Consider the following 224,702-nt stretch of genomic DNA (forward strand, 5'->3'; position numbering starts at 1 on the left):
AGGGGCCGCATGATCGGCATCGTCGTCGTTAGCCACGGCAAGCTCTCGAAGGAACTGGTCTCCGCGACGGAACACGTCGTCGGGGAACAGGCACGATTCAAGTCGATTTCCATCGAGGCCGAAGACGATATCGAAGCCCGGCGCGAACAGATCCGCGACACAGCCAAGGCCTGCGATGTCGGCCTTGGCGTCATCATCCTGACAGACATGTTTGGCGGCACACCGTCGAACCTCGCCATGTCGATCATGAATTCGGGGAATATCGAGGTAATCTCTGGCGTGAACCTGCCCATGCTGATCAAGCTGGCCGAAGTCCGCGACGAACTCCCGCTCGGCGAAGCTGCCCGCACCGCTGCAGAGGCAGGGCGGCGTTACATCAACATCGCCTCCGAACTCCTCGCAAAATCCAACTGATCCAGAGTGCCTGTGCAGAACGCCGTGACCGAAGCCCGCCAAAGCGTAACCATCGTGAACCGCAAGGGCCTGCACGCGCGCGCTTCGGCAAAGCTGTCGAAACTGGCCAGCGAATACCAGTCGACCGTAGTGGTCAGCCATGAAGGCCAGGAAGCCGATGCTCGGTCGATCATGGACCTTCTGATGCTGGTCGCCGCACAGGGCTGCGAAGTCGAACTCGCCGCCAATGGCCCGGACGCGGCTGAGGCCGTCACCGCCATCGCCAGCCTCATCGCAGACGGCTTTGGCGAACGCGGCGAAAGCGACGTGCTGTATTAGAATGCCTAGTTTGATCTGCCTGTAGCGCAATCGACCTATTCGCCATCGGCCTGCGACCTGACCGAGGCGCTTGCATCCGCCGTCTGAGCGGGGTCGCTCTCGGCTTCCCGTACCGGAATGACATCGAGAAATTCGTCGATGAAGCCGCCGATCAGCATGGCCTGGCTGGTCACGCCAGCCTTGACGTAGATTCTGCTGAGTTGCGCGCGCACGGTCCCCATGGCGGATTCGCGCAAACGCGCGATTTCTGCCACGCCGTAACCTTTGACGGCGAAGAGCGCCACCTCACTCTCTGCTTCAGTCAGCCCCCACTCGGCAAAGCGCTGCTCGACGATTTCGGCCATGGCGCCGCGGGCCAGGGCGACAGTCCGGTCCCTCTGCTTTGCCTCGGTGATAAGGCGCCGCAAGACCAGCACTCCCATCACCACGCCCGCACTCAGTGCGATCGCCACCAGCAACTCAAATCCGTGGTAGAAGGCGCCCGTCACCTGAACGCCAAGCGCGATGTCCAACACTGCATCGCCAAGGAAGAATGCTGTCGCAGCCGCCTGAACGACGACGATCGAGGCTATCACGGCCAGCAGGTGTGTGCCGGAGCGGGAATCTCCCCTTCTTCGCCTCGACATGGTCCTCGCCTTCCTCGCGTCCATCACAGTCCCCCGCAAGACAAGCGCCCCCCCTTGCGCCGCATTTGGCAGGTCCGGGTCATGAGGCTTTCGGTGTTGACCATCCGCGCAGACAAAACATGGGCCTAAGTCATTACGCGTATGAGCCACCGTCTGAAGGCTTATATCATGCGGTATTTCACGCCGTAAGCACCTGCTTATAACATGCTCGTTGGGGCCATAGCACCTAAGGTGTAGCATTTCCGGCAATGCGGCACGGAGTCTGGACCATGGCTAACCTCAACACGAAGAACCTTTTGCGCGCGGTTTCTCTATCCGCCATGATGGCGGTTGTGGCGTGCTCGCCAGATGGCAAGACCGCAAGCCCGGATGGCGGCGCGCGCCCAAGCGAGGAAGCGCAGACACAGGCACCGACGCCAACAATGGCCGAAACCAGCGACGAGCTGATACTTCAGGCGCGGGATTTCATGGAGCCCATCCCGATGGACGCTCCGGCAATCGAAGGCGTCACATCGACCCCCGAACTGGTCGAGCTGGGGCAAATGCTGTTCTTCGATCCGAGGCTCTCCGCGACCCATTCAATCAGCTGCGCGTCGTGTCATTATCCGGGTCTCGGCGGTGCGGACAACTCGCCGTTCTCCGCCGGTTTCCATGGCGAACGTGGCGGCCGGAATGCCCCGACCGTTTACAATGCCGTTTTCAACTTCGTGCAGTTCTGGGACGGTCGGGCAAAGGATCTGGTCGAGCAGGCTGGCGGCCCTCTGGTCAATCCCGTGGAGATGGCATCGCCCCAGGCGCACGTGACAGAGCAGATTCTCGCCTTGCCGGGATATTCCCCAATGTTCGCAAAGGCATTTCCCGGGGAGAAGGATCCCGTCAGTCTCGAAAATGCGCAAAAGGCCATCGCCGGCTTTGAAGCGACCCTGATCACGCCGAACGCACCGTTCGACCAGTTCCTGCGCGGCGATACCAACGCCCTGACAGCGGACCAGAAGGCAGGCCTCACCCTATTCATCGATACAGGCTGCCTTACCTGTCACTCCGGCGTGAATCTGGGGGGAACAATGTATCAGAAGTTCGGAGTCTTTTCTGATCCGGGCCCTGTCTATCTCCCGCCAGAGGACAAGGGACGCGGCGGGGTGACCGGGAACGCGGCGGAAGATTATTTCTTCAAGGTGCCGACCCTGCGCAACATCGTCGAGACAGCGCCCTATTTTCACTCCGGATCCGAGCCCGACCTGAAACGCGCCGTCGCGGTGATGGCCGAAGTCCAGCTGGGTCAGACATTGACGCCGGAAGAAGTGGACCAGATCACGGCCTTCCTCGGCTCGCTGACCGGCGACCAGCCGGAACTGGTTATCCCTCAGCTGCCAATCAGCGACGCCAAATCGCCGCCACCGGAAAAATAGAAACTGTCCAGCCGGTTTCGGTGGACGACGAGGAAGCTGACCGCCAGGACTGTCTCATCCGCATCTGGAGCGATCACGCGCACTTCAGACAATGATGGGAGCTGCACTCGGGAAAACCGCCTGCACGCCCTTCCACAGGGTTTGCCGGTGGTTAATGTCCACCACGGCCATTGCCCCTTTCATCGCCCGGCCCCTGCCCCTATATTGGAGGTGTCTTCGGACTATGGCGATAAACGCGCGTGTAATAAGCGGCTCGGACCCGGGGGCGGTACCCGGCGGCTCCACCAAAAGCAGGTTCTGATGGGCCTGCTCCTGACGGGGCCGAAATAGGATCGACGGACGTGTAAAGACGAGGCCTTCGCCGGATTGGGCCCCCTCAGAAGCCCAAATCAACATAGTTGCAAACGACAACTTTGCTGAAGGTGAACTGATGGCTGCGTAAGCAGTCGGATGATTACCGAACTTAACTCCTAGGGTTTCAGACCCCTAGGCGGGGCCCGGAGGCGCCTGGCAACAGAAGCCTCCACTTTCCCCTTCCTTGCGGTGATGCGGCCTTGCCAGCAGCGCAGGCGAGCTGACTAGTTGTCCAGCTTGTCCAGCTCCTCGCCGAGGGTATCCATCAGCTCCGGATGTTCGGACTGGATGCGAACAATGGACGTTGCCACGCGCCCCTGCACCTCGGCCAGTTCGGCAAAGCGGTTGCCGAAGATCTGCATGCCCTTGATGCCGGAGACTTCGCCGTCCAGCTCCTCCTGCATCTTGTTCAGGCCCTCGATTGCAACGCTCAACTTCTTCGCAGCGGCCTTGGCGCTCGCCTCGTCATTGACGGTCTCGAGCGCGTCGGCAATGCGCGTCATCTCGTTGATATAGGCTTCACCGATGTCATTGGCCGAGGATTTGGCCGTGATGTCCGCGCCGGTCTTGCCTTCGATGCCGTCCTTGTTTCCGCAGCCTGCCAGCATCAGCGTTGCGGCGAGGCCCGCGGCGGTCATGAGTCCCAGTTTCATTCTTGTCCCCTTTTTCAAGATTCCGGAGCGGAGCATAAGCCGCCGATCACGACAAGAATGTGGCGCGCGGAAAGCTGTCCGGACACTCAGTCGAAGTCCAGTTCGGCCGTCACGTTCAGATGGTCGGAACAGATTTCCTCGCCCGGCAAATACTGGTTGAGCGCCAGCCCACGCCCGGCAAGGATATGGTCATAGGCTTTCTGCGGGCGCCAGGAAGGATAGGTCGGCGGGGCCTGATGGCCGAACTCCGCCCGCATGTGCTGAAGGAAATCCTCCACGGCACTGGCATGCAGGCCGCAATTGAAATCGCCCATCACCACCCAGCGCCCATGATGTGGCAGGTGGCTTGCCAGGAAGTCCAGCTGCAGCGCCTGATCCCGCCTGCCCAGGCTGAGATGGACACAGGCCACATCGAAGCGCGTCTCCGCCTCTACCGTGGCAATGAGGCAGCCGCGCCCCGGCACCCTGCCCGGCAGTTTCAGGTCGCGGACATTCGACAACGGATACCGGCTGAGGATCGCATTGCCATGGCGTGAGATACCCCGGATCACCCGGTTCTCCTGGATAACCAGATGCGCATGGCCGGACTGTTCGGCAATCGCATTTGCCTGACAGCGGAACCCCGCCCGGCGCCCGCCCAGGTCCACTTCCTGCAGGCAGACCAGATCAGCCGGACGGATCGTCTCGGCAATGGTTTCCAGCGTGCTGGTCTTTGCGGCGGTATGCAGAACCTGCCGGTGTACCCGCATCACATAGTCAGTGTAGCGGGCCGTTCCGATGGCAGCCTGTATGTTCCAGGTCAGCAGTTTGAGAGGCACGGGCTTCCTTTGGTGGTTCAGGCAGGTCAGGGTAAGGGCAAGACGTCACGACTTGTCAGGCTGGGCACATGATTCCTCTTCTCAGTTCCATCCCCTTTATCGTGCACTTCTCCCTCTCGGTCCTGGCAGCAGTCCGCCTGCTTTACCGCAAACTGGAGGTGAACACGACCCTGGCCTGGCTGTTCCTGTTGTTCGGCCTGCCTGTTGTGGGTGTTGTGCTCTATGTCCTGTTCGGCGATCACCGGCTTGGCCAGCGGCGCATGAAGATGGGCGAACGGCTGCGCAGCTTCTTCATGCAGGTCTTCAATGTCCAGGAAGCCAGCCTGCCGCCGAATGTGGCGGGCACGCCCCGGTATGAGGCCCTGTCCCGGTCGATCCTGGCGGATAGCGGCTTTCCCGTGCTGGCAGGCCTGTCCCCGCAATTCTTCACCGATGCAGGCGAGCTGTATGCCGTGATGCAGGCCGACATCGACGCCGCACAGGAAAGCATCTGCCTCGAATTCTACATTCTAGATCCCGCAGGACAGGTCGCCAACGTGCTGGCCGCCGTGGAGCGCGCAGCACAGCGCGGGGTGGACTGCAAAATCCTGGCGGATGATTTCGGCTCGAAACCCTTCTTCCGGTCGCACTGGCCAAAGCGGCTGAGGAAGGCTGGCGTCCAGATCGTCCGTTCCCTGCGGGTGAACCTGTTCTCCTCCTTCTTCCGCCGGTCTGACCTGCGCAATCACCGGAAGCTTCTCGTGTGCGACCAGCGCGTCGGCTATGTCGGCAGCTACAATCTGGCGGACCCGAAACTGTTCAAGGCCAATCGCGGCGTCGGCCAGTGGGTCGACATGATGATGCGCGTGGAAGGCCCTGTCGTGGACGCCCTCACCTCGGTCTGCCTGTCGGACTATTTGCTGGACAATGTCGGCTACCAGATCAGCCGGGCGGACCTTAATGCCCTGCCGATCGCACGATGTGCCGAAGCGGGTGAAGGCATACCGGTCAGCATGCAGGTGCTGCCCTCCGGCCCGGAAATGCGCAATTCCACGATCTATGAAGTGCTCGTCTCGGCGATCTTCAGCGCCCAGAAACGCCTGCGCATCGTCTCGCCCTATTTCATTCCGGACCCCGCCGTGCAGCTCGCGCTCGTCTCGGCGGCCAAGCGCGGGGTGGAGGTCGAGATTATCGTGCCGGAACGGCTGGATTCGCGGCTTGCCCAGTTTGCCAGCCAGTCCTCCTACAGGGAGTTGCTGCGCGCCGGTGTGCGCCTGATCCGTTATCGCGGCGGCCTGCTGCACACCAAGCTCGTCCTGGTCGACGATGAGGTCTCCCTCTTCGGAACGGTGAACATCGACATGCGCAGCTTCTTCCTGAACCTCGAACTGACCATGGTGATCTATGATGCGGCCACCAGCGCCGCGCTCTGGGAGCATTCGGGCAGTTACCTGCCGGACAGTGTTCCGCTGGATCCGGAGAGCTGGGCGAAGCGCCCCGAATGGCACCAGTTCCTGGAGAACATCCTGCGCCTCGCCAGCCCGATCCTGTAATAGCGATCAGCTGTAGCGTGCTTCCACCTTCGGGCCATCCTGGCCACTGGTCACCGCCTTCAGGCTGGCTTCCAGGTCGGCGAGATAGGCATCGGCCACGTCGGCATGCTTCGGGCTCAGCATCAGGTGCAGGCTGGGCGGCTCTTTCGTCACGGAAGTGAACCAGCCGCGCCGGTAGATCTCGCCATAAACCGCGAAGGCATGGGCTTGCGGATGGTAAAAGGCGACGAGGCCCAGCATCGGCTTGCCGACAATCCCGAAGCCGAGACGCTTAACGCCCTCCTCGATCTTCTCGCGCGTCGCGCACACCTGCCCCTGCAGGCGCTTGTAACCTTCGACGCCCAGCGTGTTCATCACGCCCCAGGCCGCAGAGATCGCGCCGCCCGGCCGCGTGCCGGCCAGCGTCGGCGTCTTCATCGGCGCGCCGCTCCACCCCGCCAGATCGAACGGCATGAAAGAATAGAGTTCTTCAGAGCGGAACAGCACAGTCGAGGCGCCCTTGGCGCAATAGCCATACTTGTGCAGGTCCGCACTCATCGAATGGACGGCCGGCACTTCGAAATCGAAGGCCGGCACCGGCACGCCGTTCATCCGCGCGAACGGCGCAAAGTATCCGCCGACGCAGGCATCGACATGCAACCAGACGCCCTTCTTCGCAGCGACCTCGCCCAGCTCTGCAATCGGGTCGATGATGCCATGCGGGAAGTTCGGCGCCGAGCCGACCATCATCACGGTCGCCTCATCCACTGCCTCGCCCATCGCGGCGGGGTCGGCTTGATAGCTGCCGTCTGTCTTCAGCGGCACGCGGCGGACTTCGATGTCCATCAGGTGGGCCGCCTTGTCGAAGGCCAGGTGCGCTGATTGCGGCAGCACGACATTCTGCCCCTCGCGCGGCTTGCCCTGCGCACGGGCATAATCCCGCGCGGTCTTCATCGCCATGGTGATCGAATCGGTGCCGCCGGAGGTCATCGCACCGGTTGACCCTTCCGGCCCGTGCAGCAGGCCGAGGCCCATGCCGATCACTTCCTTCTCCATCTGCGCAAGGCTGGGAAAGGCGAGCGGGCCGAGACCGTTTTCGGCCATGTACAGGGTGTAGGCTTCCTGCTGGACCTGTTCCACATCATGGCCCGCATTGAAGACGTAGACTGCCGTGCGCCCGTCACGCCATTGGGCATCTCCGCCGCCGCGGCTGATCATTTCCTGGCGCACATCGGCCCAGTCACGGCCCTTTTCCGGCATCTGCATGGCTTATCCTCCCTCGTCCCTTGCTTATATTGGTCTTCTCACAAGGCGCATGGGTATCGCCCATATGGAAGCTTAGCCAGAGAGGACACATCATGTCGAACAGCGCTGACGAAGGCAAAAAAGGCGAGGACAACGGCCAGCCCCCTCCTGCAACCGGCAACATTCGCCCGGCAGGCCCTGAAAACATGGAACATCCACCGGAAGACTGGGACGAGGTTGACGAAGAAGGCGACGAATCGTTTCCGGCCAGCGACCCGCCTGCCAATTACGACAAGCCCCACAACTAGGCCGCAAGGCTGCTGTCAGGGCTGCACATAAGGCCATTGCGCCGCACCACACGCACCCCTGCGCGAAGTGCAGCTTTTTGCTCGCGCATTGTGCGAAGGCCGTTGCCGGGGGGCGGGCATGGGAATATTGTGACGCCTACAACAAGCAAGAAATTTGATGGGGATCAGCACCGGGCCATGACGGATTATATCGGTTACGAAGCGCTCACACAGGCAGCCATGCGCGGCGTCGTCCGCGAGGCGCTGAAGCGCGCGAAAACGAATGGCGGCCTGCCCGGCGACCATCACTTCTACATCACCTTCCGCACCAAGGCCCCCGGCGTCCGGATGGCCGATTACCTGGTCGAACGCTTCCCCGTCGACATGACCATCGTGGTTCAGCACCAGTTCTGGGACCTCGAAGTCCATGACGGCCATTTTGAAATCATCCTGAAATTCTCCGGCGTGCCGCAGCACCTGTTCGTGCCCTATGCCGCGATCACGCGCTTCGTCGATCCGTCCGTGAATTTCGGCCTGACCTTCGAATCGCAGGACAAGGACGCGGCCGTCATCGCGCCCGCCACGGCCTTGGCTGAAACGAATGACGAAGCCGGCGAAGACGCCGCCCCGGCCAGCGATGCCGGCACGGTGGTGAACCTCGACGCCTTCCGCCGCAAATAGGCCGGACGATTGTCAGAGACTGAAAAGCCCCGCATCAGCGACGCTGACATGCTGGCCCGCTTCCAGGGCTCGAAGAAGCGTCCCCCCTGTTCCGACACGCTGGGCATGAAGCTCATCGAAGTCGAACAGGATGCCATGCGCATACGGATGGAATTCGACGTCAGCCCCTCCTTCGCCAACCCGACCGGCGCGGTGCAGGGCGGCTTCATCTCCGCCATGCTGGACGAAGCGATGAGCACTTGTGTCATCATCGCCTCCAACGTCACCATGACGGCCCCGACGCTGGAAATGAAGACGAGCTATCTTTCCCGCCTGATGCCCGGCAAGGCCTATGTCGATGCCCGCATCCTGCGGCTCGGCAAGTCCGCCGCCTTCATGGAAGCGGAATGTTTTGACCCGGACGGAAAAACGGTCGCCAAGGCCTCCGCAACCGCCATCCCGATGCCGTTCAAACGCCTCGGCAAATGAGTTTCGACAAGCGCGCCTACTGGCAGGACATCCTGACCAATCCGGACACGCGGACCCCTTCGATGGATTTCACGTCGTTCGAGCTGCTGGGCTTCGACGAGGCCGAAGGCTGGACCGAGGGCGCCTTCTGCCTGCCGAGGGAAGCCACCAATCCCGGCGGCAACGCGCAAGGCGGCTTCGTCACCGCCATGCTGGACGAGGTGATGAGCATTGCCGGCTCCATCGTGCAGGATGGCCCGGCCATGGCGCCGACACTGCAGATGACGGTCAGCTTCATCCGCCCCGTGCCCGTTGGCCAGCGCCTGATCGGGCGGGGCGAAGTGGTGCGCCGCGGCAAGGCCGGCATCTTCACGCAGGGCTTCCTGCGCGACGAAACCGGCAAGCTGCTCGCCCAGGCCACGGCCAGCTGCATTCCCCGCGTCCTCGAGTGGAAATAGGCTGACGCCGCGACACCCGCGCCAACCTGCCTGACGTGTGCTATCCTTCCGGGAAAAGAAAAATACCGGAGGAAACAATGGCTGACGATCCGGGCGCCCGCCCGAAGGTGCCGCAATCGGTTATCGAAGTGACGGCCTTCATGCCGGATGCGCGCCGCGATCCGCACCCGCCCCTGAAGGCCCTGCGCGAGCATTGTCCCGTCATGCGGGACGAGATGGCGAAGACCTGGTTCCTCACCCGCTATGGTGATGTGCGGACAACCGTCAACGACCGCAGTTTCGTCCGTCATCCGCTGAATGCCGAGGAAGGCTCGATCTCCCGCCAGTTGGTCAGTGACGAGGAAAACCCGCGTCGCACCTCCATTCTATTCCTCGACGAGCCCGACCATTCGCGCGTGCGCCCGCCGCTCGCCAAGGCCTTCTATGCCCGCATCAACAAGATGAAGGCAGAGATCGAAGCCATCGTCGACGAGACGATCGACGCCGCCCCGTCCAGCGGCGTGTTCGACCTGATGGCAGAGATTGCCGTACCCATTCCCGTCACCGTCATTGCCCGCATCCTCGGCGTGGACGAGCACCGCCTGCCGGAATTTCGCCAATGGTCGGAAGACGTGATCCTCAGCCTGAACCCTGTCCGCACGCCGGAGGAAACCGCGCGCATGATGGCTGGCGGCGAGGCGCTCGACGCCTATTTCACCGAACTGATGGCCGCACGCCGCAAGGTCCCGGCGGACGATCTCATCACGGACATGGTAGAGCTGCAGGCCAGCGGAGACGCTCCGCTGACAGATGATGAAGTGCGCATCAACCTTCAGGCCCTTCTGGTCGGCGGGAACCTCACAACGACAGACCTGATCGGCAATGGCGTCTGGCTGTTCCTGACCCATCCGGACCAGCTCGCCGCGCTGAAGGCCGATCCCGGCCTCGCCAGCCAGGCGGTGGAGGAAGTGCTGCGCTATGAGGCGCCCGTTTCCGCCACCTCGCGGATCGCCGAGGCCGACAAGCAGGTCGCTGGCTGCCCGGTGAAGGAACATCAGGTCGTCTTCTGCTCCCTCGCCTCCGCCAATCGTGACACAGAGACGTTCGAAACGCCCGACATCTTCGACATCACGAAGAAACGCGCCAGCCATGTCGCCTTTGGCGGCGGGCCTCATATCTGCATCGGCGCGCCCCTTGCCCGCATGGAGGCAAGGCGCGTCTACCAGAAACTCTTCGAACGCTATCCGGACATGAAGCTGCCGGAACAGGACATCGCCTGGCGCGCCCTGCCCTTCTTCCGCGGCATCGAAAAACTGGATGTTGCGGTGTGACGTTCTGGGTCCCGGATAAGCCCTTCGGGCTTTCCGGGATGACACGTCGAGAGATCTTTCAAGTTCTTGTCATCCCGGAATTTGCGAAGCAAATATCCGGGACCCAGCCTGAACGCGCCCAAACCATCCCGCTTCACCGTTAACGAACGGCCTGCGCGCGCCCATGGTGCAGCGCGCAAAAACGTGTCATAGGCGCCTCAAACCCCTCTGACAGGTCGATCGTGCCTCGATGACGATCCCTGACAGACCAACCCCCGAAAGCCTTTACATGTCCGTTAATCCGTCCGTTCCCTCGGCTCTTGCCGAAGCCCTTTCCAATAAGGGATATGACTCCCTTACGCAGGTCCAGTCCGCCGTGATCGAGCCTTCGCTCGCCGGTCGCGACCTGCTCGTTTCCGCCCAGACCGGCTCCGGCAAGACCGTCGCCTTTGGTCTTGCCATGGCCGGCGACCTGCTGGGCGAGGAAGACCGCCTCAGCCGCGCCGAGACGCCGCTTGCCCTCATCGTTGCTCCGACCCGTGAACTGGCCATGCAGGTCGCCCGCGAGCTGACCTGGCTGTACGGCCCGGCCGGCGCGCGCCTTGCCACCTGTGTTGGCGGCATGGACATGCGCGACGAGCGCAAGGCCCTTGCCCGCGGTGCCCACATCGTGGTCGGCACCCCCGGCCGCCTGTCGGACCATATCAAGCGCGGTTCGCTCGACACCGCCGGCATCCGCGTCGTCGTGCTGGATGAAGCCGACGAGATGCTGGACATGGGCTTCCGCGAAGAGCTGGAACATATCCTGGAAGGCACGCCGGAAACGCGCCGCACCCTGATGTTCTCCGCGACTGTGCCGAAAGGCATCGCCAACCTCGCCGCGCGCTACCAGAAGGACGCCGAGCGCGTGCGCACCGAATCCGAACAGCGTCAGCATGGCGACATCGAATACCGCGCCCTTCTGGTTGCGCCGGGCGATGAAGAAAATGCCATCGTCAATATCGTGCGCCATTCCGACAGTGAGAGCGCGCTGGTCTTCTGCACCACGCGCGCCGCCGTGAACAAGCTGATGAGCCGCATGGGCAATCGCGGTTTCCCGGTTGTCGCCCTTTCCGGCGAGCTCAGCCAGAAGGAGCGCACCAATGCGCTTCAGGCCCTGCGCGATGGCCGCGCCCGCGTCTGTATCGCCACCGATGTGGCCGCCCGCGGCCTTGACCTCGACAATCTGGGCCTCGTCATCCATGCTGACCTGCCGCGCGATCCAGCGACGCTGCTGCACCGCTCCGGCCGGACGGGCCGGGCCGGCCGCAAGGGCGTCAGCGCGCTGATCGTGGCACCGAAGGCCCGCCGCCGGGTCGAGCGCCTGCTCGGCGATGCGAAGATCGAAGCAACCTGGGGCACGCCGCCGTCGGCCGATGAGATCAACGCCCTCGACGATGCGCGCCTGCTGGCAGACCCGTCCCTCACCCGTCCGATCCATGAGAGCGAACGCGCCATGATCGACGCCCTGCTTGAGCAGCACGGCGCCGAACAGGTCGCCGCCGCCTTCCTGCGCAAGCAGCGTGAAGGCCGCTCCGCCCCGGAAGACCTGCGCGAAGTGGACCTCACCCCGCCGAAACGCCGCGAACGCACAGAACGCGGCGACCGGGGCGACTGGGCCGACCGCGAACCGCGCGAAAAGCGTGGCAAATCCGAACGCAAGGGCTTCGATGATGCCGTCTGGGTGCAGCTGAATGTCGGCCGCAAGAAGAACGCCGAGGCGCGCTGGATCCTGCCGGTCCTGTGCAAGGCCGGAGGCCTCTCCCGCGACGATATCGGCGCCATCCGCATCAATCCCTCCGACACCCATGTCGAGTTGACCCGTGAAGCCGCTCAGCGCTTCTTCGACACGATTGGCGATGGCGGCACGATCGAGAAAGGCCTGCGCGCCTCTCCGCTGGACGGAGCACCGCCTCCGCCTGCCCGGTTCGACCGGGAAGACCGTTTCGACCGGAGCGACCGGAGCGACCGCGACGAGCGCCCGGCCCCGCGCCTGCGCAAGAAACCCTACGATCCGGATGCCCCGCGCAACCTGTCAGGCAAGAAGCCCTACAAGAAGAAATTCACGCCCGACGAGGCCCCGGCCGAGCGCAAGGCCTCCCCACAGACGGACTATATCCAGGACGACCGGGAAAAGCCCGCCAGACCGGAGAAGAAGTTCTCGAAAGTGCATGCCAAGGACGGCTGGAAGCCCCCGATGCGCGGCAAGGGCAAGCCAGCCGGAAAACCTGGCGCAAAAGGCCCGGCCAAAGGCGGTAAACTTGCCTTTCAGAAGGGTGGAAAACCCCCGAAAAAGGCCCGGAAACCAGCCCCCAGGGGCTGATCCGGCGAGGGGCGCTCCGGAAGCCATTTCCGGGCGCCACAACTCCCTGTTTTTACAAAGATAATTCGCACCCGCAATAAGCTGTAAAATAACCCCCGTTCAGGTTCCCTCAGGCCCGTTAATCCCCTATATTTACGGGCGAATCTGAAGAATCGACGGGGTAACCTCATGGCCGAAGAAACGCAGGGCGAAAATACCGAATACGGCGCCGGGTCCATCAAGGTCCTCAAGGGCCTTGAGGCGGTGCGTAAACGCCCCGGCATGTATATCGGCGACACCGATGACGGCTCCGGCCTGCACCACATGATTTACGAGGTGGTGGACAACGCCATCGACGAGGCGCTGGCTGGCCACGCAGACCGTGTGACCGTCACGCTCTACCCTGACGGCTCGGCCGAGATCACCGACAATGGCCGCGGCATCCCGGTCGGCATGCACCCGACCGAGGGCGTCTCCGCAGCAGAAGTCATCATGACCCAGCTGCACGCGGGCGGTAAGTTCGACCAGAACTCCTACAAGGTGTCCGGCGGCCTGCACGGGGTGGGCGTCTCGGTTGTGAACGCCCTGTCGGACTGGCTGGAGCTGACCATCCACCGCGAAGGCAAGGAACACTTCGTCCGCTTCATTGATGGCGGCCATGTCGAAGCGCCGCTGGTCACCCGTGGTGACTCTCCGATCACGAACAAGGGCAAGCCCTTCACCGGCACGGCGGTGCGCTTCCTGGCGGCCTCCTCCACCTTCACGATGACCGATTACGACCGCAAGACGCTGGAACACCGGCTTCGGGAACTCGCCTTCCTGAACTCCGGCGTGCACATCATCTTCCGCGACGAGCGCGAGGCCGACCCCTACGAAGTCGACCTGATGTACGAAGGCGGCGTGAAGGCATTCGTCGAACACCTCGACAAAGCCAAGAACAAGCTGATCCCGGAACCGATCTATGCCATCGGCGAGAAGGACGGCATCACGGTCGAGGCCGCGCTGGAGTGGACCGACAGCTATCACGAGAACGTGCTGTGCTTCACCAACAACATCCCCCAGCGTGACGGCGGCACCCACCTGGCCGGCTTCCGCGGGGCCCTGACGCGCATCATCAACAAATATGCCAACGAGACCGGCATCGCGAAGAAATCGAAGGTCGAGATCTCCGGCGACGATGCCCGTGAAGGCCTGACCTGCGTCCTCTCCGTGAAGGTGCCGGACCCGAAATTCAGCTCCCAGACGAAAGACAAGCTCGTCTCCTCCGAGGTCCGCCCGGTTGTCGAGAGCATGATGGGCGAAAAACTGTCCGAATGGTTCGAGGAGCATCCGAAGGAAGCCCAGGAAATCATGGGCAAAATCGTGGAGGCCGCCGCTGCGCGCGAGGCCGCCCGCAAGGCTCGCGAACTGACGCGCCGCAAGTCCGCGCTCGACATCACCTCCCTGCCCGGCAAGCTGGCTGACTGCCAGGAGAAGGATCCGGCAAAATCCGAACTCTTCATCGTCGAGGGTGACTCCGCTGGCGGCTCGGCCAAGCAGGGCCGTTCGCGCGACAACCAGGCCATCCTGCCCCTGCGCGGCAAGATCCTGAACGTGGAACGCGCACGCTTCGACAAGATGCTGTCGTCCGATCAGGTCGGTACGCTGATCATGGCGCTCGGCGCCGGTATCGGCCGCGACGAGTTCGACATCAACAAGCTGCGCTATCACAAGATCATCATCATGACCGATGCTGACGTCGACGGCGCGCACATCCGTACGCTGCTGCTGACCTTCTTCTATCGTCAGATGCCGGAGATTATCGAGCGCGGCTATCTCTACATTGCCCAGCCGCCGCTCTACAAGGTGACGCGCGGACGCTCCGAACGCTATGTGAAGGACGATGCGGAACTGGAATCCTATCTCATCGGCGAAGGCACGGACGGGGAATCCCTCATCCTGGCCGACGGCACCACGATTGCCGGGGAAGACCTGCGCGACCGCGTGCGCCAGGCATCGAACTTCCAGGCGAACCTGCGCCGCCTGGCCCTGCGCGCCTCGGGCGACCTGATCGAACATGCCGCCCTTTCCGGGGCGCTGGCCGCAGGCGCCGGTGCCGCCGAAGCCGAGAAAACGGCCGAGCGCCTGAACCGCTTCGCCGAGGAAGGCGAAGACACCTGGGCCGGCCGTTTCGTCGAAGGCGCCCTTGTCCTGCAACGCTCGGTGCGTAGTGTGGACGAGACCATCACCCTGCCCCCGGCCCTGATCGCCAGCCAGGACGCCCAGCGCCTGGCAGAACGCGCCGCCGGCCTTGCCGAAATCTATGACCGCCCCGCCATCCTGCGTCAGGAAAAAGGCGGCGAAGTGACCGTACACGGACCGAGCAGCCTGCTGAAGGCCGTGCTCGACAGCGGCCGCAAGGGCCTGAAGATCCAGCGCTACAAGGGTCTCGGCGAAATGAACGCCGACCAGCTTTGGGAAACCACGCTGGACTCCAACGCCCGCACACTGCTGCAGGTCCGCGTCGACCATATGGAAGAAGCCGACGAGATGTTCTCCAAACTGATGGGCGACGTGGTCGAGCCACGCCGCGAGTTCATCGAGGAAAACGCGCTTGATGCCGAGGTGGATGTCTGACGCCGCTTAGCCTGCGCGATACAGCCTGCGGAATGCCCGCAGGAAGGGGCGTTGTTCCACGCCGAACGCCTCGGCGTGAAGATCGTACACAGACAATAGCTCCTGCCGGAAGGCATTGAACGCGTCCTCGTCATAGCGAAGCGGCGGGTTCGGTATGTAGCGCAGGCTTTCGATGCTTTCTCGGGTCATCGGCACAGCCTCTTCCGGCGGACGCCGGGATGCCTGACGGAACAGGATACTGTTCGCAGGTCCGACCGCCAGACTGAAAAGACGCGTGATATAAACGCGGTGTGGTGCTGTCTCTCCCATGGCGCTGAACTGGCGCAGCATCTCGATCGTGACATCCGGCGCAGAGCGGTTCGCGCGCGGCACCTCCACTGGGGGCGCAAGCCCCAGATCGCCAAACACGGCCTCCAGCCACCCGGCCTCCTCCAGCCGGTAACGGCGCACTTCTGCCGGACGCAGATGCTGGACCAGTCCTTCCAGCCCATGCGCATAGGCATTGCTGTGCGGGGTCCAGTCGATCTCTGCATAAAGCTGGGAAATGCCCTTGGCGTTTGAAATCGTCTGCCGGTACAGCGACGCCAGGAAGGGATCCAGCGCACGCGACACCTGGATCAGGGTGAGCTGAACGCCTTCTCCCTCCAACCAGCCTGCGGCCTGCCGCAGCACCTTCGGAGAATAGCGGCCAATCCCGATGGCAATGAACTCACTGCTGAGCAGGCATTGCGTGGCCCCCACCGCCCGCGCCGCCTGCACCACGGCATCGACGCCGATCCGCCCGTCGATCCACTCATTGTTGATCTTCGTGTTTGCCGCCTCGTGATTGTGACGGAAGGAAGGGGGATAGAATATTCCCTGTGCAGACAGGCTTTCCCGCATGCCGCCAAAGCACTGTTGCAGCGTGGTCGACCCGCACTTTGGAAGCCCCACATGAATGATCAGCTGCATTTTCCGTTCGCTCCGTCCGCCCCCGCCGTCACGGTCTGCCTCCTGCCAGATGCCCATATTCCCCTCCCCTGTAAACATTCCGGCATGGGGAGAGAGAAGGTCTTCTCCCCCGCCTTCCGGCAGATGCGACGGGTGGGTTGAGCGGAGTGATACCCACCGTTCGGATCTGCGGCACGTTCTGCTTGGTGGGTTACGCCTTTGGCTAACCCACCTTACGGGTTTCACCCTCCCGCAGCCAAACTCCCCACATGCGTCACCCCCGGCCGCGTAGCGGTCTGGGGGCCCAGCTCTGAACGAGGCGACCGGGTGCGTCATGTGCGGTTGCGGTCCATCGTGCGCCGCAGCGCATGACGTACTCTGCTGAGGCGTTCCGAGATGGATCCCCAGACAGCTGCGCCGTCGGGGATGACGCGTGAGGAGAAATTGGGCCCTGTCCCCCATCCGCCGCGTGTCATCCCGGAATTTGCGGAGCAAATATCCGGGACGGGGTGTGGTGTCGCCGCAGCAGCACTGGGTCCCGGATAAGCGCTTCGCGCTTTCCGGGATGACACGCGCGGGTGGGCCTCTATCCTCCCCTGAAGCATCCGCTCCCATCCTCGGGGGCATGCATCCGCAGCTCCGCATCTATTTCGACTTTGTCTGGCCGCTGTTCTGGCCATGGCTGGTCTGGAACCTGCTCCGTGTCGCCCGCTGGCACACGGAAACGGGGCGCGATGCGCTGATGGCGGTGGATAAATTCGGGAACATCCGATTTGTCCGGATGTCAGACCCGCCGCCGCCCGATAATCTCTACACTTATGAAGCCCCGCGTGTGCCGCGATGGGAACGTCCTGCGGTCTGCAGCGACGTGCTTGACGCCGTGCGCGTGATGTCCGCGCTAGTCCGCCATGATCCGCTGAAGTCCGGTATAGTCATGGCTAGTCATGCCATAGTCCGGATTGGTCATGCCCTGAACGTGCGTGGTCCGCCTTAGCTGCGTGCCCGGTGCGTGTCGCCATGCTTCGACTTCGCTCAGCATGAGCCTCTTGAGGGGGCGCGCAAAAGTAACGGACTCATCCTGAGCGAAGTCGAAGGATGAACTACAGGAACCAGACCCAACCCCACCGGACGGCACACGCCGCGCCGGGCAAACGTGTTGGCACAAGCGGCCTTGCGGCTCACTTATGCTGCCCCGGCATAAGTCTTCTCTCCTGCCCTGCCCTTTCGTGTGGCGGGCCCGGCGTCATATTCGGCTCAACGCAAACACCACGGCACCAAAGGAGCCTGTCATGATTGAACTTCGTCCGTTCGACCGTCTCGGCCGTTTCCGCAATGAATGGCTGGACGCCAATTACCATTTCTCGTTCTCGGGCTATCACGACCCGCGCCGCATGGGCGAAGGCGCCCTGCGCGTGTGGAACGACGACACGATCCAGCCGCACACCGGCTTCCCGCCGCATGGCCACCAGTCCATGGAAATCATCACCTATGTCCGCAAGGGCGCAATCACGCACAAGGACTCGATGGGCAATACTGGCCGCACAGAGGCCGGCGATGTCCAGGTGATGAGCGCCGGGGCCGGCGTGCAGCATTCCGAATGGAATGCCGACGATGAGACCTGCCAGCTGTTCCAGATCTGGATCCTGCCGCGCGAACGCGGTGGCCAGCCCGGCTGGGGCACGCGCCAGTTCCCGAAAGGCGACCGCTCCGGCAAGTGGACCGTTTTCGCCGCGAAGGATGGCGAAGGCGATGCCCTGCCGATCAAGCAGGACGCCAAGGTCATGGGCGCCACACTGCGCGCTGGCGATACGCTGGACTATGAAGTCGCCCCCGGCCGCCATGGCTATCTCGTACTGGCCACAGGCTCGGTCAGCCTGAACGGCCAGGTCCTGAAAGCCCGCGACGGGGCCGCCATCACCGGCGCGGAGGCCCTGACGCTGAAAGGCATCGAAGACGCCGAAATCGTGTTTGTGGACACGATTTAACGGCACTTCACATCAGCGTGACTTCGGGATGCAGGGAGGTGATGGTAAGTTGATCGGAGACCTGAATGGAGGTTCTGACCCATGAAACTTGTTCCCATCACCGCCCTCGCCCTCCTGCTGGCCCCGGCCGCCATGGCAGCGGAAATCAACGTCTCCATCTCGGAGGATTTCCAGACCAAGCTGCAGGATGATTATGGCACCCGCGAAGGTGAGTACCTGTCCAAGGAAGTGAAGGAAGACCTGACGCGCGAACTGGAAAAGGCCGGCGTGGATGTCGCCCGGATCGACGTCACCATTCTCGATGCGAAGCCGTCCAAGCCGACCTTCAAGCAGCTCGGCGACAAGCCCGGCCTCGACTTTGGCGCCTCGCGCAGCCTTGGTGGCATGAAACTGTCCGCCGTGGCCTATGACGCCGGGGATGAGAAAACCAAGGAATATGAGTATTCCTGGTATGAGCACGACCTGCGCCAGACCGGCTTCACCACCTGGTACGATGCCAACCGCGCATCGAACCGGTTCGCCCGGAACTTCGTGGAAGATCTGAAGGAAGGTGAGCTGGCGAACCAGGACCCGTCCTGATTAAAGGACGAGTTCGCACCGCTCGTTGAGGCTGGGGCGCGCGATGGCAACGCGCTTCAGCCCCGGCAGCGCCTCTGCCAGGTCGGCAGCGACCCAGAGGCAGACCCGCTCCAGCGTCGGCACTTCAAGGCCGTCGATCTCGTTGAGCAGTTTGTGGTCCAGCTTTTCGGCCGTCGCGTTCAGGCAGGCGGTCAGATGGGCGAAATCCTCGACCCATTGCTCGCCGGCTTTCACGACACCGGCGACGGTGGCTTCCAGGCGGAAGGAATGGCCGTGCATGTTCCGGTAAGGATGCCCTTCCGGCTTGCCGCCCATATAGTGCGCCGCCTCGAAATGCACCGCCTTGGAGATCTCGAACACGCGGCCCTCAGGGCTCAGGGCAGCCCGGTCAGTTTGTGCGTTTGCAAGCTCAGTCGCCATTGCGGATTCTTCAGACAGTAAGCAGCGGCAGCCTGCACATTGCGGGCCGCCTCGGAATTGTCCTTCGGTTGCAGGAAAAAGTGCTGAAAGTCCAGTTCCGTGAACCGTTCGGGCTGCGCTTCGGCCTCGTCCTGCGGGTAGACCAGCTTGAGTTCATTGCCCTTTTTCAGCACCAATGCCGCATTGGCCTTGGGGCTGACGCAGATCCAGTCCAGCCCCTCAGGGGGCTCGACCGTACCATTGGTCTCCACCGCGATCTCGAAGCCGGCGGCATGAAGCGCCGCGATCAGCGGCGGGTCGAGCTGAAGCAGCGGCTCCCCGCCGGTGCAGACGACATAGGGCCGGCCCGCCGTTTCGGCGTGGGCGCTCCAGATTCCGGAGACCAGCGCGGCGACCTCTTCGGGTGTCCTGTACTTGCCGCCATTCTCGCCATCGGTGCCGACAAAATCCGTGTCGCAGAACTGGCAGACCGCCTTGGGCCGGTCACGTTCGAGGCCGCTCCACAGATTGCAGCCTGCAAAGCGCAGGAAGACGGCGGCGCGCCCGGTCTGCGCGCCCTCCCCCTGCAGGGTGTAGAAAGCTTCCTTGACCGAATAGGTCATCGCGACGCCTGCCAGCGCTCCCACCCGGCCGAGCGCAGCTCGCAGGCCGGACAGGTGCCGCAGCCATAGCCCCAGTCATGCCGCTGGCTGCGATCGCCGAGATAACAAGTGTGGGTGTCTTCCACGATCAGGTCGACCAGCGCCTGTCCGCCCAGCTCATCCGCCAGCGCCCAGGTGCCCGCCTTGTCGATATACATGAGCGGGGTTTCGATCGACATCGGCTTGTCGAGGCCAAGCCGCAGGGTCTCCGCCTGCGTCTGGATCGTGTCGTTCCGGCAATCCGGATAGCCGGAATAATCCGTCTCGCACATGCCCCCGACCAGAACGCCCGTGCCGCGGCGCACGGCGAGCGCGCCTGCCAGCGTCAGGAACAGGAGGTTGCGGCCGGGCACGAAGGTGGAAGGCAGGCCTGCCCCGGTCGTCTCGATGGCCACATCATGAGTCATCGCCGTTTCGCCAAGGCTCTTCAGAACGGTGGCGTCAATCTGATGGTCCTCCCCCAGCCGGGCGGCCCAGCTCTCCTTCAGGCTCGCCATGCCGATCCGGACCTTTTCACGGCAGGTCAGCTCCACCGCATGGCGCTGGCCATAATCGAAGCCGATCGTCTCGACGGTCTCAAACCGCTCCAGCGCCCAAGCGAGGCAGGTGGCGGAATCCTGCCCGCCCGAAAACAGGACCAGGGCCCGGCTTTCAGCCGGGTTTGCGGAGGAGGAAATCTTCGTGCTCATGGCGCGCCTCTACCAGTCCCGGCCACCCCGGCCAAGCCGCGAAAACCGTGCGATCTCCGCCGCTGTTTCACAAGGGGAAGCCCGCCGGAAAGGGGGCGCCAGGCAAGTATTTCCGCCGATTCCAGCGCAAGTCTCTCTCCCTACAGGTGAATCGTCTTCATTGCCTGCGATTTCAGGTGTGGCCCTGAAGACACGATTTGAGCCGATCAGAAGGTAGAAATTTGCAATTGGCCGCTTGGGAGGCCCGGACATCGCTCATTTTTTGCCTTTACGTAGCGTCCACCAGGCCAAACGTTCCAATTAAAAATATTGACTTTCCCTCGCGGCTGCCATTCGATGGATTCTGAAGCATGTCCGAAAAGAGACAGCTCAGACAATTGCTCGACGCCTGCAATTCCGCTGGCCCGAGGGGAGGAAAAATTAAATGATCAAAAACAGAGACTCGAAATGTATCTGGCTTGCTGGCGCGTCAGTGCTTGCAATGGGCCTGCTGGCACCTGCCGCAGTGGCTCAGGAAGACGAGGGCACCAGAACACTTTCGACCGTGACGGTGACGACCCAGAAGGTCGAGGAATCCATCCAGGATGTTCCAATCGCCGTTTCCGCCTTTGACGAGAGTGCGCTTGAGCGCCTGCAGCTGACCGGTGGTCCTGACCTCGTCAAATCCATCCCGAACGTGTCCTTCACCAAGGGCAACTTCACAGGCTTCAACTTCAAGATCCGCGGCATCGGTGCTGACGTGGTCGCCCAGTCGGGCGATGCGGGGGTCGGCATCCACCAGAACGATGTGCCGCTGACGGCAAACCGTCTCTTCGAAGCTGAATTCTATGATGTTGAACGGGTCGAGGTGCTGCGGGGCCCCCAAGGGACCCTGTACGGACGGAACGCCACGGGCGGCGTGTTCAACCTGATCACCGCCAAGCCGGTGCTGGGCGAATTCCAGGCTGATGCCGAACTCACCTATGGCAACCACAACACCTTCAAAGCCAAGGGCATGGTCAACCTGCCGCTCGGCGAAAAAGCAGCCCTGCGTCTGGCCGGCTCGGTCCTGCAGCGTGATGGCTATGTGAATAACTCTGTGACCGGCAACGATGTCGATGATCGTGACCTGTCGAGCTACCGTGCCACGTTCGCCATCGAGCCATTCGACAATCTGCGCGGCTGGGTCTCGTTTGAGCACTTCGAAGAAGATGACAGCCGCCTGCGCTCCGGCAAGCAGCTGTGTAAGAAAGATCCGGGCTTCTCGAGCTACGCCGGCATTGCCGTCTCGCCGCTTGACCAGCTCGCCACGTCGCTTGGCTGTCAGGATGCACCGCTCAGCCAGTCGAAGGATCGTGTGAATTCGCAAGGCACCCTCGGTGGCGGCCTAGCCATCATCGCAGGCCTGCTGAACGGCGACGCCTTCACCGATCCGGTCAATCCGGACCTGCGCACCATCGAGTCAGCCTTCGACCCGATGTATGAAGCCGACCAGGACCTGATCACCTGGAAAGGCGAGTGGAACATCACCGACAGCCTGCTCCTCACCTATCTGGGCAGCCACTCGGAAACCTCCTCTTCCTCGATTGAGGACTACAACAAGGTTGCGCCGACCATCGCGTTCAATGAAACGGCCGGTCCGTTCTTCCTGGCCCCCGGTTATGAAGCGGTTTACGATCTTCTGTTCCCGGGTGGCGTGGTGAGCGATCCGCAGCTTGGCGTGTCCAACCTGTTCCGGACCTTCGATGAATCCGGCGGGGCGAGCGAGCAGGATACGCATGAAATCCGTCTGCAGTCGGATTTCGACGGTCCGTTCAACTTCAACCTCGGTGCCATCAAGGTCGACTTCGACGCGATTGATCCTTACGACAACCGCGCCGGCTATTATGTGATGTCGAACTCGTTGACGGCCCTGGTCCAGCTCAACAACGCACTTGGCGGATCTATCTTCGGCGGCAACATCCCGCTGGATTCCGGCAGCGCCGGAAACCTCGGCCTGTTCAATGGTTCGATGAATGGCGACGGCGGCGAGCAATACCGGTCGCTCGCCCCGTACCGCCTGAACTCCACTGCCGTGTTCGGCGAGGGATACTTCGAAGCATCGGACTCCCTGAAGTTCACTCTTGGCCTTCGTTATACGGAAGACAAGAAAGAACAGGATGTCATTCCGTCGTTCCTCTTCGTTCCGCGCGCCCCGGGTTTCGACCCTCTGCAACCGCAACCGATTGTCGGCGCTTCGCCGGATAATGGTGGCGACGGCACGCTGAACACGCAAGACAAGGAAGTCACCGGCCGTTTCGGTGTCGACTGGAAACCTGACCTCAGCTTCACCGAAGACACTTTGATCTACGCCTTCTACTCGAAAGGCTATAAGGGCGGCGGTATCAACCCACCGCAACCGGCGGACAACGCAAATGCATTCCCGCAGACCTTCGACCCGGAATTCGTGAACTCCTACGAGATCGGTACGAAGAACACCATTATGGGGGGCACAGCCCAACTGAACGTCACGGGCTTCATGTATGACTATCAGGGCTATCAGATCACGCAGATCATCAACCGCTCGTCGGTGAACATCAACGTGGATGCTGAAATCCAGGGCCTTGAAGTCGAAGCTCTCTGGACGCCGGCTGAGAACTGGCTGCTGACGGCGAACCTCGGTCTGCTGGATGCGAATGTCGTGGATACCTATGGCATCGACGTGCTCGACCGCGCCAATGGCCGGTCCGACCTTGTGGTGCTGAAGAATGCCTCGTCCTATTCCAACTGTGTGGTTTCGGCTCAAGGCTATGCGACGGTTCTCGGCGCCATCGCAGCGAATGCCCTGCCAGCAGGTTCCACCCGTGGCCTATGTAATGGTGCCCTCGCCGCTGGCGTTGGCGGTCTCGGTAACCTGGAAGCCCTGCTTGGCCTGACCGGACAGACGGTGACGTACACCGACTCGAATGGACAGACGCAGACAGCCAGCCTGCTGCAGGCGTTCGAAGGCGACGCGAAGAACGTCGATGGCAACTCCCTGCCGGGTGCGCCGGACACGACGCTGAACCTCGCAGCGGAATATACCTTCCCGTCCCTCGGGAACTCCAACTGGAGCATGACCATCCGCGGCGACTACTACTGGCAGGCCGACAGCTTCAGCCGGATCTGGAACACCCAGCGCGACCAGCTGGACTCCTGGTCCAACGTGAACCTGTCGATCCTCTTCGACAATGAAGAGACCGGCTGGGGCGTGGAAATCTTCGCCAAGAACCTGACGGACGAAGAAGTCATCACCGGTAACTACCTGACCGATGACTCCTCCGGCCTCTACACCAACGTCTTCCTGACCGAGCCGGCGCTCTATGGCGTCACGCTCAAGAAGTCCTGGTAAGGCGCTTCAGGTAACACAACAGATTGGGGCGGCCCGGCATGGGCCGCCCTTTTTGTTTGGTCTCCCGCCCGGCCTGCCCTATGTTGCGCCCCATATTCACACCCACCAGATCCGGAGACGCCCCATGCGCCTGATCCTTGCCGGCATTGTATCCGCCTTCGCCCTTGCCGCTTGCAGCGCTGAATCCACCGCGCCTGCAGCCCCGCCTGAAGCCTCGAGCGACTTCGAAGTCACTCTGACGCCGGTAGTCGACGCCGAATTCCCCTGGGGGCTCGCCTTCCTGCCGAATGGCGACCTTCTGTTCAGCGAGAAGGAAAACGGCCTGAAATATGTCACCGACGGCCAGGGCACCGCCACGCCCGTCGCCGGCATGCCCCCCGCCATGACCGAGGGACAGGGCGGCTATTTCGGTCTCGTGCTGGATCCGGACTTTGAGAACAACCGCCTGATCTATGCCGCCTACGCGCAAGGCACACCGACAGACAATGGCACGACCGTCGTCCGGGCCCGTCTCAGCGACGACCACACCACTCTGGAAGACGTGACGGAAATCTTCCGGGCCGACTCCCGCGATACGGCCTATCATTTCGGCGGCCGCCTGCAATTCGCCAATGACGGGACATTGTTCGTCTCGCTGGGCGAAGGCTTCAAATATATGAAGGATGCCCAGGACCCGCACATCACGCATGGTTCTCTGGTTCGTATCAATTCAGATGGCACCATACCGGCAGATAATCCGTTTGCCGACGGTGTTGATGGAAAGCCTGAGGTTTACTCTTACGGACACCGCAATATTCAGGGCCTGTATTACGACAAGTCCGAAGGCACGCTCTACGAAACCGAACACGGCCCCAAAGGCGGCGATGAGTTCAACATCATCAAGCCCGGGGCCAATTATGGCTGGCCGGTCATCACCTATGGCGTCAACTATGACGGCACGATCATCACCGAACAGACCGAGAAGGAAGGCATGGAACAGCCGCTCACCTATTGGGTGCCGTCCATCGCCCCCTCCGGCCTGACGCGCCTGACCAGCGATGTTTATCCCGGCTGGAAAGGTGATTTCTTCGTTGGCGGCATGAACGGCCCGGCCGGGCTGGAACTTGTCCGCCTGCGCCTGGAAGACGGCAAGGTCACCGAACGCGAAAACCTGTTCAAGGGAGAGTATGCGATCCGCGATGTCGTGCAGGCGCCCGACGGCCATCTCTATGTCGCAACGAAGGACCTCGACGGAATCTTCCGCGTCGACCTCGCCGAATAGGCCCGGCTATTCGCTCGACCGCCGGGCGCGTAGCGCGGCGGCGAGCGTGCCATCATCCAGGTGATCCAGCTCTCCGCCTACCGGCACGCCGTGAGCGAGATAGGTTATCTGTACGCCCTTGCCTGCCAGCTGGTCGGCAACATAGTGCGCCGTGTTCTGGCCCTCGAAAGTCGCATTCAGTGCCAGGATCACCTCGCGGATACCCCCGGCATCCACGCGGGAAACGAGCGAAGGAATATTCAGGTCATCAGGCGTGACACCATCCACAGCGGACATGACCCCGCCTAGGACATGGTAACGCCCCTTGTAAGACCCGCCCCGCTCCAGTGCCCAGAGGTCCGGCACATCTTCCACAACGCAAATCAGGCCTTCGTCCCGCCCGCCCGACTGGCAGACGGCGCAGGGCTGCAACGTGTCATAATTCCCGCACACACTGCACTTCTCGATCCGGTGCCCCGCATCGGACATCGCTTCGGCCAGTGGCAGGAGCAGCGTGTCGCGCTGTTTCAGCAGGAACAGAGCCGCGCGGCGTGCAGACCGCGGCCCGAAGCCCGGAAGCCGGGACATCAGCTCGATGAGGCGGAGAATCTCGGGGCCGGCAGAACGCTGTGACATACCCCCAATGTCAGGCATTTGCGCCTCGGTGCAAGTCCGGAGCACACGGAATCCACCCCCCAAACGAAAACGCCCCGGCGTGAAAGCCGGGGTGTTTGTTCCGTCGAGAGGGAGAGGCTTATGCGGCCTCTTCGACCTCGTTCGATTTCGAACTCGGGCGCGGATCGCGCAGCACATAGCCGCGGCCCCAGACCGTTTCGATGTAGTGGTTACCGCCGGTGGCCTGCTGCAGCTTCTTGCGCAGCTTACAGATGAAGACGTCGATGATCTTCAGTTCCGGCTCGTCCATGCCGCCATAGAGGTGGTTCAGGAACATTTCCTTGGTGAGCGTCGTGCCCTTCCGGAGGGAGAGCAGCTCGAACATCTGGTATTCCTTGCCGGTGAGGTGGACGCGTTCGCCTTCCACTTCCACCGTCTTCGCATCTAGGTTCACCAGGATCTCGCCGGTACGGATCACGCTCTCGGCGTGGCCTTTGGAGCGGCGCACGATGGCGGTGATACGGGCGATCAGCTCGTCCTTGTTGAACGGCTTGGTGAGATAGTCGTCAGCGCCGTAACCCAGCGTGCGGACCTTCGCTTCGATATCCGGGTTCCCGGAGAGGATCATGACCGGTGTGTTCACACGGCCCATGCGCAGCTGCTTGAGAACTTCGTAGCCGGAGATGTCGGGCAGCGACAGATCGAGGATGATCATGTCGTATTCGTACACTTTCCCCAGGTCGACGCCTTCTTCACCGAGGTCTGTGGTGTAGATGTTGAAGCCTGCAGACTTCAGCATCAACTCGATGGAACGCGCGACGGCGCTATCGTCTTCAATTAGCAGGACGCGCATGTGTCGTCTCCCGAATCAGCCTAACGACAAGCTAGTCGTTTTTATTAACTCTGAGAATCCTAGAGGCTGTTTCTTTAACACTAGTTAACAGAGCCCTGCGATTCCCCTCGAAATCCCCCAAATCTTCACACAGATTAATTGCCAAGCTCCGCCGCCGGGGCGTCACCGATCAGCATCTGGCTGATTGCAATGGCATCCTGGATAGGCTGGGCCTGAGGATCTGTGGAAATCAGTGTTTTCTGGCAGCGGATCGCATCGCGGACCTTCGGGTCGCGGATCACCACGCCGGCAAGATGCGGACGGAAGCCGAGGAATGTCTGGCAGGCCCGGGCAATCGCCTCATAGGTCCGCTGCCCTGCGGCGCGGCTGTCAGCCTGGTTGATGCACACCACGGGCTCCACATTCGGCGCATAGCCGCGCAGCACCTTGATGAAGGCATAGGCGTCGGTCATCGACGTCGGCTCGTCGGTGATCACCATCAGCGCCTTGTCGGCAGCACGGGCGAGCCGCATGCAGTTGGCTTCGATCCCGGCGCCAAGATCCACGACGACCTGGTCGTATTGCAGGGCCAGCGCGGAGAGACCGGCTGCGAGACGGGCAACTTCTTCCGGCGGCAGTTCTGCAAGCGCCCCAGAGCCTGACCGGCCCGGCAGCACATCAAAGCCGCCATCTGCAGCACCGCCATCAACCGGCGTCACGGCATCGTCGAGTTCGACCCAGCCGGCGATAACAGCCGCAAGGTCTGTTTCCGGCGCGATGCCGAGCTGGACGTCAACATTGGCGAGGCCAAGGTCCCCATCAACGAGAAGCGTACGTTTGCCCGCCTGGGCGAAGGCTGAGGCCAGCGTGATGGCCATGAACGTCTTGCCGACGCCGCCCTTCCCGCTTGCAACCGCGATGATCGAGGCAGGTTCGACCCGGCGCGGCGTAGGCCGCGGTGCCGGACGTTCCTGCGATTTGCGCATCATGAAACTCATGGGATTACGCGGCTCCTTTCAGGGCGATCACATCGCCCGGGGCGTCTTCCATCAACAGGGCGGCAAGGCGAGAGGGCGCTGCCGGGACCAGCCCGCCACCGATGAACGGGGTGACCGCGAGATGGGAGAAGGCAATGCCAGCCGAGGACAATGCGGATATGGCCCCGCCCCTCCTTCGGACAACATCAAGTTTTGTAAGGACGGCCCGTTTGATACCGGCTCTCGCAAAGCTTCGGGCGGCTTCGCGCTGGTCGTCCGGGTGACCTTCGGCCGACATGACAAGAACGGGCTCTGCGCGGATGACCGAGATCAGGTCCTGCAGGCTGGCCATGTCATCATCATCGAACGGATTGATTGCCGGCAGGTCGATGACGCAGCGGCGATTTTCAGTCTTCAGCTTCTTGATCGTGGCGAACAGCTCGTCCGGTGAATGGCACGTGCGGATCTGGCCTTTTTCGCGCTCGAGATAAGCCGCGAGCTGGTCTCCGCCGGCCGTGCCGTCTAGATCAGCGGCGACAGGCGCCACTTCAGCACGCGCCATTGCGGCACGGCGGGTGAGTTTTGCGGCCGTTGCGGTCCGGCCATGCCCCGGAGGGCCAACCAGAAGGATATCGCGGTCGAGACGAGCCGGTAGCGGGTCGCAGGTCACGATGCGGGCGAGGCCTTCGGCGATCGCCTCTTCCGGGTCTGACAGATGCTGTATGCGGCCAGCGCCTTCGGCAGCCACCCGATCAGCGAAACGTTGTGGGGAGCCGTGCCAGAGCAGGGCATCGCGGACGCGGCTGAACAAGGGGTTTTCGGTGCCACGGCCGTGGCCGCCCCCTCGTGCGTCGCGCAGGAAAAGCGGTTCGTTCGGCACCATTCCGACGCCGCCCATCTTGTCGACCGCCGCACGGACTTCCACACCACCGTCAATTTCGCGCTCGGACAGGATGACCGCGTCGGCTCCCATCTCGGCAAAAATCATCGCCTTGGCAGCCTCGAAGGTCTCGGCGGCGAACATTTTCATACGCATACGGCGGCGTCCTTACTCTCGAACAGACCCGCCATCCCCGCGCCCCAGACGCGAACGGGCCACACACTCCCGCAACCATTAGTGTCGGCGAAAGGTTAACAAATTCCTCTTCGATGTTAGGAATTGCCGAATTCGCAACGGGCAGACAGCCCATTCCTGCAGTGCCGGCTGCACCAGCCGGCAACGCATTGTTAACCATGGATTTTCCTGCAGCTACGCGGCTTCGCGGGAGTCGACGATCTCTGACAGCGTCACGCCGAGTTGCCCATCGGCAACAACCAGACGGCCCCGGGCCATAAGCCGGTCGGACACGTAGATCTCGACCGGCTCATCGGTACGCCGCTCCAGCGCGACGACATCTTCGGCGGACATGGCGACCAGTTCTTCCATCGGCATGCGCACTTCGCCGAGCACCACGTCGACACGCACGGGCACATCCATCAGGGACTTCTGCAAGGCGGGATTGGCAGGCTTGGTCATGATCCATCCTTATCGGTCGGGCGGCTTTTCTGGCTGAATTCCTGATTTTGTGCAAACAGGTCACCCTGTCCGTCGACGATCCGCTGGGCCGCAATTGTGACGAGGCGCAAGGCAGACTCCCGGAAACCGTCCGAATAAGCGCTCGATTCCAGATGCCCGGCCAGCGATACCAGATTCGCGAGCGCGTCCGTCAGGTTTTCCGTCACCTGCTGCAGGCGCGCGTTCTGCTCATCATGCTTAATCGACATGGCGGCGGCATGCGCCTCAGCACGCGCCTCGGTCAGCAGCATGGCCAGATCCGGCGCTGACAGCGTGATCTTTTCTTCAACAGGCAGGGCCGGCATTTCCGGCTCCGGCTGCAACGTGAAATCGCTGCGAAAATCGAATGGCTTCAAGGATTTGACGGCGCGCTGCATCAGTCGACCAGCTCATCGTCTTCGACTTGGCCGTCAGCACGGATATCTCCACGTTGCATCAGTGTGCGGGCCAGTGCGACCAGTTCCTGTCGCGCACTTTCGATTTCGCTACGGCGGACCGGTCCGAGCGAGGCAATTTCTTCACGCAGCAGGTCGCCTGCGCGCTGGGTCATATTGGCGAAGAACACAGAAGCCGTATCCGGCCGCGCACCTTTCAGGGCCACGACGAGCACAGCGCGATCTGCCGCCGACAGCAGGGTCTGCAGGCCCGCTGCATCCAGGCTTGCCAGATCGTCGAAGGTGAACATCAGCGCGCGCACCCTTTCGCCCGCCCCCGGTTCGGCATGGTCAAGCGCGGCGAGGAAGGTCTTTTCGGAACGGCTGTCGAGCCGATCGAAGATGCGAGCAACGCGCGCATGGCCACTCGACTGGCCTTCCCCCGCATTGGCCGCGAGAATGGCATCAAGTTTTGTTTCGAGAGCCGCAAGCGCCGCCGGATGAACGGGGCCGAGGTTCAACAAGCGCTGCATAGCATCAATGGCCAGCTTCGGAGGCAATGCCCGCAACAGGCGCGCGGACGCCTCGCCTTCCAGCCGCGACAGGATCAGCGCGACGGTCTGGGCATGCTCATCGGCAAACAATCCGGCCAATGTGTCGGTACCGGCATCAGACAGGCGCCGCCAGACGGAGGTACCCGCGTTCGCTGGGATGCGCAGCCGCCGATGCGCCACCATGAACTGGGATACCGCTTCGGATTCCCCTTCCGCCGAGGGGCCGAGCGTATCCATGGCAGTCGTCAGGGCCTGCACTTCGGACTTCGAGAGTTCCGCCCAGATCGGCGCGGCATCGGGGCCTAATGCCCGCATCAGCCGGGCAGATCGCATCAGGCCATCAGCCGGTGTCTCATTGCGGGCAATCGTCAGCGCGCTCATGCATTGCCTCCATTACCGCTCATCCAGGCGCGAACGACATTTGCGGCCCTGCCGGGATCCCGGCGGGCAAGGTCTGCGGCGTCCTCATCACCCAGCGGCGCAGCACGGACTGCAGGTTCAACAGTTTGCGACGGCATGCGAGCAGGCAGAGTTTCCCGAACCAGTTCGACCGGCGCGTCTTCGAGGCGCTCCGCCTTGAACCCGATCCAGCCTGCGAGGCCGGCCAGCAAGGCGAGCAGCGACAGCTCAGCCCAGTCCCGGGGCAGCGGTGCACCATTGATTCCCGGCGCAAAAGGCGCGCGCTGCAAGTCCACACGTTCACCTTTGGCAGCGTCGAGCCCGGCCGCCATGGAAACCGTGTTGCTGAGCATCGTGTCGTCTACGCCCGCCTTGTCATCCAGCAGCAGAAGGACCTGACGGACGCCACCTGGCTGGCGAATGACGGAAATGCGCACATGTCCCTGCCCTGCCATCGCTTCGGCGACCGACAGGAGAGATGCTTCAGACTGGGAGAGTGGCCCCGGCGAGGCTGGCGCGCGGCTGATGATATCGGTCCCGCGCCAGGCAAGCAGGCCAAGGGCCACGGCGCATGCCGCGAACGCGAGCGCCCGTGTGGAAGGCGTCGCGCCGCGCGAGGTACCGGATCTTCCGTGCGCCATACTGGACTCCAATCACCCGGAGGATTCCGGATGCTTTCGCCAGAGTTAACGGGGCGCCCGTAAATTTGGGTTTAACAGCGGCCTAGCGGCGATACTGTTGCAGACGGGTCGTACGCAGACCCTTTGCGCCATGGCGCTGGTAAAGGCGTTCCCAGCCTTCATATTCCTCGTCCGTCAGATTGTAACGGTCGCAAGCGGCCTTGCGGGTCAGGAGACCACCGGACACAGCGGCAACCACTTCCGCCTTGCGGCGGGTGACCCAACGGGAAATATTCGGCGACGGGAGATCCGCCATTGTGAGCTTCTGGCCGTCCGGGCCCTTCACGCTCATCGGTTTTGCATTCTGCTGTTCCATATCCACACCATTTTCCAATAGAGGGCGGGCGCTCCTTCTGGAGAACCCGGAATATGGACACTACGCACTTCCCCTTAAGCCCACGCGTAACGCGCTACGAGAGTTTGCCGCCGGTCATTAGGACGATGTTTGGAAACCTGTACCGCCCCGGGACACTGGGCGAGACTCTGCAGAAATCATTACACGATTGAGAAAAATCTGCGGCTTCAGGGCAGCAATTCGAGAGCATTATTGTCCCGCGCCTGCGCTGCGTGCCGACGCAGCATGGTCAGGAACATCTGGTCACCACGTTCGGTCTGTTTCACCAGCATCGCAGCCCCAAACGCCACCGACATGCCGTAGAAGCTGAAATAACAATAGTCCTTGTAGAGCTCGTCGAAGCTGTAGCCGGATACGCCCTCTTCCTGCAGTCGGTCATGATAATAGCGCAACAGCGCCAGTTCGTGCTTCGGGCGTTCCTCACGTGTCAGGCCGGCACCGATGAAATACGCCACATCATTGGCCGGGGCGCCCTTGCCCGGCGTCTGCCAATCCACAACCGCAAGCGGTTTCGGAGAGCCCGGCTTGCCGAACAGCATGTTGTCGAGACGGAAGTCGTTGTGCGTCAGGGCAAACGGGCCCGGGTATACTTCAGGCATACGTGGCAGCGCATCGGCATAGGCATCGCCGACCTCGACGACGTCCGGCGTCAGGTGTTCACCATAGCGGTCCTTGAACGCGACCCAGAGCCCGGCGATGGCCTCGGGGTTCAAGGCTGTTGGCGGCGCCAGTTTGCTACCCTGAATCCAGGGATATGTGTCCAGCGTTTCGTCCATCCAGTAGGCCGAATGCAGGATCGCTGCGGCGTCGAGGGCGCGCTCCGCCTCGGCGGCCGAGCAGCCAGCCAGCTGATCGCCCTGCTCAGCCGGAGCCATGTCTTCCATGATCAGCGCGAAGCGGTTCGTTTCGGGATCGTAGTCGGTGTAAAATGCCGTTGGCGTGATCCGGCCGGCGACTTTCGTGAAGGTGCGGTAGAAATTGACCTCGCGCTCATAGTGGCCAAGCAGCTTGGCCGTCATCAGGCTGGCTTCGTTGCCTGACGGGAACTTGCCAACGAGCGTGGCGGGCGCGTCATCTCCCTTGCGGGCATAGTCGAAGACAAAGCGGACGTTCTCGCCGATCTGACCGGTGCCGATAGACTTCGCCGTGAGGCCCTTCACCTCTGCGTCGATGCCTATTTCTTCGAAAAGCTGGTTGAACCAGTCCGGCGTCAGTTCAAGGGGATTGGTGTCGAGGCCGGGTCGGCTCATGGGTTTCCTCCGCATCGTCGGGCTCATCCGGCCCGCTCTTTGATTTCATGGGTAAGTAATTCTTCAGGCGCAGCATCCGCCCTTCCGCGGCGCGCAGGGCCTTGTCCAGCGCCGCCATGGTAAGGGCGAAATCGCCATTCTTGTCCTTGCGCCAGGCACGTTCTGTCTGCGCGATCACGAAGGCGATGGCGGCAATCTTGAGGCCCAGCGGCGCGCCGCTGTCATCGTCCAGCCCGGCGGAGGCGAGCGCCCAGTGCGCGCTGGCTGCCCGGTGTGCCGGCAGGCGCAACAGCAGGCGCGGCGTCCGTTCGCGGTCCCGCATCAGGGCGACGGCGCCAGAGCGGTAATTTTCCATCGCCTCGAAGCGCAGCATGATCACATCGAACAGGCGCTCACGCGGAGACTCCCCGCCCGCCGGTCCTTCCGCGGACATAGCCCGGTCAAACCAGGCATCGAAGGCATTGGCGAGATCGTCCCGCGTCACGCCATGGAACTCGCTCAGCGGCAGGCCAGCTTCTTCAGCAATAGCGGTCAGAGTGATGTCGCCCCAGGGCGTGTCCTCAGCGAGGTGCAACGCGGCGAGAAGGCCCAGTTCGACAATGTCGCCTGTCTCCTCCATCGTGCCGCATCTCTCCTAGTCCGTGTCGCGAGACAGCTCCCGGTCGCGGTTCGCCGCGGCGCGGATAGCCTTTCGCATCAGGATAGGCATCCCACCCTCATCCATGAGGATGTCAAGAGCGGCCTGGGTGGTGCCGCCGGGTGAAGTCACCGCTTTTCTGAGAGCCGCTGGCGCCTCGTCAGACTGTAGCATCAACGCCGCAGCGCCTTCGATGGTGAGGGCCGCGAGCCGTTCAGCCAGCTCGGCCGGCAACCCTTCGGCCATTGCCGCGTCTGCCAAGGCTTCGGCCATCAGGAAGACATAGGCCGGGCCGCTGCCGGAAAGACCGGTGACGACAGACATGTGTTTTTCGTCCACCGGACCGATGACTTCGCCGAGCGGTTTGAGCAGGTTTTCCGCGACTTCAAGCTGCTTCGCCATGACTATATCGGACTTCGCCATGACCGAGACGCCCTTACCGATGGCTCCGGGCGTATTCGGCATGACCCGAATGACATGCCCCGTGCCGAGGCGTTCAGACAGCTGCTTGATGCGGGTGCCGGCCATGATCGAAACGACCAGCGTCTGCGGCCCGATCCAGGGCTTCAGGCTTTCAGCCATCTTCGGGAAGACCTGAGGCTTCACCGCGACGATCAGCACATCCACCGGTTCCGGTTCGGGGTTTAGCGTGACCTTGCCCGCCTCGGCCCATTCGGTGACGGTTTCGGATGGCTTTGGATCCTGGATGCGGATGTCGGGCTTGCCCTTCCCTGCCAGCCACCCGCTGGCGAGTGCGGCGCCCATCCGGCCTGCCCCGATCAGGGCGATCGATGGCCCGGCCATGGCCTCAGGCTTCGCCGTGGGTTTCGAACATCACCGCATCGATGGCATCGCGCGGGGATTTTCCGGCCCAGATCAGGAAGTTGAAGGCGGGGATGAACCGCTCGGTCGCGCTGACGGCGGCGGCCATCGCACTGCGGACCTCGCCCAGCGTCGGTTCGTCCCGGTCCATCATCGGGAAGGTGTAGCGGAAGATGATCACACCTTCGTCGGCCCAGTAGTCGAAATGGCCCAGCCAGAGGCGTTCATTCGCCATCATGATCAGCTCGGCGATCTGGGAACGGCGTGCCGTCTGCGGCTTCACGTCCAGCGTCATGGAGAAATGGATGGCCGCGGGTTCCGGACGGAAGGCGAACAGGGCACCAAGGTCGCCCCAGCGGGTCTCGGCGACGGCCTGCAGCGTACCTTCTTCGTCGCGCTCTGCCTGCCAGCCGCCTTCTTCCAGCGCCTGTTCGACCCGCTCCAGCGGATCGACCATATTGTATTCATTGCGGGTCAGGCCGACTGACATGTTCGCTCCCCTCGCAGACTTTCTTATCGGGACAGGATTCGCCCCTCTGCGCTATCCCCACGCATGGATCATGCATACGCCCCTCAGCGGAGAGGTCCATCTGCTTCAACAGTTGCGGGAAGTGCAGAACTCAGCTGTCGCCCGCTTTTGCGGCGGCTTCCAGCTCTGCAACGCGCTTTTCAAGCGCTTCGACCTTTTCCAGCGCAGAGACGGCGAGCGCCTTCAGCGCCTCCACCTCATCGCGCCCGGCGAGGTCCATATCGGCGATCATGGCACGTACACGGGCCTGTGCGGCGGTCTTGGCCTCTTCGCCCGCAGTACGGGCGGCCCCGAGTGCGCCGGTCATCAGACCTGCAATGTCATCGAGCAGTGGATTTGTCGTCGCCATGAGGCTACTCCTTCGCGCGCGGGTGGCTGGCCTTGTCTGCCACTTTCCGTAACAGATAGGACCGGGGCAAGACAGGGAAAAGAGGCCGCATGTTCGACACGATGACGCTGCTGGGAGCGCACCTGGCCGCTGGTGCCCTCTCCTTCCCCGAGATGAGCCCCGCCTTGTTCTCAATCGATTTTGGCTTTGTCGGCCTCGGAAAGTTCCATCTGCGCTGGTATGCGCTCGGCTACATGGCCGGGATCGGCCTTGCCTGGTGGTATGCCAGCGCCTTGCTGAAGCGTCCGGCCCTGTTCGGCGGGACGAGCCCGCTGACCAAGGACCAGCTCGACGACATCATGTTCTGGATCATCCTGGGCATCATCCTCGGCGGGCGGTTCGGCTACATCCTGTTCTACATGGTGCCTTATCAGTTCGATGCGCTGATGGCGGACCCCGGCGCCATCCTGCGGATATGGGATGGCGGCATGTCGTTCCATGGCGGGATCTCCGGCGTGGCCATTGCGCTGACCTATTTCGCCTGGTCCCGGAAAGTCAGCTTGTTCGCCATCGGCGACATTGCCGGTGTCGTGGCACCGATCGGGATCGGTCTCGTCCGCATCGCGAACTTCATCAATGCCGAGCTTTACGGCCGCCACACGGACTCGTCCTGGGGCATGGTCTTCCCGGAAGGCATCGTGCCGGGCTCCACCCCGCCCGCCTATAATTGGGACACCGGCAACTGGGTCTATAATGGCTTCGAGACGGCGCGCTATCCGAGCCAGCTTTATGAATCTGCGCTCGAAGGCTGGTTGCCGCTGGTTGTGCTCTCCCTCCTGATCTGGCGCTTCGGCGCGCTGAAGCGCCCGGGCCTCGTCGCGGGCCTGTTCCTGCTGATGTACGCCTTCGGACGGACCGTCGTAGAGAACTTCCGCATGCCGGACAGTTTCGTTCACGGCATGCCGGAATGGCTGACCATGGGCCAGCTGTTGTCCATCCCGATGTGGCTGGGCGGTGCATGGCTCGTCTGGAACGCGTTGAAATCGAAACCCGCGAGCCCGGCGTGACGCTGAAGGAACGCCTCATCCGCCTGATCGAAACGGGCGGCCCGATCCCGGTATCGACCTATATGCAGCTATGCCTGCACGATACGGCGCAAGGCTATTACGCGACCCGTCCCGGCATCGGGAAAGACTTCATCACCTCGCCCGAGATCAGCCAGATCTTCGGGGAACTGATCGGCCTGTGGCTGGTACATGAATGGAAGGCGATGGGATCGCCCGAAGAAATCCGCATCGTCGAGATCGGACCCGGACGCGGCGTCCTGATGAAGGACGCGCTACGTCTGGCCATGATGGCGGGCGGCGGAGATTTCGCCGATGCAATGCGTATGACCCTGGTGGAACCAGCACCGGCGATGCGCGAGGTCCAGAACGAAACGCTGGCGGCTGCCCAGCCGGAGTTTGTCTCAACCCTCGCCGAAGTGCCGGCCGGGCCGATGCTGCTGGTTGCGAACGAGTATCTCGACTGCCTGCCCGCGCGCCAGTTCCGCAAGGATGGTGACAGCTGGCGCGAATGCGTGATCGGCCTCGATGCGGGCCGGGAACTTGTCTTCGGTCTCGCCGCCGATGAACAGGCGGCCCCGGAAGGCAGCGGAGACGCCAGCACAGCGGTGGAAGTACAAACCGGCATCGACCTGCTGGTCGCAGACCTCGTGACCCGTACCGCACCCTTCCGCGCCCTGTTCATCGATTACGGTCCGTCAGATATTGCACCGGGTGACAGCCTTCGTTCGTACAAGGATGGCCAGCAGGTGAGCCCGCTTGCCCTGCCCGGCGAGTCAGACCTGACGGTGGATGTCGATTTCGGACGTCTCGCGCGGATGTCCACGAAGGCCGGGCTGGACGTCGCCGGGCCCGCACCGCAGGGCATGTTCCTGCTCGGCCTCGGCGCGCAGGCACGGCTGAACCAGCTGGTGAAAGCAAACCCGGATGACGGCGAAGCCATCTTCAACGCCGCCCAGCGCCTGATCGATCCGAAAGACATGGGCGAACGCTTCAAGGCGATCTGCCTGTCGTCCGGCGGCCTGCCGGTTCCGGCGGGATTCTAATCGCCGAACTTGCACCGCGGGATCCGGTCGCCATATCTCCGTATCTGAAGGAGCCCCGCCATGGCACATCACAAACGCAAGGGACCGAAGTCGACCCGCGCCGGGTGCCTCTTGTGCAAACCGCACAAGCGCCAGGGCGGAAAGCATGTGCACGGCGCGCGCGACCTGGCGAAACGCCGTGCGGCGGCTGAGGATATCCGCTCAGCCCTCCAGTAAGTGCGCCACAACACGCCGGCTGTGCGGGGCATCCCGGTGCTCGAACAGGTATAGGCCCTGCCAGGTGCCAAGCGCCATGCGTCCGCCGATGACCGGGATGGACAGCGATGTCTGTGTCAGCGCCGCCTTGATATGCGCCGGCATGTCGTCAGGCCCTTCTGTGCGGTGTTCCAGATAGTTCATGGACGGGTCGTCTGCCGGGGGCACGAGGCGGCGGAAGAAGGCCTTGAGATCCGTCTGCACATCCGGATCGGCATTCTCCTGTACCAGCAGCGAACAGGATGTGTGCTGGCAGAACAGGGTGAGCAACCCATCACCATCTGCGGCGCCCGACAGGAAACGCTGGACGGCCGGAGTGAACTCGTAGAGGCCCTGCCCCGTCGTCCGGATTGAAATCGTATCGTGCATGTATTCGCGCCGGAGTAGCTGGCCAAGGGGACTGTCTCGTCCTCGCATGGATGTTAGGATGGCGGCAATGGCCGGGCGTGGAGTCTGGCGGGATTCAGGAGATGACGGATGCGCTGGCAGGGTGGACGCAAGGGCGGCAATATCGAAGACCGGCGCGGCATGGGCCCCGGCAAGGTGGCCGGCGGCGGCATCGGCGTGATCATCGTCGCCCTGATCGGCTATTTCGTACTCGGCATGGAACCGGACGAGATTGCCCAGATCGTCAGCGAACAGCCTGCAGGCACCGCCAGCACGCAGGAAGGCGTCCGCGGCACGCCGGAAGACGAGGCTGGCCAGTTCGTCGACATCATCGGCGCCAATATCAATGATGTGTGGAGCCAGGCGCTACGCGGCTATCGCGAACCGACGGTCGTGCTCTACGAACAAGGCACCGGTACAGGTTGCGGCTTCGGACAGGCGGCGATGGGCCCCTTCTACTGCCCGGCCGACCAGACTGTGTATCTGGATCTCGGCTTCTGGCAGGACATGCAGACCCAGCTCGGCGCCTCCGGGGCGGACTTTGCCAGAGCCTATGTCATCGCCCATGAGTTCGGCCACCATGTCCAGAAGCTGACCGGGGCCAGCGACAAGGTGCGCCAGGCCCAGAAGGCGGCCCGCAGCCAGGAAGAAGCCAATGCCTGGTCGATCGCGCTGGAACTGCAGGCCGACTGCTATGCCGGCGTCTGGGCGGCGCATGCGGCGGAAGTCTCCGGCGGCGCGGTCGCGCTGGAACCCGGCGATGTCGAGGAAGGGCTGCGCACGGCCCAGGCCATCGGCGACGACATGATCCAGAAGCGCATGACCGGCAAGGTCACGCCCGAAGCCTTCACCCACGGCACCGCGGAACAGCGCGTCGAATGGCTGCGGCGGGGTCTCTCCACTGGCGACCCGGCCGCCTGCGATACGTTTAGCCAATAAGGGCACGCTTCAGCCAACCTGCGGCGAACTCGTCAGTTTTCCTCATTGCTGCGCCCCTGCCCCTCCCCTAAAGACGGCGGGGAAAACGCAGGAACACGAAGCGAGGAAACGACATGACCGACACACCGCAGGGCTTTGACACGCTGGCCATTCACGCAGGCACAGAGGCCGATCCGGCCACCGGCGCGCGCCAGGTGCCGATCTATCAGACGACCGCTTATGTCTTCCGCGATGCCGATCATGCGGCCGCCCTCTTCGGCCTGCAGGAAGTCGGCTACATCTATTCCCGCCTGACCAACCCGACTATCGGCGCGCTCCAGAACCGCATCGCCGCGCTGGAAGGCGGCGCCGGTGCTGTCTGCTGCTCGTCTGGCCATGCTGCGCAGATCATGGCCCTCTTCCCGCTGATGGCGCCGGGCCGCAACATCGTCGCCTCGACGCGCCTCTATGGCGGCACGATCACCCAGTTCAGCCAGACCTTCAAACGCTTCGGCTGGTCCTGCACCTTTGTCGACTTCGACGATCTGGACGCAGTGAAAGCCGCCATCGATGACGACACCCGCGCCATCTTCTGCGAGACCATCGCCAACCCGGGTGGCTACATCACCGATCTCGACGCCATTGCCGCGATTGCCGACGGAGCCGGCATCCCGCTGATCGTCGACAACACGACAGCGACGCCCTACCTCTGCCGCCCGATCGATCATGGCGCGACGCTGGTTGTCCACTCGCTGACCAAATACATGACCGGCAACGGCACGGTGACCGGCGGCGTGGTGGTCGACTCCGGCAAATTCGACTGGTCGGCCAGCGACAAGTTCCCGTCCCTCTCCCAGCCGGAACCGGCCTATCACGGCCTGACCTTCCACGAGACGTTCGGCCCGGCTGCCTTCACCTTCCACGGCATCGCCATTGGCCTCCGCGACCTTGGCATGACGATGAACCCGCAGGGCGCGCACTATACGCTGATGGGCATCGAGACCCTCTCGCTGCGTATGGAGAAGCACGTCGTCAACGCCCAGAAGATCGCCGCGTGGCTGGAAGGCCATGAGGCCGTCGCAAGCGTGACTTATGCCGGGTTGGACTCCTCACCTTACAAGAACCGCATTCCGAAGATCTGCCCGAAGGGCGCAGGCGCACTCTTCACGGTTCAGCTGAAGGGCGGATATGAGGCTTGCACCAAGTTTGTCGCGGGCCTGAACCTGTTCAGCCATGTCGCGAACCTTGGCGATGCCCGCTCGCTGGTCATCCACCCGGCCTCGACCACGCACCGTCAGCTGACGGAAGAACAGCAGATCGCCGCCGGCGCCTCACCGGACACGGTCCGCCTCTCCATCGGCATCGAAGACGCCGACGACCTGATCGCGGATCTTGATCAGGCGCTGAAGGCGGCAAGCTAACCCGTCCGATTGGCCAATAGAAAACGCCCGCAGGAACAATTCCTGCGGGCGTTTCCTGTTTCGGGAGATAGATGACCCCTACGCGTCGTCGAGCAGGTCTTCCATCCGGTCCATGATGTCGTTCATACGGCGCACGACCGCCTGGTAGGCATCAGGCTTCGTCATGTCGAGGCCTGCCTCGTTCAGCAGAATGTTGTGCGGATAGTCCGACCCGCCTGCCTTCAGAACGTTGATGAAGTTCTCGCGCACCTGGTCATCCCCCGCAAGGAACTGTTCCGAGAACCACGCCGCACCGGAAACGGACGTCGCATACTGGTAGACATAGAACTCATAGTAGAAGTGCGGGATGTAGGCCCATTCGACCGTGTACGCGTCATCAATGGTCAGAACGCCTTCATCATGGCCGTGATACTTCTTCAGCAAAGCCCCATACATCTCGGTCAGCTTCGCGCCCGTCAGCGGCTCGCCCCGTTCGGCGGCCTGGTGAATGGCGAGTTCGAATTCACCGAACATTGTCTGGCGATAGAAAGTGCCGCGCAGGCTTTCCAGCGCCTGGCCGAGATAGAACAGTTTCTCTTCCTTCGTCTCGGCATGTTCGATCATGTACTCTTCCAGAAGGATCTCGTTGATGGTGGACGCCATCTCCGCGATGAAGGTGGAATAGCTGGCCGTTTCGAAGGGCTGTTCCGATTTCGACAGCATCGTGTGGACCGCATGGCCCCACTCATGCGCAAAGGTCGACATGGAATCGTAGTCGTCATTGTGGTTCAGCAGCAGGTACGGATGCTCATCATAGGCTGAACCGGCCATATAGGCCCCGGTTTCCTTGCCCTCCTGCGGATAGGCATGCATCCACTGCTTGCTGAGACCTTCCTTCAGCAAGCCGATATATTCTTCGCCAAATGGCTTGAGGGCTTCGAAGGTGATTTCCTTGGACCGTTCGATGTCGAATTCGCCGGTATCGGCCTCGATCATCGGTGGATAGATATCGTAATAGCGCATGTCGTCCACGCCCAGCATCCGTCCACGGAGCTTGAGGTATCGATGGAAGACCGGCAGCGCCTCGTTCACCTGATCGACAAGCTCAGTGTAGATTTCGGGCGGCAGCGCGTCATCGAACATGTTGCGCTGTAGCACGCTTTCATAATTGCGGGATTTTGACCGGAAGATCGCAGATTGCACCTGCGCGTTCAGGGTCGCGCCCATGCCGTTCTCGTACTGGCCCCAGGCGTCCCAGAATGTGTCGAAGACAGCCTTACGGTCCGCGCGGTTGGGGGCACCGCGATAGCGGGAATAACCCGCCTGGTTCAACTTCACATCCGTTCCGTCCGACAAGGTTATTGTCGGCCACGGAATCGAGGCATTGGCGAACAGGCTGTAGATCTGGTTCGGCTGTGACAGCGCAAGGCTTGCCTGTGCGAGCAGTGCCTCACCGTCGGCATCCAGCGTATGCGGAGCTTGGCGCAGCGTGTCTTCAATCCCGAACCGGAAATCAGCCAGTGCCGGTTCGGCATCGAGATAGGCCACCACCTTCTCTTCGCCGAGGCTCAGCGCCTCCGGATCCATCCAGCTTGTTGCCTCACCAAGCGCCTGAAACAGGTTTTGCGCTTTGCCGAAACGCTCCTGGGCGACGGGATCGCCCTGGTTCTCGTCATAGCTGAGCGATGCGTATGTGTAGAGACGCATGCCATCTTTCGCGACATCGGACGTCTGGCGAAAGACAGCCGCCATTTGCGCTGCACTTTCGCCGAGGGTGCCGCGATTGGCCGGAAGCTCTGCGATCCGCGCCTCGACTTCGGCATAGGCAGCGTCCCAGGCATCGGAAGACGCGTAGAGATCGCTCAGATCCCAGACGATCGCTTCGCGTTCCGCGGCGGCTGTGTCACTCGCGACCTCGCTTGTGACAAGAGGTTCAGCGGACGTCGAAAGGCCCGCACAGGCGGACATTGCAATGATGGCTGCAGCGCAGGCGCCGCCTCTGAGAAGAGTGGTCAGGTTTGTCATTCTGGTTCTGCCCCGGCTTATTGTTTATCGGAAAGCCGAAACAACCATGTCCGTTCTCACCTGACAAGAGAATTTATTTATATTCGATAAGGGCCGGCACCGCGCTCAAATGAAAAGGGCGGCCCTTGGGCCGCCCTTCATATGGATCAGGTATCCAGGAAGCTGCGCAATTTGCGGCTTCGGCTCGGATGCTTCAGCTTGCGGAGCGCTTTGGCTTCGATCTGGCGGATACGTTCGCGCGTCACGCTGAACTGCTGGCCGACTTCCTCCAGCGTGTGATCGGTGTTCATGCCGATGCCGAAGCGCATGCGCAGCACGCGTTCCTCACGCGGAGTGAGCGAAGCGAGCACGCGGGTTGTCGTCTCGCGCAGGTTCGACTGGATCGCGGCATCGACCGGCAGGAGCGCGGCCTTGTCCTCGATGAAGTCGCCGAGGTTCGAATCCTCGTCGTCGCCAATCGGCGTTTCCAGAGAGATCGGCTCTTTCGCGATCTTCAGAACCTTGCGGATCTTCTCCAGCGGCAGTCCCAGCTTCTCGGCCAGTTCTTCCGGGGTCGGCTCGCGGCCGATCTCGTGCAGCATCTGGCGCTGGGTACGGATGATCTTGTTGATCGTCTCGATCATGTGCACCGGAATACGGATCGTGCGGGCCTGGTCGGCAATCGACCGTGTTATCGCCTGACGGATCCACCAGGTGGCATAGGTCGAGAATTTGTAGCCGCGGCGATACTCGAATTTGTCCACCGCCTTCATCAGGCCGATATTGCCTTCCTGGATCAGATCCAGGAACTGAAGGCCGCGGTTCGTGTACTTCTTCGCGATGGAGATCACGAGGCGGAGGTTCGCTTCCACCATCTCCTTCTTCGCGATACGGGCTTCGCGCTCGCCTTTCTGCACCGTCTGGACGATGCGGCGATAGTCATCGATCGGAATACCGATTTCCTGCGCGATCTCGGAAATTTCCGCACGCACATCCTCGATGTCGCCTTCCTTGGATTCGATGAAGCGCTTCCACTTGGCCGAAATGTCCTTGACCTTTTCGGTCCAGTCCGGCTCCAGCTCGCGGCCGAAATAATTGCTGAGGAATTCCTTGCGCGGCACGCCATGCGCGTCAGCAAGGCGCATCAGTTTGCCTTCCAGGCCCATCAGCTTCTTGTTGATCGCGTAGAGCTGTTCCACCAGCGCCTCGATACGGGCGTTGTTGATGTGGATCGTCTTCAGGTTCTCGACGATGTTGTTCGACAGTTCGTCGTATTCGGTCTGCGCCTTCGGCGTCAGTTCCTTGCCTTCCATGCGGCGGGACACGAGCTTGTCCTGCAGCTTGCGGTAACGGCCGAAACCGTCAGCAATCTCGTCGAGCTTGGCGAGGACACCGTCACGAAGTTCCGCTTCCATGGCCGACATGGACATGGCGGCGGCATCATCTTCGTCCTCTTCCTCTTCGGCCTCTTCCTCTTCGGCCTCTTTCTGCTGACGCTCGCGCTCGGCTTCGACTTCGTCGACATCGCCGCGGCGGGTCTTGGCCTTGGCTTCCGGCTCTTCTTCCTTTTCGACCGGCTTCGGCTCCGGCGGCGGGTTTTCCGCGCCATAGGTCGCCTCAAGGTCGATCAGGTCACGCAGGAGGATCCGCTCATTGATAAGCTCGTCGCGCCAGACCATCATGGCTTCGAAGGTCAGCGGGCTTTCGCACAGACCGCGGATCATCGCATCCCGGCCAGCCTCGATCCGCTTGGCAATCGCGATCTCGCCCTCGCGGGAGAGCAGCTCCACCGCGCCCATCTCGCGCAGGTACATGCGCACAGGGTCGTCAGTCCGGTCAGAGCCGCGGGCGTTGCCTTTCTTGGCGACGACCTTGCGGTCCTCGATCTTGGTCAGGGCCTTGCCCTGCTCTTCCGCCTCTTCTTCGGTCTCGACGACGGCAATGCCCATTTCCGAGATCTGGGACATCACGTCCTCGATCTGGTCGGAGGTCATTTCGTCGTTCGGAAGAAGGGCGTTGATTTCGTCGTGGGTGATGAAGCCGCGCTTCTGGGCGCGCTTCAGGACCTTTTTGACGTCAGTCGCGTTGAAATCGACAATACCGGAATCATTGTCCTTCTCGTCGTTATCGCCGTCGCCCTGCGTATTCTTCTGTTTGGCAGATGCCATTCAATCTCTCTCCCGTGACGTACCGCGCGCTCATCCCGCCATACGTCTCAAAGTTTTCGCGCCTTTTCAGCTCTCGCCGACTTTTCCTGCTGCCTCGTTCATGCGGGCTCTCAAAGCCCTTCGTTCCGCGACGAGCTGGTGCTTGCGCCGCCAGGCTGATGGCGACGACGTAGCATCCGCGCCAGCATCATCCGTGCCAGCGTCGGCGTCCTGCTCGACGGAACGACCTGCAACCATGTATTGCTCGAGGGCTATGAGCCATTCCCGTGCCTCGGGTCCGTCGACCGCTATCGGAGGCGTGTTGGGATATTCGTTGAGCAGACTGGCAGCGCGCATGTTCCCTGCTTCCGCTAAATGGGCGCTCAATGTCCCGCGGTCAATAGGTTTTCCTGCATGTGCGAAATCCAGCACCGCATCGCGCATGAGGCTGACATCGGGATCGGCAAAGGCGGCTGCGGCAAGGGTTTCGGCGCCCAGGTCCAGCAGTTCCGGCGTATCGACCGCGCGCACGACCTGCCCCAGGCCGCGCAGTTTGGCCGGCGCACCGCCTTTCAGCTCTACCTGCCCCTGCTCTCCTGACGCGGGAAACTGTCCCGTTCCGGGCCGCTTCCTGTAGTCGCCACTGCCTTTTCCCTTGCTGCGGCTGGCTTGGCGGATTTGCCAGAAATGGTCCCGCATGCGGGATTTCAGATCGCGCTCATAGGCGGCGCGGACGCCGGGGTGCTGGATCTGCGCCGCCGCCGCCATGAGGCGCGCCTCAAGGCCGGCCTGACGTTCCGGCGTATCCAGCGGCTCGGAATCCCGTTCACGCAGCCAAAGCAGTTCGGACATGGCAATCCGGCCATCCAGGGCATCTGACATGGCACCGGGCCCACGGGCCCGGATCAGGTCGTCCGGATCCATGCCGTCCGGCAGCAGGACGAAGAACAGCGAACGCCCCGGTTCGACATGCGGGAGTGCGCGGTCGATCGCGCGATAGGCCGCGCCAAGTCCGGCACGGTCACCGTCAAAGCAAAGGACTGGCTCCGGCCCCGCCTTCCAGATCAGGTTCAGCTGGTCTTCGGTCAGCGCTGTACCAAGCGGGGCAACAGATGTGCCGAAGCCCGCTTCAGCGAGCGCGATGGCGTCCATATAGCCTTCACAGACGATCAGGCCGCCGCCTTCGCCGCCACCCAATGCCTCGCGCGCCGTCTTGTAGCGGTAAAGCACCCGCGATTTGTGGAAGAGCGGCGTGTCGCCGGAGTTCAGGTATTTCGGCTTTGCATCCGCCTGCAGCGCCCTGCCCCCGAAGGCAATGATCCCGCCGCGCACATCGGCGATGGGGAACATCAGTCGTCCACGGAACGCGTCGTACGGCTCCCCGCCCCGGTCGCTTTCCTTGGCAAGCCCTGCCTCAAGGATCTCCTTGGTCGAGAACCCTTCAGATTTCAGGTGATCGATCGTCTTGCGCCAGTCATCCGGAGAATAGCCCAGCCGATGACGTTTCCACGCGGCTGGCCGAAGCCCCCGCCCTTCCAGATAGGTCCTTGCGGCTGCGCCTTCGCCCGACTGGAGCCTGTCTTCGAAATAAGTCGTCGCCGCTTCGCAGACTGCCTGAAGGCGTTTACGGTGATCATATTCCTCCGCAGCCTGTGGGCTGGCCTTGGGCAGCTGCATGCCCGCCTCTTCCGCCAGCTTTTCAACAGCTTCCATGAAGGTCAGCCGCTCAGTCTCCATGACGAAGCTGATGACGTCGCCGCCAATGCCGGAGGAGAAATCCTTGAAGATGCGCTTCTGGTCGTTGACGTAGAAACTGGGCGATTTCTCATTGGTGAAGGGCGACAGCCCGACCCATTCCTTGCCCTTCTTGGTCAGCTTCACCTTGCGGCCGATCACGTCCGAAGGCCGGATACGGGCCTTCAGCTCCTCTACGAAGCCGTCAGGAATGCGGATGGAAGGTAGCGCCATACAATTAGATTACCGCGTTCCCGCCTCCGGGGAAACGCGCCTTTTCATGTTCATCCATGAAAAGAGGGCCCGGCACTGCAGGGCCCAATGGAATTTATATCGCTCTGGTCAGCTGGCGCGCGACAGCGCCTTGCGGACGGCTTTGCCGGCGGCACCGGACTCGATCATGCCGGGATAGCGTTCCTTGAGGGCGCTCATGCAGCGGCCAAGGTCCTTGAGTTTGGAGGCGCCAAGGTCGGTCACAATCTCTTCCACGGCCGAATCCAGCGCCTTGCCCTGCAGGGGAACCGGCAGGAATTGCTGGATGATCTCGATTTCCTCGCGCTCGCGGATGGCTTCTTCGAGCCGGCCGGCATCTTCATGCTCGCGGGCAGCGACTTCGCGCTGGGCAACCATGGTCTCCAGCACGCGGCGTACATCCGCCTCCGGGCAGCCTTCACCGGCACCGCGGCCACGGGCACACACATCCCGGTCACGTACCGCGCAATCGATCAGGCGCAGCGTCGCCAGGCGCACGCCGGGCTGGCCCTTTTCAGTCTCTGATTTGAGGGCATTCCCAATGCGCGCCTTAAGCGACATCAATCCACTCGTATCTTCTCGGCCCATGCCGCGTTTTGCCTCTCATAAGCCCTGCCGCATCACTCGCTTGACGCCGCAGAGACTCCGCCCCAATACACCGGTCGAACTTCATGCGGCTGGGTTAACGAGACCCTACGCGGCGCCCGGGAGGTGTGACAAATATGTCCTACTTGGCCAAAACTCAAGCGGCTACATCAGCCACGGGAGCGATCGCCCTCGCTGATGGCACAGTGTTTCTGGGTCACGGCACCGGCGCGGAAGGCACTCGAATCGGAGAATTGTGTTTTAATACAGCGATTACGGGCTATCAGGAGATCCTGACAGACCCCTCCTACGCCTCCCAGATCATCCTGTTCACATTCCCCCATATCGGTAATGTCGGGACCAATGACGAGGACCATGAAGAGTCCTCGGAAGCAGGATCTCACGCGGCCCGGGGCGCCATTTTCCGCGAGCCGATCACGGCGCCTTCGAACTGGCGATCTACTGAAACCTTCGAATCATGGCTGCAGAAACGCGGCATCGTGGGGCTTTCCGGCGTCGACACGCGGGCCATCACCCGCCTCATCCGTGAAAAAGGCATGCAAAAGGCCGCGATCTGCCACCAGCCGAACGGAAATATCGATCTCGACGCCCTGATCGAGGCCGCCCGCGCCTGGGAAGGCCTCGAAACAGCTGACCTGGCCGCAGACGTCGATACCGGCGCCGAATTCGATAATTCTGAAAGTCTCTGGAACCCCGAAACCGGATACGGCCACCTAGATACCCCGGCTTTCCACGTTGTCGTGGTCGATTTCGGCGTGAAAAAGAACATCCTGCGCAACCTCGCCAATGTCGGCATTCGCGCGACGGTCGTGAATGGCGATGCCTCGTTTGACGAAATCGCCTCGCACAAACCGGACGGCGTCGTGTTCTCCAACGGCCCGGGCGACCCGGCAGCGACCATCAAACGGTCCGGCGACATGATCCGCGCGGTTATCGACAGCGGCCTTCCGATCCTTGGCATCTGCCTCGGCCACCAGCTTCTTGCGCTGGCCCTTGGTGCGAAGACGATGAAAATGGCCCAGGGACACCATGGCGCGAACCACCCGGTGAAGGATCTGTCTACCGGCAAGGTCGAGATCGTTTCCATGAACCACGGCTTCACGGTCGACCCGGCGAGCCTGCCGGCCGGCGTGGAAGAAAGCCACCGCTCCCTGTTCGACGGCACGAATTCCGGCCTCGCCGTGAAGGACCGTCCGATCATCTCCGTTCAGCATCACCCTGAAGCCAGCCCCGGCCCGCAGGACAGCTTCTACCTGTTCAAACGCTTCGCGGACCTGATGGACCAACACCGGGCCGGAAAGTAGTCCGACCCTTTTTGAAAGTTTACGGCCATGACGGCCATTGCCTCTGAGGTGCCCCTGCCCGGCGACAACCGTCTGGGCGCGATATTGGGCGATCTCTCTTCCAAGGGCTGGAGCTGGCAACCGCAGATGTTGCCGGACGAGTTGTACGCCGCGCTGCGTGCAGAAGTCCTCGCTGCGAATGCGGAAGGCGATCTGGCGCCAGCGGGGATCGGCAGGGAAACAGACTTCCAGCTCGACCGGACAATCCGCAAATCCCGGATTGCCTGGATGGATGGGTCAACGCCGGCGCAGGCAGGTTTCCTGCTGTGGACAGAGCAGCTGCGGCAGGCGCTCAACCGGGGCCTGATGATCGGTCTCTTTGAATTCGAGGCCTGCTTCGCTGTCTACCAGCCGGGGGAATTCTATGACCGCCATCTCGACAGTTTTGAAGGCGCGCGCAACCGGGTCGTGTCGCTGGTTGTGTACCTCAACGAGGACTGGACCGGGGAAAACGGTGGCGCGCTTGTGGTCTGGCCCGAAGGCGCGGACGAGACGGCAGAACCCGCCGCACGCATCCTGCCGGAACGTGCGGGTGTCGTATTCATGCTCTCGGAAACCGTTCCGCATGCTGTCGAAGTGACACAGGCGTCACGTTTCGGCATTGCCGCCTGGTGGCGCGTGAACCCTTCCATTCAGGGACAGATCGATCCTCTGGCCTAGCTCAAGCTCCGGATCATGATCTCGAAGGCCTCGTAAACCTCGTCGGGTGTCAGCCCATCAACGCCTTCTGCCAGGGCAAACCCCGCACCGTTCAGGGCGGATTGTACCAGCACCGCATAGGAATTCACGCGGCTGGGGTCGATGCGCCCCCGTTCCGCCAGTGCTTCCATCGCCCGGTGCACATTGCCCTGGCCAAGATCGCGATTGGATTCGTACCCCCCCTGGAGTCCAAGCACGACGGGGCCTTCATAGAGGACGATCTTGAAATATTCCGGGCGCGCGGCCCAATTGAGATAGACCCGGGCTCCCGTCAGGAACTGTATGTAGGGATCGTGCTCCCCACTCATTTTTTGGGCTTCCGAAAGGGCCTCCTCCCCCATCCTGGTCTGCAGGTCCGTCCAGACTTCGCGGAACAGATCCAGTTTACTGGGGAAGTGGTGAAACAGCGCACCCTTCGTGACGCCTGCATCGGCGACGATGTTTGCAATGCTGGCGTTAAATCCGTCTTCGGCAAATCTTTTCCGGGCCGCGTCAAGAATGGCGGCTCGCGTGGCTTCTGCCTGTTCTGCAGTTCGCCTAGGCATAGGTCGTTATTTTCGTTGCTACTCTATCATACCAGTGGTACGTAACATTTCAAAGCGCTTCCGAGGTATTTCATTGCCCGCAGCGCCCTTTTTTGGAACCGCGTATGTATCGAGCTGGGTGGGACTGGCCTCAGGCTAGCGCGGGACGCCAAGGAACTGCGCCCGCCTGCAAAGGTAAGGGCGCAGTTTTATGTTTGGAGGTCTGCAGCCTTCCCCCGGTGTCTTCTACCGTAACTTGCCGCAACGACTTTCGTACTCGGCAATCGCGCCAGGCATCCACTTACGGAAATTCTCGGCCCGGGTTTCGCTGGCGGGGTGCGTGCTCATCCATTCCGGCGGTCTCTGCCCGGCGCCAATCGCGCCCATGCGCTGCCAGAGTTCCGGCGCCTCGCGCGGGTCGTAACAGGCCCGCACCAGCAGATCGAGGCCGATTTTGTCCGCCTCGGTTTCATGCTCTCGCGAAAATTTCAGCATCCCACCCTGTGCAGCAAGACCGAAGGCCTGCATGACAGCGCGCTGCTGCGCAGGGTCCATGTCGCCCATGGAGACGCCCACCGCCATTTGCCCCATCTGCATCACCTGCTGCTGGCTCATCCGTTCAGCGCCATGATGTGCCAGCGCGTGGCCGATCTCGTGCCCCATGACGACGGCCAGCTTGTCCGGATCAGCAAGGTCGTCCATGCCGAGGTGTCCGTCATAATTTCCGGTGATGTCCAGAATGCCGGTATAGACCGCCACATACCCGCCAGGCAGGCAGAATGCGTTGGGCGTGGCCGACTGCACGACATAGTAGGTCCAGTCGAACTTGTCGGCGACCGGGGTGAAAGCATAGCCATCATCCCGTAATTCCTGCTCAAGCTCCACCGCCGCTGCCTGAAGGCGTGCCCCAATTTCACGCACGGTCGCGGTCAACGCGGCCTCGTCACCTGCACAGGCACCATCGGCACACAGCACCGCATTCCCTTGGCTCTGTTCCTGGTTCAGGATCTGCAGGTAGGATTGCTGTCCGAGCTTCACTTCCTGCTCGATGGAGACGGTGTTCAGCTGCTTGCGGCCGGAAAACGGCACAGGCTTCTGGTTCATCTGCCAGTACAGGAACAGGCCGAAGGCCGCGATCAGCAGGAGGCCGAAGCGGCTGCGTAGTAAACGCGCAATTCCCCCTCCTCCGCGATACATCCCGCCAGGCTGCGTCGGCATGCGCAATATAGCCTTCCTCATCACCGTCCTGAGTGCCTGACGAGTGTTAGCGGAGAGCTCCCGGCAGGAAAAGCGCCTGCGACACGCTTTGCGTTCACCGCCGGACAGACTATGTAGCGATCATGACTGAGACACCCGCCAACCAGCCGAAGCTCGAGATCCGGATCATCCCGGTCACGCCCCTCCAGCAGAACACGTCCATGATCTGGTCGACCGAGACCATGGAAGGCGTGTTCATCGATCCAGGCGGCGAAGTGGACAAGCTGATGGGCGCCGCCGAACAGTTCGGCGTGAAGATCGTGGCTGTCTGGCTGACGCACGGCCACATGGACCATGCCGGGGCTGCGGCTGCCGTTGCGGAGCGGACCGGATGTCCGGTCATCGGCCCGCACGAAGATGACCAGTGGCTGCTCGACGAGATCGAGACCCAGGGCGCAAAATACGGCATCAAGGACGGGAAGAATGTGACGCCTGACCGCTACCTGCATGATGGCGACGTTCTGGAGCTGGCCGGCAACAAGTTCGGTGTCGTGCATACGCCCGGCCACACACCGGGCCATGTCGTGATCTACTCGCAGGAGGGCGCGCTGGCATTCGTTGGCGATGTCCTGTTCCGCGGTTCTGTCGGACGGACAGACTTCCCGCGTGGGAACCAGCAACAGCTGGTCGACTCGATCACCGGCAAGCTCTGGCCGCTCGGACCCCAGATGCGGTTCGTGCCCGGTCACGGCCCTCTTTCCACCTTCGGACAGGAGCGGCAGGACAATCCATTCGTGGCCGACGAGGTAACGGGATACCAAGGCACCGAGAAGCAGGCGCCGGACGAGATGAGCCAGAAGCTTTCCAAGCGCTGGAGCTGACCCGGCCGGGCTCGCTCCCCGAATTCATTGCAATGCCGAGTGGGAACAGATCACAATCCCGCCTGAGAGCGCCGCTTCCGGATCGTGTCCGGAAGTGACATCGACCAAATTACTGCAGCGCTCGCAGACATTCTGCGTGCATTCACCTTGCCCAAGCCTCCGACTCTGCTATGACGCAGCCGTTTGACCGCGAGGAGTTAGGGCCCATGCCAAAGCGCACAGATATCAGCTCTATTCTCGTTATCGGCGCCGGTCCCATCATCATCGGCCAGGCTTGCGAATTCGACTATTCCGGCGTTCAGGCGGTGAAAGCTCTCAAGGATGAAGGCTACCGCGTCATCCTCGTAAACTCGAACCCGGCAACGATCATGACCGATCCGGAGCTGGCCGACGCCACCTATATCGAACCGATCACGCCGGAAGTCGTCGAGAAGATCATCGAAGCGGAGAAGCCGGACGCCCTGCTGCCCACGATGGGCGGCCAAACGGCGCTGAACTGCGCACTGGACCTGCACTATGCAGGCATTCTTGAAAAGCATGGCGTGGAGCTGATCGGCGCGCGAGCCGAAGCCATCGAAATGGCGGAAGACCGCGCCCTCTTCCGTGAAGCCATGGACCGGATCGGCCTGGAAAACCCGCGCGCAACGATCGTGTCGTCGCCGCGCGATGAAAAAGGCAAGTATGACCGCATCACCGGCCTGAAGCGCGCCATGGACGCGCTGGAGACCGTTGGCCTGCCAGCCATCATCCGCCCCGCCTTCACGCTCGGCGGGACCGGCGGTGGCGTAGCGTACAATGTCGAGGAATATGAAGAGATCTGCCGCTCTGGTCTCGCAGCCTCCCCAAATGCGCAGATCCTCATCGATGAGAGCCTGCTCGGTTGGAAAGAGTATGAAATGGAGGTCGTCCGCGACACGGCGGACAATGCCATCATCATCTGTTCCATCGAGAACATCGACCCGATGGGCGTCCACACCGGCGACTCCATCACCGTTGCCCCTGCCCTGACGCTCACCGACAAGGAATACCAGGTGATGCGGAACGCCTCGATCGCCGTGCTGCGTGAGATCGGCGTGGAAACGGGCGGCTCGAACGTGCAGTTTGCCGTGAACCCGGCCGACGGCCGTCTGGTCGTTATCGAGATGAACCCGCGCGTGTCGCGCTCCTCGGCCCTTGCCTCCAAGGCAACCGGCTTCCCGATTGCCAAGATCGCGGCAAAGCTCGCCGTCGGCTACACGCTGGACGAGTTGGACAACGACATCACCGGCGTGACGCCAGCCTCCTTCGAGCCGACCATCGACTATGTCGTCACGAAGATCCCACGCTTCGCGTTCGAGAAGTACAAGGGCACCGAACCGGTCCTGACCACTGCGATGAAGTCGGTGGGCGAAGCCATGGCCATCGGCCGGAACTTCAAGGAAAGCTTCCAGAAGGCGCTGAACTCGCTGGAGACCGGCCTGACGGGTCTGAACGAGCTGGAATTCGAAGACGAGACCAAACTGCGCGCAGCCCTGGCGGTCCAATCGCCTGATCGCCTGCGCGTTGTTGCCCAGGCCTTCCGTTCCGGCCTCAGCGTGGACGAGATCTACGCCATCACCTCGATCGACAAATGGTTCCTGCGCCAGTTCGAGGAAATCGTGGCCGAGGAAAACAAGATCCGTTCGCAAGGCTTGCCGGACGACGCCTACGCGCTGACGGACATCAAGGCGATGGGCTTTTCCGACAAACGCCTCGCCGAACTGACCGGCACGACAGAACAGGCCGTGCGCGACCATCGCCACGCCCTGGATGTCCGCCCGGTCTACAAGCGCATCGACACCTGCGCTGCAGAGTTCGCGGCCAAGACGCCTTACCTCTACTCGACTTACGAGCATCCGCTGTTCGGCCAGGACAAGCCGGACTGTGAATCCCTGCCCACCGCACGGGAAAAAGTCGTGATCCTCGGCGGCGGCCCGAACCGGATCGGCCAGGGCATCGAGTTCGATTATTGCTGCTGCCATGCGGCGTTTGCAATGGAAGACCTCGGCGTCGAGTCGATCATGGTCAATTGCAACCCGGAAACGGTGTCCACGGACTATGATACGTCTGACCGCCTGTATTTCGAGCCGCTGACAGACGAGCACGTGCTCGAAATCATCAGCAAGGAAAGCGGCGCCGGCCACTTGCGTGGCGTGATTGTCCAGTTCGGCGGCCAGACCCCGCTGAAGCTCGCCAATCCGCTGCACCAGCAAAACATCCCGATCCTTGGCACCAGCCCTGCGTCCATCGACCTTGCCGAAGACCGCGAGCAATTCGCGGCCCTGCTCGACAAGCTCGGCATTCAGCAGGCGCCCTCACGCACTGCCCGCAGCGTTGACGAAGCGCAGGTCAAAGCCAACGAGATCGGCTATCCGGTCATGCTGCGCCCAAGCTTCGTGCTCGGCGGCCGCGCAATGGAAATTGCACGCGATGACGACGACCTGCGCAAGTTCGCCGCCGAAGCGCTTCAGGTTTCCGGCGATGCCTCATTGTTTATCGACCGTTACCTGTCGGATGCGACCGAGGTAGACGTCGATGCGATCTGCGATGGCGAAAACGTCCATGTCGCCGGTATCATGGAACATATCGAGGAAGCCGGCGTGCACTCCGGCGACTCCGCCTGCGCCCTGCCACCCTTCACACTCTCACCTGCCCTGCAGGGCCGCCTCGCCGAGCAGGCAGTTGCGCTTGCCCGTGAACTGAAGGTACGTGGCCTGATCAACATCCAGTTTGCCGTGAAAGATGACGAGATCTACGTACTGGAAGCCAACCCGCGCGCCAGCCGGACGGTTCCGTTCGTCGCCAAGGCTGTCGGTGCACCGATTGCCGGCATCGCGGCGAAAGTCATGGCCGGCGAGAAGCTGACCGAATTCGACCTGACGCATGCTCACCCCCGCCGCGTGGCCGTGAAGGAAGCCGTCTTCCCGTTTGCCCGTTTCCCCGGTGTCGATCCGCAACTCGGCCCCGAGATGCGCTCAACCGGCGAAGTCATGGGCTGGGATGATGATTTCGGCACCGCGTTCCTGAAGAGCCAGATGGGCTGTGGCGTCATCCTGCCGTCTGAAGGGGCAGTCTTCATCTCGGTGAAGGATTCGGACAAGAAGGGCGTCACAGAAGCGGCACGCGATCTGGTTGAGCTCGGTTTCACCCTTGTCGCTACGTCAGGCACGGCAGCACATCTCGAAGAAGAAGGTTTGCCAGTCCGGACGATCAACAAGGTGAATGAGGGCCAGCCGCACATTGTCGATGCCATGATCAATGGGGACATCCAGCTGGTCTTCAACACGACGGAAGGCGCAACATCCATTGCAGACAGCGCCTCGATCCGCCGCACAGCAGTGGCCCGCAAGATCCCCTATTACACCACGCTGGCTGCATCCATCGCTTCAGTTCAAGCGATAACCAGCATGAAGTCCCGGGAAATCTCCGTGCGCGCCTTGCAATCAGCGTGATAACGCCCACTTGACGACGTTCACATTTGCGACAACGATTTTCGCCCAATTACAGAGGTGACCCCCTATGGAACGCATCCCCATGACCGCAGAAGGCCATGCTGCGCTTCAAGCTGAGCTTAAAAACCTCAAATCGGTTGAGCGCCCGAACATCATCGCGGCGATTTCTGAAGCACGCGCACATGGCGACCTGTCGGAAAACGCCGAGTACCATGCCGCCAAGGAGAAGCAGAGCTTCATCGAAGGCCGTATCAGCGAACTGGACGACAAGCTCGCCCGCGCGGACGTGATTGATGTTTCCAAGCTGACCGGCGGCAAGATCCGCTTCGGCGCCACCGTTTCCCTGATCGACGTCGATTCCGAAGAGGAGGCCTCCTACAAGATCGTCGGCGACGACGAGGCGAACGTGAAGGAGGGCAAGATTTCGATCTCTTCCCCGATTGCCCGTGCCCTGATTGGCAAGGAAGAGGGCGACGAAGCCGAGGTCGCTGCCCCCGCAGGGGCCCGCGCCTACGAAATCATCAAAGTCGAGTACCGGTAAGTGTCCGGGCCGGGATCGCTCGGACCCTCAGTCTGGGCGGTCTCTGACGGCCGCGCAGGCAACGCCGCTCAAGTGCGCGCTGTCGTCCAGGCATTGGGCGAGACGCGCCGCTGGATGAAGATCGGCCATATTCCGGGGGAAGCCCACCGGTCCGATCCGATCATCCTGACCCCCCGTATACCGTGGACCTGGTTGCCGGCTGACAACTGGCCCTCCCCGCTGTCTGCCCTGCCTGCAGATCAGCGCACGCTTTTGCAGGCGCCTTGGCCCACCGTCTGGATCGCCGCTGGCCGACGCTCGGCCGCCTTCACACGCGCCGTGCGGGAATGGTCCGGCGGGCGTACACTGACCGTCCAGATTCTCGATCCACGTATTCCGCCAGACAATTTCGACCTGCTCGTGACACCCAAGCATGATGGCGTGACGGGTCCGAACGTGATCCAGACAGTAGGGTCCCCCTCCTATTTCTCTCCGCATGCGATTGAAGAGGCGGCGCAGGCATTTGCCGATCTCGCTGACGAACGCGGCAAAAGCGCGATCGTCATCCTGGGCGGCAACAGCAAAGCCCACACATTTACGGAAGCGGCAGCCGACCGGCTCGACGCCCAGTTGCGCGAACTTGCCGGAAAAGGCTGGCGGCTGAGAATGACGGCGTCGCGCCGCACGCCCGATCCGATACGGGCGCGGTTCCGCCGGTTGGCCGACGAGATTGGTGCAAAATTCTGGTCGGGTACGGAAGATGGCCCGAACCCATATATCGCCTGGCTCACCTTCTCCGATGTCGCCATCGTCACGGAAGACAGCGCCAATATGCTTTCAGACGCCACCTGGCATGGCCTGCCCCTGCATATTGCAAAGCTGGAAGGGCGATCCGAAAAATTCGACAAACTGCACGAAAGCCTGATTGCGCACGGTGCGGCACGCTGGTTTGACGGCACACTGGAGACGTGGGCGTATGCTCCCCTGCGCGAAGCAGACCGGGTCGCCGATGCCATTGTCGACAAACTGCTGGAGCGCTATCCGCAGCCCGATATGGGACAAGCGGACATGGTGGCAGCACCCGATTGGTTGAGCTGATTGCTCACGGTCCGCTTTTTCTTGCGTTTTGAATCCGCCTGAGGCCATATGTCCCTGAATTTGGGGACACGGGATGGCACGCGACATCGAGCCACTGCGCCAGTTTTTCCGGGGTTGCCGTGATGCGGCAAACTTCCTGGACCTCCGCGTTGCATCAGCGAATTATTTCGAAGCAACCCATGTCGTGATGGCCAGCTACATCCATTACCCGCCGGTTGGTGCTCATGATTTCGATGGGCAGATCCGGGTTGGAGAATTCGGCTATCCGGAAGCATGGCGGGAAACCTATCTCGCGGAAAAGCTGCATCTATGCGATCCGCTAGCCCGCAGAGCCGTAAATTTCACTCGCCCATATTTCTGGACAGAAGCCTCGCAACTTCCAAATCTGACGCCCGAAGAGCGTCACTACCTTCAGCGCGCCACTGCGCAGAATATGGGCGAAGGTATAGGTATTCCGCTTTTCGGCCCGGCTGGACGCAACGGATATGCCGCGCTCGGCTTTGGCCAGTCGGAACGCCCGCCTGCGGATGAAGTTCTGGAACTGCAGGCGGCGGCGCAGATGGGCCATCTCGCCTATTGCCGCCTTCTGCTAAAGGACCTTCCGAATGGCACGAACCTGTCTGCCCGTGAGCGCGAAATCCTGCGCTGGGTCGCGCGTGGCCGTACCAATTCGCAAATTGCCGAAGTGCTAGATTTGTCACGCAATACGGTCGAGACCTATATCCGGCGCTGCTTTGAGAAGCTCGATGTAAACGACCGCGTGTCAGCCGCACTCCGGGGCATTGCGCTCGGCATGGTCGACTGACAGCCTGTCAGGCTGCGGCAACGCGGTCATCCGCCGGGATGGCTTTCAGGATAAACCCGCCGCCGAGAATCCGCGTGCCGCCATTCGGATCATACAGCACCGCTGCCTGTCCGCGCGCGACACCTTCTTCCGGCTGATCGAACCAGATCACGGGCGTACCGTCATGCCAACCCAATCGAGCGGGCACGGGTGGACGCGTGGACCGCACACGGACGAGCACGGATGCGCCGGCGTCAGCCGCCGCCTCAAGGCTTCCCGTACCGATCCAGTTCAGCTCCTCCAGCAACAGGCCGGACGTCATCAGAGCTTCACGCGGGCCGACGATAACACGGCGGTTCGGCGCGTCGATCTTCACAACAAAGAGGGGGTCCCCGGTCGCGACTCCGAGGCCCCGGCGCTGACCAATCGTGTAATGAATCACGCCATTGTGCTCGCCCAACACGCGTCCGTCGAGATGCACGATTTCGCCACCCCGCCCGGCACCGGGGCGGAGTTTCTCGACGACATTCGCGTAGGAGCCCTCGGGCACGAAGCAGATGTCCTGGCTGTCCGGCTTCGATGCCACCGGCAGATTGAACCGGTCAGCCAGCTCGCGCACTTCGGTCTTCGGCAAGCCGCCCAGCGGAAAGCGCAGGAAGTCCAGCTGCTCGCGTGTTGTCGCGAACAGGAAATAGGACTGGTCACGCGAGGCATCGGCCGCGCGGTGCAGTTCCGGCCCCTCTGCTCCATCCGTACGGCGGATATAGTGTCCTGTGGCGAGGCAATCGGCACCGAGATCTTTCGCCGTTTTCAGGAGGTCAGAGAATTTGACCGTCTGGTTGCAGCGAATGCAGGGGATCGGCGTCGATCCGGCGAGGTAGGTGTCGGCAAAATCCTCCATCACCTGCTCGCGGAACTTCGACTCGTAGTCCAGCACATAGTGCGGAATGCCGATCATGTCGGCGACGTTCCGCGCATCGTGGATGTCCTGCCCGGCACAGCAGGCCCCCTTCTTCTCGATGGCGGCACCATGATCGTACAGCTGCAGCGTGATTCCGATCACATCATAGCCTTCGGCTTTGAGCATGGCGGCCACGACAGAACTGTCGACCCCGCCAGACATGGCGGCGACCACGCGCGTGTCAGCCGGCGCTTTCGCGAATCCAAGGGAATTGACGCCGCCTGTCCAGGCAGCCGTGTGTGTATCGGTCATCTCTCACTCCCGCCGGGTTCAAGGCCCGGAGCAGCCAAGGTTGAGGCGCGCATATAGAGGCAAGATGACGAAAGGTGAAGGGCCGGACCTGCTCAGGCCGCGGAGGTGGCCGATTTTGCACTGCCAGAGGCAGCGACCCAGGTGCCGCGGTAGTCGCGCGACGGTTCCAGCTGGTTGGTCAGTCCGATCAGGCTCTCGCCCTGCCCCAGTATGACCAGCCCGCCCGGCAACAGCTGAGCGGCAAGCGAATCCGCGACACGGCTGCGGGCCGATCGGTCCATGCCGGACAGTACATTCCGGCACAGGATGACGTCGAACTTGCCAAGGCCGCCCGCGCTTTCGAGCAGATTGTGCTGGCGGAAGCTGACCTTGCTGCGCAGGTCTTCGGAAATTTCCCACTGGCCGCTGTCGGTACGGGTAAAGTGTTCCATCAGGCGGTGGATCGACAGGCCCTTCTGGACTTCGTAATGCCCATACCGGCCGGAACGGGCCCGTTCCGTGGCTGACTTGCACAGATCAGTGGAAAGGATCTCGATCTTGGCGCCGCTCAGCGAAGCCGGCAGGTCATCTTCCAGCAGCATCGCCAGCGAATAGGCTTCCTGGCCGGTCGAGCCACCAGCGATCCAGATTTTCAGACGCCCCGAATTGCCGGCCTTCAGCCGCATGGGCAGTATGTCGTGGACCAGCCGGTGAAGCGTTTCCCGCTCCCGGAAGAACCAGGTATCCTTCGAAACAAGCGCTGCCGCACATTCGGCCGCGAAGACCGGATTGGCGCGTGATTTCAGGCAGTGGACCAGATCGTCGAGCGAGCCGAAGCCCTCGCGACGCGCAATCGGGGCCAGACGGGCTTCGATCAGATAGGATTTCGATCGCGGAATCGCCTGACCAGACCCTTTCAGGGCCAAGTCTGCCAATTCGTTGAAAACCCCATCCTGCATAATTGGCTCCGGTCCCGGACTGATGCGCCTGCAAAAGTTACCGGTACAGCAAGGATTGTTAAGAAATACTTAGATCAGGCCGACTTCGGCGAACTTGCTTTCCAGAATTTCAGCGTCGAACGGCTTCATAATAAACTCGTCGGCACCGGATCTGAGCGCCTCGCCGACATGTTCTGCATCATTCTCGATTGAGCAGAACATGACAACCGGCTTTTTGCCGTCCTCTTCCCTGCGCAGGGCGCGCAGGAAGTCCAGGCCGTTCATGACCGGCATGTTCCAGTCCAAAAGGACTGCGTCCGGCATCTGCTTGCGGCAAATTTCCAGGGCTTCAGCGCCATCACCTGCTTCGATCACTTCGAAGCGCAGGTCCTTGATAATGCGAGCCGCAACCTTCCGCACCACGCGGGAATCGTCGACAATCAGGCACGTTTTCATGAACCGTTTCCCCACTGGAACATCAACTCCGGACGCTCGCCGAAGTGTCTTAATAAAATCTTTCGGCACCCGCCGGGCGAGCAAGCTCAGCCTTCGGCGCGCAAACCCGTGGCCATCAAGATCACCTGGCCGTCACTCGCCTTGGCGGTAAACTCACCTTCAAGGCCATCGCAAATCATTTTGGCGAACAGCGGCTGGATGTTCTCGGCCCGCCATCCTTCGGCCGGATCGGTTCCCTCGATTGCGGCTGTGATTTCCTCCTTGAGGCGGGCCCGGTCTCCCTTCGCCGTCAGCGTGATCGTGAGGCCGCCCGCTTCACTGCGGATGCGGACACTCACCACCCCGCCCCGCGGCAGGGATTCGACTGCCATCATGACGAAATTCATCATCAGACGCACATGAGAGAAACTCAGATGATCCGCCTGCAGGTCCCACTCAATGCTGGGCTTGTGACTGTTGACGAAAGCTTCCGTGATTTTACGGGCCTCGTGGATGTCCGCGGCACCGGCGTTCAGGCCGATGGAGCCGAAGGCGTAGCGCAGGAACTGAATCCGCGCCGCGGCCTTTTCGGCACCGTCATGCAGCAGGGCTTCAGCCTGCGCCTTCATTTCATGGTCGCCTGGCTCGTCCATCAGGTCGAGAGCATTTGTGACCGAGGAGATCGGCGAAACAAGGTCGTGGCAGATGCGCGACGCAATGTACGCAGACAAGCGTGCAGGATCGATCGATGACATGGTCAGCCCTGTAGAAAATAGTGTGACAACGGCGGCAGGATTGGGTGCTCCGCCGTTTGTGTCAATCAAAGCTGCGTGAAGATACCGTCACAGCCGTGCAGTTCACACGGATGGATCGTCCGGGCGATCGATATCGTCATGCCCATGTCGAGCTGAGTAGAATGTGAGGAAAAACAAGCCGCCAGACAGGCCAACGGTCAGCACGGCACCGATGATATCGGCGGCCCAGCCATGCCCGCTGATCCCGTCGCTTCCCCCCATCCAGAAACGTGGCATGACTGCAAGCACAACTGCCAGAACAGCGATACAGGCAAATATAACGGCAATGGCTCTACGGGACATGGCCTCACCCTAGAGCTGCAGCCGGGCCAGGCAAGTCACGATCTCACTTGCGTTTCCAGGCGCCTGTCTGGTCCATGTAGTATTCGCCGGGATCCAGCTTATCGATCTGCTTCTCGCCCGTCAGGCGGGCGACCTGAGCCGGAGTCGTGCCGGTCTCGGCGGCCACTTCGGCATATTTGGCCGCGCGGCGGTTGTTGATCTCGTTGACCTTGCGGACCAGCGCCGGGTCCGCCGTGCCGACAACGCCAAGCAGGCCGTCGATGGTCTCACCCACCTGACCCGCATCAATGGCAGCGTCGATTACGGGGTCACCCGCAAAAGCGACAGGCGCCAACGCGAAGGACGCAATGGCGAAAACGGATGCGGCAGCAATCGTGCGAAGGGATGTCATGTTATTTCTCCTCTCTTCGCTAGAACAGGTCCGGGTTGTCCGCGATCAGGTCCTCGACTTCCTTGTCGAGAATGATGCGCACTTCCTGCGTGATATTGAGATCAATCTTGATCGGCTTGTCGGACGGTTCAATCTTTATCGTGTGCGTACAGGCGACCAGGATCGAAAATCCGGCGCCGGCAAGGAGCATGTTTCGAAAAGTCATGGGCGTACTGGCCTCCTTGGATCTGGCGGTACCATGCCATGACGCGGCTTAACGTCAATCAAGGACATGGTTGTTCCCTATTCATCTTTCTGGATTTTGAGACCGCGATCCGTCAGCACTTCCTCAACCACGAAATCGGTCAGCTTCTGCTGGTTGGTGTAGAACTGGCTGGACCGGAAGAGTTCCGCCAGAGCTGAATCCACAGCGATGTTGAACTCGAATGGCTGCCCCTTCACGATATGGGCATTCGACCCGTATGTGATGTCATTCCGGCTCTTGCCTGCCAGCTTCAGCGTGATTTTCACACGATCGGCGACGTCGCCGTCCAGCCCGACTTCCAGCACAGTGAAGTCGAAATCCTTCAGCGCCTCGAATGCCAGGCGGACATTCGCGTCAGACTGGGCTGCAGAATCTGCGGCGTCGCCCAGATAGGCGACCCGTCCGCCACCATCGTCTGCGAACAGGCGCGCATCGCGGATCAGGACTTTGGTTCGCTCGACATCGATCGGAAAGCGGCCGGACACCGTTCCTTCCGCTTCGATCTTCGCGAGCTTCAGGATACTGACGAGTTCAGCAAGATCAATCGCGTCCGCGGTAACTTCGACATGCTGTGCATCCGCCCCAAGCGTCCAGTCGAACGGATCAAGTGCCAGCGCGCCTCCAGCGAATGGAAAGGCAGCAGATTCCACAGCGAATATACTTCCCCCGGAGAAGGCAAACACGATCCGCCCGTCACGCAGCGGGATGCCGGGGTTCATGCCACCAACCGTCAACACCTGGGTCGGGTCGGTCGACAATGTGAAAAGGTCCGCAAAATGGACTTGTCCGTTCACGTTCTCGACCCGCCCGAGGCGCGTGGTCTGAAACCCGAAGTCGGAGACCGAGACATCGGCTGTGCCCGCAAGCCGTCCGCCATCGATCACGACGTCGGACGCCGCTTGCATCTGGCCAACTGCATCCGTGTACACACCCCGCAGACGCTCCGACAGCATCACCGGCTGCAGTCCGCCTTTCTTGAATTCCAGCGCGCGCGTCGCCACTCGCGCCGTGCCATCAAGTGTCAGCACATTGATGTCCGACGTGATTTCGCCAACCGTCACACCACTGGATTTCAGGCGCAATGGGCCGCTGAGCGCCAGCTGCCACTCGTGCATGCGCGCCGTCAGGTCAGAAACCAGCGGCTGGTAGACCGGGTCATCGCGGAAATCCCGGATCAGGACCGACTCACCCGCAAGATCTCCCGAAAGGCCGCCAGATCCGATCTCGCCATCAAAGCTGATTTCCTTCGCGGTCACTTTTGCAGGGATCAGCGTTCCGCCAAACACGGTATCGCCAAGTGTGGCAGCAAGTGCAGGCGCTTTGCCCCTGGCCGTCACAAGGCGGACACGTGGGCTTTCGGAATCAATCGACAATGCCCGGTCTCCGATATCCATCGGCAAGTCGAGATCAGGCGAGGAAAGCGACAAGGTGAATCCCTTGCGTACGGACCAATCCACCACTGCGCTCTTCAGGTTCAGTTCGCCGGTCACCGACTTCGACTCGAACGGCCAGGATACGTCGCCCAGAGACGCCGTCCCGGACGGGCTCCCGTTGCCAGGCTTCATGAAGGCGCCCCTGCGCGGGCAAAGGTTCAGCTTGTTCGGCTGGAACATCACACCGCCCAGCTTGACGCCTTGCGTGTCAAACCGGAGACACGGCTCGTTTATCGGTTCGACACGAAGCCCCTCCTCCCCGCTGATCACCTGGATGGCGCCGCTCAGCCGGGAGTCTGAAAGTTCTATGCCAAAGACAGGCCCTGACAGTGAGACAACCCCTCCCGCATTCACGCTGAGATCGTCCGGTTTGGAACTGACCTTCAGGGACGAAAGATCCATGCCAAAACGTGTTCCGTTTACGGACCAGGACGACAGGTAGACAGCCCGCGCATCCATCACCAGGCCACTGCTTCCAAAGCCAAGTGAATTGAGGTCCGCCGTCAGCTTCGGTCCTCCACCCCCCTCCAGGGAGAGTTTACCGCCAATGGATGTCATCCCACCACGCAAGCTGAACCACGGCTCCCCCGTCCGCTGTGAAGACACCGACAGGGCAAGCCCGCTTGCTGCGGTCAGCGTACCGGCGTCTTGCGCATCAAGGGCAACTTCCCCTTCGCGGACGGCTGCACTCACCCGCGCCTCGGCACCAAACTCGGAGAGTGCCCGGGCAAACACGGCCCTCAGGCGATCTCCGTGCGCTGACAGAGGAGACGGCAGCTTCACGCGGCTGAGCAGGCTGTCCGAGAAATCTTCCGTCAGCGACGCGCTGGAGGTGGACACAAGCCCGGAGAAACGCCCACCCTCCTCTTCTTTCCAGGAGACGTCTCCGGCAGCCGTGAAAGATCCGGCCTGGCCCTGAGGAATCGATACATCGGTCAATGAGATTGCTGAAGGTCCGGCGATGGCGTCATCAGTCTTGAGCAGGGACGCTTCGATTTTGGCATTACCGGCAGAATAACCGCGCCAGCGCGATGGGCCGAATTCCAGCTCCATGTCTGCTTCAGTCAATGCCGCAAGCAATTCGTCGACTGACATGCCAGCCATCTGGTCCAGTTTCGCATGACCGCTGGTCTGAAGGGCAGCAAGCGCGAATTCCGCGCCGGACGCTTCGGTCACCCGTCCCTCCCAGACGAGCCGGGCGGGTGCATCCTTGCCGAGGCCTGACTCGAGACTGGCCTCCAGGTCTGCATCCGAAACGGTCACCTCGTCAGTTCGCATTTCTTCAATGTTGAGGTTCAGCCGTCCTTCAAGCTGTCCATTGCGGGCTGTGACCTCCGCCACACCGCCAGACCAGCGCAGGTATCCTTGCGCTTCATCAAGGCTCGCCGGGTCGAGCGTGATTGAGGCTGAGGCGTTCTTGGGAAACACGCCGCTGGCGGAAACACTGGCGCCTACCTCACCGGCGCTCGTGCCGATCAGGACACGTCCATCGCGAATGTCGAGCGCCGGAAAGACGCCGCCACCACCGCCGCCACGGGTCGATGCCAGCCGCTCGAGCCCGTGGAAGCCGAGCTTTCCATCCGCGAGAGCCCCGTAAACCACAGGAGCGTCCAGTTCGACTGCAGTAACCTGCGGGGAAAACAAACCCGGCCAGGCCAATTGGATCCGCGCCGCGGGCGCTTCGAATGCCGTCTGACCCTGTCCTGTTACGACCAGATTGCTGATTGCAACACCGCCGAAGCCCAGTTCATCGATTTTGGCCGAACAAGCCAATTCCCGCCCAACGCACCAATCGGCCAGCAGCTGCCGGGCAATCGGTTTCCGCATGGTCCAACCCAGGACGCAACCGACAAGAACCAGCAGAACGGTCGCGGCCAGGACGCGGCGTGCCCTGCGCGCACGCGCCGATGGCGCCTTGCGGGCCGTTTTGCTAAAATCTCCGTCATCTGCCTGCGTCACTGACTCATCCGGCTTGCGTCCGGCTCGCTGTGGAAATTAGAATCTTGCCTGAAAGGGGAATTCCTTTCCGACCGTGTTTCAAAAGCCTTAATAGGCATAGGCGATAACAATTTGGCGAATAAACGTCCGTCTGCACGGGATTTGCAGGCAGGATGCCAGGGTGGCGAACAATATGCAGGGGCTTGCACATGCAAGACACTCAACAAACGACCGAATCCCAGGCGCCCGTGCGCCGGACGCTGTCACACGGCATGAAGAGCCTTATGGCGCTTGTTGTCCTGGGCACCGGATCGGCGCTTGCGGGCCTGCTGATCACCGGGCCGAACGGCCAGAACGGGCCGGGCGCCGCTGAAGCCGCCCCCGCTCCGCCGCCGCTTGCCGCGACCCTGCTGACGGCCACCGACTTCCAGCCGCCTGCCGCCCCGCTGCAGACTGCGGCCGGCAAGCTTGCCCGCCGCGAAACGCTGACCGGCCTTGTCCAACGCCTCGGCGCCCCAGCAAATGAGGCGGCCAGCGCGTTGCAGACCCTTTATGACAATGAGCTGATCGATCCGCGGCGCCTGCTGCCGGGGCTCGAAGCCGAAGTCTTCCTCGATGACGGCCACCTCAGCGCCCTCAATGTGAAGGCTGAGGCCGGCCGGAACCTGTTCATCAAGCGCAGCGCAGATGGCGAATGGACTGCCGCAACCCTCAACGCCCGCCTGATCCCGCATTATCACCGTGTCGGCGCGCCGATAGAGACCTCGATCTACGAAACGGCGCTGGGTCTGGGCGCTGGCGACCAGCAGGTCGTCGATTTCGCCTCAGTCTTTGCCTATGACGTTGATTTCCAGAGGGAAATTCATCCCGGCGACTCATTCGAGATGGTGTACGAAACGTACACCGATGAGGCCGGGCACCCTGTTAAGACGGGCAACCTGATCTACGCCGCCCTCAACGGACAGGCGCTGACGCGCAGCTTCTACCGCTTCACCCCGTCCGACGATGGCGAGACCGACTACTTCGATTTCAACGGCGAGAGCGCCACGAAATTCCTGATGAAGACGCCGATCAACGGCGCCCGCCTGTCGTCTTCTTTCGGCAACCGGGTCCACCCGATTTCCGGCTACACCCGCCTGCATAAAGGCACCGACTTTGCCGCCCCGACCGGCACTCCTGTTTATGCAGCCGGTAACGGCACCGTCGAATGGGCGGCCCGCCGCGGCGGCTATGGCAACTACATCATCGTGCGCCACGCCAATGGCTACAAAACCGCCTATGCGCACCTCTCGCGCTATGCCCGCGGCCTGCGCAAAGGCCGCCGTGTGCGCCAGGGTGAAATCATTGGCTATGTCGGATCGACAGGCGCCTCCACCGGACCACACCTGCACTATGAGGTGTATATCAATGGCCAGCCGGTGAATGCGATGAAGCTGAAGCTGCCGACCGGCCGCAAGCTCGCCGAAACACCGCTGATGATGGACGAATTCCTCAAAGCCCGCGACGGCATCGACGAGATCCGCGCCGAACAGGGCGCCGCCCTGCTGAGCGTCTCGCTGCCGATGAACCCGCCCTCCCCCTGAGGCGCGGCAGCAAAACAGGCAAAATAAAAACGGCGCAGGTTTCCCTGCGCCGTTTTCGTTTGATGTGATGCCGCTTAGTTCAGCGCAGCGGCGCCCTTGGCGAAGTCGTTCGGGACGCCATTGATCGCCAGCTGGTCGCCCTCCACGCCGATCGTGATGGTTTCGCCATCATGGATCCGGCCCTCCAGCAGCAACCGGGCCAGCGGGTCCTGCAGTTCCTTCTGGATCACGCGCTTCAGCGGGCGGGCCCCGTAGACAGGGTCATACCCTCTGGCAGCCAGCCAGTTGCGGGCATCGAGGCTGAGCTCCAGCTTCATCTTCCGGTCCTTCAGCAGGCCTTCGAGGCGCTCCATCTGGATATCGACGATGTGGTCGATCTCGCCGCGGCCCAGCCGCTTGAAGAAGACAATCTCGTCGATCCGGTTGATGAATTCCGGCCGGAAGTGCGCCCTGATGGCGCTCATCACCGCGTCCTTCGCGCCCTCGGAGATGTCCCCTTCCTCACCAGAGGCAAGGGCATCGGCGCCGAGGTTCGACGTCATGATGATGATCGTGTTCTTGAAGTCCACGGTCCGGCCCTGGCCATCCGTCAGGCGGCCATCGTCCAGCACCTGGAGCAGCGTGTTGAACAGGTCCGGGTGAGCCTTCTCGACCTCGTCGAACAGCACGACCTGATAAGGGCGCCGGCGGACAGCTTCGGTCAGCACGCCGCCTTCATCATAGCCGACATAGCCGGGAGGCGCGCCGATCAGTCGGGCCACGGAATGTTTCTCCGAGAACTCCGACATGTCGAGCCGCAGGATGGCTGTGTCGTCGTCGAACATGAATTCGGCGAGCGCCTTGGTCAGCTCCGTCTTACCGACACCGGTCGGACCGACGAACAGGAACGAGCCGATCGGGCGGTTCGGATCCTGCAGGCCGGCACGCGCGCGGCGTACGGCATTCGACACGGCTTCCAGTGCCGGGTCCTGGCCGACGACCCGCTTGCGCAGGGCGTCTTCCATATGCAGCAGCTTTTCACGCTCGCCTTCCATCATCTTGTCGACGGGAATGCCCGTCCACTTCGAGACGACCGCTGCGATGTCTTCAGGCTTCACGACTTCGGAGACGACACCGCCGCCGCCATCTTCGCTGCTTTCCGTATCCTGGATCAGCTTTTCCAGCTGCGGAATGGTCGAGAATTTCAGCTCGGACGCCTTGGCGAGGTCGCCCTGGCGCTGGGCTTCCGCCATTTCGGCATAAGCCCGGTCGAGCTGTTCCTTCGCAGAAGCAGCGCCTTTCAGCTTGTTCTTCTCGGCACTCCATGCCGTCGTCAGTTCATCCGAATGCGCCTGTAGTTCTGCAATCTCTTCCTCAAGCGTGTTCAGACGCTCTTTCGAGGCCGCATCCTTCTCTTTCTTCAGCGCTTCGGCTTCGATCTTCAGCTGCAGCAGGCGGCGGTCGATCTCGTCCAGTTCTTCCGGCTTTGAGTCGACTTGCATACGCAGGCGGGAAGCCGCCTCGTCCATCAGGTCGATCGCCTTGTCCGGCAGGAAACGGTCCGTGATGTAGCGGTTCGACAGCGTGGCCGCCGAAACGATTGCCGCATCCGACACGCGCACACCGTGGTGCGCCTCGTAGCGGCCCTTCAGGCCACGGAGGATCGAGATCGTGTCTTCCACGGTCGGCTCATCCACGAACACAGCCATGAAGCGGCGGGCAAGAGCCGGGTCGCCTTCGACATATTTGCGGTATTCGTCGAGCGTGGTGGCACCCACGCAGTGGAGCTCGCCGCGGGCGAGCGCAGGCTTCAGGAGGTTTGAGGCGTCCATTGCGCCATCGCCCTTCCCGGCTCCGACCAGTGTGTGCATCTCGTCGATGAACAGGATGATGCCACCTTCAGCCTGCTGCACTTCATTCAGCACAGCTTTCAGGCGCTCCTCGAATTCACCGCGGAATTTCGCACCGGCAATCAATGCGCCCATGTCGAGGGCAAGCAGCTTCTTGTCCTTCAGGCTTTCCGGCACATCGCCATTGACGATACGCAAGGCAAGGCCTTCGGCGATGGCGGTCTTACCGACACCCGGTTCACCGATCAGCACCGGATTGTTCTTCGTCCGGCGCGACAGCACCTGGATCGTGCGGCGGATTTCCTCGTCGCGGCCGATGACCGGGTCGAGCTTGCCGTCGCGCGCATCCTGGGTCAGATCGCGGGCATATTTCTTCAGCGCTTCGTAGCCTTCCTCGGCATTGGCGCTGTCGGCCGTGCGACCCTGGCGCAACTGGGCAATCGCCCCTTCCAGCGCCTTCGGGGTCACGCCGGCATTCTTCAGAACGTCTGCGGCCGGATCACCGGAAAGACCGGCAATCGCCAGCAAAAGGCGTTCGGTCGTCACAAAGGCATCGCCCGCCTTCTTGGCGCCGGCTTCGGCATCCTGAAACAGTTTGGCCCCAGCCTGCTCCAGTCGCAGGCCGGTATTGGAACCGGAGACTTTCGGAATCTTGCCGAGGGCCGTGTCGATGCCCTGCACAACAAGTTCCGGCCGGCCGCCGCTCGCACGGATGAGGTTCACGGCCATCTGGTCGCGATCCTCCAGCATTTCTTTCAGGACATGCGCCGGTGTCAGAACCTGATGACCGGCGGCAAGTGCGGCGGTCTGGGCTCCCTGGATAATGGCCCGGGCGCGTTCGGTATATTGTTCAATATTCATGTATCATCCCCTTTCAAAGGCAGATTTGGTCGGGATCCCGGCACCCCGCTTAGCGGCAGCGCCTTTGTCCTTCACAGTCAATGTGGGAACGGATTCCGGTCTTGCAACTCCCCTGCGGCGGGAAGGTTCACACAAGAAAAAAGCCCGGCGGCCTGTGGCACACCGGGCTGATCTGTCTCATGGGACTTTCGGCCTTAATCTGTGGCCTCGGCGGAAGTCTCCGCCTCTTCGTCCTTCGCCTTGCGGCGGCCGCGGGACACGGTCTTCAGGACACCGTCGGACGGATCTGCATCATCCAAGCCGTCATTGTCCTGGCTTTTATAGGTCTTCCGGCGGGTGGTGCGACGGCGGCCCTTGGGCTTTTCTTCGCTGTCGTCATCCTCCGAAGACGCGTTGGACTCCTCGGACGAATTTTCCTCATCGATGACGCGCATGGCATCGTCACTGCCGTCGTCCTGCCTGGACGGGGCGTCGCGGCGCTCGACGCTGGCCTCGATCTTCTCAGACTCGTCATTGCCGGACTCATTCGAGTTGTCGTCCCCGTCATTGCGGGAATTGTCGCGGCGGTTCTGGTCGCGCTCATCACGGTTGCCGCCGCGCTGTTGCTGCTGTCGCTCACGCGCTTCCTGCTGCTTGGCAACGATCCGCTGGTAATGTTCGGCGAACTGAAAATAGGCTTCAGAGAGAATACGGTCACCGCTGGTCTGAGCGTCGCGCGCATACTGCTGGTACTTTTCAAGCACCTGCTGGGCAGACCCACGGATTTTCACATCCGGACCAACAGATTCAAAATGCCGGTTCGGGTTGTTGAAATTGTTCTGGTTGTTGCCGCCTGACCGGCGGTTGCGCCCGCGTGAGCGTTTCATGAAGTCAGTCCCATGTTCATGCGCCTGCTAGTTCTGTGCAGGCAGTCCCGTCGCGCTGGCCCTTTGTTTAGCTGGCCACAGCCCCGTGTTTTTGCGCGATTCCTGTGATCGAAGAGGGAAACCTGTGGAACCCGCTCATCTCGTTTCACACGATTCTTCTATCCTGTAATGCCTTGGCCGCCAAGCGAAAATGTAAGTATCACTTTTCGGGTTTCCGGCCCCAGACAGCACGATCATTTCCGCCAAGGTCCTTTGATGACCCAAATTCGGAAAATTCTGCCGCTTCGAGCAATCCGGAGACGGCTTCTTTCTGATCGTATCCGATCTCGAAAACCAGCCAGGCGCCAGGTTTCAGGTTTCCGCTGGCGAGCTTGATGATCTCGCGATAGGCGAAAAGCCCGTCATCCCCGCCATCCAGCGCCGCCATCGGATCGTGGGTGCGCACCTCAGGCGAAAGCGAAGCGATCTCCGCACTGGCGATATAGGGCGGGTTGGAAATGACCAGGCCGGCGGAAGACCAGTCCTGCCAGTCTGCCCAGCTGCCTTCGAACACCGACGCGCGGTCCTCAAGGCCGAGGCGGGAGAGGTTTTCCCGGGCAAGGCTTGCCGCTTCCGGGCTTGCCTCAACTCCGATACCGCGCACCTTCGGCCGGTTCGCAAGGATCGCAGCCAGCAGGCAGCCACTCCCGGTGCCCAGGTCTGCGACTGTCATCGCCTCCCCTTCCGGGATGAGGTGCAAGGCGGCCTCGACGACGACCTCGCTGTCCGGCCGCGGGATCAGCGCACGTGCATCGCAGAGGAGTTCCAGGCCATAGAATTCTGTCGTGCCGAGGATGTGCTGCAGCGGCTGGCGTGCCTGCCGTTTACGGAGCATGCCCGCAAAACGATCGGCCACCTGGTTCGGCACTTCATCCATCTCAACAGAAATCAGCCCGGTGCGGGAAAGACCGGACGCAGCCATCATGATCCGGCGCACTTCATGGCCGGCGTCTTCGATGCCAGCCTCCCGCAGGTCCTGCGTACCTGTACGGAGAAGCGCCTTGTAGGTTCTCACGTCAGCGCCCGCCGTCAGCCCGCCGCTTCCATGGCGGCCAGTTTGCGCGACTGGTCTTCGGTGATCAGCGCCTCGATCACATCCTGCAACTTGTCGCCCGAAATGATCCGATCCAGCGAATAGAGCGTCAGGCCAATCCGGTGATCGGTCACGCGGTTTTCCGGATAGTTGTAGGTCCGCACTTTCTGGCTACGGTCGCCGGAGCCGATCTGGCTGGCGCGTGCTTCGGCGCGCTCGGCATCGGCTTCAGCCCGCTGCTTTTCGTAGAGACGGATCTTCAGCTGCTCCATCGCCTTTTCACGGTTCACGTGCTGCGACTTCTCGGAACTGGTCACCATGATGCCGGTCGCAAGGTGCGTGATGCGCACAGCAGAGTCCGTCGTGTTGACGTGCTGGCCACCTGCCCCGGAGGAGCGCATTGTATCGATACGGATGTCTTCCGGCTTGATGTCGATCTCGATGTTTTCCGGCGCGGGCAGCACAGCGACCGTCGCGGCGGACGTGTGGATCCGGCCCTGCGTCTCGGTCGCCGGGACACGCTGAACCCGGTGCACGCCGCTTTCCCACTTCATGTGGCCGAACACGCCGTCACCGGAGACGTTGCAGACAATTTCCTTGTAGCCGCCTGCATCGCCCACCGAAGCATCGACCACATCGACCTTCCACCCCATCAGCTGGGCATAGCGTGAATACATGCGGAACAAGTCACCAGCAAAGATGGCCGCCTCGTCCCCGCCCGTTCCCGCGCGGATTTCCAGCACGATGTCAGCCGCATCATCGACGTCTTTCGGCAAGAGGAGGATCTGCATTTCCTGCTCAAGCTCAGGCAGCTTTTCCTTCAGCTCCTCGATTTCCATCTCGGCCAGTTCGGCCATTTCCTTGTCGCTGCCTGAGGCCAGCGCCTGGGCCTCTTTCAGGCCATTGCGGGAATTCAGCAGGTCCTTCGCCTTCTCGACGACGGGCTTCAGTTCTGCATGCTCCTTCGACAGCGCGATAATCTCGGCCGTATCGGAGGTCGCGCCCATGCGCGCCTCGACTTCCTCGAAACGATCGATCACCTGCTCGAGGCGGGAATTTGAAATGCTTGCCATGGCGGCTTCTCTAGAGCCGTTTATGGCAACTGGTAAGCCCCTTCAGGCGGTCTATGGCAGCGTGAGGATGCGCACGACTTCCTTGCCGGCCAGAATGAACAGGACCAGCGAAGCCAACGCGAACATCATGAAACGCTGCGTCACCTTCGGCGACAGGATCTGCACGAAGGAATGCACCACCCGCAGGCCGACATAGGCCCAGGCGAGGTAAGTCGCCATATTGTCCGCCCCACCGGTCAGCGCGGCAAAGAACATCAGGGCGTAGAAGATCGTCGGTTGCTCGTGCAGGTGGTTGTAGTTGTCGGCCACCGACCGGACATTCGCCGGCAGCTTGTCACCATAGGTGCCGGGATGGCGCGCATCGTCTGGATTGACCTGCGCCTTCTGCATCGCCGGAATACGCGTCGCGTACATCCAGAGCCACATGACCAAAGTCCAGACCACAAGGGCGAGAACGGGGTAAAGAAAATCAACGTTGATTGGCATGGGGTGCCCTCCCTAAGCACTGTTTTTCTTATGCTTACGGTGCTTCGCCGCTAGTGAACAGCGTATTGTGAGGGGCCTTCCCCCACCAGGTGCGTGTGCAGGAACACCGTGAACGCATCGATGTCTTCCGAAACGACGCTGTGCCCGCCGGGGCGCAGCCACCAGGAAATCCCGGCTGCCGGATCGAAATCCCGCATGCCGGTGGCGGTCAGGCCCGCATGCCCGGTTGCCTCATAGGCGGCGCTTGCCGCCTCCGCCGCCCGGAAGGAAGAATTGGGGTCCGACCAGACATCCCGGCGTCCATTGCCAAGCAGAACCGGCGTCGGCGCAACGAGCGCCAGCAATTCGTGCTGGTCGACCGGAATCTCGTCCAGCCGGTCCACCCAGTCCTGAACTTCCGGCGCCAGCCAGTGCGGGTACTCTTTTGCCATCCGGTCGAGCCGCTCCCCGGTTTGCGACCGCGACAACGAAGCACCGGCAAAGCCCGATTGGTGTGCAACAACCGCCGCGATGCGCCGGTCCCACACCGCGGCGATCAGCGCCGACTTGCCGTGCCGGGAATGGCCCATCACACCAATCGCCTTCGGATCGATGCGCGGGTCGGCATCGAGCACGTCGACGGCGGCAGAGAAGCTGTAGGCCCAGGCCATCAGGGCGGAGGTCGGGTTTACCGGCCCGCCGAGTGCAGCCATCGCTTCAGGCGCTTGTTTCTTGCGGTCGGGGATGAAATCGGACGCATAGAAACTCGCATAGGCGAGGCCTGCATCGAAATACCGCTCGACTGGGGCGAGCGCGATATAGGTGCCGAAGATCTGCGTCGCCGCCCAGCCGGGGAAGCCTTCCATCATGCTGCCGTCGCAGATCTCGCCGTCGGCATTGGTGACGGGCTCGTCCGGAAAGACGGAGCACGTGTCGGCAAAGGTCTGGCTGATCACGACAGGCACCGGGCCGGACACCTTCGGAAAGGCGGTGACCAGCATGAAGGATCGCGCGCCCTCGCCGCTGCCGATCGTGATTTCCACTTCTTCCAGCGTGCCCCGGCCGTCCAGGTATTCCGGATCGATCATCTGCCAGTCACCGAAGCTGACCGGCATGCCGGCGGGCCATGGGCCGTAGAGCACGTCTTCAAACTTGCGCTTCAGCGTCTCGCGCGCCGGGCTGCCCTCTATTGTGATGGCAGGCACATCCAGCGCGGGCGATGGGGCGGGCTTGTTGGCGGTTTCGAGGCTCGCATAGTTCATGCCCAGCATGGTGCAGCTCGACATGACCAGCGCGACCACAAAGATCAGGACCAGCAGCGGCAGGCGGGCCAGGAACCAGAGTATGGGGCGGATCATCGGCGACCTTTGTTCGTGAGCTGCCTCAGCGCGGTGAACCTAGCGATATTCCCCGCGGCGGCCAGTCCACTCACGAAATAGTGCTTATCCCGCTGGCGCATAGCGGTCGCGGTAGCGGCGCGAGCCCGGCACGGTTTCGCCCGTGTCCAGCTCGATCACGGCGTCCCCTTCCCCTGTCGGCGTGATGACGGAGACATGATCAAGATGGACTATATAGGACCTGTGGACGCGCGCATGATGATCGCCGGCCTCTTCCAGCAGACGTTCCAGCTCTGTCAGCGTCATACGCGCCAGATGCGTCTTCGCCGGGGTGCCGACTTCCACATAATTGGACGCAGCCTTTGCCCAGATCACGTCATCGGCATTCACGAAGAAGGTCCGCCCGCCGGATTTGAGGGTCAGCCGGTGACGGTCCTTTGCTTCGGTGCGGGTCGCTTCCGTTTCCAGGGTGCGCTGCTCGACCACCCGGTTCATCCAGAAGATCGCCGCGATCAGCGCATAGGTCAGCACGTCCTTCCGGTATTCGTAGAGCCATGACGACAGGTCCGTCAGACCGAAATTGTAGGGAAAACCGAACACCATCGGCGTCAGCAGTTTCCGCAGCATCACCATCAGCAGGATATGCACCACAGAGAACGCGACTGTCCCCAGCGCATGGATCGCCAAATTCGGGCGCCACCGGTCAGCCGACATCGGGAACCGGCTCAGCATGGTGGTGATGAATGGCACCATGGCCACGATGACCACATGCGACGTCGCCTGGGTGAGCCAGGGCAAATCCGGATGTTCCGATCCTGCCCGCAAGAATTCGTGGCGATCCGACAGGGCTTTCTCGAAATAAGAAGCCAGCATGAACGCCGCGAAGACCAGCCAGGTGCGCCGGTCCGCCCGGTGATCCGCCTCGAATTCGGGATGTTTCATGTCAGTCGTCATCGCAGTGTGGTGCCACAACTCACGCGCCAACCGGAAGAGCGGGTGTCGAATTTCGTCCCCAAGGGCCGCCATTCGTCCCCGGGACGGGCCGTTTGTCCCGCCGGTCTGCCCCACACCCCATGCCGGATGACGTGACCGGGGCGGATCCGCAGTCTGCGCTCCAACGAACAGGAGTTACCATGCCCCAGACACAAGCCTTCCCCCGCCGCTACGATCTCGACTGGCTGAGAGTCATCGCCTTCGGCCTGCTGATTCTCTACCACACCGGCATGTTCTACGTGTCGTGGGACTGGCACGTGAAAAGCGTCCATTCCGGCCCCGAGGCCGAATGGGCGATGCGGCTGCTGAACCCGTGGCGCCTCTCCTTGCTCTTCCTGATCTCCGGCGTGGCGCTCCGCTTTGCGGCGGACAAGCTGGGCGGATCGACGCTCGCCCGCGAACGGATTGTCCGCCTCGGCCTGCCGATCCTGTTCGGCATGATCGTCATCGTCGCCCCGCAGAGCTGGCTGCAACTCGTAGAGAATGGCGAGTTCACCGGCAGCTTCTGGAAGTTCTGGCCGCTTTACCTCGACTTCGGTTCGGACTTCTCGATCACGACGCCGACCTGGAACCATCTCTGGTATGTCGTTTACCTGCTGGTCTACACGTTGATGCTGGCCCCGGTCGCGCGGCCGCTGGCCCGCTTCATGACCGGCAAGGGCGACCGCATCACGGCCTTCCTGTTCGAGGGCCGCTGGGGACCGGCCGTCGCCCTGCTGATGCCTGCCCTGCCGCAAATGCTCTACCGCATCTCCCTCGATCCCTATTTCGAGACCACCCACGCCCTGACGAACGACTGGGCCAATCATGCCCACAGCGTGACCATGCTGATGATCGGCTTCCTGCTGGCGAAAGACCGTCACTTCTGGAACGCGATCCGCCGCGCCATGCCCGTGGCCATCGCCGGTGCGCTGGTGCTCGGCGCCGTGCTGACCCCGATCTGGTCGAACTGGGGCGCGATTGCGGACTCTGCTGAGTGGGGCTGGCTCGTCTGGCCGGCACACATGGCACGGCTCTTTTATGCCTGGCTCGCCATCGCGGCCCTGCTCGGCCTCGCCCAGCGCTACCTCAACCGGCCGAGCCGCGCCCTCACCTACATGACCGAGGCGATCTTCCCCTGGTACATCCTTCACCAGACGATCACCGTCATGGCCGGTTACTGGCTGACCCGTCAGGGCCTCAGCGTCTGGGTCGAGGCACCGCTGGTCATCCTTGCCACCTTCGGCGGCTGCGCCCTGCTCCACGAACTGGTGATCCGCCGCGTCGGCTTCCTGCGGCCACTATTCGGCCTGAAGCCTGCAGCGAAGGCGGCAGCTGTGCCTGTGCCGGCACAATAGGCAGAAAGGGTCAGGTCGCGGCTACTCAGCCGCGACGTCTGCCTCTTCGCGTTCGGCACGCAGGCGTTCGGCCTTTTGCTCGACCAGTTCGACGATGTGCTCGATCATGTCGGCATTGGAGACATTGTGATCCGGCCGTCCGGCCACGAACATCTTGCCGCTTTCCTTGCCGCCGCCGGTAAAGCCGAGATCGGTCAGCGCCGCTTCGCCGGGGCCATTCACGACGCAGCCGATGATCGACAGCGAAATCGGTTCATGGATGTGCGACAGGCGCTGTTCCAGGATCTCCACCGTCTTGATCACGTCGAAGCCCTGCCGCGCGCAGCTTGGGCATGCGACGATGTTCACGCCTCGCGTGCGCAGGCCAAGCGACTTCAGCATCTCGAAGCCGACCTTCACCTCTTCCACCGGATCGGCAGAAAGGGAGACGCGGATCGTGTCGCCGATCCCGGCCCAGAGCAGCGCGCCCATGCCGATCGAGGATTTGACCGTACCCGTACGAAGCCCGCCCGCCTCGGTGATGCCAAGATGCAGCGGCGCATCTGTCGCTTCGGCCAGTTGCTGATAGGCCGCGACCGTCAGGAACATGTCGGAGGCCTTCACCGAAATCTTGTATTCGTGGAAGCCAAGGTCATCGAGAATGCGAGCATGGTCGAGCGCGCTCTCCACCATCGCGTCCGGGCATGGCTCGCCGTATTTCTCCAGCAGGTGGCGCTCAAGGCTGCCGCCATTGACGCCGATCCGGATGGAACAGCCATTGGCGCGAGCCGCCGCGACGACTTCCTTCACGCGGGCCTCTGACCCGATATTACCGGGATTGATCCGCAGGCACGCCGCACCGGCGTCTGCCGCCTCGATGCCGCGCTTGTAGTGGAAATGGATGTCAGCCACGATCGGCACAGGCGAAGCCCGGCAGATTTCCGGCATGGCGGCGGTCGCCTCTTCCGTCGGGCAGGACACACGCACGATGTCGGCGCCGGCCTCGGCCGCGCGCTGGATCTGCGCGATGGTGGCGGCCGCATCCTCGGTCGGCGTGTTGGTCATCGTCTGCACGGCGATGGGGGCATCCCCGCCGACCAAGACATCGCCGACGCGGATCTGCCGGGACGTGCGCCGCGTGATGTCACGCCAGGGACGGATCGGATTGTGGCTCATGTCATGTGCCTCTGGTGCCTTAAGGCCCCTAGATGGCGCGTTCGCGCCGATCCGGCAATGCGTTTACAGTAACTTCAACTGCCTCAGCGGGTCGCGCGGCTGCCGCCATTGGCCGCCATGGCCGGGGCGGAAACTTCTGCGGCGCGGGCAAGCTGTTCGTCGACGCTGACGGAAAACACTTCCGCGCCGTCCGGGCCCAGCGGGCTGACCACGATGTCACCGACACGCCACTCGAACGCGCCGCCGTCACGGGCAGACACGGTCCAGCCGGCATTCAGGCGCGGGAAATAGGTTTCGCCTGCCGCCATGACGCGGCTGCGGAAGATGGTGCCGTCAGCGCCGCGCACTTCCAGCCAGCCCTGGCGCACAGCCGCCAGTTCCAGCGGCAGCGTGTCCGGCACGGGGCGCTGGGACTCGGATTCGGCAAACAGGCTATCACGGGCACCGTTAACCGCCACGATGGCCGCCGATTCCGGGACTTCCGGGGCAGGCCGCATGAATTGTGACACGCCGATCGCGCCCGCTGCCAGCGCCACAAGCGCGGCGGCGGAGGCCAGTGCCAGCGGCCAGCGGGCCCGCTCGGCAGCAATCTGGCCCATTTTCGGGACAGGCGCAGATTCCTTCACTTCCTGAACGGCGCCGCATTCCTTGGTGTAGATCGCAATGACGTCCTTCTCGGGCAGGCCGAGATATTTCGCATACGTGCCGAGGATGGCGGTGAGGTAGCCGCCCTTGGGCAACTCACCGACTTCCATACGCTCGATCCACATGAGGTAGTCCTTGCGCAGAAGCGTCGCGGTGGAAATGTCCTGCAATTCCAGGCCTTTGACCTCGCGCACCCGGCGCAGGACCTGGCCCATGCGCAGCTCTTCTCCCTCATAGGAGCGGGATTCGAATATCTCCTTGGCGCGCAGGAAGCGTTCGGTGTCGGTCAATGGCTTGTTTTCGGTCCCGGTTACCGGGCCAATCTGCTCGTGAAGGGTGTCGTCGTCGTGTGCCATGTTCGTCCAGTACAGCCGTGATGGTCGATTGTCGTCCCACCAACGCGCAAGATATGGTCCATGAGTGAGGTTAACTCACAGAGCCAATCTATCAACCTTCCGCCAATTCCACGCCATGTTCAGCCGCAAGAGCTAACAACTGGTTACGGAACGCATCGTTCGGTTTATCGAGCGCATCGAGGAAATCGGCCCGAAACGCCGCTAGATCAAGGCTTCTGATCATGCGTTTGACTGGACCGATCGATCCAGCCGACATGGAAAGATTGGTAAACCCGAGCGCAACGAAACAGAGCGCCGAAAGGGTCGATCCGGTCGCCTCCCCGCACGCCGACATCCGGATTCCGTGTGTCCTGCACTCTTCGGAGACCATTTTCAGGAAGCGCAGGGCGCTTGGGGACACAAGATCGTACCGATCCGAGACAGATGGGGTCATCCGGTCAGCGGCATAGAAGAACTGCATCAGGTCATTGGTGCCGACCGACAGGAATTCCGCCTCCCCGGCCAGTTCCTTCAGGCTGAAGGCAAGCGCCGGGGTTTCCAGCATCACGCCAACTTCAATGTGGCGTGGCCGTTTGCCGGTCGCTTCATAGGTCCATTCGACCTCCTTCATCAGAAGGTCTTTGGCAGCAAAGAACTCCGCCGGCGTGGTCACCATCGGGAACATGACTGTCAGTGGATCTTCCCCCGCCGCGCGGATCAGGGCCCGAAGCTGGCGGCGGAACAGGCCGCGATGATCCAGCGCGAAACGGATGGACCGCCAGCCCAGCGCTGGGTTCTCCTCCCGCTGCAGGTTCAGCGCCGGCAACACCTTGTCGCCACCAAGGTCCAGCGTGCGGAAGATCACCGGCTTGCCCGGCGCCTTGTCCAGCACGCGTCGATAAAGCTGAACCTGATCGTCCAGCCGCGGCAGCGTTTCGGAGACGAGGAACTGGAACTCGGTGCGGAAAAGACCGACGCCATCCGCGCCGGACTGGTCCAGCGTGTCGAGGTCCAGTTCCAGACCCGCATTCAGCATCAGGTGCAGATCCTTGCCGTCCTTGGTACGGGCTGGCTTGTCGCGCAGCGCCGCATAGGCAGCCTGGCGTTCGGAGCGCAGGGCCACGCGGTCCTTGTAGGCATCGTAGAGCGCATCGTCAGGGCGGACATGCAGCACCCCCTGCTCCGCGTCGACGATCAGCCAGTCACCCTGGTCGATCCGCGTTGTCAGGCCTTCAATGCCGCCCAGCGTCGGAATGCCGAGTGCACGTGCAACGATGGCGGCGTGCGAAGAGGCCGCCGCCTCCTCCATCAGGATGCCGCGCAGGCCCGCATTCGCATATTCCAGCAACTCCGCCGGACCGAGGCGACGGGCGACCAGGACGCTGCGTTCCTCGCTGATCACCGGGCGGCCTTCATCACCGCCGAGGATCCGCAGCAGCCGGTTGTCGAGGTCTTCCAGGTCGTGCAGCCGTTCGCGCAGGTACGGATCGCGCGCACTTTGCAGGCGGGCGCGGTGTTCGCGGCGAGCCCGGTCGATCGAGGCTTCAGCCGAGAGACCCGAGCGGACACCTTCCTGCAGCTTCTCGGCCCAGGATGGGTCATGCGCCAGCAGGCGGTAGGTTTCCATCACGTCGCGCGGGTCATCCCCCAGCACGGCGCCGTCGATGGCCATCATCCGGTCGATCGACTTCTTGAGGCCGCCCAGCGCTCTGGTCAGGCGGTCCGCCTCGACCTCCTGATCGCTGGCAAAGAATTTCGCGGCCGGCACGACCGGGTCATGCAGCACGGCGCGGCCATAACCGAGGCCTTCGCAGAACACCCGGCCGCGCAATGAGGCCGGATTACGGGTCCGCTCATGCCCATTGCCATTTTCGAGGTGTTCGGGGTCGATCCGGTCGACAATCTCCGCCAGCACCATGGCGATGGTCTGCAGCGTGTCGATCTCTTCATCGCCAAAGACGCGCTCGGTCCGGTTCTGGGCGGTCAGCACGCCGATCACCCGGCCGCCGCGCAGGATCGGAACACCCAGGAAGGCGTGGAAAGGGTCCTCCCCCGTTTCCGGGCGGTAGGAGAAGGAAGGATGGCGCGGAGCATCCTGGATGGCCATCGGCTCTGCCCGACGGGACACGAGGCCAACAAGACCTTCAGTGGCGCCGAGCCGGGTGTTGCCGACCGCTTCCGGTTTCAGGCCTTCGGTGGCGATCAGGATCAGCTGGCCGCTGCGATCCCGCAGGTAGATCGAGCACACATCCGCCACCATGGTCGAGGCGATCAGCCGGACCACATTGTCGAGACGTGAACGTGTTTCCCCGTCCTCTGCCATCATCTGGCGGAGGCGGTTCATCAGCAGACGTGTGGCAGGTAGATTGTAGGCCATCTAGTCCTGCTTGTCGCAGGCGCTGTTACTCGGCGTCAAGGCCGAAGGCAGTGTGCAGTGCCCTCACCGCGAGTTCCGTATAAGGCGCTGCAATCAGAACCGAAATCTTGATTTCGGATGTCGCGATGACATCGATGTTGATGTTCTTCTCCGAAAGCGCGCGGAACATCGTCTCGGCAACGCCTGTGTGGCTCTTCATGCCGACGCCGATGATCGAAACCTTGGAGACGTCGCGCGTGACTTCCATCGAGTCGAAACCGAGGTCGTCTTTCAGCTTTTCCAGCGTCTCTTTGGCGAACGGGCTGTCACGGTCGGTGCAGGTGAACACCATGTTGGCCCGGTCCGGACCGCGGGCATTGGCCTGCACGATCATGTCGACATTGACACCGGCCTTGGCGAGCGCGGCGAAGAGTTTCGCCGATACGCCCGGTTTGTCCGGCATTCCGAAAAGGGTGATCTTCGCCTCATCACGCGAATAGGCGACGCCGCTGACAACCTGCTTTTCCACGATTTCTTCCTCTGCGCAGACTAGGGTTCCGGGATTGGGCTCTCCGGGCTTCAGGAAGCTGGAGAGCACGCGCACCGGCACGTTATGGTTCATGGCCATTTCGACCGAGCGGGTCTGGAGGACCTTGGCGCCCAGCGAAGCCATTTCGAGCATTTCCTCGAACGAGATTTTTTCGATCCGCCGCGCTTTCGGCACGATGCGCGGGTCGGTCGTATAAACGCCGTCGACATCGGTATAGATGTCGCAGACCTGGGCATTCAGCGCGGCGGCCACCGCCACGGCGCTGGTATCGGACCCGCCCCGGCCAAGCGTGGCGACCCGCTCATCTTCGGTCACGCCCTGGAAACCGGCGATCACGGCGATCTCGCCCGCATCGATGGAATCCGGCAGGCGGGAATCGTCAAAGCCCATGATGCGGGCCTTGCCGTGGCTCTTGTTGGTTTTCAGCTTCAGCTGCCAGCCAAGCCAGGAGCGTGCCTTCAGGCCGCGCTTGCGCAGCGCCAATGCGAGAAGGCCTGCCGTCACCTGTTCGCCCGAGGCGACAACGACGTCATACTCGTCGTCATACTGCTCGCGTTTGAGCTCGCTGCCGGCCGCCCCTTCGGCCAGCGCAACCAGCTTGTTGGTCTCGCCTGCCATGGCCGAAACGACCACGGCCATATGCTCACCCTGCTTTGCGCGGGCGGCAACAATGTCGGCCACGTTCGCAATGCGATCGAGGTCTCCAACTGAGGTTCCGCCAAACTTGAGTACCGTGCGCGCCATTTCGCCCTATATCCTGTAGAAACGGGTATGCCCCTATAAGCGCCCTCATAGGGGCTGTTCGAAGCCGGATCAAACAGGTTTGATAGACCATGGTGAAAACAATTGAAGGCTCCCTAGGGGCACCCTCGACCCCGAGCATCGACCCGGCCGAGGTGGAAAAATTTTCCTCCATCGCTGCGGAATGGTGGGACCCGAAGGGCAAATTTCGCCCTTTGCACCGGTTTAACCCCGTCCGTTTGCGCTTCATCCGGGAGACCGCCGAGCGGCATTTCGGGATCGAACCGGGCAAGGTTAAGCCCTTGGAAGGATTGAGATTACTGGACATTGGCTGCGGCGGCGGCCTCGCCTGTGAGCCCATGGCGCGGCTTGGCGCGGCGGTCACCGGCGTCGATGCCTCCGAAGCCAATATCAAGACCGCGCTGACGCATGCGCAGGAAGAAGGCCTAACCATCGATTACCGGGCCGGCACCGCCGAAGGCCTGATCGATGCCGGCGAGCCGCTTTTTGATGTCGTTCTGAACCTCGAAGTGGTCGAACATGTCGCAGACCCGGTCCAGTTCCTGAAGGACACGGCCAGCCTCGTGAAGCCCGGCGGGCTGATGATCGTGGCGACGCTCAACAAGACGGCCAAGGCACTGGCGACCGCCGTGGTCGGCGCTGAATACGTGCTCGGCTGGTTGCCGCGCGGCACGCATGACTGGTCGAAATTCCTGCCGCCGGAAACCGTGCACGATGCCCTCGCTGAAGCGGGTCTGGAACCCGAGCCGCCCATGGGCGTTTCCTACGCGCCGCTGACCGGGGCCTGGAAGATCACCACCGACACCTCGGTCAATTACATGATTGTTGCCCCCAGACCTTGAAGGCAGACCCGGACAAATGAGCGAACTTCCCACACCGCAGGACGTCATCGACTACTGGATCGGAGAGGCAACCGCCTCACCGGACGCGGCGGGGGAAAAGCACAAACTCTGGTTCGGCAAATCAAAAGAGACGGACGCGGAGATCCGCGATCGCTTCGGCGAGCTGCTGGAGACACTGTCGGACCTGCCCTCCGCGCAGGACTGGGCCTCGCGCGGCCCGCGTGAGCGTCTTGCCGCAATCATCGTGCTCGACCAGTTCAGCCGGAACCTTTACCGCGACGATGCCCGCGCCTTCGAGCAGGACGAGTTGGCCCTCCTCCTCTGCAAGGATGGGCTGGTCCTGCGTCAGGACAAATCCATGTCCGAAGTCGAGCGGATCTTCTTCTACCTGCCGCTCGAACATTCCGAAGCGCCTGAAGATCAGGACCGTTCGGTCGCTGTCTTCACCGACCTTCTGGTCGAGTCCCGCGAAGGCTTTCGCAGCCTGATCGAAAGCACGCTGCAATATGCCAAGGACCACAAGAAGGTAATCGACGAGTTCGGCCGCTTCCCGCACCGGAACAACGCGCTCGGCCGGGACTCGACGGACGAGGAAAAGGAATGGCTGGCCGAAGGTGGCGGCTTCTAGTCCATCACTTCCGGCCCGCGCGGATCGAGCGACTTGCTGATCTCCTGCTGCATCGCCCGCGTCAGCGGATAACGGGACGACACAAGGCCCGCCAGGATGTAGAGAACCGCCGGCAAGACGCAGAACACCAGCAGCAGGCCCTGGATTGCTTCCGGCGAATTCTCCTTCCCCGGATGGAAGCCCGCGATCTGGCCGAGAATGAAATAACCAACCCCGAAGGCGATACTGTTGCCGACCTTGTAGGCGCTCGTCACCAGCGAGTAATAAATGCCCGACCGGTTTTCACCCGTCTGCGCCGCCTGCCACTCCACGACATCCGCCGTCATGGAACGGGTCAGCACGATGGGGGCACTGAAAGCTGCCCCATTGAAAATGGCGCCGAACAGCAGCGGCCAGAAGCCGCCGATCTGCCCGACAATGTAGTAGATGACATAGCTGGTGACGGAGGTCAGAACGGCGATCCGGAAAGCAACGCTCTTCTCTGTCTTCGCCGCAAGCTTCAGCCAGAACGGAAGCGCCAGAACGGCCAGCAGGAAGAAGAACATGAGGATGAGGCTCGACATGCCGTCCGACAGGCCGAACACGAATTCCGCGACGAACAAATAGTTCGCCGCCGTCACGGCAATGGCGGTGCCGGTGAGCAGTTCCAGCAGAAGAATTCTGCCAAGATACTTGTTGCGAAGCGCCGCAATGAAGGGCTTCAGCCGGAAGCGCTGCGCCTCCCCCCGGTCGCCCCGCACCGGATCGTCACGCACGAAGGTGCAGGACAGGAAGGCCGCGAGCGGCAGGGAGAACAACAGGACCCATCCCATAATCGCCACTTGCCCGAACCGGTCGATCCCGGTGCCCGCAAGGCCAAGCACTGCCGGAATGGCGAGCAGAAATAGCATTGATAGTGTGCTGATGATCTCTGCCCACTGGAACAGGCGCGACCGGTCGTCATAGTCCACCGCAATCGCCGGCACCCAGGCCGAACGCGCGGTCTGCAATAGCGTAAAGCCGATATAGAAGAGCAGCATCCAGCCGACGAAATAAACCGGCCCATCGCCCCTGTGCGGCATGTAGACGAAATAGGTCGCGAGCCCGAGGATCGGCACCGACAGCACAACCCAGTGCCGCACGCGGCCCCACGGGCTGCGATAGCGGTCGACCAGATACCCCATCACCGGATCGGTGAAGATGTCCCAGAAGCGGAGCAGCATGAATAGGAGGCCGGTCAGCTCCAGGCCAAGACCGACTTCCCGCGCATAGAGCGGCGCAAGATAGACCCCGACCGGCAAGCCGACACCGGCGAGCGGGATACTCAGTGATGAAAAAGCAAGGACCCTTGGCAGGGACAGGCGCTTGGCCGGAGCGTCAGTCATGCACGCATGATTGCCGTGAAAATCGTGACGGGCAAGTCATTTTTTTGCTGCACTGCGCCTTGACGAACCATGGGGGAGCCGCAACCGTCCCTCCAAAATGGACGGGAGGGCATGGAAGTGTTCAGAAAAATATTGATGGGGCTGGCGGGCCTGATCGCGCTGGTCATCGCCGTCGTGCTCTACCGCACCTTCACTTATGGCGGCGCCCCTGTCGGCGACCGGGTGGAGCTGCCAGAAGTTCCGGCCATATCGGCAGACACAGCTGCAGAGCATCTGTCCGAAGCCATTCGTTTCAAGACCATCACGCTGACCGGCGGCGATCCGCGCCCCGGACAGGAAGGCCCGTGGCTGGAACTGCATGACTGGCTGGACGCCACCTATCCGGCCGCCACCGCTGCGATGACCAAGGAAATCGTGCCGGACACGCTCACCCTGCTCTACACCTGGCAGGGCTCCGACCCCTCGCTCCAGCCTCTGTTGCTGATGGCCCACCAGGACGTGGTGCCGGTAAACATCGGCACCGAGGGTGACTGGACCGGCGCACCGTTCAAGGGCGACATCATCGATGGCTATATCTATGGCCGCGGCGCCCTCGACGATAAAAGCAACCTGATCGGTATCATGGAAGCGGTCGAAGCCCTCGCTGCCTCGGGCTTCCAGCCAAAGCGCACGGTCATTCTCCAGTTCGGCCATGACGAGGAAGTGCTCGGCTCTGGCGCCGAAAAAGGTATCGCCCTGCTGAAATCCCGCGGCATCGAACCGGTGATGGCCGTCGACGAAGGCTTCGCCATTCTCGACCCCTCGCCGCTGACCGGCGCGAAGATGGGCATGATCGGCGTCTCCGAAAAAGGCTATGTCACGCTGCAGGTCACCTCGGTCGGCACGGGCGGCCACTCGTCGATGCCACCGCGCGACTCTGCGAACGTGCAGCTCGGCAAGGCCATCGTCGCGCTGGATGAAAACCAGATGCCGGCGGACTTCTCGAAGCCGCCGGTCTCCGACCTGCTGCTCGCGTCTGCCGGCGACATGCCCTTCATGCAGAAGATGGCGCTCGCCAATATGTGGCTGTTCGGCGGCATGGTGGAGAAATCCTTCTCCGCGACGCCTGCCGGAAATGCGATGGTGCGCACCACGACCGCCCCGACCATGCTGGGCGGATCGGCCAAGGAAAATGTGCTGCCGCAGCGCTCCACCGCCGTGGTCAATTTTCGTGTCCACCCGAACGACACGGTCGCCGACGTGGTCGACCATGTGAAAGAGGTCACGAAGGACATCGAAGGCATCCAGGTCGGCATGCCGGAAGAAGGCAGCGGTGAAGCGTCTCCCGTTTCTCCGACAGACGGCCGGCCTTATGCCGTGCTGGCAAGTGTCGCCGAAGCGGCGGGCTATGGCGCCCCGGTGGCCCCGGCGCTGGTGATCGGCGCAACGGATGGCCGCTACGCCACCGCGATCACACCGCGCGTCTACCGCTTCTCGCCAGCCGTCATCACGCCGGTGGACCTGACCGGTTTCCACGGCACGAACGAGCGGATGTCGGTTGAGAATATGGGCCGTATCTCGAACGGTTTCGCGCAGATCATCGTCGCGATGGACCAGGGCGACTGATCACCTTCCGCAGGCGGAACAACAGCGGCCGGTCCTCTCCCAGAGAGACCGGCCGCTGCGTCCCCCTACTCCGCAGGGACAGCAGGTGCAGCCTGTCGATAGGCTGACGCGTCGGTCGTGAACTCGGCATGGCCGTAGCGCACGAGCAACCGGCGGAGTTTGGCGACGAGGTGGCGATCCACGAGCCCGCGCAGACCCGGCACCTTCAGTGCCGCGCTGTAGACCGCCATTTTCGTCGCAATCATCGGGAACAGGATGGCGGCCACCGCATAATCCAGCGGACCCACCGGCACGCCGATATCGCGCGCCATCTGGCTGTTCCCACCCAGGAAGCTCTTGACGAGGACGAGCCGCGCGAGGCGGCGTTCCAGGGCATTGTGGATCTGGTTGCCGAGAGATTTGGTCGGCGGCAGATAGGTTGCGAGCGTCGCCCGCACCAGCGCCCCGCAGGTCTCGTCATCGAACCCGGCGCGGATCGAACCGCTGCGCGCATTCATGATATCGATGATGCCCTGCGGCGTATCCATCAAAAGATCTTCCGGCAGGCCGAGAAGAACGCAGCGATAGCGGCTGAACTCCACGCGGGCGCGTTCTTCCGGGGTGAATTCCGTGCGCCCCTCTTCCACCATCTTGAACGCCAGCAGGAACACATCGATCAGGCCGGCCGGCATCTGGTCCACCTGCGGGATCGGAATTCCGTAGACGGACTGGTCCCAACCCTTCACGCGGCGCAGCACGTTGAAACGCACCATCGAGTGCATCAGGCGCACCATGGCGGCAGCCTTGAAGCCTTCACCGCGCGGCTCCAGCGCCCCCGGCAGGGTCGTGATGGTGAAGAAGGTCGCCGTCTCGTTGACGCGCCGCGATGCCGTCGAATGGCTGAGCGTGCCGGTCAGCGCCATGGGCAGCGCTGTGTACTTGTTCAGGAAGGTCGCGAGGAACGCCCCCCGGATCATCCAGGGCGAGGTTTCCGCCATCGGCAGGCGGTTCAACCGTGCACCTTCGCGGACGAGGTCCATGTCCAGCCAGTCCGGCTTGGTTTCCATTTCGGCGATCAGGGCAACAAGTTCCGGCGGCGCGTCCGGCACCGCATCGATGCCTTCAGCGCAGGCCGTGGTCAGCATGTCGACCAGCCGCTTGAAGCCGTATTCCGGCATCAGCGCCGCATAGGCATCTGCCGTGATGTCGCCCAGCATCGTATAGGCCTTCACCCGCTCCACCATATCGGCGGGCGGCGGGGGAAATTTCTTCGCATAGTCCTTCATGGAACTGACAGCGAGGTCGTCGGTGTAGCGCTCCGGGACCATCGAAAAATCGATATCTCCATACATGACCGGCAAGGCCGTTTTCTGAAGCGAAATGCGCTTGTGCACATCTTCGAGTGATGCGGTCATTCGGATCTCCGGTTGCGTTTCTGACGCTGCTCCCTCAATAATGTAAGAAATCCTCAGGTTTTCTATTCGCATCTGAAATCGCGAATTTCGCCAATCACCAGGCCAGTCTAAATGGTTGAAATAAATAGAAGAAATCCAAAGCAGGCCCGCGCCCGCGCCACGGTCGACGCGATTTTGGAAGCAGCCTTTCAGGTTTTGGATTCGGACGGATATGCCAAATTCACGACCAGCCGGATTGCCAAACGAGCCGGTGTCTCCATTGGCACGCTCTACCAGTATTTCGACGATCGCGACGCCATTCTGGTGGAACTGAGCCGGCGTTACAGCGATGCCCTGCGGGAGAAGATCACGCAGTTGCTGCTCGACGAGCCGAACATGAGCACCGTGCGCCTGATCATCCGCGCTGCCATGCAGGGTGTTCAGGGCTCACCTGAAACGCAGCTCATCCTGTCGAATGTCGTCTTCCAGTCCCAGGGCGGCAAGGAAGTCAGCCGCCAGCATTTCACCTTCATGGAATCCTTCGGCCAGCGGGAGGAATTCGGCTTCGGCCTCGGCAAGGAAGCGTCCTTCATCCTGACGCACACCGTGATCTATCTGCTTCGCGCGACGATCGCCGAACCGGAACTGGAACTCGATCCGAAAATCCTCGAAGACGAACTCGTCCACCTGATGGAAAGCTACATCGCCAACCTCGCCGAACGCGCTGGCTATGTGGACGGTCAGCCGCCGTTGAAGTGACCGTGGATGCGCTCGGCCAGCGCTTCGTTCACGCCGTCCACTTCCATCAGGTCCGCCACCTTCGCGCGGGACACGCCCTTCGCCGATCCGAAATGGTGCAGCAGCGCCTTCTTGCGCGCCGGGCCAATGCCTTCGATCTCGTCCAGCGGTGACTTGCCGATCGCGGCGGAGCGTTTCTGCCGGTGCGCGCCGATGGCCCAGCGGTGCGCTTCATCGCGCAGGCGCTGGAGGTAGTAAAGCACAGGGGCATTTTCGGGCAGCTTGAAGGGCGCCCTGCCCGGCCGGAAGAACTGTTCCCGGCCCGCATTCCGGTCCACGCCCTTTGCGATGGAGACCAGCGTCACATCATCCGCAGTCAGATCGTTTTCCTTGAGCGCCTCGATTACGGCGTTCAGCTGGCCGAGGCCGCCATCGATCAGGACGAGGTCCGGCCAGTTGGACGGATCACCCTCCTCCCGTTCCTTCTTGGCGCGATTGAAACGGCGGCGCATGACTTCGCGCATCATGCCGTAATCGTCGCCGGGCTCCAGGCTCGCATCCTTGATGTTGAACTTGCGATAGGCGTTCTTGGTGAAGCCTTCCGGCCCCGCGACAACCATGCCGCCGACGGCATTCGTGCCCTGGATGTGGGAGTTGTCGTAGATCTCGATCCGCTCCGGCGGTTTCTCCAGTTCGAACACTTTCGCGACCTCGTTCAGAAGGCGCGCCTGGCTGGCGGTTTCGGACAGCTTCCGCGTCACCGCTTCGCTGGCATTGCGCGCGGCCTGCGCGACGAGGTCCTTCTTGCTGCCGCGTTCGGGTTTGCGGATCTCGACCTTGCGGCTGGCCTTGAGGCTCAGCGCTTCGGCGATCAGGTCGGCCTGTTCCGGCATGTCGGAAACGAGGATCAGCCGCGGCGGCGGGCGCTTGTCATAGAACTGCACCAGGAAGGCCGAGAGCACTTCCTCCGCCGTCTGATCACGTTCATGGCGCGGATAGTGCGCCGTCGCACCCCAGTTCTGGCCGGCCCGGATGAAGAACACCTGCACACAGGAGACCCCGCCCTCCATCGCGATTGCAAAGATGTCGGCTTCCTCGATATCGTCCGGGTTCACATCCTGGCTGCCGCGCACATGGGCGATGGCACGGATCCGGTCGCGCAGGGCGGCAGCGCGTTCGAAGTCCATAGCCTCGGCGGCCTCTTCCATTTCCCTGGCCAGCCGCTTCTGGAGGTCCGCCCCCTTCCCGCGCAGGAAGTCCGCCGCTTCGTCTGCCAGTTCCTGGTATTCCGTGATGGAAATCAGCCCCACACATGGCGCGGCGCAGCGCTTGATCTGGTGCAACATGCAAGGCCGCGTGCGGGCATTGTAGACACTGTCCTCGCAGGTGCGCAGCAGGAAGGCCTTCTGCAGCGTGTCCAGCGTGCGCATCACCGCGCCTGCGCTGGCGAAGGGCCCGAAATAGTCGCCCTGGTCCTGTTTGGACCCGCGATACTTCTTGATCTGCGGGGCCTCATGATCGCGCCGGATCAGGATGTAGGGAAAGGATTTGTCGTCCCGCAGCAGCACGTTGAAGCGCGGCTTCAGGCTCTTGATGAGGCTCGCCTCCAGCAGCAGGGCCTCGGTCTCGCTTTCGGTGACAACGAATTCCATCCGCCGGGTCAGCGCGATCATCCGCGCGATCCGCTGGGTATGGCCGCCAAGCCGGGCATAGTTCGAGACCCGCGCCTTCAGGTTCCGCGCCTTGCCCACATACAGCACTTCATCGGCGTCCCCGTACATGCGGTAGACGCCCGGCTTTGCCGGCAGGCGTGTCAGATTGTCCTTGATGACGTCGACACCCCGCAAGGGGGCCGCGCCCGGCGATTCAGTCTCCATGTCCCCAAAATAGGCGACCCGGCGCCTTTATGCGAGCTTTAGAGGAAGCTGCGGATCATCTCTTCGTTGACGAAGTGGCGCGGATCGAACGGACCGTCGATCAGCATGCCCGCTACAAAGCTGAACACGACGACCAGGGTGAAGGATCCGGCAAAGCTCCGGCTCGTGCCGGGGTCTGCCGCGCGCGTCGCGGATTTCGAAATAACCAGGCAGAACAGCAGCAGGATGAAGCCGCAAAGCCCCATCAGCCTTTCCATGTCGGAAAGCCGCTCGAACCAGATCTGGAAATCCCTGATCGTGTTCTCGACCGCGAGTCCGAATTCTCTTTCGACCGTCTCGTATGTGTTCGGTATCGATACCAGTATCATTGTCTTCTCTCCTCCCCTGCCATGGGAAAAAGAAAGCCCCTCCAACAAGCGCGCACCTTCGCATGATTTGCTTAACTTTGGTGCCGCTGCACCCATGAAATCGTGCAGGGCGTGGTCATACTGGATTAACCATGCCCTGGCCCGAAATGACGCGGCTGCAGGGCTTGCCGCCGTCCGCCCCGAAGCGTATTGCGAGCACGGCCCGGCGCTCCTGCCCGGCTGCACATCCTGGGAACACCTCAAGGACCTATCATGGCTGCTGATCTCCGCCTGTCGGACGCGCTGGACCGCGTCAAACCTTCCGCCACCATTGCCGTCACCACCAAGGCGGCTGAACTGAAACGCGCCGGCCATGACGTGATCGGCCTCGGCGCGGGCGAACCGGATTTCGACACGCCGGAGAACATCAAGGCAGCCGGCATTCGCGCCATCCAGGAAGGCAAGACCAAGTACACGCCTGCCGACGGCTTGCCAGAACTGAAGGAAGCCATCTGCGGCAAGTTCAAGCGCGAAAACGGCCTGACCTACACGCCCGCGCAGATCCATGTCGCGCCCGGCGGCAAGCCGGTGATCTACAACGCACTGGTCGCAACGCTGAACCCCGGCGACGAAGTCATCTGCCCGGCGCCCTACTGGGTGTCCTATCCGGAAATGGTTCTGATGGCTGGCGGCGAGCCGGTGAAGGTCGAGTGTGGCCCGAACTCCAGCTACAAGCTGACACCGGAAGCCCTCGAAGCGGCGATCACACCGAACACCAAATGGCTGATCCTGAACTCGCCGTCCAACCCGACCGGTGCGGCCTACACCCGCGACGAGCTGAAGGCCCTCGCCGACGTGCTGCTGAAGCATCCGCAGGTCTGGGTCATGACCGACGACATGTACGAGCACCTCGTCTATGACGACTTCGAATTCACCACGATCGCCCAGGTCGAGCCGGCCCTGTGGGACCGCACGCTGACGATCAATGGCGTCTCCAAGGCGTACGCGATGACCGGCTGGCGCATCGGCTATGCAGGCGGCCCGGACAAGCTGATCAAGGCCATGGGCAAGGTGATCAGCCAGACGACCTCGAACCCCTGCTCGATCAGCCAGTATGCCGCCATAGAGGCCCTGAACGGCCCGCAGGATTTCCTGCCCACCCGCAAGGCCGCCTACCAGGCACGCCGCGACATGGTGGTCGAGGGCCTGAACAAGGCGCCCGGTCTGCACTGCCCCACCCCTGAAGGTGCTTTCTATGTCTATCCGTCCTGCGCGGGCGTGCTCGGCAAGACGGCCCCGTCCGGCAAGGTGATCGAGACGGATGAGGACTTCGCTTCCGAACTGCTGGAAACCGAAAAGGTCGCCGTTGTGTTCGGTGCCGCCTTCGGCCTCTCCCCGGCCTTCCGCGTTTCGTACGCCACGTCGGACGAGGCACTGAAGGAAGCTCTGGTGCGGATCCAGCGCTTCTGCGAAGCCCTGAAATAGATTTTTCCTATACCTCACCTCCGACCATTCGATTGGCCGCACCAGCGGCCAATCCCCATATTTTGGGGGTAATTAGAAGGAGAGATTTTCATGCCGATCGACATTGGACTGACCGAAGAACAACGCGCCCAATCCGTTGAGGCTCTGAAAAAGCTGCTGGGCGAGACCTATGCGCTCTATGCCAAGACCCATGGCTACCACTGGAACGTAACCGGCCCGCGCTTCAATGAGCTGCACGCCATGTTCATGACCCAGTATACTGAGCTCTGGGCCGCCCTCGACGAGATCGCCGAACGCATCCGCGCGCTCGATCATTTCGCCCCGGGCTCGCCCGGTGAAATGACGGACCTCGCCACCATCAAGCCGGACAATGGCATCCCGGACGCCAGCGACATGGTGGCAAACCTCTCCAAGGGGCACGAGGCCGTCAGCCGCGCCGCCAAGGAAGGCCTGAAAGTCGCTGAGAAAAACGGCGACGCCGTTTCGGCCGACCTGTTCACCCAGCGTGCCCAGATCGCCGAGAAAACAGCCTGGATGCTGCGCGCCAGCATCTGAGGCACCGGCCCCAAAAACAAACCGCTTGCGCGGCGGCCAAAACGTCATAACCGTTTCGCTCTTCTGATGGGCTGAGAACGGGAGATCTGGCGGATGGTCGCTGCGCTTGCGGTTTATATCGTTCTGCAATTTGCCATCGCCATCTGGGCCAGCCGGTTCGTCAATTCCGAAGCCGATTACTTTGTCGCCGGGCGCCGCTTCGGCGTGCTGATGGTTGGCGTCTCCGTCTTCGCCACATGGTTCGGCGCGGAGACGGTGATGGGCGCCTCAGGTGCCATCGCGGAGGAAGGCCTCGCGGGCGGGCGTGCCGACCCGTTCGGCTATACGCTCTGCCTGATCGGCATGGCGCTCTTCCTCGCCTACAAGCTGCGTGAATCCGGTGTGATGACCTTCCCGGACTATATGCAGCTGCGTTTCGGGCAGAAGGCAGAGATCACTGCTGCCGTGCTGACCATTCCCACCTCGATCATCTGGGCCTCGGCCCAGCTTCTGGCCATGGGCCAGATCCTGTCCGAGACGGCAGGCATCGACCTCGGCTTTGCCCTCTTCGCAGGCGCCGTCATCATCATCGCCTACACGACGATTGGCGGCCTGCTGGGCGATGCGATGACCGACATGGTGCAGGGCGCCGTCATGATGACCGGGCTCGTCATCCTGCTCATCACCGTGCTGGCGACCGGGGACTTCTCCTTCTCCCATATCGGGCCGGAACAGCTGCAATGGCGCCTGACCGAGGAAGACGGGACGAAGGAAAGCTGGCTCTCCACAATCGACGCCTGGATGATTCCCATCGTCGGCTCACTGGTGGCGCAGGAGGCGATCTCCCGTTTCCTTGGCGCGAAGTCCGCCAGCGTCGCCCGCATGGGCTGCTACCTCGCCTCAGGCCTCTACCTCGTGCTGGGCGCGATCCCGCTGGTCATCGGCCTGCTCGGCCACGCCGCGGGCTTCGAGGCCGAAAGCACCGACAGCTACCTGCCGGAACTGGCGCGGCAATATCTCTCCCCGCTCATGTACACCGTTCTGATGGGGGCGCTTGTCTCGGCCATCCTGTCGACGGTGGACACGACGCTGCTCGCCGTCTCCGCGATTGCCAGCCGGAACCTGATCGAGCGGGTCGCGCGCAACCTGCCGGAGCCGCGCAAGCTGCTCTTCGGCCGCTCGCTGACCTTGCTCGCCGGCCTCCTCGCCTATGCCATCGCGGCCTCGGGCGAGACCATCAAGGGCCTTGTCGAAATCGCCTCTTCCTTCGGCTCGGCCGGGATTGCCGTCGCCCTGCTGATCGGACTGCATTCCAAATTCGGACGCGAAATGGCCGCCCTCGGCGCCATGGTGGCCGGAGCCCTGGCGAGCTTCTTCGGCGAAGGCATGCCAGCCTGGTTTGTCAGCCTCTACGACGAAACAGCCGCGGACAACATGCCCGGCTGGACGCAGGGCTATGAAGGGTCCTACCTGTTTGCCGTATTGGCCGCTCTGGCGGTCTATCTGGTGATCGGCGGGCTGGAATCCCGCGGCCTGATTGGCGAACCAAAAAAAGCCCGGCTGCGATTGACGCGCCGGGCTTATGAGTATCGGGTCCCGAAGGGGGGAGGAAACGCCCAATCGGAGGAATGATTGGGTAATGCCCGGGACCCTTGGCATAACGTCTAGATAGTGCCTTTTCGCAGGTGCACAACCGTCACTGCGTCAGATCACTCATGCAATTATGCATAATTAACAAGCGTTCATTTAGACCTGCCGCATGGCTGAGCGGCGTAGCTGTTCTGTTTCAGCTGTTACGAAGTCGCGGAATGCGGCCACGCGCTTGGAGCGCCGTAAATCGCTTGGGTAGATAAAGTAAAGATCGAAGATCGGGCCGACATTTTCCGGCAAAACCTTCACCAGCCGCGGCATGGTGGACGCCATATAGTCCGGCACGTCCGCAATTCCGAGCCCGGCATCGACGGCGCGCAACATGGCAAAGACATTGTTCACCTTCAGCGTGGCCGGGCGCGGCGGGGCATCATCGCGGCCCACACGGCAGGCGAAGCTCATCTCCTGCAGGGGCGAGCTTTCATCGCCATAGGCGATGATGCGGTGATTATCGAGATCCTGCGGCGTGCGCGGCATGCCGGCCGTCTTCAGGTATTCCGGCGAAGCGTAGAGGTTCGTCGCCACCGTGCCGAGCTTGCGCTGGATCAGGTCAGCCTTGTCGGCGGCCCAGAGGCGGATGGCGCATTCGGCCTCCAGCTTCAACAGGTCATATTCCCTGTCCTCAAGCCGCAGGTCGAGGTGCAGGTCGGGATGCTTCTTCACAAAGCCGCCTAGGCGCGGCACCAGCCAGGTGGACCCGAAAGCCACCGGCGCCGAGACGATCAGTTCGCCCTGCGGGGTCTCCTGCTGGTCGCGCAGCGCCGTGTTCGCGGATTGTGCGGCCTGCGCCATCTCCATCGTGGAGCGGAACAGTGTGTGGCCGGCATCGGTCAGCACGAGGCCACGGGCATGGCGCTGGAACAGCGACACGCCCAGCACTTCCTCCAGCGCCGCGATCTGGCGCGAGACGGCCGATTGCGAAATGCCCAGCCGGTCACCGGCGGAGGTCAGGCTGCCGGCTTCCGCCGCAGCGTGGAAAGATCTTAGCTTACCCCAGTCCATCAATGACTTCTGACCGTTTCTTCTGCCTGCGGCAAGGGCCTAGCCCGCATCCTTGAGCGCGGCTTCCTTGACTGCCGCAACTTCCGGCGAAGCGGCGATGCGCTGCACTTCATCCAGCAGGATGTCGAGATCGGCGCGGGCGGTGCGGTGATTGGTGATGTTCACGCGGATGGCGAGGCGCCCTTTCAGGCGCGTGGTCGACGGCGCGGCGCTCCCCTGCTCCTGCAGCTGGATGACGATCTCGTCATTCATCGCGTCCAGCACGGCATCGGAGAGGCCAGGCTCTGTATAACGGAAGCAGCAGATGTTCAGCGCGACGGGTGCCAGCAATTCGAGGCCCGGCGTCTTCTGCACCTGCTCGCCGAGATATGAGGCCTGATAGCAGTTGCGTTCGATCATGCGGCCAAGGCGGTCCGTGCCGAACTCCGCGATCTGCGCCCACACCTTCAGGGCACGGAATCCACGAGACAGTTCCGGGCCATATTCGACAGGCCACGGATTACCACCCGCAAGGCCGCGCGCCTTGGCGGTCAGGTAATCCGGCCGGTCTGTGAAGGCGGCGCGGTGCAGCTTCTCGTCGCGGATCAGCGCAAAGCCCGCATCGTAATTGACGTGCAGCCATTTGTGGAAGTCGAAGGCGAGCGAATCCGCGCGCTTCACGCCGGTCAGGCGCTCTTTCACCCGGTCGCTCAGTACACCGAGCGACCCGAAGGCGCCATCGATGTGGAACCACATGTCTACTTCGGCGGCGAGGTCGGCCAGCTCTTCCAGCGGGTCGATCGCGCCGACATTCACCGTGCCCGCCGTGCCGATCAGGATGAAGGGCGTGAGGCCCGCTTCCCGGTCTGCGGCGATGGCAGCTTTGAGCGCGTCCATGTCAATTTCAAAGCGGTCATTCGCCGGGATCTTGCGCAGCGCGTCCGTGCCGAGGCCCAGGAGGTCAAACGCCCGCGCCACGCAGGAGTGCGTCTCGGTCGAGGTGTAGCCGACAAGGCCATGTCCGCAGATGCCTTCCTTGCGGCTGTGGAAGTTCAGCCGCGCATCCCGCGCCACCTTCACCGCGATGATTGTCGCGATGGATGTGCCGGAAACAACGATGCCGCTCGCGGTCTCCGGAAACTCGAACAGTTCCCGGCACCAGGCGACGACCTGTTTCTCGACATAGATCGCGCCATGATCGCGCCCGCCGACATTGGCGTTCATCGCGCTGGCGGCGATCTCGGCCAGAATGTTCGCCGGCGTTCCCGAGCCATGCACCCAGCCGAAGAAGCGCGGATTGGTGTTGCCCGCCCCGTAAGGCAGCAGCGCCTCCATCCGGCCCATCACGTCCGGCACGCCCCAGCCCTCGCGGGGCAGCGGCGCCTTCAGCGTATCCTTGATCTCGCCCGGCAGCTCGGTCCACACGCGGCCTTGTCTGGCATCCTGCAGCCGGTCGATGGCGGCATCCAGCATGTGACGTGCCTGCGCGCGGAATTCGTCCCAGTTTTCCGGGTCGAGCGATTCCTGCGGTGTCGGCTCTTCAATGGGCTTATCGGTCATGCGCGCGTAATCACCCGCTTTTGGGCGTTTTGCAAAGCACCGGATGTCACATGTGAGTCAATATTTCCTATTGGCTCGCCCATAAAATCCGCGCGATCCACGCGATTTCACTGGGTTTGAACTCACGCACGGGATAGGCCGGATTCAGCGATGCCAGCGCGATGGTACGGCTGCTTTTCCGCTCCAGAACCTTGGCCATCACCTCGCCGCCCGTGGTTTTCGCGACGACGCGGTCACCCTTTTTCACCTCTGCCCCGGGGGCAACGATGATGCGGTCCCCCGCGCGATAGGCGGGCTCCATGGAATCTCCACTAATCTGGAGGGCGTAGACGGTTTCCAGCCCGAGGCCCGGGAAGCGTACCTCTTCCCAGCCCTGCCCCGCGGGAAAGCCGGCATCGTCGAAATAGCCGTCCTGCCCGGCCTGCGCGAAGCCGATCAGCGGCGCCGTCGCGCCCCGGCGGCCATCGATCAGCGCGGCGAAATCGTCAAAGCCGGAACCGACCGCGTCCAGCACGCGGGCGAGGCTCTCGGTGCTCGGCCAGCGCGGGCGGCCATCGGCGCCTTCGCGTTTCGACGGATTGAAGGCCGTCGGGTCCAGCCCCGCCCGGCGCGCAAGGCCCGAAGGGGTCAACCCATGATGAGCCGCCAACTGGTCAATCCCCCGCCAGATATCCTTGTGCCGCATAAGGCCACACTCCGCCATTTTCGCGGGTGCCAGCGCTATAGGATTATTTGCCTACGGTCAAGCGAGGGAGGAATATTGTCCTATAAAAACACAGTCAGAAATCGAGCGTATTTCTATGTTAGTACGAAATACAAATCACGGTACACTAGTTTCAAATTACAGACGATATCCAATGGACAAGCTGCAATACCATGATGTTTGAATCTTTAGATGAATTTGTGAACCTTGGGATTGATCTCAGATATGTGCGAGAAAGGTTTTTCGACATAGAAAACGAAAATGAGATTTCGGACACACTCAAAGAGCATATTGCCGGAGTAATTGATGACGCAATTAGGCTTGCCGGCTCTCTTAAACTCGACACTCTACAAACATTTCTAGCTTATACAAAAGTCGATCCGCCAGAAACTTATGACGCGTACGATGTTGTGGTACGGAACATTCTTGCTACTTTCGAAAATGAAGTAGTACTCATTATTCCTGCGGACAGAAAGCCATTCTTCGATGGAGCCAACCCCTTCTGGTCGGACATTCAGGAGTCATTTCCTGAATTGAGGCAGGACATGCTCAACGCAGCCCGATCAATAGGCTTGGGACTTCCTGCCGGATGCGTATTTTACCTTATGCGCGTAATGGAATCCGCAGTTGCTCAACTCGCGAAGTCGCTGGGGATTGAAAACGTCGAAAAGGAATGGGGCAAAATACTCGCAGATATCGACGTAAAAATAAAAGACATGCCGCGAGGCGAAGATCGGAAAAAATGGAACGAACTTCGATCAAACTTGTGGCATGTCAAAGAATGCTGGCGAAACGATACCATGCATCCAAGACGAAGCTACACCCAGGAACAAGGTGCGGATATCTACAAAGCTGTTCGGACTTTTCTAAAGCAAATGAGCACCTTTCTCAAAACTGAGGAAAATGACTAGAAGGCAACTCTACAACTTCCACTGCGCCCCGCGCGGCACGTCGCCGAGCAGGCTCCCGCCAGACAGAACGAACACTTTCCCTTCGCCCAGCGCAAAGGCCGTCAGGCCTTCCGGGAAGACTTTACCGAACGCGTCGTCGAGCACGTTGAGGCCGCCAGTGAAGGCGCCCATGGCGGGCATCACCAGGCGGGCGCCGTCGCTGGCGAAGCAGCGGCGGCGAACATTCCGTCCACGGCCTTTCACTTTGGCGACAGGGTGAAGGTGCCCGGCGACCTCGCCTGCCTCCCCTTCCGGCTCGTGCCGGAAGACGAGGGGGCCGATCCGCACACTCTTCTCCGCCCGGCCGCCCAGATGGGCCGGCGGGTCCGGGTCGTGGTTGCCTTCCACCCAGATCCAGTCATGCGCGGAGGTCAGCGCGCGGATGCGTTCGGCATAAGGCTCCGGCAGGCGCAGCTCGGCGGCGCGGTCATGGAAACTGTCGCCGAGGGAGATGATCGTCTGCGGCATCAGCTGCGCGGCCAGCCGCTCGACGACGGCGAGCGTCGCGCCCGTGTCATAGGGCGGCAGCATCTGGCCGCGGCTCGCATAGGAACTGCCCTTCTCAAGGTGCAGGTCGGAGACGACCAGCAGGCGCTGGCCCGGCCACCAGAGGCCGCCCTCCGGCAGTGGCACGAGCAGCTCGCCCGCAAGATGCAGGAAGGTCTCTTCACGCCGGTTTGCGAGGGCTGCGGTCATGCGGGAACTCTGGACCGGCTCGCAAAACCGGTCAAATGCCGAATGCGGCACCATTGGGCGAGCCTGTTTCCAAAGGAATTTTCCTTCGAATTCATGCGGATTTAAGCATGACCGGCCAGAATGGGCCGTGAATTGGCAAGGGAGGCCGGTCCGATCCTGACCGCTGGCAACACATTCCCCGCCCCGGACAGGGGCCGCGCCCGCCCCGGCGCCCCCGCAGCACTGACCCGCGGGTTTTCGCTGTACCTGGATGCCATCCGCTTCCTCGCCGCGCTCGTCGTGGTCGCCTCCCATGCGGGCCATGAGCGGTTCAGCAAAGGCTTCTTCTTCGACCTCCGCCAGCTGGACATCGCCAGCGATGCGGTGATCGTTTTCTTCGTGCTGTCAGGTTTCGTCATCGCCTACACCACGCTGGTCAACCGGCGCGGCGCGCAGGCCTTTGCCGAAGCGCGGCTGGCGCGGCTCTATTCCGTGGTCATTCCGGCGCTGGCCGTCACCTTCGTGCTGGATACGGCAGGCACGCTGATCTACCCCGAAACCTATCAGGCCTGGTGGTATGATGGCACCGGGCGCGTGGGGCAGTATCTGCGGGCGTTTTTCTTCAGCACCCAGATCATGCCGGAGAACACCCGCCCGGGCACGAACACGCCGTTCTGGTCAGTCTCCTATGAGGCCTGGTATTATCTCGCTTTCGGCATTGCCGTTTTCGCCCGGGGGCGGATGCGCGCCCTGCTCCTGGCCGCCGTGGCCATCGCGGCGGGCCCCAGAATCCTGCTGCTCGCCCCTGCCTGGCTGCTGGGCGTCGGCTTGTTCCTTCACCTGCAAAATGGCGGGGCCAAGCGCATCTCCCGCCTCATGGCCCTGATTTTCACGGCCGCCCCGCTCTGTCTCTACATCCTGATGATGGCGGCGCAGATACCGGCGCGGCTGACGTTCATCATGGTTCATCTGGGCGTGCCGATCGATGCGCTCGGCTTCTCCGACCGGTTCATCTGGGAGAACCTGCTGGGCCTGCTGATCGCGATACACTTCCTTGGCATCTATTGCCTGTCGGGCGAGGCGCGCTGGATCCCGGCGCGGATCGGGAACGCCGTCCGCTGGTGCGCCGGGGCGACCTTCTCGATCTATTTGTTCCACTTCCCCATTCTCAGCTTCCTGCATGCGCTGCCGGGCTATGATCCGGGCAACACGCTGCACGTTCAGATGCTGTTCGCGGCGACGCTGCTCGCCTGCTTCGCGCTGGCAGAAATCTCAGAGCGGCGGCTGGATGTCTGGAAGCGGATGGTCAACGCGATCTTGCAGCGGTTCACCGCCCGGCCGGCAGCCGAGGTGCCCGGCACCTGAAGTTCGGCAGCAGCGCGCCGTCTCTACATGGTGTTTATACGGTGTGTACACGGTGTTTTACACGGTCCCGGAGGCCAATCTATCCACCCCCTAGTCGATGCGCATCGCATCCCGCACCAGCGTGTCTTCGGCCTCGCTGAGGATCGCGTCCTGCACGCTCGCACCAAAGACGGGTTCCTTCCCGATCTCCAGCATCACGGGCACGGCGAAGGGGCTGATCCGCTCCAGCGGCACATGGTCGATCTTGTTCTGGATACGCACCAGCATCTCGCCGAGGCGGCGTACATCCAGCAGGCCTGTCGCCGCATCCTGTCGTGCCGCCTGCAGGAGGACGTGGTCCGGCTCATGGCTGCGCAGCACGTCATAGATGAGATCTGTGGAGAAGCTCACCTGCCGTGAGTTCTTCTCCTTGCCGGGCAGGTTCCGGTGGATGAGGCCCGAAATCTGCGCGCACTGGCCGAAGGTGCGCTTCATCAGGGCGCTCTCGTCCAGCCAGACTTCAAGGTCGTCGCCCAGCATGTCCGGATGGAATAATTCTTCCATGTTTACAGGGCTGAGGTCCTCCATGCCCCAGACGGCCATGGCGTATTCGCTGGCCACGAATCCGGTCGGCTTGGCGCCTATCCGCTCCAGCCGCCGGGTCAGCAGCATGCCGAGGGTCTGGTGCGCGAGGCGGCCCTCGAAGGGGTAGGTCACGAGGTAGTGCCGGTCCCCGCGCGGGAAGGTCTCGACGAGGAGATGATCAGGCGGCGGGATCTCGGAGCGCAGGCGCTGGATCTCGAACCATTCCTGTACAGGCTGCGGCAGGTGGCGCCATTCGTCCGGATTGTGGATCATGTGGCGCACGCGGTCCGCCAGGAAGGTCGTCAGCGGGAACTTGCCGCCATTGTAGCTGGGGATCGCCGGCCGGTCGCCGGTCGCGCGGACGACCAGCGCGTCCAGCCCCTCGATGCCGACAAGGCGCAGCACCTCGCCGCCAAACAGGAATGTGTCGCCGGGCGTCAGCTGGGACAGGAAGTACTCTTCCATCTCGCCCAGCTTGTGGCCGGCCCTCACCGCGCGCTGCTCGCCTGCTGTCGGTTTGCCTATGAAGTTCGCCATCCGTACGGACAGCATCGGCGCTTCGACGATAGCGCCGACATTCATCCGGTGCGCCTGCGCATCCCGCGGCGTGCGCGCCACCCAGCGCCCGTCAGGCCGCCGTACGATGCGGTGGTAGCGGTCATAGGTCTTGAGGGCGTAGCCGCCGGTGGCGACGAAATCGACAATCCTTTCAAAGCCTTCCCAATCCAGATGCTGATAAGGACCGGCACGGACGATCTCGTCGTAAAGCTCGGCCAGGTCGAACCCGTCGCCGCAGGCCCGGCCCATGACATGCTGCGCCAGCACGTCCAGCGCGCCCTGCCTCAGGCCCTCGCCGTCGATCTCGCCTGCTTCCACGGCAGCCTCTGCCGCGCGGCATTCCAGCACTTCGAACCGGTTCGTCGGCACCAGCACCGCCCGGCTCGCCTCGTCCATCCGGTGGTTCGCCCGCCCGATGCGCTGGATCAGCCGCGCAGCGCCTTTGGGCGCGCCCATCTGGATGACGAGGTCCACCTCCCCCCAGTCGATGCCAAGGTCCAGCGTGGACGTGCAGACAACCGCCTTCAGCTTGCCCGCCGCCATCGCCGCCTCGACCTTGGTGCGCTGTTCCCGCGACAGAGAGCCGTGATGCAGCGCGATCGGCAGGCCGTCCTCGTTCACGTTCCACAATTCCTGGAACATCAGCTCCGCCTGGCTGCGCGTGTTGACGAAGACCAGCGTCATCGTCGCCCGCCTGATGGCGTCATAAACCTCCGGCACGGCGAACCGCCCGGAATGGCCGGACCACGGAATTCGCTGATTTGAAATGAGAATATCGACGTCTGCCGAGACGCCGCCCTCGGCCTGCAGGATGCGCACGCCCTTGCCGTCGCCGCGCACATCCAGCCAGTCGGCGAGGCCCTGTGGGTCCCGCACCGTGGCGGAGAGTCCGAGGAAACGGCACCCCGGCGCCCAGCTCGCCAGCGTCGCAAGACCAAGGGAGAGCAGGTCCCCTCGCTTGGAAGCGGCGATGGCGTGGATCTCGTCCACGATCACGCATTGCAGGTCCGCGAAGAATTCCTTCGCATGGTCGGACGCGATGAACAGGGCCAGCTGTTCCGGCGTCGTCAGCAGCACATCGGGCGGCGTCTTCCGCTGGCGCTGGCGCACATGGGAGGGCGTGTCGCCAGTGCGTGTCTCGATGCGCAAGCCGAGGCCCATCTCGTCGACCGGCATCATCAGGTTGCGCTGCACGTCCGTCGCCAGCGCCTTCAGCGGCGAGATGTAGAGCGTGTGCAGTGCGGGGATGCCGGAATTCTTGCGCCCGCCCTGCTGGCTGAGCTCGATCAGGCTGCCGAGGAAACCCGCCAGCGTCTTGCCGCCACCCGTCGGCGCAATCAGCAGCGCACTCTCTCCGGCCAGCGACGTCTCCGCCAGCGCCAGCTGGTGCGGCCGGGCCGACCAGCCCCGCGCACCGAACCAGCCTGCGAAGGGCTCGGGCAAGGTAAATGCGGGAGGATGGACGCTGTCTGGCATGGCTTCAGATTAAACTACCGCAAGACACGCTATTTGCGGGTTTTTTTCCAGTCACTTTCCGGCAAGGTGAGGGCGTCTCCTCCAGCTGATGGAAACCCGATGCGCCCTGCCTATCTGATCGCCCTGCCCCTGTTCGCCTTTCCAGCCTTCGCGGAAACACCGCTCGAAGCCGCCCTCGCCGCGCCGACGGAAGGACCCGTTTACAAATTCGACCTGAAACTCGAAGACGATGACCTGAACGCCGAGGCGCAGGTCGACCCGTCCCTGCCGGAGGGCGAACGCCTCACGCTGATCTCCCCCACCGCCGACACGCTGGAGGGCGAAGCCGCCAAACGCTACGAGGAGCTGCGGGAGAAAACATCCGGCGACAGGATCTGGTGCAGCAGTTTCAACGAGAACATCCCCGCCGATGCGAAGATGATTTCGGAATCCGGCGAGGCCGCCGTCTACAGTTTCACCCCCCTGCCCGGCGACGACACGGAAACGGCCAAGGTTTACAAGCACCTCACAGGCCGGGTGACGGTGTCGAAGGAAGCGCCTGGCATCCTGGCATTTGAAATGTTCGCCGAGAAGCCGTTCAAACCGGCCATGGTCGCCAAGATCGACAGCTTCAGCATGAAGGCAGACTGTGGCCGCTCGCCAGACGGGCGCACCTATGTCGAAAGTCTCGCGCTGGACATCAGCGGCAACGCGATGATGCAACCCTTCAGCCAGTCCGAGCGGCGAACGGTGACCAACCTCGTCGCCCTGCCGGACACGTCCGACACGGCGCTCGGCCAGCCCTAGGCGCTATTCTGTCAGGCCGTACCTGGCGAGAATCTCCTCGCGGATCGCCTGGATAGCCTTTTCGCTGCGCGCACGGCGGCGGTCGATCTCAGCTTCGATTTCAGCTTCTGCCGCATCGCGCTGCGCCTGGACAGCCGCGCGTTCGTCTTCTGCCGCCTGCAGCCCCATCAGCACATCACGCGTGAAATTGTTGATGTTGAACCGGGCCCCGCCGATGACATCGAAACCGCGGCGCACGATGACGGCGTTCATGCTGGGCACGATCACGACATACTGGCCACGATTGCCCGACATATAGAACGTATCCGCCGGCACACCTGCAGCATCGTTCATCAGCCAGAACTGGGCACCATAGCTGGGGCCGCTGGCGGGCTGCGCCGGGGCCGGAGTCTTCACGAAATCTACCCAGCCTTCCGGCAGGATGCGGTCACTGCCCCACATGCCGTCCTGAAGATAGAGCTGACCGACGCGGGCAAGGTCGCGCGCTGTGGACCAGACCTGGCTGGACGAGATGAAGTCGCCGTTCCAGTCGACTTCCATCGTGGTGTGGCGGGCGCCAATCTTGTGCAGCACCGCCTCGTACGGGAAGCTGTGGAACTTGCTGTCATCGTCGATCGCCTCGCGAAGGGCGCGCATGGCAATGAGCGTATCGTCATTGGCATATTTGAACCGCTTGCCGGGCATCGCTTCTGTGACCTTGGACGCGGCCTGATCCACGACGCGTCCGCCGCCGAAATAGAGCCGGTCCGTGCGCGAGCCGGATTCGCCGCTGTCGAGGCCGCTTGCCATGTTGAGCAGGTTGCGGATCGTGATGTTGCGGCGCGGGTCAGCACCCGAATCCCATGCGTCCAGCACGGCCGGATAATCGATATCGATCATGCCCTGACGCCGGGCGGCTCCGATCACGGTAGCGGTAATGGACTTGGCGACCGACCAGGTTCGCTGCGGCGTTTCATGATCGATCCCGCGGGCATAGCGCTCGGCCACGATCTGGCCGTCCTTGACCACGACCACAGCGCTGGTGCGCGTGCCATTGCCATAGGTGCGTTCGTCGAAGGCGAAGGAGACCGGAATGTCAAGGCGTTCGGCTTCTTCGGTCCGCAGGCTGACCTTCACGTTCGAGCCGATGGCGCTGCCCCGATCCTCACCGCTCGCTTCCGGCCAGGCGGCAAAGCGCGGCAGGTAACCGATCATGATCTCATCGGCCCCGGCTGGCAGCTGGGTACAACCGAAGCCCGGCCGGTAGACGGCGATGCGCGGCGGCATTGACCGGTCATACGGCACGCTCACGGTCTTCTCGTTGAGATCTATGCGGGCTTCCGGCAACTGCTCAAAGGCGCGGCGGTAATCATTGTAAATGCCGTCGAGGTCATTGTCCTCGATCGTGCCCAGATCCATGCCCGCCACGAACGTGTCGGAGCAGATGAAGCTCGCTTTCCATCCCGCAGCCAGCGACTTGTCCATCAGGTCCGTATTGCCGCCCTCCTGGGCCATGGACGGCAAGACCATCAGGGCCAGCGCGACAGCGGAGGCAAAAGCGGAACGGGCTGGCTGCATGTCGAAAAACTCCCTCTACACCGGGGGAAGTCTATGCACAGGTTTTCGTGTCGCAAGTGTGGCAACTCAGTTGGGATTTGGAAAAAATCACTGAAAATTCAGGGAGAGCATCTCTGCCGGGGTTGAAACACGCGGAACCCTGCCTTCCCCGCAGCCAGCTGACCGCTACATTGACGGAATGCTCCGTCCGGACCTCCTGCTGCAGCCGACCCCAAAGGGCCTCTATTGCCCGCCGGGAGATTTCTACCTGGACCCCGTGCGCGGCGCGGTGGACCGGGCCGTCATCAGCCACGGCCACTCCGATCATGCGCGCGGGGGCCATGGCGCCGTCCTCTCCCATCCGCACACGCTGGCCATCATGGCGGCGCGATATGGCAAGAATTTCGCGAAATCGACGCAGGCGCTGGAGTATGGCGAGGTCATCGACATCAACGGCGTCTCGGTCTGGCTAACTCCGGCCGGACACATTCTAGGCTCCGCCCAGATCACGGTGGAATACAAAGGTCTGCGCATGACCTTCACCGGCGACTACAAGCGCCGGTGGGACCCGACCTGCGCCACCTTCGAACCCGTGGACGGCACGCACATCTTCATCTCCGAAGCGACCTTCGGCCTGCCTGTCTTCCGGCACCCGCCGACCGAGCACGAGATGGGCAAGCTGCTGCGCAACATCGCGGACTTCCCCGAGCGCACGCATTGCATCGGCGCCTATTCCCTCGGCAAGGCGCAAAGAATGATCCGCCATCTCCGCCTCGCCGGGCATGATGCACCGATCTACATCCATGGCGCATTGGAGAAGCTCTGCGCGGTGTATGAAGACGCCGGAGTACCAATGGGCGACCTGCGCCCGGCCACAGCGGACGACACGTCCAAAGCGGCCCGGGAAGCCTTCCGCGGCCAGGTCGTGATCGCACCGCCGGGGTCGTTCGAAGGAACCTGGGCGCAGCGCTTTCCCGATCCGCTGATCGGCTTCGCCTCCGGCTGGATGAGCGTGCGCCAGCGCGCCAAGGTCAGCGGCGTCGAGCTGCCCCTGATCATTTCCGACCATGCCGACTGGGACGAGCTGACCGCCACAGTGCGGGACGTGAACCCCGACGAGCTATGGGTCACCTATGGCCGGGAAGACGCGCTGGTCCGCTGGGCCACGCTGGAAGGACGCCGGGCCCGGCCATTGCGCCTGGTGGGTTACGAAGAAGAGGCCGGTTGACCCCGCCCGCGGCACCGGCATTAACTGCACTGAACGGTGTTCCAGAAGGGGATTTCAGAATGAAACGCCACCTGCTTGCCGGGGCCGCGCTGATGGCGCTGGCTGCCCTGCCTGCCTGCGATGCAGTCCGCCTGCCAGTCTTCAACCCATCGGGTCAGGAAGACACTGTCTCGCCCTCCACAGAGGCGTCCGAAAGCGAATCGGAAGTGCTCGCCACCGAACCTGCCGCTGGCGCAGCAGATATCGGGGAAACACCCACGGTCGACCGGGACGCCCCGGTGGAAGTTGTGGAAGCCGCGCAGGAAGATGTGCTGCTTTCACCGGAAAGCATCGTGGGTGAAGACGACGCGCCCGAACCTGAGGCAAGTGCAATCGAAGATCCCGCGACCGCCGCTCCCGGTATGACACTGGCGGAGCTGAACGCCGCACCATGCGGCCTGCCCGAAGATGCACCCCCGACGCTGACCGTCGGGGCTGTCGCGGGCGCGACGCAGGTGGAAGAAACGGCAGTGGGCGCAGAAGCCGTGAATGGCCTCGCCGCCAGCCTCGCCAGCTTCCCGGGCATCGTGAAGCTGGAACCGGTGAAACCGGCCAAGGACGGCATGATCGCGACCGGCCATTGCAGCGCTGTACGCATTGCGGACCACTGGCTGGCGACAGCCGCTCATTGTGTCGATGAGCCGTTCGAACAGCTGCGCATCATAGGCACCGCCGAAAACCTTAGCTCACCGCTCGCCCACACGACGGAGGGCGAGTTTGCGATTTGCCATGGCGGCTATGCCGGTACAGCGAACGGCTATGCCAATGACCTCGCCCTGATCCGTCTCTCGGATGAGGAAGTCGAAGCGCTCGGTGACGTGCCCGTCGCCCGCTATGGCGCGACGGACATGCCGCTGGCACCTGCCAACTACGCCACGGGCGACATGGCCGGCTGGGGCCTGACGCGTTTCGGCGGCAAGCTGTCGAACAATCTTCTGGCGGCCAGCATCCGCATCACCGGCACCGGCCCGGCAACGATCTATGTCGCCAGCCAGGCAGGCGCAGGCCCCTGCGTCGGTGACAGCGGTGGGCCGCTCTATGTGACGGAGGAAGACGGCTCGAAAACCGCCGTCGGCGTTCTGTCCGTCGTCGAACAGAACAGGGAAACCGGCCAGTTCTGCGCCGGGGACTATAGTGGCCGCTATACAAACCTGCAGGGCTATACGGGCTGGCTCAGCGATGTGATGGCGCTGTGCGACAGCGATGAAGGGGCTTGCCGGTAATGCACCGTACGATTCTGCTTGTAGCGGTCGGTGCGCTTGCAGCCTGCGCCAGCCGGGAGCCCGACGACACAAGCCGCTACGCGCCCCTGCCCGCGCTGCCGGACGCGCCTTACCAGCTGCCAACCGGCGGCCCGGACTCGATCAGCATTGCGATCATGGACTGCAAGATCGCAGGCTGCCCGGTCGTGAATGTCCTCCTGGATCCGGACAATTACTGGCAGCGCACATCGGAAGATGGTGCCTATTCCGGCATCGCACCGGGCGACCTGTACGCGTCAGTGAAATCCGCGTTCGAGGAACAAGGCTTTGACGACGTGGGCAGCGAACTCGACATCACCAAGGACAATGCAACGGCCTGCCCCCAGTACCTGCAGCGCGGCCTCGTCTACTATATCCACATCGGCCGGGGCGACCAGGCAGGCCAGCGGATCAACTATGACACCGGATGCTCCGGGTCTCTCGACACCCGCCGCGCGGAATTTGTGACGGACGCTCTGGCGGAAATGACAGATCTTACCCATATCATCGATGGGGCTGTGACCCTGGAGGATGACATGGGCGACGAAGAGTAAATCACCGGATTCCCGGCTTCCGGTTTCAGCCTCCGGAAGCCGGACGGTTCTTGTCCGTTTCGCTTTGCCTCAGCCAGGCCTCAACTGGCCGTGTCTGCCAGCGGCCCGCTTACGAATTATTGGAATTGCACCAGGTGTGCGGAATCGAAATACTCGTCCAGACGCGTGATCCGGCCGTCCTTTACCTGGCAGACCAGGCACGCCGCCAAGGCGACTTCCCCGCCATCGCGAACGCGCTTTCCCCGCAGAACATGCTGCTGAACGAACCCGCCGGGAAACACTTCAAGGCGCCGGTCGGCATAAACCCGGTCGACGATACGCTTCGCCATCCCCGCCAGCACAACCCGGTTATCCTCCGGGCCCTGCACCAGTCCGTCTGTATTGTGCCAGATCTCGGCATCCGGCGCGTAACAGGCAATGAGGCCCTCGATATCACCCGCCTCTACGCAATCGAAAAAGCGCGTCGCCAGTTCCCGGATTTCTTCTGAATTCATTCTGTGGCCTCCCATAATCTTCGAGTCCTGACAGCTTGAGCACAACGCAGCATATTTGTCAGGTTTTTTGACAGATTTCTCGATGGCCGGTTCTGGCAGAAGATTCTGACATTCCGGTAGTCTGGCGCTATGTAGAGCGTATGCAAGAGTTTGCCGAACTGCTGGAACGCCTGCTGCTGACGCCATCGCGGAACGGCAAGCTTCAATTGCTCACCGGCTATTTCGCGAGCGCGCCGGATCCAGATCGCGGCTATGCCCTCGCCTCGCTCACCGGTGAGCTGGACCTGAAAAGTATCAAGCCTGCAGCCATCCGCACACTCGCGGAGGAACGAATGGACCCGGTCCTCTTCAACATGTCCTATGACTATGTCGGAGACCTTGCCGATACCATCAGCCTCGTCTGGAAGTGCGAGCGCGGGGCGAACCGTACGCCGCCGCTCTCCGAAATTGTGGAAACTCTCGAGAGCGCCACAAGGGCCGAAGCGCCGCGGCTTGTCGCCGGCTGGCTGGACGGGCTGGATGCCACAGGCCGGTGGGCGCTGTTGAAACTGATCATGGGCGGCTTGCGCATCGGCGTCTCGGCACGCATGGCGAAGATGGCGCTGGCGGATTTCGGCAATGTGGACATTACGGAAATAGAGGAAATCTGGCATGGCCTCGCGGTGCCCTATGAGCCCCTCTTTGCCTGGCTCGAAGGAAAGACCGGCCGTCCGTCACCGGACATTTCCGCACCATTCCGGCCTGTGATGCTGGCCCATCCACTTGTCCCGAAAGCCGACCGGGACAATCCGGACACCATAGACCCCACCCTCATCACCCCAGACAGATTTGCCGCGGAATGGAAATATGACGGCGTGCGCATTCAGGCATCGGTAGAGGGAACTGTCCGGCGCATCTACACACGCACCGGTGACGACATCTCACATACGTTTCCCGATGTCCTGGCAGGCCTGAACTTCCAGGGCACGCTGGACGGGGAACTGCTGATCCGCGCCGAAGACGGCGAAGGCGTCGCGCCGTTCAACGCGCTGCAGCAGCGCCTCAACCGCAAGACTGTCACCAAGCGGCAGATGGAAACCCACCCTGCCTTCATCCGCGCCTACGATATCCTGCACGATGGCACGCGCGATCTCCGCGCCCTCACCTTCCGGGAGCGGCGCAGTGTGCTCGAAACCATCGTCACACAGTACGGAACGGCGCAGCTGGATCTCTCCCCGCTCGTGCCTGTCACCAGCCTGCAAAGTCTCGACGCCTTCCGCATGAATCCCCCTGCGCCGGAAATCGAAGGTCTGATGCTGAAACGCTGGGACAGCGCCTATGTCGCCGGACGCCCGGCGGGCCTTTGGTACAAGTGGAAGCGAGACCCGTTCCTCGTCGATGCCGTCTTGCTCTACGCTCAACGCGGACATGGCAAACGATCCGGCTTCTACTCCGACTTCACTTTCGCCGTCTGGAAGGGTGAAAACCTGACGCCCGTCGGCAAAGCCTATTTTGGATTTACCGACGAGGAGCTGAAGGAACTCGACAAGTTTGTTCGTGAGAACACAATCGACCGCTTTGGCCCCGTGCGGTCGGTCACGCCAAAGATTGTGCTGGAGGTTGCTTTCGAAGGCTTGCAGCGATCAGCTCGCCACAAATCGGGTCTTGCCATGCGGTTCCCCCGCATCAACCGCATTCGCTGGGACAAACCTGCAGAAGAAGCCGATCGGCTGGAAACCCTGGAAGCCATGTTGCCAGAATAGGAAACGCAAAAAAAAAGGCCGGGCGCACAAACGCCCGGCCTTTGAAGTGATATCGAAATTCGTCTGTTATCAGACGGATTCCTTCAGTTCCTTCGCAACGCGGAAAGCAACTTTCTTGGAAGCCTTGATCTTGATGGCTTCGCCGGTTGCCGGGTTGCGACCCATGCGGGCCGGACGCTTGCGCACTTCCATCGTGCCAAGGCCCGTGAAACGGACTTTTTCGCCCTTCTTCAGGCGCTTCGTGGTCATGGTGACCAGATCGCCCAGAACGGCTTCGGTCTGCTTTTTCGTCAGGCCATGCGCGTCAGCCAGTTCAGCGGCCAGCTGGCGCAGGGTGACAGTGACGACCTTCTTCGGAGCAGCAGCCGTTTTCGCGGCGGTGCGTGCAGCCGGCTTTGCGGCAGGCTTCGCAGCAGCAGCCCGACGGGTGGTCGTTGCCGCTTTAGCGGCGGGTTTCGCAGCGGCCTTCGTGGCCACAGGTTTCTTTGCCATGAGCAAATTCCTCTATTCCGACTCAAATGAGTCGGCAGGCGAATAGCGTAAAAAAGCCCGCCTGCCTTGCTTTTTTTCAGTTCGAGGCAATTTTCTACACACACGAACACTGCCACACGGGGCTCATGAAACCGCGTCTTCCACTCTTCCTGATCCTTGCCGGACTCCTCCAGCCACTCTCCGGCGTGCTGGCACCAGTGCTCGGAATTGGCACGCCAATCGGAGAAGCCACGCGCGGCATGGCAGCGCCGGAACAACCGCTGCCCGCCTTCTTTTCGATCTGGAGCCTTATTTTTGGGGCATATATTGCCTTTGCCTACACCAGTTGGCGCCATCGCGAGCCATGGATGTTGCGCGTCGGTGCACCCCTGGCATTTGCCGGCGCAGCGAACATTGTGTGGATGTTGAGCGCGCAACTGATCGAGTCCCAACCGCTGGATTTCCTGCTTTTGTTTCCCATTGCTGCTTTGTCATGGACTGCCGCAGCGCGCTTCGACCGCATGCGGGGAATGGGCGGAAGTGTCGGAAAATTCATTGCAGACGCCGCGACCGGACTGCTCTCCGGCTGGATCCTCGTGGCGATCAGCATCTCTGTGCCATTGCTGATTCGAAACCTCACCAGCTACGGTCCGACCGATTTTCTATGGCAGATGCTATGGATCTTTTTGGCAACTGCCGCATTGGGTTCGTGGACATATGCACGCTATATCAGCCGCAGCCTCTGGTTTTTTGTGGCCGTTGCCTGGGGTTTGATCGGCGTGATTGCCAATAACTGGACGGCGACCGGTATGGGATGGCTCGCCATCATGACTGGTGTTTCCGGGATTCTGATTCTGGGCCTGCGTCTGTCACGCGGCGCAGACGGAACAACCGTCCCAGCCTGAATTCAATACGGAGTACAAAATGGATTTTCTGAACTCGATCGACTGGGAAGCCCAGCTTGCGGAGCATTGGCCGGTATTGGCAGGCTATGCACTGAAAGCCGTCGGGGCCTTCATTGTCCTGATCATCGGCCTTCGCATTTCCGGTTGGGTCGCGAACATGGTGCGTTCGCAGGCAACGAAGCGACCGAATATCGACGATACGCTTGGCAGTTTCTTCGCTTCCATCACACGCTGGTTCCTGACGGCAGCGACAATCATCGCTGCGTTGCAGCTGTTCGGCGTTCAGGCTACCAGTTTCGTTGCCATCCTCGGTGCCATGACTCTCGCCATTGGCCTGTCGTTGCAGGGCGCACTCGGCAACATCGCATCCGGCATCATGATCATGCTGTTTCGTCCGTACAGCGTTGGCCAGTATGTCGAACTGGCCGGACAGGGCGGCACGGTGAAGGATATCAACCTGTTCCAGACCATTCTTGCCTCCCCCGACAACGTCCAGATCATCGTGCCGAACAGCCAGGCCATTTCAGGCGTCATTCGCAATTATGCCGGTTACCCGACCCGCCGCATCGATCTCGTATTCAGTGTCGATTATGGCGACGGCCTTGAGAATGCGATGGAAGTGATCGAGCGCGCGGTGAAGGCTGATGACCGCGTGCTGGCAGACCCCGCGCCCGTTGTCCGCGTCAATACGCTGGGGGCTAGCTCGGTCGACATTGTCGCCCGGCCGTGGGTCAAAACCTCAGACTATTGGGAAGTCCGCTGGGCGCTGACCAAATCGGTCAAGGAAGCCCTCGATGCTGCCGGTATTTCCATCCCGTATCCGCATCAGGTCAACATCACGCGAGAGGTCAGCTGAAGCCTGTTGAAGCCCACCCCGGCGCGTGACAGAAGATACTCATGACGCTTCAGATCGACACCACGAACTGGCCAACCTGGGCCGCCGCAATCGAACCCTATGTCGAAAAATGGGGGATCGTCCTCTTGTCGGCCGTAGCGGTCTGGCTTCTGGCCGGCCTGGTGCGGCGCCTTGTTCTCCTGATCGGCAAGAAAGCCATTTCGAAGGACAAGGAATTCGAAGGATCGAACTGGGATCTTGCAGCCTCGATCACCCGGGTCTTCGCGCTCATCCTGCTCAGCCCCATTCCACTCGGCCTCGCCGGGTACGACTGGGAGGCAATGATAGAACAGCGCGGCCCCGGCGCTGTCGGAGCCGTTGCGATCCTCGTTGTCGCGGTGATCATCGCCAATGGCGTCGCGCGGTCCCTCCGCCGGTTCGGCCGGAAGGCACACCGGCGTGCCGGGGCTGACGACACGTTGTTTGCCTTTGCCGCGTCGCTCTTCAAATACCTGATCTTCGCCGTCGCAACCGTCTTCGCGCTGACGCAGCTTGGTTTCCCAACGGCATCGCTCGCCGCCCTGCTCGGCGCAGCCGGCCTCGCCATCGGCCTCGCCCTTCAGGATACGCTGAAGGCGGTGGCCGCCGGTATCATGCTGGCGATCTTCCGGCCTTTCCGGATCGGCGACTATGTCAGCGCTGCAGGTCTCGATGGTGAGGTGATCGACATCACGCCATTCCTGACGCAGGTGAAGCAGATCGACAACAAGATCGTCTCCATCACCAATGACAAGGTTTGGGCGGAGCCGCTGATCAACCACACACGCCAGACACGGCGGCGTCTCGATCTCTATTTCGATATTTCCTATGACGACGACATGGACCTCGCCATGCGGCTGGTCCGGGAAGTCGCCGATGCCCATCCGCGGATCCTGGCAAATGAAGAAACCTGGGTTGGCATCCACGCGCTCGCTTCGTCCAGTGTACAAGTACGCCTGAGAGCCTTTGTCGCCACGCCGGAATTCGTCGATGTCCGCGCGGACGTCACCAAGGCAGTCAAAGAAGCCTTCGATGCGAACGGCGTGACGATTCCGTTCCAGCACGTCGTCTATGTTCCGTACAAGGCGCCCGCCAGCAGCAATAACGGAACGGACGCCACACCACTCCCGATCGCCCCTTCGGAAGATGGCTGAGCATCCCGATACCCGTGATCCTGCACCCGCACCGGTGTCACCGGAAAAGCCCGGCAAGCCACCGAAACGCCCGCTGCTCCTTCGCCTCTTCGGCATCAGCCTCTGGGGCGGCGTGAAGCTGACGGGGCTGTGCATTCTGGTCGGCTTTTTCGTGATGGCGGCGAACTTCAACCCGGCCGCTCAGGACGCGAACATTCCAGGCGCGCTGGCCGCAATCGCAAAGCAGGCGCTTGCCGCAGCAGGCTGGGCTGTCCGCAATTTCTGGAAGCCAGCGCTCGCCGGGGCGACCATCGTGCTGCCGATCTGGATTCTCTGGCGCCTGATCAGCCTTCCCTTCCGCAAATAGGAAACGGAACCGTTTTGCTAACGCCGCGACACGGGATGTGCTGACGTCCCTCCTGACTTATGATCCTTCCAAACAAAAAGATCCCGGGAGGACATCATGGACACAACCAAACTCATGTTTCGCGACGACCTGATGAAGGACGAACGCATCCTGATCACAGGCGGCGGCACAGGCCTTGGCAAGGAAATGGCCGAAGGCTTCCTGAAGCTCGGCGCGGAAGTTCACATATGCGGCCGGCGTGGCGGCGTGTGCGAGGAAACCGCTGCAGAGCTGATGGACAAACATGGCGGCAAGGTCGTGCCGCATGCCTGCGATATCCGGGTCGCCGAAGCGATCACCGACATGAACGATGAGATCTGGGCGAAACACGGCCCCCTCACCGGTCTGATGAACAATGCGGCGGGCAACTTCATCTCACGCACCGAAGACCTTTCCATACGCGGCTTCGATGCGATTTCGAACATCGTGTTTCGCGGCTCCTTCTACATGACACACGACATCGGCAAGCGCTGGATCGACCAGAAGCGGAAGGGCAGCGTCTGCTCTATCCTGACGACCTGGGTCTGGAATGGCGGGCCATTCGTTGTTCCGTCGGCTATGTCAAAGGCCGCCGTGAACACAATGACGCAATCCCTCGCCGTCGAGTGGGGCCGCTACGGCTTGCGCTTCAATGCGATTGCGCCGGGCCCTTTCCCCACCAAAGGGGCCTGGGCGCGCCTGTCACCGGACTCCGGCACCAGCAGCATGGAGCGCAGCGTCGCCAACCCGATGGGCCGCGTGGGCGAAATGCATGAACTGGTGAACCTGGCTGTCCTGTTGATGGCGCCAGGTGCCGAATACATCAACGGCCAGACCATCGCGATCGATGGCGGCATGTATAACGCCTCCGGCGGAAATTTCAGCGCGCTTGCTGCCTGGAGCGACGAGCAATGGACCGCTGCTCGAGAAGCCATTGAAGGCGCAAATGCAGAGGACAAAGCAAAACGAACCGTGTAGGTTGCGAGCGTTTCGCAATACAAGAACGGACCGGGATGACGACAGCGACGCAGAACACCGAAGGCGGCGGCATTCACGCGCTGGCCGCCCGCCTCGCTGAACTGCAATCGAAGCAGTCTGGCCTGATCGCCGGACTGACTGGCTCTGTCGCCTCCGGCAAGACGACCCTTGCCGAGGCACTCGCCCACGTGCTGGACGATACGCTGGAGGTCGAAACCGTTTCGACCGACGGCTTCCTGTATCCGAACAGCATACTGGCTGAGCGGGAGCTGACGCTTCGCAAGGGATTTCCGGAAACCTATGACCATCAGGCGCTCGGTGAAGCCCTCAGCGCCATCCGCGCGGGCGAAGCCGCCTTCCCGGCCTACAGCCATGTCACCTATGATGTAGATCCCGCCCTGTCCCGCACCATTCGCCGGCCAGACGTTCTCATTCTTGAAGGCTTGGGATTCCAGCCCTTGTCGCCGCCGCCGCGCAGCGCACACGAGCCAGACTTGCTGATCTATCTCGATGCCAGCGAAGACGACCTGCTCGCCTGGTTCCTGGAGCGCTTCGTGCGGCTATGGAACGCCGCGCGGGAGGACCGGTCATCCTTCTATGCGAACTTCCTGCACATGTCGGAGCCGGAGCTGCTCGAATTCGCGCAGTCCGTCTGGGAGCGGATCAATCTGGCCAATCTCAGAGAAAATATCGCCCCGCTGAAACAGCGGGCCGACATCGTTCTCTTCAAGAGTCGTGACCACACCATCACGATCGCGGAAGACAGACTGCTTTAGCGCCTCAGAGGGTCGGGTCGATCAGGTATTTCTCACCCGTCGCCTTGGCATTGTAGGCGTGTAGCGTATCCAGATCGAGCGCCTCGGCGAGCGAGATTGTCTTTGTGTAATGGCTGGCGAAAGTCGTGTTCAGTTCGTCGATCACGCGCTTGTACATGCGCGCGCGCACTTCCGGAGATGCTTTCTCCAGGAAGGGCGTCAGCAGGTAACCGCTAAGGTTCCAGGCAAAACCGACGCCTGCAGGCAGGACCGTCGGCGACAGGTCCAGCCGGCCATAGATATAGACCTGCGTTTCCTGGCCAGAGCCGTAACGCGAGTATTCCTTCATCTTGCGGCTGGCAGCCGCTTCCATCGCAACCAGCAACTGGCCGGCGAGCGGGCCGCCGCCAATGGCGTCGAAGCCCATCGTGGCACCGGTTTCGACGAGGCCGTTGATCAGGTCTTCCATGAAGGTCGGCGAGGAGGAATTGACTATATGCTTCGCACCGATGCCGCGCAGGATTTCGGCCTGCTCTTCCTTGCGGACGATGTTGAGGATCGGCACGCCGTCAGCGATGCAGATCTTATTCAGCATCTGGCCAAGGTTAGAGGCCGCAGCCGTGTGGACGAGCGCCTCGTGTCCTTTGGCTTTCATCGTTTCGACGAAGGATAGCGCCGTCAGCGGGTTCACATAGCAGGAGGCCCCCTGCTCCGCCGTCGTACCGTCCGGCAGGGCCATGCACTGCGAGACATGCAGTGTACGGTATTGCTGGTACATGTTGCCACCAAGGCAGGTAACCATCTTGCCGAGCAAGGCCTGCGCCGCGGGCGAGTCGCCAGCCGCAATCACTGTACCCGCGCCTTCATTGCCGACAGCCAGCGACTGGCCGAGGCGTGCCTTCATGGCACGCAGGCCAGCTTGCGGCACATCGGCAGAGATGGTCGGACTTTCTTTCGTTCCGCCTTGGACCGCAGTCGACATATCCGCGCCGCCGACCAGAAGGCCAAGATCGGACGGGTTGATCGGCGTGCCTTCGATACGCACCAGCACCTGGTCCGGGCCAGGCTGTTTTATGGGCGCGTCAGCCAGGGAGAGTTCGAGTTTGCCTTCCGGCGTCACCAGCGTGCGGATCTGCAGGCTTGTCTCGGGAAGTTGATCAGCCATCGGGTATTCCTCTCTAAGAACTAGATTTTTTGAATGTATGTCAGGGCCTTATGATGACCTTACCGACAACTTCGCGATCCGTCAGCAGGCGCCATGCCTCGCGCCAGTCTTCCAGCGGGATCTCACGGAAGACGTGGGGGTGTACTTTGCCCTCTTCGGCCCATTTGCGGATCGCCGCCTGATTGGCACGTCCCCGCTCCGGAAACTGGCGGCCATATTCGCCCGCCCGTACGCCAACGACGGAAAAGCCCTTGATCAGCGGCATGTTCACTTTGACTTCCGGAATACGTCCGGACGTGAAACCGACCACCAGCAGCCGTCCATCGAAGGCGATGCAGCGGACACTTTCGTCGAACACATCTCCACCGACCGGGTCGAAGATGACGTCCGCACCGCGCCCGCCCGTCAGCGATTTCACCTTGTCGCGGAAGCCCTGAGTGACGTTGATGCCGTAATCGGCACCGTACTCAAGCACCTTGTCGAGCTTGGCATCGGAAGCCGAGGTCGCAATGACCGTCGCGCCCAGCAGCTTTCCAACATCGACAGCTGCCATGCCCACCCCGCCGCTGGCGCCGTGCACAAGCAGCGTCTCGCCCGGCTGCAGGTTTGCCCTGACGACCAGCGCGACATAAGCCGTGATATAGGCAGCTGGAAAGGCAGCGGCCTCGGCAAACGTGAACGGCTTCGGCTTCGCCGACAGGCTCTTCGCAGGCAGTACGGCAAACTCGGCATAGGCGCCGGTCTTGTTGCCGCCGATCACTTCATCGCCGGGTTTCCACTCCGTCACACCTTCGCCGACCGCTTCGATGACGCCGGCGACTTCCATGCCCAGCGTGAAAGGCAGCTCGGGTTTGAACTGGTACTTTTCCTGGCTCATCAGGAGGTCCGGGAAGTTCACCCCCGCGGCTTTGACATGAACCAGAACTTCGCCTTCTCCCGGCTGCGGCACAGGAATATCCCGCACCTCCAGCCCGGAGAAATCATCCGTGATCTGGTGGCAAACCAGCGCTTTCAAATCGCGCTCCTACAACTTCGAATACACGGTGCGGACCATGTCCGCGATTTCGAGGCACGCCTTGCGCGAGCCCGGCGAAATCAGTGTGAAGGCCGTGAAGGCATGCGCGAGGTTGTCGTAGCATTTGTGAATCACCGGCACGCCAGCATCCTTCAGGCGACGGGCATAGTCGTCGCCCTCGTCGCACAGCGGATCGTGCCCGGCGGTGATCACGACAGCTGGCGGCAAGCCATCAAGGTGCCCGGTCTGCCCCGGTGACAGCATTTTATCAGCCATGTCGAAGCCTTCAGGCAGGTATTCCTGCATGAACCAGTCCATCGTGTCTGTGGAGAGCGAGAAGGTTTCGCTGAACTCCTTGCGGGACGGGAACACTTCCACCAGGTCGATCGCCGGATAGATCAGTAGCTGCATCGCCGGCAGCGGCTTGTCCTCGCGCTGCATTTCTTGGGAGATGATCGCGGAGAAATTGCCGCCCATGGAGTCGCCGCCCACGGCCGCGACGCCTTCCGGAGCCCCGAATTTTGCAGCGTTGCGCATGCCCCATTCATAGGCCGCGCAGCAGTCGTCGATGCCGGCCGGGAATTTGTGCTGGGGCGCAAGGCGGTAATCCACCGAAAGGACAGGGCATTTCACGCGGCTGGCGAGGATGGAGCACCAGGCATGGCAGGTCTCAAGATCGCCAATCACCCCCCCACCCATGTGGAAGTAAACCATCAGGGGCGCCTTGGGGTCCTGCCCGTCAGGCCGATAGATGCGGGCCGGGATCTCGTTCTTGTTCGGGCCGGGAATGGTGAGGTCTTCGGTCCGCACACCGGGCTCGATCGGCGCAGCGACGGCGGCCAGCGTTTCCTTCGTGGCCGCCTGAACAACTTCCGCCGGCAGGCTGGACATTGGCGGTGCATTCCGCCCATTCCACGCCATGAGCTGCAGCTGCGGTTCCAATGTGCGGCCGCGAACGGTCAGCGGCTTGCCGCCTGCCATTTTCACGAGCAGGCCGCCCGGCAGTTTCATGACGAGCTTGGTAATGGTCTGCTGAAGGCTCATGGTCGCTCCCCTGTTGTATTGTCGGGCGAAGCTTAGACCTGCCGCGCATCGCTCGCCAAGGGGGCAACAAGCTTACTTCGCGGCAAGCTCTTTCACGCCCGCCATCAGCATCCGGGCGGCAAAATCCGTTGCGCCTTCCACGTCCACAGGCCGGCGGAGCAACATGATCTCGCCCATTTCGCGGGCAACGCCGATAGCGGCTGCCGTGAGGTATTCGATATCGATGCTCGAGGAGGTGTCTGCCGCCAGGATCCGTTCCAGGTCCGACCGGATTTCTGCCGCAACAGCGGACATTTCAGGCGTGTCGACCCGCACGCCGATCAACGCCATATGCGGCGCCCCTTCAGACAGTGCCTGGCGGTTCTCCGAAGCGATGAAGCTGAAATAGGCATAATAGGCGTCGTGCATATAATCGTGTGCGGTTCGCGCAGTGGCACGGACGTCTTTGAGCAGGTCCCGGAAGTGTTGGGTGGAGTCCTCGGCAATTGCCTCGAAGACTTCTTCCTTGGACTTGAAGTAATTGTAGAACGTGCCTGCGGCGAGGTCGGTTTCCCGGATGATGTCGCGTACTGTGGTTGCTTCGAAACCGATCCGGGCGAAGACCCGCCGGCCGGCATCCAGAATCGCCCGCCGGTTCGCCGCCTTCGAGCGCGCGCGTTTGCCGGAACTTCCCGCCGTTTTCACGTCAATCGTCATGACTCGCCGTCCTCACCTTCAGACATCGTCGCCGAAGGCGTCACCATGTGTCAACTTTATAACAACGCAATGCTGCAATGCATTTCGTCCTAAAAGAATCAGGGATTTACCGGATTGCCCGCCTTTCAGGCGGAAATCCCTACAGCAGGAGAAATCCGCCAGGTCAGCCCATCGCCTGACGGTTCGCAGGTCACGTCCATGAAGGCCCGCTGGGAATGTACGGCCCCTCGCCAGATTTCAGTCCAACAGGACAGGAGATTGCCGCGTTCATGCCCCTCCAGACCGCGAACAATCCGCAGGCCCGACTGATGTACGATGGTCACGTTTCCGGCGCGTTCGATGCGAGCGTCGTCGCCCATGCCCATAAACATCGCCGCGAGGAATTCTGCTGCCTCTGACGGTCCGCCATCAACGCCGTCGACCGCCTTGGCCATGCGCTGGTAATGCTGCAAGCCCGTCAGCCGCGCGGCGAGATGGCAAAGCGCCAGCGCCCTCTCCTGCCCCAATACATTGACCAGTTCTCGCACGCCATTGCGGATATATTCGACCGCATAGTTCCGGTTTGCCTTGGCAAGGCGTTCCGCGCTCCATTCTCCGGGGGGCGGTTCCGGCTGCTTCGCCGGATCGAATGGCGGCGGGCGTTCGTCCGGCGCAAACCGCAGCCGCTCGTTTTCCGGCAAGTCGTGATCATATTCCCGGAAATAGCCGCAGAGGCCGAACTGGCCTGTCATGTCTTCCGACACGCAGACGAAGCCCAGCCGCGGATTGCCGAGCGAAACACCGTTCTGCCCATACCAGCCGCGCAGGAAGCCTCGGCTCGCCTCGACCGGTACGCCGCAGATCACCGCACCATCATACATCCAGCGCGGATAACGGAAGCGCACCCAAGCCTTGGTGTCGCTCTCTTCCATATACTCGACCGCCACACCGCCAACGCCGTTAGAGAGCACATGATACTTCGCGCAGGCCACAGCATCCGGCAGGCCGTCCAGGCCCAGCTTTCGAAACGAGGACAGGAACTTGTCCTCGTGCTGCCGGCGAAACAGGCGGAACAACCAGTCACCAACGACAGCCGGCCCTTCACGCGTCGCCACCATCAATTCCAGTCCGAGCAGATATTGGTGATGCAGCTCTGCCTGTGCCTCGATCGCAGCAATGTTCAGCGTCATGGCCCTACCCTGCTTCAGCGACCGCATTCATGAGCTTGCTGCCGCCACCCTCGATCTTCCGTTGGCGAAGCATGTTGAGGATCATGCCGAACACGACGCGCAGGCAGATCAGGATCAACACCCCCACCAGCGGCTGGCCGAACGCCAGCATCAGGCCAGCCCCTAAAATGATCGCAACATGCAGGGTGACGATCCGGCCATAGGGCGCGAACATTTCCACAGGCAGCTGCGTGTTCCGGAAGTCGCCGCGTCCGATGAAGTCGACCAGGTAGAAGATCGCATTCACGAGGATGATCGCACCAACGAACCACAACATGTAAGGGCCGGTGCCAAGCGCCCAGTCGACCAGACTTCGCATACCGTGAAACCCGGGCGCGGCACTGCCGACATCCCCGCCTGCAAAAGCGCTGATGAAAATGCCATGACCGAAGCAGAACATGCCGTAGTGCACCGTGAAGAACGGCACCATGAACAGCGCGATGGGGATGTTCAGGGCATTGGCAGCAATCGTTCCCAACATACGCAGGATGGTGAATGCCCCGATGACCAGGTTTTCCAGCCAGTAGAGCGCAACCAGCGGCATGGCCTTCCAGCCAAAAAACACAACCGCAATGATGGGCAACAGGTCGACCAGAAGGGTCAGCCAGGCCAGCGGATCCCGATATGTCCGGGCAAAGAGGTCAGGGTCGAAAAAGCGGTTCATTCCGGAGGGCTGCCAGAAGGAACGAGATCCGGCAAAGGCGCCGTCGTCTGCGAATATGTGAAGCTGTGTCCTGGTGTCCATTCGCCGTCATCGCCCAGGAATTCCGACACGCCAGACATTGTGCCGTCGGCATGTCTCCGGCCTGTCGAGCGCACTTTCAGAATGTGCGGCAAGCCCTTCACGTCCTCCTCAGCCGTCCAGCTGCCGTCTGCGTTCAGAGTCATCGTTCCGCTAGTACGGAAGTTCGCGCTGGTGATGTAGACATAATCCAGCACGCCCGGCTTTCGTGACAGCTGGACATAGGTCACGCCGCCATAAGAGCCATCTTCCAGCACGTGACGGTTGACCAGTACGCTGCCGCCAAGATCCCAGTCCCATTCGGAATAGTCCGCAGGCTGCCCGTGTTCCTTGTCGGCCTCCCCGGGTTCGCCACGCCAGCGTGTCCCGGCAAGGTCTGCCAGCACGCCGAAGCCATATTCAGCGATCGGCGTCTCTTGCGCTGACGCCTGCGGCGGTACCGCCGGGGCTTGTGCGCAAGCCGCAATGACAAGGCCAACGGCCCAGATCGATAAGCGCCTCACCATGTCTTGTTCCTCCACCCATTATTATATCAGCTACCCGCTGGATCGTAGGCCGGAAACTCGAAAGGGTTCCGGGGCGCCAACCCTTTGGACCCTCTCGGATTGTTGTAATTGCCGGTCAGGATCTCGAAATGGAGATGAATGGCCGTTGCATTGCCGGACTTGCCCATCATGCCGATCTCCTGCCCGAAGCCCACTTCCGCACCAGCGCGGACGCCTTCCGCAAAATGCGCGAGGTGGGCGTAGCGGGTGTAGACCCCCCCGCCATGATCGATCAGCACCATGTTGCCATAACCCGTCGAAACCCGCGCCTCGAGGATGCGCCCCGGTGCTGCGGCGTAAATCGGCCCGGCCGGAATGGATTGCAGGTCAATCCCGTCATGGCGCCGGGCGGAGCGGATGCCGAAACCCGACGAGAGGCACACATCGTTTGCCGGCGCCGTTGCCAGAACAACAGAGCCGACGACGATGATCGGTTTGTAATCGGTCACCCAGAAATCGCGGTCCATGGGCGGCGCGTTAGTGACGTAGATACCCCCGCAGGAGCGGAGATAGGCGTTCGGCTGGAAGCTGCCTTGTGCCGCAGAGACCTGCGGCGGCCCCGGTGGCGGCGTATAGGTCCGCACCTGTGTCGGGGCCGGCGAAGAGGCGCAGCCGGCAAGGAATACAAGTGTGAGTGCAGCCCCCAGCAGCTGCCTCATGCGGTCACTTTCGCGCGTTTCATGCCCTTTTCGATCTCCTTCAAGAGGTCCCGGCAGTAGAGGTTGAAGTCTACCTGCATGCGGTGGCGCGGGCTATCGTAGAAGTGCCCGAGGTGCTCCTTCTCGTCCGCAACCGTAACGCGCTCCATTTCGGCAGCATCGGGGAAAGCGTACTCGCCATCAATCGCCGCGGCCACCAGTTTGGACTGCTGCTCGGCAAAGTTTACGAGCGTCGGCAGCGGCTGGGCGAGGCCGAGGAAATAGATTGTCTCGCGGCCAGGCTTCACCATTCGCTTGTAGAGCGGGAAGACATTGTCCTTCGGGGTCAGGTCGTCCTGCTTGATGAAGGGGAAAGTCACATTGTAGCCCGTCGCCCAGACGATCGCGTCGACCTTCTCGCGGGTGCCGTCGGTAAAGACGACACCGTCGCCGTCCAGCTTCTCGATGCCGGGTTTCGGCGTGATGTCGCCGCAGCCGACGCGCGTCAGGAACTCGCCGGAGACAGACGGATGGCCCTCCAGCGGCTCATGGTCCGGTTTCGGCAGGCCATAATCTTCCATCATGCCGATGGTTTTCTTGATTTTTTTCCGTGCGAGCTTGCGCCCGAGGCTCGCGGGCATCCAGGCTGGCAGCACCGCCTTGTCGGCCGGCTTGCCATCCATGTATTTCGGCATCACCCAGACGCCCCGGCGCATGGAGATGAACAGCTTCTCCGCCAGCGGGCGCTGGGACAGTTCCGACGAGATGTCCATCGCCGAGTTCCCTGCCCCGACGATCATCACGCGCTTGCCGCGGAAGTCGTAGGGCTCGAACGGGTCGGTATAGTTGTGGGAGTGAACCTGGTAACCATCGAAATGCCCGGGATAAGTGGGCGTGCGCGGATCCCAGTGGTGGCCGTTGGCAACGACCACGGCATCATATTCCCGCGACTCACCGGTCGACAGCGTCACCTTCCAGCGGCCACCCGGCAGGTCTTCGACATTGGTGACGGCCGTGTTGAAGGTGATCGTGTCGCGCAGGCCGAAATGATCCACATAGTCGTGGAAGTACTGCAGCAGCTGGGCGTGGTGCGGGAAATCCGGCCAGTCCTCCGGCACGGGATAGTCCTCGAAGGCAAGGCGCCATTTCGACGTGTCGATGTGCAGTGACTGGTAGCAGGACGAGGCGCCGTTCGGATTCTTGTAGTACCAGTTCCCGCCAATATCGTCCGACATTTCGAAACAATCATAGGGCAGGCCCCGGTCTTTCAGACGCTTCGCCATCGTAAAGCCCGAGCACCCTGCTCCGATAATGCAGGTCTTCGGCTTGCCCGTTCCCTCAAATGCCATTGTTTCCTCCTGACCTCAGGTCATATGTATGTTCTCGCCCTTGCGGATGTTATCCGAGGCAAAAGGCAGGTCAAATGAATGAGGCCCCATATGGAAGATGACGCCACGCCAACTCTCGAACCCTGGCAGGTCATGGGCGAAAATCTGGACATCATGACTGGCGGAATCCCGTGGGGACGCCGGATGAGCTTCCGCGTCACGAAGCTGGAAAAAGGCCGCGTCTGGGGCGTTCAGCCCTGGAAGGAGCGCCTTGTGGGCGACCCGGACACCGGCGTTATCCATGGCGGCGTGCTGACGTCCTTCCTCGACAACCTTTCCGGCATGGCAGCGAGTTCTTCTCTGGAGAAGGCCCGCTTCGTCTCCACGCTCGACCTGCGCATCGACTATATGCGCCCCGCCGAGCCGCAACGGGAAATTCTGGGCGAGGCGGAATGCTACCACATCACCCGCAATGTCTGCTTCACCCATGCCTGGGCCTATCATGAGAGCCGGGACAAGGTGATCGCCACCGCCGCAGGCGCCTTTGCCATTAACAAGCCGCGCTCGGTCGAGTCGCTGAGGGCGTTCTAATGGCAGACGAACTTCTCCCCTCCCGCGCCGAACAGGTGCAGGCCTTCCTTGGCCGCACGCCCTTCGCTCAGGAAATCGGCATGCGCTGTGAAGTCATGGGCGACGAGATGACGGCCATCATGCCGTTCCAGCAGAAGCTGATCGGCAATTTCACGATCCAGGCGCTGCACGGCGGCGCGATTGCTGCCTTCCTGGAGCTGACCGCCATGGCGCAGGTCTACCTCGTGACCGAGCATCTGGAACGCCCGCCGCGGCCGATCAACATCACGATCGACTATCTTCGCCAGGGCCATGCCAAGGACACGTTTGCCCGCGCGACCATCACCAAGATGGGCCGGCGCATGTGCTCCGTCCGAGCCGAAGCCTGGCAGGACGAGCGGTCAAAACCGGTCACCAGCCTGCTGGCGCACTTCAAGGTGAGCGCCGACTGAGGGGGGGTGGATAAGTCCCCTCTCCGGGCAATGAAGAACACCATGTACGGACCATTTAAAGACCATGTATACCGGCCCGCTTTTCCCGTCCCGGGCCGGGCCCTTTTCGCTATTGCCTATCCTTCAGCAGAGCACCTATTCTGAAACTTGAGGCTCAGAGGGGGACGCCGTGACTCGCCAATTTGCATTTCAAGGCATGCGATGATGCGCGCGCTGGCTGCCTGCCTCCTCCTGGGAGGCTGCGTGATGGCGCCAACGGCGACAAGCGATCACCCTTTGGGCTGGATCAGCGGCTGCTGGGAGAACGCCGACGGAGACTATCGCGAAGTCTGGTCAGCGCCGGATCATGGCTACCTCTTCGGCTATGCCATGTCCCTGAAGGGTGAAACGGTCACCTTCTTCGAACAGTCCCGCATCGATCCTGGCGAGGCCTACACGTTCAACGCCTATCCGGCTGGCAAGGGCCCTTCCCCCTTCGCCGAGATCGAGCGGGGTGATGACTACATCATCTTCGCAAACGCCAGCCATAATTACCCCCAGCGTATCCGCTATGCCCGCGAGGGCGACCGGATGACCGCCGAGATTTCGCTGATCGACGGCTCGAAAGGCCAGGGCTTCGCCTTCCGGCGGTGCGAGGGTTGAGGCGCAAGTCGCTTCCAGCCACCGCGACCCCGGCAGCCAAACCGTCATCCTACTTGACAGTTTGGTTTGTCTAAGAGAACGTCGGAACCAATCATCCCCTCAGTTCGGCGCCCGGTTTCTGGCAGGGTTACTAAACCCCGCCTGCTACCTGCCGTTGTAGAGGGATGTCGATAAAGAAAAGGCGGAGAAACGGGAATGCCAAATAATATCCTCTTCATCATGACTGATCAGGAAATGAATTTCCCCACTTTCCCGAAGGGGTTCATGGACCGGCTGCCGGGCCACAGCGCCCTTCTGGAGCGCGGAACGCATCTGGTGAACTATCACGTCAACACGACGCCCTGCAGCCCCTCACGCTCGAACATCTATACAGGGCAGCACACCCAGCTGACCGGCGTCTACGAGAACTCGGACACGCTGAAAGCCCCTGCCCTCCCGACGGATATGCCGACCCTTGGCCACATGCTGAGCGCGGCAGGCTATTACAGCAGCTACAAGGGCAAGTGGCACCTGTCCTCAATCAATGGCGTGCGCGACTGGAACCAGGAAGTGCGCATGATCTATCCTGACACCTGCGACGCCCTGAAGGAATACGGATTCTCCGACTACGGATTTGATGGCGAAAGCGTAGGCCTGACCTGGGCCGGGCATATCGACGATGTCGGCGTGGCTGCAGATGCAGCGGCCCAGATTCGCGAATTCGCGGAGACGGACAAGACCGGCGGCAAACCCTGGTTCATGGCAGTGAATTACGTGAACCCGCACGACATCATGTTCTACGACGCAACGGGCAAACAGGCAGAGACGCGGCGCTTTCCAAAACTGCTGAGCCTGATCAAATCGGAACCCGGCCACCCCCTCTATGGCGAAGACCTGAAAATCGATCTGCCGGAGAGCTTCTTCAGGGACGACCTGTCGACCAAGCCGGAGGCGCACAAGGCCATCCTCAAGCAAAACGAGTTCACCTTCGGTGATCTGCCGCTGAACGACGAGGCAGCCTGGAAGCAGTTCCGGAACTATTATTTCAACTGCATCCGCGACGTGGACCAACATATCGAGACGCTGCTCTGGGCGCTGGAGCGGTCCGGCCAGATGGAGGACACGATCATCGTGTTCACGACCGATCATGGCGAACGGGCCGGCGCACATGGCATGCGCCAGAAGTGCGGTACCATCTACCGCGAGGAAACAAATGTGCCGCTGGTCATCGTCCATCCGGATGTCACCGGCGGACAGACAACGCAGGCCCTGGTGAGCGCCGTCGACATCGCCCCGACATTACTCGGTCTGGCGGGCCGCGATGAAGCCTGGACCGAGGAGAACTTCCCGGACCTCGTCGGCATCGACACGAGCGGCGTGGTCGCCAATCCAGACCTGCGCACGGAGCGCGACACGCGCGGACACTTGTTCAACCTCGGTGTCACCTACCCCTGGGCCCGGTTCAGGGATGGCAGTTTCGACCTGTCGAAGCGGCGCCTGCATCGCGGCGTGTTCGACGGCAAGTACAAGTTCGCCCGCTATTTCGCCCCCGCCGACCACCACTTGCCCCGCACCTTCGAGGACCTCGTGGCGCGGAACGATCTGGAACTCTACGAGGTCGATGACGATCCCCACGAGCTGACGAATCTCGCCTGCGATGCGGAAGCGATGAAGGATGAGCTGGTGCGCCTCAACGACATGACGAATGCCCTGATCGAGAAAGAGATCGGACGGGATGAAGGCCAGGAATATGGGAGCTTGGGCGACATCTACAGCTTCACACAAGGTTAGGGGCAAAGCGCCGGAGAGCTGAGCCTCAGTCGCCGAAGCGCTGGATGTCTGCCGGCGCTCCGCCGAACAGGTCCGCATATTCCGGCTTCAAAAGGTCATGAAATTCGGCCTGAGGCAGGGTGATGTGATAAGCTCCTTCCGCATACGAACCGATTTCGTAGGGCGCATAGTGCAGGACGATGCCGCCCAGCCTGCCCTCTTCCGTTGAGGCGACGAGACTGACCTCTCCTGACAGGAGGCCGGTTCCGTCCAGCGCATCCTTTGCCTCACCGAGGAACGTCTCCCGGCCTTCGGGGGATCCGCTGCGTTCCACCTTGGCTGATGCAATGGCGTTAAAGACATCCGGGGACAGCGCGGTGATCGCGGCAGCCTTGTCGGCGAACAGATCCCCAGCCCGCAGCCGCTTGCCGGTTTCGGTGTTGTAGATCCGCGCGTCGGTCATGTAGTTGCCATGCGCGCCGCCGGTGAAAGTGAAAATGAACCCTTCCAGTCCGGCCAGCGTTCCGGCAACACCTGTGACGCGCCAGTCGATCTTCAGGCCGTAGGGCCGGAAATATTCCGGGTCGGATGCCTGATAGGTGTCTGCATCTTCCTGCATGGCTTCGATCCGGCCATTCGCATCATCGATGAGGTCTGCCGCGATGACCGGATTGAGCGAGAAGACCTCCTCCTCGAAACGGACATCGGCCTTCAGCGTGTCATTGTCCACCAACAGGAAGCGCGGCATGTCCGCCGTGCTGGTCACTTCCGGATTGTGCGACACCTCTCCTTCACCGGCGACCTGCACCGCAGCACCCGGCGGTTCGTCCGTTTCGCCTGCCTGTCCGCAGGCACCGGGGAGAATCGCCATCATCAGCGCGGCGGACAGAAGCAGGGCGTGTTTCATCGCTATTCTCTACAGGCTGAGCAGTTCGGCGTCACCACCCTGTGCCGTGATATTCACGGTCAGCGCCCTTTCTGCGGCGAAGCGATGAAGATAATGCGGCCCGCCCGCCTTGGGGCCTGTACCGGAAAGGCCTTCCCCGCCAAACGGCTGGACGCCCACCACGGCGCCGATCATCGACCGGTTTACATAGGTGTTGCCCACCGGGCAGGCCTCGCGGACTTCCTTGTAGAAGCTGTCGAGGCGCGAATGCACACCCAGTGTGAGGCCATAACCCTTGGCATGGAGTTTGGCGCCCACTTCGTCGATATCGTCCGGATCGTAGCGGATGACATGCAGGATCGGTCCGAACTTCTCTTCCGTGATCTGATCGAGTGAATAGAGTTCCACCAGCGCCGGGCCGAAGCCGTAGCCTTCCGTCCCGATGAGGCCGGCATCGACCTGGTGCAGCAGTTTCGCGCGCGACTTCATGTCGTTGAGATGGGCCTGCAGCATGTCGCGGGATTCCGCGTCGATGACAGGGCCGATGTCTGTATCCGGCTGGGCCGGGTCCCCCAGCTTCAGTTCGTTCATGGCACCGATCAGGCCGTCGATAAGGTGGTCGGCCGTCGCCTTGGGCAGGAAGGCCACACGAAGTGCGGAGCAGCGCTGGCCTGCCGACCCGAAGGCGGACATGATCATGTCATCCAGCACCTGCTCGCGAAGGGCGGTCGTATCCACGAACAGGCCATTAAGGCCGCCGGTTTCTGCAATCAGGGGGATGATCGGCCCGTCGCGCTCTGCCAGGGTGCGGTTGATGAGGCGGGCCGTGTTCGTCCCGCCGGTGAAGCAGACGCCGGATACGCGCAGGTCTGACGTCAGCTTCGCCCCAACGGTTTCTCCCCTGCCGGGCAGCAAGTGCAGCGCGTCCACTGGCAATCCGGCCTTCTGGAAGATCTTCACCGCCTCGAACGCGATCAGCGGGGATTGTTCGGCGGGCTTGGCCACGACCGTGTTTCCAGCGGCGAGCGCAGCGGCAATCTGGCCAGTAAAGATGGCCAGCGGGAAGTTCCATGGGGAAATGCAGCAGAACACGCCCCGTCCGTGCAGGGACAGATGGTTTGTCTCCCCCGTCGGCCCCGGAAGGCGTACCGGCGCGGCAAAGTCTTTCTCGGCGCCCATGGCGTAGTAGCGCAGGAAGTCGACCGCCTCGCGCACTTCAGCGATGCCGTCATTCAGCGTCTTGCCGGTCTCGCGTGCCATCAGGGCGATGAGGCGCGGTGCGTTGCCTTCGAGCGCTTCGGCCATGGCGCGCAGGTGGGACGCCCGCTGCGGCCCGCCCAGCTTGTCCCAGTCCGGCTGGAATTTGACGGCCGCATCGAGAGCCCGGTCGATCTCGTCTTCGCTGGCCTCCTTGCAGGCGCCGAGCACGGTTTCCGTATGGAACGGCACGCGGCAGAGCTGTCCGCCACCGGTGTCAGGCTTGCCGGAGACAATAGCGCCTGCGGCGATCGCCGGGCTGTCGCGGAAGATGCGGATCGCACCGGCGATGTCGTCACGCACACTCTGCTGCGACAGGTCCATGCCGGAGGAGTTGCGACGTTCCGGCCCGTAAAGGCGCGGCGGCGTCGGGATGCGCGGATGCCGGCGCGGACCGGCCTCGACCTTGGTGATCGGATCGGCGACGACCTGTTCGGCCGGCACGTCGGGGTCGAGGAAGGAATGCACGAAACTGGTGTTCGCGCCATTTTCCAGCAGGCGGCGGACGAGGTAAGGCAGGAGATCCTTGTGCGCCCCGACGGGCGCATAGACCCGCACGCGATTGCCGGCTTTCGCCGCGCCGTAAAGCGCCTCGCCCATGCCGTGCAGGCGCTGGAATTCGAACGCGGTGACGCCCATGGACTCCGCCATCAGGTCCACCGTCGCCAGCGTATGGGCATTGTGCGTCGCAAACTGCGGATAGAGCACGGGGCTCGCCTCCAGCAGCTGTTTGGCACAGGCAAGGTAGTGGAAGTCCGTCCCCTGCTTGGTGGTGAAGACCGGGAAGTTCGGGAAGCCTTCGACCTGGGCATGCTTGATCTCGCTGTCCCAATAGGCCCCCTTCACGAGGCGCACCATGAAACGCTGGCGCGTGTCGCCTGCCAGCTGTTTCAGCTTCTCGATCACGCCGCGGGCGCGCTTCTGGTAAGCCTGAACGGCAATGCCGAGCCCGATCCAGCCCTTCAGCGACGGTTCGCGCGCAAGGCTTTCGAACAGTTTCAGCGACAGGACCAGCCGGTCGGCCTCCTCCGCATCGAGACAAAGCCCGATATTCGCTTTCGCTGCCTGCTGGCAAAGTCCCAGAAGGCCCGGATAGATTTCAGCCATCACGCGCTCTTCGTTGACCGCCTCATAGCGCGGGTGAAGTGCGGACAGTTTCACGGACACGCCATTCGAGGATTCCGGCGGAATGGACTTGTCCGTGTTGGCGGCTACCTGTTCAATCGAGTCCTGGTAGGCCTTAAGGTAGCGCGCGGCATCTGCGGCGGTGCGGGCACCCTCCCCCAGCATATCGAAGCTGAAATGCGCCGCATCACCCTGGCGCACCATGCGGCCGCCACGTTTCAGCGCGTCCTTGACGTTCCGTCCAAGGACGAACTGCTCACCCATGATGCGCATTGCCTGCATCATGGCAGCGCGGATCACCGGCTCCCCGCTTTCGCGCACGAGGCTGGAAACGAATTGGCCCGGCCCCTTTCTGGCCGCCGCCGGGACGCCGATGACGCGGCCCGTCAGCATGAGGCCCCAGGTGGAGGCATTGACCAGCCAGGATTCCGACTGGCCCTGATGTGCGCCCCAGTTTCCGGAGCGGATTTTTTCGGCGATCAGATCGTCGCGGGTTTCCGCGTCCGGCACGCGCAGCAATGCTTCGGCGAGACACATCAGGGCAAGACCCTCGGCGTTCGAAAGGCCGAACTCCTCCAGGAAACTTTCCATCATCCCCTTGCGCCGCCCGGTCGCCCGCGCTGTCTCAACCAGGTCCAGCGCGCGGCGCATGGCCGACTGCCTCAACTCGTCACTGACGGGCATCTCCTTCAGGAGATCATCCAGCAGCGCTTCCTCGTCCACAAATTTATTGGAGTCGAGCGCGTCCCAGACGAAGTGCGTGGCGGCAAGGGTGTCGGACATAAATAGGGCTCCCTTATGGCAATGATTTCCGCACAAAAACCCATCAATGGGGCAGGTCTTATGCGGGTTCCATCGAATTCAGGGAAAATCTATATCGCCTCCAGCGTCCGGTTGCGAGGGCAGTGGACAGCGTTTCAGGCCTTTACCATACGGCCCAAGCCCGCCATGTTGCGCACGGCTGCGTGGCATTGATGGGAGTCCACATGCGGATCATGCTCGTGACAGACGCCTGGGACCCCCAGGTCAATGGCGTCGTGCGCACCATGAAGCGTGTCATCGCCGAATCCGAGGCGATGGGCCACGAATGGGAGATCGTACATCCCGGCCAGGGCTTCATGACCATGCCGCTGCCGACCTATCCGGAAATCAAGCTGGCCCTGTTTGCGCGCGGCGAGATCGAGGAGCGGTTCAACGAATTCGAACCTGACGCGATCCATATTGCAACGGAAGGCACTCTGGGCATGGCGGGCCGCGCCATGTGCTTGAAAATCAAACACCCCTTCTCCACTGCCTATCACACACGCTTCCCGGAATATGTCTCCGCCCGCCTGCCCATCCCGATTTCCTTGGGCTACAATTTTGTGCGCTGGTTCCATAAATATTCGGGCAAGGTCATGGTCCCGACGCCATCCATGGTGGAGGAGCTGCGGGACAAAAAATTCATCAATCTCGTCGCCTGGGGCCGCGGGGTGGATACCGACCTCTTCCACCCGTCCCGCCGGATCGAGGAAGGCGAGCCGGGCGATCCATTCGAAGGTCTGCCGCGCCCGATTTTCCTGAATGTCGGACGTGTAGCGGTGGAAAAGAATATTGAAGCCTTCGCCGAACTGGACCTGCCGGGGACCAAGGTGATCGTCGGCGACGGCCCGCAACGCGAGGAACTGAAGAAGCGTTATCCGGAAGTCAAATTCCTCGGCGCCCGTTTCAATGAAGATCTGGCCACGGTCTATGCCAGCGCCGATGTCTTCGTGTTCCCGAGCCTCACCGATACGTTCGGCCTCGTTGTGCTGGAAGCCATGTCGTCGGGTACACCGGTGGCCGCCTATGATGCGACCGGCCCGCGGGATGTGATCCCCGGATCGAAAGCCGGCACGATCACACCGGTCGACGGAGACCTCGCCGCCGGCGCCGTCGCCTGCCTCGACCTCGACCGGGACACTTGCCGCAAATATGCCGAAGGCTATAGCTGGCAGGCCTGCGCCGAAGCTTTCATCGAAAACCTGCAGCCCTTGCCAGCTCCGGCGAGGAAACGGTTCTGGCAGAAAATCCGCCTGCGCCGCCGCAAGAAGCCGCTGGAGCTTGTCATCCCGCCATTGCTGGACCTTAGCCCAAAGCCAAAGGAAGCGCCCGAACCTTCCAACGAACCGGACGAGAAATCATAGACTGCCGTCCTGGTCCATTGTCTGAGCCTTCAGGCCAGCGGCCCTGACCTGTTCCAGTGCGCGATCTTCGTCGGTCAGCGGGATCAGGCCTTTGTCCAGCAGGTAGCCGTCCGGCCCCATCGCGCCATCCGATACGAACTCCTGCACGAACTCGGCAATCCCCGGCACGACCCCGAGATTTTCCCGCTTCACATAGATGAAGAGCATGCGGGAGAGGCCGTAGTCGCCATCCTTGATGTGCATGAAATCCGGGGAAACGCCTGACAGGAGTCCGGCTTTCACACGGTCTGAGTTCTGCTCGAGGAAGGAAAAGCCGAGAATACCGATCGCGGTCGGCGTCTTTGTGAGGGCCTGGACCACAGCGGCGTCGTTTTCGCCGAAATCGATCCAGGCACCATCGGTACGGATCGTCCGGGCACGTTGCAGGAACGCAGTCTCATCCTCTTCGCGAAGGGCCGCCATTTGCGGGTCTTCAAACGCGCCGTGCTCCATGCCGAGTTCCACAAAGGCATCACGCGTGCCGGATGTCGGCGGCGGACCGAAAACGAGGATCGGTTCATCGGGCAGCGACGGGCTGACATCGCTCCATGACTTGTATGGATTGGCCACGAAACCGCCCTCGCCATCCGGGAGGTCCATGGCGAGCGCGCGGTAGAGCTCAGCCTTGGTGATGTCGAAGTCCGGCCCTGCCTTGGAATTGGCGATCACGATGCCATCATAGCCGACGCGGATCTCGGCCGGATTTTTGATGCCGTTCGAGGCGCAAAGCGCCCGCTCCCCTGCCTTGATCGGTCGCGAGGCATCCGAGATGGATGGCTGCGACGGCCCGGTGCCAAGGCAAAAGGCCTTGAAACCGCCGCCTGTCCCGGTCGTCTCGACAATAGGGGTTGGCCATTCGGTCACGGCACCGAACTGTTCGGCCACGGCTGTCGCGAAAGGCGAAACCGTCGACGAGCCGACGATCCTGATCTTCTGGACACCCGCCCCGGTGATGGATGGTGTGACGATCCGGTCGCCCACCTCCAGTTCGGACAAATCCGTCCGGCCGCATGCGGCGGCCAGCATCAGGGCCGCAGCAGCAAAGATGGAGGCAATGGCCGGATGAGGCGCGCGTGTCATGCTTCATTCTTTCCCAGTTGCGCCTGCCTCTATCCGGAATCCGGGCCGGCGCCAAACAAGGTAGGACGTCTCCAACGACCGCTACAGGCCGCAAGGAAGAATGTTTCGTGAAAAATTTCAGCCTTGGGGGAAAATTTTCCTTGCACGCCCGGCGATTGTCCCCTAAATGCCCCCTCGAAATATAGAGATGTGGCGGACACTCTGCGCTAACCCACTCGGTGGGGGCCCCCGTACTAACGCCCAAAGCTGGTTAAAAGCCCTTTGGAGGTTAGGTGTCATGCACACTTATGCTACCCCAATTCATGTTGTACGTGAGTCCCAGCCGGACCTGCCTATTTGGTGTTTCCGTCCGGAGCGCGTCAGCGCGGCCGCAAAATGGTTCCGCGAGTCCTTCTCGGCCGAGCCCTTCTATGCCGTGAAAGCAAACCCTGGCGAGCACGTGCTGGACGCCCTCTGGGCCGGCGGCGTGCGCAGCTTTGACTGCGCCTCCGACACGGAAGTCGAACTGATCCGCACACGGTTCCCCGAAGCACGTATCGCGTTCCTGCACCCGGTGAAGAACCGCCGTGCCATTGCCCGTGCCTACAAAGAGTTTGGCGTGCGGATCTTCGTCACCGACACGATGGCGGAACTGAACAAGATCCTCGAGGAAACCGGTTACGCCAAGGACCTGACGATCATCGTGCGCGTCGCTGTTTCCTGCGACGGCGCGGCCCTGCCGCTGGCCGGCAAGTTCGGCGCAGGCGCGGATGATGCAGCAGAGATCCTGCGCGAAGCCCGCCGCCATGCCGACGAACTCGGCGTGTCGTTCCATGTCGGCAGCCAGGCCATGCAGCCGACGGCTTGGGCAACCGCCATGGCCGACGTCTCCCGCATCATCATTACCGCGGGTGTTACGGTTGACATCGTCGATGTCGGCGGCGGCTTCCCGTCGATCTATGCGGACAATGCCCCGCCTTCGCTGGACGCTTATGCCGCCATGGTCGAAGCCTCTTTCGAAAACATGTTCGTTCTCGAAAACGCTGAGCTGTGGTGCGAGCCGGGCCGTGCGCTTTGTGCAGAATCGGAAAGCCTGCTGTGCCGTGTCGAACTGGCAAAAGACGGCGCGCTCTACATCAATGACGGCTCCTATGGCGCCCTCTACGATGCCGTGCACGAACGCTGGAATTTCCCGAAACGAGCCATTTCCGGCGACGGCCGCAAGCTGCACGGCATGACGGCTTACACCGTGTACGGCCCGACCTGCGATTCGACCGACAAGTTCCCGGAAGAGATCATGCTGCCGGCCGGCCTGACCGAAGGCGACTATATCGAATTCGGCAACCTCGGCGCCTATGGGCGTGCGATGTCCAGCCGCTTCAACGGCTTCGGCGAAACCGAAGTTGTGGAAGTGCAGGATGCCCCGTGGCCGAGCCTCTACGGGTCGGTCGGTGCCGAAGTCGTGTCCATCGGGTCCAGAGCCACCCGCTGAAGTTCCGGAAAACCGTATCGCCTGAGGACGAGCGCGAGATCCGCCTCGTCCTCCGGATTGCTGGTCAGGAAGGCCTGGCCGCCGATGCCGCGCGCCTCGGTCTCTACCGGCAGCACACGGATCGTCTGGCGCGCAATCGCGGCGCCTGAGTCGACATAGCTGACCGGCTGGGGCGCGCTGGCAATCAGCTGGCCGCGCACGAGCGGAAAATGCGTACAGGCAAGCACGACCGTATCGATCTTCTCCCCGCCCGGCACCTCGAACAGGGGCGCCTGCACTTCGGCAAACCGGTCGATATGGATGTCCTCGCCGCGGGCATGCGCTTCAGCCAGGCGGACAAGCTCGATACTGCCATGCATGATGACGTGCAAATTGCCGGCGAACTTCTCGATCAGTTCCGACGTATAGGCCCGGCGGATCGTGCCCGGTGTTGCCAGCAAGCCGACTGTGCCGGTGCGGGTGAGCTGGGCCGCGGGCTTGATTGCCGGTACCGTGCCGACGACCGGGATATCAAGCACGGCGCGCACGTCAGACAGTGCCAGTGTCGAGGCCGTGTTGCAGGCGATGACGAACACGTCCGGTTTCACCCGGTCGCACAACGCCTTCGCAACTTTCGGCAGCCGCTCCCGCAGCGCCTCGTCGGATTTGTCACCGTAGGGAAAGAAACCGGAATCGGCGGCATAGTGTACGCCCAGCGCAGGGCCGAGCGCGCCAATCTCTTCCGCCACGGTCAGGCCCCCTACTCCGGAATCGAAGACGAGCACCCGCCCGCGGGCGGGAGACGGAACGAAATTGCCGGGCAGGGTCTCAGGCATGATGCAAACCTATTCGCATTCGCGAGCGGCGAAAACGGGGCAGAATTCGGGTCAATTTCTCAAGGCCAGCGCGCGTCGATGCCGTATCGGCCGGTGGTCATCTGAAAGGCGCATGGGTCTTATGACAAGAGGGGTGTAGACGAGCGGCGCCTGCACTCAATACAATGCGAATGATTATCAATTGCGAGCTACACCCATGATCACAAGCGCCCTCATCCCCACAGCTCATGCCGAGAAATACATCATCCAGCTGGCCAGGCATTGGGGACACAAATTCGATGTGACCGAAGATGCCGGCACCCGTATCATCGATTTCGGGAAGGCGCGCTGCTACCTGTCGGCCGAGCGGGACAGCCTGAAGGCGACCATCGAAACGCCGCGCGCTGATGTCGATAAACTCGAGACCGTCGTGGCCGACCACCTTAACCGCTTCGCCCATCGCGAAGGCCCGCTGAGCTTCCACTGGTCCCGCCTGCCGGAGTGACATTGCGCAGCAATGTTATTTTGAACCCCGCTCCAATCATGCTTATCTCTGTCCCGGTAACTGTCCGGATCACCGGACCGTTCTGCAGGCAGTGCGCATGATCATTTTGAGATCCTTCTTCCTGGCAGGCCTTGCCCTGTTCTTTGCGGCCCAGCAGGCGCTCTGCGCCTGTGACGTGCCGCAAGCACAGGCACACGCACCGGCTGCCATGGAGATGACGCACAGCATGCCCGCCGGACATGCCTGCGACGAGACCGAAGCGCCGTATCACGACAAATCGGCCTGCCCGCATTGCAATGCTGACTATGACCTGATCGCGCAGGTCCCTCAGGCCATGGCGGCACCGGCCCTGCCGGTCAGCACGGCCCCGGTCTTGTTCATGCCCGCCGATGCCCTGAGGGTTTCGGCCCCGCCCCTGAAACCGCCGAAATACAGGCTCTACCAGGCGTCCGGCCCGCCGCGCCTGACGCCGCTCCAGCTGAAAACCCGCCTCCTGAATTGAGACCGGCCCGGTGAGCTGTGCCTTTGCGCGCCCGCCGATGATGCCGCCCCCCCTCACTTCAGAAGGTATTCTTCCATGTTCAGCCGAAGACTATTCCTGCAGGGCAGCGCCCTGTTCGGTCTTTCATCCCTGTTGCCCGCCTGGGCGCGCAGCGCCAGCGACGGCAATACCGGCCTCCCCAAAGAGACCGCTACAGAATTCAACCTTTCCGTCGGGCGCTTCCCAGTGCGCATTGACGGACGCGCTGGTGAAGCCGTCGGCATCAATGGCACGTTGCCCGCACCACTGATCCGCTTTCGCGAAGGCGACGAGATTACGCTAAACGTGACCAACACGCTGGAGGAAGACACCAGCATTCACTGGCACGGCCTGCTTGTCCCTTTCCAGATGGATGGCGTGCCGGGCGTCACCTTCCCCGGCATCCGGCCAGGTGAAACGTTCACGTACAAATATGCCGTACCCCAATCGGGGACTTATTGGTACCATTCCCATTCCGGCCTGCAGGAGCAGGAAGGTCTCTACGGCCCGCTCATCATCGATCCGCACCATCATGACCCGGTCAGCTTCGATCGGGAATATGTGCTGGTCCTGTCCGACTGGAGCTTCGAAAGCCCGTACCGGATCTTCGCAAAGCTCAAGAAAATGAGCGATGCCTACAATTACCAGCAACGCACGGTCGGCGACTTCCTGAAGGATGCGAAGGCGCGCGGCCTCGGTGCGGCATGGGACGACCGCGCCATGTGGGGCCAGATGCGGATGTCGCCGCGAGACATCGCGGACGTGACGGGCGCGACCTATCACTACCTGATTAATGGCCATTCGACCGCCGACAACTGGAACGGCATCTTCAAGCCGGGCGAGCGCGTGCGCCTGCGGATCATCAATGCCTCGGCCATGACGATATTCAATGTCCGGCTGCCGGGCCTGCCGATGACGATCGTGTCCGCCGATGGCCTGAATGTTCAGCCGCTGGAAGTCGATGAATTCCAGATGGGCCCCGCAGAGACCTACGACGTGCTCATCGAGCCGAAGGACGAACGCGCCTATGCCTTCGTTGCCGAAAGCATCGACCGGTCCGGTCAGGCGGTCGCCACTTTCTGGCCCCAACCCGGTATGCGCGCCGAGCCCCCTGCTCTGCGCGCCGTCCCGACCCTGACCATGAAGGACATGGGCATGGATCATGGTTCCATGGGCCATGGTGACATGGACATGAGCGGGATGGATCATTCCGAAATGGATCACGCCGCCATGGGCCACGACATGGGTGGCCACGATATGGGCGATATGGCCATGGACCATTCCGGACACAGCATGACGGAAGATGCCAGCTGGCCGGTAGTGAAAAAGGACATCAAACGCGGCCCCGGGGTCGCCAACATCGCCATGATGCCGATGAGCCGTCTCGATGAACCAGGCATCGGGCTTGAAGACGTGGACCATCGCGTGATGCGCTATTCCCAGCTGAGGAGCCTCACCCGAAATCCGGACCTGCGTCCGCCCGGCCGTGAAATGGAGATCCACCTCACCTCCAATATGGAACGTTACATGTGGAGTTTCGACGGGGTGAAATTCTCAGAGGTGACGGAGCCCATCATCTTCCATGAAGGCGAGCGCCTGCGCGTGACGCTGATCAACAACACGATGATGCCGCACCCGATCCATCTGCACGGCATGTTCTTCGATCTCGTGAACGGCGGCGGTGATCACAAACCCCGCAAGCACACAGTGATCGTGAAACCGGGAGAGAAGCTGTCCTTCGACGTTTCGGCCGATCATGTTGGCGACTGGGCGTTCCACTGCCACCTGCTCTACCACATGCATGCCGGCATGATGCAGGTCGTCTCCGTCCTGCCGTCTAAGGACAAGTTACCGATGGATCATGAGCACATGGATCACGAGAAAATGGACCATGAGGTGATGGGTCATGACATGCCCATGGAACAGGAATTGCCAATGGATCACGACATGATGGACCATTCTGCCATGGGCCATGACAAGCACGGGGAGATGAAGTGATGCGCAGAACACTCTTTTCCGCGTTCGCCGCACTCACCATTGCCGCCAGCGCCTCGGCCCAGACGCATGACCATCCTGGTGCCTCCTCAGAGGACAAGCCCTGGTCGCAGGCCGATGCCTATTTCGACCCGGCCGAGATGGATGCCGCCCGTGCGCATGCCCAATCGCATTCGGGCAACACAGCCTTCGCCATGGTCCGGTTCGACCGTCTGGAAGCTCAGTCCTCTGACGGGGAAACCACCGGCGTCTGGGATGCCGACGCCTGGTATGGCGGCGACGTCAACAAGATCTGGCTGAAAACCGAAGGAGAATATTCCTTCGAGGACAGCGACCTTGAAGAAGCTGAAGTCCAGCTGCTCTGGTCCCGCGCCATATCGCGCTACTTCGACCTGCAAACGGGCGTGCGCTACGATTTCGAGCCGAAAGGTCAGGCCCATGCCGTGCTCGGCGTTCAGGGCCTTGCCCCCTACTGGTTCGAAGTGGACGGCGCGGCTTTCCTGAGTGAGTCAGGTGACCTGACCGCCAGTTTCGAGGCCGAATACGAGCTGCTGCTGACCAATCGGCTGATCCTGCAACCCCGGCTGGAAGCGAACTTCTCGGCGCAGGATATTCCGGAACGGGATCTCGGCTCAGGCCTGACAGACATTCAGGCTGGTCTGCGCCTGCGCTATGAAATCCGCCGGGAATTCGCTCCCTATATCGGTATCAAATACCAGAGCGCCTTCGGCAGCACGGCAGACAGGATCAAGGCCGCCGGCGGGGAAGCTGACGACACGCGTTTCGTCACTGGCATCCGCACCTGGTACTGACCCGGCCTGTCCAGACTGAATCAACGCCTCAGAACCCTTTGATTCATTTGAATTAAAGGGTTCTGCATCGCCTATGGCATGAGCCTTGTTGTGCAATGCAGCATAGAGGCGTACTGTCCAGTCAAGAAAAGGATACCGGACTGATGGAATATTGGCTCATGCCTTGGCGCGCGACGCTCTCCGTTGCGGCTGCCACGCTCGAAACCACGCTGGTCATGCAGAAGAGCCTCGCCGGCCTGACAGGGATGAGCGGTTTCGAACCGCTGGACGAAAACCGCCTGCGCGATGCCTTCCATGCCGCCGCTGACGTCAACCTGCGCCGCTGGGGCGATACGGCAGAGATGCTGCAGAACATGCCGGCCTGGTACCGTGACCTCGGCCGCATGCCGGGCGACCTGATGACCGACTGGTTCGACGCGCATCACCGGTCTGCGACCGCGGAATAAAGCGCGCGTCTACTCTGTTTCCGGCTTGCGGCGCATTGCCGGCAGCCAGACTCCGAAGGCAGACCCCTTCTCCATCACCGTTTCCACCGCCATGCCGCCGCGATGGTGCGCCATGATGTGTTTCACAATGGCAAGGCCAAGCCCGGTACCGGTAATCTTGCCGCCCCGGCTCTGGTCGGTCCGGTAAAAGCGCTCGCCAAGGCGCGGCAGGTGCTGGCGCTCGATCCCCGGGCCTTCATCCTCGACCCGAACCCAGACAGCCGGTTCGCCCGGCCCCGGACGGTTCACTGACTGAAGCAGCGTCATCCGCTCACTGTCGTCCCACGCCTGACCGGCTTTCGCGCGTGCCTCGACCGTATCGGCGGCGAAGCCATAGGTGACGCGCACAGCCCCACCCTTGCGGCAATATTTAATTGCATTGGAAATCAGGTTCTCGACCACCTGGATCAACTCGTCCCGGTTGCCGATCACCGGCAGCGGCGTGTCGATGCCGGACACGTCCAGCAGGACGCCGCGCTCATCCGCAAGCCCCTCAAGCGCGGCTGCGCCGGAGCCCATCACATCCTGCATGTCCACCTGATCACGCGGCGCGACCTGTTCGGACGACTCGATCCGGGACAGGGAAAGGAGATCAGAAATCAGGCGCGACATGCGTTCCGATTCGACCGCCATGATGTCCAGAAACCGGCCCCAGCTTTCCGTGTCGTCCTTTGCCGGGCCGCGCATTGTTTCGATGAATCCGGAGAGCGCCGTCAGCGGTGTACGCAGTTCGTGGCTGGCATTGGCGATGAAGTCCGAACGCGCGCGCGCGGCACGGCGCAGCGGCGTCAGGTCTTCCAGGACGATCAGCACACGGCCGGCGTCCAGCGGCCGGGAGACATGCGCACGCCAGGTTTCATTCGGGCCCGCATCGACATCCACCGCCAGCGGGGCATCAACCTTGGTATGAATAGCCTTTTCGATCGCGGACAGCAGCGCGGGCGACCGGATGACCGTCGAAGCACGCGGCCGGACCCGGTTATCGAGGCGCAGGATGTCCTCCGCCTCGGCATTGAAGGCAACGATCCGCTCGTCAAAATCGATCTCGAAGGCAGGCAATGGCAGCGCCTTGAGCGGGATGGACGCTGTCGAAGGGCTGGGCATGACATTGTCGGGCGCGCCGTCGGTCACGGTGGACGCCGGTATGACGGTCGCCGATCCGACATAGTAGGCCCAGGCGACGGCACCAGCGGCTATCAGTGCCGCAGCGGCTTCAACGAAGCCGATGGAACCTGTCACCAGAAGCAGAACCAGCACCGCCGCGAAACACGAAATGAGCACAACAAAGTCTCGGACCCGCAATGTTGTTGCGCGCCTGACGCCTTTTTCGGCGCCCTTGTTCGTCGAATTGATCAGCGCTTCACTCATGCCGTTTTCAGGCCGGACCTCTTCCATGCTCACATAGGTTCTAGGCGCTATCGCGACATCGGAAAGATGCCAAGCCCTGCATGAACGCAACCCTTCCCCAGCGTGAAAGCTTAACCTGCATGTAATTATTGATTTTCGATAATTTCTCATTGACAGTCGAGTAGAGCCCGCGTAACGCACTGCAGATACAGACAGGAGCAATGCCTAAGGCATGAAACGATCAATCCTCTTCGCGGGCACAGCAATTCTTGCAGCGTGCGCCTCTTCTCCGGCAAATATTGGCGGTTTGGCAGGCGAACGCGTTGATTTCTTTGCGCAAGCACCTGATGCACCGGCAGATTGGTCGGCCACAGGTGTTGCCGGAAAGGCGCCCAAAGGCGACTGGATGAGCCAGTTCAATGACACGGTGATGGAGTCACTGGTGTCTGAGGCACTCGAAAACAATCCGTCCCTGAAGTCCCGCGCCGCCGCCATGCGGGCAGCAGAAGCCGCAACCCGCACAGCACGGTCAGCCGGCCGACCCAGCTTCGATGCCTCGGTAACCGCCGGCGCGACTTCAACCGGCGTGCAGACCGCCACGGGAACAGACCGGGTTGATAGCGAATTTTATGGCGTCGGCCTCGATGCCAGCTGGGAACTCGACCTCTGGGGCCGCATCGGCGCATCGGTAAATGCCGCAGAGGCTGATTATGCCGCCTCGGACGCCGATCTCGCAGCAGCAGAGCTGTCGCTCGCCGCCCAGACGGCCATTGCCTGGATCAATCTGAACGAGGCGCTGGCGCAGGAACGCGTCGCCGAGCTGACCTACGACGCCCGCGACCGCGTGCGCTTGCTGACCGAGCGACGCTTCCAGCGCGGACTCGTCGATGCGCTCGACGTTCGGACCGCCCGTTCGGCGCTTGCAAATGCCGAAGCGGCGATCGCGACCCGCCGGCAATTCACCGGTGAAGCGGCGCGCCGCCTTGAAATTCTTCTTGGCCGCTACCCGGCGGCAGAGATCGCTGCGTCGGCAGAAATTCCGACGCTTGGTCCGCTGGAGCCGGAAGGCAACCCCGCCCTTCTGCTGTCGCGCCGGCCGGATATTGCCGCGTCGGAGGCACGGATCGAAGCAGCAGGTATGCGCGCTGAATCCGCCCGGCTCGCCATGATGCCGTCCTTCGTCCTGTCGGCCAGCGCGTCGACCAGCGAAAGCGACCTTGCTGACGCGTTCGACCCGGAACGGATCGCGGCCCGACTTGTGGCTAACCTCATTGCGCCGATCTTCAGGGGCGGACGCCTTGATGCCCAACGCGACGCTGCCGTCGCACAGGCCGAAGCTGCTGTTGCAAACTATGCAAGCGCGGCACTATCCGCCTGGGGTGATGTTGAAAACGCCCTCGCCGCAGACAAATACCTCGCCGACCAGGAAGAAGCGCAGGCGCGCGCGCTTGAAGAAGCCCGCTTGGCCGAGGATCTTGCCCTTCGCAAGTACACGACCAGCGGCACACTGACGATCTTCAACCTGATCGACGCCCAGACACGTCGGCTGACCGCAGAAAGCCAGCTGATCTCGGTCCGCGCCAACCGCGCCACCAACCGTATTGCCTATCACATCGCCCTCGGCGGCGGCCTCCCGGTCCAGACCGCCACGACCGAAACGACGCCCGCCGCAGCCGCCGCAGAGTAAGCCCCAGGAGTGCCTCCCATGGCCCGTATTATCGCCATTGCCGCCCCCATCGCCATCATCGCCGTTCTCGGTGTCGGCGGAACCGTTGTTCTGCAGAATTTGAAGCCCGAACCGGAGAAGGCTGAAGAAGCCCGCGTCGGTCTCAACGTCTTCGCCGAACAGGTTCGCCGGGGCGACCTGCAGATCACAGTCGAAGCCCAGGGCGAAGTGCGTCCGCGCCGCGAAATCGTCGTCGCACCACAGATCTCCGGCCGGATCGCCTATGTTTCGCCCGACTTCATCGATGGCGGCTTTATCAAGCAGGGCCAGTTGCTGGTCCGCGTTGAGGCCGCCGACTATGAACTGGCCGTTGTCCGTGCCCGCTCGGGCGTGGCGTCTGCCGAACAGGGGCTGACCCGCGAAATCGCCGAAGCCGAACTGGCCCAGCAGGACATCGAAGACCTCGGCATCACCGACGTCTCCCCGCTGGCCCGCCGCGAACCGCAGCTGGCCCAGGCCCGTGCCGCCCTCGATGCCGCCAAGGCACAATTGAAAGACGCCGAACTGGCGCTGGAACGTACCGCCGTTTACGCCCCCTTCTCCGGCAGGGTGTGGGAGCGCGATGTGGATATCGGTCAGGTCGTTGCCACTGGCCAGTCGCTCGGCCGGATTTTTGCCAACGACGTCGTTGAAGTTTCGCTGCCGCTGGACGACGAGGAAATGGGCCGCCTCGGCCTGCCGCTCGCCTTCGCAGCCAGCGACCAGCAGCCGGGTCCGAAGGTCGACTTCTCGGCGACGGTTGGTGGGATCGAACGCCACTGGACGGGTGAAGTTGTCCGGACGGCCGCGGCCGTGAACACCCAGACGCGCCAGATCAACGTGATCGCCGAACTGCAAGACCCATATGGCAAGGGCGCCGATGACGGCGCGCCTATGGCGCCGGGCCTGTTCGTCAGTGCCGTGATCGAAGGTAACACCATCCCGGATGTTCTGATTGCACCTCGCGCGTCCCTGCGTGGTGACGACCGGATCTTCATCGGCGATACCGAAAAGGGCACGCTGTCGGTCCGCACGGTCGACCTGATCTATTCCGACCCGCACGGCGCCTATGTCCGCACGGGCATCGATGAGGGTGAGTTTGCGATCACTTCGCCGATCCAGGCCGCCTTCGACGGTATGAACATTACTGTGATGGAACGTCAGCCCGACGGCACCATCAAGACCTTTGAACCGGTGGAAGACACATCGGACGAGGACAAGACCGAGGAAACAGCCATGCGCCTGACCAGCGCCAAGGGAGCGTCCGAATGAACGGGATCGTCGCCTGGTTCGCCCGCAACGCGGTTGCCGCGAACCTTCTCATGATCGTCTGCTTCGTCGGGGGCATCTTCGGATATACCGCGATGGAGCGGGAAATGTTCCCGGTCGGAACGTTCAACGGCGCGACCGTGTCGATGGCCTGGCCCGGCGCATCGCCGCAGGACATCGAAGAGCAGATCGTCACGCGGATCGAGGAGGCGGTGGCCGATCTCGACGGCGTGAAGCGTATCACGTCAACCTCTTCGGAAGGGTTCGGTTCGGTAAACGTCGAAGGTCAGAACGATATCGACATGATGCAGTTCCTGGACGAAGTGAAACTTCGCATCGACCAGATCAACAATTTGCCGCAAGCCGCGTTCCAGCCACAGGTGCGGCGCTGGGAACAGCGCGGCCAGTTCATGGGCCTTGCAGTCCATGGCAAGGTCGATGGCCGGGAGCTGAAACGTCTCGGAGACCGGGTGCGCGACGACATCGCCCAATTGCCCGGCGGTGAACTTGCCGAACTGCAGGGCACGCTGGACGAGCAGGTGAACATCGAAGTTACCGAGAAATCCCTGCGCCGTTTTGGCCTGAGCTTCGGCGACGTGGCGAACGCCATCCGGCAGTCCTCGCTGAACTCGTCCGGCGGACGGATCGAATCCTCGACAGGTGATGTTTCCATCACGACACGCCAACTGGCTGACACGAAAGACCAGTTCAACAACATCATTATCCGCCAGACCACGGAAGAAGGCACTGTCCGCGTCGAGGATGTTGCCAATGTCATCGACGGCTTTGTCTCCGACAAGTTCAGTGCGCTCTATGGCGGTGAACCGACTGCCTTTGTCATGATCCGTGCGCCGGACAAGATGGATGTCGTGAAGTACACTCAGGGCTTCCGCGACTATGTCGAGCGGGCCAACGATCCCAAAAACGGCATCCTGCCTCAGGGCGTGAAGATCGACATCCTCTGGGATGATTCCGAAGCCTTCAATGACCGCATGCACCTGATCATGTCGTCCGCGTTGCAGGGCGCAGTACTGGTGTTGATCGTGCTGTTGCTGTTCCTCCGCCCGACGGTTGCCCTGTGGGTTACGGTTGGCATCATGACCGCATTCGGCGGCGGCATCCTGATCCTGCCTTATCTCGGGGTGTCGTGGAACATTCTCTCCACATTTGCGGTGCTTCTGGTGATCGGGGTGATCGTGGACGATGCCATCGTTGTGGGGGAGAATATCCACAAGGAAGTCGAAAGCGGCCGGCGCGAAGGCCTGGATGCCGCGATCGTTGGTACCCAGATGGTTCTGAAGCCGATCATCTTCGGCGTTCTGACCACGATCATCGCCTTTCTTCCCTGGGCATTTCTCAGCGGCCCGGAGCGGCAGTTCACCCAGCAAATTACCTTCGTTGTAGTCGCGGCCCTCTCCTTCTCCATCGTTGAGTGCATGCTGATCCTTCCGGCGCACCTGGCGCACATGAAGAAGCAGAGCTTTGATGGCGCCAGCGGTGCGTTCATGAAGGTCCAGCGGCGGATTGCCGACAGCCTGCTCTGGTTCGCCAACAACATCTACAAGCCAATGCTCGAATTTGCGATACGCTTCCGGTACGCAACGATGGCGTTCTTCTTCTGCCTCTTCTACCTGGCCTTCAGCCTGTCCAGCATGAAATTTGTGCCGTTCCAGTTCATGCCCGAGATTGAGGCAGACCTGATCCAGGTACAGATCGAAATGCCGGACGGCACGCCGTATGAGCGCCTGATCCAGGTTCGCGACCAGCTACAGGCTGGAATCGAGCTCAGCGAACAGCAGACGAAGGACGAACATCCTGAAATCGAGGGTGGCCTAATCCGGGATGCGTCTGTGATTGCCTACGGCACGAATGTCCGCGCTTTTGTCGGCCTCGCCGCACCGGAAGACCGTCCGGACACGATCCGCTCCAAAGACCTCGCGGAAATCGTGCGTGCCAATGTTGGAGAAATCCAGGATGCCGAGGAAATCAATTTCGCCTTCACATTCAACGACCATGACGCAGGCGTCCGGGTTGCCCTGAGTAACCAGAACCTCGACCAATTGCGTGAAGCGGCCGATGTCGTGAAAGCGCATCTGGCAACCTATGCCAATGCCTACGATATTGGTGATAACCTCTCTTCAGCCGCCGAAGAAATTCAGATCAGCATGAAACCCGGCGCCGAAACGCTCGGTGTCACGCTGGCCGATGTTTCGCGGCAGCTGCGCCAAGCCTATTATGGCGAAGAGGTTCAACGCCTTCCACGTGATGGTGATGACGTTCGCGTCATGGTGCGCCTGCCTGAAGCTGCGCGGGAGAATCTCGACAGCCTGAATACGCTTCGTGTCCGCACGGCAGATGGCCGTGAGATCCCGGTGACGCAGGTTGCCGACTTCTCCTATGCCCCCGGCATCAACCGCATTCTGCGGCGCGACCGGATGCGCTCGGTCTATGTCTTTGCCGAAGTGAAAGGCGAAGGCGGCCGCGGAGAAATCATGGCTGATATGGAAGCGAATTTCTGGCCTGAATTCCAGAAGCAGTTCCCAGACGTGAAACGCGGCGAAGCTGGCGGGTTCGAAGAAGAAAACGAGTTCATGAACTCCATTGGCCGTCTGACCCTGATGGCGATCGGTGCGATGTACATCCTGCTGGCAATCGCCTTCCGGTCCTATGCACAGCCGGTTCTGCTGATGATGGCCCTGCCATTCGCCTATGCCGGGGCCCTGTTCGGTCTCTGGTTCTTTGACACACCGATGGCGCTGTTCTCCTTCTTCGGGATTGCCGCTGCCGCCGGCGTGGTCATCAACGACAACCTGGTCCTGATTGATTATGTCAACAAACGCCGGGAAGAAGGCGCGGGCGCCGTCCAGGCCCTGGTCGATGCGGGCGTGTCACGTTTCCGCCCGATCCTGCTGACATCGCTGACGACCATGGTCGGGATCCTGCCTCTGCTCTCGCAACGCTCCGTACAGGCCCAGTTCCTGAAACCAATGCTTGTGGCGCTTGGCTCGGCAGTCGGGTTCGCAATCTTTATCTCGCTGTTCCTCGTTCCGGCGCTTTACGTCATCGGGGCGGAGGTCAAACGAATCTTCGCCTGGACCTGGGGCGGGCAACCCTTCCGGCACATTGGCGATGGATATTCCGGTCATGTCACGATCGACGAAGAAGAATTGATCGGCACGAGCGGAGGCAGTGGCAGTCCGCCCATGGCACCAGCGGAATGATCTGCTACCAACTTAACGCAAGGTATGCCCCTCGCGCGCTGCGGGGGGCATAGGATTTGAGCAAGGAGAAACTCAGGATGAAACATCTTCTGATCGGCACGGCGGCAATTGCGCTGCTGGCCGGATGCACGCCAAAGGCATCCGCACCGGCAGATGGGGAAAAGGTCGCGCTGGTTGAAACTGCGCCGCCTGTCGCCAATGCGGATGGAAAGTATGAAACGAGCGAAGGCCTCCTTCTCTCGGCACCGGACTATTGGGGCAGCTGGGGCATCGACCTCAGCGTTCAGGATACGGCCGTCAATCCGGGTAATGATTTCTATGCCTGGACCAACGGCAAATGGCTGGATTCCTTCGTGATCCCTGCGGACCGCTCGCGGTATGGCTCCTTCGACCTTCTGGCTGAGAAATCCGAACAGCGCGTCCGCAAGATTATCGATGACCTGGCCGCGGAGAAGCCGGAAATCGATACGCCGGAAGGCAAGATCGGCGCGTACTACAACGCCTATCTGAATACCGATGCCATCAACGCAGCTGGCCTCGCACCGGCCCAGCCCTATCTCGACAAGATCAACGCAGTCCAGTCACTGGACGATCTCGCGGTTTTGTTCGGTACGCCTGGCTTCTCGTCACCGTTCGGCGGCTACGTGTTTGCAGACGACAAGGATCCGGACACGAACATTTTCCAGATGTTCATCACAGGCCTCGGCCTGCCTGACCGCGACTACTATATCAAGACCGACGAAAAATCAGTCGAGTTGCGCGCGAAATATCTGGAACTGCTGACGTTCATGCTGGACAAGGCAGGCTATGAGGACGCCGCTGGCGAAGCGCAGAAAGTCATGGATCTTGAAACCGAGATCGCCAAAGCCGACTGGGACCGCGCCCTCTCACGTAATCCGGAAATCACCTACAACAAGGTGAGCAAGGATGAACTGGTTGCGATGGCAGGCGACTTCCCGCTGATGCGCTCCTTCGATACAGTCGGCGTGTCCGGAGAGGAAAACTTCCTTGTCACGGAAATTCCGCCGACGCAGGAAGAACTGGATGCTGCAGGCATCTCCACAGAGGACGCCAGCAAGCTTGGCGGCGGCTTTCCAGCCGTATTCGGCATCGTCAGCAATACGCCGCTGGACACCTGGAAAGCCTATCTGACGGCACATTTCCTGTCGGACTTTGGCAGCGTCCTGCCCTCTGACATCGATGACGCGAACTTCGCATTCTACGGCACCGCCCTGCGCGGCCAGCCCGAACAGCGTGAACGCTGGAAGCGCTCCGTCCAGGCCACTCAGGGGTCACTGGGCGAAGCGATCGGCAAGGTGTTCGTGGAGCGCTACTTCCCGCCGGAAAACAAGGCCGCGATGGATGACCTGGTGAAGAACCTGCGGACAGCCATGTCAGCAAACCTGGAAGACCTTGGCTGGATGAGCGACGCCACCAAGGTGAAAGCTGAGGCCAAGCTGAACGCTTTCACGCCGAAAATCGGCTATCCGGAAAAGTTCGAGACATATGATGCGATGGTCATCGGCAGCAATGCACTCGAAAATGCCATTGCCACGCAGAAATGGGCAACAGAGGACAACATTTCTGATCTCGGCAAACCGGTTGACCGGACCAAGTGGGGCATGACTCCGCAGACGATCAACGCCTACTATAATCCGACCTTCAACGAGATCGTCTTCCCGGCCGCCATTCTGCAGCCGCCCTTTTTCAACATCTCGGCAGATCCGGCGGTGAACTATGGTGCCATCGGCGGTGTTATCGGACACGAGATGGGACACGGCTTCGATGACCAGGGCGCCAAATACGACGGTGACGGGGTTCTGAGGAACTGGTGGACCGATGAGGATCTCGCAGCCTTCCGCAAGCTGGGTGATGCCCTCGCCAAGCAGTATTCGTCCTACTGCCCGTTTGACGATGGTCAGACCTGCGTGAACGGCCGGCTGACGCTGGGCGAGAACATCGGTGATCTCGGTGGCCTGTCCCTCGCCTACCGCGCCTACAAGATGTCGCTCGACGGCAAGGAAGCCCCGGTGATCGACGGACTGACCGGCGACCAGCGATTCTTCATGTCCTGGGCCCAGGTCTGGAGATCGAAGTACCGGGAAGAAGCAACCCGACAGCAGATGCGGACGGACCCGCACTCGCCGCCGGTCTACCGCGTCAATGGCGTCGTCAGGAACCTGGATGCATGGTACGATGCGTTTGATATCCAGCCCGGAGACGCGCTCTACCTCCCGCCGGAAGAGCGCATCCACATCTGGTAATCCAGAATTGAAAATCTCGCAATCTGGAGGCGGCGCTACAGTATGCGCCGCCTCTGGCGTATGTACTCAACGGGATATTAAGGGTTTCGGCCCAAATTTTGCGACTTGGGTGGAGTTCATTAGCCAACGGAGCGCTAAGCTACGCCATGAGTATGAAACCGCGCCTCTTTGGGACAAAAAAACCTGACGGTCCTGATCTGGGACGGATTCAACGTACGCTTGAGACGGCTGCAACCCCGCTTGCGTCCCGTCCTCACCAGCAAAACCTGCCCCGTCAGGAACGGGCCAAAGTGTACCGTGAAGTCGTGGTAGCGTATGACTCCGGCTACCGGCGCAAATGTATTGTGCTGGATTATTCCCATCATGGAGTCCGGGTTCGCTTCCCGACCAATGAGGGCCTGCCCCGGAACGTACATCTTTACGCCAAGGCGGTCGGCCTTGAAGGACCCGCACGGGTTGTCTGGCAAAGCGGATCGGAAGCCGGACTCACCTTGGACGCCTGATACGGGATTCAGACGCGCTCATAGCCGCTGAATCGGCATTTCTGCCTGATTTCAAAGTTGCTTTTCGGCACTCCCGAACCCCTGCCCCAGTTTGCCGCACCACTTCTGACCTTTTGTCGGGCTTGACGTGCCCCCTTGTCAGGCGCTTTGTGCCTTCCGAAGTTAGACAGCACGCAGATGCAGCAAGGAGACGCACATGGCTGACCAGGATCCGGTCGTAATCGTTGGCATGGCCCGCACCCCGATGGGTGGCCTTCTCGGAGACCTCGCCGGTTTCAGCGCGAATGAACTCGGCGCAGTCGCCGTCGAAGCGGCCGTGAAAGAGGCCGGCCTCGCACCGGGCGAAGCAAACGAGATCATCATGGGCAACTGCCTGCCCGCTGGCCAGGGTCAGGCCCCTGCCCGCCAGGCCGGTTTCAAGGCTGGCCAGGACAAGGGCCTCGAAGCCGTCACCATCAACAAGATGTGTGGCTCTGGCATGCAAGCCACCGTCATGGGCCGCAACGCGATCCTCGCGGGCGACGCCAACATCGTGATCGCCGGCGGCATGGAATCCATGACCAACGCCCCGCACCTGATCAATGCCCGCAAAGGCCACAAGTATGGCACCATGGCCGCGGAAGACCACATGGCCCTCGACGGCCTGTCCGACGCATATTCCAAAGGCCCGATGGGCCTCTACGCTGACAAGATCGCTGGGGAATACCAGTTCACCCGCGAGCAGCAGGATGCCTATGCCATCGAAACGCTGAAGCGTGCCCAGGACGCCACTGCTGCTGGCAAGTTCAAGCGCGAGATCGCGCCGGTGACCGTAAAGACCCGCAAGGGCGAAACCGTTGTCGAGCAGGACCAGCTGCCGCGCGAAGCCAAGCCGGAGAAAATCCCGGAGCTGCGCCCGGCCTTCTCGAAAGACGGCACCGTAACGGCTGCCAATGCCTCGGCCATCTCTGACGGCGCTGCTGCCCTCGTCCTGATGAAGAAGTCCGAAGCAGAAAAGCGCGGCCTGAAGACGATCGCCACGATCGTTTCCTCTTCCAGCCACGCGCACGAGCCGGAATATTTCACCACCGCTCCGGTGCCGGCCATGCAGAAGGCCCTCGCCAAGGCTGGCTGGGGTGTCGACGAAGTCGAGCTCTGGGAAATCAACGAAGCCTTCGCGGTCGTTCCGATGATCGCCATGAAGGAACTCGGTATCAGCCACGACAAGGTGAACGTGAACGGCGGCGCCTGTGCCATGGGTCACCCGATCGGTGCCTCCGGTGCCCGCGTGATCGTCACGCTGCTGGCAGCCATGGAAGACCGCGGCGCCAAGAAGGGCGTGGCTTCTCTCTGCATCGGCGGCGGTGAAGGCATCGCAATGTGCCTGGAGCGCGCATAGGCCCCTCGCCTCGCGGCGAAACCTGATTTAATTTCCAGCGAGCCCGGGACAGTGTCCCGGGCTCGTTCGCATTCGGAGCCAGCATGATCATCAAACCCGGCGATTTCGACGATCCGCAGATCCGCGAATTGCTGCGCCAGCACCTGCAAGGCATGGCGGAGACCTCGCCACCCGGCTACAGCTTCGCACTGGACTTGTCGGGCCTGGACCGGCCAGACGTCACCTTCCTGTCGGTCTGGGACGGTGACACCCTGCTGGCGATCGGGGCGATGAAAGAGCTGGCGCCAGATCATGGAGAACTGAAATCCATGCGGACACGGACGGATAGCCTGCGCCGGGGCGCGGCGACGGCTATGCTGAACGCACTTCTGGATCTTGCGCGGACGCGAGGCTACCGGCGTGTCAGCCTGGAGACAGGATCAGGCGAGGCCTTCGAGCCGGCCCTCGCCCTTTACCGCAAACACGGCTTCCGAAGCGGAGACGCCTTTGCCGACTATGTCGGCAGCGCGTTCAACCAGTTCTTCCATCTAGACCTGGCCTGAAGGCCTGACGATCTATTTGACGTTTTCGACAAGATCGAGCGGCAGGGCCGTCGTGCGTTTCGCAACGCGGATCACAATTCGCGACTGCACGTCCGAGACGAGTGCGGACCCCAGCAGCTTGTCGCGCAGGAAATTGTCATAGGCGTGCATGTCGGTGGTCACGACATGGATCATGTAGTCCACCTGCCCGGTCACCGTCATGACTTCCGTCACTTCCGGCCAGGCAAGGACCATGTCCTCGAACGCCTGCAGGTTTTCGCGGTTCGGCAGGGCGAGCTTCACGCTGGCGATGACTTCGAAATTCAGCCCGAGCGCAAAATTGTCGAGAATCGTCACACGTCCGCGGATGAAGCCCGCTTCTTCCATGCGTTTGATCCGGCGCCAGCACGGAGAGGAAGAAAGTCCCACGCGATCGGCAATTTCCGCAACGGAAAGCCCCGCGTCCCTTTGGATGATGTCAAGAATCTTGGCATCAACCGAGTCTATTTCTTGGGCCAATTTTCTAAATTCCTTGCTTAATAGGGCATGTTTTGCCCCATTATAACAAAATCGGCGCAAGATAGGCAAGCTTTTTCGTGATTTTTGTCGAATAATCTTCCAGTTCCTTGGAGCGGGCAGATTATCCATGCATCATCGCGAAGTTACGCTGAACGACAAATACGATCTTGTCGAGGGCAAGGCGTATATGACTGGTATTCAGGCACTGGTTCGCCTGCCTCTTGATCGAAAGCGCCTCGATCTGCGCAATAATGTGAACACGGCCGGATTTATCTCCGGATATCGTGGTTCACCCCTTGGTGGATACGACCAGCAGCTGCGCTCCGCGCAGAAATGGCTGGACGCGCACGACATCAAATTCTGGGAAGGCCTGAACGAGGACCTCGGCGCCACCGCTGTCTGGGGCAGCCAGCAGCTCGGCCTTTTCCCCGGCGCGAAATATGATGGCTTGTTCGGCATCTGGTACGGCAAGGCGCCGGGCGTCGACAGGACGGGCGATGTGTTCAAGCATGCCAATGCTGCCGGGTCCTCCGCGCTGGGCGGTGTGCTCGCCATTGTCGGCGACGATCACAATTGCAAATCCTCGACCCTCCCCTCCCAGTCCGAATTCGCGATGATGGATGCCGAGATTCCGGTGCTGAACCCGGCCTCGATCCAGGATGTGCTGGACTATGGCATCCATGCCTGGGAGATGAGCCGCTTCTCCGGCGCCTGGGCCGGCATGGTCGCGCTCGCCGATACGATGGATTCCGGTTCCGTGGTTGAAGTCGGCCTGGACCGCTTCAACATCGTGAAGCCAGACTTCGCCCTGCCTGAAGACGGCGTGCACATGCGCCGGGGCGATGCCCCTTTGCTGAAAGAGCAGCGTCTGCGTCAGGTAAAGATCCCGGCCGCGCAGGCCTATGTCCGCGCCAACGGGCTGGATCATGTCATCCTGCCATCGCCGAAGCCGCGTGTCGGCATCGTCGTGACAGGGCAAGCCGCACGCGACGTGTTCGAAGCGCTCGCCGCGCTCGGTATTGACCCACAGGAAGCGGGCCGTCTCGGCCTCGCCATCTACAAGGTCGCCATGCCCTGGCCGCTGGAGCCGCAAAACATCCGCGAATTCTGCACAGGCCTCGAACGTGTGCTGGTGATCGAGCACAAGCGCCCGCTGATCGAAGACCAGCTGCGCTCCGTCCTCTACCGCCTGCCCGACAGCCAGCGCCCCTTCATCGAAGGCAAGCATGACCGGGACGGCAACCGCCTCCTGTCAGACATTGCCTCCATCACCATCCCGGAAATGGCTGCCGCGCTGATGCAGGTCATCCCGGAAGGCTGGAACACGTCCCGCGCCACGGCCTATTTCGATCGTGTTGGCCGCGCCGGTGAAGCCGCGCGCACGAACGCCACCCCCACCGTCCGTACCCCGCACTTCTGCTCGGGCTGTCCGCACAACACCTCCACCGTCGTACCGGAGGGCTCCCGCGCGCTCGCCGGGATTGGCTGCCACTACATGGCGAACTTCATGCCGGACCGGAAAACCGACATGACCAGCCAGATGGGCGGCGAAGGCATTGCCTGGGTCGGCCAGCACTGGGCGACCGGTGAAGGCCATGTCTTTGTGAACCTTGGCGACGGCACATATTCGCACTCCGGCAGCCTCGCCATCCGCGCCGCGGTCACGTCCGGCGCGAACATGACCTACAAGATCCTCTACAATGACGCCGTCGCCATGACCGGTGGCCAGCATGTGGAGTCCGGCCAGACACCGGCCCAGATCGCCCAGCAGGTCCGCGCCGAGGGCGTACGTACGATCGTCATCGTCACAGAAGACACGACCCGCTACGCCAACGTCAAAGGCCTGCCCGGCGGTGTGAAGATCTATGACCGCGATGATCTGGAAGAGGTCCAACTGACCCTGCGCGAAACGCCCGGCGTCTCGGTCATTATCTACGACCAGATCTGCGCGACGGAGAAGCGCCGCCGTTCCAAGCGCGGCCTGCGCGCGCCGGATCGCACGCGTGTCATCATCAACACCGAAGTCTGCGAAGGCTGTGGCGACTGTTCGGTGAAATCGAACTGTCTTTCCGTCGAACCGGTGGAGACCCCGCTCGGCCGCAAGCGCCGGATCAATCAGTCCACCTGCAATACCGATCTCTCATGCCTCAAGGGCTTTTGCCCGAGCTTCGTGACCATCACAGACGGTGAAGCAGCCTGGGAAGACCAGGAACGTCCGGCCTTCAGCGCCGACGGCCTGCCCCTGCCCGAAACGCCGAGCCTCGCCCAGCCCTATAACGTGCTGTTCACCGGCGTCGGCGGCACAGGCGTGACCACGGTCGCGGCGGTTCTCGCCATGGCGGCACATGTGGACGGCCACGCGGCCTCCAGCCTCGACATGACAGGCCTTGCCCAGAAAGGCGGCCCGGTCCTCTCTCACATCCGTTTCGCGCGGGAGCCGGACCAGATTTCCACCGGCCGTGTACCACCTGCCAGCGCCGATGTCGTCATCGCTTGCGACCTGGTCGTGGCTGCCGGCGGCGATGCGCTGAACCTGATGGATGCAGACCGCACCGCGGCCTATGCCAACAGCGACGTAACGCCGACCAGTGAGTTCATCCGCAATCGCTCCAAACGCTTCGAGAGCGATCTCCTATCCGCCCGCGTGAAGCGGCAGGCGAGTGACTTTGATGCCTTCGATGCAGAGGCCCTCGCCGTCGGCTACCTGCACGATGCGATTTATACGAACATGATCATGGCGGGCTTCGCCTGGCAGAAGGGCAAGGTTCCGGTCTCCCTGCGTGCGCTCTACCGCGCCATCCGCCTCAATGGCACGAAGGTCGACGACAACATGGCCGCCTTCAATATCGGCCGGATCGCGGCGGAAGACCCGGATCGCCTGATCCGTCAGGAAGATCCGCGCGGTGACGTGCCGGAGCAGACGCTGGAAGAACTGATAGAAGACCGCGCTGCGCGTCTCGCGGCCTACCAGAACGCAGCCTATGCGGACCGCTTCCGCGAACTCGTCGCGAAGGTACGCAAGGCCGAGCAAGCCAACGGCACTGGCGAGAAGCTCGCCCGCGCGGCGGCCTTCTATGCCTATAAGGTGATGGCCTACAAGGACGAGTATGAAGTCGCTCGTCTCTACACGGATGGGAAATTCGCCGAGCAGCTCGCCAACCAGTTCAAGGGCGGCAAACTGCGCTTCTGGCTCGCCGCGCCGATGATTGCGAAGAAAGATGCGCACGGCCATTTCGAGAAGAAGCATTTCGGCTCGTGGATGATGCTCGGCTTCAAACTTCTTGCGAAGTTCAAGGGCTTGCGCGGCACGCGGTTCGATCTGTTTGGTTATACCGAAGAACGCCAGCACGAGCGCAAGCTGCGCGATGACTATCTCGCCGGGCTGGAGCGGATCGCCTCTGAACTGTCGGAGAAAAATCTTGAACTGGCCGTCGCCATCGCCCGTGTGCCGGACGACATCCGCGGCTTCGGCCATGTGAAGGATGCTGCGCTGCAGGCGGCGAAGGTCAAGGAAGCGGAGCTCTGGAAAGGCTGGCCGGAAGGCAAGCTGCCCGCGCCGAAGACCACGTTGATCGCTGCCGAGTAAAACCCGCTAGCGCGCAGGCGACACTTCGACGTCGACGATCGTGCCCTTCTTGCCGAGCTTCTTCAGCTCGCGCTCAAGGTTCTTTTTCTTGATCGTCTTCTTCGTGTGCCGGCCGTTCTTGTAGGTCACGTCGAGGCGGACATGTTCGTCCGGCCCGTCCAACGCATCGCCGGTCACGCGCACCGCAGTGCCGCCGACCCAGATGACGCTCTTGCCGGCAACGCCGACGACGTCGACCGCGAAGCCGATCGGCGCGGTCACCACCTTGGACGCTACACAGGCCGGCGCAAAGACGAAGACGGCCGCGATCAGGATGGCCCGGATGATGCGCATGTCTGGTCTCCCCTGTTACAGGGAGACTAGATCAGCGAAGTGTTGAGGGCACCTTACGGCGCGGCAATTCTCAGCCGCGCGCCAGCGACTCGTCGATCAGGCGGGCGGTATTGTCCTTGCCGTAGAGCGCCGCGAAACTGCCGAAGCGCGGGCCCTGTTCCTGGCCGAGCAGCACTTCGTAGAGCGCCTTGAACCATTCGCGGAGATTCTCGAAATTGTGCTCCTTGCCGACGCTGAAGGTCAGCGTCTGGAGGTTTTCCGAGGTCGGTTTATCCGCGAAGGATTTCAGCTGTGCCGAGAGGTCCACCATCGCCGCGCGTTCCTGATCGGTCGGGGCGCGATAGGTTTTCTGCGGCAGGATGAAGTCCGTATAGTAGCGCATCGCATAGCCGGCGAGCTCATCCAGCAGCGGATGCGTCTCGGGCGATGCCTCAGGCGCATACTGCGTGATGAAGCCCCAGAGCTGGGCCTTGTCTTCGGCGTTCGCCACGGCGACGAGGTTCAGCAGCAGCGCGAAGCTGACCGGCATGTCCACTTTCGGCGGGTTACCATTGTGGATGTGCCAGACCGGGTTCTCGATCTGCCGCTCGGGTTCCTCTTCCGGATATTTCTCCAGGAAGGTCAGGTATTCGTCGACCGCTTTCGGGATGACATCGAAATAGAGCTTCTTCGCCACGCGCGGCTTCTGGAACTGGAACAGGCTCAGGCTCTCGTCCGGCGCATATTTCAGCCAGTCTTCGACCGAGATGCCGTTGCCCTTGGTCTTGGAAATCTTCTCGCCTTTTTCATCGAGAAACATCTCGTAGACATATTGTTCCGGCGGACGCTTGCCGAGGATCTTCGTAATCTTCGAATAGATCGGCGCATTGGCCTGGTGGTCCTTGCCGAACATTTCGAAATCGACGCCGAGGGCGGCCCAGCGCATGCCGAAGTCCGGCTTCCATTGCATCTTCACATGTCCGCCGGTGACCGGCAGCGTGAACTCCTTGCCCTGCTCGTCATCGAACGTGATCGTGCCTTTTGCGCCATCGACGGATTTCATCGGCACGTAGAGGACATGGCCGGTTTCCGGATGGATCGGCAGGAACGGGCTATAGGTCGCCCGGCGTTCCTCGCCCAGTGTCGGCAGCATGACATCCATGATGTCCTGATACTTCTCCGCCGCGCGCTTCAGCATCTCGTCGAACCGGCCCGACTTGTAGCAATCCGTGGCCGAGAGGAATTCGTACTCGAAACCGAACTGATCGAGGAAGGCGCGCAGGCGCGCATTCATGTGCTTGCCATATGACTCATGCGTGCCGAACGGGTCCGGCACGGATGTCAGCGGCTGTTGCAGATAGGCTTCAAGTTTCTCCGGGTTCGGCACGGTCGGCGGCACCTTGCGCATGCCGTCCATGTCGTCGGAGACGCAGATCAGGCGTGTCGGGATCTCGCCCTTGGTCAGCACTTCAAAGGCATGGCGCACCATGGTCGTGCGGACCACCTCTCCGAACGTGCCAATATGCGGCAGGCCGGAGGGGCCATAACCCGTTTCGAAGATGACCGGGTCGCCCGGCTTTCGCTGGCCGGCTTTCTCCTGCTGCTCAACACGCTGTTTGAGTTTCCGCGCCAGCTCGAAGGGCCATGCCTTGGCGGATTCGGCGAGGATGGAGAAATCGGTCATTTCGGTCAGGGTCTCCCTGAAGGCAGATAAAGGAAGCCGACGGTCGCCCGATGCGAACGCCGGCTGCCGGTGAAGCGGTTTATTGTCTGGCCTCAGTTAAACGTATCCGGATTACCGATGCGCTTGTGAATGGGCCATTCAGCAAAGGCCAGATACAGAAAAGCGATCAGATTGACCAGTGGGACCAGCATCAGCAAAGACCAGGCACCGTTGAAGCCGGCTTTGCTCCAGATTTTCCAGTAGGCGACGATGAACAGGATGATCATCGCCAGGTAAACGACACCGATCACAATCATCATTGTGCCGGCTGCAGCATCGTTGGACATATATTCCTCCCTCCTTTTCAGGACCTTCAGCCTAGGACGGAACTTCCTTTCGCTCAAATCCAAACCCTCCGGAGAGGATTCCGGGCGCGAAATTTCGTGTAAGAAATATTTGACATGTCAAAAATGTTTTACTACATGACGTGTAAGAAATTTTTGACATGAAAGTCTAAGACATGACCACCTATTTCCGATCCGACTTTATCGCCTCGCTGATTTCCATTCTGGCCGGGGTTATCATCCTCGGGGCCTATCTGGGCCTGTGGTGGCACCCGCCCGAGACAGGGATGATCCTCTACTGGCGCGTTGGCGTTGCGGTCGCCCTGATCGTCGTCGCGATGATCTGCGTCGGCATCTTTCTGGGCGTCGCCAACCGCAAGGCGCCGCAAAGCGATGAACGCGAGGCCCTCGTCGCGCTCTATGCGATGCGCAACACCTGCTACGCCTATGCTGGCGGTGTGGCGTTCACTTTCCTGCACGCCTTTGACGGCCTGGGCGTGATGGACGTTGCCCATGCCATGATCGGCATCATCGTCTTTGCCGAGGCCGTGCGGGTGATCTCACTGGCCTGGTATCTCAGCCGGGGCATCTGATCATGGCCAAGCGCCCCCCCATTGGGAATCGTATCCGTGAGCTTCGCGAACAGCACGGGAATTTGAGCCAGGCGGCCCTTGCCGAAGCGATCGGTGTGACCCGCCAGACCGTAATCGCCATCGAACAGGGCCGTTACTCCCCTTCCCTCGAAAGCGCCTTCCGCATTTCCCGCGTGTTCGGCGTCGGCCTGGAAGACGTGTTCAGCTGGCTGGAACCCCAAGATAGCTGAGCACGGCGTGGCGGATGCGGGCCTTCAACTGGCCCGGGTTCGTTTCGCCATAGTCCCCGGCGAAGTCGCACATGCCGTGCACCATGCCGAACAGGTCCTTGGCCACGACATCGAGGTCAAAGGGCAGATCGATCCTGTTCGCCATGAGAAGCTCCCGGATCAGGGCCAGTACGGAGGCGTGCTTTGCCTCCAGCTCCGGATCGCTCGCCAGCCGGTGTTCTTCCACATCGATCAGCCGGGCCAGTGCCGGCCGGTCCAGCTGGTGCGCCACGACGACATCGATCAGCGCATTCAGCTGCACCCCGAAATCCTGCCCGGCGGTCGCCTCGGCCGCAGCATAGACATTGTCGTGCAACTGCATCGCATCGGCCATGACGAGCGCCGCCGTGACCGCATCCTTGTTCGGGAAGTACTGGTAGAGCGAGCCGATGGACACGCCCGCCCGCTTTGCGATCGCATTGGTCGTGTAGCCCTCGAATCCCTCGCTTTCGAGAATGCGAGCCGCCGCTTCGAGGATCGCGTCCACCGTCGCGGCGGAGCGGGCCTGTACTGGTGATTTTCTGGGCCTGGGGATCGTGGTCTGGGTCATGCCTGAATGCGAGTTTCAATGTGAGTTAAAGCTCATATTTTGAAACGTAGGTGCTTTAGACAGGAAAGGAAAGCCCCATGCCTTTCGATTGCAGAAATGCCGACCACACGACGAGCGGCCTGAACGATGCCGACGTCGCCCACACGCTGAGACAGCTGCACCATCAGGCGGCCGGCCGGGATGCCCTCGTCTTCGCCCGCGCCCTGCCCGCGATCATATCCGGCAAGTTCACTGGCCGCTCGGTCTTCGAGTCAGCAGAGCCGTATCTCTCGAAAGCCTTCATCCCGGTATCGGAGGAATTCGGCCGCTTCATGTACCTGACGGCCTTGTCACGCGGCGCCCGGAAAATCGTCGAATTCGGCACGTCCTACGGCATTTCCTCCATCTACCTGGCCGCCGCAGCGCGGGAGACCGGCGGCTTCTTCACCGGAACCGAGAAGGACAGCGCCAAGGCGCAGGTCGCACTCGCAAACCTGAACGAGGCTGGCCTGTCACGCTGGTCGGACATCCGGGAAGGCGACGCGCTGGAAAGCCTCGCCCCGCTGGAAGGGCCGGTCGACTTCCTGTTCCTCGATGGCTGGAAGGATCTCTACATCCCGGTCCTGAAGCTGATGGAGCCGAAACTTGCGCCCGGCGCCGTCATCTTTGCCGACAATATCAAAACGTTCCGCAAGACGCTGAAGCCCTTTGTGGACTACATTTCCGACACATCGAACGGCTATGAGACGACCATATTGGACATTGGCAGTGGCGTGTCGCTGTCGGTCTGGCGGAAGGCCCGTTGAGATACGCAACAATCCGTATTGACAATCATTCGCAGTGACTGCAAATGGTTCTCATGATCATTTGTGTCTGCAATGCCATTAACTGCAAGAGCGTGCGCGCCGCCGTGGAGGCTGGTGCGGACAATCCGAAAGCTGTGCAGGCGCACCATGGCTGCAAGTTCCAGTGCGGCAAATGCCGGTCGTCCATCGGTGAAATGATCGCGGAAACTGACATGGATCGCGGCCCCGCCCCGGCCCTGATGGCCGCCGAATAGGGCAACCTTCTGGTATTGCTGGATTTTCCGGAACAGTCTGAGACTGTTTCGCACTCTCATATGCAATTGATTTAATTGGATTTTTCTTGCGGCGCAGGCCCAATCAGCCTATCTGCTACGTATATTCACGTAACTTATTGAAGGAGCTCTCCCATGAAAGGCGACAAGAAGGTCATCGAATACCTGAACAAGGCGCTGAAAAACGAGCTCACCGCCATCAACCAGTATTTCCTGCATGCCCGCATCCTTCAGGACTGGGGCGTCTCGAAGCTCGGCGAGAAGGAATACAAGGAATCGATCGAGGAAATGGAGCACGCCGACTGGCTGGTCCAGCGCGTCCTGTTCCTTGGCGGCCTGCCGAATCTGCAGGATCTCGGCAAGCTGCAGATCGGCGAGAGCGTCCAGGAAATTCTCGAATGCGACCTGAAGCTCGAGAACATGGCGATCCCGCTGCTGCGCGAAGCCATGGCCTATTGCGAGTCGGTTCAGGACTATGTGAGCCGCGACCTGTTCGGGAAAATCCTCCACAATGAGGAAGAGCATGTCGACTATATCGAGACCCAGTTCGAACTGATCGAGCGCATCGGGATCGAGCGCTACACGATGCTCCAGTCCGAAGCGAACGCCTCGCCGGAAGGCTGATCGCACCATATAAAATCCAATATAAACACCATGTATAGACCATGTAGAGGCGCCTCCCGGGGCGCCTCTTCTCATTCCGCGCAGGCAACCAGGGCGGCATTGAACGCCGGCTGAGGCAGCGAAGCGTTCTTCTGCGCACAAGCATCGACCCGCGCTGACGCGCGCGCTTTCTCGAAACTGCCCTCTCCCGAAATGCGCCCCCGCAGATAGAGCGCCCTGTCGGCGTCGCCTGTCAGGATGAAGGCCGGATGCCAGGGAATGTCTGCCGCCTTGGCGAGTTCGTTCGTACAGTTCGACATCAGCGTGTTGTAGAAACGCGGGCGCTGTTCGATGGAGACCGTCTTCTCCAGCAGCGCTGTGAGATAGGCTTCCGCTTCCTGCTGGCTGAGCGCCAGCGGGTACATGTAAAGCTCGCGGTCCATCATCACCGCGCGGCGGGTCATCAGGTCCCGCGGGCTCGCCCAGTAGTACATGAGCTCGAACTTGTTGAACGCACCGCGCAGCGCTGAATAGGTTTCGCGTGTTTCTTTGCGGGCCTCGATGGTGAGGCCGACAAGATCCCCTTCCCCGAATTCGAACAGCACAAATGTATGCGCCATGACGCTCAGGCCCGGATGCGGCTCCATCACAAACCAGACGCGGCGCACATCCGAAATGCGATGCGGCGGCACAGCGCTCCACACCATTTCGTCCGGATCATTTTCTGTGTACGTCCAGTCACCATAGGGCGCGATGGAAAAGACGCCGTCCTGCAAGTTAACATGCGGCAGCCGCGAGAGATGTGGATACCACTCCCGGTCATGCCGCGGTTCTTTGGTGACGACGGCCAGCAGGAAGACGCCGAACGCCGCAAGCGCCGCCACAAGGATCGGAGAGATCCAGCGCACTGGCGCTAAAAGCCCGCCGGTTTGAAACTGTCTGCCTGCGCCATCGCCCATTCGCTGGAGAGGTGCGTGCCCGATGCGTCTGCCAGCAGCTGGCCGCGATGCAACAACTCATAGGCTTCGTCTGCCGGGCGGACGATGTCTTCCGTCACCCTGTGCATGATGTGGCGCGGCGTCAGTTCGCCGGGATGCTTGCAGCCGGCCGCGCCGACCACTTCCATCAGCGCCTTCACCGTATTGCGGTGGAAGTTTGCGACACGCACCGCCTTGTCTGCGACATCCAGCCCATGCTGGCGCGCAGGGTCCTGCGTCGCGATGCCGGTCGGGCAATGATTGTTGTGGCAGTTGAGAGACTGGATACAGCCCAGCGCAAACATGAAGCCGCGCGCCGTGTTCACCCAGTCCGCTCCCAGAGCCATGGAAGACGCAATCGCAAAGGCGCTGACCTGCTTGCCCGAGCAGGCAAGACGCACTTCATCTTTCAGCCCCGTGCCGACCAGCGCGTTCCGTGTCAGGACCAGGCCCTGACGCAGCGGCGCGCCGACATGGTCCAGGAATTCTGCGGGCGCGGCGCCCGTGCCACCTTCCCCGCCATCGACGACCATGAAGTCAAGCAGCACGCCGGTCTTCAGCATCGCCTTGCAGAGCGCCAGCACTTCCCAGCGATTGCCGACCGCGAACTTTGCGCCGACCGGCTTGCCGCCAGACAGTTCGCGCAGCTTCGCGACGAACTCCATCATTTCGATCGGTGTCGAGAAGGCTGAATGCGCAGGCGGCGAGACGCAGGTCTCACCCACCTTGATGCCGCGGGCTTCGGCGATGGCTTCTGTCACCTTGGAACCGGGCAACACGCCGCCATGGCCGGGCTTTGCGCCCTGGCTGAGCTTGATCTCGATCATCTTGATCTGAGGATCGGCGGCGACGTCCTTGAAACGCTCCGGATCGAAACTCCCATCGGAAGCGCGGCAACCGAAATAGCCGGAGCCCAGTTCCCAGACGAGATCTGCCCCACCCTTGCGGTGATAGCGCGAGACGGAACCTTCACCCGTATCGTGATAGAAGCCGCCCTTCTTCGCGCCGGCCGACAAGGCTTCGATGGCATGTGAGCCAAGCGAGCCGAAACTCATTGCCGAGATATTGAACACGCTGGCAGAATATGGCTGCGACGTACCGGGCGCGCCGACCATGACGCGCGGATCGGTATCCTCGCAATGCACCGCGGCCATGGAATGGGCCAGCCATTCATACGGCGGACGGTCGATCTCCATATGGCTGCCGAACGGCTCGACGGATGTGACGTCTTTCGCACGGCGATACATCATGGAGCGCTCTTCGTGATTGAAGGGCTTTCCTTCCGTCTCGCTCTCCACGACGTAAGAGCGCAGGAAAGGCCGCATCTCTTCGGCCAGCCAGCGCACACGTGAAAGAAGCGGATAGTTGCGCCACAGCGTGTGACGCCGCTGGATCAGATCTGAAATGCCAAGCAAGGTGATCAGACCGGCAATGATAGCAGTGCTTTGTGCCACCGCACCTGTTGGCCAGAAATAAACACCCGCCGCAAAAACCAGCGCAACGATGATCAAGACTGCATAGCGAGACATGGGTGTTCGGCGCCTCCCGACCGCTTCCCTGTTTTGGCAAGCCTAGCGATGTCCGCCCGCAGGGGGAAGACTCCTGTGCAGGCTTATCTTTTTCGACATCTTCCGGTGCAGACCATTACCGCGGATTTCTTCTGCATGATCTATTCCGTGGGCAATTGACACAATATCCGAATACGGATTAAATTAATTTGGCACCTTTGCGCGATTCATCATCGCCAAGGGTTGTTTCCTTGTGGAAATCGTGGCTTGGGTGTTTTGCGATTCGTTTTGATTCGTGAACAAGTGCTGCGTAATTCTGAAATCACGCCCGTCCGACGGGCCCATAGAGGAGACACTCCCATGGCAAAAGCTACCAAGAAAGCTGCGGCGCCGAAAAAGGCTGCTGCTCCGGCAGTGACCAAGCCGGCGAAAGAGCCATCCAAAAAAGAAGTCCTGATGGAAAAGTATGTCGCCGATCTCAAAGAGAAGGTTGGTGAAGCTCGTCCGGACATGGCGCTTCTCGAAGGCGCCGTGAAAGCTTGCGGTCCGTCCATCTACAAATCCGACTCCGCAACGGTTGCCGCTTCGTCGAAAGACGAAATGGACCGCATCAAGAAAACCTTCATCGCGAAGAAGCTTGGCGTCACTGACGAAGCCAAAGCCGATGCGGCGCTTGCCGAAGCGATCGAGAAGTATGGCCGTTCGGTTCGCGCCAAGCACCGTCCGGTTGTCTACTACCTCGTCGCAAAAGCTCTGCGCAAAGGTTCTGCTCTGAAATAAGCAGTCTTCCGGAAACGGAAAAAGCCGGGCCAGCTCTCGCTGCGCCCGGCTTTCTTTTGTCTTGTGTTGGCAGTTTGTCTTAGTAGCCGTTCAGCTTCGCAAAGCGGTCACGGTGCCAGCTGGCCGAGCCATACATGGCTTCCTGCGCGCGGGCGCGCTTCATGTAGAGACCGGGATCTGCCACGTCGGTCATGCCGATGCCGCCATGCATCTGGACACATTCGTTCGAAACGAGATGAACCAGTTCGCTCGCGCGTGCCTTGGCCAGGCTGGCCAGTTCGGCAACATTGGTCTTGCCTTCATCGACAGCCGACAGGGCCGCCGCAACGCAGGACCGCGTCATCTCAAGCTCGGTGAACATCTTTGCCGCGCGATGCTGCAAGGACTGGAAAGAGCCGATCAGCTGGCCGAACTGCTTGCGGGTCTGCAGGTATTCCAGCGTCATGTCGAACGCAGCCTGCGCCGAGCCCAGCATTTCCGCCGCCTGTCCGATCGCGGCCCGGTCCAGCACCGGCTCCAGCACGTCCGCGCCTTCATCGGCCGCGCCGATCAGGGCGCCTTCGCCCACCATCACATCCGTGAAGGTGATGTGTGCTGCGCCGTGGCTGTCCGCGGTCTTCAGTTCCTGGATGGAGACGCCCTTGGCATCTGCCGGTACGAGGAACAGCGACAGGCCGTGACGGTCACCCGCTTCACCGAATGTACGGGCGACGACAATCAGCATGTCGGCATGGTGCCCGTCCGGCACGTAGCGCTTCTCGCCGTTCAGCGTGTAGCCCTGTCCATTGCGCTCGGCTTCGGTGGCGACGTTCAGCGGATTGAAGTGCGCACTTTCATCGAGGGCGAGCGCGAAGGTCACGTCGCCGCCGGCGATCTTCGGAAGCCATTCGGCCTGTTGCGCCGGGCTGCCGCCCAGCTGGATCGCGCTGGCACCGATCAGCGCCGTCTGCAGAAGCGGCGTTGCGGCCAGCGTGCGGCCCTGTGCTTCAAGGATCTGGCCGAGGCCAACGAGGCCGAAATGTTCGCCGCCCGGTTCTTCCGGAACGATCACGCCGAAGAAGCCGAGCTCTGCCAGCTTCTGGCGGGTGGCCGGGTCCTTGCCGTTTGCGCCACTGTCACGCAAAGCGCGCAGATGCGTCACCGGCAGTTCGTCACGCGCAAACGCCATCGCCGTTTCACGCAGCATGTCCTGATCTTCAGTCAGTAGAAAAGTCATTGTGGATTACCTTTTAAGCATTCGCTGAGCGCGCGGGGCTCTGCTGCCCCAAGCGTGCCAGACGAGTCATAAATTTCGAGCATGCCATCGGCCCGGATGATCAATCCGTCACCTGACGGACTTCCAACCACGCCATATTCATTGCTGCCGACGGACTTCAGGAGATAGGTGAGGTCCGCACTCCCTTCCGTCTTCTGCACCATCATGTATTGGCCGGTATCGGACCGCAGGATCACGGTTGCCGAGCGGGGTGTCGCTTCGGCATCCGAAGACTCCCAGCACCAGGCGCCGAGTTCCAGCTCTTCCGCCTGCGCGGCGCCAGCCGGCAGAGCGAGAAGAAGTCCGATGGCAAGCATCGCCCGCATCTATTTGTGATCCTTCAGGCCAAGCACGCGCTTGGAGACCACGTTGAGATTGATCTCGCTGGTGCCACCTTCGATCGAGTTCCCCTTCGAGCGCAGCCACTGGCGGGTGACTTTCTTGGCGGTCGGGTCGAAGCCCTCCCCTTCCCAGCCGAGCCCTTCGGACCCTAGCGCCTCGACCAGAAGCTCGTGGCGGTCCTGGTTCATCTTGGCGGCGCCGTATTTCAGGATCGACGCGGTATGGCTGACGGCCTGTCCGGCCTTGGCCTGTTCGGCCTGGCGCTGAACGGTCAGGCTGAAGGCCTTGGCGTACATCTTGTGATCGGTGATGCGGCCGCGCAGGTCGCCATCAAGGAGACGGCCATCGCTGTCGGTTCCGATATGCTGCTTGGCATAGTCTTCCGGTCCCATGATGCCGGAACCACCCGTGCCGCCGAAGCCGCCCGCGGAAATCGAGGAACGCTCGAACTGCAGAAGTCGTTTTGCAATCTGCCAGCCGCCATTCACTTCACCGACCAGCTGATCCTTCGGCACTTTCACGTCCGAGAAGAAGGTTTCGCAGAAAGGGCTCTCGCCGGAGATCAGCAGGATCGGGCGCGCTTCGACGCCGGGGCTTTCCATGTCAAACAGGATGAAGCTGATGCCTTCATGCTTCACGCTGGTATCGGTCCGCACAAGGCAGAAGATCCAGTCAGCCTTGTCGGCGTAGGAGGTCCAGACTTTCTGGCCGTTGATCAGGTAGTGATCGCCCTTGTCCTCACAGCGGGTCTGCAGGTCAGCCAGGTCAGAACCGGCACCCGGCTCGGAATAGCCCTGGCACCAGCGGGTGCGGCCGTGGATGATGTCCGGGATGAAGCGCTGCTTCTGTTCCTCGTTGCCGAACTCCAGCAGCGCCGGGCCGAACATCCAGAGGCCGAACGAGAACAGCGGCTGGCGCGCCTTGATGCGGCCCATTTCCTGCTGCAGCACGCGGGCTTCGGCCGGGGACAGGCCACCGCCACCGTACTTCTTCGGCCATTGCGGCGCAGTCCAGCCCTTGGACGCCATGCGCTCCAGCCAGACTTTCGACTCGGGGTTCTTGAACTTCTCCCGCTTGCCGCCCCAGACGATTTCATCGTCCTTCATCGGCGTACGCATGGAAGGCGGGCAGTTTTCCTCGAGCCAGCTGCGCGCCTCTGCGCGGAAGGTCTCGAGCTCGTCGACGGCAGTGTCGGCCATGGCGGTCTCCCTATTAGATATGACAGGTGGGAACCCTATTCCGCCGCAGCGGCTGAGCCAAGCACTACCGCTAGGTCAGATATGCGGTGTCTTGGCCCAGTAGTGCGGTGTGCGGGCGAGGCTCCACAGGGCCCGCACCATGGCGAGGGTTTGCAAGGGCCAGTAAAGCGGCAGGGTCAGGATATCGCCGGCGCGTTGCCAGTTCCAACGTCCGGGTGCGAGACTGGCTGACAGGACACCCGTGAAGAGCGACAGCAAGAGCGCACTGAAGCCGAACGCGCCGAGGGACACACCCGGGAGACAGAGGCAGGTGAGGCACCAGAGCGCCCATGGACCATGGACCATGGCGGAAAGGATCGCAGCGCCGAGCGTCATCTGGACCGACACAAAGGCGGCCGGCTTCAGGCCCGGAATTTCACTGTCCCGGCGCATCAGGACGAACCAGGTCTGCATATAGCCCTTCAGCCAGCGCGAACGTTGAGCCCGCCAGACCCTGCCTTGTTCCGGCGGCGCTTCCAGCGTTGGGGATTGGATCGCCCCGACAAGGTAGCCGAGCCGCGCTAGGCGCAGGCCCAGGTCTGCATCCTCCGTCACGTTCCAGGCATCCCAGCCGCCAGCCGCAACGAGCGAGTTGCGGCGGAAATGATTGCTTGTGCCGCCCAGCGCGACGGGCAGCCGGAGCCAGGCAAGCGCAGGAACCAGCAAACTGAACTGGATCGCATATTCCAGCGCCCATTGCCGGGCGAGCCAATTGCCCTTCGCGGGCGTCCCAACGAGTGGCGCCTGAACACAGGCCAGTTCGTTCCCGTGCGTATTGAAGGCACGGACCGCCGCTTTCAGCTGGGCGGGATGCGGGCGGTCTTCGGCATCATAGACAACGACATAAGTGCCCCGCGCACGGGCGAGGCCGTAATTGAGCGCCCGTGGCTTGGTCTGTGGTTGGCCTGCCGGGATGACTACCAGCTCCGCCCCATTCGGCCAGGACTCTGCGCGGATGGCCATCTGCGTCAGTTCATCGGCTTCCTCGACAAGCAGCTTGAGGTCGATCCGGTCCTGCGGATAATCGAGCGCGGCCATGGCCTTCGACAGCTGGGGCACGACCGCCGCCTCGTCCTTCAGCGCAATCAGAATGGAATAGACTGGCAGCAGAGGTGTGGCTGCGTTGTTCTCCGACGGGTCTTCCCGGCTGAGCCTGAATGCGACCGCCAGAAGGAACAGCCGGAACAGGATGATCGCCAGGAAAAGCGGCGGCAGGATCAGCATGGCCACAAGGCCGGGAAGGTCCGGCATCAATAAGGTCATGACACCGAGACTTTTCAGCAAGCTGAGCGCAAAGCGCCGCTGGTCCGGACTCAATGTGCGCCGGGCAGACAGGCCAGGCGCCTGGCGTTCCAGTCGATGGGCAGCTTCCATGGCAAGATGAATATCCGGCGCCGGACGCCGCAAGGGCCCGCGCATACGCGCGCGGCTGATTTCACCGCTGAACCCCTCACCACCCATGGCTGTATGGAAGCCTGTGGATAACTCCCGTTCTACAAACTACTGGTTGAATTTGTTCCGGACCCGAAATGACTCTCGCCATGAGTGAGAAAACTCGCCTGACAGGCGGCCCGATTATGTGCCGCCGGTCGCCTCACTGACTTTGCCACGGGCCGGAATCTCCTGTCAGGGAGTTCGGCTGCAAAACCCGCCAGAAAACAATGGACTTGCCAGACATCCTCGGATGTTCTATTTTTGTTCCATGAAGAACATCCATCTCGTCTGGTTCCGCCGCGATCTGAGGGTGCATGATCATGCCGCCCTCGCCGCCGCTGTTGCCAGCGGGGCGCCGGTCCTGCCGCTCTATATCTTCGAGCGCGATGCCTGGGCCCTGCCGGAACATTCGCGGCGGCAGTTCGACTTCCTGATGGACTCCCTGACAGAGCTGGATGAAGCGCTGACCGAGCGCGGCGCACGCCTGATCGTCCGGCGCGGCGATGCACTGGATATACTGGCCGACCTGCACCGCCGGCACGGCATCGCAGCGATACACATGTATGAGGAAACCGGCCTGCCCTGGACGCGGGCGCGGGACCGGGCCGTGCGCCGCTGGGCCGTGCAGGCCGGCATCTCGCTGCGGGAACAGTCGCAGCCCGGCGTCGTCCGGGGCCTGAAAGAACATGAGGATTGGACCGGGCGCTGGACCGAAACGCTGAATGCGCCCCGTATCAAGGCGCCGGAGACGATCCGTGCGGCGACGCAGGCGGCAGGCCCGTGGCCCATCGCCGAGGATTTCTGCCTCGGCCCGGATGACTGCGCCAGCCGGCAGAAAGGCGGGCGCACCGCCGGAGTGGAATTGCTACGCAGTTTCCTTGCCGGACGCGGGCGACGCTACCAGCCGGACGCTGACCGGCCCGCCACGGCCGATCTGGCCGGCTCGCGCCTGTCGCCGCACCTCGCTTTCGGCACCATCTCCGTCCGCGAAGCCTGGCAAGCCGCAGCGCGTGCCCGGATTGCGCTCGATCAGGACGGTGACACCACGTTTGCGGCTTCGCTCGGCGAATTCCTGGAACGTCTCGAATGGCGGGCCCGGTCGATCCAGTCATTTGAAGACCGCCCCCTGCCCCAGGCGGGCAGCGGCGAGGATTTCCGCCCCGTTGCGGCAGCTGATGATCCCCGCCTCTCGGCCTGGATCGAGGGGCGCACGGGTTTCCCTCTGATCGACGCCAGCATGCGCGCCCTGCGCGAGACCGGCTGGCTGAATTTCCGCATGCGGGCGATGTTGATCGGGTTTGCCTCCTGCCAGCTATGGATGGACTGGCGGCTGCCAGCCGAACGGCTGGCTGCGCTGTTCACCGATTTCGAACCGGGCATCCATTATCCGCAGGTCATCGCGCAGGCCGGCCTCAGAGGGCGGCGCCTGCCGGCTGTCCGCAATCCGGTGCGTCTTTCCATTCAGCTCGACCCGGACGGCGCCTTTATCCGCCGCTGGGTGCCGGAACTCGCCGCCCTGCCCGATGCATACATTCACGCCCCATGGGAAGCACCGAAAGCCGAACTTGCCCGGGCCGGCGTAATTTTCGGCCAGACCTATCCAATGCGGATGGTCGACCATGTCGCCGCCGCGCGCGAAGCCCGCGAGCGGATCGCCAGCCTGCGCCATCCGGGCCGCGTGGCACCGCCGGCCGCGCCGCGCCCGTCCCGGCGTACTGAGACCAAGCAGGCTGACCTGCCCTTCCGGGCCCCGCGGCCGGGCGGGATCCGCCGCCCGGCCAGAGGTCCAGTACAACTGAGCTTCGACCTCGGTCTGCCGCCCACAGCCCCGGACAGCCGGTCCGCCTAGGCCACCTTGCCGGCAAGTGCCCGCCGGAACCCGGGAATCGGCGCCGATTCCCGGCAAAAAGGCTTCATGAACCGCAATTAATTGGTCTTGAAGGAGGCTTTTGGCGTACCATATCGATATTCGAGAAGACAGAAGACCTTGAAATTCTTCAAATTTATTGTTTTTCGATAATTTGGTATTGAAAATCGATAAGTGTTGTCCTATCTTGAGGATGTCGGCGGCGGGATGGTCCCGCCAAGACACCAACCAAGAAGGACTATCGAAAATGACCCCCCGCGCCCGTCAGTATGACCACGAGATCGCCGCGCCCGCCGCGCCGATGGCAGGTGCCATCCTCACCGGCAGCCAGACGCTGCTGTCCCGACCGGCAAATGATGTGGCCGATCGGGGCCGTCCGAACCTCCTGGTCCGCCGCCGCCGCCGTTCCGTTCGCCGGGACGTTCACTAAGCCCACCGGACGGCGCTGCTTAAAAATGCCTCCCCCCCCTGAGCCCCGCAGCGCCGTCCACCTGCCCCCCCACTCAAACCCCTGATGCAAGAAGGATAACTGCCATGATCCGCCCAATTCTCGCCGCTGCCGCCCTGTCCATTGCCGCCATGCCGGCCCTCGCGACCACCTCCGACCAGTTCAAGATGAATGTGGATATCGACCGCACCCAGCTCGAAACCGTCGATGGTGCCCAGCAGAAATATTCCGAGCTCAAGCAGGACATTCACGAACGCTGCGTCGCCGAAACCGAAGCACGAACCTTCACGACACCCTACGCTGTCAGCTTCTGTGAGCAACGCACGCTCAAGAGCGCCGTCTCGGCCATCAACGATCCGAACCTGACCGACGCCTACAAGCAAGACTCGGCACGCTGATCGGACCTGAATCGCGGGCAACCCCTTGCCTCTCCAAAACCCGGTATCCCGCGCTCTCCCGCCCCGCCCGCTTCTCCCGGGCGGGGCTTTTTTTAGGGAGCCGGAAGTTCAGGCCGTAGCGGTGCGGTAGTCCTTGGCGCGCAGCACGTTCGCCAGCCGGAACAGGACGGGCACGAAGCTGCCTTCGTCTTCCCGTTCGAACATGGCGACACAGCTGGTCGGGAATTTCTCGGCGAGCCGCTGGGATGCGTAATGATCCAGGCTGCCGCCATCGCGCAGGATGTCGAGCGCAAAGTCGTGCATGCCGGGATTGTGGCCGATCACCATCAGCGTGCCGGCCCCGTCATTCTGCTTCACCGCATCAGCCAGACCGCGCGCGCCGCAGAGATAGAGCGCCTCCATCGGGCGCACCTTTTCGCCCTCGAATACGCGCGCCACTTCCGAACAGGTCTCCCGCGCGCGCCGCGCGGTCGAGACAAGGATCCGCTCCGGGCTCCAGCCCATCGCGACAATTTCCTCGGCGATCCGCTGGGCGTCGCTATGGCCCTGATCGGTCAGCGCGCGGCCGAAATCGTCGATGCCTTCCCCGAAGGGTTCGGTCTTGGCGTGACGCATCAGGATCAGTCGCTTCATCGGCAGGTCCGGAGATTAGAAATTCTGATCGACACCTTCAGGCACCGCTCATTGGCTCAGTCTCTCTTAGGCACCATTTTCGCCCTCGAAATCAAGTGACAGGAGACGGTTTAGATGAGCTTGCTGATCGGCGACGTGGCGCCCGACTTTGAAGCGGATACGACAGAAGGGCCGATCCGGTTCCATGAATGGGCCGGGGGCGACTGGGTGGTATTTTTTTCCCATCCGGCTGACTTCACCCCCGTCTGCACGACAGAGCTTGGTTATACAGCTCGCCTGAAAGACGAATTCGCCCGCCGCGGTGCCAAGGCGCTGGTCATCTCGGTCGACAGCGTCGAGGACCACAAGCGCTGGATCGAGGACATTGAAGAGACGCAAGGCGCCAGCGTCGAGTTCCCGATCATCGCCGACCCGGGCCGCAAGGTGGCCACGCTCTACAACATGATCCATCCGAATGCCGACCCGAAGGTGACCGTGCGCGCCGTCTATGTGATCGACCCGGACAAGAAGATCCGCGCCTCGATCATCTATCCGCCAAGCGCCGGCCGGAACTTCGATGAAGTCCTGCGCCTGATCGACAGCCTGCAGCTGACCGACGGCCACAAGGTGGCGACGCCCGTGAACTGGACCGACGGCGAAGACGTGATTGTCGTGCCGAGCCTGTCGGATGCGGAAGCCGAAAAGCTGTTCCCGAAAGGCTTCCGGACAGTGAAACCCTACCTGCGCTACACGGCCCAGCCGAACAAGTAAGCAGCAAAAAAGGCGGCCCGCAGGCCGCCTTTTTCATGTCTTCCGGTTCATTTCGTCCGGATACGGAACCCGTGCCTAGAGCGCGACTTCCATCTTGCCGTTGACCAGGGCCGAATAGTCATTGACCAGCGCTTCGGAGATCTGGCCCGGCTTGTAGGTATGCGCGCCGATCTCGGCGACCGGCGTGATCTCAGCCGCAGAGCCGGTGATGAAACATTCCGAGAAGGTCGCCAGCTCGTCCGGCATGATGGCCCGCTCGATCACCTCAAGCTGGCGCTGCTCGGCCAGCTTGATCGCCGTCTGGCGGGTCAGGCCGTTCAGGAAGCAGTCCGGCGTCGGCGTGTGCAGCGCGCCGTCACGCACGAAGAAGATGTTGGCGCCCGTCGCCTCGGCCACCTGGCCGCGATAGTCCAGCATCAGCGCATCGGCATACCCGTCACGCTCAGCGGCATGCTTGGACATGGTGCAAATCATGTAGAGGCCAGATGCCTTTGCGTGGCAGGGCGCCGTGTCAGGTGCCGGACGGCGCCATTCGGCGTGCGTCATCCGGATGCCCTTCATCTTGTCCTCGAAATAATCGCCCCAGTGCCAGACGGCGACGGCCAGATGGATCGTGTTCTTCTGGGCCGACACGCCCATCATTTCCGACCCGCGCCAGGCAACGGCCCGGACATAGGCCGACTCCAGACCGGATTTCGCCAGTGCCTCGCGCTTGGCTTCCTCCACCTGTTCGACGCTGAATGGAATTTCGTAGCCGAGAATCTCGGCAGACCGGTGCAGACGCTTGGAATGGTCCAGCGAGCGGAAAATCTTGCCATTATAGGCACGCTCGCCCTCGAACACCGCGCCGGCATAGTGGAGGGCATGTGTCAGGATGTGTACCTTGGTTTCACGCCACGGCACGAATTCGCCGTCCATCCAGATATAGCCATCGCGGTCGTCGTATGCGGTTCCGGCCATCGTATCTCAGCGCTCCTCGCTTGCACTTCTTTGAATTTCGCGTTCATTTCACCGGATGCCCCCTGACGTCAACCTGAACCGACCGTTCGACCCCCGCCTCTTCCTGATGGATCAGGAGCTGGATCGTGGTGTCGGCCTCCTGCTGTCTGGAGCCTCCGAGCTCAACAGAGCTTCCGAAACGGTCCGGCGCAAGGCGGGCCTGAGCAAGCCAGAGATGCAGATTCTCATGACGATCCGCTACTGGCCCGGCCAGACAGTCTCGGAACTGCGGGATTCCCTCGGCATGACCGTCCCGACTTTCGCCCGTATCCTGGGCCAGCTCGATCAACGGAATTTGATCGAAAAGGAAGTCGGCAGCCATGACGCCCGCAAGCGCAAGCTGACCCTGTCGGACGCCGGTGTGACGCTGACAACGCCGCTGGCGATCGTGCTGCGCGAGCGCCTGCGCCTCGCCTATCGCAGTGCCGGACCGGACGCCGTGGACGGCAACCGCCGCGTGCTCGACGCGCTGGTCCGCTGATGCCCTGGTCCGAAGATGACTGACGCCGCCCACATCCTCGTCGTCGATGACGACGATCGCATTCGCGACCTGCTGAAACGTTTTCTCAGCCGGGAAGGCTATCGCGTAACCGCGGCCCCGGACGCCGAGGCGGCCCGCCGGCTGATGGGCACGATGGAATTCGACATGGCCATCCTGGATGTGATGATGCCCGGCGAGGACGGCCTGTCCCTCCTCTCGGGTATTCGCAAGGGCGTGTCGCGGGAAACACCCGTCCTGCTGCTGACCGCGCGGGGCGAAGCCGGCGACCGGATCGAGGGTTTGAAGCGCGGTGCCGACGACTATCTCGCCAAGCCGTTCGAACCGGAGGAACTCTCCCTGCGCTGCGCGGCGATCCTGCGCCGCTCCCACAAGGCGGCGCCGCCGGAAGAACTGGAAATGTCCGGCCTGATATTCAATGCGGCACGCGGGGAACTGAAGTCCGGCGACGAGCGCGTGCGCCTGACCGATGCAGAACTGCAATTGCTGACCGCCCTCGCCGCCCGTGCCGGCGAACCGGTCAGCCGCGAAGAACTCGCCGAGATCACGTCTGCTGGCATGGAGCGGTCGGTTGACGTTCAAGTCACGCGCCTGCGCCGCAAGATCGAGCCGAACCCAAAGGAACCGATCCATATCCAGACCGTGCGCGGTATCGGCTACCGCCTGATGCCGGACTGACGCCGCCATGTTTCGACTACGCGATATCACGCCCCGCGGCCTTTATGCCCGCAGCCTTCTGATGGTGGTGTTGCCGGTTGTCCTGATCCTGACGGTCACGACCTGGTATTATTACGACAGTCATATCGCCGAGGTGAACCGCAAGCTCGGCCAGTCCATCGCACGGGATGTCAGCGTTGTGCAGGATTTCTGCGAGCGCCGTTCCCAATCCCCCGTTTCACGCGGCATCATCGCCAGCCGCCTGGACCTCACTTTCAGTTGCGATGCTCCCCAGGCCGCACCGGAAGCCGAAGGCTTTCTCGAAGCCTTCTCTTACCGGAATGTCCTGCGGCAGGAGCTGCGCACGCGGCTCGGCGTGCCGGTGATCGTTGGCCTCAGCCCTAACGACTCTCTCATCCATATCCGTTTTCCTGCCGCTGGGAAAACTGCGGAAGTGCTGGTCGAGCGCAAGCGCGCCGTGACGATCACCTCACACTTCTTCATCATCTGGGTCATTATCTTCAGCCTGATGATGATCGCGCTCGCGGTCGCCTTCCTGAACCAGCAGGTGCGGTCCATCCTCAGCCTTTCCAAAGCCGCCCGCGCTTTCGGCCGGGGCCGTGACGTGCCGAACTTCCGCCCTTCCGGCGCGAACGAAGTACGAGAGGCTGCCCGCGCCGTGATCGACATGAAGAACCGGCTGACCGCCTTCGCAGAGCAGCGCACCGCGATGCTGGCCGGGGTCAGCCACGACCTGCGCACCCCCCTGACGCGCCTCAAACTCTCCCTCGCCATGATGGACGAAACCGACGAGATCCGCGCCATGAAAGCTGACCTAGACGATATGGCGATGATGCTGGACGGCTATCTCGCCTTCGCCAAGGGCGAGGAAGGCGACGAGCCGGTCGAGTTCGATTTTGCCGTTCTGGTGCGGGAGGCCGCTGCCGGGTTCAGCAAGGATATTCCCGTCTCCGGCCCGGACGCCATCATGGTGAAAGGCCGGCGGCTGGCCATCAAGCGGGCACTGACCAACCTTCTCTCCAACGCCCTGAAATTCGGGGACACGGTCCGGGTAACGCTCGTGGACGGGCCGCACGCGGCGGAAGTCCATATCGACGACAATGGCCCTGGCATCCCGAAAGACCGGCACGAAGAGGCCTTTCGTCCTTTTTCCCGGCTCGACGAGGCGCGCACGCAGAACACATCCGGCATCGGCCTCGGCCTGACGTTGGCCCGCGACACGGCCCGCGCCCATGGCGGAGACCTGCGCCTTTCCGAAAGTGCGCTTGGCGGCTTGCGCGCCAGCCTTCGCTTGCCGCATTGATAATCTCTCAATCCGCATGTGGCAGAGAGTGCGGACATCCGATCAGGTAGAAGGCCCAGGTAAACAGCCATGGCAGACAAACCCGCCAAGCTCATCGTCCGCAATGCAGAGGTCCGCGACATTCCCGGCATCATGGAAGTGTCGGAGCGCGTCTATGGCCGAGGCATGGGCTATGCCCGAAGCGAACTGTTCGGCCAGATCAACCGCTTTCCGGATGGCCAGTTCGTTGCCGAATACGAAGGCGTGATCGTCGGCTATTGCGCAACCTTCATGATCTCCAGCGACGTCGCGCTGAAGCCGCATACCTGGAACGAAATCACCGGCACAGGCTTCGCCGCCCGGCACGACCCGGAAGGCGACATGCTGTACGGCATGGACGTGATGGTCCACCCGGACTACCGCCGCCTGCGTATCGGAGAGCGCTTCTACCGGGTGCGGAGGGAACTCTGCCAATGGCTGGAACTGAAGGGCATCGTCTTCGGCGGCCGCATGCCCGGCTATGCCCGCCACGCAAAAGAGTATCCGAACCCGAAAGACTATGTCGCCGCCGTCGTGGATCAGAAACTCAAAGACCCGGTGATCAATTTCCAGCTGCGCCAGGGCTTCAAGCCAATCGGCGTCTTGCGCAACTATCTGCTCGGTGATGCCCAGTCGAAAGACTGTGCCACGCACATGCTGTGGGAAAACCCGCTGGAGCAGGACAAGATCAAGGCCAAGCCCAGCCTTGGCGACACCGCCCTGCCCGAACGTGTGCGCATTGCGACCGTCCAGTTCCAGATGCGCAAGATCAACTCGATCGATGAGTTCGAACAGCAGATCGAATATTTCACCGACATCGCTTCGGACTACAAATCGGACTTTGTCGTCTTCCCCGAACTTTTCACGCTGCAGCTCCTTTCGCTGGAACACCGTCCGCTCGGCCCGGTCGAGTCGATCGAGAAGATCAGCGAGTACACGCCGCGCTTCATCGAGTTCATGGAGAAGCTGGCCGTTTCCTACAACATCAACATCATCGGCGGGACACACCCGAGCATGATGGAAAACGGCGACATCCTGAACATCTCCTATGTCTTCCTGCGCGACGGCTCGGTCCATACCCAGCAGAAGCTGCACCCGACCCCGTCGGAGCGGATGTGGTGGAACATCAAGGGCGGAAAGGGCGCCCTCGCCATTCAGACCGATTGCGGCCCGATCGGCGTGATGATCTGCTACGATTCCGAATTCCCGGAGCTTGCCCGCCACCTGGTGGACCAGGGTGCGCTGATGCTGTTCGTCCCCTTCTGCACGGACGAGCGCCGCGGATATTTGCGCGTACGCTACTGCTGCCAGGCCCGCGCGGTGGAGAACCAGTGCTATGTCGCGCTCTCCGGTGTGGTCGGCAACCTGCCCAATGTGGAGAACATGGATATCCACTACGCAGAGAGCTGCATCCTGACCCCGTCGGACTTTCCCTTTGCCCGCGATGGCGTCGCAGCCGATACAGCCCCGAACACCGAAACCATCGCACTGGCGGATCTTTCCCTGTCGGACCTGTTGACGGCCCGCCAGTCCGGCGCCGTTCAGAACCTGAAGGATCGCCGGTTCGACCTCTACTCGGTGAACTGGAAGAAGCGCCGCTGACCTTTCGCCCTGTTGCAGGCAAGGCGCGCGCTTCCTAGTATTCCCCCATCCTGGAGGAGGATACTGCATGCCCCGCTTACGCGCCGTTGCCATGGCCACGCTGCTGGCAATCCTTGCAGCCTGCGCCACCCCGCCGCCTGAAACGCCAGCGCCAGCCGCACCGCCACGCGACCTGCTAGTGGAACTGGGCGATGCCGAAGCCGCCGGCGACCGCGATGCCATGCTGTCCCTCGCCGCCGAACTCATGGCAGCGCCGGAGACCGACATGGCCCTCCAGCAGGATCTGGCTGACCTGATGGCCCGTGAAGGCGATACGGCAGGCGCCCTCGCCGCCTATGAACAGCTGGCGACAGCCGAAGCCGTTGCACCGGAGCCGGACTGGGCCCGCCTCATCAATTTCGAGGCCCGGATGGCCGAGATTGCAGCGGCTGCAGGAGATACCGCCACCGCGACCGATCATACCGGACGAGCCGTCCGCCTCGTGGCAGATCATCTCGGCGTCGACCATCCGCGCATGGCGCCCCTGCTTGCCTTTGCCAAGGCAAACGGGCTGGACATGGCTGCGATCGCCATGGCGGGCGATTTTGCGACCCTGCAGGAAATGGAGCTTGCCCTCGCAGACAGTATCGAGCGCGGCCGTGACACCGGCGCCGAATTGCCAACCGGCCGCCGTGTGGCCCCGCGTGTCTTCGGCGAAGAGCCGGACTTCGACCTCGTGAAAGTCTTCTACGGCACTGACCGTGCGCCGGACCCCGGCCAGATGCTGGTCGTCGACGGCAAGCCGGTGCTCGACGCGCGGACCTATTATGGCGCAGAGCGCGGCAAGCTTGAGACCGGAACGGTGATCGTCTCGGTGCCGCGCAACCGTGCGCTTGGCGAAATCCCGAAGCCCAGCATGCTGCGCTTCGATGTGCGGCCTGACCCGGCCCGCCATGTCATCGTCGGTGACATGAAGATCCATCCGGACATGGAAGCCTTTGTCCGCGAGGTGAAGCTTGAACTCGCCAAGTCGCAGCGCCGCGAGATCTTCGTGCTGATCCATGGCTACAACACCAAGTTCGACGCCGGCATCGAACGTACCGCGCAGCTGTCGACCGATCTCGAGATCGACGGCGCCGCGGTCTTCTATTCCTGGCCATCGGCCGGCAGCCTGTTCGGCTACAAGGCGGACCGGTCCCAGATCACGCAGGACGCTGTGAAGGACCTTGAAGACTTCCTGCTGATCCTCGCCGACAAGACCCGTGCGGACCGGATCAGCATCGTCGCCCACTCGATGGGGAACGAGTTCCTGACCCTCGCCCTTGAACAGATGACGCAGGACCGTCCGGAAGAGAAACTCTTCAACGAAGTAATCTTCGCCTCTCCCGATGTCGACGCGGACGAGTTCATCGAACGCGTTTCGCAGGTCGGCGGCCTTGCAGACGACTTCACCCTCTACGCCAGTTCGAAGGACCGGGCGCTGCAGGCCTCGCGGCGCTTCAACGGGACAGGACGGCGCGCGGGGGATTCGGCGGAGCCCGTGCTGCTGCCGGTGTTGAACACAATCGACACGTCTGCAGTCTCCGATGGCGGGCTTGGCCATTCGGACATATTCGGCGGTGCCTTCACCGATTTCCAGGCGATCCTGTGGCTCAGCCTTGAGCCCGACCAGCGCTGCCTGCTGGGCCGGCGCGAGGAAGGCAATGCGGTGGCCTGGGTGCTCGGCACGCCGCGCACGGAGTTCTGCGGCCAGCAGGCCTTCTCCACCGCCATGACCACGATGCGCCGTGTCGGCGTGGAAGAATCCGCCCTCGTCCTGTCAGAACAGGCCGCTGAAGCGGAATCCATCGGCTCGCCCGACGCCCCGCTCTGGCAGTCGGCTCTCAGGATCGTTCAGTGGCTGGGCGTCGCCGGCCGGTTCATGCCTGAGACGGCGACGGGGCCTCAGTAACCGCCCGGTGCGGATCGGAGTGGTTCCACTCTGCCAGCATGGTGCGCAATGCCGCAATAAAAGCGATGGGCTGGTCCAGCATGACGTGATGATCCGCATGCGGAATGGAAATGAACGGCACCTGGTAACCGAGCAGCTTCCGCATGTATTCGCGCACATCGTCCGGCATCAATGAGCTGGTCTCACCGCGAATGATCGCCACCCGGCAGCGGGCGGCCTGAAGCAGCGCGCCCGGATCTTTACCCGGGTCGAAATGCGTCCAGATCATCGGATCGAACTTCCAGGTCCAGCCGCCTTCGTCTGCCTTCTTGAGGCTCCAGCGGGCGATATAGTCGATCGCATAGAGGTTGTCGCAAAGCTGTGGCGGCGCAAGGCGGAACCGGCTGAGCGCCGAAGCGAGATCCGGATAGACCCGGTTCGGGCGGCCCTTGCGGTCCGGCCCGCGATGCGGACGCTCCGGCGGATTGACCGGGCTGTCGACGATGACCATGCCGTCAAACCGTTCGCCATACTTTGCGCCCGTCACCAGCGTGACGAAGCCGCCGAAGGAGTGTGCCACAATGATCGGCTTGGTCGGCCCGTCGAACAGGCCCGCCGCCTCGGCCACGGCGACTTCCTCCTCGGCGAAGGTCGCCATGTCGTAATTGTCGCGGTAATCGCTGTCGCCCATGCCCGCAAACGTGATCGCCGCGACGTTATATTCCTCGGCGAAGTAAGGTGCGATGAAATCCCACCAATGGGCATGCGCGCCATTGCCATGCACCAGCAACAGGCCCGGCGCCCCGCGCTTGCCCCAGCGCTGATAGGTAACGTTTGCGCCCTTAACCTCTACCGAGCCCGTCTCATAAGGGGTGGCGACCGCCTTGCGGAACCATTCCGGTGCGGGCGGCACGGCGCCCTTGAACTCGGCCAGCGGCCCGCCCTCGGATGGGATCTCCGGCGGCTGGTCCCTGACGATGCCCTTGTTCTCCCCGCTCATTCACGTCTTCCCTTTTTTATGAACTCTGGGACGCTGCTTCTTATCTGGCAAGTCCGGTCCCTAGGGCAAATCCGGCACGGCTTTTGCGCCGAATGTCCCAAAAAGGGACAGGACGGCCCATGTTGAAACAGATCAGTCTCGCTTCCGCACTCGCCCTGATGGCAGGGTCCGCCTCCGCCAGCCCGGAACTCGCCGAGCTCTGGGGCGCGAAAGCCGTCACCCTCGCCGGGGATTCCGCGCCGCTGCTGGACACCGCCCGGCAAGGCCGCATGCCTGCGCTGGACGAAGATTATGTCATCGAAGTGGAGCGGTTCGCCTACAACGCCACCCGGCTCGGCGACTGGACACAGCAGGCCGGCATCCCTGCCGCCATCGGGTGCAGCTTCTTCAGCCTCGGCCAAGAGGCAGAGATCGGGCTGGAAGCGCTGGAAGCCGCCCGCTCCGCCCGCGCCTCGGCCGAAGCCCTTGGCGGACTCATGAGCCTGTTCGCGGATGCGCGCAGCCTGTCGACCGCCGCCGCCTGGTCTGCCCGACATCCCAGCGGGCACCCGGTTGCGCTCGGCACGCCTGTCGCCTGTCCGGAACAACCTGCCCGCATCGACCGCGTCGCCGCTCGCTGACCCTCAGGGCCGGAACACGGCGGCTGGATCTTCCAGCAGTTCATAGGCGACGTGCGACTTCAGCTTTTCGGTCAGCTCACCCGCATCGCCCTGCAGCGTGCCGGGGTCTATCATCTGGCCGAACGTCATCCGCATCTTTGAGCCCTGCTTGTTCAGCAGCTCATGGAACAGGGTAATGTCGCGCAGCTCGCCGCTGAGATTGCACAGCAGGTAATAGAGCCGCGAATTCCAGGCATCGAGGTTTAACGGCAGGATCGGCGCCTTCTGCTTCTTCGCCAGGCCGATGACGGTCGAGAACCAGTCTTTCTCGATCAGCCGGTCGCCTTCCTTCCGCGCAAGACGTCCGGACGGGAAGATGACGACGCACTTCTCTTCCGCGAACGCTTCCCCTGCCCGCTTCAGCGTTTCGCGGGCCTTGGCGGGGGAGCGCTTCTCCATCACCCACTCGACCGGGATGATGACGTCCTCGAATTTCGGATTGACGCGGATCGCGTCGGCATTGGCGAAAAAGATGATGTCTTCGCGTACCCGCTTCAGCAGGTCCCACACGGCGACACCGTCGGCGAGGCCGGTCGGGTGGTTCGCGGCGATGATCATCCGGCCTTCGCGCGGCATCCGTTCGATGCCCTCAACGGTCAGGTCGAAGGCGAGCTGGCGGGACAGGCGGTCAAAGGATTCGCGGCCGTTCAGTTCGACGATCTCGTCAGCCATGCGCCGGGCCTTGTCGTACCCCAGCATGGAATAGAGCACCGGGCGCACCAGCGGCCAGGCCGGGCTCGCCCGCAATTTCGGGCAGCGCTCCTCGATCAGCACATCCACGATGTGCAGGTCGTCCGGCGTGTCCACATCCAGGAAGGCCGACTTCCGCGGCACCTGATTTTTTTGAGGGAGTGTTTCGTCACTCATTTTCGGGCGTTTCTCCAGAAAACCAGCATAAGCCAAGCCGGAAACCTGCGGAAGCGCCGCAAACAGCCCCTGATTACAAGGCAATTCGGGCCGTTTCTTACCCCTTTTGCGAAATGCCGCAGCAATCGCAAATCATTGAGTTTTCAACACTTCTGAAAGGAACGCTTTACTAAGCCGTAAGCTGCGCGTGGCAAAGTGAACACACATCGGGGGCAGGTTAAGGACCGGCCACACAGGAAAGGCATCGGGGTAGATTTAATGAAAGTTCTCTGGGTTGAAGATCACGCGCCGGTGCGCGACATGCTGGCCATCGCTGCGGACAAGGCTGCCCGCTCACGCGTGCAGGTTGACCTTGTCATGGCACCGACGCTGATGGCTGCGGAATCGCGCCTGCGTCTTGAGCGTTTCGACCTTGTCGTCCTCGACCTCGGCCTGCCGGACTCCATGGATCCGGACATGACGATCGCCCGCATCGCAAACATGGGCAAATACCGGATTGCCGTCGTTTCCTCGATGGACACGCGCGACCAGGCCGTTGAAGCCGCGGTCCGCTGCGGCGCCAACATCCACCCGGAAGCCATTTTCAAGGCCGGTCTGCCGTTCAATCGCTTCATCCAGCGCCCGGACAGCTTCGAAGACTTCCTGATGGACCTGATGCCGACGGTGGCCGATACACCGGCCCTGCGCGTCCGCGCTGCCTGATCCCTTGTGCTTGCCCTTCGGGGCCAGAGCTTGCTAAGCCGCTCGGAACCACTTCCGGGCGGTTTTCTTTCGCCTATCACTGACGGGAAACAGCCTCGGCATGGATTTCTTCACTTCGGCGCCGATCACGTCCAGCCTGCTGCTGGCCAATGTCGTTGCCAGCATGATCGGCTTCGGCGCGACGGATTTCATCAATCAGAACTCGCTGTGGATTCGCCCGATCCGCGAACAGGGCCAGTGGCACCGTGTGCTCACCTCCGGCTTCCTGCACGTGAACGGCGCGCACCTCTTCGTGAACATGCTGACGCTCTACTATTTCGGCCCGCCTCTGGAGACCGTGTTCGGCAGCACCGGGTTTGCGATCCTCTATTTCGGCTCATTGCTCGGCGGGTCGTTCTGGGAAGTCGTCGACAAGGGCCGCCAGCCGGACTACCGCGCCATCGGCGCCTCCGGTGCCATTTCCGGCCTGATGTCCGCCGTCGGCATCCTGTTCCCCTTCGCGACAATCTACCTGATGTTTGCCCTGCCGATCTGGGCTGGCCTCTATGCCCTCGCCTTCATCGTCATCAGCTTTGTCTACTCCCAGCGCGAGAACACGATGATCGCCCACGGCGCCCATCTTGGCGGCGCGGTTGCAGGCATCGTCCTGACGCTCGTGCTGAAGCCTGACGCGTTCGGCAAGCTGATGGACCAGATCGCGCAACAATTCGGCTGACCCGATCATGACAAAAGTGCTCAGCCAGTACAGGGAACGTGTGGACGCAGGCCTGCTGACCAACGACCCTATACAAGCCGAAGCAGCCGAACGGCTCGACGATCTTGCCCGCCGCCTCGCCAATCCGCCGAAGGGCGGCTTGTTCTCGAAGCCGGAGCCTGTGCGCGGGCTTTACCTCTGGGGCGGGGTCGGGCGCGGCAAGTCCATGCTGATGGACTTGTTCTTCGAGAATGCCGCGCCGAAGGCGAAGCGCCGCGTGCACTTTCACGAATTCATGGCCGAGATCCAGGACCTGCTCGACACCTGGCGCAAGATGCCGGAGGGCGAGCGCAAACGCTCCCCCTGGCGCGTAAAAAGCGCCGGCGACGATCCGATTCCCCCGGTCGCCAAACAGGTCGCCGCTGAGGCGCAACTTCTCTGCTTTGACGAATTCCAGGTCACCCAGATCGCCGATGCGATGATCCTCGCCCGCCTGTTCGACCAGCTGTTCCAGCGCGGCGTGACCATGGTGGCAACATCGAACCGCGTGCCGGACGATCTTTACAAGGACGGTATCAACCGCCCCCTCTTCCTGCCTTTCATCAAACACCTCAAGGACCGGTGCGACGTGTTCCATCTCGCGTCTGACCGCGACTACCGGCTGGACCGGCTGATCGCGGCACCGGTCTGGTATGCCCCGCTGGGGCCGGAGGCGGATGCCTCGCTGGAAGAAGTGTGGACGCGGCTTACCTCGGGCGCGCACGCCCAGCATGTGACGCTGACGGTCAAAGGCCGGAAGCTGGAAGTCAGCCGCGAGGCGGCCGGCGTTGCCTGGTTCACATTTGAAGAGCTCTGCGCCCGCCCGCTCTACTCACGCGACTATCTCACCATCGCAGCGAACTTCCACACCATCATCCTGCGCGGCATTCCGCAGCTCGGTGCCGACAAGCGCAACGAAGCGGCCCGCTTTGTTGCGCTGATCGATGCACTTTACGAAGCGAAGATCAAGCTGGTGGCGAGCGCAGCGGCGGAACCGGAAACCCTCTATCCAGAGGGCGATGGCGCCTTCGAGTTCGAACGCACCGTCAGCCGTCTGCACGAAATGCGTTCTACCGATTATCTCGCCGAAGAGCGTGTCGAAATCAGCGTCGATTGACGCCGCGCTTCAATTCCTTGCCATCGCCGCCAAGCAATTCTCCCGCGACATCGCGCATCACCTTGCCCATTTCGGAAATCGGTTCCGACAAAGGCGACCCCTCACGCCAGATGAGCCCGATCTTGCGCCGGGCAAGCTTGTGCCGGATCGGACGGACCACCTGGCTTGGGTCGCGCTGGGCCTCCACCACGGCGTAGAGGTTTGGCAGGATTGCCACCCCCTCCCCCATGCTGGCCGTCTGGCGTACGGCGTCCAGTGAAGTGCCTTCATATTCGGTACTGATATGGGCGCCCGCGGCATCCGCCAGCTGCTGGATGATAAGGCTGAGCCTATGCCCGGGGCCGAGGCTCAACAGTTCACGCCCCCGCAGGGCGTCCAGATCGACCGGGCCTTTTCTGGCGGACAATTCGTCCTCCTGCGCGGCACACACAAACAGGGTTTCCTCGAACAATTCCATATAGACCCGGCTGGCATGATCCTCCGGTGTGGAAATGATCATGTCGAGGCGGCCATCATTGAGACGTTCATCGAGGTCCGCTGTGCGGGATTCGTGCACATTCATGCGAAGCTCGGGATACAGGCGGTGCAGCTCCCGGATGGCGCCCGGCAGCAGGTAAGGCCCGATGGTCGGCACCGTGCCCAGCCGGTAACGCCCGGCCACTTCGCCCGAGGGACGTAGCGCAAAGGCTTTGAGGTCCTCCACCTGGGTCAGGATGACCCGCGCACGGCGGACAACCTCCTCGCCCAGCGGCGTCATGAACGCCCCGTGACGGCCGCGCTCGACCAGGATCGCGCCCAGCTGCTGCTCGGCTTCGGCGATCTGGGCCGAAAGGCTCGGCTGCGAGACGTTGAGCATGCGGGCCGCTTCGTGAAACTTCCCGGTATCTGCCACCGCGACGAGGTATTGCAGCTGTCTAAGCGTTGGGCGCATGCGTGATTTCCTCTCAGGGACCACGCCAATATTGATAGGTTTTCACTATTGAAACAAGAGAGTTTTTATATTGGAACTATCTATCGTTCGGCGCCAGATTATGATCGCAGACCGTGGAGCCAACTATATTGCATGCACTCTCGCCCCCCAACCGAAGCGCGTGCCGTTGTCATAGTGAGGCGACACGGTCTGTAGTCGACCCGCCCTGCGGGCTCTGAGCGCCCACCGCGTCTCGTCCTACTTTTACAATCAGTGTTTCCTCCCAGCACGAAAGGAATTTCGTATGCCGCGCTTTGCTGCAGGCGTCGTCCGCTTCCAGAATAATGTCTACCCTGACAAACAGGATCTTTTTGAAGAGCTCAGCAAGGGCCAGTCCCCTGAGGCGCTTTTCATTGCCTGTTCCGACTCCCGTGTCGAAACGGCCATGATCACCCAGACCGAGCCAGGTGAATTGTTCATCTGCCGCAATGCAGGGAACATTGTCCCACCGCATACGGAAAATACCGGCGGCATGACCGCATCGATCGAATACGCCGTTGCCGTGCTGAAAGTCCCGCACATCGTGGTCTGCGGCCACACCGAATGCGGCGCCATGAAAGGCGCGATGAATCCGGAAGGTCTCGGCGGCCTGCCGCACGTCGCAAAATGGCTCGGCTACTCCAAGGCTGCCGTGGATGTTGTCGACAGCATCGCTGAAGACGACGCCTCCCCGGAAGACCGCATGAAGATGCTGATCGAGCAGAACGTCCTGCTCCAGCTTCAGCACCTGCGGACCCATCCGGCCGTCGCCGCCGCCCTCGCCAAGGGCGAGACCGAGCTTCATGGCTGGGTCTACGACATCAAGACCGGCGAAGTCGAAGCCTGGGACGAGGCCGAAGGCAAATTCATCACCATCGACTCCCGTTACGCCGCCCAGATCCGCGAACTCGCGGGCGAACATACCTGCGCGGCGTGAAGCGGGTCCAGAACGAACGGATCTAAATCATGTCTTCCTCCCAGACAGCTGTGCCCGGCGGGCGCAGCCCCTTCTTCGATCTCTCGAACCTGAGAGGCGACCTGTTCGGCGGCTTGACCGCCGGCATCGTCGCCCTGCCGCTGGCGCTTGCCTTCGGTGAAGCCTCTGGCGCCGGCCCCATCGCCGGCCTCTGGGGCGCCATTTTCGTTGGCTTCTTCGCCGCCATCTTCGGCGGCACCGGCTCGCAGGTCTCCGGCCCGACCGGCCCGATGGTCGTCGTCTTCGCCGGTCTCTATGCGGCGCTTGGCGGCAACCCGACGCTGGTCTTCGCGGCTGTCGTGCTGGCGGGTATCCTCCAGATCGGCTTCGGCGTGCTGAAGTTCGGCCAGTATGTGAAACTGGTCCCCTATCCGGTGATCTCCGGCTTCATGAGCGGCATCGGCGTCATCATCATCGCGCTTCAGCTCTCGCGCCTCTTCGGGCACGAGCCTGACGGCGGCGGCACGATCCCGGCCTTCACCGCCGTGCCCGGCGCGGTGATGGACCCGAACCTGATCGCCGTCGGCATTGCCGCGCTGACCCTGTTCATCGTCTTCACCTGGCCAAAAAAGTTCGCCGCTTACGTCCCCGGTCCGCTCGCGGCACTGGTGGTGGGCACGCTGGTCAGCCTCGTCATTCCGGGCGCGCCCGTGCTGGGCGACATCCCGACCGGCCTGCCGGCATTCGTCTTGCCGAGCTTCAGCACGGACACCGCGCTCGTGGTGCTCGAAGCCGCCTTCATCCTGGCGGTGCTCGGCTCCATCGACAGCCTGCTGACCTCGCTCGTCGCAGACAACATGACCCGGACGCGTCACGACTCCGACAAGGAGCTGATCGGCCAGGGCATCGGTAACACGATCGCCGGCATGTTCGGCGCCATCCCGGGTGCCGGCGCCACGATGCGGACGGTGATCAACATCCGCTCCGGGGGGCGTACACGGATCTCGGGCGCCACCCATGCGCTCGTGCTGCTGGCCATCGTGCTCAGCCTCGGCCCGCTTGCCTCGCAGATCCCGCACGCCGTTCTGGCCGGTATCCTCGTGAAGGTCGGCTTCGACACGATCGACATGTCCTACATCAAGCGTGCCCACAAAGGCCCGCGCTGGGACCTGGCCCTGATGGTGCTCGTCCTTGGCCTGACGGTCTTCGTTGACCTGATCACGGCTGTGGCAGTCGGTGTGGTCCTCGCCGCGCTCGCCTTCATCAAGAAGCTGGCCGACGACCAGATCGCCTCCGTGCAGCACGACGCCCCGCCCCAGTCCAGCGAGGAGGAAGTGACCCTTCTCTCCCGCTGCGGCGGCCGGGTGATGCTGTTCGACTTCGGCGGCCCGCTCAGCTTCGGCGCAGCGGCTGACCTTGGCCACCATGTCCGCAGCCGGGCTGGCGACAAGGTCGAGATCATCGTGCTGGACTTTGCCCGCGTACCCTTCATCGACGTCTCCGCCGTTCGCGCGGTCGAGACGATCATCGAAGACGCTCATGATGCCGGCAAGGAAGTCTACTTCACCGGCATGAGCCCGGACGTCGAGGCGATCCTCCACCGCTTCGCCGCCGACCAGGTGCCGGGCACCGAGGACAAACGATTCGGCCAGCGCCGCGACGCCCTGAACGCGGCCCTGTCCCGACTAAACGAGAAGCCGACCCCCGTACCGGCCGAATAACAGGAGATACCCCCCGTTCCTGAACTCAGTTCCCCGCGCCACCCTCTCTCCAGGCGCGGGGATTTTTTTGCCCGGAATCCCCTGAAATTCCCCTTTGCTTCCCCCCTTCCCTAAGGATGCCGCAATTCCTATCTATACCCGAGCGCGATGAAACTCATGCGCATTCCGGTACAAGACGTCGCCGCCAGTCGGGGCTAAAAGGCACCGGACATTCCAAATTGGAACCATCGCCGGTTTCACGGGACAGGTTCCGGAAGGAGGATTTGAAAAGATGGCAAACAAGATTTCTGCCAGTACGAGTATGACTCTGAGCCCCGAGCAGGGCCTCAGCCGTTATCTCACCGAAATTCGCAAATTCCCCATGCTCGAGAAGAACGAAGAGTTCATGCTGGCCCGGCGCTGGCGCGAGCAGGAGGACACCGACGCCGCCGAGAAGATGGTGACATCCCACCTGCGCCTCGTGGCCAAGATCGCCATGGGCTATCGCGGCTATGGCCTGCCGATGGCCGAAGTCATCTCCGAGGGCAATGTCGGCCTGATGCAGGCCGTGAAGAAATTCGACCCGGACAAGGGCTTCCGCCTGGCGACCTATGCCATGTGGTGGATCCGCGCCGCGATCCAGGAATACATCCTTCGTTCGTGGAGCCTGGTGAAGCTCGGCACGACGGCCGCCCAGAAGAAGCTGTTCTTCAATTTGCGCCGCCTGAAGGGCGAGATGCAGGCGCTGGAGGAAGGCGACCTGAAGCCGGAACAGGCCAAGCTGATCGCCGAGAAGCTGAACGTCACCGAAAGCGAAGTCTATTCGATGAACGGGCGCATGTCCGGCTCCGATGCCTCGCTGAACGTGCCGATGGGCACCGATGGCGACATGGAATGGCAGGACTGGCTGGCTGATGACGAGCCGGGCCAGGCCGAGGAATTTGCCAACCAGCAGGAATTCGATGCCCGGATGAACCTGCTCAGCGCGGCCATGGAAGACCTGAACGAACGCGAGCGTCACATCCTGACCGAGCGCCGCCTGACGGACGACCCGAAAACGCTGGAAGAGCTGTCGGAAGAGTACAATGTCTCCCGCGAGCGCATCCGCCAGATCGAGGTTCGTGCTTTCGAGAAACTGCAAAAAGCCATGAAGCGCATGGCCAAGGAACAAGGCCTGCCGGCGGGGAATTAATCCCCGCCGCTGGCGCTTTCCACCACGCTCTTCACCGCCTCTTCCACATCCTCGTCCTCAAGGATGTCCGTCGGGTCGATGCCCAGCACGACGGAGAGGATGAGCGCGCCCACGGCCACCATGAATACAATGATCGCCACCAGCCCGCCGCCAATGCCGAGCGTGCGGGCAAGGTAGTTCGTGATTTCCTCATAGCGGAACACGCCCACAGCCGCGACGACGAAGCCGCCGATCTTGGCGGCATATTCGATCTGGCTGGGATAGGAGCGCAAATGGAAGAAGACGAGCAGCAGCGTCCACACGCCGAACCCGAGCGCGATCAAAGGCGCAACGATTGTGTAGGCACTGGCCGAGCCTGACCCGGTCAGCAGCGCCATGGTCTGCAGGTAGGCTGCATTCAGCAGCGGCCAGATCAGCATCACAGAGCCGCCGAGCGCCAGGCCAAAGGAGATGCCGGACGGCGTCGCCCCGTGCAGCCGCTCAAGCCCCTTGCGATACTGCACCAGGAGGATGCCGATACCGAGCAGGACCAGAAGGAAGAAGATCTTCACCGGCATCACCCAGGCATGTACCGCGCCGGTCGCCGACGGCGCCTTCGCCGCCATCCTGTTCAGGCGCTGGCGAAATTCCGCCTTGGCCGTGCAGCAGTCGCGCACGGACATGCGCTCTCCTGCCGGGAAGCAGAGCAGCGCCGCATCCGCCGCCACCGAATAACGCAGCCATTCACGGTCGCACTGGGCCTGGTATTCGCCGAGACCGCGGTCGACGCCTGACAGAATGCGCATGCGCGCCAGCACTTCCTTCACCGGCGCAATTGGCGGCGTCCCATCCGCCCCGGGAACGCCTTTGTCGGCGGACAGGGCCTTGGGTGAAATCTCGTAGACCGACCGGGCGCCCGAGGAGGTAAACGCATCTGAAATGACCCAAGCGCCGATCAGGGCGACCAGCAGACTGGCGCCCAGTACGATGCGCCCGTATTTCAGCTGGTCGCGCCACATGGCATCGACCAGCAGCACGGCCGGCTGCCAGAAAGACACCAGCGCCAGCAGGCCCGCGATGGGGAAGAAGATAAAGTTCTGGGAATCGAGGGACGCCAGCCGCAACGCCAGACCGGATGGTCCGAACTCGGCCAGCAGCACGCCTGTCTCAGCCAGGAACGCAAGGTAGAGAAATGTGAAGAGGATGGTGACTGCCACACGGCTCGCCAGGTGCGTTTTCGACATGTACGGCTTCCCCTTCCGCATCCTGTGTTACCTTACTCCTACCGCAATATTCAGCGCAAACAACACATTGCGTTGCCGCCTCACCCTTCCCGAATTCCGGAACCGGCGAAGCTTAGGAATCCGGCGATTGATCGGGATGCGTGGAGCGGGCATGGGAAACACCCATGCCCGTTCTTCATGTTTCAGACCCTGCCGATCCGCGCCTCGCCGCCTATACCTCCATCCGGGAGAAGGACCTGACGTCCGGCCATGGCGGCCGGTTCATCGTCGAAGGGAAGGTCACGCTGGAGACGCTGCTGACGCGCTCGCGTTTCGCCGTTGAGAGTCTGTTCCTGGCTGAGTCCCGGCAGGCGCCGCTGGCAGGGCTGCTGGAAAAGGTGCCGGCCGATGTGCCTATCTACACTGCCCCTCAAGAAGTGATCGACCAGGTGGCTGGCTTCCCCATGCACCGGGGCGTTCTGGCCTGCGGGCTGAAGGGCGACATTCCCCAACCAGGGGAATTTCTTGCTGCCCGCTCGCCTGCCTCGCCCCTGCTTCTGCTGTCCGACATTTCGAACCACGACAATACCGGCGCCTGCTTCCGCAATGCGGCAGCCTTCGGTGCGGGCGGCGTGCTGCTGGACGAGCGCTGCTGCGATCCGCTCTACCGGAAGGCCATTCGTGTCTCGTCGGGCGCGAGCCTGTTCCTGCCCTATGCCCAAGGCGGGACGGGCGTGGACATGGTAAATGCCGTCTTGAACGCGGGCTATACGGTCTGGGCCATGACACCGCGGGCCGAGGCCGCGCCGATGCAATCCCTGCCCGTGCCGGACAAGCTTGCCATCCTGCTCGGCGCGGAGGGGCCGGGCCTGCCGGACGCGCTGATTGCGGCGGCCACACCGGTGCGCATCCCCATGTCTGCTGGCTTCGACAGCATCAATGTCGCGACCGCCGGGGCGATCGCGCTGGCACATGTGTTCGGCAGAAAGAGCTGAGCCCCAACAAGAAAACGCCCTCCCCGGTTATGCCGGGAAGGGCGAATGGGGGACCCCCTGGTGTGATAGAGCCGCCCCGAGAGAGCCTTAGAATACGCGTGGGCGTTCCGCCTTGTCGAGATGGAGACCGCACTCGGTCTTGTTCTGGCCTGCCCAGCGGCCGGAGCGCGGGTCCATCGGGTCCGACGCCGGGCGCGTGCACGGCCAGCAGCCAATGGATGGATAGCCCTGATCGACCAGCGGGTGGCGTGGCAGGTCACGCTGCTTCATGAACAGGTCGACGTCATCGGCCGTCCAGCCTGCCATCGGGTTTACCTTGTAGCGGCCGGCAGCGAATTCGAAGACCGGCAGCTTCATGCGCTCGCCGCCATGGAAGCGCTTGCGGCCGGTGATCCAGGCATTGAAGCCTTCCAGCGCCGGCTCCAGCGGACGCACCTTGCGCAGCGCGCAGCAGGCATCGGAATCCGTCTTCCAGAGCTTGTTGTCCGGATCGAGGATCTTGCGCTCGGTCTCGCTCGGCGGAATGGAGCGCACGCCGGTCAGGCCGAGGCGCTCGATCACCTCGTCGCGATAGTCCAGCGTCTGCGGGAAGTGCATGCCCGTATCGAGGAAGATCACCGGCAGGCTCGGATCGACATCGGCGATGAGGGCCAGCATGGCGATGCTTTCTGCCCCGAAGCTCGACACATAGGTCAGCTGTTCGGGCCATTCGCGGATCATGGCGACGCGCAGGATCGTCTGGGCGGAGGCTTCGCGCAGCTCGCCGTTCAGGCGGGCGAGACGTGCTTCCGTCGACTCAAGCTGGCGGGCTTTGATGTCGCCATAGGGCATGGGCTCAGTTTCCGTGTCTTGCGTGGAACACCGGGACCCGGCCATCGGCGGCGGGCTGGTAGGTGTCCCGGAATTCGTTCAGGGCTTCCAGAACACTAGGTAGTTCAGCGCGGGCGGTCTCGTAAGCGTCGAAGCCTGAACGGTTCATGTAGAAAATCTGATCGCGCAGCACGTGTCCCACCGCACGCAGCTCGCCTGTATAGCCATGACGGCGGCGGAGCAGCTGCGCCTGCGAATAGCCCCGGCCATCGACATATCTGGGGAACGAGATCTCAACCAGTTGAATCCATTCAAGAAATGGCTCCAACAGCTCCGGATCGTCTTCCGGAACGAGGCGTACACCAACCGGCGCGTTGCGACCGGCAAGGTTTTCGGCCAATTCCAGAAAACGGGCCAGCGGCAGGGTCACAGCCTGGCCAGGCTTTAGATCTTCTTCACCATCCTGCCCGGCAAACAGCCAGACATTCTCGATTTCTGCACCATCCTTAAGCAGTGGCATAGAGGGCCTCCTTGAACGGCTCTGCGCCCACGCGCTCCAGCGTGTCGATGAACAGCTCCCCGGGTGTGGTGCGCAGCGACATGTAGGTGTCGACGATCCGTTTCACGGCGCCCGGCACGTCCTCCCCTTTCAGGGCAGGCCCGGCAATGGAACCGATGGCCGCCTTCTCGTCGGCCCGGCCGCCGAGGCTGATCTGGTAGAACTCCTCACCTTTCCGGTCGACACCGAGAATGCCGATATGGCCGACATGGTGATGCCCGCAGGCATTGATGCAGCCGGAAATATTGATGTGCAGCCGTCCGATCTCGCGCTGGTATTTCGGATCGGCAAAGACTTCCTGCACCGCCTGCCCGATCGGGATCGAGCGCGCATTGGCGAGGTTGCAGTAGTCGAGGCCAGGACAGACAATCAGGTCGGTGATCAGGCTCTCGTTCGGCGTGGCGAGCCCGGCGGCATCCAGCGTCTGCCAGATCGCGTAGAGATGCTTCACCGGCACATGCGGCAAGACAAGGTTCTGTGCATGGGAGACGCGAATGTCGTCATAGGCATAGCGCTCGGCCAGGCCCGCGACGATCTCCATCTGAAGATCGGTCGCATCGCCCGCAACGCCGCCGACGGGTTTCAGGCTGACCGTGACCGAGGCATGGCCCGCCTGCTTGTGCGGATGGAGGTTCACCTCCGCCCACAAGGCAAAGTCCGGCTCGGCGGCTTTGGCCGCCTCGAACGCCGCTGTGCCGTCTTCCGTATCAAAGGCCGGCGGGGCGAAATAGGCATGGATACGGTCGATCTCCGCCTGCGGCAGGTCGATCTTCTCGTGCGGGCGCTGGGCGGCATACTCCGCCTCCACCTGACGGGTGAACTCTTCCGGGCCAAGTTCCTGCACGAGAATCTTGATCCGTGCCTTGTACTTGTTATCCCGGCGGCCATAGCGGTTATAGACCCGCATGATGGCTTCGAGATAATCCAGAAGCTCCGTCTCCGGAACAAAATCGTTGACCAGCGCAGCCAGCAGCGGCGTGCGCCCCTGCCCCCCGCCGGCATAAACTTCGAAGCCAACCTCATCGCCGCGCTTCACGATGCGCAGGCCGATGTCGTGCACGGCAATCGCTGCCCGATCTTCTGCGGCTGCCGTCACGGCGAACTTGAATTTACGCGGCAGGAAGGCGAATTCCGGATGGAAGGTGCTCCACTGGCGGATGATCTCGCACCAGGGGCGCGGATCCATCACTTCGTCAGCGGCGGCGCCGGCGAAATGGTCGGAGGTCACGTTGCGGATACAGTTGCCGGAGGTCTGGATGGCGTGCATCTCGACCTCGGCCAGCTCGCTCAGCGCATCCGGAATATCCTTCAGCGCCACCCAATTGTACTGGATGTTCTGCCGCGTGGTGAAATGGCCGTAGCCCCGGTCATATTTGGCGGAGACTTCCGCCAGGCGGCGCAGCTTCGCGCCGTTCAGCTGGCCATACGGAATCGCGACGCGCAGCATGTAGGCGTGCAGCTGCAGGTACACGCCATTCTGCAGGCGCAGTGGCTTGAACTCGTCCTCCAGCAATTCGCCGGAGAGGCGCCGGTTCACCTGCCCGCGAAACTGTTCCACCCGTTCTTTCACAAGGCGGGCATCGAATTCATCGTAACGGTACATCTTTAGTAACTCCGTATCCGCGCTTTGCGCGTCACATGAGACAGGCTCAGGGCTGTCATGCTGCAATCTCTCTGGCGTGGGGGATGCCGAGCGCCGCTTCGGTGCGGCTGACCCAGCGCTCAACCGCCGGGAACTCGGAAAGATCGAAGCCGCCCTCATGGGCGAGGCGCGTATAGGCAACCAGCGCGATGTCTGCGAGCGTCATCGCGTCACCGACAATCCAGTCGGTGAAGGTCAGCTGCATCTCCATCACGCCGAGGGCCCGGCGGCCCTTGGCCATCAGGTTCGGGTCGATCTCGTCATCGGGTTTTTTCAGGTAGTGCTTTTGGAACCGGCGCACGGCGATGGCCGTCTCGTGGGAGTATTGCTCCCAGAACAGCCAGCTCATCATTTTCGCGCGCTTGAAACTGTCCGCCGGGATGAGGTCGCTGCCAGCCTCTTCGGCGATGTAGAGCATGATCGCGTTCGATTGCGGCAGGGTGCGTCCGTCCGGCCAGCGGGCGACAGGCACCTGCCCCACCGGGTTCACGGCCAGGAAGTCTTCCGTCTGCGTACCACCCTTCAGGATATCGACTTCGACCCAGTCGAAAGGGATACCCAGATAATCGGCCGTCCATTTCGGCTTCAGGCAATTGCCGGAAATGGAGTCGCCGTAAAGCGTCAGCCTTGTGATCTCGCGCGTTGGCATCAGGCATAGGCTCCATAGGCCACGGTCGGGCCGGTGGCGCGGATGGTTTCACGAATGGTCTCGCGCCCGGTGATCCGGCCGGTGTCCGTCACTTCCATGAAGTAAGGGTCGGTGACCTTGCCTTCCTGTTTGAAGGCTTCGGCAAGGCGCGCCTCGGCAATCTCGCCTGTAAAGGCAGCGGCCTTGCTGACATCGTCAGACCATGTGCCGACCTCCGTCATCCAGACAGACTTGCCGGTAGCGGTTTCCCAGGCGGTGATGGCCTTTGGCGTTTCAGGCTTCAGTTTGGGGCGGACGGACGTCATGCGGAGACAACCTTCTCGGTGGGGATGGACACTTCGGTGGAAACACTGGCGGCAATGGAACCGGCACGCAGGCCCGCCACTTCGCCGATGATCAGCAGCGCCGGGCCCTTGATGCCATGAGCCTCGATCAGCTGGGGCAGCTCTTCGAGCATGCCATAGGCGCGGACTTCATTTTCACGTGTGCCGTTCTCGATCACGGCGACCGGTGTCTGCGGTGCCCGGCCGGCTTCGATCAGCTTCTCGGCAATCGAGGCGGCCGTGCCGACGCCCATATAGACGCTGACCGTCTGTCCGCGCTTGGCGAGCGATGCCCAGTCGAGGTCCGGCACGCCGCCGGCCTTGGCATGGCCGGTCACGAAAGTAACAGCCTGCGCATGGTCGCGGTGGGTCAGCGGGATGCCGGCGCTTGCCGCACATCCGAGGGCGGAGGAAATCCCCGGCACGACGAAGGCCGAAATGCCTGCGGCCTCGACCGCGTCCAGCTCTTCCCCGCCCCGGCCGAAGATGAACGGGTCGCCGCCTTTGAGGCGCACGACGCGCTTGCCCTCGCGGGCGGACTGGATCAGCAATTCGTGGATCTGGTCCTGCGGGACGGAATGGTTGCCCTTCGCCTTGCCCACGGAGACGCGCTCCGCGTCGCGACGGATGAGGGAGAGGATCCCATCCGAGACGAGACGGTCGTAATAGACGATGTCCGCCTCCTGGATAAGACGAAGGGCTTTCAGGGTCAGGAGTTCCGGATCGCCGGGGCCGGCGCCGACGATGTGCACGACGCCCTGCTCTGCGGGCGCGGCGAGTTCGGCGCGCATCGCGGCTTCGGCGCCGGTCAGGTCTCCGGCATAGGCGAGTTCGGCGGCGCGGCCGGTCAGCGTGCGCTCCCAGAATTTCCGGCGGGCGGCAAAGTCCGGCAGCGCGGCCTTCACCGTCTCGCGCAGGCGCCCGGCCAGCGCGGCAAGGTCACCGATACGAGCGGGCAGCAGCGCTTCCAGTTTGGTGCGGATGGATTTTGCCAGCACAGGCGCAGTGCCGTTGGAGCCGATCGCGGCCACGATATCGCCGCGGTCCAGGATGGACGGCACGGTGAAATCGCAAAGCTCCGGCCGGTCGACCACATTCAGCGGCACGCGGGCGGCACGGATGACGGCGATGGCCTCCGGATTGTGCTCGGCGACGATGGCGAGGCGGGCGGTCTCCAGCGCGTGCGGCAGGTCGGCCATGGTCATGGCGGTCACCCTCGAAGAGGCCTCATGATCATGCGCTGGTCCGGCATGATCCGATATGATCACGGGCAAGGCCCCCGCAGACACGAACAGGCGCAGCTTGCGCAGGGCTTCCTCGCCGTTGCCGACGATGACGACCCGCTGGTCCTGCAAATTAAAGAACGCTGGAAACTGGCGCATGCGCACAGAGCCCCTATTTAGCAAAGCTGATCAACACGCTGCCAAAATGGCTCTTGACGGGAGAGACACAACTGGCAACCCCTACAGCGATGCTTTAGAGAAACTATTTATGGCCGAACCCACTGACCGTTTGCCCCCGCTGAACGCCCTTCGTGCCTTCGAAGCAGCAGCACGGCGCCTGTCATTCACGCAGGCAGCCGATGAACTAAATGTGACCCCGGGGGCGATCTCACAGCAGATCCGCCAGCTGGAAGACTATGCCGGAACGCCGCTGTTCAAGCGGACCGGCCGTTCAGTTTTGCTCACAGATGCCGCGCAGGCTAGCCTGCCGCTGGTGCGTGAGGCCTTCGAGAGAATTTCTGAAGCCGGCCGCATCATGCAATCGCCTGCCCGCAAAGGCCGGGTCATGGTCTCCTGTGCCCCCAGCTTCGCGGCCAAATGGCTGGCCCCCCGTCTCGACAAATTCCACCAGCTGCACGGCGGAATCGAGGCCTGGATCAGCGCCGATACCGGCCTGACGGACTTCACCACCGCCGATGCCGACTTCGCCATCCGCTATGGCCGGGGCAGCTATGACGGACTGAAATCGGAAAAGCTGCTCGATGAGACCGTGCTTCCGGTCTGTTCGCCCGCCATGCTTGCCGGGCCGGACGCGATCCGCCGCCCGGAGGACCTGAAGAACCACACGCTGCTGCACGATGAGAGCACCGAGGTTGACCCCTCCTGCCCCGACTGGGCCAGCTGGCTGCGCGCGCGCAAGGTGGAAGGCGTCGACGCCAGCCGGGGCCCGCGCTTCAACCAGGCCATTCTCGTGATCGAGGCCGCTGCTGCCGGGCGCGGCGTGGCCCTCGCCAAGCAGGCTATCGCGGCCTCTGACCTTGCCTCCGGACGCCTCGTTGCGCCGTTCGCAGACGGGTCGACGAGCATCGATTTCGGCTACTGGCTGGTCTGGCCCAAAGGCCGCCACCTCAGCCCGGATGTCCGGGAATTCATCAAATGGATCAAGGCAGAAGCCGCCCAGACGGAAGTCGTCGGCGTCTGACCTAAAGCGCAGCGTCGAGCAGCAGATAGGCCGCGAGACGCGGGCTGGCATTGCGGCTGGTCCGCTGGGTCTGTTCCAGTGCGTTCAGCGCGTCGTCCTGCTCCATCTCGACAAAGTTCGCGGCAAGCTCGCGCAGGTCATCGTCATTACGCAGGCGCTGGGTAATGCGCTCAACCTGACGGCCGGCCTGTTCCAGGATCGCCGCCTTGCGCTGCTGCTCACCTTTGCGGGCCGCCTCGGCGATCTTGCGCTTCATTTTCGGCTTGAACGTCTCTGGCAGCTGGATGCCGGACGACTGCAGCCTCGAGATCAACCGGTCAGCCACTTCCTCGCGGTCGCGCGGCAGAGGATCGTCGCGGCTCATGTCGGAAATGATATCGCGCCAGCCCATCTCACCGGCCGGGTCCGCCTTTGCGCCCGGCTGCGTCACGACAGGCGGCGGCTCTGACGCCGTCGGAGCTGGTGTTTGCACTCCGCTGACCCCGGCCCCGGTTTGCGGAACGTCCGTCGCGCGGCGCATCGGGTGCGGCGGCGCTGCGGGCTCATCCTTCACATCGTCGAACCTGCGGCGCAGCGTGACCGGGTTCGGATCCTTCGGATCAACAGATTTGCCAAGCTCCAGCGGCACATCCTTCACCTCAGGTTCCGGCCCCTTGTCCATTGCCTCGTCCCGGTCGGTCGAAGCGAGCAGGTCCGCGGCGGCATCGAACAGGTCTTCGTCAGGATCATTGGCGCGGAGCGGCGGCGCGGGACGCTTCGGGGCCTCGTCCTTGAGCGAATGTCCATTGGTGATCGAATGGCCGTTCGTATGGCTCTTGCCATTCATGCCGCCATTCACATGGCCATTGCTAGACGCAGCAGGCGTTGAAGCGGGGGCAGTTTGCGGCCGCGGAGGCGGTGTCTCTGTCGGCGCCGGCTTCTCCGTGGCAGGCTGAGACAAGGCCTGCTGGATGACGGGCGGCGGGTCTGCCGACGGCTTCGGCTTCTGGCCTTCCAGCACAGCCGTGCGGTCGATACGGGCAACTTCGGCGCGGGCAGCGAACTCGGTGCTGCGCAGTGACGCGGCGGTTTCCTGACCGGCCTGACGCAGACGCGCCAGCGCCTGGGCCGCTTCTTCAGCGGCAGCGCGGGTCGACTGGTTGATCTCGTTATTGGCCTGGCGGGCGCCTTCAATGGCTGAGGACACGGCATCCTTCAGCGCATCGCCAGTGGTCATGGCAGCGGCCGCAGCGATCTCCCCTGCCCGGACGGCTGTATCGACCGTGCGGCGGGACTGGTCGAGCTTTTCCTCGATCCGGCTGATCGCGAAGGTCAGGGTCTCGGTCCGGGCACCGGCTTCGCGGGCAAGGTTATCCAGGTCGACCAGGCGAGCCGCCAGCGCTTCGCTGGCCGAGCGCATGGCTTCGAGCTGATTGTCCAGCAATTCATCGGCCTGAGAGATTTCAGATGTTGCTGAGCGCGCTGCCTCGACCATGGCTTCGGCCTGGCGCGGGATCGCGTCATTCATCTGGTTGAGCTGGCTGCGCAGGTCACGGGCAAGGCCTTCGAGCGCCTGGCGTTCGGCGGAAAGGCGTTCTGTCAGGTCGCGCGCATTGTCGGCGCTGGCATAGGCAACGGATTCAAGGCGCATGCGCTCGTCGCCGATCTCGCCGGACATGGCCTTCATCGCCGTCAGGGCATGCGCCATGGCATGGTCGATTTCGGCAGCCGCCTGCTTCATCTGTTCGGCAAAGGTGATGCCCTCGGTGCCAGCCTCGCGGGCGGGCGCCATCAGTCGGGTCGCAGCAGACATGACAAGCGCGTTCGCAGCGCTCGCCCGGCGGTTGGTCCGGCCCATATAGCCCGCCATGACCAGCAGCAGCGCCGGTACGGCAATGCCCATCGCCCCGCCTGCCAGAATAAACGGGTTCAGCGCCATCAGCGCCGGGACACCATAAAAGCCAAGGATCACACCGGCGGCCGCACCGATCCACATGGAAGCGGCGACGAATCCGCCCACGACCATCCAGCTGCCACCAGTTTGTGCCAGCTCGAAATATTCCGATGCCTCTTGCCTGGCCAGCAAATCCCGGCCAGAGGGCCGAGCTTCGGGATTTTCGCTCATACCACCCTTATACCGCGTCAAAGCCTCTGGCGCGAGACCAGAATGCTTAACAGCAGCGGGCCGGTCGCCAGATCGTTAGTTGATGGAATGGCCGAAAAACAAGGCGCTTTGAGGGCCAGCGTCGGACATATCCGAATTTTCATCCGGAGCATAATCTATGCCAAGCCATGCCAGCATGCCGGCGATGACCAGATTCCGGATCAAGATAATGATAGCCACAACGGCCCCCATGACGTCAGAAATATTCGGATTGGAAGCAATTTTGCCTCACCTCACGGGTGTATAACGCTGAAACCTTTCACCGACAAACCATAAATGATCACATTTTCACCCCGTTAACTTCGTTACAAAGCGGGTTGTGTCATATTTCCTGCAGCTGCCGGAGATTGCCCCATGTCGTCCACTCTCGCCCTGCTTGACCGCGACCACCTCAATACCATGACCGGCGGCGACAAGGATCTCGCCCTGGAAGTAATCGACATTTTTCGCGAGCAGACCGGGCTCTGGATGCGCCTGATGGATCCGAAAGCCGAACCGAGACAGTGGGCCGATGCGGCCCATACGCTGAAAGGCGCCTGCCTCTCGCTCGGCGCGTTGCGCCTCGCCAGTTATTGCGAGCAGGCCGAAAAGGCCGGGCGTTCAGACACGCCGCCAAGCGTCACGGCCGCAGCTGTCCTGCTTGGCGATGTGCGCGATTGCCTGACGGCCACGATGGAAGAAGTGGCGAAAGCCGCTCACGAATTGGCAGGCAAAGGCGCGCTCAGAGCGTCGTAGCTTTCAAACTCATAAGCGATGCAGCGGTCGATCAGCGTCCGCCAGACCGGCTCTGCAATGGCCGGTGACAGGCCTGCTGCCTCGCAGGCCGCCTTCACTTTTGCCACCACATCCTCGATCCGGGCGCGGTCGTGCACGATGTTGCGGTCGCCCTTGATGCGGGCGGCGGCATCCATGAACGACTGGCGTTCGGCCAGGATTTCCACCAGCAGACGGTCGATCCGGTCCACCTCATAGCGGACATCGGCCATGGTCTCTGCGGATTCCGCCGTGCGGCGGCGCGGGTCGGAAGTGTAGGTCGTCATGCGGCCTCTCAGGTCTGATCGCCCTGCCCTATATGGGCTTTGCGCTGGCCGCAAGCAAAGGCGCTGAGAAGCCGCAGTCCGTCACTGTGATTTGTCGTCCGGAACCGGTCAGCTGCTCTGGGCTTCCAGTTTGTCCTGCGTTTTCGTGTCGAAATCGCTGGCATCGTGACGCTCGCGCAGCTGGCTGGACGGCTCGCCATACGTCCGGTTCACCATGCGCCCGCGCTGCACGCCTTTGCGCTGCGCCAGCTGGTCGGTCCAGCGGATCAGGTTCGTGTATTCGTGCACGGACAGGAATTCGCCCGCCTCATACAGGATCCCTTTCGCCATCGCACCATACCAGGGCCAGATCGCCATGTCGGCGATGGAGTATTCATCGCCCGCCATGTACTCATTGTCCTTGAGGTGACGGTCCAGCACGTCCAACTGGCGCTTCACTTCCATGGCGTAGCGATTGATCGGGTATTCATACTTCTCGGGCGCATAGGCATAGAAGTGGCCGAAGCCGCCGCCGAGGAACGGCGCAGAGCCCATCTGCCAGAACAGCCAGTTGAACGCCTCGGCGCGCTTGTGCGGATCTTTCGGCAGGAAGGCATCGAACTTCTCGGCAAGATAAACCAGCATGGAGCCGGACTCGAACAGGCGGGTCGGCGGATTGGTGGAATGATCCATCAGCGCCGGGATCTTCGAATTCGGGTTGATGTCGACGAAACCGGAACCGAACTGGGCCCCTTCCCCGATATTGATCAGCCACGCATCATACTCGGCATCCTTGTGGCCTGCCTCCAGCAGTTCCTCGAACATGATCGTGACTTTGACGCCATTCGGCGTACCGAGGGAGTAGAGCTGGAAAGGATGTTTGCCGACCGGCAATTCCTTCTCGTGCGTCGGCCCGGCGATCGGGCGGTTGATCGCGGCGAAGCGGCCGCCGCTGGCCTTGTCCCAGGTCCAGACTTTCGGCGGCGTATAAGTGGGATCGGTCATGGCGTTCCTTCCTGCGTTTTGCTGCAGCTTAAGCTGTGGCGCGCGCTGCGCAATGCAAGGGTGCGCGTGATCAGGCCCGCTCAACCTATCGTGAAGTCCGCCTGAAACGAAAAAAGCCCTCCCGGCGCGGGAGGGCTTTGAATTTCGATAGCCGCCTGACGGATCAGACTTCCAGCAGCATGCGCTCCGGATCTTCCAGCGCTTCCTTGACGCGGACGAGGAAGGTCACCGCTTCCTTGCCATCGACGATGCGGTGGTCATAGGAGAGCGCCAGATACATCATCGGGCGGATCTTGATCTCGCCGTTCACAACGACCGGGCGCTGTTCGATGCGGTGCATGCCCAGCACGCCGGATTGCGGCGGGTTGAGGATCGGCGTCGACATCAGCGAGCCATAGATGCCGCCGTTCGAGATGGTGAAGGTGCCGCCCTGCATGTCGCCGATGGTCAGTTCCCCATCGCGGGCCTTGCGGCCAAGCTCGGCAATCGCTTTCTCGATGCCGGCAAGCGACATGTCGTCGGAATCGCGCACGACCGGCACGACGAGGCCCTTGTCGGTGCCGACAGCCACGCCGATGTCGTAGAAATTCTTGTAGATGATGTCCTGGCCATCGATCTCGGCATTGACCGCCGGGACTTCCTTCAGCGCATTGACGCAGGCCTTCACGAAGAAGCTCATGAAGCCCAGCTTGATGCCGTGCTTGGCGACGAAGCTGTCCTGATGCTTTTTACGCAGGTCCATGATGGCGCCCATGTCGACGTCGTTGAACGTCGTCAGCATGGCGGCCGTGTCCTGGGCCTCTTTCAGGCGGCGCGCGATGGTCTGGCGCAGGCGGGTCATCCGCACACGTTCTTCACGTGGGCCGGTTTCGCGCGGGGCGCTCGGGGCCGGCGCAGCTGCCGGGGCTTTCGGTGCATTCACATATGCCATTGCATCAGCCTTTGTGGCGCGGCCATCACGGCCCGTGCCTGGAATGTTCTGAGGATCAACCCCGGCCTCTGCCGAGATGCGGCGGACCGACGGAGACACCGGACGGTCGCCCGATGCCGCTGCGGGTGCGGCGGCTTTTGGCGCCGGTGCAGCTGCGGCAGGCGCAGTGGAAGCACCCGCAGACGCGCTGATCCGTCCGATCACGGAGCCCGGCGTCACGGACGTGCCTTCGGACACGGTCCATTCGGCGATCACGCCATCGGCTGGGGCCGGAACTTCGAGCGCCACCTTGTCGGTTTCGATTTCGGCGATGGTTTCGTCCTTCTTCACCGCTTCGCCCGGCTTCTTGAGGAAGGTCGACAGCGTGCCTTCGGCGACGCTTTCGCCCATCACAGGCACAACGATGTCAGTGGAGCCGCCGCCGGACGCCGCCGGCGCAGCAGCAGGCTTTGCCTCTTCCTTGGCAGGCGCCGCAGCAGGTGCGGACTTCGCACCGCCTGCCCCGCCTTCGAGACGGCCAAGCAGGGCACCGATTTCAACCGTGTCGCCCGGCTGCGCGAGGATTTCGCCCAGCACGCCGTCTTCGGTGGCGGACACTTCGACGGAAACCTTGTCGGTCTCAAGCTCCACGAGCACGTCGTCTTTCTTCACAGCATCGCCCTTGGCTTTCAGCCACTGGCCAACCGTGGCCTCGGTGATGCTTTCGCCAAGCGTAGGGACTGTAATGTCGGTCATGAGATGATCCGTATGCGTTTTTATGTTTCTGAAAGTCAGGGCGAAACGATGCGGTCATCGACCGGATCGGGTGACAGGGCTGTCGTGACGAGGGCGTTCTGCTCTGCATTGTGCTTCGACAGGAGGCCGGTGGCCGTGGCTGCCGAAGGCGCGCGGCCTGCATAGCGCGGACGCGGGATCTTGGCACCGATCTGAGCGGCACACCATTCGATCTCGTCGCGGATAAAGGTCCAGCCGCCCATATTGCGCGGCTCTTCCTGGCACCAGACGAATTCAGCCTGCTTGAAGCGGGACATTTCCTTCATCATGGACTTGCGCGGCACCGGATAGAACTGTTCGATCCGCATCAGGTAGACATCATCGATGCCCATCTCCTCGCGCTTCTCGAACAGGTCGTAATAGACCTTGCCCGAGCACAGCACGACGCGGCGGATCTTGTTGTCCTTGGCCAGCTTGATCTTGCCTTCACGGCCTTCGGTCTCCGCATCGTCCCACAGGACGCGGTGGAAGCTCGTCTTGGAGCCCATGTCGTCCAGCGAAGACGTCGCCAGCTTGTGACGCAGAAGCGATTTCGGCGTCATGATGATCAGGGGCTTGCGGAAGTCACGGTGGATCTGGCGGCGCAGCGCGTGGAAATAGTTCGCCGGCGTCGTCAGGTTGCAGACCTGCATATTGTCTTCGGCGCACATCTGCAGGTAGCGCTCAAGGCGGGCGGAAGAGTGTTCCGGACCCTGACCTTCATAACCATGCGGCAGCAGGACCACGAGGCCCGACATCCGCAGCCATTTGCGCTCGGCCGACGAGATGAACTGGTCGAAGAAGACCTGCGCGCCGTTCGCGAAGTCGCCGAACTGGGCTTCCCACAGGGTCAGCGTGTTCGGGTCGGCCAGCGAGTAGCCGTATTCGTAACCGAGCACCGCCTCTTCCGAGAGCAGCGAGTCGATCACTTCATAATGGGCCTGGCCGTCGCGGATATTGTTGAGCGGTGTGTATTTCTCGCCGGTCGTCTGGTCGACGATGTGGCTGTGGCGCTGCGAGAAGGTGCCGCGACCGCAATCCTGACCGGAGAGGCGCACCGGGAAGCCTTCATCCACCAGCGTCGCAAAAGCGAGATGCTCGGCCGTTGCCCAGTCGAGCCCCTGCCCCTTCGAGATCGTCTGGGCACGGTTGTCGATAACGCGGGCGAGCGTGCGGTGGATGTCGACACCTTCGGGCACGGTCGTGATGGACTGGCCAATCGAAAGGAGCCGCTTCTTGGCAACGCCGGTCTTGCCGCGGCGCTCGTCGTCGTGCGGCAGGCCAAGGCCTTTCCACTCACCGTCCAGCCAGTCGGCCTTCTTCGCCTTAAAGCCCTTGCCGGCCTCGAATTCGCGATCGAGATAGGTTTCGAAATCGGCGACCTGCTGTTCGACCTGCTCCGCCGTCAGAAGACCTTCGGCCACGAGGCGTTGGCCGTAGATCTCGCGCGTCGACACGTGATCCTTGATCTTCTTGTACATCACCGGCTGGGTGAACATGGGCTCGTCGCCCTCATTGTGACCGAAGCGCCGGTAGCAGAACATGTCGATGACAACGTCCTTGTGGAACTTCTGCCGGTATTCGGTCGCCACCTTGGCGGCATAGGTCACCGCTTCCGGATCGTCGCCATTGACGTGGAAGATCGGCGCCTGGACCATCAGCGCCACATCCGACGGGTACGGAGAAGAGCGCGAATAGATCGGGCTGGTCGTAAAGCCGATCTGGTTGTTCACGATGAAGTGGATCGTGCCGCCGGTGCGGTAGCCCTGAAGGCCCGACAATGCGAAACATTCGGACACAACGCCCTGCCCCGCAAAGGCCGCATCGCCGTGCAGCAGCAGCGGCAACACGATGGAGCGATCCAGCGTGCCGGTCTCGCGGTGGCTCATCTCCTGCTTGGAGCGCGACTTGCCGAGCACGACCGGGTCGACCGCTTCAAGGTGCGACGGGTTGGCGTTCATCGACAGGTGAACCTTGTTGCCGTCGAATTCGCGGTCGGACGAGGCACCGAGGTGGTATTTCACATCGCCGGAGCCGAACGCATCGGCGCCTTGCGTGTTACCGCCCTGGAATTCGTGGAAGATCTGCTCGTAGGGCTTGCCCATCACGGCAGCCAGCATGTTGAGGCGACCGCGGTGCGGCATGCCGACCACGATTTCCTTCACGCCGAGCGCGCCGCCGCGCTTGATGATCTGCTCCAGCGCCGGCACGGCCGCTTCGCCGCCATCAAGGCCGAAACGCTTGGTGCCCGGATAACGCTTGTGCAGGAAGCGCTCGAAGGTTTCCGCTTCGATCAGCTTGGCGAGGATCGCCTTCTTGCCCTGCTCGGTGAACGCAACGCCCTTGTCCGGGCCCTCGATCCGTTCCTGCAGCCAGGATTTTTCTTCCGGGTCGGAGATGTGCATGAACTCGATGCCGATGGTCGAGCAGTAGGTCCGCTGCAGGATCTCCAGCATTTCCGGGATCGTCGCCGTTTCGAGGCCGAGATAGCCGTCGATGAAGATGCGGCGGTCCATGTCTTCCGGACCGAAGCCATAGGTGGCGGGATCGAGTTCAGGCTGGGCGTCCGGCGTTTCGAGGCGCAGCGGGTCAAGCTGGGCCGCCAGGTGGCCGCGCATACGGAAGGCACGGATCATCATGATCGCGTGGATCGAATCCTTCACCGCACGGTGCACGTCCGCTTCGGAGGCGGCCGGCTGGGCACCCTTGATCTTCTTTTCGAGCTTTGGCTCCAGCAGCGGCCAGTTGCCGTCAAAGGCGGCAACCTGCTCGTCCATCGCCGGCCGGGGCCAGTCGCTGCGCTTCCAGGTCGCGCCTTCGGCATTGCGCTCTGCGCTCAATGTGTCGTCGCCAAGATCAGCGAAGAAGGCCCGCCAGCTCTCCGGAACAGAGCTGGGGTTCTTCGCATAGGCCGCCTGCATCTGCTCGATCCACTGGGCCGAGCCGCCATACAGGAAGGCTGTGTCCAGAAGGGCCGAATTGCCCTTGCTGCGCGAACCATTCATCGGGCTGCCGTCGTCTGCCATTTCCGTGTCGTCCTCTGGGACATTTCCGTTCCCGACTATTTAGGAACGGAATGGTTTCCCGGTACCTACCGGGTGCATATGTGAGGACGGCCTGGGCGGGGTCAGATCCTGGCCACGCCAAGAGCTGGCCCGCCACGGGCCGTCCTGGCTCAATTTATCAGGGCTTTCTAGCCCTTCAGTACCTCGACCATGGTCGTACCGAGGCGTGCCGGCGACGGCGAGACACGGATGCCTGCTGCTTCCATTGCAGCAATCTTGCTCTCCGCATCGCCTTTGCCGCCCGACACGATGGCACCGGCATGGCCCATCGTCCGGCCCGGAGGCGCGGTACGGCCCGCGATGAAGCCGACCATCGGCTTCTTGCGGCCCTTCTTGGCTTCGTCGATCAGGAACTGCGCGGCTTCTTCTTCCGCGCTGCCGCCGATCTCACCAATCATGATGATGGACTCGGTTTCGTCATCGGCAAGGTACATTTCGAGAATGTCGATAAATTCCGTGCCTTTGACCGGGTCGCCGCCGATTCCGACAGCAGATGTCTGTCCGAGGCCCACCTGAGTGGTCTGGAACACGGCTTCATAGGTCAGCGTGCCCGAACGTGAGACGACGCCGACAGAGCCCTTCTTGAAGATGGAGCCCGGCATGATGCCGATCTTGCACTCGTTGGCGGTGATAAGGCCCGGGCAGTTCGGACCGATCAGGCGCGACTTGGATTTTTCCAGTTTCGCCTTCACGCGCACCATGTCGAGCACCGGAACGCCTTCCGTGATGCAGACGATCAGCGGGATTTCAGCATCGATGGCTTCTTCGATGGCAGCCGCAGCGCCGGCCGGCGGCACGTAGACCACGGAGGCGTCAGCGCCCGTACGCTCCTTGCCTTCGGCGACGGAGGCGAAGATCGGCAGTTCCTGGCCGTTGTCGGCCTTCCACATTTCGCCGCCCTTCTTCGGGTGGATACCACCCACCATCTGGGTGCCGAAATAGGCCAGCGCCTGGTTGGTGTGGAACGAACCGGTGTTGCCGGTCATGCCCTGAGTGAGGATCTTGGTATTCTTGTCGATGAGAATGGACATGTCTGGTCTCAGGCGCCTTTAACTGCGTTCACGATTTTCTGGGCGGCATCGTCGAGGTCGTCGGCCGAAATGACATTCAGGCCGCTTTCTGCGATGATTTTCTTGCCGAGTTCCACGTTCGTGCCCTCAAGGCGCACGACCAGCGGAACCGCCAGATTGGTTTCTTTCACGGCTGCGATCACGCCTTCGGCGATCACGTCGCACTTCATGATGCCGCCGAAGATGTTCACGAGGATGCCCTTCACGTTCGGGTCCTTCATGATGATCTTGAAGGCTGCTGCCACCTTCTCCTTGCCGGCGCCGCCGCCGACGTCACAGAAGTTGGCCGGCTCTTCGCCGTACAGCTTGATGATGTCCATCGTCGCCATGGCGAGGCCTGCGCCGTTGACCATGCAGCCGATGGTGCCGTCGAGGGCGATGTAGGCGAGGTCCCATTCGGAGGCCTCGATTTCCTTTTCGTCTTCCTCGGTCTTGTCACGGAGGTCGACGATGTCCGGGTGGCGGAACAGGGCGTTGCCGTCGAAGGAGACCTTGGCGTCGAGGACGCGCAGGTGGCCGTCTTCCATGACGATCAGCGGGTTCACTTCGAGGAGGCTCATGTCCTTCTCGGTGAACGCCTTGTAGAGGATCGGGAACAGTTTCTTGCCGTCTTCAGCCGCCGCGCCTTCCAGCTTCAGCGCGTCATTCAGCTTGGCAATGTCCGCATCGGTGACGCCGGTTTCCGGGTCGATGCTGAGGGTCAGGATTTTCTCCGGCGTGTCGTGGGCCACCTGTTCGATGTCCATGCCGCCTTCGGTGGAGACCATGAAGGCGACGCGCGAGGTGGAGCGGTCAACCAGCATGGAGAGGTAGAGTTCGCGGTCAATGTCGGCGCCGTCTTCGATATAGAGGCGGTTGACCTGCTTGCCGGCTGCGCCGGTCTGGGCGGTGACGAGGTGCTTGCCGAGCATCTGCTTGGCGAAAGTCATCACGTCTTCTTTGCTGAATGCGAGGCGGACACCGCCTTTTTCGCCGGCTTCCGGCTCCACGAATTTGCCCTTGCCGCGGCCGCCCGCGTGGATCTGCGATTTAACGACCCAGAGCGGTCCGGGAAGTGTGTCGACAGCTTTCTGGACATCGTCCAGAGACAGGACGGGTACACCGTCCGCGACCGGCGCGCCGAAAGATTTCAGCACGGCTTTGGCCTGGTATTCGTGGATGTTCATTCTGCTCTTGCCTTGTTTGCCTGGTCCGCCCCGGCAGGGTCACTGCCCCAGCGTGGTGGGCCGCTATATAACAGGCCTGAGTGTTGCCGCAACCAGCTGGGTATTAAACTTTGGACTCAGCCCCGTCCTCAATAGCAGCCGGGGAATCCGGTGCCTCTTCCCCGCCGTCTTCCGGGGCCGCTTCCTCCGCGGGGTCCTGCGCCGGATCTGCCGGGCGTTCCGACATGCGCGGATCGAGCTTCACGCTGGCCAGAGGCGTCGGAAGGACGGGGCTCCATTCAGCGAGTTTGTCCTCGATTGCAACCGGTTTGGAGCGCACGCGCATCACCATCACAACGGTCAGTACAATCAGCAGCAGGCCCGCCAGCCCGAACAGGCCCGTCTCGCCATCTGCCCGCATCGCGAAGCCTGACAGGAGCGGCCCGACGATTGACCCCACGGCCCAGACAAACAGCAGGCCGGACATGACCTGAGGGATCAGGACCTTGGGTGTCCGGTCAATCGCGTGCGCCACACAGAGGCTGTAGAAGGACAGCGCCCCGGCGCCCCAGAAGCCGAGGGCCACGATGACGGATACTTCACTGAGACGCGTGCCGAAAATTGCGATGAACAGGGCCGCGAGCGCCGACATGCCGCCGAGACCCGCGATCACGAGCCGCCGTTCGATTCGGTCAGACAGGCGCCCGGCCGGCCACTGCAGCAACAGACCGCCAGCCCACGCCGCCGCACTGGCGATAGCGGCCGCAGCGGTGCCCCCTCCCCCGATTTCGAAGCCTTCGAAATAGATCGGCAGAAGCGACTGGGTGCCCGTGTTCACCGTCCCGGCGATCAGTGCGCCCAGCACAGCCGCCGGTGCGAGCTGGTAAAGCGACTTCAGCGGCATCGACCGCCGCTCCGGCACAGGCGGCTGTTCCTTGCGCGTCAGGCAAACCGGCACGAGGGCGAGCGACAGGAACAGCGCCGCCCAGGTGTAGGCCCGCGTGTCCAGCGGCGACAGCCCCGCCACGAAGAACGGGCCGACCATCAGCGAGAGCTTCGCCCCGGTGTGATAGATACCCATCACGTTTCCGCGAGACTTGTCCGGCACTGCGCTGCCGAGCCAGCTTTCGATACTGGTGAAGCTGAATGCGAGCGTCACACCCATGACCATGCGCAGCGGCGCCCAGAACATCGCATCATGCACCAGCGACAGCGACAGCACGCTCACCGCGTTCATGGCAGAGGCCGCCGCGAACAGGCGGATATGGCCGAAGGTCGCCAGCGCCCGCGGGGCGAGCCACGCCCCCAGCATGAAGCCGGCGGCATAAAGTGCCGCGATCAGGCCGATCGCCTGCGGCGGCGTGCCCATCGCTTCGAGACCGAGAGGTGTCAGCACGCTGATCAAACCGCCGGCGATCTGGAGGATCATCACGGCGATGATAAGGACAATCACGTTACGCGTGTCGGACATCGAGGGACTGAGAGGCATTCTGCCTACCTGAATTTGTCGGTTGCTTCCTCGACAGTTGAACCGTCACTGGCGTGGATTGCGAGCGTCACCGTACCCTCGGTCCAGTTAATATCCAGTGATCCGAAATTCTCTTTCGGGTACCCCGCCCCGATCTGGGCCGCATCCATTTCGTCGGTCGTATCCCTGTACGACTTGTTGAACGAGGAAGCGGTCAGTTCATAGGCAGGGTAAGACAGCAGATCGTCGGCCCTGTAGAGGAAGGCGGTGTGGCGGTCGCCGGAGACGAACACGACCCCGTTGGCGCCCGTCTCATTGATCAGGCCGTAGAGCCGCGCGCGTTCTTCCGGCAGGAGCGACCAGGCTTCCCAGCCATGCACGTTGGGTATCACCTGCACCGACGAGACGATCAGGCGCAGGTCAGCCGGCTTCTGAAGTTCGTTTTCCAGCCAGGTCCACTGGTCATTGCCCAGCATGTCCTGGTTCGGGTCGCTGGACGGCATATAGCGTTCCTTGCCCGCGGCGCCCGGCGCGTCCGTATCCGTAAGGTCGGACCGGAAGTAGCGCGTATCCAGCATGATGATCTGCGTGCGCTGGCCTTCCGGGCCGAAGGTACGGGCATAATAAGTGCCCGGCCATGCGCCGACATCCTTGTTGGCCAGGCCCCAGAACCGTTCGTGAATCCGTTCCGACTCGCGCCGGAAAGCGAAATGCTTGCCGCCATCGTTCAGGCCGTAATCATGATCGTCCCACGCGACCATCATCGGATGCGCCTTGCGCACGGCCTGGAAATCCGGCCGGGCCGCGAGGTCTGCAAAGCTCTCGCGCAACTCCGTCAGGTCAGCGTCCCCGGTGCGATAGGCCTCCCCGTCCGTGTCGCCGTAGACATTGTCCCCGATCATCATGAACAGGTCAGCCGGCATGGCCGCGACCGAACGCAGGGCCTGATTGTCGCCCTTCTCTTCATTGAGGCAGGAGCCCACCAGGATCCGCGTCAGCACTGTGTCTGAAGATGGCAGCGGCAACCCCTCCGGCGCGACAGGATAAAGCTCATCCGGCAGTCCGCGATAATACGCCTCCAGAGCTTCTTCGGCACTCTGCGGCGCGCGCGTGATCCCCGGAATGGAAATCGGCCCCGGCGCCTGGCAGGCGGCGAGACCGATCATCGATACTAAAAGGGCTGCCCTCTTCATCTCCCGCTCTCTTTTCTGGCTACACCCTCGTGTAGCTGTCTTTCGGCAGAGCGGTAAGGGCTCACACCGTCACACTGCAAAGAAAATCGTCCAGAGCATCCGCCCCGGAAGGAAAGTGAACAAACCTGCGATCAACAAGCCTCCTACGAAGGCACTCGTCATGCCTTTGGCATGTTTGCGGATGTTCCGGCGCCGGGCTGCGGCGACGGCCATTGGCAGGGCGATCACCGTCCAGGCCGAAATGCCGTGGATGATGCTGTAATTGTGGCCATTGAGCCCGGTGATGAAGAAAGAGCTGATCGCCGTCAGGCCCATCGCCGCCACCCAGGTGTAGCCGAGCTTGCGATGCAAGCCCGACCCTTTCACTCCGCGCAGCAGCACGATGCCGGTCACGAAGGCGATCACCGCGCCCACCACATGAAGCTTCACCACGAAAGCGGCCTCAATGAGCGGCGATACGTCGATCCGGAAATGAACCGGCGGATTTCCGGCGGATTTCAGAATGAGCCAGCTGATGATGCCGTAAGCGACAGGCGCGACGATCAGCAGGATCATGTTGCCGCTCAAACGCCTGGGCAGGCCGATGCGACGAAAGGTTTGGGCAAGGTCGGACATGATGGAAGGTCCCTTCATTGGAGTTGAATTACTGGAGCGTGATGGTCTGGACGGTGCCGGCTTCCGGCAGGTCGAAGCGGACCGATTTGAATCTCGGCGGGCCCATGCGGGCCGAAGCATCCCGGGAGAAGCCATAGGGTTCGCTGGGGATGCCCCACATGCCGAGGTTCAGTTCGCCATTGTTGTCGACATCCTGATAAATCCGGATGCCATAGGCGCCTGGTTCGAGGTCGCTGAAGGTCAGCTCGGCGCCCTCTTCTGCGGCGGTCAGCTTGCCTGCCACGGCATCGTTGCCGTCCCAGCCGTCCGCGTCGAAGATCGCGACATGGAATGTGCCGGTGGCGGCTTCCACACCCTCGATGCGAACGGTGAGATCCGCCGCGGCGGCCTGTCCGGCAATCCCGGCGCCAAGGGCAGCGGCAATGACGGCGTTCAGAATGCGTTTCATGTATGTCTCCTCTTTCAGAGGCCGGACCCGGCCTGATGGCCCCCTGCCCGGCGTTCGATGAGGAGACATTGGCCAGCCGGTGAGGGCCCTGCCACGTGAACTACGTGGAGAGGCTGGAATCCTTCGCGAAATACGGCCAGAACGCTTCACGAAGCGCGAAATGCAGAGGAGATTTCATGCCGCAACACCTGAAGAACCGGCTGCGCGATGCGGCGGTGATCCTCGGGGTCGCGGCGATGCTGACCTTTTTCGGCGTCTATTCCGAGGACACGTCCGCCTGGGTCCGCTTCCTGATGTGGATCCTGACCTGCACGGTCGGTGTCACCACTGCGGAACTGGTCCTGCCTTACATCTTCCAGCGAAGGATCGTTGGCGACCTTCTGCCGGTGCAGGCGATTATCACTGCCGCCGTCATTTCCCTGCCGGTCCTTCTGTCGCTGTACCTGTTCATGGGGGCGTTCGGATACTGGATGCCAGCCGATCAGGTGCCGATGCAGTATGTCTATGTGTTCGCCATTTCGCTGGTGCTGACGCTGATCGGCATTCTCGTTTCGCGGGCGCAAACGCACGGCAGGACAGGTCCGGCGCTGGCAATCGATGCCGCACAACGCTTTCTCGACCGGCTGCCTGTGAAGTACCGCCATGCAGAGCTTTGGGCGATTTCATCGGAAGACCACTATGTGCGGGTCTACACCGATCTTGGCGAGGAACTGATCCTGATGCGGCTGGCTGATGCGGTGCGCGAACTGGATGGCGCCGCGGGCGTGCAGGTGCACCGGTCGTGGTGGGTCGCCAAGGGCGGCGTCAGCGATGCGCGGCGCGACAATGGCAAGCTGGTTCTGGTCCTGAAGAACGGCACAGAAGTGCCTGTTTCCCGCACCTATCAGACCGCCGCGAAAGAGGCCGGGCTCTCCTAGACGTCCCGCCCGGTCTGGCGGCCTAGTCCTTGTCCCGGTCTCTCTGAACAGGCGGGCGGACATTGCCCATGCCCTTCACCTTGTTGCAGCGCGCATGGGCGAGCTGCAGATTGTCAGCCGAATCCGCGCCCCCGCGGGCCACTGCGATGATGTGGTCATAGGTCGGCCGCTGGTGTTTCCAGAGCGTGGAATGCGCCACATCGAACCGGCTCGACGGCATCGACTGCCCGCACAGGGCGCAGCGACCTTCCTGGGCCTCCCACAAGGCCTTGAACAGCGGCGTCTCGGTGGGGGCGTAAGGCTGGCTCATCCGACGACCGGCACCGGCAGGCCCCGGCGTGCGCAGGCGGCCTGCAACGTGTTGACCAGCAGGCAGGCGCGCGTCATCGGGCCGACCCCGCCGGGCACCGGCGTGATATGACCGGCGACCTCAGCGCAGCTGGCATAGTCCGCATCGCCGACGAGACGGGTCTTGCCCTCCCCTTTTTCCGGGGCGTCGATGCGGTTGATGCCGACATCGATGACTGCGGCGCCGGGCTTCAGCCAGTCGCCCTTCACCATTTGCGGGCGTCCGACAGCCGGCACGAGAATATCCGCCTCGCGGCAGACGGCGGCCAGGTCCTTCGTGCGCGAATGGGCGATGGTGACAGTACAGTTCTCGGCCAGGAACAGGAGCGCGGCCGGCTTGCCGACCAGGATGGAGCGGCCGATCACCACGACATGCTTGCCGGAGAGGTCATCGCCGAGGGCGCGCTTCGCAAGGATCACACAGCCCGACGGCGTGCACGAACGCAGGCCCGGCTTGCCCAGCGACAGCCGCCCGGCAGAGACTTCGGTCAGGCCATCAACATCCTTGGACGGGTCGATCCGCTCAATCGCCGCATCGGGATCGAGGCCCTTCGGCAGCGGCAGTTGCAGCAGGATGCCATCGACCTCTTCATCGGCGTTGAGGCCCGCGATCAGGGTCTCGACTTCTTCCTGTGTGGCCGTCGCCGGCAGGCGATGGTGCCGGGAGATCATGCCGACCCCTTCGGTGTCCTTGATCTTGGCGCGGACATAGACTTCGCTCGCCGGGTCTTCCCCGACCAGAATCACGGAAAGGCACGGCTTTACGGGCAGCTTCGCGACTTCTGCGGCGACTTTGGCGCGCACATCGGCGGCGACTTCGTTTCCACTGATCCGAATGGCGGTCATGTCTCATCCCCGCTGAGCCGGGCCGCAAGCTCAGGCGGCCCTTCGATTTCGAGGCCTTTTAGCCGAGTCTTGCCCCCTGTCACGACTCTGACCGCAGACTTCGGCACGCCAAGCCACTTGGCGACCAATTTCTGGACAGCGTCATTTGCCTTGCCGTCCTCCGGCACAGCCCGCACGCGAATTTTCAGGAATTTCCGTCCGGCATCGTCCTCCGCCCAGTCCTCGACCCGGTCTGCCGAGGCCTTGGGCTGGACGCGGACGGTCAGGCGATGCTGCAATCCGGCCTCAGTATCCGAGTGACGGGCGAGTGAAACCGATGATCGTTGGCAGCAGCCAGTCCTTGGTGAACATGATGCCGAGCGCGAGCAGGAAGACCGACAGGTCCAGCTGGCCGAGCGGCGGCACATGACGCTGGATCGGCCGCAACATCGGCAGCATCACGCTGTCGAGCGCCGACTGGATCTGCCGCACGGTCTGATTGTGCATCGACACAACGCCAAACGCGATCAGCCAGCTCATGATCACATAGGCGAAGATGAGGAACAGGAGCAGCGTCAGAAGCGGGCTCAGGAAATAGAGATAGATCGCCACAAGAAGGGAATGCATGCGCGGGGTCCGTGGTTTCAGCAGGGTTTCTTCGTCCTTAAACTGGTGTGCCCCACCCCGGCAAGGCAAGACCCTGTCGCAGCTCCCTTTCGCAAGGAAAGGGTTTGGCAAGCCGCGCGGGGCGTTCTAGCGTTGTCCGGTTCGGGGAAAGTTCAAAGGGAGGCAGAGACGGCGGGTGACGGAAAACATGGACTCCGATACCCCTCTGTTGCCGCTGACCCGGTTCCAGAAAATGATGATCGCCCTCGGCACCGTGTCGATGGGCGCGGGCATGACGATCAATTTCGTGGTCGTCGCCCCCCTCGCCCGTGAGGCCGGCCTGACCGAGATCGAGATCGCGGGCATCCTCACCTTTTCCTCGGTCCTCTACACGATCTTCACGCCCATCTGGGGCCGCATCGCCGACCGGGTGGGCCGCAAGCGCGTCATGATCTTCTCGCTGACGGCCATGGGCCTGGCCAATATGGCGTTCCTGTTCGCGCTGAGCGCAGCGCTTGCCGGGCTCGTCACCGGCCTGCTGGCCTTCCTGCTGCTCGCCTTCGTGCGCACCCTGTTCGGCTTCCTCGCCCCCGGCCTGCAGCCAGCCGCCATGGCGGCCATGACAGATGCCACGACGCCGGCCACCCGCGCAGGCGGCCTCGGCATGCTGGGCGCCGCGATGAGCCTCGGCTCGATCCTCGGCCCGGCGGGTGCTGCCGTCCTTGCCCGGATCGGGGCGCTGGCCCCGCTCTGGGGCACGATCGTGTTCAACCTGGTCGTTGCCGTCCTGATCGCGATCGCCCTGCCGCCGACAAGGCCGCTGCCGCACCACCACGAGCGCCCGCCGGCACTCTCGATGCGAGACCCCCGCGTCTTCCCGCACCTTGCCTTCCTGTTCGTCTATTTCGTCGCCGTCGGCATGATCCAGCAGACCATCGGCTGGTTCATCGCAGACCGGTACGAGTTCACCGACACCGCCGCGCAGACCGCCAAACAGGCCGTCGTGCTCTATACGGGCCTGACCATGGCGTGCACTTCGGTTGCCATCATCATCGTCCAGTTCGGCTATGTCTCCCGGCGCAGTCCGGACCCGCGGCGTATCCTGCCCATCGGGCTTGGCCTGCTGGCCGTGGGCTATCTGTCGGCAGACCTCTTCCATCCCTTCTGGATGGTGATGGTCAGCTTCGTCATTGTCGGGATCGGTGCGGCGCTGGCTGTGCCGTCTGCCAATGCGCTGGGCAGTCTTTCCGTGGGCCGGTCCGAACAGGCGGGCGCCGCGGCCTTGCTTGCCTCTGCCCCGCCTGCCGGATTTGTCGTCGGCCCCCTGCTCGGCTCGGTCCTCTACATGACCAATCCCAGCCTGCCTTTCATGGCCGCAGCCATCGTCTTCTGTATACTGAGCGCCTATGCCCTTCTGGTGACCGGCAAGCGGCCCCTCGGCTCAGGCTGACATGGTGGAATAGTAGACGTTCAGCTTGTTGCCATCGAGGTCGCGGAAATAGCCGGCATAGAAGGTTTCGAACCGCTGGCCCGGCGCGCCCTCGTCGCTGGCCCCATTGGCCATCGCAATCTCGTAGATCCGGTCGACCTGTTCCTTGCTGGACGCTTCGATCGCCACCATCGTGCCATTGCCGACAGAGGCCGGGTTCTGGTCCCACGGATAGGTCAGGGTAAAGTCGGCCTTGTGGCCGGGCTTGCCCCAGACGATCAGCTGCTTGTCTTCCATCAGGCGCTTTGCACCCAGCTCCGCCGCGATGGCATCATAGAACTTCCCGCCGCGCGCGAGGTCCTTCGTGCCCAGCATTACATATCCGATCATGGTTCAGCCTCCTTGAATGAGCGCCGGAACATAATGAGAACAATTTTTTCAGCAAGCGCAAAAGCGCGCATAAATGTTATTTCGGAAAATCGCCATCGCAGGCGCCGGTCGCCTGCCCCGGCGTGCCGAAGCTCAGCGTCTCGAAATGCAGCCCGGTCTCGTCTGCCGTCACAGTGCCCTCCGGCACGATATCTTCCGGAATCTGGTTGCCGCCTTCGACGTCCAGCGCGATGGCACCAGTCTCCGGATCGTAGCTGTAGCTGCCCCAATAGTACTTGTAGACCTCGAACGGTGTCCAGGTGACGGAGAAATCGCCGCCGCCCGTGAACACCAGTTCCCGGATGGCGCTTTCTTCCGGGCACCCTTCCCCGTCCTGCCGCCACGTGCCGACCAGCGGATTGTCCGCCGCGCGGAACACTTCGACCGGTCCGCTCAGGCTGTGCCCGTTATAGGTCGCTTCGAGACGGATGCGTGTGCCCGCTTCGACGTCGGCGCTGACTTCAGCGATGGGCAGGCCATCCTCCTGCCGGATGAACGTCGCCGCACCTTCCGGAGAAACGCCGAGATTATCGAGGCAACCGGGCGGCAGGTCGTTGTAGGCGCCCGGCATGTCCGTCCAGTACGGGAACATCGCGATCTTGTCGCCGGGCTCAGCAGAGCGCGCTTCCATCCAGAAGAAATAAGCTTTCTCCCCGACGTCCGGACAGGCTTCGCCGGTTAGCGTGGCCTTCGTCGCATCGGCCTTCGTGCCGCCGACATCCCCGTCAGCGTTCTGGCAGGCTGCAAGTGCCAGCGCGAGGCCCGCACACATGGTCTGCAATTTCATCGGCAAGCCCCCTCTTCTGAGTCGGGGCCAGCCTACATGGCCGAGATGCCGCCATCCACCTTCAGCTCGATGCCAGTGACCAGTTTCGACTCGTCCGAGGCGAGATAGAGCACGGCATAGGCGATGTCGTCGGGCTCGCCGACCTTGCCGAGCGGGATCTGACGGCCGAGCTTGGCGAGGGCTTCTTCCTCGCCGAACATTTCCTTGGTGCGGTCCAGGATCGGCGTGTTGATGAAGACCGGGTGCACCGAGTTGCAGCGGATCTGGCCGCCGGTCGACTTGGCGCAGTGCAGGGCAATCGACTTCGAGATGTGCCGCACCGCCGCCTTCGCCGTGTTGTAGGAGACATAGTTCCCGCTGGCGATGATGCCGGCGATGGAAGAGATGTTGATGATCGAGCCGAGGCCGTGATCACGCATCATCGGGATCGCATATTTGCAGCCGAGGAAGATCGAATCCACGTCCACCGTCTGGACGTGCTTGAAGGTCTCGTAGCTCTCGTCCTCGACCGAGCCGAGCGAGCCGATGCCGGCATTGTTGACCAGCACGTTCAGGCCGCCCATCGCGTCATAGGCGCTTTTCAGCACTTCCTGCCAGCGGTCGCCATCGGTGACGTCATGCTGCCAGGCGAAGGCCGTGCCCGCGCCATGTTCTTCATTGATGGAGGCGGCAACGGCTTCGGCGCCTGCGCCGTTGATATCGGTCACGGTGACCTTGGCGCCTTCGCGCGCGAACATGCGGGCGGTCGCCTCGCCCAGCCCCTGCGCGCCGCCGGTGATGAACGCCATTTTTCCTGAAACCCGTCCCATGCCGGTATCCTCCTGTTTTTTTGCTGCCAGTTTTTCTGGGCGCAGCTAACAGGTCGCGGGCGGCCCCGCCAAGATGCACTTTAGGGAAAGCCGAAGCCTCAGTCGGAAAAAAGCAGCGCGTGTACCAGGATGCTGCTGAAAAGGGTCTCGTCCGCCAGGCTGTCCAGCGGCAGCGTCCAGAGCCGGGAGCTGAGCCGGTCGTCCCCTTCGCAGGCATGTGCCAGGATCACCGGGCCAGTGTAGCCACTGCAGAACTGCTCCACGCTGAAGGGAGACGCGCCCTCCTGCACGACCACGACCAGACTGGCAGGAGCGAGCGACGCGGTCTCTCCGGCGTCTTCTGCAGCGACGGCCCAGAGCAGGCTGTAGTCCAGATTGTGCAATGTGCTTTCCACGGCCGCACGGATGGCGTCACTCCCGCCAATCAGTCCGACCCTTGCCGGCAGGCGGTCTGCATAGATCATGCGGGCACGGCCCAGCACGGCTTTGACCTCGCCTTTCGGAAGGCTGGTGATCCGCGCCACTTCGGCGATGCTGAAGCCTTCGATCACGTTCAGCAGGATCATCCGGCGTTCGAGCGGGCTCAGCAGGCGCCAGCGTCCAAGCGCATCGAACAAGGCGGCTTCAGCGCCCGGCATGTTCCGGAGGGAGGCTTCCACTTTCTGGAACAGGGTAAGACGGTTCTCGGTCTCGGCTGATGAAACCGTGCCGAGCACGTCCATGAGCGCGTCATGGACCACATTATCGCCCAACCCCTGGCAGCCGCATGAGAACGCAGCGTACCGCCGAAGGCAGTCAAGATTGGTTTCGTAAGCCTGTGCCCAAATCATGCTTGATCCTAACGGATCAGCCGGTCCGCGTATGTCCCCTGACCGGGGGACATTTATATCAGGAATTCTATGACCAGCGATCAGTTACCTGAATTACCGCAACCTCCGGTAACAGGACATACGTAGTCCGCCTTAGGGCACGGAATGCTGCAGGCTTACGAAAATTCGCCGCTGTCTTGAACCTAAGCGAGTTTTTTGGCCAGCGCGTCCATGTAACCCGCCAGCTCCAGGTCGCGGGTTGTCACGCCGTCGGCGTCATGCGTGGTCAGCACCACTTCGACACGGTTGTAGACGTTCGACCATTCGGGATGATGGTCCATCTGCTCGGCCTTGATCGCCGTGGCCGTCATGAAGGCGAAGGCCTGTTTGAAATCGTCGAACCGGAAGGTCTTGGTGATCTCGTCGCGCTCGCCCTCCCCTTTCGACCAGCCCTTGAGGGCGACCAGGGCCGCGTCGGCGCCGATTGTCTTCGTCATCATCTATTCCTCCGCATCCTGGCCGAGCACGAAATACACCCACTCGCCCTCTTCGGTGATCGCGGTGCGCATGCCGGGATAGCCCTTGCCTGCGCGGATCTCGGCAATCCCGTCCTCGCCGACCAGGTCCTGCAGCCGCTTGCGGTCGCGGAAGGACAGTTTCTCCGGGATCAGGTCCTCGGCGCTCTTCGCGGCGAGGTCCGGCCAGACATACCATTTGACGCCATCGACTTCGCGTACCCCCACGGGCAGCTCCATCAGCGCGCGCAGCTTGCGGTTCGGGTCCACCCCGATCCGGCGCATCAGGTCCCAGTATTCGCGGTGATCCTCCCCGCCGAGATTGGAGACGAAGCCCGGATTGCGCCGCGCCATCCGCGTCAGGCCCGACAGCGACCCACGCTGCGCATAGCCGAGCATCTCGTCGCGCACGCCTGCCACCGTCTCCGGAATGGTGACCGGCTCCGGCGCCTGCGGGTCCTGCGTCAGGGATTCCGGCGGATAGACCGGCTCTGCCGGGGCGGGCGAACACGCCGCCGCCCCCAAGGCCAGCCCCCCGGCGAGGGCCGCAAGGCGCAGCCTAGACCACTGCATATCCCGTCGCCGATTTCAGATCTTCGAGCAGCTGGTCTTCGCCCAGCACCTTGATCGTGGTCATGCCCATCGCGCGGGCCGGTTTCAGATTGATGCCGAGATCGTCGAGATAGACGCAATCGGCCGGATCGACGTCCAGCGCCTCGCACATCAGGGCGTAGATGCGCGGGTCCGGCTTGCGGATGCCGAGTTTCGAGCTTTCGATCAGATGGTCGAACATGTCGAACACCTTGGCGAGTTCGGCCGCCTTGCCGTCATCATTGGTCATCGAGGCGCCCTTCCCGATGGGCGCATTGTTGGTGATGCAGCCGACCTTGCCATGGCCCTTGCAGACTTCGAGCGCCTTCACGACGCGCGGCCGGAGCGACCCGGACAGCAGCTTCAGCACGTCGGCGCCCGGCACTTCATGGCCGAGGGCCTTTGATTCCGCCCGGAACATGCCGTCGAATTCCTCGCCGCTGACCTTGCTCTGCTCGAGCTTGGCCCAGGCATTGTCCAGCGGATTGGTGGCGTTGACGGTGCGGATGAAGTCCTTGGGGAGCCCCTGCTCGGCTTCATAGCGGGCGAATGCGTCGAAGGGTGAGGAGGTAAAAACGCCCCCGAAATCCCAGATCACGGCCTTGAAAATCTTTGTCATGCGAGACGTCTAGCCGCGCCTGAAGCAGTTTTCAAACCTTGAAGATTGCCGGGCCGGACTTAGGGTGGCGCCAGACTGGATTATAGACACAGACAATGAAGGAGAAACGACAAATGGGCGTGCTTGAGGGCAAAGTGGTCCTGGTGACCGGCGGCGGTAACGGGATCGGCAAGGAAACGGCGCTTCTGGCCGCACGGGAAGGCGCAAAAGTCGTGGTCAACGACCTCGGCGGCAGCCTGTCCGGCGACGATCCGGGCGATGCCGGCCCGGCGGAAAAAGTCGCGGCCGAAATCCGCGCAGCCGGCGGTGAAGCGGTCTCCAACTCCGACAGCGTCACCGATTACAAAGCCGTCGAAGGCATGGTCGAGCAGGCCAAGGACACGTTCGGCGACCTGAATGCCGTCATCAACCCGGCCGGTATCCTGCGGGACAAGATGTTCCACAAGATGTCCGAAGATGACTGGGATGCCGTGATCGACGTCCACCTGCGCGGCAGCTTCAACGTCACCCGCGCCGCCGTCGAACTCTTCCGCGAGAAGGAAGACGGCGCGTTCGTGCTGTTCACCTCCACGACCGGCCTGATCGGCAATGTCGGCCAGGCGAACTATGCTGCAGCCAAGCTCGGCATTGCCGGC

The 224,702-nt window shown here is 62.2% G+C and carries 216 protein-coding genes and 1 other RNA gene (1 of these 217 running past the window's edge); 98 read left to right on the top strand and 119 right to left on the bottom strand.

What is annotated here, in order from left to right; all coding sequences use genetic code 11:
* Both R3C98_RS00005 and R3C98_RS00010 read left to right on the top strand, forming a co-directional pair.
* The coding region (locus R3C98_RS00005; protein ID WP_371312047.1) for a PTS sugar transporter subunit IIA at positions 1-414 on the top strand (414 nt) is incomplete at its 5' end.
* Positions 415-438: 24 nt separating this feature from the next.
* The gene (locus tag R3C98_RS00010) at positions 439-732 is read left to right on the top strand and encodes an HPr family phosphocarrier protein (RefSeq protein WP_371312048.1); all 294 of its coding nucleotides are present in this window, start codon (positions 439-441) and stop codon (positions 730-732) included.
* A gap of 35 nt (positions 733-767) precedes the next feature.
* Here the strand turns inward: R3C98_RS00010 and R3C98_RS00015 are convergent, their stop codons facing one another.
* Positions 768-1,358, bottom strand: coding sequence for a helix-turn-helix transcriptional regulator (locus tag R3C98_RS00015; protein WP_371312049.1), 591 nt, complete (start codon positions 1,356-1,358; stop codon positions 768-770).
* 269 nt (positions 1,359-1,627) lie between these two features.
* On the opposite strand from R3C98_RS00015, the gene R3C98_RS00020 reads away from it, so the two are divergent.
* Positions 1,628-2,767, top strand: a complete 1,140-nt coding sequence (locus R3C98_RS00020) for a cytochrome-c peroxidase (protein WP_371312050.1) — start codon at positions 1,628-1,630, stop codon at positions 2,765-2,767.
* Between the two features lie 173 nt (positions 2,768-2,940).
* Positions 2,941-3,295: a transfer-messenger RNA gene (gene ssrA / locus R3C98_RS00025) on the top strand.
* A gap of 50 nt (positions 3,296-3,345) precedes the next feature.
* Here the strand turns inward: ssrA and R3C98_RS00030 are convergent.
* Together R3C98_RS00030 and R3C98_RS00035 are read right to left on the bottom strand one after the other, a co-directional pair.
* Positions 3,346-3,774 carry a hypothetical protein gene (locus tag R3C98_RS00030; protein ID WP_371312051.1) on the bottom strand — a complete coding sequence of 143 codons (429 nt, stop codon included), beginning with the start codon at positions 3,772-3,774 and terminating at the stop codon, positions 3,346-3,348.
* Between the two features lie 86 nt (positions 3,775-3,860).
* On the bottom strand, positions 3,861-4,592 hold the full coding sequence (locus R3C98_RS00035) for an endonuclease/exonuclease/phosphatase family protein (RefSeq protein WP_371312052.1): 732 nt from the start codon (positions 4,590-4,592) through the stop codon (positions 3,861-3,863).
* A 68-nt stretch (positions 4,593-4,660) separates the two neighbouring features.
* Here R3C98_RS00035 and cls point away from each other — a divergent pair, with 68 nt between their 5' ends.
* Positions 4,661-6,124: a cardiolipin synthase gene (gene cls, locus R3C98_RS00040; RefSeq protein WP_371312053.1), complete on the top strand. Its 1,464-nt coding sequence runs from the start codon at positions 4,661-4,663 to the stop codon at positions 6,122-6,124.
* A 6-nt stretch (positions 6,125-6,130) separates the two neighbouring features.
* Here cls and R3C98_RS00045 read toward each other — a convergent pair whose 3' ends face one another.
* Entirely contained in the window at positions 6,131-7,369 is a 1,239-nt protein-coding gene (locus R3C98_RS00045) for an aspartate aminotransferase family protein (RefSeq protein WP_371312054.1), read from the bottom strand.
* A gap of 92 nt (positions 7,370-7,461) precedes the next feature.
* Between R3C98_RS00045 and R3C98_RS00050 the strand changes: the two genes are divergently transcribed.
* The 7 genes from R3C98_RS00050 to gyrB all read left to right on the top strand — a co-directional run bounded on the left by R3C98_RS00050 (position 7,462) and on the right by gyrB (position 15,467).
* A complete protein-coding gene (locus R3C98_RS00050; protein ID WP_371312055.1) occupies positions 7,462-7,656 on the top strand; it encodes a hypothetical protein in 195 nt (64 codons plus the stop codon).
* A 177-nt stretch (positions 7,657-7,833) separates the two neighbouring features.
* Complete coding sequence (locus tag R3C98_RS00055; protein WP_371312056.1) at positions 7,834-8,316, top strand: SspB family protein; 483 nt, start codon at positions 7,834-7,836, stop codon at positions 8,314-8,316.
* Between the two features lie 9 nt (positions 8,317-8,325).
* The gene (locus tag R3C98_RS00060; RefSeq protein WP_371312057.1) at positions 8,326-8,784 is read left to right on the top strand and encodes a PaaI family thioesterase; all 459 of its coding nucleotides are present in this window, start codon (positions 8,326-8,328) and stop codon (positions 8,782-8,784) included.
* On the top strand, positions 8,781-9,221 hold the full coding sequence (locus tag R3C98_RS00065; RefSeq protein ID WP_371312058.1) for a PaaI family thioesterase: 441 nt from the start codon (positions 8,781-8,783) through the stop codon (positions 9,219-9,221). Before R3C98_RS00060 ends, R3C98_RS00065 begins: the two co-directional genes overlap by 4 nt.
* A 77-nt stretch (positions 9,222-9,298) precedes the next feature.
* Positions 9,299-10,531, top strand: a complete 1,233-nt coding sequence (locus tag R3C98_RS00070; protein ID WP_371312059.1) for a cytochrome P450 — start codon at positions 9,299-9,301, stop codon at positions 10,529-10,531.
* A gap of 268 nt (positions 10,532-10,799) precedes the next feature.
* Positions 10,800-12,872: a DEAD/DEAH box helicase gene (locus tag R3C98_RS00075; protein WP_371312060.1), complete on the top strand. Its 2,073-nt coding sequence runs from the start codon at positions 10,800-10,802 to the stop codon at positions 12,870-12,872.
* Between the two features lie 168 nt (positions 12,873-13,040).
* Positions 13,041-15,467, top strand: coding sequence for a DNA topoisomerase (ATP-hydrolyzing) subunit B (gene gyrB, locus R3C98_RS00080; RefSeq protein ID WP_371312061.1), 2,427 nt, complete (start codon positions 13,041-13,043; stop codon positions 15,465-15,467).
* Between the two features lie 6 nt (positions 15,468-15,473).
* Here the strand turns inward: gyrB and R3C98_RS00085 are convergent, their stop codons facing one another.
* Positions 15,474-16,475 carry a hypothetical protein gene (locus R3C98_RS00085; protein WP_371312062.1) on the bottom strand — a complete coding sequence of 334 codons (1,002 nt, stop codon included), beginning with the start codon at positions 16,473-16,475 and terminating at the stop codon, positions 15,474-15,476.
* A gap of 547 nt (positions 16,476-17,022) precedes the next feature.
* Here R3C98_RS00085 and R3C98_RS00090 point away from each other — a divergent pair.
* The 3 genes from R3C98_RS00090 (at position 17,023) to R3C98_RS00100 (ending at position 18,961) form a co-directional block, all read left to right on the top strand.
* Positions 17,023-17,391 (top strand): hypothetical protein, encoded by a 369-nt coding sequence (locus R3C98_RS00090; protein WP_371312063.1) that lies wholly within the window; start codon positions 17,023-17,025, stop codon positions 17,389-17,391.
* A 295-nt stretch (positions 17,392-17,686) separates the two neighbouring features.
* Positions 17,687-18,382 carry a pirin family protein gene (locus R3C98_RS00095; RefSeq protein ID WP_371312064.1) on the top strand — a complete coding sequence of 232 codons (696 nt, stop codon included), beginning with the start codon at positions 17,687-17,689 and terminating at the stop codon, positions 18,380-18,382.
* 81 nt (positions 18,383-18,463) lie between these two features.
* The gene (locus R3C98_RS00100) at positions 18,464-18,961 is read left to right on the top strand and encodes a hypothetical protein (RefSeq protein ID WP_371312065.1); all 498 of its coding nucleotides are present in this window, start codon (positions 18,464-18,466) and stop codon (positions 18,959-18,961) included.
* Here R3C98_RS00100 and R3C98_RS00105 read toward each other — a convergent pair whose 3' ends face one another.
* The 3 genes from R3C98_RS00105 to queC are packed head-to-tail and all read right to left on the bottom strand — an operon-like array spanning position 18,962 to position 20,711.
* The gene (locus tag R3C98_RS00105; RefSeq protein ID WP_371312066.1) at positions 18,962-19,381 is read right to left on the bottom strand and encodes a 6-carboxytetrahydropterin synthase; all 420 of its coding nucleotides are present in this window, start codon (positions 19,379-19,381) and stop codon (positions 18,962-18,964) included.
* Positions 19,336-19,983 (bottom strand): 7-carboxy-7-deazaguanine synthase, encoded by a 648-nt coding sequence (queE, locus tag R3C98_RS00110; protein WP_371312067.1) that lies wholly within the window; start codon positions 19,981-19,983, stop codon positions 19,336-19,338. Before queE ends, R3C98_RS00105 begins: the two co-directional genes overlap by 46 nt.
* Positions 19,980-20,711, bottom strand: coding sequence for a 7-cyano-7-deazaguanine synthase QueC (gene queC / locus R3C98_RS00115; RefSeq protein WP_371312068.1), 732 nt, complete (start codon positions 20,709-20,711; stop codon positions 19,980-19,982). The genes queE and queC overlap by 4 nt, the downstream gene beginning before the upstream one ends.
* Positions 20,712-21,135: 424 nt before the next feature.
* On the opposite strand from queC, the gene R3C98_RS00120 reads away from it, so the two are divergent.
* Together R3C98_RS00120 and R3C98_RS00125 are read left to right on the top strand one after the other, a co-directional pair.
* Entirely contained in the window at positions 21,136-24,060 is a 2,925-nt protein-coding gene (locus R3C98_RS00120; RefSeq protein WP_371312069.1) for a TonB-dependent receptor, read from the top strand.
* Between the two features lie 124 nt (positions 24,061-24,184).
* The gene (locus R3C98_RS00125) at positions 24,185-25,321 is read left to right on the top strand and encodes a PQQ-dependent sugar dehydrogenase (protein WP_371312070.1); all 1,137 of its coding nucleotides are present in this window, start codon (positions 24,185-24,187) and stop codon (positions 25,319-25,321) included.
* Positions 25,322-25,327: 6 nt separating this feature from the next.
* Here R3C98_RS00125 and recR read toward each other — a convergent pair whose 3' ends face one another.
* From recR to R3C98_RS00195, 14 genes are all read right to left on the bottom strand, one after another.
* Entirely contained in the window at positions 25,328-25,936 is a 609-nt protein-coding gene (gene recR, locus R3C98_RS00130; protein WP_371312071.1) for a recombination mediator RecR, read from the bottom strand.
* A gap of 118 nt (positions 25,937-26,054) precedes the next feature.
* Positions 26,055-26,768, bottom strand: coding sequence for a response regulator transcription factor CtrA (ctrA, locus tag R3C98_RS00135; RefSeq protein ID WP_371312072.1), 714 nt, complete (start codon positions 26,766-26,768; stop codon positions 26,055-26,057).
* A 134-nt stretch (positions 26,769-26,902) separates the two neighbouring features.
* Positions 26,903-27,745 carry an AAA family ATPase gene (locus R3C98_RS00140; protein ID WP_035580351.1) on the bottom strand — a complete coding sequence of 281 codons (843 nt, stop codon included), beginning with the start codon at positions 27,743-27,745 and terminating at the stop codon, positions 26,903-26,905.
* A gap of 4 nt (positions 27,746-27,749) precedes the next feature.
* Positions 27,750-28,760 (bottom strand): flagellar biosynthesis protein FlhF-like protein, encoded by a 1,011-nt coding sequence (locus R3C98_RS00145; protein ID WP_371312073.1) that lies wholly within the window; start codon positions 28,758-28,760, stop codon positions 27,750-27,752.
* Between the two features lie 213 nt (positions 28,761-28,973).
* Positions 28,974-29,240, bottom strand: a complete 267-nt coding sequence (locus R3C98_RS00150) for a FliM/FliN family flagellar motor switch protein (RefSeq protein ID WP_371312074.1) — start codon at positions 29,238-29,240, stop codon at positions 28,974-28,976.
* Positions 29,237-29,656: a hypothetical protein gene (locus tag R3C98_RS00155; RefSeq protein WP_371312075.1), complete on the bottom strand. Its 420-nt coding sequence runs from the start codon at positions 29,654-29,656 to the stop codon at positions 29,237-29,239. Before R3C98_RS00155 ends, R3C98_RS00150 begins: the two co-directional genes overlap by 4 nt.
* Positions 29,656-30,588, bottom strand: a complete 933-nt coding sequence (locus R3C98_RS00160) for a flagellar motor switch protein FliG (protein WP_371312076.1) — start codon at positions 30,586-30,588, stop codon at positions 29,656-29,658. The genes R3C98_RS00155 and R3C98_RS00160 overlap by 1 nt, the downstream gene beginning before the upstream one ends.
* Positions 30,585-31,247 carry a hypothetical protein gene (locus tag R3C98_RS00165; RefSeq protein WP_371312077.1) on the bottom strand — a complete coding sequence of 221 codons (663 nt, stop codon included), beginning with the start codon at positions 31,245-31,247 and terminating at the stop codon, positions 30,585-30,587. The genes R3C98_RS00160 and R3C98_RS00165 overlap by 4 nt, the downstream gene beginning before the upstream one ends.
* An 82-nt stretch (positions 31,248-31,329) precedes the next feature.
* Entirely contained in the window at positions 31,330-31,602 is a 273-nt protein-coding gene (locus tag R3C98_RS00170) for a DUF1153 domain-containing protein (RefSeq protein ID WP_371312078.1), read from the bottom strand.
* A gap of 206 nt (positions 31,603-31,808) precedes the next feature.
* Positions 31,809-32,891, bottom strand: a complete 1,083-nt coding sequence (locus R3C98_RS00175) for a phosphotransferase (RefSeq protein WP_371312079.1) — start codon at positions 32,889-32,891, stop codon at positions 31,809-31,811.
* The gene (locus R3C98_RS00180) at positions 32,857-33,510 is read right to left on the bottom strand and encodes a hypothetical protein (RefSeq protein WP_371312080.1); all 654 of its coding nucleotides are present in this window, start codon (positions 33,508-33,510) and stop codon (positions 32,857-32,859) included. Before R3C98_RS00180 ends, R3C98_RS00175 begins: the two co-directional genes overlap by 35 nt.
* Positions 33,511-33,525: 15 nt before the next feature.
* Positions 33,526-34,332 carry a pyrroline-5-carboxylate reductase gene (gene proC / locus R3C98_RS00185; protein ID WP_371312081.1) on the bottom strand — a complete coding sequence of 269 codons (807 nt, stop codon included), beginning with the start codon at positions 34,330-34,332 and terminating at the stop codon, positions 33,526-33,528.
* A gap of 4 nt (positions 34,333-34,336) precedes the next feature.
* Entirely contained in the window at positions 34,337-34,840 is a 504-nt protein-coding gene (locus R3C98_RS00190; protein WP_371312082.1) for a YbjN domain-containing protein, read from the bottom strand.
* Positions 34,841-34,970: 130 nt separating this feature from the next.
* Positions 34,971-35,228, bottom strand: a complete 258-nt coding sequence (locus R3C98_RS00195) for an accessory factor UbiK family protein (protein ID WP_371312083.1) — start codon at positions 35,226-35,228, stop codon at positions 34,971-34,973.
* 89 nt (positions 35,229-35,317) lie between these two features.
* Here R3C98_RS00195 and lgt point away from each other — a divergent pair, with 89 nt between their 5' ends.
* From lgt to R3C98_RS00210, 3 genes are read left to right on the top strand one after another with little or no spacing between them, the layout of a single operon-like run.
* Positions 35,318-36,274 carry a prolipoprotein diacylglyceryl transferase gene (lgt, locus tag R3C98_RS00200; protein ID WP_371312084.1) on the top strand — a complete coding sequence of 319 codons (957 nt, stop codon included), beginning with the start codon at positions 35,318-35,320 and terminating at the stop codon, positions 36,272-36,274.
* Complete coding sequence (locus R3C98_RS00205; RefSeq protein WP_371312085.1) at positions 36,226-37,317, top strand: class I SAM-dependent methyltransferase; 1,092 nt, start codon at positions 36,226-36,228, stop codon at positions 37,315-37,317. The genes lgt and R3C98_RS00205 overlap by 49 nt, the downstream gene beginning before the upstream one ends.
* 60 nt (positions 37,318-37,377) lie before the next feature.
* Positions 37,378-37,533, top strand: a complete 156-nt coding sequence (locus R3C98_RS00210; protein WP_371312086.1) for a hypothetical protein — start codon at positions 37,378-37,380, stop codon at positions 37,531-37,533.
* Here the strand turns inward: R3C98_RS00210 and R3C98_RS00215 are convergent.
* Complete coding sequence (locus tag R3C98_RS00215; RefSeq protein WP_371312087.1) at positions 37,519-37,941, bottom strand: secondary thiamine-phosphate synthase enzyme YjbQ; 423 nt, start codon at positions 37,939-37,941, stop codon at positions 37,519-37,521. The genes R3C98_RS00210 and R3C98_RS00215 overlap by 15 nt on opposite strands.
* A 108-nt stretch (positions 37,942-38,049) precedes the next feature.
* On the opposite strand from R3C98_RS00215, the gene R3C98_RS00220 reads away from it, so the two are divergent.
* Together R3C98_RS00220 and R3C98_RS00225 are read left to right on the top strand one after the other, a co-directional pair.
* The gene (locus R3C98_RS00220) at positions 38,050-38,898 is read left to right on the top strand and encodes a neutral zinc metallopeptidase (RefSeq protein ID WP_371312088.1); all 849 of its coding nucleotides are present in this window, start codon (positions 38,050-38,052) and stop codon (positions 38,896-38,898) included.
* A 113-nt stretch (positions 38,899-39,011) separates the two neighbouring features.
* Positions 39,012-40,298, top strand: coding sequence for an O-acetylhomoserine aminocarboxypropyltransferase/cysteine synthase family protein (locus R3C98_RS00225; protein WP_371312089.1), 1,287 nt, complete (start codon positions 39,012-39,014; stop codon positions 40,296-40,298).
* Positions 40,299-40,376: 78 nt separating this feature from the next.
* On the opposite strand, the gene pepF is transcribed toward R3C98_RS00225, so the two are convergent.
* The 4 genes from pepF to R3C98_RS00245 all read right to left on the bottom strand — a co-directional run bounded on the left by pepF (position 40,377) and on the right by R3C98_RS00245 (position 47,002).
* A complete protein-coding gene (gene pepF, locus R3C98_RS00230) occupies positions 40,377-42,302 on the bottom strand; it encodes an oligoendopeptidase F (RefSeq protein ID WP_371312090.1) in 1,926 nt (641 codons plus the stop codon).
* A gap of 146 nt (positions 42,303-42,448) precedes the next feature.
* Positions 42,449-44,449 (bottom strand): RNA polymerase sigma factor RpoD, encoded by a 2,001-nt coding sequence (gene rpoD / locus R3C98_RS00235; protein WP_371312091.1) that lies wholly within the window; start codon positions 44,447-44,449, stop codon positions 42,449-42,451.
* 66 nt (positions 44,450-44,515) lie between these two features.
* Entirely contained in the window at positions 44,516-46,396 is a 1,881-nt protein-coding gene (gene dnaG, locus R3C98_RS00240; protein WP_371312092.1) for a DNA primase, read from the bottom strand.
* Positions 46,397-46,504: 108 nt separating this feature from the next.
* Positions 46,505-47,002, bottom strand: coding sequence for a GatB/YqeY domain-containing protein (locus tag R3C98_RS00245; protein WP_371312093.1), 498 nt, complete (start codon positions 47,000-47,002; stop codon positions 46,505-46,507).
* Positions 47,003-47,136: 134 nt separating this feature from the next.
* Between R3C98_RS00245 and carA the strand changes: the two genes are divergently transcribed.
* Together carA and R3C98_RS00255 are read left to right on the top strand one after the other, a co-directional pair.
* Entirely contained in the window at positions 47,137-48,324 is a 1,188-nt protein-coding gene (gene carA / locus R3C98_RS00250) for a glutamine-hydrolyzing carbamoyl-phosphate synthase small subunit (protein ID WP_371312094.1), read from the top strand.
* A gap of 27 nt (positions 48,325-48,351) precedes the next feature.
* Complete coding sequence (locus tag R3C98_RS00255; protein ID WP_371312095.1) at positions 48,352-49,023, top strand: 2OG-Fe(II) oxygenase; 672 nt, start codon at positions 48,352-48,354, stop codon at positions 49,021-49,023.
* Here R3C98_RS00255 and R3C98_RS00260 read toward each other — a convergent pair.
* Both R3C98_RS00260 and R3C98_RS00265 read right to left on the bottom strand, forming a co-directional pair.
* Complete coding sequence (locus R3C98_RS00260) at positions 49,020-49,607, bottom strand: TetR family transcriptional regulator (protein ID WP_371312096.1); 588 nt, start codon at positions 49,605-49,607, stop codon at positions 49,020-49,022. The genes R3C98_RS00255 and R3C98_RS00260 overlap by 4 nt on opposite strands.
* A 225-nt stretch (positions 49,608-49,832) precedes the next feature.
* Positions 49,833-50,804, bottom strand: coding sequence for a M48 family metallopeptidase (locus R3C98_RS00265; protein WP_371312097.1), 972 nt, complete (start codon positions 50,802-50,804; stop codon positions 49,833-49,835).
* A gap of 122 nt (positions 50,805-50,926) precedes the next feature.
* On the opposite strand from R3C98_RS00265, the gene R3C98_RS00270 reads away from it, so the two are divergent.
* The 5 genes from R3C98_RS00270 to R3C98_RS00290 all read left to right on the top strand — a co-directional run bounded on the left by R3C98_RS00270 (position 50,927) and on the right by R3C98_RS00290 (position 57,557).
* Complete coding sequence (locus R3C98_RS00270; protein WP_371312098.1) at positions 50,927-51,664, top strand: MBL fold metallo-hydrolase; 738 nt, start codon at positions 50,927-50,929, stop codon at positions 51,662-51,664.
* 206 nt (positions 51,665-51,870) lie between these two features.
* The gene (gene carB / locus R3C98_RS00275) at positions 51,871-55,134 is read left to right on the top strand and encodes a carbamoyl-phosphate synthase large subunit (protein ID WP_371312099.1); all 3,264 of its coding nucleotides are present in this window, start codon (positions 51,871-51,873) and stop codon (positions 55,132-55,134) included.
* Between the two features lie 67 nt (positions 55,135-55,201).
* Positions 55,202-55,675 (top strand): transcription elongation factor GreA, encoded by a 474-nt coding sequence (gene greA, locus R3C98_RS00280; RefSeq protein ID WP_371312100.1) that lies wholly within the window; start codon positions 55,202-55,204, stop codon positions 55,673-55,675.
* Positions 55,676-56,752: a mitochondrial fission ELM1 family protein gene (locus R3C98_RS00285; protein ID WP_371312102.1), complete on the top strand. Its 1,077-nt coding sequence runs from the start codon at positions 55,676-55,678 to the stop codon at positions 56,750-56,752.
* A 73-nt stretch (positions 56,753-56,825) separates the two neighbouring features.
* Entirely contained in the window at positions 56,826-57,557 is a 732-nt protein-coding gene (locus tag R3C98_RS00290) for an autoinducer binding domain-containing protein (protein WP_371312103.1), read from the top strand.
* 7 nt (positions 57,558-57,564) lie between these two features.
* On the opposite strand, the gene mnmA is transcribed toward R3C98_RS00290, so the two are convergent.
* From mnmA to R3C98_RS00330, 8 genes are all read right to left on the bottom strand, one after another.
* On the bottom strand, positions 57,565-58,749 hold the full coding sequence (gene mnmA, locus R3C98_RS00295; RefSeq protein ID WP_371312104.1) for a tRNA 2-thiouridine(34) synthase MnmA: 1,185 nt from the start codon (positions 58,747-58,749) through the stop codon (positions 57,565-57,567).
* Positions 58,750-58,841: 92 nt separating this feature from the next.
* Positions 58,842-59,687: a protein-glutamate O-methyltransferase CheR gene (locus R3C98_RS00300; RefSeq protein WP_371312105.1), complete on the bottom strand. Its 846-nt coding sequence runs from the start codon at positions 59,685-59,687 to the stop codon at positions 58,842-58,844.
* Positions 59,688-59,756: 69 nt separating this feature from the next.
* Positions 59,757-60,122: a PleD family two-component system response regulator gene (locus R3C98_RS00305; protein WP_371312106.1), complete on the bottom strand. Its 366-nt coding sequence runs from the start codon at positions 60,120-60,122 to the stop codon at positions 59,757-59,759.
* Between the two features lie 86 nt (positions 60,123-60,208).
* Positions 60,209-60,856, bottom strand: a complete 648-nt coding sequence (locus R3C98_RS00310) for a histidine phosphotransferase family protein (protein WP_371312107.1) — start codon at positions 60,854-60,856, stop codon at positions 60,209-60,211.
* A gap of 102 nt (positions 60,857-60,958) precedes the next feature.
* A complete protein-coding gene (locus tag R3C98_RS00315) occupies positions 60,959-61,198 on the bottom strand; it encodes a hypothetical protein (RefSeq protein WP_371312108.1) in 240 nt (79 codons plus the stop codon).
* Between the two features lie 43 nt (positions 61,199-61,241).
* Complete coding sequence (locus R3C98_RS00320; RefSeq protein WP_371312109.1) at positions 61,242-61,589, bottom strand: YdbL family protein; 348 nt, start codon at positions 61,587-61,589, stop codon at positions 61,242-61,244.
* Positions 61,590-61,608: 19 nt separating this feature from the next.
* The gene (locus tag R3C98_RS00325) at positions 61,609-61,794 is read right to left on the bottom strand and encodes a YnbE family lipoprotein (RefSeq protein ID WP_371312110.1); all 186 of its coding nucleotides are present in this window, start codon (positions 61,792-61,794) and stop codon (positions 61,609-61,611) included.
* A 77-nt stretch (positions 61,795-61,871) separates the two neighbouring features.
* Positions 61,872-65,093 carry a YdbH domain-containing protein gene (locus tag R3C98_RS00330; protein WP_371312111.1) on the bottom strand — a complete coding sequence of 1,074 codons (3,222 nt, stop codon included), beginning with the start codon at positions 65,091-65,093 and terminating at the stop codon, positions 61,872-61,874.
* A gap of 320 nt (positions 65,094-65,413) precedes the next feature.
* Between R3C98_RS00330 and R3C98_RS00335 the strand changes: the two genes are divergently transcribed.
* Positions 65,414-66,787 (top strand): M23 family metallopeptidase, encoded by a 1,374-nt coding sequence (locus R3C98_RS00335; protein ID WP_371312112.1) that lies wholly within the window; start codon positions 65,414-65,416, stop codon positions 66,785-66,787.
* Positions 66,788-66,861: 74 nt separating this feature from the next.
* Here R3C98_RS00335 and clpB read toward each other — a convergent pair whose 3' ends face one another.
* The 7 genes from clpB to R3C98_RS00370 all read right to left on the bottom strand — a co-directional run bounded on the left by clpB (position 66,862) and on the right by R3C98_RS00370 (position 75,232).
* Positions 66,862-69,477: an ATP-dependent chaperone ClpB gene (gene clpB, locus R3C98_RS00340; protein ID WP_371312113.1), complete on the bottom strand. Its 2,616-nt coding sequence runs from the start codon at positions 69,475-69,477 to the stop codon at positions 66,862-66,864.
* A gap of 194 nt (positions 69,478-69,671) precedes the next feature.
* Positions 69,672-70,343 carry a DUF4167 domain-containing protein gene (locus R3C98_RS00345; protein ID WP_371312114.1) on the bottom strand — a complete coding sequence of 224 codons (672 nt, stop codon included), beginning with the start codon at positions 70,341-70,343 and terminating at the stop codon, positions 69,672-69,674.
* Between the two features lie 199 nt (positions 70,344-70,542).
* Entirely contained in the window at positions 70,543-71,397 is an 855-nt protein-coding gene (gene prmC, locus R3C98_RS00350) for a peptide chain release factor N(5)-glutamine methyltransferase (protein ID WP_371312115.1), read from the bottom strand.
* A 14-nt stretch (positions 71,398-71,411) separates the two neighbouring features.
* A complete protein-coding gene (gene prfA / locus R3C98_RS00355) occupies positions 71,412-72,488 on the bottom strand; it encodes a peptide chain release factor 1 (RefSeq protein WP_371312116.1) in 1,077 nt (358 codons plus the stop codon).
* 51 nt (positions 72,489-72,539) lie between these two features.
* Positions 72,540-72,974, bottom strand: a complete 435-nt coding sequence (locus R3C98_RS00360; protein ID WP_371312117.1) for an MAPEG family protein — start codon at positions 72,972-72,974, stop codon at positions 72,540-72,542.
* A gap of 50 nt (positions 72,975-73,024) precedes the next feature.
* Positions 73,025-74,311 (bottom strand): alpha/beta hydrolase family protein, encoded by a 1,287-nt coding sequence (locus R3C98_RS00365; RefSeq protein WP_371312118.1) that lies wholly within the window; start codon positions 74,309-74,311, stop codon positions 73,025-73,027.
* A gap of 84 nt (positions 74,312-74,395) precedes the next feature.
* Entirely contained in the window at positions 74,396-75,232 is an 837-nt protein-coding gene (locus tag R3C98_RS00370) for a LytR/AlgR family response regulator transcription factor (protein ID WP_371312119.1), read from the bottom strand.
* Positions 75,233-75,423: 191 nt separating this feature from the next.
* On the opposite strand from R3C98_RS00370, the gene R3C98_RS00375 reads away from it, so the two are divergent.
* Complete coding sequence (locus R3C98_RS00375) at positions 75,424-76,620, top strand: acyltransferase family protein (RefSeq protein WP_371312120.1); 1,197 nt, start codon at positions 75,424-75,426, stop codon at positions 76,618-76,620.
* Positions 76,621-76,641: 21 nt separating this feature from the next.
* On the opposite strand, the gene ispG is transcribed toward R3C98_RS00375, so the two are convergent.
* The 4 genes from ispG to R3C98_RS00395 all read right to left on the bottom strand — a co-directional run bounded on the left by ispG (position 76,642) and on the right by R3C98_RS00395 (position 82,405).
* The gene (ispG, locus tag R3C98_RS00380) at positions 76,642-77,775 is read right to left on the bottom strand and encodes a flavodoxin-dependent (E)-4-hydroxy-3-methylbut-2-enyl-diphosphate synthase (RefSeq protein WP_371312121.1); all 1,134 of its coding nucleotides are present in this window, start codon (positions 77,773-77,775) and stop codon (positions 76,642-76,644) included.
* Between the two features lie 83 nt (positions 77,776-77,858).
* The gene (locus R3C98_RS00385) at positions 77,859-78,776 is read right to left on the bottom strand and encodes a helix-turn-helix domain-containing protein (RefSeq protein ID WP_371312122.1); all 918 of its coding nucleotides are present in this window, start codon (positions 78,774-78,776) and stop codon (positions 77,859-77,861) included.
* A 91-nt stretch (positions 78,777-78,867) separates the two neighbouring features.
* Positions 78,868-81,132, bottom strand: coding sequence for a phosphoenolpyruvate--protein phosphotransferase (ptsP, locus tag R3C98_RS00390; RefSeq protein ID WP_371312123.1), 2,265 nt, complete (start codon positions 81,130-81,132; stop codon positions 78,868-78,870).
* A 25-nt stretch (positions 81,133-81,157) separates the two neighbouring features.
* Positions 81,158-82,405 (bottom strand): aspartate kinase, encoded by a 1,248-nt coding sequence (locus R3C98_RS00395; RefSeq protein ID WP_371312124.1) that lies wholly within the window; start codon positions 82,403-82,405, stop codon positions 81,158-81,160.
* 89 nt (positions 82,406-82,494) lie between these two features.
* Here R3C98_RS00395 and ubiG point away from each other — a divergent pair, with 89 nt between their 5' ends.
* Together ubiG and R3C98_RS00405 are read left to right on the top strand one after the other, a co-directional pair.
* Positions 82,495-83,265 (top strand): bifunctional 2-polyprenyl-6-hydroxyphenol methylase/3-demethylubiquinol 3-O-methyltransferase UbiG, encoded by a 771-nt coding sequence (gene ubiG, locus R3C98_RS00400; protein ID WP_371312125.1) that lies wholly within the window; start codon positions 82,495-82,497, stop codon positions 83,263-83,265.
* Between the two features lie 16 nt (positions 83,266-83,281).
* On the top strand, positions 83,282-83,893 hold the full coding sequence (locus R3C98_RS00405) for a DUF924 family protein (protein ID WP_371312126.1): 612 nt from the start codon (positions 83,282-83,284) through the stop codon (positions 83,891-83,893).
* Here R3C98_RS00405 and R3C98_RS00410 read toward each other — a convergent pair.
* Positions 83,890-85,257 carry an MFS transporter gene (locus tag R3C98_RS00410; protein ID WP_371312127.1) on the bottom strand — a complete coding sequence of 456 codons (1,368 nt, stop codon included), beginning with the start codon at positions 85,255-85,257 and terminating at the stop codon, positions 83,890-83,892. The genes R3C98_RS00405 and R3C98_RS00410 overlap by 4 nt on opposite strands.
* Positions 85,258-85,368: 111 nt before the next feature.
* Here R3C98_RS00410 and R3C98_RS00415 point away from each other — a divergent pair, with 111 nt between their 5' ends.
* A complete protein-coding gene (locus R3C98_RS00415; protein ID WP_371312128.1) occupies positions 85,369-86,862 on the top strand; it encodes a M20 family peptidase in 1,494 nt (497 codons plus the stop codon).
* Between the two features lie 65 nt (positions 86,863-86,927).
* Here the strand turns inward: R3C98_RS00415 and R3C98_RS00420 are convergent, their stop codons facing one another.
* A complete protein-coding gene (locus tag R3C98_RS00420; protein ID WP_371312129.1) occupies positions 86,928-88,256 on the bottom strand; it encodes an oxygenase MpaB family protein in 1,329 nt (442 codons plus the stop codon).
* A 111-nt stretch (positions 88,257-88,367) separates the two neighbouring features.
* On the opposite strand from R3C98_RS00420, the gene R3C98_RS00425 reads away from it, so the two are divergent.
* A complete protein-coding gene (locus R3C98_RS00425; RefSeq protein ID WP_371312130.1) occupies positions 88,368-88,994 on the top strand; it encodes a TetR/AcrR family transcriptional regulator in 627 nt (208 codons plus the stop codon).
* On the opposite strand, the gene uvrC is transcribed toward R3C98_RS00425, so the two are convergent.
* Positions 88,976-90,850, bottom strand: coding sequence for an excinuclease ABC subunit UvrC (gene uvrC / locus R3C98_RS00430; RefSeq protein ID WP_371312132.1), 1,875 nt, complete (start codon positions 90,848-90,850; stop codon positions 88,976-88,978). The two genes, R3C98_RS00425 and uvrC, sit on opposite strands and share 19 nt — an antisense overlap.
* A 38-nt stretch (positions 90,851-90,888) precedes the next feature.
* A complete protein-coding gene (locus R3C98_RS00435; RefSeq protein WP_371312133.1) occupies positions 90,889-91,218 on the bottom strand; it encodes a hypothetical protein in 330 nt (109 codons plus the stop codon).
* A 252-nt stretch (positions 91,219-91,470) separates the two neighbouring features.
* On the opposite strand from R3C98_RS00435, the gene R3C98_RS00440 reads away from it, so the two are divergent.
* From R3C98_RS00440 to R3C98_RS00450, 3 genes are all read left to right on the top strand, one after another.
* Positions 91,471-92,682 carry a pyridoxal phosphate-dependent aminotransferase gene (locus R3C98_RS00440; RefSeq protein WP_371312134.1) on the top strand — a complete coding sequence of 404 codons (1,212 nt, stop codon included), beginning with the start codon at positions 91,471-91,473 and terminating at the stop codon, positions 92,680-92,682.
* Positions 92,683-92,772: 90 nt separating this feature from the next.
* Entirely contained in the window at positions 92,773-93,237 is a 465-nt protein-coding gene (locus R3C98_RS00445) for a Dps family protein (RefSeq protein WP_371312135.1), read from the top strand.
* A 93-nt stretch (positions 93,238-93,330) separates the two neighbouring features.
* A complete protein-coding gene (locus tag R3C98_RS00450) occupies positions 93,331-94,848 on the top strand; it encodes a sodium:solute symporter family protein (protein WP_371312137.1) in 1,518 nt (505 codons plus the stop codon).
* Between the two features lie 114 nt (positions 94,849-94,962).
* Here the strand turns inward: R3C98_RS00450 and R3C98_RS00455 are convergent, their stop codons facing one another.
* From R3C98_RS00455 to R3C98_RS00465, 3 genes are all read right to left on the bottom strand, one after another.
* Positions 94,963-95,868 (bottom strand): LysR family transcriptional regulator, encoded by a 906-nt coding sequence (locus R3C98_RS00455; RefSeq protein ID WP_371312138.1) that lies wholly within the window; start codon positions 95,866-95,868, stop codon positions 94,963-94,965.
* Between the two features lie 39 nt (positions 95,869-95,907).
* Positions 95,908-97,407: an aspartate aminotransferase family protein gene (locus R3C98_RS00460; protein WP_371312139.1), complete on the bottom strand. Its 1,500-nt coding sequence runs from the start codon at positions 97,405-97,407 to the stop codon at positions 95,908-95,910.
* A gap of 67 nt (positions 97,408-97,474) precedes the next feature.
* Positions 97,475-98,092, bottom strand: a complete 618-nt coding sequence (locus R3C98_RS00465; RefSeq protein ID WP_371312141.1) for a helix-turn-helix transcriptional regulator — start codon at positions 98,090-98,092, stop codon at positions 97,475-97,477.
* Positions 98,093-98,283: 191 nt separating this feature from the next.
* Between R3C98_RS00465 and R3C98_RS00470 the strand changes: the two genes are divergently transcribed.
* Positions 98,284-99,021: a hypothetical protein gene (locus R3C98_RS00470; RefSeq protein WP_371312142.1), complete on the top strand. Its 738-nt coding sequence runs from the start codon at positions 98,284-98,286 to the stop codon at positions 99,019-99,021.
* Positions 99,022-99,030: 9 nt separating this feature from the next.
* Here the strand turns inward: R3C98_RS00470 and pdeM are convergent, their stop codons facing one another.
* The gene (pdeM, locus tag R3C98_RS00475) at positions 99,031-99,756 is read right to left on the bottom strand and encodes a ligase-associated DNA damage response endonuclease PdeM (RefSeq protein WP_371312143.1); all 726 of its coding nucleotides are present in this window, start codon (positions 99,754-99,756) and stop codon (positions 99,031-99,033) included.
* Positions 99,757-99,876: 120 nt separating this feature from the next.
* Between pdeM and R3C98_RS00480 the strand changes: the two genes are divergently transcribed.
* Positions 99,877-101,100, top strand: coding sequence for an acyltransferase family protein (locus R3C98_RS00480; RefSeq protein ID WP_371312144.1), 1,224 nt, complete (start codon positions 99,877-99,879; stop codon positions 101,098-101,100).
* A gap of 90 nt (positions 101,101-101,190) precedes the next feature.
* On the opposite strand, the gene R3C98_RS00485 is transcribed toward R3C98_RS00480, so the two are convergent.
* Entirely contained in the window at positions 101,191-103,698 is a 2,508-nt protein-coding gene (locus R3C98_RS00485; RefSeq protein ID WP_371312145.1) for a ligase-associated DNA damage response DEXH box helicase, read from the bottom strand.
* Positions 103,699-103,797: 99 nt separating this feature from the next.
* Here R3C98_RS00485 and R3C98_RS00490 point away from each other — a divergent pair, with 99 nt between their 5' ends.
* The gene (locus tag R3C98_RS00490; protein WP_371312146.1) at positions 103,798-104,484 is read left to right on the top strand and encodes a hypothetical protein; all 687 of its coding nucleotides are present in this window, start codon (positions 103,798-103,800) and stop codon (positions 104,482-104,484) included.
* 3 nt (positions 104,485-104,487) lie between these two features.
* On the opposite strand, the gene R3C98_RS00495 is transcribed toward R3C98_RS00490, so the two are convergent.
* Positions 104,488-106,041: a serine hydrolase domain-containing protein gene (locus R3C98_RS00495; RefSeq protein WP_371312147.1), complete on the bottom strand. Its 1,554-nt coding sequence runs from the start codon at positions 106,039-106,041 to the stop codon at positions 104,488-104,490.
* 178 nt (positions 106,042-106,219) lie between these two features.
* On the opposite strand from R3C98_RS00495, the gene R3C98_RS00500 reads away from it, so the two are divergent.
* Genes R3C98_RS00500 through R3C98_RS00510 form a run of 3 tightly spaced genes read left to right on the top strand, consistent with a single transcriptional unit; the run spans position 106,220 to position 109,082 of the window.
* A complete protein-coding gene (locus R3C98_RS00500) occupies positions 106,220-107,248 on the top strand; it encodes a ligase-associated DNA damage response exonuclease (protein ID WP_371312148.1) in 1,029 nt (342 codons plus the stop codon).
* A 59-nt stretch (positions 107,249-107,307) separates the two neighbouring features.
* Positions 107,308-108,510, top strand: coding sequence for a trypsin-like serine protease (locus R3C98_RS00505; protein ID WP_371312149.1), 1,203 nt, complete (start codon positions 107,308-107,310; stop codon positions 108,508-108,510).
* Positions 108,510-109,082 carry a hypothetical protein gene (locus tag R3C98_RS00510; RefSeq protein ID WP_371312150.1) on the top strand — a complete coding sequence of 191 codons (573 nt, stop codon included), beginning with the start codon at positions 108,510-108,512 and terminating at the stop codon, positions 109,080-109,082. Before R3C98_RS00505 ends, R3C98_RS00510 begins: the two co-directional genes overlap by 1 nt.
* Positions 109,083-109,198: 116 nt before the next feature.
* Here the strand turns inward: R3C98_RS00510 and R3C98_RS00515 are convergent, their stop codons facing one another.
* A complete protein-coding gene (locus tag R3C98_RS00515) occupies positions 109,199-109,576 on the bottom strand; it encodes a nuclear transport factor 2 family protein (protein WP_371312151.1) in 378 nt (125 codons plus the stop codon).
* A gap of 140 nt (positions 109,577-109,716) precedes the next feature.
* Between R3C98_RS00515 and R3C98_RS00520 the strand changes: the two genes are divergently transcribed.
* Positions 109,717-111,318, top strand: coding sequence for a cisplatin damage response ATP-dependent DNA ligase (locus R3C98_RS00520; RefSeq protein ID WP_371312152.1), 1,602 nt, complete (start codon positions 109,717-109,719; stop codon positions 111,316-111,318).
* A gap of 69 nt (positions 111,319-111,387) precedes the next feature.
* Here the strand turns inward: R3C98_RS00520 and R3C98_RS00525 are convergent, their stop codons facing one another.
* Positions 111,388-111,810: an HU family DNA-binding protein gene (locus R3C98_RS00525; RefSeq protein WP_371312153.1), complete on the bottom strand. Its 423-nt coding sequence runs from the start codon at positions 111,808-111,810 to the stop codon at positions 111,388-111,390.
* A 26-nt stretch (positions 111,811-111,836) separates the two neighbouring features.
* On the opposite strand from R3C98_RS00525, the gene R3C98_RS00530 reads away from it, so the two are divergent.
* From R3C98_RS00530 to R3C98_RS00555, 6 genes are all read left to right on the top strand, one after another.
* Positions 111,837-112,694, top strand: a complete 858-nt coding sequence (locus R3C98_RS00530; RefSeq protein WP_371312154.1) for a hypothetical protein — start codon at positions 111,837-111,839, stop codon at positions 112,692-112,694.
* A 19-nt stretch (positions 112,695-112,713) separates the two neighbouring features.
* Positions 112,714-113,550 carry a mechanosensitive ion channel family protein gene (locus tag R3C98_RS00535; protein WP_371312155.1) on the top strand — a complete coding sequence of 279 codons (837 nt, stop codon included), beginning with the start codon at positions 112,714-112,716 and terminating at the stop codon, positions 113,548-113,550.
* A 41-nt stretch (positions 113,551-113,591) separates the two neighbouring features.
* Positions 113,592-114,722, top strand: a complete 1,131-nt coding sequence (locus tag R3C98_RS00540; protein WP_371312156.1) for a mechanosensitive ion channel family protein — start codon at positions 113,592-113,594, stop codon at positions 114,720-114,722.
* Positions 114,715-115,068 (top strand): hypothetical protein, encoded by a 354-nt coding sequence (locus tag R3C98_RS00545; protein ID WP_371312157.1) that lies wholly within the window; start codon positions 114,715-114,717, stop codon positions 115,066-115,068. Before R3C98_RS00540 ends, R3C98_RS00545 begins: the two co-directional genes overlap by 8 nt.
* A 96-nt stretch (positions 115,069-115,164) precedes the next feature.
* On the top strand, positions 115,165-116,064 hold the full coding sequence (locus R3C98_RS00550) for an SDR family oxidoreductase (RefSeq protein ID WP_371312158.1): 900 nt from the start codon (positions 115,165-115,167) through the stop codon (positions 116,062-116,064).
* Positions 116,065-116,099: 35 nt separating this feature from the next.
* Positions 116,100-116,840 carry a type I pantothenate kinase gene (locus R3C98_RS00555; protein WP_371312159.1) on the top strand — a complete coding sequence of 247 codons (741 nt, stop codon included), beginning with the start codon at positions 116,100-116,102 and terminating at the stop codon, positions 116,838-116,840.
* A 4-nt stretch (positions 116,841-116,844) separates the two neighbouring features.
* On the opposite strand, the gene R3C98_RS00560 is transcribed toward R3C98_RS00555, so the two are convergent.
* The 9 genes from R3C98_RS00560 to R3C98_RS00600 form a co-directional block, all read right to left on the bottom strand.
* Positions 116,845-117,984, bottom strand: coding sequence for a zinc-binding dehydrogenase (locus R3C98_RS00560; RefSeq protein ID WP_371312160.1), 1,140 nt, complete (start codon positions 117,982-117,984; stop codon positions 116,845-116,847).
* A gap of 40 nt (positions 117,985-118,024) precedes the next feature.
* The gene (locus R3C98_RS00565) at positions 118,025-118,999 is read right to left on the bottom strand and encodes an NADPH:quinone oxidoreductase family protein (protein WP_371312161.1); all 975 of its coding nucleotides are present in this window, start codon (positions 118,997-118,999) and stop codon (positions 118,025-118,027) included.
* Between the two features lie 9 nt (positions 119,000-119,008).
* Positions 119,009-120,043 carry an alpha/beta hydrolase fold domain-containing protein gene (locus R3C98_RS00570; protein WP_371312162.1) on the bottom strand — a complete coding sequence of 345 codons (1,035 nt, stop codon included), beginning with the start codon at positions 120,041-120,043 and terminating at the stop codon, positions 119,009-119,011.
* Between the two features lie 72 nt (positions 120,044-120,115).
* Positions 120,116-120,739: a TetR/AcrR family transcriptional regulator gene (locus tag R3C98_RS00575; RefSeq protein WP_371312163.1), complete on the bottom strand. Its 624-nt coding sequence runs from the start codon at positions 120,737-120,739 to the stop codon at positions 120,116-120,118.
* Between the two features lie 125 nt (positions 120,740-120,864).
* A complete protein-coding gene (locus R3C98_RS00580; RefSeq protein WP_371312164.1) occupies positions 120,865-121,908 on the bottom strand; it encodes a hypothetical protein in 1,044 nt (347 codons plus the stop codon).
* Positions 121,909-121,912: 4 nt separating this feature from the next.
* A complete protein-coding gene (locus R3C98_RS00585; protein WP_371312165.1) occupies positions 121,913-122,611 on the bottom strand; it encodes a DUF6498-containing protein in 699 nt (232 codons plus the stop codon).
* Positions 122,608-123,195, bottom strand: a complete 588-nt coding sequence (locus R3C98_RS00590) for a hypothetical protein (protein ID WP_371312166.1) — start codon at positions 123,193-123,195, stop codon at positions 122,608-122,610. The genes R3C98_RS00585 and R3C98_RS00590 overlap by 4 nt, the downstream gene beginning before the upstream one ends.
* A 26-nt stretch (positions 123,196-123,221) precedes the next feature.
* Positions 123,222-123,893, bottom strand: a complete 672-nt coding sequence (locus R3C98_RS00595; RefSeq protein ID WP_371312167.1) for a peptidoglycan DD-metalloendopeptidase family protein — start codon at positions 123,891-123,893, stop codon at positions 123,222-123,224.
* Positions 123,890-125,221, bottom strand: coding sequence for a flavin-containing monooxygenase (locus tag R3C98_RS00600; RefSeq protein WP_371312168.1), 1,332 nt, complete (start codon positions 125,219-125,221; stop codon positions 123,890-123,892). The genes R3C98_RS00595 and R3C98_RS00600 overlap by 4 nt, the downstream gene beginning before the upstream one ends.
* A 90-nt stretch (positions 125,222-125,311) precedes the next feature.
* On the opposite strand from R3C98_RS00600, the gene R3C98_RS00605 reads away from it, so the two are divergent.
* From R3C98_RS00605 to R3C98_RS00620, 4 genes are all read left to right on the top strand, one after another.
* Positions 125,312-125,791, top strand: a complete 480-nt coding sequence (locus tag R3C98_RS00605) for a PaaI family thioesterase (protein WP_371312169.1) — start codon at positions 125,312-125,314, stop codon at positions 125,789-125,791.
* On the top strand, positions 125,791-126,222 hold the full coding sequence (locus R3C98_RS00610; protein ID WP_371312170.1) for a PaaI family thioesterase: 432 nt from the start codon (positions 125,791-125,793) through the stop codon (positions 126,220-126,222). Before R3C98_RS00605 ends, R3C98_RS00610 begins: the two co-directional genes overlap by 1 nt.
* Positions 126,223-126,468: 246 nt before the next feature.
* Positions 126,469-126,864, top strand: a complete 396-nt coding sequence (locus tag R3C98_RS00615; protein ID WP_371312171.1) for a DUF6265 family protein — start codon at positions 126,469-126,471, stop codon at positions 126,862-126,864.
* Between the two features lie 195 nt (positions 126,865-127,059).
* Positions 127,060-128,634 carry a sulfatase-like hydrolase/transferase gene (locus R3C98_RS00620; protein ID WP_371312172.1) on the top strand — a complete coding sequence of 525 codons (1,575 nt, stop codon included), beginning with the start codon at positions 127,060-127,062 and terminating at the stop codon, positions 128,632-128,634.
* 25 nt (positions 128,635-128,659) lie between these two features.
* Here R3C98_RS00620 and R3C98_RS00625 read toward each other — a convergent pair whose 3' ends face one another.
* Together R3C98_RS00625 and putA are read right to left on the bottom strand one after the other, a co-directional pair.
* Complete coding sequence (locus R3C98_RS00625; protein WP_371312173.1) at positions 128,660-129,520, bottom strand: DUF3298 domain-containing protein; 861 nt, start codon at positions 129,518-129,520, stop codon at positions 128,660-128,662.
* Between the two features lie 9 nt (positions 129,521-129,529).
* Positions 129,530-132,664, bottom strand: a complete 3,135-nt coding sequence (putA, locus tag R3C98_RS00630) for a bifunctional proline dehydrogenase/L-glutamate gamma-semialdehyde dehydrogenase PutA (RefSeq protein ID WP_371312174.1) — start codon at positions 132,662-132,664, stop codon at positions 129,530-129,532.
* 122 nt (positions 132,665-132,786) lie between these two features.
* On the opposite strand from putA, the gene R3C98_RS00635 reads away from it, so the two are divergent.
* Positions 132,787-134,046, top strand: a complete 1,260-nt coding sequence (locus tag R3C98_RS00635; RefSeq protein WP_371312175.1) for a glycosyltransferase family 4 protein — start codon at positions 132,787-132,789, stop codon at positions 134,044-134,046.
* Here the strand turns inward: R3C98_RS00635 and R3C98_RS00640 are convergent.
* Positions 134,041-135,165 (bottom strand): substrate-binding domain-containing protein, encoded by a 1,125-nt coding sequence (locus tag R3C98_RS00640; RefSeq protein ID WP_371312176.1) that lies wholly within the window; start codon positions 135,163-135,165, stop codon positions 134,041-134,043. The two genes, R3C98_RS00635 and R3C98_RS00640, sit on opposite strands and share 6 nt — an antisense overlap.
* Before the next feature lie 277 nt (positions 135,166-135,442).
* Between R3C98_RS00640 and R3C98_RS00645 the strand changes: the two genes are divergently transcribed.
* On the top strand, positions 135,443-136,636 hold the full coding sequence (locus R3C98_RS00645) for a type III PLP-dependent enzyme (protein ID WP_371312177.1): 1,194 nt from the start codon (positions 135,443-135,445) through the stop codon (positions 136,634-136,636).
* On the opposite strand, the gene murI is transcribed toward R3C98_RS00645, so the two are convergent.
* Positions 136,582-137,451: a glutamate racemase gene (gene murI / locus R3C98_RS00650; RefSeq protein ID WP_371312178.1), complete on the bottom strand. Its 870-nt coding sequence runs from the start codon at positions 137,449-137,451 to the stop codon at positions 136,582-136,584. The two genes, R3C98_RS00645 and murI, sit on opposite strands and share 55 nt — an antisense overlap.
* 196 nt (positions 137,452-137,647) lie before the next feature.
* Between murI and R3C98_RS00655 the strand changes: the two genes are divergently transcribed.
* The 5 genes from R3C98_RS00655 to R3C98_RS00675 all read left to right on the top strand — a co-directional run bounded on the left by R3C98_RS00655 (position 137,648) and on the right by R3C98_RS00675 (position 141,708).
* Positions 137,648-137,935 carry a DUF2218 domain-containing protein gene (locus R3C98_RS00655; protein ID WP_371312179.1) on the top strand — a complete coding sequence of 96 codons (288 nt, stop codon included), beginning with the start codon at positions 137,648-137,650 and terminating at the stop codon, positions 137,933-137,935.
* Positions 137,936-138,032: 97 nt separating this feature from the next.
* Positions 138,033-138,437 (top strand): hypothetical protein, encoded by a 405-nt coding sequence (locus R3C98_RS00660; protein WP_371312180.1) that lies wholly within the window; start codon positions 138,033-138,035, stop codon positions 138,435-138,437.
* A 75-nt stretch (positions 138,438-138,512) separates the two neighbouring features.
* Positions 138,513-140,453 (top strand): copper resistance system multicopper oxidase, encoded by a 1,941-nt coding sequence (locus R3C98_RS00665; RefSeq protein WP_371312181.1) that lies wholly within the window; start codon positions 138,513-138,515, stop codon positions 140,451-140,453.
* The gene (locus R3C98_RS00670) at positions 140,453-141,262 is read left to right on the top strand and encodes a copper resistance protein B (protein ID WP_371312182.1); all 810 of its coding nucleotides are present in this window, start codon (positions 140,453-140,455) and stop codon (positions 141,260-141,262) included. Before R3C98_RS00665 ends, R3C98_RS00670 begins: the two co-directional genes overlap by 1 nt.
* 143 nt (positions 141,263-141,405) lie before the next feature.
* Positions 141,406-141,708 (top strand): hypothetical protein, encoded by a 303-nt coding sequence (locus tag R3C98_RS00675; RefSeq protein WP_371312183.1) that lies wholly within the window; start codon positions 141,406-141,408, stop codon positions 141,706-141,708.
* Between the two features lie 9 nt (positions 141,709-141,717).
* Here R3C98_RS00675 and R3C98_RS00680 read toward each other — a convergent pair whose 3' ends face one another.
* Complete coding sequence (locus R3C98_RS00680) at positions 141,718-143,115, bottom strand: ATP-binding protein (protein ID WP_371312184.1); 1,398 nt, start codon at positions 143,113-143,115, stop codon at positions 141,718-141,720.
* Positions 143,116-143,326: 211 nt separating this feature from the next.
* On the opposite strand from R3C98_RS00680, the gene R3C98_RS00685 reads away from it, so the two are divergent.
* The 7 genes from R3C98_RS00685 (at position 143,327) to R3C98_RS00715 (ending at position 153,976) form a co-directional block, all read left to right on the top strand.
* Positions 143,327-144,781 carry an efflux transporter outer membrane subunit gene (locus R3C98_RS00685; RefSeq protein ID WP_371312185.1) on the top strand — a complete coding sequence of 485 codons (1,455 nt, stop codon included), beginning with the start codon at positions 143,327-143,329 and terminating at the stop codon, positions 144,779-144,781.
* 18 nt (positions 144,782-144,799) lie between these two features.
* A complete protein-coding gene (locus tag R3C98_RS00690) occupies positions 144,800-146,071 on the top strand; it encodes an efflux RND transporter periplasmic adaptor subunit (RefSeq protein ID WP_371312186.1) in 1,272 nt (423 codons plus the stop codon).
* Positions 146,068-149,289 (top strand): efflux RND transporter permease subunit, encoded by a 3,222-nt coding sequence (locus R3C98_RS00695; RefSeq protein WP_371312187.1) that lies wholly within the window; start codon positions 146,068-146,070, stop codon positions 149,287-149,289. The genes R3C98_RS00690 and R3C98_RS00695 overlap by 4 nt, the downstream gene beginning before the upstream one ends.
* Before the next feature lie 77 nt (positions 149,290-149,366).
* Complete coding sequence (locus tag R3C98_RS00700) at positions 149,367-151,553, top strand: M13 family metallopeptidase (protein WP_371312188.1); 2,187 nt, start codon at positions 149,367-149,369, stop codon at positions 151,551-151,553.
* A 290-nt stretch (positions 151,554-151,843) separates the two neighbouring features.
* A complete protein-coding gene (locus R3C98_RS00705) occupies positions 151,844-152,056 on the top strand; it encodes a PilZ domain-containing protein (RefSeq protein WP_371312189.1) in 213 nt (70 codons plus the stop codon).
* A 196-nt stretch (positions 152,057-152,252) separates the two neighbouring features.
* Positions 152,253-153,434 carry an acetyl-CoA C-acyltransferase gene (locus R3C98_RS00710; protein ID WP_371312190.1) on the top strand — a complete coding sequence of 394 codons (1,182 nt, stop codon included), beginning with the start codon at positions 152,253-152,255 and terminating at the stop codon, positions 153,432-153,434.
* Positions 153,435-153,517: 83 nt separating this feature from the next.
* Complete coding sequence (locus R3C98_RS00715) at positions 153,518-153,976, top strand: GNAT family N-acetyltransferase (protein ID WP_371312191.1); 459 nt, start codon at positions 153,518-153,520, stop codon at positions 153,974-153,976.
* Positions 153,977-153,988: 12 nt separating this feature from the next.
* Here the strand turns inward: R3C98_RS00715 and R3C98_RS00720 are convergent, their stop codons facing one another.
* Positions 153,989-154,603: an Lrp/AsnC family transcriptional regulator gene (locus R3C98_RS00720; RefSeq protein ID WP_371312192.1), complete on the bottom strand. Its 615-nt coding sequence runs from the start codon at positions 154,601-154,603 to the stop codon at positions 153,989-153,991.
* Here R3C98_RS00720 and R3C98_RS00725 point away from each other — a divergent pair.
* Positions 154,602-158,060: an indolepyruvate ferredoxin oxidoreductase family protein gene (locus R3C98_RS00725; protein WP_371312193.1), complete on the top strand. Its 3,459-nt coding sequence runs from the start codon at positions 154,602-154,604 to the stop codon at positions 158,058-158,060. The genes R3C98_RS00720 and R3C98_RS00725 overlap by 2 nt on opposite strands.
* A gap of 6 nt (positions 158,061-158,066) precedes the next feature.
* Here R3C98_RS00725 and R3C98_RS00730 read toward each other — a convergent pair whose 3' ends face one another.
* From R3C98_RS00730 to R3C98_RS00740, 3 genes are all read right to left on the bottom strand, one after another.
* Positions 158,067-158,393, bottom strand: coding sequence for a hypothetical protein (locus R3C98_RS00730; protein WP_371312194.1), 327 nt, complete (start codon positions 158,391-158,393; stop codon positions 158,067-158,069).
* A gap of 70 nt (positions 158,394-158,463) precedes the next feature.
* Positions 158,464-160,056 (bottom strand): lysine--tRNA ligase, encoded by a 1,593-nt coding sequence (locus R3C98_RS00735; protein ID WP_371312195.1) that lies wholly within the window; start codon positions 160,054-160,056, stop codon positions 158,464-158,466.
* Positions 160,057-160,148: 92 nt separating this feature from the next.
* The gene (locus tag R3C98_RS00740) at positions 160,149-160,382 is read right to left on the bottom strand and encodes a hypothetical protein (protein WP_371312196.1); all 234 of its coding nucleotides are present in this window, start codon (positions 160,380-160,382) and stop codon (positions 160,149-160,151) included.
* Positions 160,383-160,555: 173 nt separating this feature from the next.
* Between R3C98_RS00740 and R3C98_RS00745 the strand changes: the two genes are divergently transcribed.
* Together R3C98_RS00745 and R3C98_RS00750 are read left to right on the top strand one after the other, a co-directional pair.
* A complete protein-coding gene (locus tag R3C98_RS00745; protein ID WP_371312197.1) occupies positions 160,556-160,972 on the top strand; it encodes a hypothetical protein in 417 nt (138 codons plus the stop codon).
* A gap of 2 nt (positions 160,973-160,974) precedes the next feature.
* A complete protein-coding gene (locus R3C98_RS00750; RefSeq protein ID WP_371312198.1) occupies positions 160,975-161,202 on the top strand; it encodes a helix-turn-helix transcriptional regulator in 228 nt (75 codons plus the stop codon).
* On the opposite strand, the gene R3C98_RS00755 is transcribed toward R3C98_RS00750, so the two are convergent.
* The gene (locus R3C98_RS00755; protein WP_371312199.1) at positions 161,174-161,791 is read right to left on the bottom strand and encodes a TetR/AcrR family transcriptional regulator; all 618 of its coding nucleotides are present in this window, start codon (positions 161,789-161,791) and stop codon (positions 161,174-161,176) included. The genes R3C98_RS00750 and R3C98_RS00755 overlap by 29 nt on opposite strands.
* Before the next feature lie 77 nt (positions 161,792-161,868).
* On the opposite strand from R3C98_RS00755, the gene R3C98_RS00760 reads away from it, so the two are divergent.
* From R3C98_RS00760 to bfr, 3 genes are all read left to right on the top strand, one after another.
* Complete coding sequence (locus tag R3C98_RS00760; RefSeq protein ID WP_371312200.1) at positions 161,869-162,576, top strand: O-methyltransferase; 708 nt, start codon at positions 161,869-161,871, stop codon at positions 162,574-162,576.
* A gap of 44 nt (positions 162,577-162,620) precedes the next feature.
* A complete protein-coding gene (locus tag R3C98_RS00765) occupies positions 162,621-162,830 on the top strand; it encodes a bacterioferritin-associated ferredoxin (RefSeq protein ID WP_371312201.1) in 210 nt (69 codons plus the stop codon).
* Between the two features lie 153 nt (positions 162,831-162,983).
* Positions 162,984-163,472 (top strand): bacterioferritin, encoded by a 489-nt coding sequence (gene bfr / locus R3C98_RS00770; protein ID WP_371312202.1) that lies wholly within the window; start codon positions 162,984-162,986, stop codon positions 163,470-163,472.
* 71 nt (positions 163,473-163,543) lie between these two features.
* Here bfr and R3C98_RS00775 read toward each other — a convergent pair whose 3' ends face one another.
* Both R3C98_RS00775 and R3C98_RS00780 read right to left on the bottom strand, forming a co-directional pair.
* Positions 163,544-164,359: a DUF4105 domain-containing protein gene (locus R3C98_RS00775; protein WP_371312203.1), complete on the bottom strand. Its 816-nt coding sequence runs from the start codon at positions 164,357-164,359 to the stop codon at positions 163,544-163,546.
* A gap of 5 nt (positions 164,360-164,364) precedes the next feature.
* Entirely contained in the window at positions 164,365-165,957 is a 1,593-nt protein-coding gene (locus R3C98_RS00780) for an FMN-binding glutamate synthase family protein (protein WP_371312204.1), read from the bottom strand.
* A 339-nt stretch (positions 165,958-166,296) separates the two neighbouring features.
* Between R3C98_RS00780 and R3C98_RS00785 the strand changes: the two genes are divergently transcribed.
* Complete coding sequence (locus R3C98_RS00785) at positions 166,297-166,716, top strand: DUF2853 family protein (protein ID WP_371312205.1); 420 nt, start codon at positions 166,297-166,299, stop codon at positions 166,714-166,716.
* Positions 166,717-166,795: 79 nt separating this feature from the next.
* On the opposite strand, the gene R3C98_RS00790 is transcribed toward R3C98_RS00785, so the two are convergent.
* The 4 genes from R3C98_RS00790 to R3C98_RS00805 form a co-directional block, all read right to left on the bottom strand.
* Entirely contained in the window at positions 166,796-167,932 is a 1,137-nt protein-coding gene (locus R3C98_RS00790) for an acyl-CoA dehydrogenase family protein (protein WP_371312206.1), read from the bottom strand.
* The gene (locus R3C98_RS00795; RefSeq protein WP_371312207.1) at positions 167,929-168,297 is read right to left on the bottom strand and encodes a hypothetical protein; all 369 of its coding nucleotides are present in this window, start codon (positions 168,295-168,297) and stop codon (positions 167,929-167,931) included. Before R3C98_RS00795 ends, R3C98_RS00790 begins: the two co-directional genes overlap by 4 nt.
* Positions 168,298-169,512: an acyl-CoA dehydrogenase family protein gene (locus R3C98_RS00800; protein ID WP_371312208.1), complete on the bottom strand. Its 1,215-nt coding sequence runs from the start codon at positions 169,510-169,512 to the stop codon at positions 168,298-168,300.
* Positions 169,513-169,587: 75 nt separating this feature from the next.
* Entirely contained in the window at positions 169,588-170,925 is a 1,338-nt protein-coding gene (locus R3C98_RS00805; RefSeq protein ID WP_371312209.1) for a glycosyltransferase family 2 protein, read from the bottom strand.
* A gap of 310 nt (positions 170,926-171,235) precedes the next feature.
* On the opposite strand from R3C98_RS00805, the gene R3C98_RS00810 reads away from it, so the two are divergent.
* The 3 genes from R3C98_RS00810 to R3C98_RS00820 all read left to right on the top strand — a co-directional run bounded on the left by R3C98_RS00810 (position 171,236) and on the right by R3C98_RS00820 (position 173,698).
* Positions 171,236-172,834: an FAD-binding domain-containing protein gene (locus R3C98_RS00810; RefSeq protein WP_371312210.1), complete on the top strand. Its 1,599-nt coding sequence runs from the start codon at positions 171,236-171,238 to the stop codon at positions 172,832-172,834.
* 265 nt (positions 172,835-173,099) lie between these two features.
* A complete protein-coding gene (locus R3C98_RS00815) occupies positions 173,100-173,282 on the top strand; it encodes a hypothetical protein (RefSeq protein WP_371312211.1) in 183 nt (60 codons plus the stop codon).
* A 104-nt stretch (positions 173,283-173,386) separates the two neighbouring features.
* Entirely contained in the window at positions 173,387-173,698 is a 312-nt protein-coding gene (locus R3C98_RS00820; RefSeq protein WP_371312212.1) for a UrcA family protein, read from the top strand.
* A gap of 108 nt (positions 173,699-173,806) precedes the next feature.
* Here the strand turns inward: R3C98_RS00820 and R3C98_RS00825 are convergent, their stop codons facing one another.
* The gene (locus tag R3C98_RS00825; protein WP_371312213.1) at positions 173,807-174,331 is read right to left on the bottom strand and encodes a histidine phosphatase family protein; all 525 of its coding nucleotides are present in this window, start codon (positions 174,329-174,331) and stop codon (positions 173,807-173,809) included.
* Positions 174,332-174,445: 114 nt separating this feature from the next.
* Here R3C98_RS00825 and R3C98_RS00830 point away from each other — a divergent pair, with 114 nt between their 5' ends.
* Positions 174,446-175,081, top strand: a complete 636-nt coding sequence (locus tag R3C98_RS00830) for a peroxiredoxin (protein ID WP_371312214.1) — start codon at positions 174,446-174,448, stop codon at positions 175,079-175,081.
* Positions 175,082-175,156: 75 nt separating this feature from the next.
* On the opposite strand, the gene R3C98_RS00835 is transcribed toward R3C98_RS00830, so the two are convergent.
* A complete protein-coding gene (locus R3C98_RS00835) occupies positions 175,157-176,041 on the bottom strand; it encodes a branched-chain amino acid aminotransferase (protein ID WP_371312215.1) in 885 nt (294 codons plus the stop codon).
* 55 nt (positions 176,042-176,096) lie between these two features.
* On the opposite strand from R3C98_RS00835, the gene R3C98_RS00840 reads away from it, so the two are divergent.
* The 5 genes from R3C98_RS00840 (at position 176,097) to R3C98_RS00860 (ending at position 182,110) form a co-directional block, all read left to right on the top strand.
* On the top strand, positions 176,097-176,561 hold the full coding sequence (locus tag R3C98_RS00840; protein WP_371312216.1) for a MarR family winged helix-turn-helix transcriptional regulator: 465 nt from the start codon (positions 176,097-176,099) through the stop codon (positions 176,559-176,561).
* A 15-nt stretch (positions 176,562-176,576) separates the two neighbouring features.
* Positions 176,577-177,257, top strand: coding sequence for a response regulator (locus tag R3C98_RS00845; RefSeq protein ID WP_371312217.1), 681 nt, complete (start codon positions 176,577-176,579; stop codon positions 177,255-177,257).
* 7 nt (positions 177,258-177,264) lie between these two features.
* Positions 177,265-178,560: an ATP-binding protein gene (locus tag R3C98_RS00850; protein ID WP_371312218.1), complete on the top strand. Its 1,296-nt coding sequence runs from the start codon at positions 177,265-177,267 to the stop codon at positions 178,558-178,560.
* Positions 178,561-178,629: 69 nt separating this feature from the next.
* Positions 178,630-180,180: a GNAT family N-acetyltransferase gene (locus tag R3C98_RS00855; RefSeq protein ID WP_371312219.1), complete on the top strand. Its 1,551-nt coding sequence runs from the start codon at positions 178,630-178,632 to the stop codon at positions 180,178-180,180.
* Between the two features lie 67 nt (positions 180,181-180,247).
* Positions 180,248-182,110, top strand: coding sequence for an alpha/beta hydrolase (locus R3C98_RS00860; protein WP_371312220.1), 1,863 nt, complete (start codon positions 180,248-180,250; stop codon positions 182,108-182,110).
* Here the strand turns inward: R3C98_RS00860 and R3C98_RS00865 are convergent.
* Entirely contained in the window at positions 182,079-183,089 is a 1,011-nt protein-coding gene (locus R3C98_RS00865; protein ID WP_371312221.1) for an alpha/beta fold hydrolase, read from the bottom strand. The two genes, R3C98_RS00860 and R3C98_RS00865, sit on opposite strands and share 32 nt — an antisense overlap.
* Before the next feature lie 119 nt (positions 183,090-183,208).
* On the opposite strand from R3C98_RS00865, the gene R3C98_RS00870 reads away from it, so the two are divergent.
* Positions 183,209-183,709: a hypothetical protein gene (locus R3C98_RS00870; protein WP_371312222.1), complete on the top strand. Its 501-nt coding sequence runs from the start codon at positions 183,209-183,211 to the stop codon at positions 183,707-183,709.
* Positions 183,710-183,712: 3 nt separating this feature from the next.
* On the opposite strand, the gene R3C98_RS00875 is transcribed toward R3C98_RS00870, so the two are convergent.
* Positions 183,713-184,615: a GNAT family N-acetyltransferase gene (locus tag R3C98_RS00875; protein ID WP_371312223.1), complete on the bottom strand. Its 903-nt coding sequence runs from the start codon at positions 184,613-184,615 to the stop codon at positions 183,713-183,715.
* A 258-nt stretch (positions 184,616-184,873) separates the two neighbouring features.
* On the opposite strand from R3C98_RS00875, the gene R3C98_RS00880 reads away from it, so the two are divergent.
* From R3C98_RS00880 to zapE, 3 genes are all read left to right on the top strand, one after another.
* Positions 184,874-185,317, top strand: a complete 444-nt coding sequence (locus R3C98_RS00880) for a response regulator (protein ID WP_371312224.1) — start codon at positions 184,874-184,876, stop codon at positions 185,315-185,317.
* Positions 185,318-185,417: 100 nt separating this feature from the next.
* The gene (locus R3C98_RS00885) at positions 185,418-186,032 is read left to right on the top strand and encodes a rhomboid family intramembrane serine protease (RefSeq protein ID WP_371312225.1); all 615 of its coding nucleotides are present in this window, start codon (positions 185,418-185,420) and stop codon (positions 186,030-186,032) included.
* Positions 186,033-186,039: 7 nt separating this feature from the next.
* Positions 186,040-187,167 carry a cell division protein ZapE gene (gene zapE, locus R3C98_RS00890; RefSeq protein ID WP_371312226.1) on the top strand — a complete coding sequence of 376 codons (1,128 nt, stop codon included), beginning with the start codon at positions 186,040-186,042 and terminating at the stop codon, positions 187,165-187,167.
* Here zapE and R3C98_RS00895 read toward each other — a convergent pair.
* Positions 187,154-188,098 (bottom strand): LysR substrate-binding domain-containing protein, encoded by a 945-nt coding sequence (locus R3C98_RS00895; protein ID WP_371312227.1) that lies wholly within the window; start codon positions 188,096-188,098, stop codon positions 187,154-187,156. The genes zapE and R3C98_RS00895 overlap by 14 nt on opposite strands.
* Positions 188,099-188,381: 283 nt before the next feature.
* Here R3C98_RS00895 and R3C98_RS00900 point away from each other — a divergent pair, with 283 nt between their 5' ends.
* The 3 genes from R3C98_RS00900 (at position 188,382) to rpoH (ending at position 191,924) form a co-directional block, all read left to right on the top strand.
* Complete coding sequence (locus R3C98_RS00900) at positions 188,382-189,053, top strand: carbonic anhydrase (RefSeq protein WP_371312228.1); 672 nt, start codon at positions 188,382-188,384, stop codon at positions 189,051-189,053.
* A 29-nt stretch (positions 189,054-189,082) separates the two neighbouring features.
* Entirely contained in the window at positions 189,083-190,753 is a 1,671-nt protein-coding gene (locus tag R3C98_RS00905) for a SulP family inorganic anion transporter (protein WP_371312229.1), read from the top strand.
* 271 nt (positions 190,754-191,024) lie between these two features.
* Positions 191,025-191,924, top strand: coding sequence for an RNA polymerase sigma factor RpoH (rpoH, locus tag R3C98_RS00910; RefSeq protein WP_371312230.1), 900 nt, complete (start codon positions 191,025-191,027; stop codon positions 191,922-191,924).
* Here the strand turns inward: rpoH and R3C98_RS00915 are convergent.
* Positions 191,921-193,147 carry a hypothetical protein gene (locus R3C98_RS00915; protein WP_371312231.1) on the bottom strand — a complete coding sequence of 409 codons (1,227 nt, stop codon included), beginning with the start codon at positions 193,145-193,147 and terminating at the stop codon, positions 191,921-191,923. The genes rpoH and R3C98_RS00915 overlap by 4 nt on opposite strands.
* 164 nt (positions 193,148-193,311) lie before the next feature.
* Here R3C98_RS00915 and R3C98_RS00920 point away from each other — a divergent pair, with 164 nt between their 5' ends.
* Entirely contained in the window at positions 193,312-194,121 is an 810-nt protein-coding gene (locus tag R3C98_RS00920) for a TrmH family RNA methyltransferase (protein WP_371312232.1), read from the top strand.
* Between the two features lie 87 nt (positions 194,122-194,208).
* Here the strand turns inward: R3C98_RS00920 and R3C98_RS00925 are convergent, their stop codons facing one another.
* The 6 genes from R3C98_RS00925 to cysG are packed head-to-tail and all read right to left on the bottom strand — an operon-like array spanning position 194,209 to position 199,486.
* Positions 194,209-194,952 carry a phosphoadenylyl-sulfate reductase gene (locus tag R3C98_RS00925; protein ID WP_371312233.1) on the bottom strand — a complete coding sequence of 248 codons (744 nt, stop codon included), beginning with the start codon at positions 194,950-194,952 and terminating at the stop codon, positions 194,209-194,211.
* Positions 194,953-194,956: 4 nt separating this feature from the next.
* A complete protein-coding gene (locus tag R3C98_RS00930) occupies positions 194,957-195,451 on the bottom strand; it encodes a DUF934 domain-containing protein (RefSeq protein ID WP_371312234.1) in 495 nt (164 codons plus the stop codon).
* Positions 195,438-197,093 (bottom strand): nitrite/sulfite reductase, encoded by a 1,656-nt coding sequence (locus R3C98_RS00935; RefSeq protein WP_371312235.1) that lies wholly within the window; start codon positions 197,091-197,093, stop codon positions 195,438-195,440. The genes R3C98_RS00930 and R3C98_RS00935 overlap by 14 nt, the downstream gene beginning before the upstream one ends.
* Positions 197,094-197,148: 55 nt before the next feature.
* Positions 197,149-197,781, bottom strand: coding sequence for a glutathione S-transferase family protein (locus R3C98_RS00940; protein ID WP_371312236.1), 633 nt, complete (start codon positions 197,779-197,781; stop codon positions 197,149-197,151).
* The gene (locus tag R3C98_RS00945; protein WP_371312237.1) at positions 197,781-198,086 is read right to left on the bottom strand and encodes a DUF2849 domain-containing protein; all 306 of its coding nucleotides are present in this window, start codon (positions 198,084-198,086) and stop codon (positions 197,781-197,783) included. Before R3C98_RS00945 ends, R3C98_RS00940 begins: the two co-directional genes overlap by 1 nt.
* A complete protein-coding gene (gene cysG / locus R3C98_RS00950) occupies positions 198,083-199,486 on the bottom strand; it encodes a siroheme synthase CysG (RefSeq protein WP_371312238.1) in 1,404 nt (467 codons plus the stop codon). The genes R3C98_RS00945 and cysG overlap by 4 nt, the downstream gene beginning before the upstream one ends.
* A gap of 109 nt (positions 199,487-199,595) precedes the next feature.
* Here cysG and gcvA point away from each other — a divergent pair, with 109 nt between their 5' ends.
* A complete protein-coding gene (gene gcvA / locus R3C98_RS00955; protein ID WP_371312239.1) occupies positions 199,596-200,528 on the top strand; it encodes a transcriptional regulator GcvA in 933 nt (310 codons plus the stop codon).
* A 1-nt stretch (position 200,529) separates the two neighbouring features.
* Here gcvA and R3C98_RS00960 read toward each other — a convergent pair whose 3' ends face one another.
* Complete coding sequence (locus R3C98_RS00960; protein WP_371312240.1) at positions 200,530-202,632, bottom strand: hypothetical protein; 2,103 nt, start codon at positions 202,630-202,632, stop codon at positions 200,530-200,532.
* 393 nt (positions 202,633-203,025) lie between these two features.
* On the opposite strand from R3C98_RS00960, the gene R3C98_RS00965 reads away from it, so the two are divergent.
* Positions 203,026-203,406, top strand: a complete 381-nt coding sequence (locus R3C98_RS00965; RefSeq protein ID WP_371312241.1) for an Hpt domain-containing protein — start codon at positions 203,026-203,028, stop codon at positions 203,404-203,406.
* Here the strand turns inward: R3C98_RS00965 and R3C98_RS00970 are convergent.
* The 10 genes from R3C98_RS00970 to R3C98_RS01015 all read right to left on the bottom strand — a co-directional run bounded on the left by R3C98_RS00970 (position 203,367) and on the right by R3C98_RS01015 (position 215,383).
* Positions 203,367-203,711 carry a chorismate mutase gene (locus R3C98_RS00970; RefSeq protein ID WP_371312242.1) on the bottom strand — a complete coding sequence of 115 codons (345 nt, stop codon included), beginning with the start codon at positions 203,709-203,711 and terminating at the stop codon, positions 203,367-203,369. The genes R3C98_RS00965 and R3C98_RS00970 overlap by 40 nt on opposite strands.
* Positions 203,712-203,819: 108 nt before the next feature.
* Positions 203,820-204,695: a glutathione-dependent disulfide-bond oxidoreductase gene (gene yghU, locus R3C98_RS00975; protein WP_371312243.1), complete on the bottom strand. Its 876-nt coding sequence runs from the start codon at positions 204,693-204,695 to the stop codon at positions 203,820-203,822.
* Positions 204,696-204,858: 163 nt separating this feature from the next.
* A complete protein-coding gene (gene odhB, locus R3C98_RS00980) occupies positions 204,859-206,361 on the bottom strand; it encodes a 2-oxoglutarate dehydrogenase complex dihydrolipoyllysine-residue succinyltransferase (RefSeq protein ID WP_371312244.1) in 1,503 nt (500 codons plus the stop codon).
* Between the two features lie 35 nt (positions 206,362-206,396).
* Positions 206,397-209,405, bottom strand: coding sequence for a 2-oxoglutarate dehydrogenase E1 component (locus R3C98_RS00985; protein WP_371312245.1), 3,009 nt, complete (start codon positions 209,403-209,405; stop codon positions 206,397-206,399).
* A 167-nt stretch (positions 209,406-209,572) separates the two neighbouring features.
* The gene (sucD, locus tag R3C98_RS00990; protein WP_371312247.1) at positions 209,573-210,475 is read right to left on the bottom strand and encodes a succinate--CoA ligase subunit alpha; all 903 of its coding nucleotides are present in this window, start codon (positions 210,473-210,475) and stop codon (positions 209,573-209,575) included.
* Between the two features lie 8 nt (positions 210,476-210,483).
* Positions 210,484-211,680, bottom strand: coding sequence for an ADP-forming succinate--CoA ligase subunit beta (gene sucC, locus R3C98_RS00995; RefSeq protein ID WP_371312248.1), 1,197 nt, complete (start codon positions 211,678-211,680; stop codon positions 210,484-210,486).
* Positions 211,681-211,783: 103 nt separating this feature from the next.
* Positions 211,784-213,148: an MFS transporter gene (locus R3C98_RS01000; protein ID WP_371312249.1), complete on the bottom strand. Its 1,365-nt coding sequence runs from the start codon at positions 213,146-213,148 to the stop codon at positions 211,784-211,786.
* 5 nt (positions 213,149-213,153) lie between these two features.
* Positions 213,154-214,320, bottom strand: coding sequence for an alkaline phosphatase D family protein (locus R3C98_RS01005; RefSeq protein ID WP_371312250.1), 1,167 nt, complete (start codon positions 214,318-214,320; stop codon positions 213,154-213,156).
* 69 nt (positions 214,321-214,389) lie between these two features.
* Positions 214,390-214,935 carry a DUF2306 domain-containing protein gene (locus R3C98_RS01010; RefSeq protein ID WP_371312251.1) on the bottom strand — a complete coding sequence of 182 codons (546 nt, stop codon included), beginning with the start codon at positions 214,933-214,935 and terminating at the stop codon, positions 214,390-214,392.
* Between the two features lie 28 nt (positions 214,936-214,963).
* Positions 214,964-215,383, bottom strand: a complete 420-nt coding sequence (locus R3C98_RS01015; protein ID WP_371312252.1) for a DUF2141 domain-containing protein — start codon at positions 215,381-215,383, stop codon at positions 214,964-214,966.
* 176 nt (positions 215,384-215,559) lie between these two features.
* Here R3C98_RS01015 and R3C98_RS01020 point away from each other — a divergent pair, with 176 nt between their 5' ends.
* Entirely contained in the window at positions 215,560-216,300 is a 741-nt protein-coding gene (locus tag R3C98_RS01020; protein WP_371312253.1) for a LytTR family DNA-binding domain-containing protein, read from the top strand.
* Positions 216,301-216,322: 22 nt separating this feature from the next.
* On the opposite strand, the gene R3C98_RS01025 is transcribed toward R3C98_RS01020, so the two are convergent.
* The 4 genes from R3C98_RS01025 to R3C98_RS01040 are packed head-to-tail and all read right to left on the bottom strand — an operon-like array spanning position 216,323 to position 218,100.
* Positions 216,323-216,610, bottom strand: a complete 288-nt coding sequence (locus R3C98_RS01025; RefSeq protein ID WP_371312254.1) for an HNH endonuclease — start codon at positions 216,608-216,610, stop codon at positions 216,323-216,325.
* Positions 216,607-217,494, bottom strand: coding sequence for a bifunctional methylenetetrahydrofolate dehydrogenase/methenyltetrahydrofolate cyclohydrolase FolD (folD, locus tag R3C98_RS01030; RefSeq protein ID WP_371312255.1), 888 nt, complete (start codon positions 217,492-217,494; stop codon positions 216,607-216,609). Before folD ends, R3C98_RS01025 begins: the two co-directional genes overlap by 4 nt.
* Complete coding sequence (locus R3C98_RS01035) at positions 217,491-217,772, bottom strand: DUF167 domain-containing protein (RefSeq protein ID WP_371312256.1); 282 nt, start codon at positions 217,770-217,772, stop codon at positions 217,491-217,493. The genes folD and R3C98_RS01035 overlap by 4 nt, the downstream gene beginning before the upstream one ends.
* A gap of 7 nt (positions 217,773-217,779) precedes the next feature.
* On the bottom strand, positions 217,780-218,100 hold the full coding sequence (locus R3C98_RS01040; protein ID WP_371312257.1) for a YggT family protein: 321 nt from the start codon (positions 218,098-218,100) through the stop codon (positions 217,780-217,782).
* A 187-nt stretch (positions 218,101-218,287) separates the two neighbouring features.
* On the opposite strand from R3C98_RS01040, the gene R3C98_RS01045 reads away from it, so the two are divergent.
* On the top strand, positions 218,288-219,529 hold the full coding sequence (locus tag R3C98_RS01045) for an MFS transporter (protein WP_371312258.1): 1,242 nt from the start codon (positions 218,288-218,290) through the stop codon (positions 219,527-219,529).
* Here the strand turns inward: R3C98_RS01045 and R3C98_RS01050 are convergent.
* From R3C98_RS01050 to R3C98_RS01080, 7 genes are all read right to left on the bottom strand, one after another.
* Positions 219,521-219,898 (bottom strand): VOC family protein, encoded by a 378-nt coding sequence (locus tag R3C98_RS01050; RefSeq protein ID WP_371312259.1) that lies wholly within the window; start codon positions 219,896-219,898, stop codon positions 219,521-219,523. The two genes, R3C98_RS01045 and R3C98_RS01050, sit on opposite strands and share 9 nt — an antisense overlap.
* A gap of 76 nt (positions 219,899-219,974) precedes the next feature.
* Positions 219,975-220,724, bottom strand: coding sequence for a hypothetical protein (locus R3C98_RS01055; RefSeq protein WP_371312260.1), 750 nt, complete (start codon positions 220,722-220,724; stop codon positions 219,975-219,977).
* Between the two features lie 32 nt (positions 220,725-220,756).
* Entirely contained in the window at positions 220,757-221,533 is a 777-nt protein-coding gene (locus R3C98_RS01060; protein ID WP_371312261.1) for an SDR family oxidoreductase, read from the bottom strand.
* A gap of 98 nt (positions 221,534-221,631) precedes the next feature.
* On the bottom strand, positions 221,632-222,363 hold the full coding sequence (locus R3C98_RS01065; RefSeq protein ID WP_371312262.1) for a sigma factor-like helix-turn-helix DNA-binding protein: 732 nt from the start codon (positions 222,361-222,363) through the stop codon (positions 221,632-221,634).
* 182 nt (positions 222,364-222,545) lie between these two features.
* On the bottom strand, positions 222,546-222,842 hold the full coding sequence (locus R3C98_RS01070; RefSeq protein WP_371312263.1) for a 4a-hydroxytetrahydrobiopterin dehydratase: 297 nt from the start codon (positions 222,840-222,842) through the stop codon (positions 222,546-222,548).
* On the bottom strand, positions 222,843-223,430 hold the full coding sequence (locus tag R3C98_RS01075) for a hypothetical protein (protein ID WP_371312264.1): 588 nt from the start codon (positions 223,428-223,430) through the stop codon (positions 222,843-222,845).
* The gene (locus R3C98_RS01080) at positions 223,417-224,067 is read right to left on the bottom strand and encodes an HAD-IA family hydrolase (RefSeq protein WP_371312265.1); all 651 of its coding nucleotides are present in this window, start codon (positions 224,065-224,067) and stop codon (positions 223,417-223,419) included. The genes R3C98_RS01075 and R3C98_RS01080 overlap by 14 nt, the downstream gene beginning before the upstream one ends.
* Positions 224,068-224,180: 113 nt before the next feature.
* Here R3C98_RS01080 and R3C98_RS01085 point away from each other — a divergent pair, with 113 nt between their 5' ends.
* A protein-coding gene (locus tag R3C98_RS01085) for an SDR family NAD(P)-dependent oxidoreductase (protein ID WP_371312266.1) crosses the window boundary here: on the top strand, positions 224,181-224,702 show its 5' portion. The gene runs 396 nt beyond the window's last position; only the first 522 of its 918 coding nucleotides appear in the window; it begins with the start codon at positions 224,181-224,183; its stop codon lies beyond the right edge, outside the window.

Origin of the sequence: Hyphomonas sp. (genome assembly GCF_041398465.1) — a bacterium.
In the GTDB taxonomy this organism is placed as follows: Bacteria; Pseudomonadota; Alphaproteobacteria; order Caulobacterales; family Hyphomonadaceae; genus Hyphomonas.

Excerpts from the sequence above, each read along its gene's own strand:
- R3C98_RS00900 (WP_371312228.1), top strand. The coding sequence starts at position 188,382 with ATGCCGCGCTTTGCTGCAGGCGTCGTCCGCTTCCAGAATAATGTCTAC.
- R3C98_RS00535 (WP_371312155.1), top strand. The coding sequence starts at position 112,714 with ATGGATTTTCTGAACTCGATCGACTGGGAAGCCCAGCTTGCGGAGCAT.
- R3C98_RS00865 (WP_371312221.1), bottom strand. The coding sequence starts at position 183,089 with ATGAGCGGGGAGAACAAGGGCATCGTCAGGGACCAGCCGCCGGAGATC.
- R3C98_RS00550 (WP_371312158.1), top strand. The coding sequence starts at position 115,165 with ATGGACACAACCAAACTCATGTTTCGCGACGACCTGATGAAGGACGAA.
- R3C98_RS01050 (WP_371312259.1), bottom strand. The coding sequence starts at position 219,898 with ATGATCGGATATGTAATGCTGGGCACGAAGGACCTCGCGCGCGGCGGG.
- R3C98_RS00570 (WP_371312162.1), bottom strand. The coding sequence starts at position 120,043 with ATGAGCCTTCAGCAGACCATTACCAAGCTCGTCATGAAACTGCCGGGC.
- R3C98_RS00140 (WP_035580351.1), bottom strand. The coding sequence starts at position 27,745 with ATGAGTTTCATGATGCGCAAATCGCAGGAACGTCCGGCACCGCGGCCT.
- R3C98_RS00175 (WP_371312079.1), bottom strand. The coding sequence starts at position 32,891 with ATGAGCCGACCCGGCCTCGACACCAATCCCCTTGAACTGACGCCGGAC.
- R3C98_RS01010 (WP_371312251.1), bottom strand. The coding sequence starts at position 214,935 with ATGTCCGACCTTGCCCAAACCTTTCGTCGCATCGGCCTGCCCAGGCGT.
- odhB (WP_371312244.1), bottom strand. The coding sequence starts at position 206,361 with ATGACCGACATTACAGTCCCTACGCTTGGCGAAAGCATCACCGAGGCC.
- R3C98_RS00585 (WP_371312165.1), bottom strand. The coding sequence starts at position 122,611 with ATGAACCGCTTTTTCGACCCTGACCTCTTTGCCCGGACATATCGGGAT.
- R3C98_RS00480 (WP_371312144.1), top strand. The coding sequence starts at position 99,877 with ATGGGCCGTGAATTGGCAAGGGAGGCCGGTCCGATCCTGACCGCTGGC.
- R3C98_RS00505 (WP_371312149.1), top strand. The coding sequence starts at position 107,308 with ATGAAACGCCACCTGCTTGCCGGGGCCGCGCTGATGGCGCTGGCTGCC.
- ispG (WP_371312121.1), bottom strand. The coding sequence starts at position 77,775 with ATGAGCCACAATCCGATCCGTCCCTGGCGTGACATCACGCGGCGCACG.
- R3C98_RS00760 (WP_371312200.1), top strand. The coding sequence starts at position 161,869 with ATGCCTTTCGATTGCAGAAATGCCGACCACACGACGAGCGGCCTGAAC.
- clpB (WP_371312113.1), bottom strand. The coding sequence starts at position 69,477 with ATGAATATTGAACAATATACCGAACGCGCCCGGGCCATTATCCAGGGA.
- R3C98_RS00860 (WP_371312220.1), top strand. The coding sequence starts at position 180,248 with ATGCCCCGCTTACGCGCCGTTGCCATGGCCACGCTGCTGGCAATCCTT.
- R3C98_RS01065 (WP_371312262.1), bottom strand. The coding sequence starts at position 222,363 with ATGATTTGGGCACAGGCTTACGAAACCAATCTTGACTGCCTTCGGCGG.
- R3C98_RS00700 (WP_371312188.1), top strand. The coding sequence starts at position 149,367 with ATGAAACATCTTCTGATCGGCACGGCGGCAATTGCGCTGCTGGCCGGA.
- R3C98_RS01000 (WP_371312249.1), bottom strand. The coding sequence starts at position 213,148 with ATGCCTCTCAGTCCCTCGATGTCCGACACGCGTAACGTGATTGTCCTT.
- recR (WP_371312071.1), bottom strand. The coding sequence starts at position 25,936 with ATGTCACAGCGTTCTGCCGGCCCCGAGATTCTCCGCCTCATCGAGCTG.
- R3C98_RS00155 (WP_371312075.1), bottom strand. The coding sequence starts at position 29,656 with ATGCAGCGCGCCGTCAAATCCTTGAAGCCATTCGATTTTCGCAGCGAT.
- R3C98_RS00075 (WP_371312060.1), top strand. The coding sequence starts at position 10,800 with ATGTCCGTTAATCCGTCCGTTCCCTCGGCTCTTGCCGAAGCCCTTTCC.
- R3C98_RS00360 (WP_371312117.1), bottom strand. The coding sequence starts at position 72,974 with ATGCCAATCAACGTTGATTTTCTTTACCCCGTTCTCGCCCTTGTGGTC.
- yghU (WP_371312243.1), bottom strand. The coding sequence starts at position 204,695 with ATGACCGATCCCACTTATACGCCGCCGAAAGTCTGGACCTGGGACAAG.
- R3C98_RS00750 (WP_371312198.1), top strand. The coding sequence starts at position 160,975 with ATGGCCAAGCGCCCCCCCATTGGGAATCGTATCCGTGAGCTTCGCGAA.
- R3C98_RS00680 (WP_371312184.1), bottom strand. The coding sequence starts at position 143,115 with ATGAGTGAAGCGCTGATCAATTCGACGAACAAGGGCGCCGAAAAAGGC.
- R3C98_RS00210 (WP_371312086.1), top strand. The coding sequence starts at position 37,378 with ATGGCACATCACAAACGCAAGGGACCGAAGTCGACCCGCGCCGGGTGC.
- R3C98_RS00725 (WP_371312193.1), top strand. The coding sequence starts at position 154,602 with ATGCATCATCGCGAAGTTACGCTGAACGACAAATACGATCTTGTCGAG.
- R3C98_RS00695 (WP_371312187.1), top strand. The coding sequence starts at position 146,068 with ATGAACGGGATCGTCGCCTGGTTCGCCCGCAACGCGGTTGCCGCGAAC.
- R3C98_RS00170 (WP_371312078.1), bottom strand. The coding sequence starts at position 31,602 with ATGGAACAGCAGAATGCAAAACCGATGAGCGTGAAGGGCCCGGACGGC.
- R3C98_RS00410 (WP_371312127.1), bottom strand. The coding sequence starts at position 85,257 with ATGACTGACGCTCCGGCCAAGCGCCTGTCCCTGCCAAGGGTCCTTGCT.
- R3C98_RS00085 (WP_371312062.1), bottom strand. The coding sequence starts at position 16,475 with ATGGGCATCTGGCAGGAGGCAGACCGTGACGGCGGGGGCGGACGGAGC.
- R3C98_RS00875 (WP_371312223.1), bottom strand. The coding sequence starts at position 184,615 with ATGAGTGACGAAACACTCCCTCAAAAAAATCAGGTGCCGCGGAAGTCG.
- pdeM (WP_371312143.1), bottom strand. The coding sequence starts at position 99,756 with ATGACCGCAGCCCTCGCAAACCGGCGTGAAGAGACCTTCCTGCATCTT.
- R3C98_RS00915 (WP_371312231.1), bottom strand. The coding sequence starts at position 193,147 with ATGTCGAAAACGCACCTGGCGAGCCGTGTGGCAGTCACCATCCTCTTC.
- R3C98_RS00675 (WP_371312183.1), top strand. The coding sequence starts at position 141,406 with ATGGAATATTGGCTCATGCCTTGGCGCGCGACGCTCTCCGTTGCGGCT.
- R3C98_RS00655 (WP_371312179.1), top strand. The coding sequence starts at position 137,648 with ATGATCACAAGCGCCCTCATCCCCACAGCTCATGCCGAGAAATACATC.
- R3C98_RS00720 (WP_371312192.1), bottom strand. The coding sequence starts at position 154,603 with ATGGATAATCTGCCCGCTCCAAGGAACTGGAAGATTATTCGACAAAAA.
- R3C98_RS00245 (WP_371312093.1), bottom strand. The coding sequence starts at position 47,002 with ATGGGCCGAGAAGATACGAGTGGATTGATGTCGCTTAAGGCGCGCATT.
- cls (WP_371312053.1), top strand. The coding sequence starts at position 4,661 with ATGATTCCTCTTCTCAGTTCCATCCCCTTTATCGTGCACTTCTCCCTC.
- lgt (WP_371312084.1), top strand. The coding sequence starts at position 35,318 with ATGTTCGACACGATGACGCTGCTGGGAGCGCACCTGGCCGCTGGTGCC.
- R3C98_RS00160 (WP_371312076.1), bottom strand. The coding sequence starts at position 30,588 with ATGAGCGCGCTGACGATTGCCCGCAATGAGACACCGGCTGATGGCCTG.
- R3C98_RS00960 (WP_371312240.1), bottom strand. The coding sequence starts at position 202,632 with ATGAGCGAAAATCCCGAAGCTCGGCCCTCTGGCCGGGATTTGCTGGCC.
- R3C98_RS00325 (WP_371312110.1), bottom strand. The coding sequence starts at position 61,794 with ATGACTTTTCGAAACATGCTCCTTGCCGGCGCCGGATTTTCGATCCTG.
- R3C98_RS00965 (WP_371312241.1), top strand. The coding sequence starts at position 203,026 with ATGTCGTCCACTCTCGCCCTGCTTGACCGCGACCACCTCAATACCATG.
- R3C98_RS01070 (WP_371312263.1), bottom strand. The coding sequence starts at position 222,842 with ATGATGACGAAGACAATCGGCGCCGACGCGGCCCTGGTCGCCCTCAAG.
- zapE (WP_371312226.1), top strand. The coding sequence starts at position 186,040 with ATGACAAAAGTGCTCAGCCAGTACAGGGAACGTGTGGACGCAGGCCTG.
- R3C98_RS00320 (WP_371312109.1), bottom strand. The coding sequence starts at position 61,589 with ATGACATCCCTTCGCACGATTGCTGCCGCATCCGTTTTCGCCATTGCG.
- R3C98_RS00885 (WP_371312225.1), top strand. The coding sequence starts at position 185,418 with ATGGATTTCTTCACTTCGGCGCCGATCACGTCCAGCCTGCTGCTGGCC.
- R3C98_RS00425 (WP_371312130.1), top strand. The coding sequence starts at position 88,368 with ATGGTTGAAATAAATAGAAGAAATCCAAAGCAGGCCCGCGCCCGCGCC.
- R3C98_RS00805 (WP_371312209.1), bottom strand. The coding sequence starts at position 170,925 with ATGGAAGCTGCCCATCGACTGGAACGCCAGGCGCCTGGCCTGTCTGCC.
- R3C98_RS01015 (WP_371312252.1), bottom strand. The coding sequence starts at position 215,383 with ATGAAACGCATTCTGAACGCCGTCATTGCCGCTGCCCTTGGCGCCGGG.
- R3C98_RS00690 (WP_371312186.1), top strand. The coding sequence starts at position 144,800 with ATGGCCCGTATTATCGCCATTGCCGCCCCCATCGCCATCATCGCCGTT.
- R3C98_RS00090 (WP_371312063.1), top strand. The coding sequence starts at position 17,023 with ATGCATCCGCAGCTCCGCATCTATTTCGACTTTGTCTGGCCGCTGTTC.
- mnmA (WP_371312104.1), bottom strand. The coding sequence starts at position 58,749 with ATGACCGATACACACACGGCTGCCTGGACAGGCGGCGTCAATTCCCTT.
- R3C98_RS00850 (WP_371312218.1), top strand. The coding sequence starts at position 177,265 with ATGTTTCGACTACGCGATATCACGCCCCGCGGCCTTTATGCCCGCAGC.
- R3C98_RS00260 (WP_371312096.1), bottom strand. The coding sequence starts at position 49,607 with ATGCCTAGGCGAACTGCAGAACAGGCAGAAGCCACGCGAGCCGCCATT.
- R3C98_RS00620 (WP_371312172.1), top strand. The coding sequence starts at position 127,060 with ATGCCAAATAATATCCTCTTCATCATGACTGATCAGGAAATGAATTTC.
- R3C98_RS00220 (WP_371312088.1), top strand. The coding sequence starts at position 38,050 with ATGCGCTGGCAGGGTGGACGCAAGGGCGGCAATATCGAAGACCGGCGC.
- R3C98_RS00375 (WP_371312120.1), top strand. The coding sequence starts at position 75,424 with ATGCCCCAGACACAAGCCTTCCCCCGCCGCTACGATCTCGACTGGCTG.
- murI (WP_371312178.1), bottom strand. The coding sequence starts at position 137,451 with ATGCCTGAGACCCTGCCCGGCAATTTCGTTCCGTCTCCCGCCCGCGGG.
- R3C98_RS00580 (WP_371312164.1), bottom strand. The coding sequence starts at position 121,908 with ATGACGCTGAACATTGCTGCGATCGAGGCACAGGCAGAGCTGCATCAC.
- R3C98_RS00070 (WP_371312059.1), top strand. The coding sequence starts at position 9,299 with ATGGCTGACGATCCGGGCGCCCGCCCGAAGGTGCCGCAATCGGTTATC.
- R3C98_RS00820 (WP_371312212.1), top strand. The coding sequence starts at position 173,387 with ATGATCCGCCCAATTCTCGCCGCTGCCGCCCTGTCCATTGCCGCCATG.
- R3C98_RS00405 (WP_371312126.1), top strand. The coding sequence starts at position 83,282 with ATGAGCGAACTTCCCACACCGCAGGACGTCATCGACTACTGGATCGGA.
- R3C98_RS00365 (WP_371312118.1), bottom strand. The coding sequence starts at position 74,311 with ATGATCCGCCCCATACTCTGGTTCCTGGCCCGCCTGCCGCTGCTGGTC.
- R3C98_RS00450 (WP_371312137.1), top strand. The coding sequence starts at position 93,331 with ATGGTCGCTGCGCTTGCGGTTTATATCGTTCTGCAATTTGCCATCGCC.
- gcvA (WP_371312239.1), top strand. The coding sequence starts at position 199,596 with ATGGCCGAACCCACTGACCGTTTGCCCCCGCTGAACGCCCTTCGTGCC.
- R3C98_RS00055 (WP_371312056.1), top strand. The coding sequence starts at position 7,834 with ATGACGGATTATATCGGTTACGAAGCGCTCACACAGGCAGCCATGCGC.
- R3C98_RS00510 (WP_371312150.1), top strand. The coding sequence starts at position 108,510 with ATGCACCGTACGATTCTGCTTGTAGCGGTCGGTGCGCTTGCAGCCTGC.
- R3C98_RS00330 (WP_371312111.1), bottom strand. The coding sequence starts at position 65,093 with ATGCGGAAACCGATTGCCCGGCAGCTGCTGGCCGATTGGTGCGTTGGG.
- R3C98_RS00225 (WP_371312089.1), top strand. The coding sequence starts at position 39,012 with ATGACCGACACACCGCAGGGCTTTGACACGCTGGCCATTCACGCAGGC.
- ctrA (WP_371312072.1), bottom strand. The coding sequence starts at position 26,768 with ATGCGCGTCCTGCTAATTGAAGACGATAGCGCCGTCGCGCGTTCCATC.
- R3C98_RS01020 (WP_371312253.1), top strand. The coding sequence starts at position 215,560 with ATGCCGCAACACCTGAAGAACCGGCTGCGCGATGCGGCGGTGATCCTC.
- R3C98_RS00610 (WP_371312170.1), top strand. The coding sequence starts at position 125,791 with ATGGCAGACGAACTTCTCCCCTCCCGCGCCGAACAGGTGCAGGCCTTC.
- R3C98_RS00385 (WP_371312122.1), bottom strand. The coding sequence starts at position 78,776 with ATGGCACACGACGACGACACCCTTCACGAGCAGATTGGCCCGGTAACC.
- R3C98_RS00490 (WP_371312146.1), top strand. The coding sequence starts at position 103,798 with ATGCGCCCTGCCTATCTGATCGCCCTGCCCCTGTTCGCCTTTCCAGCC.
- R3C98_RS00665 (WP_371312181.1), top strand. The coding sequence starts at position 138,513 with ATGTTCAGCCGAAGACTATTCCTGCAGGGCAGCGCCCTGTTCGGTCTT.
- R3C98_RS00345 (WP_371312114.1), bottom strand. The coding sequence starts at position 70,343 with ATGAAACGCTCACGCGGGCGCAACCGCCGGTCAGGCGGCAACAACCAG.
- R3C98_RS00045 (WP_371312054.1), bottom strand. The coding sequence starts at position 7,369 with ATGCAGATGCCGGAAAAGGGCCGTGACTGGGCCGATGTGCGCCAGGAA.
- R3C98_RS00940 (WP_371312236.1), bottom strand. The coding sequence starts at position 197,781 with ATGCCAACGCGCGAGATCACAAGGCTGACGCTTTACGGCGACTCCATT.
- R3C98_RS00920 (WP_371312232.1), top strand. The coding sequence starts at position 193,312 with ATGCCCGTTCTTCATGTTTCAGACCCTGCCGATCCGCGCCTCGCCGCC.
- R3C98_RS00810 (WP_371312210.1), top strand. The coding sequence starts at position 171,236 with ATGTTCTATTTTTGTTCCATGAAGAACATCCATCTCGTCTGGTTCCGC.
- R3C98_RS00670 (WP_371312182.1), top strand. The coding sequence starts at position 140,453 with ATGCGCAGAACACTCTTTTCCGCGTTCGCCGCACTCACCATTGCCGCC.
- R3C98_RS00150 (WP_371312074.1), bottom strand. The coding sequence starts at position 29,240 with ATGACCAAGCCTGCCAATCCCGCCTTGCAGAAGTCCCTGATGGATGTG.
- R3C98_RS00525 (WP_371312153.1), bottom strand. The coding sequence starts at position 111,810 with ATGGCAAAGAAACCTGTGGCCACGAAGGCCGCTGCGAAACCCGCCGCT.
- proC (WP_371312081.1), bottom strand. The coding sequence starts at position 34,332 with ATGGCCGGGCCATCGATCGCCCTGATCGGGGCAGGCCGGATGGGCGCC.
- R3C98_RS00270 (WP_371312098.1), top strand. The coding sequence starts at position 50,927 with ATGACTGAGACACCCGCCAACCAGCCGAAGCTCGAGATCCGGATCATC.
- R3C98_RS00935 (WP_371312235.1), bottom strand. The coding sequence starts at position 197,093 with ATGTACCGTTACGATGAATTCGATGCCCGCCTTGTGAAAGAACGGGTG.
- greA (WP_371312100.1), top strand. The coding sequence starts at position 55,202 with ATGGAACGCATCCCCATGACCGCAGAAGGCCATGCTGCGCTTCAAGCT.
- R3C98_RS00595 (WP_371312167.1), bottom strand. The coding sequence starts at position 123,893 with ATGAGGCAGCTGCTGGGGGCTGCACTCACACTTGTATTCCTTGCCGGC.
- R3C98_RS00930 (WP_371312234.1), bottom strand. The coding sequence starts at position 195,451 with ATGCCACTGCTTAAGGATGGTGCAGAAATCGAGAATGTCTGGCTGTTT.
- R3C98_RS00600 (WP_371312168.1), bottom strand. The coding sequence starts at position 125,221 with ATGGCATTTGAGGGAACGGGCAAGCCGAAGACCTGCATTATCGGAGCA.
- R3C98_RS00420 (WP_371312129.1), bottom strand. The coding sequence starts at position 88,256 with ATGACCGCATCACTCGAAGATGTGCACAAGCGCATTTCGCTTCAGAAA.
- rpoH (WP_371312230.1), top strand. The coding sequence starts at position 191,025 with ATGGCAAACAAGATTTCTGCCAGTACGAGTATGACTCTGAGCCCCGAG.
- R3C98_RS00560 (WP_371312160.1), bottom strand. The coding sequence starts at position 117,984 with ATGGCTGATCAACTTCCCGAGACAAGCCTGCAGATCCGCACGCTGGTG.
- R3C98_RS00440 (WP_371312134.1), top strand. The coding sequence starts at position 91,471 with ATGGCTGCTGATCTCCGCCTGTCGGACGCGCTGGACCGCGTCAAACCT.
- queC (WP_371312068.1), bottom strand. The coding sequence starts at position 20,711 with ATGAGCACGAAGATTTCCTCCTCCGCAAACCCGGCTGAAAGCCGGGCC.
- R3C98_RS00790 (WP_371312206.1), bottom strand. The coding sequence starts at position 167,932 with ATGACTTTTCTACTGACTGAAGATCAGGACATGCTGCGTGAAACGGCG.
- R3C98_RS00710 (WP_371312190.1), top strand. The coding sequence starts at position 152,253 with ATGGCTGACCAGGATCCGGTCGTAATCGTTGGCATGGCCCGCACCCCG.
- uvrC (WP_371312132.1), bottom strand. The coding sequence starts at position 90,850 with ATGGAGACTGAATCGCCGGGCGCGGCCCCCTTGCGGGGTGTCGACGTC.
- R3C98_RS00925 (WP_371312233.1), bottom strand. The coding sequence starts at position 194,952 with ATGCCCTATGGCGACATCAAAGCCCGCCAGCTTGAGTCGACGGAAGCA.
- R3C98_RS00545 (WP_371312157.1), top strand. The coding sequence starts at position 114,715 with ATGGCTGAGCATCCCGATACCCGTGATCCTGCACCCGCACCGGTGTCA.
- R3C98_RS01045 (WP_371312258.1), top strand. The coding sequence starts at position 218,288 with ATGGACTCCGATACCCCTCTGTTGCCGCTGACCCGGTTCCAGAAAATG.
- R3C98_RS00605 (WP_371312169.1), top strand. The coding sequence starts at position 125,312 with ATGGAAGATGACGCCACGCCAACTCTCGAACCCTGGCAGGTCATGGGC.
- R3C98_RS00785 (WP_371312205.1), top strand. The coding sequence starts at position 166,297 with ATGGCAAAAGCTACCAAGAAAGCTGCGGCGCCGAAAAAGGCTGCTGCT.
- R3C98_RS00520 (WP_371312152.1), top strand. The coding sequence starts at position 109,717 with ATGCAAGAGTTTGCCGAACTGCTGGAACGCCTGCTGCTGACGCCATCG.
- R3C98_RS00615 (WP_371312171.1), top strand. The coding sequence starts at position 126,469 with ATGGCGCCAACGGCGACAAGCGATCACCCTTTGGGCTGGATCAGCGGC.
- R3C98_RS00465 (WP_371312141.1), bottom strand. The coding sequence starts at position 98,092 with ATGCGGCACAAGGATATCTGGCGGGGGATTGACCAGTTGGCGGCTCAT.
- R3C98_RS00660 (WP_371312180.1), top strand. The coding sequence starts at position 138,033 with ATGATCATTTTGAGATCCTTCTTCCTGGCAGGCCTTGCCCTGTTCTTT.
- R3C98_RS00335 (WP_371312112.1), top strand. The coding sequence starts at position 65,414 with ATGCAAGACACTCAACAAACGACCGAATCCCAGGCGCCCGTGCGCCGG.
- R3C98_RS00105 (WP_371312066.1), bottom strand. The coding sequence starts at position 19,381 with ATGGCGACTGAGCTTGCAAACGCACAAACTGACCGGGCTGCCCTGAGC.
- prfA (WP_371312116.1), bottom strand. The coding sequence starts at position 72,488 with ATGGCAAGCATTTCAAATTCCCGCCTCGAGCAGGTGATCGATCGTTTC.
- R3C98_RS00095 (WP_371312064.1), top strand. The coding sequence starts at position 17,687 with ATGATTGAACTTCGTCCGTTCGACCGTCTCGGCCGTTTCCGCAATGAA.
- R3C98_RS00870 (WP_371312222.1), top strand. The coding sequence starts at position 183,209 with ATGTTGAAACAGATCAGTCTCGCTTCCGCACTCGCCCTGATGGCAGGG.
- R3C98_RS00830 (WP_371312214.1), top strand. The coding sequence starts at position 174,446 with ATGAGCTTGCTGATCGGCGACGTGGCGCCCGACTTTGAAGCGGATACG.
- R3C98_RS00300 (WP_371312105.1), bottom strand. The coding sequence starts at position 59,687 with ATGCAGGATGGGGTTTTCAACGAATTGGCAGACTTGGCCCTGAAAGGG.
- R3C98_RS00625 (WP_371312173.1), bottom strand. The coding sequence starts at position 129,520 with ATGAAACACGCCCTGCTTCTGTCCGCCGCGCTGATGATGGCGATTCTC.
- R3C98_RS00305 (WP_371312106.1), bottom strand. The coding sequence starts at position 60,122 with ATGAAAACGTGCCTGATTGTCGACGATTCCCGCGTGGTGCGGAAGGTT.
- R3C98_RS00735 (WP_371312195.1), bottom strand. The coding sequence starts at position 160,056 with ATGACCGATTTCTCCATCCTCGCCGAATCCGCCAAGGCATGGCCCTTC.
- R3C98_RS00215 (WP_371312087.1), bottom strand. The coding sequence starts at position 37,941 with ATGCACGATACGATTTCAATCCGGACGACGGGGCAGGGCCTCTACGAG.
- R3C98_RS01055 (WP_371312260.1), bottom strand. The coding sequence starts at position 220,724 with ATGAAATTGCAGACCATGTGTGCGGGCCTCGCGCTGGCACTTGCAGCC.
- bfr (WP_371312202.1), top strand. The coding sequence starts at position 162,984 with ATGAAAGGCGACAAGAAGGTCATCGAATACCTGAACAAGGCGCTGAAA.
- R3C98_RS01005 (WP_371312250.1), bottom strand. The coding sequence starts at position 214,320 with ATGAAGAGGGCAGCCCTTTTAGTATCGATGATCGGTCTCGCCGCCTGC.
- R3C98_RS00485 (WP_371312145.1), bottom strand. The coding sequence starts at position 103,698 with ATGCCAGACAGCGTCCATCCTCCCGCATTTACCTTGCCCGAGCCCTTC.
- R3C98_RS00640 (WP_371312176.1), bottom strand. The coding sequence starts at position 135,165 with ATGACACGCGCGCCTCATCCGGCCATTGCCTCCATCTTTGCTGCTGCG.
- sucD (WP_371312247.1), bottom strand. The coding sequence starts at position 210,475 with ATGTCCATTCTCATCGACAAGAATACCAAGATCCTCACTCAGGGCATG.
- R3C98_RS00800 (WP_371312208.1), bottom strand. The coding sequence starts at position 169,512 with ATGGCCGACACTGCCGTCGACGAGCTCGAGACCTTCCGCGCAGAGGCG.
- R3C98_RS01025 (WP_371312254.1), bottom strand. The coding sequence starts at position 216,610 with ATGAGCCAGCCTTACGCCCCCACCGAGACGCCGCTGTTCAAGGCCTTG.
- ubiG (WP_371312125.1), top strand. The coding sequence starts at position 82,495 with ATGGTGAAAACAATTGAAGGCTCCCTAGGGGCACCCTCGACCCCGAGC.
- R3C98_RS00845 (WP_371312217.1), top strand. The coding sequence starts at position 176,577 with ATGACTGACGCCGCCCACATCCTCGTCGTCGATGACGACGATCGCATT.
- R3C98_RS00445 (WP_371312135.1), top strand. The coding sequence starts at position 92,773 with ATGCCGATCGACATTGGACTGACCGAAGAACAACGCGCCCAATCCGTT.
- R3C98_RS00495 (WP_371312147.1), bottom strand. The coding sequence starts at position 106,041 with ATGCAGCCAGCCCGTTCCGCTTTTGCCTCCGCTGTCGCGCTGGCCCTG.
- rpoD (WP_371312091.1), bottom strand. The coding sequence starts at position 44,449 with ATGGCATCTGCCAAACAGAAGAATACGCAGGGCGACGGCGATAACGAC.
- R3C98_RS00370 (WP_371312119.1), bottom strand. The coding sequence starts at position 75,232 with ATGAAACATCCCGAATTCGAGGCGGATCACCGGGCGGACCGGCGCACC.
- ptsP (WP_371312123.1), bottom strand. The coding sequence starts at position 81,132 with ATGGCCTACAATCTACCTGCCACACGTCTGCTGATGAACCGCCTCCGC.
- R3C98_RS00530 (WP_371312154.1), top strand. The coding sequence starts at position 111,837 with ATGAGTCGGCAGGCGAATAGCGTAAAAAAGCCCGCCTGCCTTGCTTTT.
- R3C98_RS00500 (WP_371312148.1), top strand. The coding sequence starts at position 106,220 with ATGCTCCGTCCGGACCTCCTGCTGCAGCCGACCCCAAAGGGCCTCTAT.
- pepF (WP_371312090.1), bottom strand. The coding sequence starts at position 42,302 with ATGACAAACCTGACCACTCTTCTCAGAGGCGGCGCCTGCGCTGCAGCC.
- R3C98_RS00945 (WP_371312237.1), bottom strand. The coding sequence starts at position 198,086 with ATGACGTCCGTCCGCCCCAAACTGAAGCCTGAAACGCCAAAGGCCATC.
- R3C98_RS00835 (WP_371312215.1), bottom strand. The coding sequence starts at position 176,041 with ATGGCCGGAACCGCATACGACGACCGCGATGGCTATATCTGGATGGAC.
- R3C98_RS00985 (WP_371312245.1), bottom strand. The coding sequence starts at position 209,405 with ATGGCAGACGACGGCAGCCCGATGAATGGTTCGCGCAGCAAGGGCAAT.
- R3C98_RS00310 (WP_371312107.1), bottom strand. The coding sequence starts at position 60,856 with ATGTCATCGATCGATCCTGCACGCTTGTCTGCGTACATTGCGTCGCGC.
- R3C98_RS00190 (WP_371312082.1), bottom strand. The coding sequence starts at position 34,840 with ATGTCAGTCGGCCTGACCCGCAATGAATACAATATGGTCGATCCGCTG.
- folD (WP_371312255.1), bottom strand. The coding sequence starts at position 217,494 with ATGACCGCCATTCGGATCAGTGGAAACGAAGTCGCCGCCGATGTGCGC.
- carB (WP_371312099.1), top strand. The coding sequence starts at position 51,871 with ATGCCAAAGCGCACAGATATCAGCTCTATTCTCGTTATCGGCGCCGGT.
- dnaG (WP_371312092.1), bottom strand. The coding sequence starts at position 46,396 with ATGGCGCTACCTTCCATCCGCATTCCTGACGGCTTCGTAGAGGAGCTG.
- queE (WP_371312067.1), bottom strand. The coding sequence starts at position 19,983 with ATGACCTATTCGGTCAAGGAAGCTTTCTACACCCTGCAGGGGGAGGGC.
- cysG (WP_371312238.1), bottom strand. The coding sequence starts at position 199,486 with ATGCGCCAGTTTCCAGCGTTCTTTAATTTGCAGGACCAGCGGGTCGTC.
- R3C98_RS01075 (WP_371312264.1), bottom strand. The coding sequence starts at position 223,430 with ATGCAGTGGTCTAGGCTGCGCCTTGCGGCCCTCGCCGGGGGGCTGGCC.
- R3C98_RS00290 (WP_371312103.1), top strand. The coding sequence starts at position 56,826 with ATGGCACGCGACATCGAGCCACTGCGCCAGTTTTTCCGGGGTTGCCGT.
- R3C98_RS00455 (WP_371312138.1), bottom strand. The coding sequence starts at position 95,868 with ATGGACTGGGGTAAGCTAAGATCTTTCCACGCTGCGGCGGAAGCCGGC.
- R3C98_RS00255 (WP_371312095.1), top strand. The coding sequence starts at position 48,352 with ATGACGGCCATTGCCTCTGAGGTGCCCCTGCCCGGCGACAACCGTCTG.
- R3C98_RS00795 (WP_371312207.1), bottom strand. The coding sequence starts at position 168,297 with ATGCGGGCGATGCTTGCCATCGGACTTCTTCTCGCTCTGCCGGCTGGC.
- R3C98_RS00020 (WP_371312050.1), top strand. The coding sequence starts at position 1,628 with ATGGCTAACCTCAACACGAAGAACCTTTTGCGCGCGGTTTCTCTATCC.
- R3C98_RS00555 (WP_371312159.1), top strand. The coding sequence starts at position 116,100 with ATGACGACAGCGACGCAGAACACCGAAGGCGGCGGCATTCACGCGCTG.
- gyrB (WP_371312061.1), top strand. The coding sequence starts at position 13,041 with ATGGCCGAAGAAACGCAGGGCGAAAATACCGAATACGGCGCCGGGTCC.
- R3C98_RS00905 (WP_371312229.1), top strand. The coding sequence starts at position 189,083 with ATGTCTTCCTCCCAGACAGCTGTGCCCGGCGGGCGCAGCCCCTTCTTC.
- R3C98_RS00840 (WP_371312216.1), top strand. The coding sequence starts at position 176,097 with ATGCCCCCTGACGTCAACCTGAACCGACCGTTCGACCCCCGCCTCTTC.
- R3C98_RS00315 (WP_371312108.1), bottom strand. The coding sequence starts at position 61,198 with ATGTCCCGTAGAGCCATTGCCGTTATATTTGCCTGTATCGCTGTTCTG.
- sucC (WP_371312248.1), bottom strand. The coding sequence starts at position 211,680 with ATGAACATCCACGAATACCAGGCCAAAGCCGTGCTGAAATCTTTCGGC.
- R3C98_RS00265 (WP_371312097.1), bottom strand. The coding sequence starts at position 50,804 with ATGCCGACGCAGCCTGGCGGGATGTATCGCGGAGGAGGGGGAATTGCG.
- R3C98_RS00745 (WP_371312197.1), top strand. The coding sequence starts at position 160,556 with ATGACCACCTATTTCCGATCCGACTTTATCGCCTCGCTGATTTCCATT.
- R3C98_RS00030 (WP_371312051.1), bottom strand. The coding sequence starts at position 3,774 with ATGAAACTGGGACTCATGACCGCCGCGGGCCTCGCCGCAACGCTGATG.
- R3C98_RS00165 (WP_371312077.1), bottom strand. The coding sequence starts at position 31,247 with ATGGCGCACGGAAGATCCGGTACCTCGCGCGGCGCGACGCCTTCCACA.
- R3C98_RS00125 (WP_371312070.1), top strand. The coding sequence starts at position 24,185 with ATGCGCCTGATCCTTGCCGGCATTGTATCCGCCTTCGCCCTTGCCGCT.
- R3C98_RS00575 (WP_371312163.1), bottom strand. The coding sequence starts at position 120,739 with ATGACGATTGACGTGAAAACGGCGGGAAGTTCCGGCAAACGCGCGCGC.
- R3C98_RS00855 (WP_371312219.1), top strand. The coding sequence starts at position 178,630 with ATGGCAGACAAACCCGCCAAGCTCATCGTCCGCAATGCAGAGGTCCGC.
- R3C98_RS00180 (WP_371312080.1), bottom strand. The coding sequence starts at position 33,510 with ATGGAGGAGACAGGCGACATTGTCGAACTGGGCCTTCTCGCCGCGTTG.
- R3C98_RS00415 (WP_371312128.1), top strand. The coding sequence starts at position 85,369 with ATGGAAGTGTTCAGAAAAATATTGATGGGGCTGGCGGGCCTGATCGCG.
- R3C98_RS00205 (WP_371312085.1), top strand. The coding sequence starts at position 36,226 with ATGGCTCGTCTGGAACGCGTTGAAATCGAAACCCGCGAGCCCGGCGTG.
- R3C98_RS01080 (WP_371312265.1), bottom strand. The coding sequence starts at position 224,067 with ATGACAAAGATTTTCAAGGCCGTGATCTGGGATTTCGGGGGCGTTTTT.
- R3C98_RS00765 (WP_371312201.1), top strand. The coding sequence starts at position 162,621 with ATGGTTCTCATGATCATTTGTGTCTGCAATGCCATTAACTGCAAGAGC.
- R3C98_RS00740 (WP_371312196.1), bottom strand. The coding sequence starts at position 160,382 with ATGTCCAACGATGCTGCAGCCGGCACAATGATGATTGTGATCGGTGTC.
- R3C98_RS00120 (WP_371312069.1), top strand. The coding sequence starts at position 21,136 with ATGATCAAAAACAGAGACTCGAAATGTATCTGGCTTGCTGGCGCGTCA.
- R3C98_RS00540 (WP_371312156.1), top strand. The coding sequence starts at position 113,592 with ATGACGCTTCAGATCGACACCACGAACTGGCCAACCTGGGCCGCCGCA.
- R3C98_RS00755 (WP_371312199.1), bottom strand. The coding sequence starts at position 161,791 with ATGACCCAGACCACGATCCCCAGGCCCAGAAAATCACCAGTACAGGCC.
- carA (WP_371312094.1), top strand. The coding sequence starts at position 47,137 with ATGTCCTACTTGGCCAAAACTCAAGCGGCTACATCAGCCACGGGAGCG.
- R3C98_RS00815 (WP_371312211.1), top strand. The coding sequence starts at position 173,100 with ATGACCCCCCGCGCCCGTCAGTATGACCACGAGATCGCCGCGCCCGCC.
- R3C98_RS00685 (WP_371312185.1), top strand. The coding sequence starts at position 143,327 with ATGAAACGATCAATCCTCTTCGCGGGCACAGCAATTCTTGCAGCGTGC.
- R3C98_RS00100 (WP_371312065.1), top strand. The coding sequence starts at position 18,464 with ATGAAACTTGTTCCCATCACCGCCCTCGCCCTCCTGCTGGCCCCGGCC.
- R3C98_RS00015 (WP_371312049.1), bottom strand. The coding sequence starts at position 1,358 with ATGTCGAGGCGAAGAAGGGGAGATTCCCGCTCCGGCACACACCTGCTG.
- R3C98_RS00895 (WP_371312227.1), bottom strand. The coding sequence starts at position 188,098 with ATGCGCCCAACGCTTAGACAGCTGCAATACCTCGTCGCGGTGGCAGAT.
- R3C98_RS00195 (WP_371312083.1), bottom strand. The coding sequence starts at position 35,228 with ATGGCGACGACAAATCCACTGCTCGATGACATTGCAGGTCTGATGACC.
- R3C98_RS00470 (WP_371312142.1), top strand. The coding sequence starts at position 98,284 with ATGATGTTTGAATCTTTAGATGAATTTGTGAACCTTGGGATTGATCTC.
- R3C98_RS00825 (WP_371312213.1), bottom strand. The coding sequence starts at position 174,331 with ATGAAGCGACTGATCCTGATGCGTCACGCCAAGACCGAACCCTTCGGG.
- R3C98_RS00395 (WP_371312124.1), bottom strand. The coding sequence starts at position 82,405 with ATGGCGCGCACGGTACTCAAGTTTGGCGGAACCTCAGTTGGAGACCTC.
- R3C98_RS00730 (WP_371312194.1), bottom strand. The coding sequence starts at position 158,393 with ATGCGCATCATCCGGGCCATCCTGATCGCGGCCGTCTTCGTCTTTGCG.
- R3C98_RS00065 (WP_371312058.1), top strand. The coding sequence starts at position 8,781 with ATGAGTTTCGACAAGCGCGCCTACTGGCAGGACATCCTGACCAATCCG.
- R3C98_RS00460 (WP_371312139.1), bottom strand. The coding sequence starts at position 97,407 with ATGACCGATAAGCCCATTGAAGAGCCGACACCGCAGGAATCGCTCGAC.
- R3C98_RS00715 (WP_371312191.1), top strand. The coding sequence starts at position 153,518 with ATGATCATCAAACCCGGCGATTTCGACGATCCGCAGATCCGCGAATTG.
- R3C98_RS00145 (WP_371312073.1), bottom strand. The coding sequence starts at position 28,760 with ATGCGTATGAAAATGTTCGCCGCCGAGACCTTCGAGGCTGCCAAGGCG.
- R3C98_RS00435 (WP_371312133.1), bottom strand. The coding sequence starts at position 91,218 with ATGATACTGGTATCGATACCGAACACATACGAGACGGTCGAAAGAGAA.
- R3C98_RS00590 (WP_371312166.1), bottom strand. The coding sequence starts at position 123,195 with ATGGTGAGGCGCTTATCGATCTGGGCCGTTGGCCTTGTCATTGCGGCT.
- R3C98_RS00050 (WP_371312055.1), top strand. The coding sequence starts at position 7,462 with ATGTCGAACAGCGCTGACGAAGGCAAAAAAGGCGAGGACAACGGCCAG.
- R3C98_RS01040 (WP_371312257.1), bottom strand. The coding sequence starts at position 218,100 with ATGCATTCCCTTCTTGTGGCGATCTATCTCTATTTCCTGAGCCCGCTT.
- R3C98_RS00515 (WP_371312151.1), bottom strand. The coding sequence starts at position 109,576 with ATGAATTCAGAAGAAATCCGGGAACTGGCGACGCGCTTTTTCGATTGC.
- R3C98_RS00645 (WP_371312177.1), top strand. The coding sequence starts at position 135,443 with ATGCACACTTATGCTACCCCAATTCATGTTGTACGTGAGTCCCAGCCG.
- R3C98_RS00780 (WP_371312204.1), bottom strand. The coding sequence starts at position 165,957 with ATGTCTCGCTATGCAGTCTTGATCATCGTTGCGCTGGTTTTTGCGGCG.
- R3C98_RS00970 (WP_371312242.1), bottom strand. The coding sequence starts at position 203,711 with ATGACGACCTACACTTCCGACCCGCGCCGCCGCACGGCGGAATCCGCA.
- R3C98_RS00880 (WP_371312224.1), top strand. The coding sequence starts at position 184,874 with ATGAAAGTTCTCTGGGTTGAAGATCACGCGCCGGTGCGCGACATGCTG.
- R3C98_RS01060 (WP_371312261.1), bottom strand. The coding sequence starts at position 221,533 with ATGGGACGGGTTTCAGGAAAAATGGCGTTCATCACCGGCGGCGCGCAG.
- putA (WP_371312174.1), bottom strand. The coding sequence starts at position 132,664 with ATGTCCGACACCCTTGCCGCCACGCACTTCGTCTGGGACGCGCTCGAC.